Origin of the sequence: Mesorhizobium shonense, assembly GCF_040545255.1 — a bacterium.
Lineage (GTDB): Bacteria > Pseudomonadota > Alphaproteobacteria > Rhizobiales > Rhizobiaceae > Mesorhizobium > Mesorhizobium shonense.
On record NZ_JBEPLM010000009.1, the window covers coordinates 1 to 226875 of the forward strand.

Here is a 226875-nt window from a genome sequence, read left to right on the forward strand (position 1 = left end):
AGGATAGGCTCGACGAGCAACCCTCGCTTCAACACTGCCAGTGTAGGGCGAACCACCTCACAGCCGGCAACCAGAAAGGACATAAGGTCTTACCAAGCGACAGCGGCAGGGCGAAGACCTGGGCCAGTTCGGGCTGCCCGGCGAGCTTGCGGGTAATGTCGCGGATCACCGCGCCGAGCATGGTGCGCAGCCGCTTGAGCGCCCGGTTGGCGCGCTTGAACTGCTTGGCATGGGCATAACGCTGATGCTTGATCAGCGCGAACTTGCCGACCCGCGCATAGGACTGGCGCAGGCCGATGCCGTGTTTTTTGGCCAGCGTCACCAGCCGCTCGCGGGCCCGATGCATCAGCTTGGCGTCGGTCGGGAAGGTGATGGCCTTCCCCTGCACGGTGGTGTCGACGATCACCGCACGGAAGTCGGCCGGTTTGGCCGCCCCCAGCCGCGTCGCTGCCGCAAGGCTCTCCTGGAGCAAGGCCATCAGCCGCTCCTCGCCCATGCGCAGACGCCAGCGCGTCAGCGAACTGCGGTCGAAGGGCAGGCGGTGCTGGAAGAACTCCTCGCCGCAGAACAGCTGGTAATAGGGGTTCTCAAGCCAGCGCTCGCACAGCGCCTCGTCGGACAGGTTGTGCATCGACTTGAGGATGGCCAGGCCCGCCATCAACCGGGTCGGCAGCGGCGGCCGGCCGGGATCGTCGTCATAGACCGCGCCAAGCCGTTGTTCGAGGAAACGCCAGTCGATCGACCGGGCCAGTTTCACCAGCGCATGATCCATGTTGAGGATCTGGTCGAGCCGGGATCGCAACAGGTCGGTCTGTCCGCTTTCGCGCCGTTCCTTCGGCCGCATCGCTCGCTCCCTCGCAGCTTCGCCACAACCGTCGAATCACGCGTACGGGCACGCTTTCAATTTGCCGGAAACCGCCGCTCAAAGCCACGATTTTCGGCAAAATCAAACGCAAAGCTGGAGCAGAATCCTAAATTGAATCAAAGCCTTCCGAGTTCTTCACGGACGACTTGTTACGGCAGCCAATCCTGTAAAGCTGCCAAGGGACGGCTGGGCGCGGTGAAAGACGGTCACGACTGCGGAACCGGAGACGTGATCCTGTGCTTTTGCCAGCAATCATAGGTCTAGGGTAAGACTTTGCCGCGTAGCCCGAGACACGCAGGGGAGGATTGTATCCTGCCGCGCCTTCTCGTCTTCCGTAAGAAAACAATCGCGATGCTCGATCTCGCCCGCTAGAACCCGGGTCTTGCAAGTGCCGCAGAAACCTTCCTCGCAAGACGTAGTAATAACGACTCCGTGCTCGGCCAGGCCCTCGACGATGCTTTCTTGGGCACCAATCTCGATCGACTGACCGCTGCGGGCGAGATACACCATGAACGATCGATTTCGGCTCTTGTCGGTCAAGCCTGGCGCGACTTGGAAACGCTCGACATGGGCTTGGGGCAATCCTCTTGAGGAGAGTACCTCCTGAACTGCCATCAGCAACGGCTCGGGGCCGCAGCAATACACACGGCATCCCTCGGGCAGAGAATCAGCAAGCTTCGTCACGGGAATGAGGCCAAACCTGTCTTGGGGCAGAATGACTACACGGGAGTTAGGGTCTCTGAGTTTCTCGACAAACGCCATACTGGCTAAGTCGCGGCCGCCGTAGATTAACTGCCAAGGCACACCGGCTTGTTCGACGGATTCGATCATCGGCAGCATGGGCGTAATGCCGATCCCACCGGCGATGAAAAGATAGCGATTTGCCGGCAGCAAAGCAAAATTGTTGCGAGGTCCACTGGCGGCAAATATCTCACCAGGTTTCAGGCTCTCGTGGATGTGACGTGATGCTCCACGACCGTCTTTCTGCAACAGGACGGCAATTTGCCAATAAGCCGCGGTCAGAGGGCCGCAGAGCGAGTACTGCGCACTGCGGCCACTTGGGACTATAATGCCGATGTGGGAGCCTGGCTCCCAGGACGGCAAAGCAGATCCGTCAGCATTGACGAGGGTGAGGCTTATAACATCCTCCGCTTCGCGGGTTACTGATTCCACGCGAAGCGTCAATTCGTGCTGTATCGCAGTCACGCTTCTCACGCCTAGGAACGTTATGCCATAACGCTGCGCAACGTGCTGCCCGCCTTCTTAGTCTGCGGGTCGAGATGCGCTCGACCCTGGGCACAATACCAATCGACAAAATTTAAGGCGTACAACTCGGCCTCTTGCGAGTACGGACCCGGAAGGTATCCTTTCCCATTCACGCCGCGCTGGTTCATTTCGGCAAGGTCCCGATCTTCGAAGTTTGTCTTGTCCCAAAGTGGAGTTAGGCTGTCTAGAGTGTAATCAGCGCCCTCTTGCGCGTCCTTATGCACGTAGATCTTCCACGTAACCGCTGTCTCTTGCACTCCTATCGGCATTGCAGTGAACGTGGCCGTGTAGTCGCAGAGGGCATGAGCATAAGCACTTGAATGTAGGGACCACCGCATCCAGCCAATATTGTCGGTGAACAGCTTCCTGACGGAGGGCTTACCATCCATTGTCAGGGAGACGCAGCCCTCCTTGAGCGGAAAACGGAAAGCTGTGAACCATTCGCCGTCAACTTGACCACTCGGCACGCCAGCAGCTGTCATGCGGCTGGTGAATTCATCGCAAGCCATATTCCAGCGGTCGAGATCTCGGCGCGTTGCGAGCGGGTAGGCCGAAGCGGTAAGGCTCGGATGGCCCACGGCGCAATGGTAGCATTCGCTCGCATTTTCCATAGCGAGTTTCCAGTTCGCACGCTCGATGACGGTTTTTTCATAAACAAGCTTGGCATCTATGAGGCGGCTGGGAGCCAGCAGGGGTTCGACCTCACTCCTGAACTTCTCAAAAGGCGGCGGCTCGTCCGCAAGGCAGACATACACAGTCCCGGCGACAGTCTCGACATGAATGGGCAAAAGATGAATGCCAGCAGGATCGAAGCTCTCGTGCATTCTGGGCGTCCCTTGCAGTGAGCCGTCGAGTCGGTAGCTCCACTGATGATACGGACAGACAAGCACGGGCTTGCAGCCATGGCCAGTCTCACAAATTTGGGCGCCACGATGTCGACAGGTGTTGTAAAAGCCTCGCAACGTCCCATCACGATCACGCACTACGACGATCGGACTGCGGCCGATCGTCGTTGCCAAGTAACTACCGGCCGAGGGAATCTCCGCTTCTAACCCGATAAAAATCCAAGAGCGCGCGTGGATGGCTTCCAAGTCGAATTCGAAGATCTCGGGATCGGTATAGAATTCTTGCGGCAAGCTGTAGCCGGGAAACCGAGCATCGAAAAGCTCCCTGACCCGCCCCAGATCGATCATTGTTCGCTCCCTTCGGAAGTTAGATTTTCGACAAGATGCTCACGTGCTGTCATTCTGTCAACCGTGAAACTGCCCCTGAATGCCTGCATTTTTCTGGGTCATTGGCGGCGTTCTTATCGTGTGAAGATGGTCGTCTGTTTTGCCATAGTCCGGCCGTGGCGGCTGCGGAGGCAGGGCAGACGTCAAGCTGTGCGTGCGAAGCCGGCGAACGCGAAATTTCAGCGGTGGAACGTCTTTCAGCATCGCGAGACCGGATCGAGGTGTTCGCTGGCGTCAAGTCGTTCGTCGCGCCAAACAAGCTGGCTGGGCATCATGTATTACAAATAGCAAGGGAGGACATCACACGTGAAAACGAGCTACCGCATTCTCGATCTTATCCGGCGGAATCGTACGCCGCTTGAAAACCACCTCATAGATGGTCTTGTCGACGGCCGCGTCAGCCGCCGCGACTTCGTGCGTCACGGTAGCCTGCTCGGCCTGTCGCTGCCGCTGCTCGGCCGCATCGGCATGGCCGCGGGTTTCGGCGCCGCGCCATCGCTTGCCCGGGCGCAGGGCGCGCCAGGCGCCACGATCCGCGTTGCCTGCTACGCGCCTGCAGGGGCCATCGACCCGGTCACCAATGCAGACGGCGGTGGCTACTTGATGGTTCAACAGGTGGGAGAGTTCCTCTGTATCGATGGCCCCGACCTCGTGCTGCGGCCCGTCCTGGCCGAAAGTTGGAAGCCGAATGACAAAGGCACCGTATGGACCTTCAAGCTGCGCAAGGGGGTTAAATTCCACAGCGGCAATGAGATGAAGGCGGACGACGTGGTAGCTACCTTCGACCGGCTCGCCGATCCGGCCGGCTCGTCCAATGCGCTGTCGGTCTTCAAGGGCGTTCTGCAGAAGGGCGCGACCAAGAAAATCGACGATTACACAGTCGAGTTCCACCTCGAGGCGCCGAACGGCAACTTCCCCTATATGGTGTCGTCGGACAATTACAACGCCATCATTCTGCCGGCCAGCTACAAGGGCGACTACGAAAAAAGCTTCGATGGTACCGGGCCGTTCAAGCGGGAAAACTACACGCCCAAGGTCGGCGCTTCCTTTGTTCGCAACGAGGACTACTGGGGCGAGAAGGCGTTACCTGATCGCACCGAGTTCACTTTCTTCGCTGACATTCAACCGCAGATCCTGGGACTGCAGGGCGGCCAGGTAGACATCATCAATCAGCTGTCGGGTCTGACCAGCATTGGCCTGCTCAACGATCCGAACGTAGAAATCATCAGTCTGAAGGCGACGACGAACCGGCAAGTGCACATGCGCTGCGATTCCGACCCGTTCAAGGACCCGCGCGTGCGTCGCGCGATTGCGCTCTCAATCGATCGCGACAAGGTGGTGGCAGGCCTGTTGAAGGGTCGCGCCTCGCTGGGCAATGACAGCCCGTTCGCGCCTGTCTTTCCGTCAACCGATACGAGCGTGCCGCAGCGTAAGCGGGACATCGCCCAGGCCAAGCAGCTGATGGAAGCTGCCGGCGCCGGCAAGGGCTTCAAGGTGACGCTGACCGCCATGAGCTTTCAGGAAATCCCCGCATACGCCCAGCTCATCCAGAACTGGGTCAAAGAAATCGGCATCGAACTCGATCTCAACATCCTCGATGAAGGCGCCTATTACGGAGACGCAGTGTTCGGTAAATCGCCCTGGCTGGATTCGGTGATGGGCATCACTGGCTACGGTCATCGCGGGGTGCCGAATGTATTTCTTGCAGCACCCCTGAAGAGCGACGGCACCTGGAACTCCGCGCACTTCAAGAACGAGAAATACGACATGCTGGTTGACAGCTATATCGCGGCGCTTGACCTTGAGGCGCAGAAGGCCACGGCCGGCAAGATCCAGGAGCTGTTGCTCGAGGAAACGCCTATCCTGTTCACCTATTTCGCCGATTACCTGACAGGGACGGCGAAGGGCGTGACTGGGGTGCAGCCGTCCGCCATGGGGCAGTTGTTCCTCGAAAAGGCATCGAAGGCCTAAGCGAGAAGCGAAAGCCATACTCTAACAGCCAGTCCCCACGTGGGGGCTGGCTCCATAAGGAGTCATAGCCATTCTCTCCTTCTTTGCCCAGCGTCTCTCGCTATCGCTCGTCACATTGTTCCTGCTTAGCATCATGGTGTTTCTGGGTAGTCAGGTGCTGCCCGGCAATGTTGGGCGCGCTATCCTTGGACCGTTCGCCGATCAGCGCGCAGTCGAGGCGCTCAACCGTTCGCTCGGCGTCGACCGGCCGTTGCTTGTGCAGTACGGCAGCTGGATCTGGAACTTCCTCCATGGCGACATGGGCACGTCCTACATCTTCCGCGCGCCGGTGGCGCCCTTCGTCATCGACGCCTTGGGCAATTCGATGAAGCTGGCGCTGGTCGCCTTCGTTCTGGTGGTGCCGATCGGCATCTTCGGCGGCGTCGTCGCCGCGCTCAATCTCAACCGGCCGCTCGACCGCATCATCAGCCTCGGCGGCCTGTCGGTCACTGTGCTGCCGGAATTCGTCACGGGCATCATCCTGATCCTGATCTTCGGGGTGTGGCTGCGCTGGCTGCCAATCGCCGCCGCCTGGCCGAAAGGCGCCGGCTTCTTCACCCAGATCTATTACCTTATCCTGCCCTCGCTTCCGCTGTTCCTGGTGCTGTTCGGCTACATTGCCCGCATGGCGCGGTCCGGCATGATCGAGGCGCTCGATTCCGACTATACGCGCACCGCGGTGATGAAGGGCCTGCCGTGGCGTACAGTGATCTGGCGGCATGTGCTGCGCAACGCGCTGTTGCCGACCATCACCGTGATTGCGACGCAGACCGGCTACCTCATCGGCGGCCTGGTCGTGACCGAGACGCTGTTCCGCTACCAGGGCATCGGCGCGCTGATCTTCACCGCGGCGCGCGGCAAGGACTTTCCGATGCTGGAGGCCGGCGTCCTCACCATCGGCATCGTCTATGCCGTGGCGACATTGGTTGCTGACTTCCTCTATTCCGTGCTCAATCCGCGCATCCGGCTGGGAGCAGAGCAATGAGCGCAACAGACACCGCGAAGCTCCCCGCCTCCGCACCCGACGGCCCCTGGGGCGAGGTGCTGCACTCGCTGTTGCGGTCCGGCACCTTCCTGACTGGCCTCGGCATCGTTCTGTTCTGGATCATCTGCGCGCTGTTTGGCGATCACTTCGTGCCCTACGATCCGCTTGCTGAAAACGTGATCAACGCGCTGGCGCCGCCGTCGGCCGAGTACTGGTTCGGCACCGACCAGCTCGGCCGCGACGTGTTCTCGCGCGTCATCGTCGGCTCGCGCGACATCCTGACGGTGGCGCCTTTGGCCACCATTTTGGCGACCATCGCCGGCACAGCGCTCGGCCTGCTGATCGGCTACTTCCGCGGCATCGTCGACGACATCGTCAGCCGTGTGCTCGAAGCCTTCATGGCGATCCCGGTGGTGATCATCGCGCTGCTCGCCATCGTCGCGCTCGGCACGTCGAAGATCACCGTCATCGTCGTCATCGGCCTGAGCTTCGCGCCGATCATCGCCCGCACGGTGCGCTCGGCGGTGCTGGCCGAACGCGAGCTCGACTATGTGGCCGCGGCAAAGCTGCGCCACGAAGGCGCGCTGCATACGATGTTCGTCGAGATCCTGCCCAACGTCATCCCGCCGATCCTGGTCGAGACGACGGTGCGGCTGGGCTACGCCATTTTCGCCGTGGCCACGCTTTCCTTCATGGGCTTCGGCATCCAACCGCCCTCCCCCGACTGGGGCCTGTCGATCTCCTCCAATTACGGCATGATCGGCGGCGGCTTCTGGTGGACGGTGCTGTTCGATGCTTTGGCCATCGCCTCGCTGGTGATCGGCGTCAATCTGGTTGCCGACGGCGTGCATGGAGCGTTCAATGACTGACCCCAGGCAAGCACCCAACGCCCTTGAGCTGAAGGACCTTTCGGTCGCCTATCGCGTCGGCCGCCGCAACCGCGCGGTGCTGCGCAATGTCAACCTGACCATCAGGGCCGGCGAGGCCTACGGCCTAGTCGGGGAATCCGGCTGCGGCAAATCCACTGTGGCGCTGTCTGTGGTGCGCTATCTGCCGCGCAACGGCTCCATCACCGGCGGCTCGATCGCCCTCGACGGCAAGAACGTCATGAAGCTCGACGCCGAAGCACTAAGGCGTGCCCGCGCCGACAGCGTGTCGATGGTCTATCAGGACCCCGGCAAGGCGCTGAACCCGTCCCTGCGCATCGGTCGCCAGCTGACCGAGATCTTCGAGCTTGCCGGCATCACCGGACAGGCGGCCGAGGACAAGGCGCTCGCCATGCTCAACCGGGTGCGCATCTCCGATCCGGCAAGCGTCATGCAGCGCTATCCGCATCAGCTTTCCGGCGGCATGCAGCAGCGCGTGGCGATCGCCATGGCGTTGGCCAACGATCCCTCGATGCTGATCCTCGACGAACCGACGACCGGGCTAGACGCCACGGTGGAGGCCGAGGTGCTCGACCTGATCGGGCAATTGCGGCGCGAACTGTCGGCCTCGATCCTGTTCATAAGCCACAACCTCGCCGTGGTCGCCAACATGTGCGACCGCGTCGGCGTGCTCTATGCCGGCATGCTGGTCGAGGAAGGCTCGACCGCGGACGTCTTCAACGACCCGCGCCATCCCTATACGGTGGCGCTGCTGCGCTGCCTGCCGCGCGGCGGCCAGCGCAAGGACCAGGGCCGGCTCGACACCATTCCCGGCTTCTTGCCCGGCATCGGCGCCAATATCGTCGGCTGCGCCTTCGCCGACCGTTGTGCGCTGGCCACCGAACGCTGCCGCGCCGAGCCGCCGCCGCTCTACGATCTCGGCGACGGCCGCCTGTCGCGCTGCCATTATCACGACAAGGCGCAGTCGCTGCCGCGCGCCACGCCCGCCGAGATCGCTGCCGTCCAGCCGAAGCAGGCGCCGCCGGTGCTGCAGGTCGAAGGGCTCAACAAGACCTATGGCAGCCTGAGGGCCGTCAAGGATGTCTCGCTGAGCCTGAGGCCCGGCGAGACGCTCGGCTTGGTCGGCGAATCCGGCAGCGGCAAGACCACTTTCGCGAGGCTTTTGCTCGGCCTCGTGCCGCCGGACGAAGGCGGCAGCATCGAGCTCGAAGGCAAGCAATTGGCGCCGCGGCTTGCCAGCCGCTCCGAAGACCAGGTCAAGGCGGTGCAGATCGTCTTCCAGAACCCGGACTCGGCGCTCAACCGTTCGCATTCGATCCGGCATATCCTGAGCCGCGCCTTGAAGCGGCTGGGCGGGCTGACCGGCAAGACGCTGGACACGCGGCTTGAAGAGCTCGTCCGCTCGGTGCGGCTCACCGACCGGCATCTCGCGGTCAAGCCGCGCCAGCTTTCTGGCGGGCTGAAGCAGCGCGTGGCGATCGCGCGCGCCTTCGCCGGCGATCCGCGCATCGTCGTCTGCGACGAGCCCACCTCGGCGCTCGACGTCTCGGTGCAGGCGGCGATCCTCAACCTTTTGGCCGATCTGCAGTCGAAGCAGGACGTCAGCTACATCTTCATCTCGCACGACCTCGGCGTGGTGCGTTACCTCTCCGACAAGATCGCGGTGCTCTATCTCGGCCGCATCATGGAGTTCGGACCGTCGGAAGCGGTCTTCTCAGGCCCGCACCACCCCTATACGGAAGCGCTGCTGTCGGCCGTGCCGAAACTCGACCGGACGGAGAGCGCGCGCATCCGCCTCGACGGCGAGATCCCGAGCGCCGCCAATCCGCCGACGGGCTGCGTCTTCCACACAAGATGTCCGCGCAAGATCGGAGCGATCTGCGAGACGCAGGAGCCGGAACTCATCGAGGCCGAGCCCGGGCACACGATCCGCTGCCATATCCCCTATGACGAACTGGCAAGGCTGCAAAGCTTGGAGTGGACACTGGAAGTGAAGAATGATCACTGCAAAAGAAGACGAAGTGAACAAGTCGGCGGCCGACAGTTGGACCATGCTAGATAGTTGGACGCGAGCTTTTTCGTAGCAGGCAGCTTGGCAGGATCGCTATGTTGGGTGTGGCGTCATTATCCTGAATATGCTCGCGAATGCAGTCGTCTAAGCGGCGGAGCACGTGAGTCGCACCGGTTTCGTTAGCGAAAAAAGTTGTCGACAAAACAGATTTACACGGTATTGCGCTGACAGAATGTCTCCCACAAACTCACATCAGCTCTTAGCTGTCGGCAAGCGGAGCGATGGTCCATAACGAAAACTTGGCCGATTGGTAGCTCGGCGGAAAATTGTCATAGCGCGCAGTGATTTCTTGAACCAAGACCGAAAGTGGCTTGTATGCTCTTTGAGGAAAAGCAAGAGGAGTGGCCACACTTATGAACGTTGGCAGAAACAGAGAAGGACCGGAGTGTATCGAGTTCTTGTTGCTCGATTTGTTTTCCATGATGTCTGTGACTTCCGCGATTGAGCCGCTGAGGGCAGCCAATCGACTGCTCGGGTCCGAGGCCTATAGCTGGCGCTTCTCTTCCGAAGATGGCTTATCGGCCCGTGCCTCCAACGGCATCTCCGTAAATGTGAACGAGCGCTTCGGCACTTCCAAGACACCCGATTACCTCTTCGTCTGCGCAGGCATGACGTTCGTCGCTAAAGATCAGACCCGATTGAATGTCACGTTAAACAGGTGGGCTCGGGAAGGATGCCATATGGGCGCGCTATCCATGGGCACCGTCTTCCTTGCCCGCGCAGGGCTGTTGTCCGATGCGCGGTGCACCCTGCACTGGGAAGGGCAGCCGGCTTTTCGCGAGGAGTTTCCGTTTATTGAACTGAGCAATCAGCTCTACGTGATTGACAGAAACCGGTACACTTGCGCTGGTGGAACCTCCTCTCTCGACATGATATTGCACATCATCACGGAAGCACACGGCGCGGTACTGGCGCGATCCATTGCCAACCAGTTTCAGGTTGAGCGTATCAGGACCGGCAACGTCGAACAGCGGTCAGGCAGTTTGGTCAGGCTCGACACGCTGCCTCTGCAACTGGCGCAAGCCGTTGGATTGATGATGCGCAACTTCGAGAAACCCTTGAGCACCGGTTCGGTCGCCCGCACCTTCGGATTGAGCGTTAGAAATCTCGAGCGTCTCTTTCACCGGCACACGGGGTGCCCTCCCGCCCGCTACTACAAGATACTTCGGCTCGAACACGCTCGGAACCTGCTACTGCACACTAATCTCGCAAACATTGACATCGCCATTGCGACCGGCTTCTGCTCAAGTTCCTACTTTTCAGCCTCCTACACGGAGCATTTTGGACACACGCCGTCTCAAGAACGTCAATGAAATTCCAAACCAAACGCACAATAGGGAAATTGCTACCATTCCTGGCGTAATTCCGGCATTCAGGACTTAGTCGTTAGGTCTGCAATGTCTGGTCGACAGCGGGATTCCTCTTTTGGACCTTAGATACGATGGGCAGTGTCGAACATACTCAAGATCGATGGTGGATGGGACCTTACCTCTCGATTCGAAGAAGCGTTCGTCAAGGTAGCGTTGGCAACCGCTGCGAATGTGGGTGCTGCCGTTGCCGGCGCACGCCGCTGCCGGGAGTTGCATCGTCAAAAGTCGAGCAGCGGGAGGAACCTGTCGGATGGATATAGTCTCAACTTCGTCAAACGACGCGACGATAGACTGGTGGTTGCTATCTCACGGGAGTTCCATGCGGCTTGGATCTGCAACGCTGCTTGATGAATATGCATAAGGATAGCGCTATCGGGCCTCCATACTTCGCCCCGTCCGTCATAATAGGCCGCGCTGACCAAAATTCGGTGGGCATTCAAGATGCGGCTGAAAGCAGGTTCGACATACTCCTTCTGCCAGGATTTTCCCAAGTCAGTTTCTCTTCATTTGTGGAACCATTGCATCAAGCAAACATCAATGCCGGCCGAAGAGTTTTTTATTGGAGGATTGTTGGCTGCGCCGGAGAAAGAGTTGTTAGTTCAAGCGGGGTTCAGATCCATGTAGATATTGATGTTGCGAATTATTCGGGGATCTGCAAGACCGACGGATTTGTAATCATCGGCAGCGAACGTCTAGGAGAAGTCCGTTCGGAACACGTCTACTCATTGTTGCGAGCGTTGCAGCGTCGGAAAACGGCGCTCTACGCCATCGGAACGGCAACTTGGCTGCTGGCCGAAGCCGGGATCCTGCGGAGGGGTACGAAATGCACAATCCATTGGCGACAATTGGCCGCCCTCGCGGAAAGATTCCCGAACCTCGTTCCAGAAGATTGCCTATTCCTCAATGACGGGTCCGTGACGACTTCCGCAGGTGAGTTTGCTGCCTTCGATCTCGCGGCCGAGATCGTCCAAACCGTGTGTGGGCAGGGGCTTGCTCGCCGCGTTTGCGGACATTTGATCGCTGACGGGTTTCGTTCTGGCGCGCACTGTCAATCGATCCCGCCTGGGCTCCGCTACGCTGGGACGGTGGAGAAACTCCTCAGAGTCACGAAGCACATGGAGCGCCACATCGAGGAGACCACGTCGCTCGGCGAAATAGCCCGAGCAGTCTCCCTGTCACGGCGCCAGATCGAACGACTTTTTCGCAAGCACATCCAGATCAGCCCAATGCAATACTATTCGCGGTTGAGGCTGGAACGGGCAAGGCAATTGCTGGAGATGACCGACATGCCCGTAATCGAGGTAGCGGTCGCCTGCGGTTTTATCTCTTCTTCGCATTTTACGAAATCGTTCAAGGATCATTTTGGCGTGCTGCCCAGCCACGCGCGCCGATGGGGAACCGCCTGCAGCCCGCGATCCCATGCTCCTAAATGCGATTAGCTTATCTGGCGTGGCCTCTCTTCGTACCACGGGCCAGATCTTGACAGTACCGCACAAGCACCTGAGTGTCCACAGCGCCCGACGAGATCGCCGCCGCGGCTGCGGCCCTGAGCGCCCGACCGGAGAAAAACCTGCGTGCTGGAACCACCTCGCAGCCAGCAACCGTGCGCACACGACGACGGCCGCGTGATTGGCACAGCGCGCGTGGGTGCCAATCACGCGGCCGTCGTCGTGTGCGCACCCTGCAGCTCCCTGTTTGCGTGTTCGCTAAATCCCGGACAGTGGTCACGCTGAGCGACTGGACTGTACTTCGACCGCTGCTGTGGTGGCCAGATCAAATAACAACTTTGCGCCTGAACCATCGCCTAGCCTTTCCACGGCTTGATCGATAGCGAATGCGCGCAGGGCTCCAAGTCGCGCGTCAGCGTATCTATGAAATTTAGCGCGGATTTGCTCCGTCGACACCGGCACCTCGGGATCCCCCGGAGCTTCGGTTGGGCCCGAGTAGAGAACGCGTCCGCCCTTCAATTGCAGTTCCACGGAAGAGAAGCGGCGGGAGGGGAATGCGCTGTTAAACTCAGCGCTTTCAGTGATCGTCATGCCTTCGGCCAGCCGTCGGATCTCCGGATTTCCGAAAGAGGCTTCCGAAACATGTTCGGGCTCCACGGTGCCATGGACAAGGCCGACAGCAACTGGAAAAGCGGTCGAATACTGTGCTTGCTCGGTCGTTTTCGGAGATCGAACGGCGAGGCGTTTCGATTCATGAAACGTTGTGAGATTAACGGCTTCGACCATGTCGGAGTTTAGATCATGTCTCGCCCGCAGCGTGAGCACCGCATGGAGCGCGGGCTGAGCCCAGCGGCAAATAGGAAAAGGCTTGAAATACTGCTCTGAGATGCGCCACTTGCTTCCTAAATCAGACCACAGGTCGGTCACGTCCGAAGCTTCGACGATCAACGCTGGCGCGCCGGTAAAGCCGTCGGCAGCCAAATACGCCGCTGAAACGCCCGCCATTGCACCCCAGCCCGAGCCATCTTTTACCATCGTTGGGGCGTCTATGCAGCGCATCATCTGGCTTCTAGGTCCGTGGTACTCGGCAATCCCCATTGCCTCACGCGTATGAGCCTTGCCGAGCCGCAACACTCGAGCGCCCAGAGCGGCCGCGGCCACGGCGACCCAAGCGCCCGACGTGTGGTAGTCGCTGGCTGTTCGATGCAAAGCAATGCCTGCGCGCGTTCCAACCTCGTAGCCAATGACTAATCCAGAGAGAAAGGCGCGATCGTCCAATTCCCCCTCAGCCTCGCACATCGCCATAAGGGCGGGCAGCACCCCGCACCCCACATGACCCTTAGTAAGCTTGTGACCGTCGTGCGCGTCTAGCGCGTCGATCGTAATACCGCCGGCAAGCGCTGCCCCAACCGGGCTTGCGAGACGGCCGTCAAACAAAAGTCGTGCAGGCTTTTGAGCGGCCCCAAAATGCCGAATAACGTGGTTGCGGGCGATTTGAGACATAGGAATCGATGTTCCTCCGACAGCTACTCCCAGGAGGTCGAGCAGCCAGCGGCGGCCTAGAGACAGCACCTCGGGCGGTATCGAATTCACACTGCTGTCATGGAGAAAGTCGTGTATGGCTGTTGCCATCGTGGTTAGCCTTGAGCGGGTTGTTTGAGCGGAGCTAAATCATATTGCGCGATCAGTTCACGCTTGAGTACCTTGCCGCTAGGATTAGTCGGAAGGGCATCCAGGAACTGATAGCGCTTAGGGCGCTTGTACGATGCAAGATCTCGACTCTCGCGGGCGTGGGCATCAAGTGTCGCCGCATCGAGATTTGGATCAGAACGGACTACAAAGGCGGCCACGATTTGACCCCATTTTGCGTCGCTTAAGCCGATGACCGCAGCCTGCTGTACCCCGGGACAGCGATAGAGTATATCCTCAACCTCTCGCGGATAGATATTCTCGCCCCCTGATATGATCAGGTCGTCGGACCGTCCGTGGAAATAATAGAACCCATCCTGGTCCTGGCTAAACAGATCCTCAGTGTACACCCAACCTGCTTTGAGTTTCTTTTGCGTCTCGAAGGGTTTGTTCCAATAACCGATCATCGCTTGAGGCCCGCGCACTATTAGCTGTCCGATCGACCCCCGGCGAACCTGCTCATCTGGCGGGACCTCGCGGCTCGGATCGTTGGTGATGATGCGGCATTCCGAAATCAAGGTTGACTTCCCGCAAGAGCCGAGTTTGCGCAGCGCATCTTCCGGATGCAGCATCAGCGTCAGTGAAGCTTCCGTCATTCCGTAGCCATTGAATATGCTGGGGCAGAATTCCGCCATGACGCGTTCCATGGTACTTGAAGAAATTGCCGCCCCGCCGGTTGTAACAAGCCGCAACGAGGACACGTTGAATTTTGCGAAATCCGCATGAAATAGCATTTCCTGGATTTGGGTCGGCACGGCAAAAAGCGTCGTAATGCGCTCGGCGGCGATGGTCTGAAGAGTGCGTGCCGCTTCATAGCGCCCGATCACCACGTTGGTACCGCCTACCAAGAGATGCGGAATGAAGTAGGCTTGCATTCCGCCGACGTGATAGAGCGGCGCTATGTGGAGTGCGCGATCGTCGTGTCGTAACGAGTATTCCATTACGCAGTTCATCGCGATTGCGATGTCATTTGCATGGGTGTGAATCACACCTTTTGGTCGTCCTGTAGTGCCTGACGTATACACGAGGGATGAGATCGCATCTCCAGTCGGTACCGGGCGGGGCTCACCCCGATCTGGCGACTGCTCGATCAGCCCGTCGAAGTGATGATGGCCCTGTGGGATGTTTTTCCGATCATATGCGCAACCTATGAAATCGTGAACGGAATGAACCTCCTCAGCGATTGCGAGCGCGTTAGGGGTCAGTGCTCTGCCGTAAACCAGGACACGTGCGCCCGAGTCCTTCAGGATATAGGCTGCCTCCCCTGGAGACAGACGAAAGTTCATCGGGACAGCCACAGCGCCCAGAAACTGACAGGCGAAAAAGGTCGTCACCGAGTTTTCCGAGGTGGAGACGTAGAAAGCGACCCGATCACCTGGCCGTACTCCAAGATCTGATAGGGCTTGCGCAAACCGTCGAACTCGATCGAGCCACTCTCGATAGGTCCAGCGTCGTTCCTCGTAGATCAATGCTTCATGGCCGGGGAAACGGTCAGCAGATGCTTCGAGGATGCGGGCAATGTGCATTGCGCTTGACCTGGACTAGAGGTTGAGCCGGATAGATGGCATCTCTCGCGCTGCGATGAGATACTTGCACATCTCGGAGGTGCCGCCGACGATGGGCAACGTTCTTGCATCACGGTATAACTGTTCGGCTTTGCCGTACTGGCGGGTCACGCCATCGCCGCCGAGAATTTGAACCATGCGATCCGTGCAGAAAACAGCTGTTTCAGTGGCAACTAGTTTGGCTTGACTTGCCTCGCGCATGAGATCTTTACCGCCGATCCCCGCGTCATACATTTTGGCCGCTCGACAAGTAAGCAGTTCGGCCGCGTCGATTTTCCAGCTCATCTGCGCAATCATGTCCCAAATCAGCTGCTTCTGACCTAGCTTTTGGCCGAAACTGACCCGCGACTGCGCGTGCTGAGACGCAATTTCGAAGGCGGCCCGCGCCACACCTAGTCCCGAGCCGCCAAGGATCACCCGTTCGAAATTGAAGGCGGTGAGCATGATATTGAAACCGCCATTCACCTCCCCCAATAAGTTCTCTTCGGGCACGCGTACCTCATCCATCGAGACTTCGCCGACGATTGATCCGCGTCGTCCCATGAAGTCGTACAGCCTTGGGAAACTCAAACCCTTGGCGTGTGCCGGAATCAGAACCGCCGTCAAGCCTTTCTGAGGCGGTACGTCGGGGTCGGTAACACCCCAGACGATATAGACGTCTGCCTTTGATGCGTTGGAAATGTAACGCTTAAGTCCGGATAGTACCCATTCACGGGATCCCTCGTCGAAACGGATCCTGGTCTCCATGCCCGCACTATCCGAGCCAACACTGAGCTCGGTCATGCAAATTGATCCCAAGGATCGACCCTCGAGAATTGGCAACAGGTAGCGCTCGCGCAAGGAATCTCGGGCAAATCGGTGGATGGGATACGCGCAGGACAACGCGGTGGCAATCGTTGTCTCGAAGGCATAGTTCAGGTAGGCTGCCTCCTCAGAAACGATTACTGCATGGGTAAGGCCCGGTTTCGGCAATGCCCCACGATAAAGAGCGGGGAACATTAGCTTTAAATAACCAGCCTGTCCCAAGGCGCGCACGATTGCCAATTGCGCGCTAAAATCCTGATCGCGCTCAATCAAATCGACGTTCGGAGCGAGCTCGCGTGACAAGAAGGCACGAACTTCTGTGCGAAATGCGCGATCCTCATGCGTTAGAAAGAAGTCACGCATCCGATTACATTTCTCAACAAAAAATGAAACATTAGATGACGACTGCCAGGAATATACCGGTTGGACAAAGCGGCGTCAGTGCTGTGGCATTACAAGGAGAATACTGGGTACCACATCCAACTTCGCCTCTGACCGATCAGGTGTTACTATTTCTTGTGCCTGCGACGCAATAATTAGCCCGAGCAGTGGCAATGTAATTAGAAATACGACTATTTCTCTGCAAAAATCCTCTGAAAGGCGGGTCTCAAGTAAGCTTGCCAATTTGCGGATCATTGTCAGCCCGATCGAAAAAATACCTAGCACTGCGCGACGGTCTCTCATCCTCGCCACTGACAGCCGTCGAAAGTGCCATCTTTACCGCAGAATACTCATGATAAATGGGCCTTACGTTGATACCTGTCCAACAATCTTTTGGTATGAGGTGATGCCGTGGGGAGATCGCTGAGAATGAAATCCTGCATTCGCTTCTTCCCCTTGATCGCAGATCGCCGCCTTTTTGGCCAAAGCCGGTCAAGAGCTGCAGGTGCCAAGTTGCAATCGATGTCGAACTCCTGGGGTGGCCGCCATCCTCCCCCTTTCGTGCCGTGCAGGGACAATCTCGATTTCCGAGCTATGTTTGCTGAAACGGGCCATACTGCAGTTTTCTCCGTACTACGATACGCATCAAGTGTTTCTCCTCACGTGGGTGAGAACTACCGGACGTAGGATCGGTTAGGGACAAAGGGTCTCAGGTCGACGGCTGGCGCTCGCCCCGAAACTAGGTCCGCAACTATTTGCCCGGTTACAGGTCCCAGAGTGAGCCCAATGTGATTATGACCGAACGCCAAGATGACATTGGGATGTCCTGGCGCAGGCCCAAGAACGGGCAGGGAATCAGGCAGCGATGGACGCAAGCCCAGCCATTCGCTTTGGTGTTTGCCGGGAAGTGAGGGTAGCATTGTCCGCGCATAACCGAGAAGCCGATAGGGGAGACTATAATCGGGTGGCGCGTCTCGGCCGGCATATTCCACGCCGATCGTCATCCGTAGACCTTCTTCCATTGGGGACAGGTTGATGTAATGCTCCGCCCAGAGGGTGGGTCGGCGCAACGATTGGTCGGGCTGTGGTAGCACGAGATGGTAGCCTCGTTCGGACTCAAGAGGCACCGAAAAGCCTAGGCTTCGGCACAGCGGCTCGGACCAAGCGCCGCACGCAACCACCACCCAATCGAAATGATGGGACCCGTCGTTAGTTATGACCGTGCAGCTCGTACTCCTGCTTTCGATGCTCGCCACCGCGATTTGGCGCATTTCACCGCCATGCGCTAGCACATGCTCTACACAAGTCTCGATCAGCCGCCTGGGATTGCTGACAAAGCGAGAATGCGGCTGCAGAACACCTCTGGAAAACATTGGTGCAAGATGCGGCTCAAGATCGTAGATCCCGTCCCGGTCAAGTACATCCACCGCCATGCCTTTTTCTACGGTAAATCGTCGTGAAGTTGCGCCAGCCTGGAAGGCGGCCTCGGTGGAATAGACTGTCAATTTGCCGACGTCGTGGATGACGTCTGCAACCGGCACTATTTCAAGAAGGCGATCGTACGCCAACAGCGCATTCCGGCTAAGTGAAAGCAGCGCCTGCGCCGTCCTTTCAATCTTGCTCCAACGGGTCGCCAGCACCAGCCTAACCAACCATGGGAGCGCGGAAGGAAAATAGCTCGGGCGGATGGTGACCGGCCCATTCCTGCTTAAAAGCATGGAAGGGATTTCCCGCAGGATGCCTGGTGTGGCGATCGGCAAGCAACTCGTGGCAACAACGATGCCAGCATTGCCGTAGGATGCTCCGCCTGCCGGGCCTCGGGGATCCCACAGGGTGACCTTGTGCCCCTCGTTCTGGAGAAAGACCGCGGCGGAGACCCCCACGATCCCTGCTCCAATGACCGCTACCGAACGTGCTGGTCCACGAGAGATAGGGGCACTTTCTCGATCGGCCTGTTGTGACGACAAATCCGGCATTAATACCCCTCGGCACGAACGGCCGCGTCGAGACTTTCGACCAATGTCCGTCCTATCAGTTCGACCTCCGCGTCAGACACGACATACGGTGGACTTATGCCCAAGATGGGTCCAATGACCCTAAAAAGAACGCCACGCCGTTCTGCTTCGTCTGCTACTCGACGGGCGAGCTTCGTTGCAGGGTCGCGTCCATCGACTAACTCTACACCTGCCATCAGCCCGATCACCCGCACATTGCCTACCCTTGGGTTAGCTTTTATCGGCGCCAGCGCCGCATTAAGCGCATTCGAGCGGTCAGCCACGTGGTTGGGCAGGTCCATCTCCTCGTAGATGCGAACTGCCTCCAGTGCCACCGCAGCGCCGACGGGATGCCCGCCGTAAGTAAAGCCATGACCCAGCGTGCCAAGTTCATGCGCATGCTTCTCAATCACCTCGGCAACGTTGGACTCGAGAGCCAGCGCAGACATCGGAAAATAGGCACCAGTCATCTGCTTGGCCATCGTGAGCATTGCGGGCCGCAAACCGTATCGCTGTGAGGCAAACCATGAGCCGGTTCTACCGAAACCGGTGATGACCTCATCGGCAATCAGTAGCACGTCATGACGAGCGAGCACTTCCTGGACCGCCTCCCAGTAGCCATCTGGAGGCGGGACAACTCCGCCGGAGCCCATTACCGGCTCGCCAATGAACGCCGCGACAGACTCCGGTCCAGCCTCAACGATAAGCGCGTCAAGTTCGCGTGCTCGCCTGCGTGAAAACGCGGTTTCGCTTTCCCCGGGTTCAGCGTCACCGAAGTAGTGAGGCCGCCCTGTACGCAAAACCATTGCACCAGGCAAATCGAAGCCAATGTGACAGTAATCTAACCCCGTAAGGCCGGCGCTAAGCGCGCCTGATCCATGGTAGGCGCCCTGGCGGGCAACGACCCTTTTCTTCTCCGGTTTGCCGCGAGCGTTCTGGTAGAAATGGGTGAGCTTGACTGCCGTATCGACCGCCTCCGAGCCAGAAGATCCAAAAAAGATTTTCGTCATGCCAACTGGAAGCTTCTCAGTGAGTTTACGCGCCAGCGCATCGGTGACGGCAGCGGTACGGCCGAGAAAGCTGTGATAGTAAGGAAGCGTGCTGAGCTGCTTGGAAGCAGCCTCCACCAACCGCTCGTTACTGAACCCCAACGACGCGCACCAAAGACCCGCAACCGCATCGAGATACTCGTTGCCCTCAGTGTCCGTCACATGGCACCCGCGCCCGGATACCATGGTCTTCGGGTTTCGTCCCTCAGCGGAGCGGGGGTCGGTAAAGGGCAACATATGTGACATGATATTTCCTCGACTGACGATCGAAAATCATGTTGATGCATTCCCTCTATTCTGACAAATTCCATTTCCTCCCGTTTAGCGATAGTTTTAGGAATGCCAGATCCACGACGACTTCCTCCGCTAAACGCGGTGCGCGCCTTCGAGGCTGCTGCGCGTTTGGAGAGCTTCTCTCAAGCGGCGAGTGAGCTTGGTGTCACACAGTCGGCGATCAGCAAACAGGTGGCCGCGCTCGAGCAGCATATCGGGCGAACGTTGTTTTCGCGATTTCACAGGCGCGTTGAGCTGACGCAGGATGGTGTGATCGCGGCCCGCGTGGCGACGGCGAGTTTCGCCACGCTGAGTTCGGGCCTCGCCGACATGCGCGAACGCCGCCCTGAGCAAATCGAACTTGTGGCGGACGCGGACTTCACACATTGCTGGCTTTTTCCCCGCTTGCCCCAGTTCGAGCGTCGCAATCCTGATGTCCGCATTACCCTTCGCGCGGAAACTAGCCTGTTGGCGGCACCCGACGATTGTGACTGCGCGATACTTTGGGGTCGCGGGGAATGGACCGGCCAAAGGTTTGAACCTCTGTTCGCCAATTCGGTCTTTCCCGTCGCCACGCCCAGTTTCTTCGGAAATCTGGGTCGGAAGCCGCGGCTGAGTGATCTGCGCAACCAGTTGCTGATCCACGACCGTAACACGAAATGGTGGGCTACAATTCTGGCGAGTGAAGGGATTACCGAGATCGATCCCCATCTCGGACGGACATACAACCAGACGTCGCTATGTTTGATGGCGGCGGCCAGGGGTGATGGGGTAACTGTAGGGGACGAGGTGACGGCACGTTCCTATCTGGAATCGGGTCAACTGGTCATTCCATTTTCAATCCGCATCCCATCTCCAGAGGCATACTATCTCGTACGGCCGCTAGGAGCGCCTGAAAGCAGAACCTATCACCTGTTCCGAGAATGGCTTCTGGAGGAGATAAGGGAGCACGTGCAGTGGTTCGCGCGTTTCTGGGATGTCTGACTCCTATTCAACGTTTGTGGGCTGGACCTGCAGATGCGATGAACGGCAGTTCCTAGCACGCATGCGATTGCCATCTCGTTCGAGACGATGACATCTGCGATTGGGGCGGCGACGGTATTTGTGAGTGCGGCAGTAGCCGAGGACCACCACCAATGTCTCTTGCTCTGGCAACACGCGTGAAATCACCATAATGTAAGAAAATCGCACTTCCGGAACACAGCGATCCGAGATCGCTCCGTCGATTGCTGCATAGCGAAAAAGGCAATTCGGCGTAAGCTCTTCGAAATTTTACTGAGGTCGTCGAAGGCATCGGCCCCGCCGAGCTAAAAACAAGATGGGCCCCACCGGATGATGGTTCCACAGCGTGAGGTGCCGATGTCATTTTCTCATCGGGCTATATCAATTCGTTGTTGGACAGGCATCGCACGGTGCGCCAAAACCAATCAACAGCCATAAAGCCACACACGATGGGGAACGATGATGAGCGATGAAATGCGTTTTCTCAATGAAGTAATTGCGACAGGCAAGTTGTCTCGGCGTGAGTTTTTGGGCCGTGCGGCCGCGATCGGTGTCAGCACCGCATTCGCCAACACTCTGCTTGCGTCCTCGGCTCTCGCCGAGGGCCCAGTCAAGGGCGGCGTGCTGAAGGCTGGCATGCAGGGTGGGGCGGCCACCGATAGTTTGGATCCCGCGATCTTCGAGAGCCAGGTCGCCTATTTCTTTGGCCGCCAGTGGGGCGAGCAGCTGGTGCAGATCGACGCCAAGCGCGAACTTCAGCCCGCGCTCGCCGAAGAGTGGGGAGCGTCAAAGGATGCGAAGATCTGGACCTTCAAAATCCGCAAGGGGGTTCAGTTTCACAACGGTAAGGAAATGACGCCGGCGGACGTCCTCGCCACCATGGAGCGCCATTCGGACGAGAAGTCAAAGTCGGGCGCACTTGGCATTATGCAGGGCATCGACAAGATTGCCGTGGACGGCCAGAACGTGGTCTTCACGCTGAAGGAACCCAATGCTGACCTTCCATTCCTGATGGATGATTACCATCTTCTGATCCAGCCTAACGGAGGCAAGGACAATCCGAGCGAAGGCATCGGCACCGGCCCTTATAAGGTCACCGTCAATCAAGCCGGCGTCCGCCTTGGCGGCGAAAAATTCGCCAACTACTGGCGCAACGACCGCGGCTTTGCGGACCAGATCGAGATCGTCGTCATTAACGACGCAACTGCCCGGATGTCTGCACTGCAGGGCGGCCAGGTGCATATGATCAACCGCGTCGAGCCGAAAGTGGTAGAACTTATTAAGCGTGTCCCGGGGATTACGATCCGCAACGTGAGTGGCCATGGGCATTACTTATTCCTTGCTCACTGCAACACAGCCCCTTTCGACAACAACGACTTGCGGTTCGCGCTGAAACTCGCGGTCGACCGGGACGAGCTCGTACAGAAGATCCTGAAGGGCTATGGCTCCGTCGGCAATGACACGCCGATCAACAAGTCCTATCCTCTCTTCACGGAGATGGAGCAACGCAAGTACGATCCGGACAAGGCCAAGTTCCACTACAAGAAGTCGGGCCATGACGGCACCGTGCTGCTCAGGACCTCCGACGTCGCGTTCCCCGGTGCCGTCGACGCCGCCCAACTGTACCAGCAGAGCGCCGCCAAGGCCGGCATCAAGATTGAAATCAAGCGCGAACCAGGTGATGGCTACTGGTCCGAAGTATGGAACAAGCAACCCTTCTGTGCGTCTTATTGGGGGGGTCGTCCAACGCAGGACCAGATGTATTCCACTGCATACTATTCCAAGGCTCAGTGGAACGATACGCGCTTCTTCAATGAGAAGTTCGATAAGATGCTTCTCGAGGCACGTGCGGAGCTAGACGCGAACAAGCGCAAGAAGATTTATGCCGATATGGGCCAGATCGTCCGTGACGAAGGCGGTGCCATCGTCCCGATGTTCAACGACTTCATCGACGCCACTGGGCCGAAGGTCGGCGGGTGGTACGAAGACGGCAACCAGGAGATGATGGGGGGCTACGCGCTTTCGAAGTGCTGGCTGAAGACCTGAACTACGCCGGGTACTTATGTCTCCTTCAATCGTGGTACTGATCGCCCAGCGCAATGCGCTGGGCATCTTGTTGGTGCTGGCCGTCTCGGTCCTGATTTTCGCCGGCACGCAGATCCTGCCCGGCGACGTCGCGCAAGCCATTCTCGGACAATCGGCGACACCGGAGTCGCTCGCCAATTTGCGCGAGCAACTCGGGCTCAACCAACCTGCCTATATCCGCTACTTCCACTGGCTGGGCGGCGTGCTGACCGGCGATCTCGGCACCGCGATGTCGAGCGGGCAGGACATCGCGACATCGATCAAGGGACGGCTGTGGAACACGCTGTTCCTCGCCCTCTGGGCGGCGATCGTGGCCATTCCGCTGGCGATCACGCTCGGGCTGATCGCGGTGCGCTACCGCAACGGCTGGGTCGACAAGCTGATCTCCGGCGTGGCGCTGGCCTCGACCTCTTTCCCCGAGTTCTTCATCGGCTACCTGCTGGTGTATTTCTTCGCCGTGAAATGGCAGATCTTCCCGGCCATCTCGACGGTCTATGACGAGATGTCGTTTGGCGAGCGCATGCAGGCGATTGTCCTGCCGGCAACGGCGCTGACGCTGGTGGTGCTCGCGCACATGATGCGCATGACACGCGCGGCGATCCTCAACGTCATGCAGTCAGCCTATGTCGAGACGGCCGAGCTTAAAGGATTGTCGGCCTTCGCGGTCATTCGCAAGCACGCCTTCCCGAACGCGATCGCGCCGATCATCAACGTCGTCATGCTCAACCTTGCCTACCTCGTCGTCGGCGTCGTCGTGGTCGAGGTGATCTTTGTCTATCCGGGCATGGGGCAGTATCTCGTCGACCATGTCACCAAGCGCGACGTTCCCGTGGTGCAGGCTGTCGGCCTGATCTTCGCGGCCGTCTACATCAGCCTTAACATCATCGCGGACATTGCGGCGATCGTCGCCAATCCGCGGCTCAGGCATCCGAAGTAAGGGGGCGGTGGACATGCTTATCAGACGCATCCCCATCGCATCACTGACAGGCATCGTGCTGACGACCCTGTTCGTGCTGCTGGCCGTGTTCGCGCCGTTGATCGCGCCGTACGGCAATGCCGAGATCGTCGGCGATGTCTGGGAGCCGATGTCGTCGGCCCACTGGCTGGGTACCGACAATCTCGGCCGGGATCTCTTGTCACGCATGATCTACGGCGCGCGCATAACGCTTTTCATCGCGGTGCTGGCGACGGCTCTGTCCTTCTCGCTGGGCGCCATTCTCGGCTTCTCGGCGGCTGTATTCGGCGGCTGGTACGACACGTTGCTCTCACGACTCGTCGATCTCCTGATGTCGATCCCGACGCTGATCATGGGCTTGGTTGTGCTTTCGGTGCTGCCGTCGAACCTGGTGACGCTGATCCTGGTCATGGGCATCCTCGACTCGACTCGCGTCTACCGCCTGTCGCGCGCGGTCGCCGTCGACATCAACGTTATGGACTATGTCGAAGCCGCCAAGCTGCGCGGCGAAGGCAGCGGCTGGATCATCTTCCGCGAGATCCTGCCCAACGCGCTGTCGCCGCTGGTCTCGGAGCTCGGCCTGCGCTTCATCTATGCGGTTCTCTTCCTTTCGACACTGTCCTTCCTCGGCCTCGGCGTGCAGCCGCCGGACGCCGACTGGGGCGGCATGGTGAAGGAAAACAAGGACGGCATCGTCTTCGGCATTCCGGCGGCGCTAATCCCGGCCGCGGCGATCGCAGCACTTGCGATCTCGGTCAATCTCGTCGCCGACTGGGTGCTCAACCGCACGACCAGCCTGAAGGGAGGGCGGGGCTGATGGCTGACGGCAAAGCAAAGTCGGGCCTGCTCCTCGACATCCGCAATTTGCGGATCGAGGCGACAGTCTATCCGCCGGGCGAAGCGCCGAGGACCATCACCCTTGTCCACGACGTCTCGTTGACGCTCGAGAAGGGCAAGGTGCTCGGCCTGATCGGCGAGTCCGGCGCCGGCAAGTCGACCATCGGCCTGTCGTCCATGGGCTATGGCCGCGGCGGCGTGCGCATCACCGGCGGCGAAATCATTCTCAACGGCCGCGACATACTGAAGGGCGGCAAGGAAGGCTTCCGCAAGCTGCGCGGGCGCGAGGTCTGCTATGTCGCGCAATCGGCGGCCGCCGCCTTCAATCCGGCGCACCGGCTGATGGACCAAGTGGTGGAAGCGGCGCTTCTGCACGGCACCGCGACGCGGGCCGAAGCGGAGAAGCGTGCCGTGGCCCTCTTCAAGAAGCTCAGCCTGCCCAATCCCGAAACCATCGGCCAGCGGTTTCCACATCAGGTCTCCGGCGGCCAGCTGCAGCGCGTGATGACGGCGATGGCGCTGTGCTCGGAGCCCGACCTGATCGTCTTCGACGAGCCGACCACAGCGCTCGACGTCACGACGCAGATCGACGTGCTGGCGGCGATCAAGGACGCCATCCGCGACACGCATGTGGCGGCTCTGTACATCACTCACGACCTTGCCGTCGTCGCCCAGGTATCGGACGAGATCATGGTGCTGCGCCACGGCCGGCTGGTCGAATGGGGCGGCACCAGGCAGATCATCAAGGAACCGCGCCAGGAATACACCAACGCGCTGGTTTCGGTGCACGAGATCGAGCACGACGAGCAGCAGCCGGGCAACGCGCCGATGCTGTCGGTGAAGAACGTGACGGCTGCCTATGGCGGCGGCCACATCAAGGTGCTGAAGAACATTTCCGTCGATATCTTTCCCGGCCAGACGCTGGCGGTGGTCGGCGAATCCGGCTCAGGCAAGTCGACGCTGGCGCGCGCCATAACCGGCCTGTTGCCGCCCGAGCAGGGCAGCGTCGTCTTCGACGGCCGCACGCTCGGCAACAGGCTTTCCGACCGGCCCAAGGAAGATCTGCGCCAGCTGCAGATGATCTACCAGATGGCCGACGTGGCGATGAATCCGCGCCAAACGGTGGGCACCATCATCGGCCGGCCGCTGGAGTTCTATTTCGGCATGAAGGGGCGCGAGCGCGACAAGCGCGTCGCCGAGTTGCTCGACGAGATCGAGATGGGCAAGGGCTTCATCGACCGCTACCCGGCAGAGTTGTCCGGCGGCCAGAAGCAGCGCGTCTGCATTGCCCGCTCGCTGGCGGCCAAGCCCAAGCTGATCATCTGCGACGAGGTGACGTCGGCGCTCGACCCGCTGGTGGCCAACGGCATCCTCAAGCTTCTGCTCAGCCTGCAGGCGATCGAGAAGGTGGCTTACCTGTTCATCACCCACGATCTGGCGACGGTGAAGACGATCGCCGACTCCATCGCGGTGATGTATCGCGGCGAGGTGGTCCGCTACGGCGCCAAGAGCAAGGTGCTGACGCCGCCCTTTGACGCCTATACCGACCTGCTCTTGGCCTCCGTTCCGGAGATGGAGATCGGCTGGCTGGAGAAGGCAATCTCGGGGCGGCGCATGGAAAGCGGTGGAAATTGAGAACGACTATTTCCAGCCTGTTGAACTGCCAGAGACAAAATGGCTCAGGCTCCGGGCGATGGCTCTCGGTCTGACAAGTTGTCTAGACCAGAAATAGTGTAGCCCCGTGACGCCGATGGCGGGCATGTTAGTGCCCTGGGAATCGGTCGGCTGATGCTCGCGCCGGTCAGCGAGGACCATGAGTTGGGATAAGATCTGCGCGGCTGCAGTGCGGGACCGGCTGTCGTCAGGTCATTACGCAGCCTTGACAATTTCGTAGTCACCGTCAGTGAACCTGGAGGACTTGAACTTGCTCAAATCGAGAGACGGCGCGCCATCGACGATCCACTTGCTCATCTGTTTACCTACTACAGGACCTAGGGCAAAGCCGTGACCGCTAAACCCGCACAAAGCGTATACGTTGTCGTAGCCGTGAAGACGGTCGATGATGGGAATGAGGTCTGGTGTGGTGTCGATCCGTCCGGCCCAGCTGTTCGCCAAAGTCAGGTCTCTGACATGTGGGAACAGGACACGAAACTCGGCTAGGTTCTGTTTCACCTTGGCGATATTCGTGGCAGGCTCCGAGAGCGGACTGTGCTTGCCTTTTCCTGGCAGCAGATCCGTCAAGCTCCTGATAGTGTCACGTCCGAATCCGATGCGTAGCAGGCCTTTGTTCTGCTTTAGAGCGGGCAGGAAATACCGAAGGTTTGTGAAGGCCTGGAGCGTCAAGTCGTAGTCAGTTCCGGCATTCCGATAACCGTTTCCGATGATGAAGGACCCATCTGGCCTGGGGCGGTAGGCCGCAGTCGGCGCCCACATGGCAATTTGAGTGAATGGAGTGGTTGCCGTCGTGAGGCCCACTGATGATCGGATGTTCTGTACCGGGAGGTTGTAGCTGAGTTTCGCAAGGAGCCTCCTCGACCCTATACCACTGGCGACGACTACCTTGGCGCATTGATAAGTGTTCCGCAGCGTGCGGATGCCTGTCACGCGACCGCTGGTTCTCGTAAAGTCAATAACGACCTCGTCGTTGAAGAACTCGGCACCAGCCGCCTTCGCCGCGCGGGCTAGCGTGTGCGTCGACAACTTGGGATCGCCGTGACCGTCATCTCGCGTGAAGAGCGCGCAGCGCCAGCTTCCAGCGAGTTCGGGAAGCTTTGCCTTGAGCGCTTTCGCATCCAGTATTTCCGAAGTCAGCCGATGCGTCTGCGCATCGCGATAGCTCGTTTCCACGACCTCTTCATCTTCTGGCGTTTCCGCAGGCATGAGTATACCTGACTTCACGCGCTGGGTGGATTCGAATCCGAACTCATCGGTGATCTCATCCCAAAGGACAGAAGCCTCGGCCGCCAAAGGGATTTCAGCCGGATGGCGGCCTTGCTTTCGGATGAAGCCCCACGCGCGGCTTGACTGCTCTCCCGCGACCGGGCCGCGATCGAAAACCGCAACGCGCACGCCTTGGCGGGCCAGGTAATAAGCGGTCGAACACCCAGTGATGCCTGCCCCGATGATGCCGACGTCGTAAGTCTTGGGAGTGGCGGTCATCGCCATGAAAGCCTGGTCCTCAGTCGGTCGTCTACCTGCGCTAGGATTGTCAGAAGCGGGCAGCACCTCTTCGACTACGGCCAGACCGCCCCGTTTGAGACGCCGTCGGCTGCCGGCTCCGGATGCCTATTCCCAGTTCGCGGCTGCTACTCGCATGAAGTTGCCGCCGAGAATTCCGCTGATGACATTGTTGCTGTAGCCCTTGGCCGACAGGGCGGCGGTCAGCTGCGGAAACACCTCGATGTCCACGAATTCGAGGCTCGCCGCGCCTTGGTAGTGTTCAAGCGGCCAGTAGTCTGTAGCGTTCTCGAACCGAGTAGCAAGCGCGTTCGTGATCTCCGAAAAATCGGTGCCAATGCCCACATGCTGCGGGCCAACCAATTCGCAGTAATGATCAATGTTACGGACTAAGAGATCGAGATTGGATGCCGCGTCACCCGGTTTAGCCAAGAAAAGGCGGATTCCCGTGACGCCGATAACACCTCCGGTGTGCGCACAGGCGATAGCCTGCTCGTTCCAGATGTTGCGTGGGTGGTCGTGCAAAACGCGGCTATTCGAATGGCTGATGACGATGGGCTTCGACGAGGTCTCCGCCATGTCAATCGACATCTGCGGGCTACAGTGAGTCCCGTCCACGAGCATGCCGACGCGGTTCATCTCCCTGACAACCTCTCGGCCGAACTGGGTTATCCCGCTATCGGAGCCGTGGCAGCCGCTGCCCCCGGCATTGTCCTTGTTGTAGACGAAGGAAATCTGACGAACGCCCAGACGATGGTAGGTTTCAACGAGTTCGATCTTGCCGTCGAGTGCAGAGACACCCTCGATATCCATGGATACCGCGAGCTTTCCTTCCCGCTTGGCCGCGAGCACATCTGCGACGCTGGAAACGAGAATGTACTTGTCCCTGTTGTCGCTCAGGAACTTGCGGTAGCCGGCTATGACGGGAAATGTATCATGCCAAGGCAATACGTCGTAACCAACGTTGGTGCTGACGAACGTGAACCCGGCCTTCCGGATACGCTCCAACGAGTTGACGTCGATCGGGACCTGAGGGTCCATTCCGCAATGGGCATCCCAAACGATGCTCTTCTGGAATAGTTCGTCCACATTGAACTGCGTCACGTCCATAGCAATCACGCCTTTGAAATTTGGGTAACAGCACCATTCGCGGAGCCGGCTATGCCTGTCCAACAGCAAATTGATATAGCGTGATGAGAAAGTGAGATCGGTGAGCCCTGAGCAGGATAGATCAGGGACATTGATCAAGTGCTAGGCGGTTGAGCGAATGCACGCAGCGGGTCGAGTGCCAATCAACGTCCAGTATCGCGTCCTGAGACAATATCGATGAAGTTTCGTAAGACTGGTGCCGTATTGTCCTTCCGCCAAGCCGCGTAAAGGTGGAACGGCTCTGGGTTTTCACGAACAGCTACCGTGGCGACGCGGTTTGAGTAGGTGGCAGCCACCGAGCTCGCGATTAAGACGACCCCAATGTTTTCTTCGACGAGAGCGAACGCACTCTCGTTGTCCTGCATCATGATGGAGGGCCGCGGGAGAAAACCAGCCTGGCGGCAGATGTTGTTGATGCGACGCGTGTAAATCTGCCAAGGCTCTGTCGACCACAGCAAAATATGTTCGTCTTTAAGTTCAGAGGCCGAGATCGACTCCCGCTGCGCCAATCTATGGGTCTTAGCGACCGCGAGAGCGACGTGATCTTCGAAAAGATGTATGGCCTCGAGTTCATCGTCCAAGACAGGTCCGACAACGAACCCGATGTCGACCTCGCCACGGCTGATTGTCCCCGCAGCGTTTTCAGGGATCATTTCCGATGTCGCCTGGCTGATTAGGCGCAGATCCACATTCGGATACTGCCTGTGGAACTTGGCCAGTATCTTAGGCAAAAAAGTGCGGATCGAGATTTCGTTGTAGCCGATCCTCAACTGCCCCACTTCACCACGAATCGCGGAAAGCGCCTTGATCGAGATTTCATCCAGGCCTCCGACAATCGCACGGGCGTATTGAAGGAGATTGTTTCCGACAGAATTCGGCTTCACGCCTCGCGCGCTGCGCTCGAATACCGGAACGCCCAACTCGGCCTCCAGTGTCTGGATAGTACGGCTGATGGCCGACTGCGAAGTGTTCAATCGTTCGGCAGCGCGCCGGAACCCTCCTTCGTCGTATACCGCCAGCAATGCGCGGAGCTGCTGCAGATTGATCCGCGGTGATCTCACCAAGGCATCACCTCATACCAAAGCGCTATTAGACAGGTATCGTTTATCACCGCATTGGTGGGTCCGTCTAATGCGTGTAACCTGCCGCACGAAAACTTTCCGGAAGGCGATCCCAAAGCGTTCCAACCACCAACCCTGTCCCGATCTCTTGACGAGACTGGTGATGTAGGCGACACGATGAATCTCCTCGAAGTGCGCAACAAAAGCTGGATGAACTTCGTCAGCGGCGAGTGGTTGCCTTCGACCGAGTTCATTGACGTCGAGAACCCGGCTACAGGGCAGGTCATCGCTTCAGTCGCTGCTGCGAGCGAAGTCGAGGTTTCGAGAGCGGTCGCCGCAGCGAGAGCCTGCGTTGCGACCGGCGCGCTTACCAGGTGCCGGCCAGCGGTCCGCGCGGAAATGATGATGCGGATCGCGTCGGAGATTCGGGACCGGGTTGCAGACGGTGCCTACGTAGGTTGCCTGGAGAGCGGAAAGCCGCTCAAGGCTGCAAGAGCCGAGTTTGAAGAGGCCGCAAGATATTTCGAGTACTACGCGGGGATGGCCGACAAGATTGAAGGCACTGCGATCCCGTTGGGGGACGCTTACCTGGATTATACGATCCGAGAGCCCTACGGAATCTCGGTCCAGGTCGTTCCGTGGAACTTCGCACCTTCCATCTGCGCCCGCTCGCTGGCACCAGCATTGGCCGCTGGGAACGCAGTCATCGTCAAGTCGCCAGAGCTGACTCCGTTGGCGACGATTATCCTCTTTGAGGCCATCGAACGGGCAGGGGTGCCCAAGGGTGCCGTGAACCTCCTGTGCGGGCTTGGGAAGACAACAGGTGCGGCTTTGGTCAGCCATCCTGATATTGATCAGATTGTTTTCACGGGCTCCGTACAGACGGGCGTGTCAATCATGAAGGCGGCCTCTGAGCGATCGGTGCCGTGCGTCATGGAACTCGGAGGCAAGTCCGCGGGCATCGTTTTCGCCGACGCCAATCTCGACCAAGTGGTCGAGAGTGTGCGGTCGGGCACCTTCTACAACGCTGGCCAAGTCTGTTCAGCGTTGTCCCGTCTGGTCGTCCACGCCTCTATCTATGACGTGGTCGTCGAGAAGGTGTCGGCTATGGCCCGAACCTTGAAGGTCGGAGACGGTTTGGTAGGCGCAGATATGGGCCCTGTGGTGTCTGAACATCAGCTCAGGAAAATCGAGAGTGTATGCGACCGCGCCAAGACCGCTGGAGCAAGGCTGGTCACCGGAGGGCAACGCCTGCAGGACAAAGCAGGGTGGTTCATGCAGCCCACCGTCTTTGCAGATGTCGACCCGAACATGGAAATAGCCCAGGAAGAGATCTTCGGTCCAGTTCTGTCAATTATTAAGTTCAACAAAGACGATGAGGCCTTTGACATCGCGAACGGCACGCGGTTCGGCCTCGTCTCCGGCGTCTTCACACAACGGCTCAACACCGCTCTCAAGGCACCACCTCGGCTGAATGCAGGGCAGGTCTTCGTCAACGAGTGGTTCGCTGGCGGGATCGAGACCCCTTTTGGGGGAAATAGGATGTCTGGGCATGGGCGGGAGAAGGGGCAGGAGGCCATCGACAGCTACGTCCGCACCAAGAATGTGGCAATCTCCTTGGCTGTTTAAATCGAGAGACCGGCGGGGCCGAATACGGCTTGTTAAGCCCAACCGGTCCAAGTTGAAACCGGTAGCTCCTTCAGGTCAGGCGGCGCAGAAGGAGAGGCTTAGGCTTGATAAGCAAAGGCGCATTTGACCCTGGCTGTCGAGACGGTGCCCGCAATCTATCGTAGAGTTCGCCATTTGATCGCTTTGTGGTTGGCGATGAGCGAGGCGATGCTCTTGCAGTTCAGGCCACCAATCTCGACAGGCCGATACGGCTTCGGCCCGATTGCGATCGATGTCGCGAAACAGGCGTAGGATGCCCAGACATGTTCGAAAGCCCTGCTCGGGATGCGGACGGTTGGCGAGGATTGCGACGACCAGGCCTTCCGTCTGCGGCCCGATGGACGCGGCCCAGCGTCGAAAGCGCTCCGGTGTCCACTCGGCATAGCGCCGGTGCGAACTGGGCATGTGGTCCGGATCGGTTCCATGGCGAAGACCTCCGTATCGGCGGTGATGCACCGCGACGCGCTTGCCGCGATGGAAAATCTCGATGGTCCGCGCGGTCGCTCTCAGATCGACCTGCTGACGAATGAGGGCGTGGGGCACCGAATAGAAAAAGGTCATGAACTCGACGTTGGTAATCCGTCGAGACGCGGGCCAAGCGCCATTCCGCAAACTCGTAATCTTCCGGTGGAAGACTGGCCAAAGCCGGGCGCTCGACGGTCTCGAAGAGCTGCCGGCGACTGAGGCCCAGCCGGCGCATGACGTGGTCATTGATGCGGTCGAGTGCCTGGGCGATGGCGGCATTGGCCTCAGCCAGCGAGAAGAAAATCTGATTGCGCAGGCGCCCCAGGATGCGCGGGAGCAAAAAAGCGATCGAAGGCATCAAGGTTCGTCGATCCTTACTGCCGGGTTCTAAGGCCGAGATCGGACTGGCTACTATGCCCTTCTCCCGCATCGCACGAGCTAGGCCCATCTGTGCTAGGCCATGATGAATTGGAGAGCCGCAATGAACTGGAGAGACGCTAAGCAGCCGGACAATGAGCTGAGCTATGGCACTATCTGGCCGGCGACCCTTCGCCCGAGTTCCTCACGCGAAGTGGTGGACAATTTCACGGGTCTGTATTAGGCAATACCGTGGACTGATCGATCTCCCCATCGCCGCCGCGCCTGGTACGAGCCCTTTGGATGCAAGGTCCGCCCATACCAAAGTTCAGGCCACAAAGAAATCGTTTACCCGACTATGCCTCCCTGACAAAAGACACGTTGAGCCAAGATTGAGAATATCGCCAGCGCCTACGGTGGAACCGGCATCGCTTCTATGACGTCGCTCAGTGGGCGATACGGCAAGCTCTTCTTCTCCGCCGACAGCACGTGGGTCAAGTGACCCCCGTAGCAGCAGACTGCGTTGCGCAAGACTTCATCTTCAGCGATAGCTCGCAAAGATTTGAGACTGGCTATCTTACAGATATAAGAAAATGTACGCCCTGTGAGTAGCCGAGTCGCGGTGTTAGCTACCAATGACGGAATATGATCGCAATTGTAATGCACAACGTTTTCTTCCAAATACGAGTGGTAGAGCGAGGCAGAAGATGTGCACGTTTCGACAAAATCACGATCGCATGCAGTACAATCGCACAATATGCTTCCTCGTTGCAAGGATCTGACCATTCCTCTGTCGATCAAATACTCCATTTTCCACTTCGGAAGATCGGAACGGCGCACCGCACAATTGAGGACTATGTCGATCTCCGGCAGTGCCGCTGCGATCGTGTCCTGAGTGCGCGAAGGATCCTTGTTGTTCATGACGATCAGTTTAGTCCCGGTTGCACCAATGTAGTCGACGCCTTCGGTTTCGAATCGCACGTTGGCTCTGCTATTGAAATCCTCCCGGCCTTGAGTGACGACGACGGTCAAGTCAAGCCCGAGGTCCGACAAGTACTTGAATGCGGACAGACCGATATTGCCGCATCCGATTATCAGAGCCCGCCCTCCGGGAAGAAAGTTCTCATTTCGTGGGCAGAACAGCCCCTTTTCCTTGGAGCACAACTCTAATGCTCGCTGAGCGAAGAGATAACCAGTCAGTCGGCTCATGGGCTCAAGCAGTGGCCGCTGGCCGCCTCTCCCCACCCACTCATAGGCAATTCCAAGAAACCCTCTTCTGATGAGCTCAGAGATATCCCGCGGGTCGATGTTTTCATCGAAATGCAAATATGTAAAGAGAATGTGGCGCGAAGTATAGTCAGAATATTCTGAGCGCAATGGTGCCTTCACCTTGAGAAGGAGCTGCGCCTGAGCGAGGACCTCGTCTTTCATCACCACCTTGCCCCCGTGGGCCTGATAATCCGCATCCGAGTATCCAGCACCTTCCCCGGCGCTGATTTCAACATAGACATTGTGGCCAAGACGCGTAAGAGCCTGCGCTTGGATCGGCTGAAGTGCGACACGCCGCTCGTCTTCTTTGATTTCCTTCAAGACACCGATGTCCACCGTTGAAACTCCCTTTCAGTCTTCTTCACTCTGCCCGCAAGGCCGTTCCGGTTCTTTTGCATTTCCCATTAATTTGGCTGTCGTAGCTGTCGCTCCGTTGGCGCGTTGGGTTATGGCACAATCCGGAAAACCCAGTAGTTAGCCGGTTCGTCCGCGATGTATCTGCCGTCACTCAGACATTGGGCCGGCACAACGACGCCCCCTTGTTGAAGCCGCCGCACCTCGTCTTCAAAGGATGTGGCCTCAAGATAGAGCCTGCTTGTGCTTGCAATTACGAACCCGTTAGGACGTGTGACGCGAGCTAGTTCGCGTAGCCCTTCCGGCCGGACTTGCCCCAGCCCGAAGACGCCGCAGCAGACGGTAATGTCGTAGGTCGCGTTTGGATATTCGGGGAGGGCTATGTTAAGATCAGCGTTGACTTGAATATTGCGGTAGACGCCGGTTCTCCGCGCCTCTCCGGCCATCTCTTCCGTGAGGTCGAACCCATCGATCAATTGGAAGCCCAGGCGTGCAAGTTGCACACCGACCAGACCTGTTCCGCAGCCAGCGTCCAGGACTCTGATGGCTCCTCGCTCGCTCGCCAGATAAGCGGTCTGCACCACGGCCGCCAGTTCCGCCACGGCTATCGGCCCATAGTATTTCTCGCCGCCAACATCCCGATTGTACGAACTGGCCCATTCTCGATAGAATAGTGCCAAGCGACCGGCGTCGCATCCGAGGTGGGAAATCTTGGCGCGCTTTCGTGCGGCTTGGTCCGGTGCCGACTCTCGTTCGGGAATGTTCATTGATAATTCCTTCGGGGTTGATGGCACTTCGCACAGCCGCGCGCTTGAACCATTAAGCTGTTCGTTGCGGAGCATTAGGTGAGGCACAAGCCGCTCGGTAAGAACTTGCCTAGGGGGCACAGAGCCGGTCATAGAGCGAGCGATTTCGACTAGGCGATGATGTCCGTCGAATCCCTGCAATTGACTGAACCCATGATCGGCTGAAGTCACCGCCTCTTCTTCGAAAAACCCATACGGCTTCGAAGTTTCGAAGATCACTCATCGAATGATCGGCCGATAAAAGTTCACGGACTACAGGCTAGTTCGTTCGGCGGTAAACGGAGATATGACGATTGCTGCCTTCGGCGAAAGCACTTCTCGCCCAATCTCCCCAGCGTTCTGCGAGCTCCAGTCCGACGCACTCGGCCATGGTGTCGAGTTCTTGATGATAAACGTAACGGGCGCGATGTGGCAACCGTCTGACCGACGTACCAGAAAACCAGAGAAGGCTTGAAACCAAGTTCTGGTTCAGTGGATCGTGGACATGTGTATTGAGAATTGTGTTCTCATTATCAACGAAAAGCGTTGTCGTTTTCTGGCCATTCACGAAGCCTTGCAAGGCCGGCACGTCTAGCTCGATCACCAAAATGCCCTGAACATCTAGCACCTGCGCAACAGATCGGAGGCATGCCAATTGAGCTTCGCGCGTGAAGAGAGCCTTGAACGTGTTATAGACACAATATACCAAGCTGTAGCGTTGCTCCGATTTGAAATCGGCAATGTTTCCCCTCCAGGCTTTCACCAGATCAGTGCGCTTGGCGAGAACTTCCAACATGCTGTCCGAATTGTCTATACCTTCGACCCGGACTCCACGCTCACTCAACGGTATCGCCACGCGTCCGTCCCCAATACCAAGTTCGAGAGCACTCCCTCCGCTAGAGTACCCCTCAAGGAAATCGACGGTCTCGACTATATCAACCATTCTACCGTGCGCACGGGCAAAGTCGCTGTAATTTGCGGCCCAGTTCTTATCGTAAATAAAGTCGACGTCCATTGTCTGGTTCTCCTATCAAACCGTCGAGGGTGTTTTTGCTGCGGTGCTTAGAGTTAAGCCATGGTTGATCAGATGGACATTGACTGGACCGATTGCTAGAAGTGTGCCACACGGCTTCAGGCATGTGAACAAAGTGTTCACGGTACCCAGCACTAGGCCTCGTGAATTTGAAGTCGGCCGATCGTCTCCGGTCGGCGACCCGGCACAGTTGTCGGTTGGTGCAAATCTGAACTGCTTCCTGTTCATCTCGTCAATCACGGTAGTCCCGCCAGAATGGATACCTGTTCGCAACTCTCGAAGGAGGTAGTGCGAATACCGTGCCAACTGCATAAGATAAGTCTCACAAGGGATCGCGGTGAGGCAGATAATCAAATTGGGCAAGCCCGGGTCGCAACCGCGACAAATCCGACACGGGTGTCGGCTGTCCGACGTCTTCTTCGTTAGAGGTCGCAAATTGAGTAGCTCAGCCATTCAACGTTCGTCCTCAAAAGTCGACCGAAAGGGCTGGTGACACGGATCTTGAAAAGATCCGCCGTGGTCGCCTATGCCGGGCCTGTGGCGGTGATGTTGCGCCTGACGACAGGGCTGCACAGAGCATTGCATGTTAGCTGGCGGCGCCAGCAGATCTTCACTTGTGATGGCTGCAGCCCAGCCTACCGCGCGATCCTGGCGTCAGTCTCCACCCGCGCGCGTCAGGCGCAACATCTCCGCCACATCGCCCGGCGTCTTCATCACCTGCCGCGTGGAATCACTCCACGACGGGCTTTCCGTGGTTCGATGCCCGTTCATTTCTTTCCTCAGCTATCAATGAGGGCAATTCCTCGTGGCGCCGAGGGGGAAATTTTGCGCGCTGACCTTGGCCACCTAGCCTTGACGGGCCACTGTGCGAGCGTCCTTCGCGGGACGATGGATGTGATGAGTTCGTGAGGGTTTGGATCTACTCAGCGGGACACGACCAGGGTTACCAGGGTTTGCAGTGCCGGTCGCATACAACGATCAGGACGCTTCAGAGATTGTTCCGCCCAATTCTTCTGATCGGCCGAGGGCCGATCCCGCAGAGAAGCATGCCCCGCGAAAGACGTCACGCGCCGGCGAAGCGGAAAGCTCGACAAGCGCTTGACCTCAACCTGACGAATGGAGAATAACCTTCGTCTTTAAGGCCACCGATCTCCGGCTCGGGACATGGGCGTCTAGCATCCTCCGCCCTTAGCCACAAATGCTCACTTCCACACTTGGTTCGCAACACGGAGAAAATTTTCACCCATTATCCCGTGCACGTCTCTGTCCGAGTATCCGCGCATACTTAGAGTATCAGCGATCCGTGGAAATGCTTCTGGATCCATGAACCCGAGACTTGGCCCATTTGGATATTGCGAAGTCGGCCAGTAAACAGGGTTCCATGTGGATGCCAACCCGCCACTGTCTGGAAAGTAATCGAGGCCAATACCGACGGACATGGGACCAACCAAGTCTACCTTGTGATCAATGTGTCTGACCAACTCGTCAACACTGGCGTGACTCGTTCCCAAAAAGATACCTAGACCGGTGACACCGCTCACTCCACCCTTTGCGGCGCAGGCGATTATCTGCTCATCGCAGATGTTGCGCTCATGACCGTAAATCGACTTACAATTGGAGTGCGAGAATACGACTGGATTCTCTGATAACTGGATTGCCTCCATCGATGATGTGAAAGAAACATGAGAGCAGTCGATCATAATTCCCAGGCGGTCCATCTTATGAACAATATCTCTACCGAACTTCGTGAGGCCTTGGTCTTCGTCGTGACACCCGGCAGCGGCTGCGTTGTTCCTATTGTAGGTGAGAGTCATCTGCCGAACCCCGAGATCATAGTATAGGTCCAACATTTCTAAGGAGCCATTGAGGGCGCTCATCCCTTCAATGTCGAACACAATAGCTAACTTGCCGTCTGTTTTGGCCTGCCGAATATCCTTTTCATTGTGGACAATGACGCATTGGTTTGGTCGGGCTGCAACGGCCGCTCTGTAGACTGACAAATTGTGTATAATGCTGGACCACGGACTTACATCGGAGCCGACATTGAGGGTCAACAATGTCACACCAGAATCAATGTATCTTTGCAGATACGTTGGCTCGACAGTATCATCAAATAGTATGCCGGAATGACCGTCCCATATCACGCCTTCGAAGCGCGGGCCTTCTCTGCTCACAAGAGTGCTCCCTGCAAAGTGGTCACAATCAGAACAAAACCCCTGCCAAGCAGAAAGGTCGTGGAAACTTTTCGACGCCGTGAAGCGGCCCCCCATTGCCACATCCTGGCAACATGCCCGAGACCCTACTCACATATCGAGCCGATCGCAGGGAGTGCACTGTGGTCGCTTCTACTGCAAAGCCGCTTCTCGAAACGTCGCTATCGAACGTTGAGCGATCTGCTCGACGGCCCGCCGGGCGATCCTGCCTACTGCTTCCCTGGCCCGCATAAGTCGTCGTGGGCCTGACGTACATAGCGTCGAGATGAAACTTTCGGCGGGCATCGATTTTCAGCACTTCGGGCCTGAAACTGACATCGGCATCCCAGCGGTCACCGCATGCCGGCGCGCGAGCGGACAGATGACTGATGGCATAGGGGATAGCCAGCGCCCTGCGTGGCTGCCGTGCGAACATTACAGCGCGAATCTGCATAGGGGTTAGATTTCTTGACATTTGCGGATGCTGCGTCGCACTGATCGTGCCAAAGACAAAAGCTCTCAAATGCAACGTGGTGAGACCACTGAGCTAGTCTCACCTGCGACATTCGTAGGGGACCTGACACATTGATGTCGCGCTGCGCGTCAAGATCCGCGACGAGGGCCCTGGTCCGCAACAAGGCCGTGCATGTTGCGCTGGGCGTGCGCGCCGACGGCGCCAAGGAGATCCTCGGGCTCTGGATCGAGCAGAATGAAGGCGCCAAGTTCTGGCTGCGGGTGATGAACGAGCTGAAGAACCGCGGCGTCGAAGACATCCTGCTGGCGGCCGAGCCGATGCGCCCGACGTCCGCCCTCTAGACCGAGGACAGCTCCGAAACGAAGTCACGGAAGGCCGGTACCCAACCCGCGGATGAGAGTCTCATCAACCGTCGTCGCTGAGCGCCACCCCCAGCCCAATGCAGCTTCAGCCGATCCGACTGCATGGCGAACCTGCCAACCAGGTGAGCCTTCTTGCCTTCAACATTGACAAGGAACATGAGAGCTAGGCGCTTGTTTGTTGGCCGCCTCCGGCTTCGGGCCGGAGCGACTGGAGGCGCGCGGCCCTTAACTTGCGATCGAGCGTCAGAAGAGTTCACGGGCGCGTTCTTGGGCAGTGATCATCACCGTGCGCAGCGATTTCAGACCCTAGCTGATCCCCCTGGGTAGGTCGGCCCGAAAATGACGTGCGACCGCCGAGTTTATTGGCCTTCCTCTGATCAGCGCGACCGTCGCCTAGCAAAGCGTCTCGCAAGCCACGCCGTCTCCGTCCCGATCAAGCTTGCGGCCCCATGAGCAGTTGTGCAGATACCATTGGGCTTCGTCGCACTAGCTGATTTGCGAGCAGTATCGTCGCGGCTCGCACGAATAGCCGCCACTTTGCGAGATAAGTTTGCGGCCGACGGTATCGAGCGGCCGGCTCGATGGCGCGTCCAGGCTAGAATGCAATGTGCGCCAATCCCAAGGTGCTTCGAAGTTCCCGACCCACAGCCCGACCTTTGCCGCCTCTGCTTTTGCCTGCTGCGCTGCATAAGCGCCATGGTTGTAGCGCGGCCAATCGAGGGCTTGGCCATGCTCGACCATCCACGCCGCCACGCTGACGCCGTCGGCACGTCGGCAGTCGCCAACGAAGCGGTGATAGCCATCCCAGGTCACGAATGTGCATTGAACTGGCTTCGAGGCGGCGAGGAAGCTATCCAGCGCCTCCGCAGATCGGCGTCCGCAAGGATATTCGAAGCCCTTGGCGTCTTCGCAGTATTGCTTGCTCTCCGGGGCGTCGATGCCGTTGAAACGGATCCTCTGCCCATGGACTTCGATCGTGTCGCCGTCGATGACGGACGCGACGCCGGTGATCGGCTGCGGCTTCGGCCCAACCCAGTTCGACGCATTGATTTCCGGCAAGCTGTCGCTGTGCTGCATGGCCGTTTGGGCGGCAAGCGCGCCAGCCGCGGCGACAGTCACGAAAATCAGGCGCCCCGGCACGCTTATCCAACGTCGAGCGCGGGAGCGCCTAGCGCCGCGCTTCAGCCATTGGTCAGATCGATTGTAGTGTCGAGATTTGTCCAACCCATTCCCCCACCCAGGGAGGATGCCCTTAAGGACGATTGAAGTCCAGCGGCGCTCTTAGCGCAACTTGTTGCGCAGCGCTGCAAATGCACCGAAAGATTATAACGGGTCGCGGCCGTTTCGCATTAGGGCTGGAGAAGTGCGCCACCGTATTGCGCCCAAAGGTGTTCGCAGTCCCACACCCTCAAGCTCGGCGTTCCTGGTTCCCCATATACGACCATTGCACCACGAACATCGTAGCCAAGCACCGATGCATTGGCGACGAACTGGATAGCGCGCCCTAGGCTGATGGCGCCGATCCTTGTTTCAACTTTGCTGGTGAGATCGATCACGCCGAAGATTTCGGCGCCTCCGCCTCTGCCGGCCAAAACAGCCGTCGATACCGCGTCATTCACAGCAAGCAGCATCGCATTTGTCCCTGTAAGCAGCGCCTGCTAACTTCGAGGTGCGAATTTCGTTCCGCGTCCCAAGAAACAATCTCGGATACCGTATCCGGTCAAGCGGTTCGTGCTTCGCGGTGCCAGAGATTTACCGGAAACGGGGCCGGCCGACGGCTATCGGTATTTCTTGCAATCGTTGAAGGTTCGGGAGTGCGCCGACAAGTCGGCAGTTGGTGATTGTCGGCAAACTTTTCTCACCCGCACAACTTCCTGGCCTCCGGTCCCAAGGTTTTGCGGTCATTGCCGTGTTTGCCGATCAGTTCCCGAACCTGCTCGGGCGTAAGCCGGTGCTGCTTGGCGAAATAGCGCACCTCATAGTCCTCATCGGCTGAGACGCGATCGCGGTCCCGGAAATCACGCTTGGTTTTGTCATCGGCCATGGCGGTTTCTCCTGAGAGAAAGAAGAACAGCGGCCAGGCGCGATTGTTCCTATTCGCTTTTCAGCAATCGCTAACGGAACGCTTGCGGCCGTGCCATATTGAATCAAATTCGGTATCGCGCGTGGTTTTCGATGCGTAAGCCTGCCGGTCGCGTCCCGCTATCCTTCATTCGTCCGATGGAGCCGGAGCTCGTCGAGCAGCCGCCTAAAGGCGAAGGCTGGAGCCACGAGGTCAAATTCGACGGCTACCGCACCCAGGTCGTCAAGGATGCCGGCGGAATTCGCTTCTTCACGAAATCCGGGATCGACTGGACCGCGAAATACCAGCCGCTCGCCAAGGAGGCCGCCTCGATTGGGGGCGAGAGTTTCATCCTCGACTGCGAGGTGATCGTGACAAACGAAGCCGGGATTTCCGACTTCCACGCGCTGCGCTCGGCAATTACCAGGCGCCCCCAAGACCTCTATCTGGTTGTGTTCGATCTGATGCACCTGAATGGCCACGATCTGCGCGACATGGCGCTGAGCGACCGACGCGAGATCCTACAGGCGCTTATTCCGGCCGGCGGGCACATCCAATTCAGCGAGTCTCTGCCAGGCACCGGTGACGCTTTCTACTACCTGGCTTGCGAAGCGGGGTGGGAGGGTATCGTGTCGAAGCGGCTGGACAGTGTCTACCGCAGCGGATCGACGATGAACTGGCGTAAGATCAAGTGCCACATCGAGAAAGTTATGGACGTCATCGGCGTGAAGCGCGAGAAGGGCAAACCGGCGATGGTGCTGCTGGCGAAGAACGGCCGCTACATGGGTGCCGCATTCGTGACGTTCAAAGCCGACAAGCGACAGCGATTTTGGGAACGCGTTCAGGCCAAGGCCGGCGCTCCTCCGCCGCAGGGACTGGTGAAAGAGAAAGCTGAATGGCTGAAGCCGGGTCTGGTGGGCCGGGTGAAGTGCCTCAAGGGCGAGGAGAAGCTTCGCCACGCCTCAATGATGGACTTTTGGGACGAATAGACCTGGTCTGTTCGGTCGGCTTTGAAAGCCGCTCAAAATTGACCCTGACCCTGCGGCCCACAGGCTTAAGTGCGGCCGTGACGGCTTCTTCTAATGCATCGCCGTTTACGAGCGAAGGGCTTCGACCCGATAAAATCTCCGGCCAGAACCGTAGAGCTGAACTGACGATACCCGCTTGCGCAGCCGCCGCTCCTTGGGCAAATGCTATTGTCTTCTCTGTCACCGCCAATATTGCCTCGGCCCCTTTCGGGGCCTTGCTACTTGCATCTAAAGCAATGATGGGAAGGCGCATAGCCACGACCGCTGGTGCCAACAGCAAGTCGCCGTAAGGAAAGGCTGCCTTTCGGATGCGACTTCTTTTGCGAACTGCCATCAGCCGCCCCGTTCGGCCGGCGCCGAGACCTTAATGCCAATACGCGCAAAGGGAGGCTTTGTTCCTGTTGGCGAAAACCCAGATCGTACTTCGTACGACAAGCGACGTGCCGGACATCAGGTCGTGGCAGATCAGAGTTGAACCCGGTGCGCCGATAATGTGAGTGGCGAGACCGAAAAGCCCCAGCGCCGAGGGGGGATCAGCGCTGGGGCCGTAGCCATGTACGCGGTACTCAGCATGTCCGCTCATTAGCCTAATCTAATATCCTGAACGAATGGTGAATCGGCGGGTGGAGCTGTCAAAAATATAATCGCCTTTTTCGAAGCCTTTTCGGGGTTTCGCCTTAAATGGTTGAAGGGCAGGCCTCACAAATCGTCACGAGTGGATAAACCTCGAGCACCGAGGAGCCCCCCGGACGGCTGCAATCTCAATATCGCAGCCGGGACGGAGGCTGATCACGCTTGGCGCGAACGTAGGATATTCCAGCCAGCGTCGCTGATTTCCATGTGCTGGTTACGAGCGGCATCGCGCCACATGCGGATCATCTTGGCGCTACAAAGCGCATTCATGTCTCGGGTAACGGCCCCGTGCCACCAAGATGTGCTGGCAAGACGAACTTGGGCGATCGGCCCTTGCCCCTGCGCGATCTGGCGCAGGAGCGTGAGTTGTCGATCAGGCAGGGTGCCCATCAGCACCACCCCTCTTCGCCACGCCGTTCGAGTTCATCGGCGATCATTTCAAGGCCGACGTCACCGTCCGGCAACTCATCGTAGAGGCGCTTCAGCCACCAGGAGCCCACCAAATGGATGCTCAGGTATTCGCTGCGGTCCGTGCTGGGGATGCCTTCTTCGCCAAACATTGCCGTGCCTCCATTTTCTTTAGGTCTGCCGAACCTTCGAACGACGAAACGTGATCTACGGTCGCGAGACGATCACGGTTGAAGCCGAGTCTATCGAACCCAAGTTCCTGTCCGGCATATTCCAAGACCTTGGGAAGTCGGACGATCGGCCGACGCGTCGGATCATAAAGACACCCACCGCGGCGGGCCTGTCCGTTGCAATCCACCTGCTTCTCCGCGGGCACAGTGCTACGCGCGGCACGCGTCAGAGATCCAAAACAGGCCTCCATCGCGTAGCAACGGTTGATCACGCCGTGTTGCCAGGAACGATGGAGGGTTTCAGATCGTGCTTGGTTTCATGCTGGATGCTTGGTCGGCTTGATCATCCGTTGCCTTCCACCGCGCTATCTTCGTCCAGCGCACGCGGCACCGGCAGATAGGCATTGGCGACAAGCCACTCGCTCACGATCATTTCCACCAAGGCCGGCTTCGGCTTGCCCATCTCGGCGGCCAGGCCTCTCAATACCTCGTCGGTGTAAGGATCGAGGCTAAGCCCGCCCACATTTCTGAGCATCAGCGCGGCCCTCCGCAGCATAATCTGCAGATCGGCCCGCGACGCGTCCGCGATATGGTTGGCAGCGCTTTCCAGTTCATAGACGAATTGATGGCGGGACATTACTCATGCTCCTACAGCAATATCTCCCCCTGGCCGCGAGGCTTGAAGCTTGAAGCGCGGCGCGCTCGCTTCGGCTTGGAGAGGACACCCAGCCGCCGTCATTGATGAGAGCCCGTCATGCTCGCAAGCCGCCCGCACAACGGCATGTCCGTCACTCGGACCTGGGAGTTTCTTCGCTCATGGACAATTGTGAACAAAATGAGAACGAAAAGTCAAGCAGGCCCTTGACCGGAAAGGAATATGTTCTCAATTCCAATCCATGCCCGAGCAACCGGAAAAGTGGCCAAGAGGCGCAGCCTGGACCCTGTCGCATGCCCACGATGCCGGGCAAGTGGCTGGAATCCGCTGCGCCCGGTGCAACGTCACGCGCTACTACAAGCCGGCCGAGCTGCGGGAGGTTATCGGCAACGTTACGATCGATCAGGTGCGGAACAGCGTCCGGTGCCAGCAATGTGGAAGCCGGGAGTGGATGACCGCCCAGCTATTCCACCCGACCGGCGAGCAGGCCCACACCATCCGCTTCCGGCGGCTGGTGCAGATCGGTTGGGAAAAGCGTGTGATTTGGCGCGATGAGTAAACGAACAAGAGTTGCTGCGGCCCAGCCTAGGATCGCCACCGGTCGGTGCTGAAGCCGCTGCAAAAATGGCCGGGCGAGCAAACTGCGACCTCCGCGCAGTCTGACCTACCAGCCTGACAAACGGTTAAGCTCGCGCCTTCCGCTTCGCAGATGCTTTGGCGGCCGGCTTGGCCGCAGCCTTGCGGCCGAGACCGCTGGCTTTCGCCAACTGCGATCGCGAGGCCGAATAGTTCGGCGCGACCATCGGATAGTCCGCGGCCAGCCCCCACTTCGACCTGTATTCGTTGGGGGTCAGTCCATAATGGACGTCGAGATGGCGCTTCAGCGATTTGAACTTCTTCCCGTCCTCAAGACAGACGATGTGGTCCGGAAATATCGACCGTTTCGGATTGACAGCTGGAGTCTGGACCGGTTTCTCGGGTTCCGACGGCTGCCCGATTTTCGAAAGCGATTGATTTACACTGTGAATAAGGTCCGGCAGAGCCGAAATCGGCAAGGCATTCTTGCTCACATAAGCCGACACAATGTCAGTGGTCAGCCCGATCAGGTTGGTCATTTCATCAGCCAAAATAGCTTCTCCTTTTTAGCACATCCTCCTTACTAACTTGCGAATAAAGATTAATCAATGCCAGAAATGGCCTGTGTATTTGTAAATCAGTGTGTAGCATCTGGTGTAAGGAGCCTATTTCATGCAACTGACGATGGAAACATTCGGTGTCGGAAGGCGGGTCTGCATTCCTCCAGAATAACGTATGCCTCCGAGCGTCATCAGCGCGACAACGCCAAATCTCGCTCCACTTTAGTGGGGGCGGGCTTGACAAGCTATCCAATCGATACGGCTGATTGCGGTTCGGTTTCTGGAAGAAACGCTCCATGACAATGTCTCATCTCTTACGTCCTGCATTGCAAATGCACTATTCACCTCGGACGGCGCCATGGGTGCAAGCGGGCCGGCCGTTGAGAATGGATCGGTGAACTATTGTTCACCGGTACGTCGCTATGCCAATGGCTTTTCTCGTGCAAATAGTGTGCCGTACAAATTTTCATCGTCACATCTACCCCCATCCTGGGACATTGAATATCTCACCGAGATGCCCTGGCAATTAAGTCACTACTCATGGAATAACTGGATCGGGCTCGCCTTGAGCCTGGCCGCCGGACTTGTGGGTAATTGAAAGCCAGTGAGACGAACAGACTGCTTTTGTCGTGATGGTGGATTTGTGCCAATTCCACGGCAAGAATTCAGCCGGCCTGCAACAGATGCACCCTGCACTCTGATCGCATTGAAGCATAGACCGGCGGTTCTGGATGCATGGCATCGGTTTTCGCTTGTGGGCAAAATTTGTGTTTCACGCGTCAGAGCTTTGTGCGAGCGACATTCCCGGGGCGCTCGGCTCGCGACGCCGCTATGCCCGGTGCCTCCGACAGAGTTGCGCGATCCGACTTAGCTTTCCTCTGCCAACGGGTCGCGCGCCTTCTTGGCATATTCCTCAAGATAGAGACGCGACGTTTGGTCCGCCATTCTTTCCGATAACTTTTGCACCATCAGTTCAACGTCGGCGTTCAAGTCGGTGACCTCCACCTCGCTGGCCGCATTCACACCATCGAAAATCATCTGATTAAAGGCCTCGGCGTCGGAATCGAATGCCTCGCGGACCTCCTGGCGCAGAAGCACCGGTGAACGTGCGACCTGAATGCCGGGCTCATCTTCACGCGCCAGACGCCGATCTCTCTCAGGATCCTTCTTTTTAAGGATGCCCGCGTATTTGTTCTGCTCGAGCTTCTCCAGATCGACCTCGAGGGAGTCATCATCGCCCTGGTCGATGGCGCGCTGCGCTATGGCCGCCCCACGGCGCTCGCCGGCAATCTCGTCGTTCAGAGGGCGCCGTTTCCGGCTCGTGCGCGTATCGCTCTCCCCATCGTCGGCTTTAGGGCGCTCGTTGCCATGACTGAGTGATGCCGAATTGACGTTCGCGATGTGCTGAGGCGGTCGTTCCTTCTGCCGGTCTTTCCTCAAATCGTCTTCAGTCACTCCCGCGGCCCGTTTCTCGTCCAGGTCAAGACGCTGGCGCAGTTCATCGAGGGATGAGATGAACACCAGCCGGACACCGTCCTTCACCTTAAACCGAACATCTTGCGCATGCTTGGGGCGCTGAGCCCCTCCTCTACCGGCCCTAACCGCTTGGCCACCGCCATTGTGGCCGTTATCCAACGAGCCCTTCGGGTTCGGCCGCGCTGCATTGAATTTTTCAGTGTCAGCGACGGTCCACTCGATCGGTTCCATACGTGGTTTGGGTAAGGCCTTGAACTTGCGAACCTTCGAGAACATGCGCTCCCCACCGGAATCCAGCTTCATGATGCGCATGAGCGGCATGCCGGTCACTTGCAGGATCGCTTCTTCGGGCTTCATCATCATCAGCGTGTTGACAGGAAGAAGGTCAACAGACACCGGAACTTTTGAAACCGAGCGATCCCGGCGACCATGACGGTGGGTGTAAGACGACTGCTCGATCCATTCCGTCGTCTTACCAGCCGCCATGGACACCGCCGAGGCGTCTTCCTGGTTCTGGAAATTCATGAAAAGCTTGATGGTGGAAGACCCCATGAGGATCTTCTGTCCGGACTTCTGGTAAAGCCGCTCAAGTTGGGCACCGTCCTGTAGAATGAAGACGAAGCGCACACCGTTTTTTCGGATCAGCGGCGCCAACGTCAGAACCGTGTCGATGCGACCACTATTTCCGAACTCGTCGAGCATCATCAGGACTTCGTGTTCGCCATCCCGCAACTTGCCCATCTGGACCAGCTTGTCTGCCATCTGCTGGATGAAAATCGAGATCAGCCGCTCATAGATCTGGATGGCGTTCCAGTCGGCCTGCACGTAGATCACCATCTTGCGCTTGCGGATCAGGTCAACCGGGATCGTCGTTATCGAGGTCAGTGCCTCCACGAGAGGGTTCTGCAGGAAATTGAGCTTGGCAACAATCTCGGCCGCGATACCTTCGCCAAGCTTTTCATGTCGTCCTGCGAATTTGGTCAGCTGCATGCGGGTCTGGTCAGAAAGAACGCTTTCATAGTTCTCGAGCAGCTGCACGATAGCCTTGCGCTCGTCCGACATCGAGTTGAGGATTCGATAGAGCTCGCTCAATGATTTCCGCGTATCCGGGCATTCGAGAACGAAACCCAACATCGCCGTCATCAGGATACGAGCACTTTCCTCCCAAAAGTCGGATGAATCGGAGCGAAGGCGCTCCGGAAGCAGCATCTGCGTCAGCTTCTGAAGATCGGTGATCCGCTGATTGGGGTCTTTGCTGATAAGATCGAGGGGATTATAGCCGTCGGTTTCCTTCGAGCCCGGCGCCAGCAGAAAGACTTCGTACCCCTTGTCTTTCATGTAGCCGGAGGTCTCCTCGAACAACTCGCCACTCAAATCGAGGACGAACTGCGAGCCCTGAAAACTCATCATGGTCGGGATCACGAAGCTGCGCGACTTGCCCTGCCCTGGCGAACCGATGACCATGACATGTTGGTCACCGTCATTGCGCAAAAGCAGCCCCTGCTTCAGTCCGAGCACGATCCCGTGCTTGTCACGCAGCCGGAAATCAGACGCATCTTTCAGCGTCGCCAACCGGGCCTTCCCCATAATCATGCGCTGACGCTTTTGGATCGCTGCACCGATCGGAAATCCGACCAAAAGCCCAGCAACCGCAACGCCTGCTAAAGCTGCCAGAACCGTCTGGCGCGCCGGTCGCTGAAAGACGCCTGCTGCGTCGATCGCACCGAAGGGGGCCTGATACATCGCAAAAAGATGATTGCCGTAATACCCAGCCGCGGCGGCGTTGTTGCCAAATTTCGTCGCTACCAGATAGAAAGCGATACCGTAAGCAACCGCGCCAACATAGGCACCCGCAAAAATAACGCCGGTGTTTGCGATCAGGCTGAACGTTGATCGCACATGCAAGAGATAGAGAATCTTGCGCGAGAACGCTCTTCCTCCCTTCAGCATCCACAAGCAAAGCCACGCGAAGAGGAACGGCGCGGCCAGAACGAACGCTAGGACGGACAGACCGAAGGTGTTGCGGATACCAATGATCGACCAGAGGTAGCCAACGCCATCGCGAAACGGGGCTTGTGAGAGGTAGTTGAAGAGCGAGGCCGTGCCGAATGACGTCACATAGAGATCGTAGATGAACGTGAAGAAGGCAAGCCACATCACAATCGCGGCAATAAGCGCCACCGGGAAGGTGCAGAAGGATACTTTCTGAAGGCCCGTCCACTTCGGGCGGTCAATCTCCTCGTCCGTGTATACGCTTGCCATCTTCGTCTACCTCATCGGCGAAATAAATTTCGCTGACGCCGCGACCGCCGGCGGCATCACTCTTCTTCAACTGAACCACAATCGGAATGATCGACCGGATGTAGCGAACGATATCGTCACGCTCCATGCGAACATTGCTGTTCAGGACGAGCGTCGACAGCCGGTTAAAAGCGTGATGTGGCGAGTTGGCGTGAATGGTCGACATCGATCCCGGGTGGCCGGTGTTGATCGCATTCAAAAAGTCGAACGCCTCGTCGCCACGCAACTCGCCCATGAAAATCCGGTCCGGGCGCAAACGCAGCGCGGTGGCCAGAAGATCAGTCATGGTCACGCGCGCTTCTCCCTGCCCGCCTTTTGATACGAGCAGCGAGACGACATTTTCCTGGCGCGGCTCGAGCTCGGCCGTGTCCTGCATCAAGACAAAACGCTCATTGTCTGGAATTGCGGTCAGCATCGTGTTGAGAAACGTCGTCTTGCCCGTCGACGTGCCACCGGAGATCAACATGCTTCGATGATTTTTGGCCGCAATCTCGAGAAAGTCTCTCACTTTCCCCGCGCGCAACAGCTTGGACAACTCGACGTCCACGTCGTCGATGTAGTCGTCCCCTGTTCGCTTTGTGAACCGAAAAGCCCCCGCTTTCTCATAATCGTTCAGGTCGAAGCGACGGATGAACTGCTTTCTGATCGAGAAGGCGTGCCCGGTTGCAGAGGTGGGGCTCAAGACAAACTGGACGCGTTCGCCATTTTCAAGCGTGGCCGACAAAAGCGGACTTTCAGCGTTGATGTTTTGCTTGGTGAAGGATGCAGCGCGGGAAGCCATATGGCGTATGGCCTCTTGCTCCAGACCCTGCACGCTCACTTTTTCCATGGCGAGCCTGCCGATCCGCTCCAGCCACACTTCGTTGCTCCGCTGGCATGAAATCTCCACGATGCCAGGATCATCGAGAAATTGCCTTATCGGCTCCAGCGCCTCGGAGAGAAAGTGTTGCTCTGGCGATATCGTCGGGCGTGCATTCATTTATAGACGAGCCCGCCTGAATGAGGGGCAGCGTAGCCTGGCGGCGGGGCTGCACTTGGCCGCTGTCTCCTGTTATGCAGAAGCCGCTCGAACTCTTCACGAACGGGATCCGGGTAGAGATCCGAGAAATCGAGATCGCGAGTGACGAAAACCGTGATGTCGGAGCCTTGGGCAATATGGATGGTGGGCCGAACGTTTCGGGTGTCCTGGAAGGCTTCAGTAGCCATCTGCTGGATACCGGAAGCGATCGTTTCGGCCGCAATCTGTCGCGCACGGTCCTGAGAATTGTTGCCGTTATCCTGCGGAACCCGTGTGACCGATCCGTCCGAGTTGACGATGGTAATGTACTGTGTGTCCTTCTGACCGAGCGACGCGACATATTGAGCCGCACCCCCGATCATCGTCATCAGCGCTGGCGGCCCAAAACGTTCCCAGTATTTCTTGTCCACCTTGCCGGTCATGCCCGACCGGCCGAGACGGTCAGTGCCATATGAACCCAATTGCACCGATACGCCGTCCCCACGGATCATTCGGGTCCACACGATGAACACACGTTCCTGCCCGCGCTCGACACCAGACTTATAGTCCCCGATCAAGGACGAGCCGGCCGGGATCAGAATTCGGCGACCATCGAACGAATAAACGTCCTCCCGCACGCTTCCCTTCACCATGCCCGCAAGATCGGAGTTTATGGCAGTTTCAAGCGAACCTCGGATCATCGTTCCTTGCGGGATCCACGCATCGGTCCTGCGATTTTGGGTCGCCGTCGAGACTTCTACCCCCTGTGCGCCCATGGCCTTGAGAAACGCTCGATCACTATCCACGGCGCCAGCGTCACCTGGAGCCTGCTCTCCAGTTGCAGAAGGATCGCCGCCGCCAATCATGCCGCCGCCGGCTTGATCATTTGCCGTCGCCTGTGCAGCTCTGTTGGTTTGATCCGACTGATCAAACACCATGGAACTCGAACGCACCCGCTCGAGCAGCTTGGCTTGCCGAGCAACTTCAACGCACTTCGGATGTTCCGGGTTGTTACCGTTTGAGCAATCGACATCAACGGGTGGAGCTGCCGGCGTCGCTGCCGGAATCGCAGCGGCCGGAGGTGGTGGCGGTGGCGGCGGTGGAGCCTCTGGCACCTGCACCGTTGGCAAAGGTGGCGGTGCCGGTGCGGTGAAGCCTTCATTGCTTGGCGCTGACACCGGCCGGAACTCTTCGCGAGGTGTAGTGTCCACGGCGGGGGCTTCTTCGCCACCAGACAACAGGAAATAGAGCACGACGCCGACACCAGCTATTGCGGCCGCAACGGCGACCGGACGCATGATGCCGACGCCCGCCTTCCTGACCTGTCCACCGATCGCTATGTCGCCTTCGATTGGGTGATAGTGAGAATCTGACATATCGCCCTTACCTTGATCAATTTTCGGATTGGATGAGGCTGTTACGGGCTCGGCCCGAACCTATTCTCTTCGGGCCGACTACGCCCTCGATCGGCGCTGGCGCATCGGCCGGAGCGGTTCTTAAATTGAAGAGGCACGTCTCCTCCTCCGTGCCGTAGCGCAGTGTCCATTGCCGGGAGACCGTATCAATCACGATATAGTCCTCTTCCCGGCGATAATTGACGAGACTTTCCCGCCGCTTCCGGTCAACGATGAAAATCGCAGGTGTGTCACGGGTGAACTTCATGAAGGTTTTCAGCCCGTCGTCAAACACCCACAAAGGCTTGGCTGAATCATCACCCTTGAAACCATAGTCGTAGTTGACCTTGTCCCGGCGGATGTTCTTGATATTAGGATTTTTTTGAGCGTCCTGGGCCTGCTTCCACAGCTCTGCCGTGCCCTTCAAGCCCGCGTCCTCTGGATAAGTGAAGCGCAGCTTATAGGTCTGATTTTGCATCGAGCGGCTGTCATTGACGCGGAGATCGAAGGAGTAGGTCCGTTTCGTCGTCACGACCGACAAGTTCGTCGGCGCATCCTTCTCCATTGGCTTCAAGGTCAGCGACCGCCGATCGGCAGATGTGAGAATCTGCCATGACACTGTGTCGCCCGCGACGACCTGCGTGATTTCCTCATCGGCACCGAACAGAATGGTCGTCACCATCCCGTAGGTTCCCGTCACCAAAAAGACTTGTTCCGACGAATAGGGCAATGTCCGCACGCGCGGATCAAAACGGCCAGCCCGTGCAACCAGTTCTGCGTGGGCCATTGTCGTCGTTAGAAGCAGGCTCAAGAGGATAGCCGTAGATCTCGTCATTGAACCAACCCGGTCGGCATATTTTCCGGCACCTTCACATACTCGGTCACGACAAAGCCGAGCGGGTTGAAGAGCCGCACCCTATTGCTTGCCGGCAAGTTGATCTGCTTGTACCGCACGGTCGCAGACCATCTGTTCACCACCTCGCCACCGCGTTGCCGTTCCCTTGTCTCGAAGCGCACTGACATAGTGGTCGCGTTAAGGGGATTGACCGAAAGGATTAGCGGGCGAATTTCGCCGGTTGATCCAAGTGTCTTGACCGGCCCCAGCGGATTCGACGGGTTCATCGAGTCCTCGTAGTCCTTAAAGGCCTTCGAGTCCGGTTCGGACCAAACCGCGATCATGTCGAAATTGTCGGAGAGATAGCGTGGATCGTAGGTCTCGCGACGAATGACATAATTACCCACGAAAGCGGCGCGAACCGCCTGCATTTCGGCGACGTTCGTCCGATCCTTCTCAAGCGTCGTCACCGTCTCCATGTAGCCGGTATGCTTGTCCACTATCAAAGGGACAACCTCGGTACGCACCAGTGGAAACAACTGCGCCACAGAGAAGGACAAGATGCCCGCGACAGCCCATCCAGCGATAGCGAAGAACAACAAGATCAATCCGATCAGCGTCCTCAAGGACCTGTTCTTTTCGCCCCATGAAAGATGCTGCTTATATGTCTCTTGCGGACCTGGTACCTGACTGCTTGGCCCTTCTAAATGTCGCGTTTTAGGAAATGCCACCTGCCAACCTCATAGGTTCTAAACTCGACGCAAACTTTATCGCGTGTGAATCAATCACATGCATCCTGGATTATACTCCAGTGTAAGAAAAGGGATTTTTGATGCCCAATGGCAACCGCAGCAGTTAGCCGCCGCCGCTACGCCGTCTTTTCGTCAACATGCGCCCTAACGCACCGGCGCCAGCGCCGACGCCTTGGCCAATAGCACCACCCGTAGCCATCGTTGCCAAAAGTGCCCCTTTCGGTCCACCGGCCATGGCAAGCGCCGCCCCTGCGGTCTGTGCAGCTCTGTTGCCCCGTGAAAGTCTGTGCTGAATACCTTGAGAGATTTCCGGCACATACCCGCCCCCGGATACTCCTTGCATCGCCGCACCGAATGCAAAGGATTTAGCGAAGTCGGGCACCTGCAGAATGAAATATGAAATAATAGCAAGATAGAGAACGATGGCGATGGCGATCGCGAGTGCGTTCTCCTGAGTTGCCATGCTATCATTCACGGTCTCCATCATTCCGGCAAGGAAGCCAAAAGCCAGCCCTGCCATGATGTACGTGAACAGGAGCATAAACATCCCGTAGGCGATCCCCCTTACCCAAGCGCCAAAGACAAAATTCGTGATCCGAAAAAAATAGGAAAGGATAGCAATCGGGCCGACTGCGAGCATTATGGCCGTAATCATCTTCGCAAAGAGGGTCACTCCTGTCAGTATCAGGAGCATGGGCAACAGGCCGAAGCAGAACACAATGAAGACAATAACCGAGCCTGTCACATTTGGCATGATTCCGGACTCGAATGACTTGAATAACGTCATTGTGAAGTTGTAAATCTTCAGGCACATACTGGCGACTTGCTTCGCCAAATTCTCGCCTGCTACATCGCCGCCCATGGCGGACGATATTGCCGCTCCCAACTCCTGCGGCGAGTTCAAAACAAACTGTGCGATATTATCATAAAAAAGAGCCCAAGACATAATGAGCGCATAGGCAAGAGTAATCTTGAACCCGGTAACAGCCATGTCCTGTAAGGTCACGCTGGAAAAACCCAGGGCTCCCCACAAAAAATACAGAATTAAAAACAATGCCAGGATCGCTGAGATCAAGTGACCGTGCTCAGCAAAGAGTCCCCACGCGCGTTCCAAAGACGCGACATTGATCTTATCGAAATAGCTTAGCGCGTCGCCATAAAAATTGACTGCATAGCTGACCGCGTCCATCGGCCTCCCCCTAAAATGGATTCGCCGGCCTCATGGGACCACAATCCTCTTTCACAAACTCTGTCGACATGGCCCTGGCACTGATGCCACTGCGGTCCTGACCATAGCCCAAAGCAGGGGCTGGGTTTTCGTCATCAGAGCATTTCGCCAACAGCTCATATTTTCTGTTGCCTGCACAACCACTGAGGACTGAGCAGGCAACGATTGCTACTACAACCAATTTCACTGACTCTGATCCTCGAAAGCCTTCAGTTGATCGCGTACAGATGACCCCTCCGGCTGTTTACCTCCGCTCCGGATAACGCTCTCGGGTAGAGGTGCAAAGACCCTCATATTCTGAGACGACGTTGCCAGCCCGGCCTTGTACTGCTGGTTAAGGAGCATCACTTGGTTGTTCAACGAACCGACTGCTTCATTGGCGGTCTGATTGCCCTGCAGCACCATTTGCGTGTTCTGCTCGAGCGCACCTTTGAGGTCTTTTGCCGTTCCGATCTGCTGTGTAGCCTGCTGGAATGAATTCTGACGATCCTTCGACGCAGCATTCATCGCATCCGTTAAGGCAGTCATCGTTGTGAGTGCGCTAATCCCCTGCGAATAGGCTTGATTGGCCCCTGACAGGTTTCCCCCATTGACGCTGTCGGTGACCATCTTCACCAGATTCAGCCCATTGATGAGCTTCGCGGCGGCATTCTGAAACTGCCCACCGATCCCACCGAAGACAGCTGAATTGCCCGACAGGATGCTGTCGAAACCCGGCGCCTGGCCCATGCTGAACCCATTGCCGGTTGCGAGCGAAGCAAACTGGCCGGCGTCTTGGCTACGATCACCGGTAATTGCCTGCAGGGTCTTCGTCGTGTTGTCCTTGACGACAGAAGTATCTTGTTGGATCTGCGCCGACAGACGCTGGATCTCCTGGTTGATCTTGATGTTTGCAGCGTCTGTAACAGGGACCTGTGCATATGCCGACGACATCGCCAGAACGCTCAATGCGCCCGCTATGATGAGCTTCTTCATTTGCCTATCCTTTTTTCCAACTTTTACTGGGCGATCGGTCTATTATCGACCACTGTTATGAGGCCCAACGCAGGATCCTCCATTGCTGAGAACGTCGCCAATTGCCCCTTCAAGCGCGCTTGCTCCTGCAGGCTCGACAACCAACCTTGAATGTCTTTCGTCGACGCGGTCGATGGGACGGCATAGCAGGCCGTCCCTCCCGTATTGAAAACTGACGGTGGACACTGGACCTGCGCCATCACCAGCGATCCATCACCAAATCCCTTGTCATTGCCCGCGCCACTTGATCGCAATCCCGCCGACGCAGCCATCAGGCCAGCCTGCAAACGCTGAAGATATTGTTGGTTAGAGGCTGCCGATTTCCCAACGATTTCGTTCCACACCTTGGCCCGCTCAAGCTGAGCTTCGGTATTGCGATCAAGGGCCTTCTTCAGTTGCTCGCCGCATCCTTGATTGTAGCCGACCGTTTCCGGCGGTGGCGTGTTCGCAGGCGTCTGATCGCCATTCTGCGATTTGTTACGATTGTAATAGCCAGAGACCTTCTTCACATAATCTTGCGTCTCCGGAATCTGCGGAACTTGGCCATTGGCGAGCGACTGCCGGTATGGGCCGGCGTTGTAGCCTGCGGCCACGAGATCATAGCGATCGCCGAACATGCCTTGCAGCTTTTTGATGTATTTCACACCGCCCCGGATGTTATCCCGGGTATCGTACGGATTGACCTCCAACTCTCCTGCTGTGCCAGGCATAAGCTGCATGACGCCAACAGCGCCAACACCGGATCGTGCGGACTGCCGAAATCGGGATTCCTGCTCGGCAATGGCCATTGCGAAATTCGGATCGACGCCCTGCCGGATCGCCTCCTCTCGGACCATGTTGGCGATTTCTTGCTGGCTATGTGTTTGTTTCGACGCTGGCGCCTGGGCAGTGCCTCCCGACATCCCTTCGGCGGAGCAATCCAGCGGCGACCCCGATCCCTGCCCCGGCGCAACACTGTCAGTCGTTCCGCCTGTTGCCCCTTTCACCTTCCTGGTTTCAGCTTCATAGGTCGTATACCAACCCATCGTCTGCGTCTGGATGTTCACGCGTGCCCCGTCAATAACCGGGATCTGCGCCAGTGCGGCCGAGGACGACAGTGCGATTGCCATTGCCACGGCTGCCGACAAGGGCTTCCCGGGGGACATTGCTCTAATCATCCCCTTCTCCACGGTTCCAGTCACAGAATTTCGAGAGCCAGTTCTTCGGATCCTCGCCATGCTCGTCGCGAAGCATCTCAGCCTCGCGTACGGTTTCTTCACGACCCGACAGAACCTTGATGAATTGCGGCATATGGGACATATCCACGCGGGCGATGACGCTGTCCTTCGCATGCTTGATCAGCATGAAACGCGACTTCGGATCGCCGTTCTTCACCCAATCGAATTCGGCCTGTGAAAGACCGAAGTGGTCCATGTAGGAGTTTTCATCAGCCTTGGGATTGGCGAAGAAAATGTTGGTGGAGGTCTGCTCGATGATGGTTCGGCTTACACTCGATTGCACCACGTCGTCAGCTGACTGCGTTCCGAAAATCACAAGGCCGTTACGCTTACGAATGGTCTTGAAGTAATCCTTCATGGTGCGCTTGAATTCGTCGTCGTCGAGCAGCTTCCACGCCTCGTCCATCAGATTGATGATTGGCGATTTGCCGTCGTAAATGCCATCCAGCCGGTGGAACATGTACAGAAGCGCCGCCGTGCGAACAGTCGGATCGTCGAGGATCGATGTCATATCGAAACCGATCATCGGCTTCGTAACGTCCAGATTGTCTTCGGCATTGTCGAAGAGCCAGGCATACGGGCCTTGATCGACCCACTTGTCCAGCCGGGCGATGAGGCTGCCTTCAGTGCGCTCGCTGCCAGCCAGCAACGCACGCAACGACGAAAGACGCCGATACGATTTATCCTTGGTTTTCAGGACAGACTTGATCGCATTGCGGATGATGGCCTCTTCCTGGGGCGTCAGGTTCTCGCCTTCCTTGGCCGGCCTGAGCATGAAGCTCAGCAGGCGGTAGAGGAACACGCGGTTCTCTTCCGTATCCTCGAGAAGGAGCGGATTCCAACCCGACGGTTCACCCGGCTCCAGCGTCATATACGTTCCGCCAGCCGCCCGGACCATGATGTCGAGACCACGATCCTTGTCGAACACAACGGTCTTGAGCCGCGGACTGACGCGATAGGCTTGCAGGATCATGAAGGCCATGATCACGGTCTTACCGGAACCGGTCGGGCCAAAAACGGTCGTATGCCCGACGTCGCCCTGGTGGAAGTTGAAGAAGAACGGCGTCCCTGACGTCGTTTCAAAAATGGTAATTGCCGGCCCCCAATGATTCCCGTCCGGCTTGCCGTAGGGGTAGGCGTGGAAGCTGCTCAATCCAGCAAAATTCAGCGTAGAAATTAACGCCCGACGCGCGATATAGGCCTGATTGCCGGGCAATTGCGCCCAATAGGCAGGCTCAGCATTCAGATCCTCACGCACATATGATGCGCCAAGGGCGCCCAATTCGTTGCCGACAAGGGCCACAGCATCGTCCAGCTGCATGGTGTTCTTCCCGATCGGCATAACTGTCAGATGATGCTCAGCAAAAGCCACGCGCTTTCGCGCCAGTTCATCGCGGGCAATGTCGAGGTTCCCCTGTACACTCGAGCCACCCTCGTCCGCTTTGGAGAGTTGCCGATCCAAACGCTCGATCCGGCTGCGGGCGGCAATGTCGTCGATGAAAGACATCGACTGCGTAACGACCATCTCAAAGGGGAGTTTCAAAACGTAATCGAGCATGCCCGCGCCGGTCTCCGGAGGGTACTCCTTAAGCGAGACCATGGCTGCAAAGCGGTCTTCGTCGGTCGTGTCGCCCTGCAGATGAATAATGCGATTGCCGATCGAAGTTCGCCGCGCTGGCAGCAACACGTCAATTGGAATGTTGCCCAGTCGGATAGGCCGTACACGTCCCCCGTTCAGCAGCGTGTAGAGGAACTCGCACTGCTCCGAGAACCACACCTTCCGCGCATCCTCTTCGAGGACCATATCCTCGGAGATATCGCGATAAATCCGCTTGCCGTTGCCAAGATCGACCTCGACGCGTTGCACGTCGCGCAGCACTTTCGGCCCATAGGCCTCCAAGGACTTTTCCAGCGCCCTGGTCGCCTCGACGAGCTTGTCGCGCATAACGCGAAACTGCTCTTTGCGGACAACATTTCCGCCGATACCCATAATGCGCGAGAGCGCAGATCCCTTCTTGAAGAAGGGCCGAACGACAAGCGACACATAGGTGTCGTTCACGAACATTTCGTTCTTCGAAATGTTCGCCTGATAGACGTCGTCCATCTTTCGCATGAAAGGATCGGCAAAATTCGATGGCAACGATGGCGCCACCTTGTGCCGAATGACATGTGTGTAGAATGAGAAATTTCCGATCGACGAGATCGCGCGGAACGCCGAATTGCGTTGCCGCTGAAGCATGTTGATTGTTTCGATGTCCGCGGTCTCAAAGGAAAAACCGTTCAGTCGGAGCGTGCTGACGAGGCAGTCATTTTTCAGCCGAATGATGCCGTTCTCCGTTGGCACGTAGAAGGGAACGTGGCTGGAGATGCTCTTGTCGGCAAAAATCTCCCAACCTTTTGTCAAGGATCCCTTCAAGGAACGCGCCATCGTATTCATTCGATCAAACCCCGTACGTCCGAACCCCGCCTCCAAGCTTGCGGCCCAGCGGGTTCACTCCGCACTTGCTGAGACACCCCACGATGTCAAAAAACCAAAGATCGAGCTTCACCGTCAGCACATACAAGATACTGTGGCAGACAACGAAAGAAATCGGGAACCAAAGAATGGAACCAAGGACCATAAAAAGCATCAGAGAGATGAAACATTCCGCAAGAAAGTAAGTGTAGGGAATGCCCATCACTGTTGGCGGTCGGGTCAAGGCCAGTATGACGGGGTAAGATTCGATATATTCGTCTTCCCCGCCATGGCTGGTGCTTCCAGCCGACATGGATCAATTTCCGCCGCCGGCCAGGAAATCGACTAGTTCAGCAGCAGCGAACATGCCTGCAAGGCAGCCAGCAACACGAAGAAGAGCACCCCACGACCAGTAGCCGAACGCTGCAGCCAGGAACATACCAATGAACGCGATGGCGCCAACCGAACGGCCGAACCGGCCCGTAAAGAACTGCACGAGACGATCCGCCGCTTGCTGCAGAGCATCAAGGTTCTGCGCCGCGGCCGGTTCGTGTTGACTAATCAGCAGGATCATAGTGGATACGGCGAGCATCGCGCCGTGAACCATCCATTTGCGGCCTCTTGTCGAGTACCAGGCCGACCGGCCATGTACGGCAAGCGCCTGTAGCGTCCCCGCGAACATATTCATTGAAGCGCCTCCTCTTCCTTTCTGATCTTCACAGGGCCGCTGATGGGGACCTGCCCACTCTCCTGTTCCACACGGCCGCTCGCATCCGCCGTGCTTCCAATGGAAAAGACGAGCATGGCCGACTTCGCCCGATCAGCTCGACCCGATCGACCACTCGCTTTCCGCGCCGCCGGCGCAGTGCCGACACTCCTGCCGATCATGAAAACTTCGCCGGTTGAATTCGTGTTCGTATAAAGGCCAACCACGCGCGTTACGTAGTCGGCAGTTTCCCGGATCAATGGCAGAGAGCGGCGAACGTCTACCCGCGGTTCGCCTGCGTTATACGCCGAGGCGATCAGCACAGGATTTTTGTACTTGTCGACGAGCACGCGAAGAAACCGCGCGCCTGCTCGAATGTTTTGCGCCGGATCCGTGAGATCTATCGCCCCAAAAGCATGCCCTACCGTGGGCATGACCTGCATCAACCCAATCGCACCAGCAGGGCTTACGGCTTGCGGGTCGAACCCGGCGTTCTCTGCCTTCATGATCGACAGCATCAGGTTTGGATCGACGCCTTCTTCTGCGGCGATTAACGTCACCAGTTTTGCGTATTCGCCAGGAACGCCGCTGAGCAGGTCCGGCCTTGGTTCCGTTGATGACGCTATGGCCCCGGTCGGAGCGAAGGCTTCGGCATCCTGCACCGCACCATATGAAAACACGTCCATCGATGAGCGAACCGACTGATCACGCAGCCCAATCTCTGCTTCAGGCGAATAAGCGACAACGATCGGATTTTCCCTTGCCGGATCAGGATTAGCGGGAAAAGTATTGTCAACTATATCGAAGCCACCCCGGCTCTCACCAAACCGCTCATTGAACCGTTCTTTTTCAAGTGGCGGGGGGGCCGTCTTGGCCGTCAGCGCAACTTTCACGAGAGAGCTGAATGTCGTCTTCTCCGGTGAAACCTTCACGTTCACGGGGCGGTCGGCCAGCGTCATCACTGACTGAATGGCTCCATCGTCACGACGAGCTGCTATTGCGGAATCGGCAACATTTGAAACTGCGCCGAAGCTTGTCAGGACAAACATAGAGGTCCCTGCGGCGAGCTTAACGCTCCGCGAAGACCCCTTCCTCCAACCTTCTCCATGCACTAACAAGATGCGGCTCCATCGACTGCGCAACTGTGAGTTCTTTCACCGTAGTAGAATATTTTGAATCGCATTCCAAGCCAAAAATCAACCCTTCCCTTGGCTTTCCAGCGCTTAGAGCGATCAACCTCTAATTTTAAATCGTCTAATAAAATCAGCCACGTACCCGTGACCAGACGTCGCGTTTCCACCGATAGCGAAGCTGCTCATGATCACCAAGGACCTTAGAGAGACTTACGGCGGTGCCTCCTTTAATGAACACGGAACCCGCATTCGCTCCCGATCTTATGCCATGGATTTCGCACAAATAAATCGGCAACTGGTTCTGAACCCGCTGCATGGGCAGGCATGAGGAAACCTGGTACGGATAATCGGCCCGGCCGGCCACATAAGGTCTTGAATTTTGTTGGACGGGCCCCAGCCGTTCCCAACCGTATCCACTCCCATGTTCCAGCTGGCATTCAACGATGTTGCTGTCGTAGGCCTTGCAAGAATTCAATCGGAGATAGGTGTACGGTGCCGCTGGCACCGGTCGCATATGTTGCACTCTACCCGCACACGCCGTCAAAGCCAGTGCTACTCCGATTCCGCCAATAAATGTCAATTTAGTAATCAATGAAATATCACTCCCTATTCAGCTAATTGATATCCTGCACGGCTCAACGCCCCAAGAAATAGACTTCTGGCGACATCACAATATGGTGAGTCAGCTTGAGCAAGATGCAATTGTGTAAGAACAAGTCCTAGCGCGGTCACATCGCCGACGAGCTGCCCGAGATCATCGCTGAAGCCTCGCCGCAGCATCTCACGATCGCCGTGCCCCTTTAAAACCATGGCATAGTCGTTACGCTCGACGCTGTGCCAGATTTCGATCACGCCCGTGCGGCCATTTCCATCCTCGGCATCGCATAACAACAGGAGCGCATAGCCGCCGTCCTCGATCCCACTTTCCTGTATCCACGTACCGCCGTGAAACTGCGTCAGCACCACATTGGACGAGAAGATCATCAGCCCCTCATTTTTCAGGAGCCGCCGCTGTCCCAGGCGAACGAAACTGTCCATTGCAGCTAGCCGAATGAGCTCGCTCGGGAGGCTGTCACTGCAATGCTCGCACACAGCCTTCAGCCCATCATCCTGCATCGAGAAAGCGCTGTGATAGCGATTTGCCACAAAACGTTCGACATTCTCTGTCCGCCCTCCTAGCCTCTCGATCAGACCGAAGGCCTCCAACTGCTCCCACGGCTTTTGGAAGACATCGCTGTCCAGGTCGAAATCAGCGGCATTGGTCAAACCGGTTGGACCGACGATGATCCCGGCTGAACGCGTCTGCGCTCCACAACCGGCGCAATCGACCGAGACCGGGACTACGTACCACTCGTTCGTCAGTAATGACCGTTCATGCTTTGCCACAGATCCGTCCCCGCTGAGCTGATCGCTCGCCTTAGGCCCGCTGTCCTCTCGCTCCGGATAAACGCTCAGCGCGCCTCTCGTCATTCCGCCTGACGAGTGGAACCGACACGTCAACAGCCGTTCACGCATGACAACAACCGGCGGAAATCCCCTTGCTGACATTCAACCAAGCACTTGCCGCCTCCAGAATCTCTGGCACAACGCCCTGAGCGCTGATCTGCCAGATTGCCCCGGGCCATCTTCGGCTTCATATCCTTGTGAATGTCTGTCGTCCCGCGCTATCAAAACCGCTTGGCCAAAAAATATCACTGCAGTGTAAGTTTCTACTGGCGTATAATCCAAAACTCAAGCGGCAAACTTTTCAAAATCAGCGATAAGCCGGTTTGGCGAAGCAGTTTGGCTGCGAACACGTTCTATCTATCCAAGGCTGGTTGCTTTCCTATGCGCGCTGGTCGTCACAATTGTGCTGGAGCCGCGGTTCCTGACATAGTCCTCTATCAGCCTCTGGACGCATATCGTGATGGGAAGCCTGTTATCGATGGGTCCGCTTCGTGGCGGTTCTGGCCTATGAGGCAATCCCTACTTTCCCGCCCGATGTTGAGGCCCAATGAGAGGGGATCGGCTGCTGCGACACGAAGCGTGGTCGCTGTCGGCATAACTCGTACTATCTAGATCGGCCTCGCAAAAAAAGTCGCCCGCGATTACGCGGCGACTTGACCGTTTAGATGTTGGATGGCGCTTCCGAGCGTCGCCATGACTAATGCCTTGCAGGATTGATCGGCTAAGCTCTCACAATCTATCTGAAACAATTATCCAAATAGGCTGTTCTGCGCCTGAAGCCGGCTCAATTCCTGTGCTGCCTGTTGTTCCTCCCGTAATTGCTCTTGCTGGCGCGCTGCAATCAAATCGTCATTTTGCTTCCGACGCTGTTCCATCTCCTTCGTCCGTTGTTCTGGCGTGCGTTCATCCTTCAAATAGGCAAAGGGCAATGCCACGAGAAAAGTGAAAGGCGCGATCGTTGCAACTCTGAACCATAAATGGTCATGATAGAAGCCTGAAGACCACGCCCACATAGCTTGAGTCCATGCTTCCGGCAGGAACATGTAGGCGAGGGTCAGACCAATCCAATAGGCGAGAAATGCTCCGAGCCAAAGGCAGAGCACACAGCCGATCAGCGCCCAGGCAACCTTGAGGCTTATCCAGGCGATCCGGAACGGCAAAATCAGAAGACGGATCGCCTCATTTAAGGTGGGCATTTCGCTGTTCTCCTTCGTTTTTTGAGAGCACTCAGCCCAAAATATCACGATGGTAGAAGTTCCGACACTTGCACTGCAGTATAATTTCGTGCACTTTTCGCCGCAGTCGACACCTGACGATTGGGATCATGGGCTACACTCTCGGGCGGCCAGGCCGCCTCTGTTATCTGGCGCTTGTCAGCGGCTTCGCAATCCCGCCAGCCATCGCGCAGGACGATGCCGTCTCCAAATTCGTCTCCTACTATCAGAACGCCTATGCGCAAGGCCGGGATCTCATCCCTGGGCCACAAGTCGCACTGAACACGTCGTCCATCGCCACAAAGCTCAAGCTGGAAACAGTCAAACCCCTGAGCGCTCTCACCGGCAACGCGTTTCTCGATTCCAATAGTGCGGTCATCAAATTGGCGGGCGCTCAGGGCTGCCTTTCAACCGAGCTGGTCCAATTCATGGGCAATCGAGTGTCATGTGTGACTGTCTCTCTGGCAGGGCTCGCCTCCAGCCTTGATCAGGCCAAGGCCGACGCAGGCGATGCGTTTCCGTGTCATTTCGTGGGGCAAAATCCGGGAAGTCCGACCGTCCGCTTTGCCGAGTGCTTTTTCACCCAGGATGATACCGTTCGCTCTCTTTCGGAGGTCCTTATCAAGAAAGGGATTGCTTTTGCCGCACGCGATCGCAGCGGAAAACCCATTTTCCCTGAGTATGCGAGAGCCGAAGACGAGGCACGTCAGGCGAAAGCCGGGATTTGGGACAACGCTTATTTTAGGCACCCTTATGGGGAACGTTATCGAAGAAATTCCTCAACGAATTGATGCGGACAAAACTATATATGTTTATTGCCACTGTAGCGTTTTCCGGATTTTATGGTGCCATGTACCTCATGCCGGAGGTGATCGCTGAGAGATCAGCGAAAGCCCCGCTCAATGTGCCTCCTGTGGTTCAGGTACAGGCGGCACCAAAACAGACGCCACCGGCCTCGACGCAAAGTGGAACTCGTCAGCAGGCAGATTTTACTCCATTCCCGGCCACCGCTCAGTTCGAATCTGGCGACACGTGGATCTCCAACGGTCGCCGATATCGCCTATACGGACTGCAAACCTGTCTCCGCGGAACCAATGTCACCCTATCCGCTGGCGTCGTACGGGATTGCGGGGAACTCAATCTGATTATGGCCCAGGCTCTCATTCGCGATACCAAGCCGGTCTGCACCACTGTCAAGGATCTCGACGAGAACAACGCCGTCGTCGTCTGCCAGACTACGACCGGCGAGATAGCATACGACCTGGCCACCTATATGATTGCCCAAGGATGGGGTTTCGCCGCCGTCGACGGAGCGGGCCAGCTGATCGTTCCTGGCTATCGCGTGGCGGAAGAAACCGCACGAGCGGCGCGCACGGGTCTTTGGGCATATTCCGACATGCCGCATCCCATCTCAGTTCTGATGCAGCAACAGCAGGCGCAGCAGGGACAATGATACGCCCATCAGTCATACCTCTCGCCGTCCTTGCTGGCGTCCCAAATCTTTCATGGGCGCAGAGCCGACCGGCTGATGTTCCACGTCAAATCTACGGCAAAGTGCAAGTGATCGACGGTACGACACTTGACTTCAAGGACCGTAGTCAGATTGTCCGGCTTGCCGGGTATGAGGCACCTCGTCTCGAACAGACTGCAGTCAGTGATGGCGTCGAATGGCCAGCAGGGCAGGTTGCCAAGGCATGGATGATCCTCCGCACCCTTAAACGGGACGTCAACTGTGCGCCGGTCGCCCGGGACGCCAACAAAAATCTCATCGCTCATTGCTTCGTTGGCGAAACCAATTTGGCAGCAACGGCAATCGCTGAAGGCATTGGTTACGCCTTCAATTACAAGAACGAGCCACAGGTCCCAGCCTATTTCGACATTGAGAGGAAAGCTCGAGGCCTAGGCTTCGGTGTTTGGTCTTCGCAGGATCTCCTTCCGCCGTGGCTCTTTGTTGCGGTAACTGCGCAGGAAAAAAAGCCGGGAGGACAGGCACCTGACATTTTCGAACCCGGCCTCCCCTTACCGCCGCCGGTCGCTCCTGACGCCCGCGACCCGTCTAAAAAATCTAACGGAGGCTAAACATGAACCGTTGTCTCGCCTATGCTCTTGCCGCCGAAGCTCTATTCCACTTTGTCACTCCGGTCCCTGCTATGTCGCAGACTGCAACGCAGGACGGCGCCACGCAAAAGCAGATTGAAGAACGTGATCCCAACTACTGCGGTGCCGCTGGAGCAGGTTGCGACCCCCAGGAGGTTCAGCAATGGAAAGCGATTGGCAACAAGCTTGCCGATCTGTCGTCAGCTGACCTCAGCCAATATGCCTATGGATGCGTCAAGCATCCCGACTGGAAAAAGGATTGCGAAAAAAATCCCGTCATCATTCTGAAGCGGCTTGGCATTGAAGGATACTGAGGAAGCATCATGACCAATCCTTACGCTTCAGCAGGTATCGCCGCTGCCATCGCAACTCTTGTCGGTTTCGGAGCTGGCTACCAGGTCAATAGGATATCCACGAGCACAAAGGTCACCGAGCTCGAAGCGAAGATCACCGAACTTGAGACGAAAGCGGCTGAGGCGGAGAAACTTGAGGTTCCCACGGACGATGAGGCCACAGCGGCGCTTCAAAAAACGACGTTCAAAGGGAGTTCAATGCGGATTTCCGGATGCCAGAAGCATCCCATAATTCCTGGCGTGGTTTGTAACGGAACAGTCTCGGATCCCTCTGGCTGGTCCATGCCTAAGTCACTTCCATTCGCAAAGATTAATGGCACATGGGCGTACGCGAACTAATAGCCTTCAATTTTCAAGGAGAGAGGAAATGCAATGCTGTGGCTTGTTTTCCGCTGCGTTGATCGCAATCGGCACAATTTGGGCACCAGAGGCAGCTGAGGCGCAGGACGCCTCGTGGGGCTGCCAGGTTCTTTTGTGCGCTGCATCGCAAAACCCATCTTGGCACGCTGTATCCTATTGCGTTCCGCCGATGACAAAGCTGATTTCCGAAATGGCTAAACCCGGCTTCAACTGGCCTATCTGCAAGGAAGGCAAGGCGGGCAAGCCTGGCTTTGAGCGATACGAAAACTGCCCGGAGGGATTCACGCCGGCCAGCGACAATAACGATCGTCGCGGCGGCTTCAACGGTGTGGCCAACCGGTGCGAAAAGGTGGTCAATGTTTGCCGCAACCCACAAGGGCTGCAAACAGGGCTGAACTATCGGGACATGCAGTATCGACAGGTCGGCGGCGGAGATCATGGCAACACCTGCACTCAGGTCGTTTCCATTGCCCGTCCGATGCGCAAAAATCCATATTTTTTCGATATTTCCGGCGATCAGGGCGCGAAACAGCGCGTCTGGTTCAATCTCGACCGTTGATTTTTAACGAAGCCTGCCCGGGAAAATCCCCGGGCAGTGCTCGTTCATGCGCATTCGGGAAGACGACGTTCAGTCATCTTTTTTTTTGATCTTCGACGCCCACTCTCTTCTAGCAGAGGCCGCCGGAGGTCGTCTTCGGTGACATTAAACAGATCGGAGGTCGTGACGCGAAATTGCCTTGTCATCTTGTCGAGCATCGTCAACTTGACGTCCCGCTTTCCGCGGATCACCTGTGACATATACCCTTCCGTGACGCCAAGCATCGCTGCGAGATCCTTGTTCTTCAGGCCCCGCTCTGCCTTGATCCTTTCAAGGCCAATTACGAGTCGTTCCTGGTGCGTCAGTTCTGTCAAGTCTTTGATTGTTGTTTCGTCGCCCTTGTTCTTACCGGTAAACCGAGGCATGTACTGTCTTATTTCACCTTCTCGCGGGTTGTTTTGTTTGGCCCGTACGAATGATTTCGCACAGCTGTCTCTGTCTCCAATTTTGGAGGAATCATCAGTCCTGTCGTGGCATGCCTCGCCGCCACTTTGTTGTTACCCCACATGCAATTTGAAATTGCCCGACGCTTCCCGTCAGGCGCTTGTCCCAGTTCTGAACGGCTCGTTCCCCGCGAGCTGCTGTTTAAGTCCCTGCTCATATCATAGACTCCGAATGCCACGGACTTCAAGAGAGGGATCGCCTAGCTGATTGAAGTGGCTCAGCTTTTCGCAATGCCGATAAATATCGTCTAACTTATTAGGACTGTTGAATATTCTGGGAAAAGATGGATAGAGAGGTTGAATCTTTGACGTTTGCCATCAGACGCTGGATCAACCGGGTCGAGGACGCCGTCAGATTTCGAGTTCTGAGGGTGGAAGCAGCGGCGCCGGGCCAGCCGCGCACTCGGGACGATAGGCCACCGCCGACGAGGCACCGTTGCGAGAGCGGCTGCGAAGTCCACGTCCCAAAGAAGCCGCTTCCTGGCATCCAAGACAGCTCTCGTGGTCCCTACGTCGATCACCGTTGCTCCCGGCTGATCCAGTCTCTCTTGATCATTCAGGCCTGGCCCGCTGGTCGCCGCGATATCTGCCTGGGGGGACTCAACCAGGTGGACGCAATCACCGCCAAAGTCCTGCGGGCGGTGCTTCAATCTTTCATCACGCTGTTCGACCGCGGTGACATCAAGGATTGATCCAATCTATGGATGATGACAGTCGACATGATACACAAGACCGTCAAGACGGTGATGCTGTTTGAAATGCCAAGCAGGTGAGTGTGTTGAGGACCGCGCCGGCGTTCTGCATTAGCAAGGCCTCAAGGATCTCTTCCCTCGGCACGCACGTCCGATCCGACGGCTTAAAGGATCAGCTCAGCGATCCACGTGCAGTTTGAGAAGATGGATTGCCTGCGGGCTGGCGAACGCTTCCGTGCCGGCGACGCCATGGGGATCGCCTGACCCGGTGCCGGCTTGCGAGCCATGTCGACTTGCCGAATGGCGCTGTGGGGTTCGGCCGAATCCTACTATGCGACATGGTGTTGGGTTGTTACCTCACTCCGGCTGCCTCTCGCCTTCTTAGCTCAGCGCATCGTGAGGAATACAGCGAAAGTCTCGCCCGCCTTGCCGTGCTGCACTCCGACAGGCCAAACTTCGACAACGCCCGCTTATGCCACCGCCTTCGCCACCATGTCCGGATGCTGGCCGATCACTCGCACATAGGCGATGGCGAAATCAGGTGCGGTCGCCCGCGCCTGCTCCCAATCGCGCAGCGTACCGACCGGAACCCGGAAGCGGTTGGCGAACTCGGATTGCGACAGGCCAAGCCCGGTCCGCGTCGTGCGGATCAAGCGGGCACGCTGACCACGATCCAGCGCTTCGGCCGTCACATTGAAATCTTCGGCGTCGCCGAGGTCAGCAGGTAGCGTGATATGCTCTTTCTTCATCCTTGTTGCTCCTTCTCACCGAAATGAAGCGGGGCAGTTCGCCCCGCCAGACAAAAACGCCAGTGAACAACTTTGCCTCAACGATCCCGACCGCTCCTCGCCATCGGTCTCGCGGATGGAGGGGATAATCAGGTGATTGTCGTCCTCGAAAATCCGGTCGCCAAAAGCCAGCGGCAACTTGTGCTTCTCGCGGTTGGCCGCATCCTTGGCGGGGTCGAACCTGTCTTGCTTCATATCGTACAACTATACGGGGTTTCCGTATAGATCGCAAATCTCTCCGCCCGATATCTTCCCACTCGACAGCCCGAATACGGTCCGTCACACTGATGCCGGACGCGCGGCAAGCCAGCGCAGCGCCGCCCTCAGTCAGGCCACGTTGACCTCGACGGCGAATTGGCTACCATTCGAATCGGGCCGTGCAGCCCGCCGCTCGCTCCCTCGGGGGAATGGTGAATGCACAATCTTCATGGTTTGACCCTTGTGGGCGGCCGTCAGCAACGCGAGCACTGACATCGATCACGCCCTGGAAAGGGAAAGAACCATGGGCATTCTCGCTCGCTCAAAATCCATGGCCAACGCCTTGCGCAAAGCTCTGGCCGAACAGCATATCGAACTGCCGCATAGTGCCTGTCTTGAAATTGTCGCCCGCCAGTTCGGATTCTCCGGGTGGAACATTCTGAAGGCGGCAAGCGAGAACGAGACGTCGCTGAGCTTCACGCTCTTTGTCGAACATGGCCGGCAGCAGGAAGCGTTTCTGTTTTATCAAGCCGCATTCGGAGCGGTTCGAACGAAAGCTCATTACCTGCAAGAGAATGAGCTCATGACTGTGGAACTGGAACTTGGCGGTCGGCAGGTCGCCGTTTGCGGCTCGAATCCACGTCGCGAAGCCGAGCCGCAGCGTGGGGGCCCCTTTTTTCTGAAAGAGAAAGGCGCCGGGAGCACGGTTTTCCGTTTGGTCGTGAACGACGCGGCCGCTGTCTTAAAGGCAGCAGTCGCCGCTGGGGCCGCAGTCCGCGACAAGGTTGAGTTTGCCGATGATGGGTGGCGTGTCGCCACGATCTTCGATCCGTTTGGCCACATATGGGCCTTGCAGGAAAAGAAAGTAGCAACGACGCGACAAGTCGCATAGGTGACGCAGTCTTCACCTGGCGCGCCGGCTCTCGGCGCGCTGAAGACTTGTTACCACGATGTGAGCCCAAGCGACACTGCAGCGCACGCGGCGAGGAAAGGCCATTCGGATAATCGTCGGCCTTGGCCATTTCCCTGCCATGTAGCAGGTGCGGCGAGAAACCCCTTTCTGATTTGTCTCCGGCATCTCCGTCCTCACCGCCATTTATCTGGAGCGGCCGAATCTGGGCACCAGCGTGGGGTCTGAACCGCTTCCCTCCACAGCCAGAGGCTCTCATGAGCAGAGTGGCGCCTCAGCTCTCTCCTCTAAACTGCGTCGCGACCGCAACGAATAGGTCGTCTTCAGAACCTGGCATCCTCGACGGGAAAAGCCTTCCACGCCGAAGGTGACTGACCGTCAGTCATCTTGACTGACCGCTGGTCATTGGCTTATGCAGTGAAGATGAGCGACGTATTCAAGTTTGTGGTTGGCGGTCTCCGCCTGCCCAGTGGTCCGCCGGTCGCGGAGCCTGTCTGCGCCCATCGACGCGTGCGACTGGGAGAGAGGGAATTGCTGAAGAAGGCAAGTGAGCAATGAGTTCTGTTCAGATTGAAAAAATCCCGCATTCAGCAGGTCGTCAGGTGTCGGAGAAACCGCGGCTTCCGGGATTGGCGCCACTTGCACGGCTGCTAAGGCCGGTTCGCCTTCACCTTGCCATCTGCGCTGTATTATCAGCGGTCGCGGCCGGCGCCGGGCTGGTGCCGTATATCGCTGTAGCGCAATTGGCTCGCGCGGTTCTTCCGTCGAACAGCCCCGCGTCGGTTGCAAGCATCGCATGGACCTGGGTGGGAATCGGCGCTGCAGGCGCAGCACTGCGCCTGGTGCTTGTTTTTCTGTCCTCGCGTATCGGGCACTACGCAGACGCCGAAGTGCTGCATCACATCCGCAGCAGGCTCATCCGACATCTCGGTCAACTGCCGCTTGGCTGGTTTCGCGCTCAAGGATCGGGCGCCATCAAAAAGGCGATGACGGATGATCTTGAAGAGATGCATCAGCTTATCGCCCATGCGCTCGGAGAAATGATCGGCGCGTCGGTCGCGATCATCGCAGGTCTTGCGTATCTGGCCTTTGTTGACTGGCGAATGACGGTCGTTACGGCCGGAGTGCTAGCCTTGATGGTCGTCTTCTACCGCACCGCAATGCGATCGATGACCCACCACATACTCCGCCTGATCGCCGCGGAAGAGAAAATCAACGCGGCCAGCGTCGAATATGCCGACGGGATCAGCGTCGTGAAGACGTTCGGCACCAGCGGCAAGGTACTCGATCGATTTGCCGACGCGGTCCTCGAATACAAGCTCGCAATGCGCGATTGGGTGTTGGAGACGCGCTTCAGCTCTGCCGCTTCGCGGCTCCTCGCATCGGAAATGACGATCCTCGGCGCGGTAATGATGGTTGGCCTTCCCTTGATTGCCGCTGGCCAGCTGAACGCGAGCTCGCTTCTTCCATTCCTGATCGTCGGCATTGGTCTGCCGACGTCAATCACCCCTGCGGTCCAAGGTTCGCAAGGGCTGCGCAAGGGTCGCGTCTCCGCCGCTCATATCGAGAGCCTGCTGTCACGTGAGCCATTGCCGGAAGCTCTCGAACCGCTCCGGCCGGATGGCTACCGCATCGAGTTTGACGACGTTCGTTTCTCGTACGATGGGGAAACCGACGCAATCGCGGGGTTTTCGGCCGTTTGCGAGTCCGGCACGGTCACGGCGATCGTCGGTCCTTCCGGTGCCGGCAAGACGACGATCGCGAGCCTGCTGCCCCGCTTCTACGATGTGACCAGCGGAGCAATCCGGATCGGCGGCGTCGACCTGCGCTCGATCGATGCGGCGACGTTGCTGTCTTTGATGTCGCTGGTGTTCCAGGACGTCGTGCTCTTGCGCGACACCGTCACCGAAAACATCCGGATCGGTCGCCCGAGCGCTACTGATGACGAAGTCCGAGCGGCCGCCCGGTCGGCGCAGATAGAAGACGTTATCGAGCGATTGCCGCAGGGCTTCGACACGCTGCTGGGAGCGGAAGGCGCGGGCCTTTCCGGAGGTGAGCGGCAGCGCCTGACCATTGCGCGTGCCATTCTCTCCCGCGCTCCGATCGTCGTGCTCGATGAGGCGACGGCCTCCCTCGACCCGGACAGTGAGGTCGCGGTCCAGGAAGCGTTGGCCGACCTGACGCGCGGAAAGACCGTAATCGTCATCGCGCATCGGCTTCATACGATCATCGGCGCCGACCAGATCCTGGTCCTCGACCACGGCCGAGTGATCGAGCGCGGAACGCACGGAGCGCTTCTTGCCAAAGGCGGGCTTTACGCGCGCCTGTGGGCGGCCCAGAACTCGGGGGCGCAACAATGATCGGCAATCTCTACAGGCTTTGGCCGCATCCGAGGTTGCTGATCCGTCTCGTCGCGCTGACAAGCATTCAGGCCGTCTTGCAGGGACTTTTGTTGGGATGCCTTGTCCCAATACTGCGTGCCTTGCTCCAGCCGATGCCCGATTTTGCGCAAGTCACGCCTTGGCTGATCGCAGGCGCCGTCGGTCTTGCCGTCTACTGGGTCCTGAACGTCATCGCGACACCGGTCGGCTTTGCGGCCAGCATGGAACTCGCCGCGCAGCTCCGGCACCACCTCATGAGGCACGTCGCCACGTTGCCCCTGGGATGGTTTACGGGGGATCGCAAGGGACGGCTCGCACGCGCCATCACCGCCGATTGCGGTCACGCCGCCACCATGACGGTGACGATCGGCGCACCTGCAATCACCTGCACGCTGGTACCGGCGACCATTTTTGCCGTCACGCTGTTTGTCGACTGGCGAATGGCGCTGCTGTTCGCGCTTATCGCGCCCCTTTCGTTTTTTGCGCTTCGGCGTTCGAGCCGCATCGCTGCGGCAGCCGAGATCGAACTCGAGGCGGCGGCTACGGAGATTGCGGGGCGAGCGATCGAGTTGGGGCAGGCGCAGCCTGTCCTGCGCGCGGCGCGACAGAGCGCGGGAAGCGCCCGTATGCGTGCTGCCCTAGACGAGCATCGCGCGACCTACCGTCGAGGCCTTGGGCGCTCATTGGTTCCGGACCTCGCGTTTACAGGCGTCGTCATGGCCGGCTTTGTCGCGGTGCTGTGCCTCGGCGCCAAGCTGTTGCTCGACGGAGAAGTCCCCGTTGCGGAGAACGTCGCTCTTCTCGTGCTGGCGGTCCGGTTCCTCGAGCCCTTGGGCACGTTGAGCGAACTCGTCGGCGCACTGCGCGCCATGGACAATGCCGTCGCGCGTCTGCGGTCGATTCTTTCGACGCCTCCATTGCCGCAGGCAGAAGACGCAACACGCCAGATCGCGACCGCCGAGATTGAATTCGCCGATGTAAACTTCGCCTATTCCGAGACGCCGGCTCTACGCGCGGTCTCTTTCCGCTGCGAACCTGGAACAATGACTGCGCTCGTCGGTCCGTCGGGATCGGGCAAAACGACGGTCATTCGTCTGATCGCGCGCTTCTTCGACGTCGCTGATGGTGCTGTCCGTGTCGGAGGCATCGACGTCAGAGCGATCGACCAGGCCGCCTTGATGGACGACGTTGCGATCATCTTTCAGGATGTCTACCTCTTCGACGACACGATCGAGCAGAACCTTCGCCTGGCAAAACCGGATGCGACCGAAGATGAGCTTGCGGCGGCCGCCCAGGATGCGCGACTCGACGAGGTCATCCGCCGGCTTCCGGCCGGATGGGCGACCCGTGTCGGCGAAGGCGGAGCGCAGCTCTCCGGGGGCGAAAGGCAGCGGGTTTCGATCGCGCGTGCCTTCCTGAAGCGCGCCCGCATCGTGCTGATCGACGAAGCGAGTTCCTCTCTTGATCCGGAAAACGAAGCCGCGGTCAGCCAGGCCATCGCCCAGCTTGCATCGGATCCCAGGCGCACAGTGGTCGTGATCGCGCATCGTCCCGCGACCTTGGATCGTGCCGATCAGGCAATCGCGTTGCGCGATGGCGCGGTGGCCGAGATCGGTTCACCCGAACAGCTTCGACGGAGCGGTGGCGCCTTTGCCATGCTCTACCGGCAGTACGAGCAGGCCCGCGGCTGGCGCATTGGTTCTAACCGACCTGCGGCCGCGTCTTTCAATCCACTCAAACCCGAGGCCGATCAACCATGAGGGCAAGCATAATCAGGGGGAAAGGCCGTGGCGATGCGATCAAGCGCTCGCGCAGTACTCGGTTTGGTGACGGAGTGATGAATGTTCCGACCCTGACCGGTAACGTCGGCGCACAGAACCGCATCGGCGCGGATCGCTATTGCCTTGCAGGCGGCGAGCTCTATGCCAGTCCGATCCATCAACATGTTGGCGCGCGGCTTCTAGACCTTCAAAACCGCTTCGCTCTGAAGTGTTATGGGATCGTCAATAGCCGCGCCGGATGGCAGCGAGAAAAAGCGGACGTCTGCGCTTTCGCTCATAATCTCCCCGACGAGCGGTTTGAAGCTTACGGGGTCTGCTATGGCCCCGGCCCCAAGACCGTCCGGCCCGGGGCGGCGTCCAAGTTCTGAGGTGAGGAATGGAAGGCCTTCCCTCAGAATCTCGACCGCCCGCATCGTGGTCTCTTCTTCGCTCTCCGAGACTGATCTATGCCATCCTGGGACTGGCGCTGACGGCGTCTCTGCTGCTCGGCGTCTGCCTTGGGCAGTACTCGGTGGCGCCGGCAAAGGTATGGAGCATCCTAGCAAGCCCGATCGGGCTATCCATCTGCGACTGGACGATCATGGACGAGCGGGTCGTCACGCTCTTGCGAGGGCCGCGGGTGCTCCTGACGGCGATATCAGGCGCAGGCCTGGCGGTGTGCGGGGCGGCGCTGCAGGGGATCTTCCGTAATCCGCTTGCCTCGCCTGAGCTGCTTGGAGTTTCCTCCGGGGCAGGTTTTGGCGGCGCGATCGCGATATTGCTTGGAGCCTCCGGCTTCGTTCTGATCGCAGCGGCCTTCGCAGCAGGGATGCTGGCCCTGATCATCGTCGGTGGGATAGCGCGCGTCGGCGGACGATCCGACATCACGACCACGATTCTCGCAGGCGTCATTGTCGGGGCGCTCTTCACCGCGCTTGTCACTGCCGTGCAGCTTTTTGCCGATCCCCAGAATTCATTGCCTGCGATCGTCTTCTGGCTGATGGGGAGCTTTGCGACCTCATCATGGGATCGGGTGCTCATCGCCGCTCCGGCAATTGTCGCTGGTGCGCTTGTGCTTTTGGCGATGCGATTTCGCCTCAATGTCCTCTCATTAGGAGAGGAAGAAGCTCAGTCACTCGGCGTCCCGGTCGAGCGCGATCGGTGGTTGGTCTGCGCTGCCGCATCGCTGATTATCGGCGCTGCCGTCGCTGTCGCCGGCATTGTGGGCTGGGTCGGAATTGTGGTCCCCCATGCGGCACGCCTGTTGGTGGGGCATGACCACCGCAATGTTGTGCCAACGTCCTGCCTGCTCGGAGCCATCTACCTCAGCTTGATGGATACGTTGGCTCGCAGCCTGACCAATGCGGAGCTGCCATTGGGGGTGCTTACCGCGGTGATCGGCGCACCCATTGTCGCGCTGCTTCTCAGGCGCATGATCCGCGGCGGAGAGTAGGCATGATCCGATTTGCAAACGCCGGTATACGCTTCGGCGAGCGGTGGATCTTCCGCGAGTTGGACCTTTCTGTTGCTTCTGGAACGACTTTAGCGCTGCTCGGCCCGAACGGGCGGGGCAAGACGACGCTTGTCCGAGCGATCGTCGGGCTGCTTCCACTGAGCGAGGGAACAAGAGATGCGCCGAGCCTCGTTGGGTACGTGCCGCAGGCAACTGGCGAGCCGATCCGCTACAGCGTGCTGGATATGGTTGTGATGGGGCGGGCGCGCCAACTCGGCGTATTCGGCTCTCCGTCCGGCGAGGACTATCGTGCGGCACATCAAGCTTTGAGCACGGTCGGCCTCGCAGAGCTGAGCGAGCGTCCCTACAAGCGGACCTCCGGTGGCGAGCGCCAGCTCGTCATGCTGGCCCGAGCGCTTTCGACAGGCGCTCACACCATTGTCCTCGATGAACCGGCATCGGCCCTTGATCTAGCCAACCAAAGCCGGCTGTTGGGAATTTTGGGGGAACTGCAGAGCCACGGTACCTATACAATCGTGTTCAGCACGCATCTACCACAGCACGCATTACATCTCGCGGATGAGACGATGATGATGATGCCATCCGGTCGGCTCATTCGTGGCCGCTCGGCCGAGATTTTATCCGATCAAAATCTCGAGCAGCTTTATGGCGTTCCTATTCGGCGTGTGCCGATGTCAGGCAGCACTGACGCGATCGTTCCCCTGCTGGACTCGCCGAAGCACACATCACCTGCCGGCCACCACCGCGAAGATTGCAATCATGAACACTGACCATAGCAGGCGTAACTTTGTTTGTGCGCTTTGCGGAGGGCTTTGCCTGTCGGCCGCCGTTCCTTGGCTCGTTGGATCCCACGAGCGGTCCGATGGAGCATCCACGCGCGGCGAGATCAAGTTCAAGGACCTCACCGGTCGCGAAATCATCCTTGCCAGGCCAGCAGAACGCATAGTCGATACGATGGGTGCGACGGCGGCGATGGCCATAGCCGTCCATGGATCGCCGGCAAGGCTGGCGGGCATTCATCCGTTCACAAGGCCGATGTTCGAGAAAAGCTTCATCAGCCGCATCTTTCCCGAGGTGTTGCAGATCCCGAGCGATGTGGTGACCGGGAGCAGTTACACGCCAAACGTCGAGCGGATCGCCGGCCTCAATCCGGACGTCGTCGTCCATTGGGGCGACTATGGCGAGACAACGGCGACACCACTTCGCAACGCCGGCCTCACGGTCGCGACCTATCGCGCGCTCGCCGGCGGTGCGGAGGAGACGCTGTACGCTTTTGCGAAGATGTTGGGCGACATGATAGGGGACAATTCTCGCTCAACCTATCTGCGCGAACTCGGCGATGAGATCCGGACGCATCTCAGTGGCTTGCTGCGGGCAGTTCCGGAAGAGAAGCGCACGCGCGCGCTCATCGTGACCGTGACCGGAGCAGGTCTCTCAGCGTCTGGTGGTGACGCCAGCAGCACCTATTCATATCATCTCTACCGGGCCGGCGGCATCAACGTCGCCTCCGCCCTGCCGGACTTCAGCGCGGTCAGTTCCGAGCAAATTGCCAGTTGGAATCCAGATGTCGTGTTTGTCTTCAATTCGCCACGAGCCAGCCTCGATCGCATCTATGCCGACCCGGTACTGAGCGCGACCAAGGCTGCCCGGACCCGCCGCGTCTATGTCTTGCCGATCGGCAGTCATAGCTGGGGCTCCCTCGGGCCCGAGGATCCCCTTGTCCAGACATGGATGGCCGAGCTCTTCTATCCCCAGCGAATGGATAGGTCTCTGCGTCAACGGATGGGAAACGCATATGAGAAAATGTTCGGTCGGCGCTTTACTAATCAAGAGCTCGATGAGGTCCTGCTGATGAGCACAAACAGCCAGTCGGATGGCTATGAACGCTTCTTGCCGGCCTGAGCGCCTGTTACCAATCGTGCGGTTGAGGCACTTCGACTCCGCCTTCTGTCTGGCCTTGACCGCGCTGACGACCAGTTTTGCTTCCGACCCGTCGTAGCCCAGCTACGCTATCGTCCAATTCCGGTGGAATACGAATGATAGATTTGGAAATAGACTTTCGCGCACTCACAATTGCAGCCCGCGCAGTTGCCGATGAGCTGGTGTGTTCAGCGGATTGTAAAGCTGGCGGGGTTGGTGCTGCGTTAGTCTCGGCAACAGGCACTATTTACACTGGACTATGCATCGACACCGGCTCGAGTCTTGGATTTTGCGCAGAGCACGCGGCAGTTGCGGACATGCTCAAGCACCGCGAAACCCGGATCGCCGGGATCGTCGCCGTGACCTGCGAAGGAAACGTCTTGCCTCCCTGCGGCCGCTGCCGCGAATTGATCCGACAGGTTGATCCCGCCAACTGGCATACCCGCGTCCTCGTGGCTGAGAACGTCGTTGTCGCGCTTTCTGAACTCCTGCCCTATGGCCAGCCCAGTGAACCTTCGCAGCTTGGCACTTGAGCGCCAGGAGAGCGTTCATGTGTGCATCCCACACCTTTCTGACTTTGACGCCCGGAACAGCTGTTCACGGTCGGCATCTGAAGGCGTGACGGCAGCGAGCAGGACGGCTGAGACGTCTATAGGTAGCCCTTCGCCGACCAAAACCAGTCAAGCTTGACGCTCGTCATCCATTGGGATACGCTGCATCACAATGAGTGACAGAGGGAGGTTCGTAATGCCGATCGAAGACAAGACACAAATCTCGATTCGGATTCCCGTGGGAATGCTGGCCAATTTCGATCGTATCGCCCATGCGCTGGATCGTGACCGCACCTGGGTAATGCTGTGCGCGTTTAAGTCGTATCTCGACGGGGAAGGCGGGCATCTGCTTGAGGAGATTCAGGGCATCGAGGAACTTGATGCGGGCCGGACTGTCGATTTCGACGAGGTCTTGGATAAGGCGGACACGATCGTTGCGGCGGCCCGCAACAAGCGTCATGCCAAGGTCGACTGATGCCTGAGCGCATTGCGGGCATGGCGCGGCAGGCCGAAAAGCGCTTCCTGGAAGGCATTGCCTACATAGCCGAGCGCAATCCGTCAGCGGCGGAAAAGATCGTCAGAAACATGAGGGAACTGAGGGAGCGGCTGGTAGATTTCCCAAATATTGGCGTACGAGGCGAGATTCCGGGAACCAGAAGGGTGGTGCTGAGGCCATTTGTTCTGACGGTGCGCAAGGGCATGAACGGAGTGGAGATCGCTGCGGTTCGCCATGCCAAACAGAGGGACGCTTATGCACCGTCGGAGCTCCTAGACGAAGAGAGCGTCGAGGAGAAGCTTCCGTCTGGATCTACGCCGTGACCTTCCCTCAGTGCGTCGTGTAGACGAACGCGCTCAGCTCCGACACTGGCCCCTTGGCTAAAGGCCTGTCTTTCGCTTTTGAGGTCAGTGACAACGATACAGTCAGGGAGATATTTCGCAGTATGCCACGGAGACCGCCGACAACGCCGCGTCAAAAATCTCCGGAGGAACGCAGGGACGATCTCATGGATGCCGCCCAGAGGCTCTTTCTTGAGAATGGGCCGGCTTCGACCACCATCAATCAGATCACCTCGGCAGCCGATGTGGCGAAGGGCACCTTCTACTTATATTTTTCCTCGAAGGAGGATGTGCTGGCGGCCTTATCGGAACGCTTCATCGTCCAATACGCGGATATGTTGCGGGCTAAAATTTCAAAACGGCCGTCTCGTGATTGGAAGGGCCGAATCGCTGCTTGGGCGAAGTCGGGCGTCACCGGTTTGCTGGACGCGGGCCCTCTCGCAGAAATCTTGTTTCACGCCCATCAGCAGCCGGTGGACTGGAGTAAGCAGAACACCCTGGTGGCTCCATTGGAGGAGTTGCTTCGAGCCGGTTCATCCAAAGGCGCCTGGTCGATAGACGACCCACATTTCACCGCCATGTTTCTGTTCTCAGGCCTTCATGGGGTGGTGGATGATGCTCTGTTTGGCGCCGTGCCGATTAACCGTAGCAAGCTTGTCCGGAAGGTGCTTCTTCTTGCTTTGCGTGTTGTGGCGCTTGATGAGGAATAGCGTATAAGCTGCCCGAAGAGACCCCGTGCGAATTGGCCCTGTCGGCGCGAATATGCGATTTCGTGGACCCTCTCACGCAGCGGCTTGATATCACCGAAGTTACCTCGCTCAAGCCTTTCCCAAAGACGATCCCGACAACCGGCTGTCCTGACTGACTCATCCTTCCCCTCATAGGCTTTCACAGCCCGCTCAACCTGTTTCCGGCTCTGGCTTGCGAGGTTCCCCAAGGATTGATGACAGGCACGCCCATTCCGCTGAAATCCTTCGTGTTGCGGGAAACGAGCGTCAACCGTCGCACAAAAGCTGTCGCCGCTATATCATTGATCGGCTTCGGATCGGGAACATGCCATTCTGCCGCCTTGGTTGCGGCCGCTTCGTCCAGCGGCAGGATGCGACCGAAAACGCCGGGATGACAACCTCTTTAAGCCAGTGGCGAAGCACTTTGCCGGCCATAGCGTCCGAACGCACGACGCTCCGGACGCCAATTTCCAGTTCATGAACGACTACTGTCGAAATGAACGTTTCGGCCGGATCAACAGTCTCGTTGAATGCGATGACATTGGGATGCGCCTTGCCGCTTGATACTTTGCGCAGTTCGGACCCGACATGGGTTTCGAGCAAGAACATCAGGAAAGGTCCACCGGTTTGGCCCGCTCCACGCGCGCAGGCAACGGCAAGTCGATATCCTGCGCGCCGGGTGCGGCCAGCATGTCGCCAAGCGTCCGCATTTTGCCTGTGAGACGCCTGTATTCCTCAAAGGATAACAGGACGTGGGCGGGCCTGCCGCGATCCGTGATAATGACAGGACCGTCTTTGGCCGCACGCTTGGCACGGCCAAGGTCCTGATTAAGCTCTCGGCCTGAAAGGGTCGTAATCGTCATTGCAGCCTCCTGGTGTGGTTACGTGACTACATTGGGGGCGCGCTACGCAAGGCAAATAGCCGGTCAGACCCCCCTGCCCGATCTGGCGGGGCTTTGCCTGCTGCGCGTGGTCCGGCCCAGGGGGGTCGCTTTTGACGTCGCCTGCGCCGCCTCTGCCGGCCCAGACCTCCCGCAAGTTGTGGGCAAGCTACCAGCAACGCGCCTCTCGACACAGGCTCACGGGAGCCGGGATGCGGCCGAAACCGATGTAGAGGAGGTGACCACGCCGGGCCGCATGATCATCATGTGCCTCGACCCGAGCCTCCATCTCGGACCCATTTCATGCCGCCATCACGCGCTTCCTCGATGGCTTTCTGCCTGGAACGCGCGAGGAGTTCCACAGATAGCGAGGAAAATGAGCGACAATATCGACCCGTCGAAAGCGGAAAGTCGGTCTACACTAATGTCGACAAGGCCCGCCATGCGGTCTGCATTTTTATAGGGTTGTAATTTCCCTCATCGCTGTGGTGTCATAACGGAAGATGAACCGAATGGAGAAGGAGAAGATGCACGCAGGCTTCGAAAATGGAGGAGGGGAATATGTTCACCTGCACGAGCGCGTGCTTCTCGACATTATGATGATGGCGGAGACGCGGTTTCCTCAACTTAATCGCGTCTTCGGTGCGAAACCTGAGGATGTTCCTGATTATCTGCTCAAGATTGAGCAACTGGGGCAGGTGCGGGATTTTTTCCAACCAGTTGCCAAGGACGAGGAGCCCGGGCAGTTGGTTGGCGTAATGGCGGCGCTTTGTGAGGCGGTACGCGCGGAAGCGCTGGGCGCCGACACTCCGATTGGAACATATTCGCAAGAAGTGGCCGCGATGAACCGGCAAATCGATGACCAGTAGGCACGAGAGCGTGGCCGTCCCGACGGGCCGCATTCCATACTTGCGTGGTCGTCAACCGAACGGGCCGAGACAATCGGCGCCCGGTTTTAGCGAGCTTGCGACCGGCTCAGGATAAGCCGGGCGGCCCCCTTAGCGGAGCTTACCAGATGGTGACAATTGGCTCGCTCGCGGGCGATAGGGCACCGGCCGCTGGCAACCCAGCGGACAAAGCGCGTGTCACGAGACTTTCCTTCTGGAGTCCACGCGGCCTTGTTGAGGTCTGTCTAACGATTGCAATTGCGGCCGCCCTCCCCTTCATCGGTCTTGGCTGATGGGCTGTTGAGATCCGATGCATATCGTTGTCCGCAAAAGCCCATCTCACCGTCTCGCCTTCCTCACCGAACGCGAAGCGATGGCGCTTCGCGCCTGGTACGGCAATTCCAGCAACAAGGACGATGATCGCATCGCTCTTACCGTCATCAAACGCGCAAAAACAATGGACGGGTGGATCGAATGCGACTGCATCGCCGGCAAGCACAAGCCGTTGCTCGCGCCGATCCAGCAGGAAAAGACGTTCGCGCTGCGCCGCCTCACACATCACGGAGATCCGCATCAACATGAGGACAGGCCGAACCACGCAGACACCTGCCCCTTTCATGTCGATCGAGACGACACGCCCGCCCTCTTCGACCGCGGCTATCACATCAGACCTCTTCCAAGAAGCGAGCGCCCCTATATCGATGCGTTGCCGGCCATCCCCGACCAGCTAGCCGATCGAGAAACGCCGGCGGCCGCGCGCTCGGTCGAACGAAACGATCGGCCATCGAAACTTGGTGTGATCCTGTGGCGGCTGATCGATAAGGCAGGCGAGAATGTTATCCCGCCCTTGCAGGACCAGCCGAATTTTGGCCTCAACGACCAAATCTCGAAACTGCGGCACGCAGCGCGCGATCTGAAGGTCTTGCGCACCTGGTCACTCGGTTCGCTTATGTCGACCTGGGCGGCTGACTACTGGACGCCGGATTGCCGATGGCAGCGACTGCTCGACAAATCGCGACCCGATTGGCCCGAAACGCTGCGCCGTACCGGTTTCATGCTGCTTTTTTCGACCAGCGCTTCCGCCAAGGCGATCTCGCCCGCCTCGAACCCGCGCAAGATCGAAGTCCAGTCGAAAGTTCGTCAACCGCTGCGCGGCGATCCATCCAGCCGCGGTCCCTTTCTCACCATCCTAAATGCCGATTTTCAGGAGAACGACCAAGGCCCGATCCGGGCGATCCAGGCCTATGCGCAACCAGTCTATAACGGCGATACACTTTTCCCCGTCGAATCCGGCTTCGAACGCGATGTTTCGCATCTGCTATTCTGGCTGCAGGCCTCCCTCTTCGAGGCAGCCCCACAGTTGCGCATCAGGATATCGAAGCCGCTCTTCGCATGGGAAACTCCGTCGGGACTTTGCCGGCCTGATTTCGTGCTCGAGACGACTTATGGCAACCGCGAACCCGTCTCACTCATCGTCGAGGCTCTGGGCATGGACACCGACGAGTATGTGGCGGAAAAGGAGAAGACGCTGCCTCGAATGCGCGAAATCGGCCCCGTCTTCGAAATCCGGCCCGCCGATCTGGCGCAGGCCACCGCCGAGGAAACCGGCAAACAACTCCAGCATTGGGTGCTCGAACACTCCCGGCACTCGCGTTCTTCATCGCAATTTCCAAGACCAACCCATGCGACTTCGCATGGCACTTGAATGAAGGTTGGTTCCGCTCGCTCAAGCCATGGAAGAATGGCGGCCAGGAAATCCACTTTGATAATGCCCATCAGCGGTTGCAACTGGCCGGCTGACCCCCACATGCGGGCTTTCAGGAAAGCGCGTGAGCAGGTTCGTTTCGGCCGTGATCTGTTCGATTGGTCGCCCAAATGGGCGATAGAGCCGCAATAGAAGCCTTCCGCTCCTTCCCGGACTCGGTAGGTCCGGTTCACACCGCCAACGACTAAAGCAACATCGGTAAAGCGCCGTCCGTATCGCGAAGAAAGAAGATCTTATCAATGTCGCCCATGATGGAAACCAAACCAATGGAGCCGTCGCAATTCTCCCCGAACCCCGCGACGGCTTGAGCGCCTAACGCCACCCCGGATAGGAGACCCGGCTGAGCTCATATGGAGGTCCGCCAGGATGGACATGCCGGAAAATGTCTCGATCAGCCGATTCAAGTTTTGTAAGCGCGCTCGTCAATGTCACGGAAAATAGCGCTGCGCTTTAAGGTCTGTTTCGACAATTTCACCTTCTGACAATAATCCCTATCAGTACGAGTCAATGAAAGATGCTGGGTGCTGCTGTGTCGGATTCTTTCAAAACGCCCTATCTTTTGTTCGGTATTTCGGCTGACCTTTTCTATGTCATCTTCACCGCTTCCCTCGTCCCGTTCATCCTCAATCCAACGCGGTGATCGGTGTGTGGCTACTGATTTTTGTTCCTCTATCCAATGTTGCTCGCTTTTGAGCCATGGGCGAGCACTCTAAAGAGGGCGATTGCTTCGATGAGGAACTCGCAAACGGGCGGCCGCCACCGGGAGCGCATCATAATCTCAGCATGAGCGATCCTCCTGCTGAACGTTGGCCGGTGCACTCGAAGGATTGCCGATATCCGTAAGCCAAGGCGCTCCCCCGTCGGCACTCGGGCGGGGGAGATATCGTCCCCGAGGCTCATCAATGACCCGCAGATCACCGATCAGGCGATGAGGTCAGTTTGTGAGCACAGCTGCCTTGGCTGCAGCATAACCGTCCTTGCCGTCGAACGTCTTCACACCATCCAACCATGCGGTCAGCATGTCGGGGTGCTGCTTTATCAATTTGCGCGCTGCGTCTATCGGCTCGACGCTGTTGGTCATGATCTCGTTCATGCCGACGTTTTCATAGTCGATGTCGAAGTGCAGGTTTTCAAGGAACTTGGTCACGTTCGGGCATTCCTGGCGGTAGCCCTTGCGCGTCAGTGTCCGAACAGTCGCCCCACCAAAGTTGGGACCATATTCCTTGTCGCCGCCACTCAGGTAAGTCAGGTCGAAATTGAGGTTCATGGGATGTGGCGCCCAAGCCAGGAAAACGATCCATTCCTTTCCCTTGGTCATCTTGTCGACCTGTGTCAGCATAGCGGCCTCGCTGGACTCCACGACATTCCAGTCCTTGAGACCGTGCCTTCCGGCGGAAATCATGTCGAGCAGCGGCTGGTTGGAGCCCGCTTCAATACCGTAGATCGTTGAGTTGAATTTGTCAGAGAATTTCGAAAGATCATCATACGAGGTCACCCCCGCCTTCGCGACATAGGTCGGCACGGCCAGCGTGAACTTGGCGCCCGTCAGATTGGTCGTGATGACATCGACATCACCGTTGTTGACGTATGATTTGAATTCCTGTTCCTGGACGGGAAGCCAGTTCCCCAGGAAAACGTCGATGTCCTTGTTTTTCAAGCTTTCGAAGGTCACCGGCAGACCCAGAATGGTCTGTTCGGGTTCGTAGCCCAAGGCAGTCAGGATGACGGACGCCGTCGCATTCGTCAGCGAAAGGTCCGTCCAGCTCAGGTCGGAGAATTTCACCTTCCGGCAGCTCTCGGGATCGGCGTGCGCAGGTGCAGCGGCCATGAAGATGGTGAGCGCGGCGCTTGCGTAAAGGGCAAAGGCTTTCATCGGAGTTCCCCTGTTTTTGTTGTACGCTCCAACAATCATATCTTTTTTGTTGGCGTGTGCAATAAAAAAATGCAAGATGCGCTCGCGACCAGGAGGGACACGATGCCAAAAGTGGGAATGCAACCTATTCGACAGAAGCAGATCATTGAGGCTGCCATCGATACCATTCACGAGCTTGGCATCGAGCAGAGCTCGATCCGCCAGATCGGCATGAAGGCGGGAATTTCGCCGAGCCTCATCACCCACTATTTCGGCAGCCGGGACGAGCTTTACACGCTTGTCCTGCGTCATCTGAACCGTGAGTTGTCGCGAGCCACGATCGCCAAACTACGGACGGCTTCGACGCCGATGGAGCGCCTTCTGGCCATCGCTTCGGCGCAATTCGATGCCGAGCAGTTTCAGCCGGCGGTCGCAACGGCGTGGTTCGCCCTTTGGGCGTCCCTGCGCGGCAATCACGAGATGATGCGCTATCAAGCGATCTACGAAAAGCGCCTGGCGAGCAATATCGCCTACTGCCTGCGCTCGCTTATTCCCGAAAATCAGGTGGACTTTGCCGTCAACTGTCTCCTGGCAATGATCGACGGGCTCTGGGTCAAAGCGGCCCAACCGACCAGCCGAGTGACCACCGAGAACGCCTTGGCCATTTTCCAGAACTACGTCGTCCAGCTGGTCAGCCAGTTGGCGCGAGGGAGCGCCGAATGAATGTTTCGGACTATGTCGCTCGAGACGGCGTCGGTTTGGCGCGTCTGATCGAACGGAAAGAGGTTTCCCGGCGCGAGGTGATCGAGGCTGCGATCAGCGTCATTGAAAGCAGGGATGCCGCTCTCAATGCAGTGATCATGCGCAATTTCGACGCGAGCTGTTCGCGGTCCGATACCGGTGCTGCCAGTGCATTGCGCGGTGTGCCCTTCCTTCTAAAGGACGTGAACCTCTATTCGTCGGACATGCCGACGACCTTCGGTTCGGCGTTCTTCAAGGGTGCGCCAGCAAAGCCTGACAGCATCATGGTCGATCGGTGGCGCCGCGCTGGCCTCGCTATCTTGGGCAAGACAAACACGCCGGAATTTGCTGCCGAGTTTGTCACCGAGCCTCGGGCGTATGGCACCACGCGCAACCCACGGGACCTCAATCTGACGGTCGGAGGTAGCAGCGGGGGGGCGGCCGCTGCCGTTGCGGCGGGAATGGTGCCGATTGCCCACGCAACAGACCTTGGTGGCTCGATCAGAATACCGGCTGCGTGCTGCGGCGTGTTCGGGTTCAAGCCGACTGCGGGTTTCAATCCCACAAGACCGTACTTTGATGAGATTGCAGGTGGGCTGAACTCCGATCACGTTATCACGCGCACCGTGCGCGACAGCGCGGCATCGCTCGACATCACCGCCGATTTCTCTCCACAGCGCCATTCCTATCTCGAAGGCCTCGATAGACCTGTACGGCAGATAACAGTCGGGGTCTGCTGCACTGACCCGGCAGGCAGACCTTGTGGTCCGGACCAGCAGGAGGCAGTGAACCGGGCGGCTCAGGTTCTGGAATCGTTCGGGCACCGCATCATTGAATATCGCTATCCAGAGGGTCTCGATGCGTCCAACTGGTTCGATTACCTGTGGATTTTCGACCTCGTGCGCCTAGTCGAGGAACGCTCACGCGAGCTCGGCAGCGCCCCGGCAGCCGGGGAGCTTGAGCCGTTGACGTGGCATCTCCTGGAAAAGGCCAAGGCGGGGGGGAATGGCGCCCATGAGCGGGCACGCTCCGCCCGCGAGATCTATACCTCACGCTATCTGGGTTCGATGGAATCGATCCATGTCTGCTTGACGCCGGCACTGGCGACCAACCCGCCAAACGTCGGGTCTCTGAGCTTTACTGCATTTGGAGATGTCGAGGCCTGGAACGCGGTCGGGTACAGGTTCGCTCCCTACTCCATTCCATCGAACATTTCAGGACAGCCGTCCGCGTCGTGTCCGTTTTTCAAAAACAGCTCAGGGCTCTCGGTCGGCGTGCAAATCAGCGGCAAGCCGGGCGATGATCTCCTCGTCTTGCAACTGTGTGCCCAGCTGGAGCTGTTTCACGCGGCATGAAGGTTTCCGCCGGGCCGCACTTGGATTGCCGCTTCGAGCGTAAATTGCCATGGCAGGTCGAATGTCCGCAAGGGGTCGAGAGAGTCGTTCCTACCAGATGCTCGCCCCTTCAACAGGCGGTCAACCACGTCGCCATCGCTCGTTAATCAACGTACCACAACGTCAGCCGACAACGTCGCAACTCCAGCCCACGATAGAAACCATGCGTACTGATCCCGACCCCGTACCGCCCCACAAGACCGCGGCCGAAGCGATGATGGCGAAAACGACAAAGCAGGACGTGCTATTTCCTGTCGGCCATACGTCGTTTCTCACAAATGAGGCGGAACATCTCCGTCTTGAAAAGCAGCTTTTCTCAATCAAGGATGATTTCCTTTACGCCTGCATCACCTATGGCGAGGGCTTGGAGGACAAGCCTTTCAGCGGCTTCACAAGGACCAAGGGTTTGGGCTATGCCTTCCTGGCATTCTTCGCTCAAAGGGCTTTCGGTGTTCACCGCTTTCCTTTTTTCCCCGACAGGAACGCTTGCGATTCTCTGACCGACAGGCAGAGGAAAACTGTCATTGACTGCGTCCAAATGCTCTCAGCCGAGAGGGTGAATGCGATTTGCAACGAGCTGATCGACATTCATCAACATGCCCTAAACCTGCTCCAGGAAAAGGGTGTCGATGAAGTCCACCTCACTCGAAAGATCCGTGATGGCGGCGATTGTCCCGTTTCGGGCGAAAATTATGCCCAGACCATCATGACCCTCAAAAAAGCTGCCCAAGTCATGGGTCTCGACACGATTCAGCTGGAAATGGACGTTCTGAATTCCTGGGGAGATGACACCGGATATTCGTTCTTCCCGATCCTTCTGCGCCAAAGCATACCGGCGAAGGACGTGCTTTACTTCAGCAACATGATCGCGAACCGCGATGCGCCTGTTGGTGGCCATCGCATGGCAGTCGAGCAGGCCGAATGGGTCGTTCTCAATCGCTCTCCTACCGGCGTGATGGCGTGCGCCATCGACGATATCGTCTTTGATGAGAGCCTTTACGAGCAATCGAAAACATGGAGCAGGCACCAATATGCCAGATTCCTCGAAAACCACACACCATTCGCTTTCCGAAACGCTCACCGGATAGATGAACGTTACGCTTCCAGGACTTTGGGATGGCGTCTCACGCGGGCGGGGCGGCTCAAATACCTGTTTGCGGCGCTTTCCCCTTTTGGCTGCCTCCGCGATTGAAGCGGAGGCTGGGTCCGAAAAGCGCATAATTTCTGCTATCGCGGCCCGTTGTTAACGTCAAAGCCGCCGTGAGGTGTGGCACTAGCCGGACGAAGGTCGAGGACAGGCTCGGCACGAAGTGGGCCCTGCGTAGCTCCAGGCTGCGGCCGCAGGAGCCGATCACTATGGCGCGACGCCGACGCCGTAGCGTCCCGCAAGCCGCCAGAACCAGTCCTGATCGAGGTCGACCCGGCGCTCCGCTTCTTCTTGGGGGCGCGGCAATTGCCGCCAAGCCTCCGGTGGTTGCGCCACTGCCCTCGCCGCCACCGTTGACCGCAGGCGGAGCAAAACACTTTGAAACACCGTTTCCGGGAGTCGATCGGCAAGGAGAGCGTTCACGGAACGCTGCATGGCCCTCCCTTCCTTGGAGAATCCTGAGTTCATTTTTCAAAGAGCCTCAGTCTGCTCGGCCAGGCAATTCGCGCACGGACCGCTGAGTTCGAGGCTTGCCACTCCGATTTGAAAATTTTGCCGTCTCGACCACTCGCCCAACCTGAGATCGACGACATCGTCGCAAAACTTCGTGACCCGTCCGCATCGCTCGCAGGCTGCCAGGATCGCTGTTCCCCGGCAATGGGCATGCGGGCCGGCGCACAGCACCGGCGAGCGTACGCCATGCGGCTTGATATATCGAGGATGTCGTATGCGCTCACCGGCTTGCCGGGCTGGGAAATGGCCTCTAGCACCAGCTTCTGGTTCCTGGTGAGCTCCGGGAGTGCCATTGGCCAGCGAGCGTTGCGACGTGCCGCTTATCAGAAAGGCCGTGGCACCCAATGCTGCAATCCAGAAGCTCGTCGGCCAGTCGGTTAGGAAGGCGAGCCAGAGGCTGACCCATGCAATGACGATGGCAAGCGCGATCGAGACCCGGATGCCGGCGAGCACGCCGCGCGTCAGCCTCAGCGCAGTTGCCCCCGGGGCCACCATCACCGCGAAGACGAGCAGCGCGCCGACGATCTGCACCGCTTCGGCCGTGGCGACGGCGACGAGGATTATGAACAGGGTCGAGACGAGGTTGAGCGGCACGCAACTTTGCCTCGGCGAGTTCCGGCTGCAGGCTGGGCGAAGAGCAGCGGCCGGGCGATCGTCTCCAAGGCGGCAAGGAGCAAGGCGCCTCCATATTGCGCCCACAACGGTCGCAGTCCCATTCCTCAGGCTTGGCGTTCCTGGCTCCCCATAGAAGACCATTGCACCGCGAACGTCGTATCCAAGCACCGACCGGCTGGCCGCATGTGAACTGTAGAAGTGCTCCTGTTCGCGAGGAGGGTCGCGCCCATGTCGTCGCCCGGCGATGGGCGGGCCACGCCGTGCGCAAGGCCGCGTGTGGACCGTTCAAGACCGTGCTCGGACCGGGCAACGATGCCGAACACGCGCTACACTTTCACTTCGATCTAGAGCCACGCCGACATCGGCTCGACCTTCTGCCAATAGGCGACGGGGTTGCAGAACCTGGGCAAGTCGTTCCGAAAGCAAAAACCGCTCCTATGCGATCTGCTTGGCCGTCACGCGACGGGCTGCGTTGCTGCTATTGTCAGTCGTATTTTCCGCTTGCCGCGATGAGGCGCATAGGGATCACGCAGCTTGTGCGAGAACTTCCGGCGACGTGCTCTGGCGGAAGTCTGCACCCACTTCGTGCTAGCCGAGTGGCGTGAACAGAATGCGCCGCATCTCGGCGGTAGATGTAAGATTTGCCGTGCCCCGAAAGCAGCTCGAGATCGCGGTTGCGGAAAAAGCGGCCAGAAAAGCACTGGCGCTAACGCAGCTTCGCTCGGCTCACCCGCCAGATGACGTTACCGACATCGTCGGCGACGAGTAGTGCGCCGGTCCTGTCGACAGCAACGCCAACCGGACGGCCCATCGCCTGTAGGCGGGCCTGGAGCCGAAAATTGGTCACGTCGGCCGCTCATCTTCCTTCGTCGGAATGGGGAGTAAGCGCTCCTGGAACGATGTTGATGTTTTAAGTCAGTTATCCGCGTGGGCGGGAACTTTGTTTGCTACTTTTCCGCAAGATCCGGGCTTTGCGAAAGGAGCGAATTCGGATCATTACCGAGCATCTCTATAAGGTCGCGCGCTTCGGCTTCAGTAATGCCGGGGCAAGGAAGCCGCAGCGAGACCTGTCCGGATTTGTGTGGATAAGCCGTGCATCGCCCATTGGTCCTGCGCAGCATGCCGCGCACTCTCACGAAATGATGGCCGAGTACGTTGAACTGGTTTTGGTCGAGCAGTCCCTGTCCAGCATGAATTGGCCGTTTTTCGATCGAGTGGGTGACGTCGTGGAAAAAACGGATGGCTGTGTTTTGTTCGATATTCGCGTCGAGGGCGACACTCGCATGTTGAGGATGGCAGCTATCGGCTACAGCGCAAACGGCACTGTAGCAATCATGATGGATAAGAACGGACGACTTAGCTCCACGCCGTCAATGGAGACGACGACGCTCTCGTTGCCGAACTTAGCGCGTGGTATTCGCTTTCGATGGCCGAACAAGTTTGCGTTAGCTACCACGGCGCGGCCCCACAACTGCTTGCGAAGCTTCTCTAAATTAACCAGTGCCGGCGCGGCGCGGGTGCACTGCACCGCGCATCGCGAGACCTAGTCGCTGCGGGTTTATGGCTGGTGTGAGCACACTTCCCAAACTCGCCATCCAATTTCGATCCAACTTACTGAGAACCCTCATGTTGAGAAAAAGGCCGCCTCGATAGGCAGGCATTTCGAAGGGACGACACCGTCCTGAGAACCGGGCATGGCGCTCGAACCGCGAACGCGACGCCCTTGCTGGAGGTGCTCTGATCAGAGGCCTATCGCGGCCGCGGCGTGGCGTCCAAATTGCCGTGGCGTCCAAATCGCCGCGGGCGGGAAAACCATCTTCTCCTTCCTGGTGAGGGGTGTTAGCAAGGCACGAACTGGAGGGGATCGTGGTCAAGCGTGCCGCGACATCGCGTCTGGTGGCGGCACTGGTCCTCGCGCTGGTGCTGGTCACCCAATCCGTCGTCGGCGCCTTCGCGCTCGGCGCGGCTGGTGCTGGCCAGCAACTGGACGTTTTTGGCAATCCGCTATGCCTGAACGGTTCGGATCACGACAATTCCAGCGGCTCCGGCACGCCGGATCACTCCAAGACACCGTCCTGCTGCACCTTCGCCTGCTCGATGTTCTGGCCCGGCATCGCCGCGCCGGCCAATGCCGGCCAGGTCGAGCCCGGCCTGCGTATCGCCTTGCGCCTGGCCTTCACGCAACACAAGGCGATAGACCTGCGCGAACAGGGATATCGGCCTGGAAACCCGCGCGCTCCCCCGCCGCAAGCCTGATCGCTGACCGCCGCCTGCCGCAAGCAGGCGTCATCTCCGCAAGATCACAGGCTTCGGCTGCCGCCGTTTTGCGCAGCCGTTTGGGAGCAATCCAATGCAACATCCATTTCGCGCCTTTGCGCGCACTTTTTCGCGTACCCATCAATCAAGTCGCCTGCACTCGTTCGAAGAACGGCTGGGCATCGTCGTCTTCACGGTCGCGCTGCTCTTTGCCACGACCCACTCCCTGTGGGCGCATGAGTTCAAGGTGGGCGACATCGAGATCGTCCATCCGTGGTCGCAGGCCACGCCCGAAGGCGCCAAGGTCGCTGCCGGTTATCTTGTGCTGAAGAACCACGGCAGCTCACCCGACCGACTGGTCTCGGCCACCGGCGAGGTGGCCGGCATGACGCAGGTTCACGAGATGGCTGTCGACGCGAATGGCGTCATGACGATGAAGCAGCTTGCCGACGGGCTGGAGATCCCCGCCGGCGGTGAAGTAGCGCTCAAGCCCGGCTCGTTCCACATCATGTTCATGGACCTCAAGCAGCCGGTGAAGAAGGGCCAGTCCTTCAAGGGGACGCTGACCTTCGAGAAGGCTGGCACGGTCGAGGTCGAATATTGCGGTCGATGCCCTGGGAGGCGAGCATGACGACCACGCCAACTGACGCTCGCAAGCCTGCCAGGCGTGTCGGCACTTTCGTTGCGGTCGCCTGCATCGCCATCATGGTGCTGGGTGTCGCCGCGATGCTGGTTTGGCCACGGGCCGCTCAGACGACGGTCAACGCGGTCGCTCCGATCGGCGGGCCGTTCACTCTAACGACCCAGGCCGGCGCCAAGCTTTCCGACACCGATCTGAAAGGCAAGCCGTTCGCCGTGTTCTTCGGCTTCACCCATTGCCCGGAAGTTTGCCCGACAACGCTTTGGGAAATGACCGAGGCAATGAAGACGCTCGGGCCGGAGGCCGACAAGCTGAAGGTGTTGTTCATTTCGGTGGACCCGGCGCGGGACACGCCCGACTTCATGGCCGGGTATCTCGAGTCTTTTGATCCGCGCATCATCGGACTGACGGGTACGGAAGCCGAGGTTGCGGCGGTGGGTAAGGAATACCGCGTCTATTGGAAGAAGATCCCGACGGAAGACGGCGACTACACGATGGACCACACCGCTTCGATCTTCCTGATGGACGCCAATGGCGAGTTCGCCGGGACGATCTCCTATGGCGAAGAGATGAGCACGCGGCTCGCGAAATTGCGCAGACTGATTGCAGGCTCTGCATGAGGCCGGATCGCTTCGCCAAACGAGGCTGATTTTCCAAACGCGGCCGCATCCGAATGCGGCTGCTCCCTTCATCGATCAAAACAGCAGGCGGTCATGCGTGCCGCCTCATTGGAGAGGTTTACTCATGTCCACCGCAACGCTTGCAGCGCAGCCTGAAGCGCTCCTCAGCACCCGGCTCTACCGCGCCGTCTGGCGCTGGCATTTTTATGCCGGCCTTTATGTCATCCCATTCCTTCTCGTGCTCGCCTCCACCGGGCTGATTATGGTCTATGGCAACTCGATCGAGACCTTCCTTGGCGCCAAGCATTATGTGGCGCCAGGCGGCGAGCGCGCCTCCTATGAGGCGCAATCGCAGACGGCCATCGCCGCCATCCCCGGTGGCGCGCTGAAGTTGATGGTCGTGCCCAAAGAACCGGACCGCGCCACCGTCTTCATCGTGAATGGCAACGGCAAGGACAACGTCGTCGCCGTCGATCCGCACGGACCGAAGGCGCTCGACACGATCGCCAAGGACGACACCTGGTTCTATTGGGCCGACCATATCCACGGCACGCTCTTGCTGGGCGATGTCGGCGACCGGCTGATCGAGATCGCCGCCGGTCTCGGCATCGTGCTGGTGCTTACCGGTCTTTACATGTGGTGGCCGCGCACTGGCCGGGCGCTTGGCCGCGTCTTGGTCCCGAACCTGCGGACGCGGGGTCGCGCGCTGTGGAAGGAGCTGCATGTCTCGCTCGGCTTCTACATTTCGATCGTGCTGTTCTTCTTCCTGCTGTCGGGCCTCGCCTGGACAGGCGTGTGGGGAGCCAAGATCGTACAGGCTTGGAGCACCTTCCCGGCGGCGAAGTGGGACAATGTTCCGCTCTCGGACAAGACTCATGCCGGCATGAATCACGGCGCATTGAAGGAAGTGCCGTGGACGCTGGAGCAGACGCCAATGCCGATGTCGGGCTCGCAGGCGGGCGCGGCTGGCCTGCAAATGGGCTCCGTCAATCTCGACACGGTTGCCGCTTACGCTCGCGCCAACGATTTTACCGAGCAGTTCCGCATCAACGTGCCTCAGGAGGAGGGCGGGGTCTACACGATCTCGGCCGACTCCATGGATGCCGATACGCTCGACCCCTTTGGTGATCGCACCGTGCATATCGACCGCTACACTGGCAAGATCCTCGCCGACATTCGCTTCGCCGACTATGGTCTGGCCGGCAAGGCAATGGCGGTGGGCATTGCGCTCCACCAGGCCAATCTCGGTTGGTGGAACACCGCGCTCAACCTGCTGTTCTGCCTCGCGATCATCACGATGGCCCTGTCAGGCGCGGTGATGTGGTGGAAGCGCAGGCCGGCGGGGCAACTCGGGACACCGCTTTATCCGAAGAACTACCGGGTTCCGGCTGCCATCCTGGCGATCGCGCTCTGCGTCTCCGTGATCTTTCCATTGACCGGGCTGGCAATCGTTGCCTTCGCTGTGATCGATTTTCTGCTCCCCAGGCGCCTGAAGGAGGCAGGTTTCCAAGTGGCCGAGGCGTGAATTGGTAAGGCGGCCGACCTACGCGCAAGGGTCGGCCGCAACGCCGAAAAATCGCGGGCTGCTATCGGGGGGTCTGTGCATAGCGAAACCCACTATCGAGCAAGCGATCTTCCACTTTTAGCCCACCTCTCAAGCGGGCTGGCATATCACGAGTTCGCGAGGCTCGGGACGAGTGGCGATCCCAAAAGCGTTTATCCCTTACCGCCGGGCGCTCCCAAGACCCTGAGCGCCCCAAATCGAAAACGCTTTGGAGAATAAACCATGAAACATCTCCTCACGCCTATAGTGGCCGCCTTGTTCATAGCCTCCACTGGCGCGGCTTTCGCTGGTAATGTCCACACCGTGACCGGAACGACCGGTCAGCCCAACCAAACGATCGGTACCGCAGAGACCGGAGGTGCTACCCCCGGTAACGCCAGCACTGCTCCTGGCTCAGCGTTCAATCCTGATGGGGTTGCCGATGGAAAGTACGCAGGTACCCAGCCGCAGAACTCCAATAATCCCAAGAGCGTATCTCAGTACGACGTAGCGGGCTTCCAGCAATCCCATAACCACTGAGGCACGTGAATCATGGCCTTGAAGACCCGGCGAGCCGCTATGCGGCGACTGACCTGTTTCGTGGTGCGTGCGAGCCGAAGATCGACCAGGCAGCGGCGAAGAGCGCCGCCGCTGCCAGCGCAAGCACGGCAAGGCTGGGCAGGTGGAAGAAAACGCCCCGCCATTGCGGTTCGACGATCTCGCCGGTGCTGAAGCCCTCGGCGCTGAACTGGCACAGGATCCAGGAGGCGCCGCTGCGCACCATGTCGGCGTCGATGTCGGAAATCAGCGACTTGGCCTCGTTCTGGGCCGAGGGCATCTTCGCCATGTAGGCCAGCAGCGCCTTGGTGGTCGCCAGATACGCATGGCTGCATTCATTGAATGGGCTCTGCTCGTCAGCCAGGCTTCCCGGCATCAGGCCCCAGAGGCAGTACGTGTATTGCAGGGTGTCGTGATTGTAGAGCCGCCGGAAGGCGGGGTCGGTCTCGGTCTGCCGGAGGGCTAGATCGAGGATGGCGCCGCGATAGCGGGCGATCACCGCCATCTGGCCGTGGGTAAGGCTGGGAATCTGGATGCCAGGCGGCGGCGGCGTCGAGCGCGAGCCATGCGCTTCGGCCTCCGTCGCCGCGAGCAGGAACAACAGCGCGATGGCCGACCAGGCGAAAAACCGAGCTGGCCAGCGCATCGCGGATCAGGCGTAGCGGCGGGCGAGGCCGCTTTGGTCGCGGGCCGCGAGGTCTCGCTCGACGACCGCGCCGAAGGCAAGCCCCATGACGGTCCACATCACGAGCTGGATACCCAACGAAGCGACGCGGAACTGCCACAGCACCACCGCCGAGAATTGCTCCGGCACCTCGTTGATGTCGGGGAGCGCCGCCTTCACCAGCGCAAAGACGACGAGGAAGGCAAGGCCGGCAACGATCGTCGCATTCCAGGCGCCGAGCCTATTCCACAGCCGTTGCGCGAGGCCCACCGCGGCCACCATCGCCGCCAGGGAAACCACGATCATGATGAAGAACAGTTCGGTGCGGTAGGCGATGGTTTCGGGATTGCCGACCGAGGGCGGGTTCGCAGGATACTTCAGCCCCGGAACCACGATCACGGCGAGGAAGCCGAGCAGTGCCAGCAACGCGGAGGTGCCGCGCGGGCCGAGCGAGCCCAGCCTGCCATAAGCGAAGGAGACGACGAGCGAGAACAGCCCGCCGAGCGCAGCGCCATAGATCAGCACGCCGGTTGCGAGACCGATGCCGGCCTGCGTGGCCCGGCTGACGATCTCCGGCTCCGGCGCCTCTTCGGCGGCCTGCGCCTGCTGTTCCTCGAAGGCGATCGCCTTGTCGACCTGCGGCTCGCCATAAACACGTGCGAAGGCAAACGCCAAAATCCCCGCGACCAGCCCGACCAGCATGCCGCGCAGCAAAAGTTTTCCGACCATGTCAATCTTCCCTTCAAGCAATTCCAGGAAAAGTGCGTAGCGGTTTTCCGTCTGGAATTGCGTTATCCCAAACCCGGGGCGGTTCAGCGATTGCTGAACCGGTCTAGTGGCAGGGGAAGCCGAGCAGGTGGCGGCCGTCATGCACGAATTCGTGCACATACATGCCTCGGATCAGCGATGTCGCGCCTTCTTCCGCCCCGACAAAATAGATCGCCAGCATGAGCAGCAGGCCGCCGAAGATGGCCCATGGCAGAAGCTCACGGACCGGAATCGGAACCGGGCCATAGCCGGGTGCAAAAGTGGTGTCGGACATTTTCCTCTCCTGGGATACTGCGTCCCGTTGATCGAACTAATGCTACGGAAGAAGGCCTGACTTTCGGCTGGTGCCGATCACAGTGGCGCGACCGTGCCGGATTTACACCGGCTTCCAATCCCGTATCGTCGCCGACACTATTCAGCGCTTCGTTCGCCGTCAATGTATCGTCAATAAGCGACGTGAGATCGTGACACGCAATTTGGACCGGGCCACAGAGGCGGTTTTGGATGATCGTACGCCTGACGATGATCGCAAGCGGGGCAACGCTTGCCGCGCGCAAGGGGCGCTTTCCGCTAGATGAGCCGCTGGAGCCGCAGGCGATTGCCCGCGCGGGCGCGACCGGCCAGGGGTTGCGCCGCGCTGATCGAATCTGGACAAGCCCGGCGCTGCGGGCGCGGCAGACCGCTGAGGCACTGGGCCACCAGGCTTCGATCGAGCCTCTGCTCGCTGACCAGGATTTTGCACATTGGGCAGGCAAGGGTTTCGAGGAACTGCAGGTCGAAGATCCGGAAGGCTTTGCAACCTGGTTTTCCGATCCAGACGCGGCACCCCACGGCGGCGAATCGCTGGCCGATGTCGCCCGGCGCGGCTCGGCTCTGATGGAGCGCCTGCTTGCCGAGCGCGGCCACACCATTGTGGTCACCCACCCTGGGGTCATCCGCGCGGCGATCGTGCATGTACTCGGTGCCCCGCTGACTTCGTTCAGCAAGATCGATGTCGAGCCGCTTTGCCTCACCGATTTTCGTAGTGATGGCACTCGATGGGTGTTGCGCGCTCATGGTTCGCTGCCGAAAGGGCAGCGCGGTGTCGACTAACTCTTTAGGAGTTCGGGTCTAGCATGCCGAAAATCGAAACGAGTAGGATCGCGGTGAGCGCGAGCACGATCTCGATGGCGGTGCCAATTCGGATCGCGTGGAGCGCCGACTCGCTCGCCCGACCGATACGCGGCACGAACCAGTAGCGGTTGGCTGTCGCCATCGCAATCATGGCCAGGACAACGGCAATCTTCGCCGACAGCAACAGGCGATAGGGCGACGACAACCCGAACGGCCAGCCGACTATGAAGACGCTATTCGCAATTCCAGACAGGATGGCCAAGGTTGCGACGACATGGCCTGCGTTCGAGAAGCGGCGCAGCGCTGTCGCGGCATCGGCATCAAAAGGCATCTTGCCGACCCCCGCCAGGATGAGCAGCAACGGCAACAGCGCACCGACCCAGGCACCTGCCGACAGGACGTGCAGGGCGTCGTTCAGCGGATGTACGATGCCCTGCCAGCCGTCGTTCATCATTGCATGGCCGCTGAGCGCAAGGCCGGCGAGGCCAAGTCCGGATGCGATCGCGGTCGCCGCCAGCCTGAGGCGCGATGCGAGCATTTGTGCCGCGACGAGCAGGACGCCGGCCAGAGCCTGAGCCAACCACGCCGTGCCGATATTGGTCGAGGCAAGAACGTCCCATAGCATCGGGCCGTTCACGGCATCGGGCCAGCCGTCGCCGATCATCGACGTTTGCGTTGGCAGGGCGACAATCGTCGACACAAAGGCAAGAACCACGGCAATCAGGCGAAGGGCGGTCAGCCTGGCCGCGATCCGCTCGGCGAGAGCGCTCGGCACCAGCGCCAGCAGATAGACAGAGGCGCCCCATAGCGCCATCAGCGCGGCATCGTGCACGAAGCGGCAAGCCACAAGCAGGTTGTCCGGCGTCATCCGTCCACCGGCGGGTGCGTGAAAAGGACTTTGCTCATCCGACTGAACGGGGACGGGAGCGCGGAGCGCGCCCCCGCCTTTCCGATCTTAGGGTTTCACTGTGAATTTGTATTCGCCATGGGTCTTGTGGCCGTCCTGCGACAGGGCGTGCCATTCAACCTTGTAGGGGCCGGCCGCAAGGCCCTTAGGCAACGAGACCATGAAGGTCTTGTCGCCATCCATCAGCATGGCGTCATCAGTCTTGACTTCCTGTTTGTCGGGTCCGGTGACCTTCACGCCGGTGAACTTCAGATTGAGTTCCTCGCTGAACTTGAGGTCGAGTTCGGTCGGTGCCTCCTTGACCGTGCCGCCGATCGGTGGCTGTGCCGCCTCGAGCTTGGCATGGGCATAGGCAGAGCCCGAAAGCGTTACCGAAGTGAGGAGCGTAAAAGCAGCTGCAAGCAAGATGTTGCGCATGGATATGTTTCCTTGATGTAGGGCGACCTGGTCGACCCGAAGCTAGACAATGATTGAAGCTCTTGGGAAGGCAGCCTTCAAGTCTCCATCCGCCCCGGGGCGGAACGGCGAAGAGATTGCCATTGTTCAGGCCGGAGGGCCGCGAGAGCTGAGCGGCTGAAGTTCTTGCCGCCGGATCGCGGCTTTCGACGCCGGTTTGCCGTCGGAAGTGATCGCGAACGCCAGCCGCTCCTGCCCGATCTCGCCCGCTTCTGGAAGCACAGCGGCACCGCTATCGCAGCCGAAAAGACAGCAGCCGGAGTCGTAGTCGTCCTTTTGCTGCCCGCCCTTGGAATGGTCGCCAGCATGGGACGTACAGATTATGTTGCCAAAAGCATCGAACTGAGCCGCCGAGGCTTGGAAACCGATCCAGCTTCCGCTCAGAAACGCTTGAACGACAAGAAAAAGCGCGGCGAGCAATGTGACTGGAACAGGCAATCGTTCGGGGAGCATCATCTTCCAGCCAAACCGGAGCGGCTGAGCTATAGCATGCGCGCTCGCGCGTTGGCCATGGGAGCAGCCTTTGACCGGCGGTCGGAGGGGTGATTTCGCCTTCTCCGTCCCATCAGTCGGCGATTTCGGGTTGGGTTCGCGCGCGACGCGGAGCGCTCCATACTCGGAGCGTCGCGGGCGAACGGGCCACATCGTGTCAGGCCAACTCCGAATACTACCCGGAACCGCTTGCCGGGGCAGTCGGTCCCGGTTTCCGCCCTTCGGGCGGCGCTATGCTACCTGCGGCTGCCCATTTAACCGGCCAAGCGGTGCGCGAACTGGCTCCGGCCGCTGCGCTGCCTTCGCTTGTACGCTCATTGTTTGTTTCGAGGGGAAAGGGAGCGCTGCCCCCTCTCCCCAGCAAGGAGAAAATCGGTCTCCCCATCCTTCCTCCGCTTGGGGCCTTCGGCCCGCGCGGCGGCGGACGCCCTGTCCGTGACAGACGAGAGCTTGTCGGCAAACCCGGCTTGACCTTAGAGTCTCAGAGTCTCCGCCGCTTGGAAATGGCCCGCAATAGATCGGCTTCGCCCGTGATCCCGTCGTCGAAAACGCGGATGACTTCAGCCGCCAATTGCTCGCGCTGTTCCCGGTCCTTCTTGGCCAGACGGCGCTCATCACACAGCCGATCAAATACCCGCTGGAGCAAGTCCAGATCAGCGGGTCCATAGACACCTCCGTAACGCGACATGGGCATGCCGCCGCCCTCAACACGGGAGCGCCCCGGCAGGCTGGCGGGGTAGGCAGCAGACGCCGGGCCTAACCGGCGGGGGTCGGAATCCAAACACGGCACCGGCTGACGGTAAATATACGCCATTGGCAAAATGCAGGTTACGCATCCATAAGGACGAAGCCGGGTTAGCCCCCAAGCGCCGCTGGGGTCTCGAAGGAAGCATCAGTGTCTCTAATTCCCACGCGACCTGGCTCTTGGTGCTGGAAAGCTTTCACAGGGAGTTGCGGCCAATCTGGCGGTTTGCGGCGCGCCGCCGGGTGCCGCGCGTCTTTTTCGATTATGCCGAGGCCGGCTCCTTTGAAAAACTCATAAGTCGGATGAACCTTTTGCGCCGCTCCGCACTTATTAGCCCATGCCTCGATTCAACTTCGATCTCTCCCATAGCGGGGCCTGTTGCATAATTCCGAAGGCGCAAAATCGCCTACAGAAGCGCGGAACAGATTTCCAGAAAGCGCCTCTGACGGCGAATGGGGCGCATAAAATTTCTCGCCAGGCTGGCCCCCTGCTCGCCATGGCGCCTCGCCGCCTCCAACACAAGCTCGAGATTGCCGGACTTCAAAAGATCGATCGGCCTGCGTTTGTTTAGCCGTTCATCGGGGTGCGAAAGGAAGTTGAGGACCATCCAAGGATTGCTCGTCTGCAACGCCTCGCGAACAGCCTTCAACCCCGGCACGACACTGCCGTCGCGACTGAACTGCAGCGTCGGATAGCTGCGCCGATTGCTCGGCCCTGGAACCGCAAGCAAAGAACCTTCCTGCACCCGCTTGTCGACGGCCTGGCGGGATACTCCTCGCATCAACGTACGAACCTCGTCGAGATCATAGGCCCCGCCCGCTTGTCGAAGATCCTCCTCGGCGATGCGGACTCCTTCGAGGAGCGCGCGGCCGCGCGCATCAGGTTCGAAGGCGGTTTTGTCGACAAATGGCTTGCGATGAACCCGGGCGCGGACCGGTCCGCGCTCGATCCCTTCCCTAATCCGGTCAACGTGTCCGCCGACTGTCCGCTTGATTTCTCGAACCGATTCCGGCTTCGACGATACGATCGCCACTTCGGCGCCGGCAGGCAGTTTTTTGAGTCGCGACAACGCCCTTCATCGTGAACATGGTCACGATCCCTTCGCGGGCCCGTGACCGCGATCTGACGGAACGAGTTGGTGCCCTTGGGTGCTCTTCCAGCCATGACTTGTCTCCTTCGCTTCGAATCTAGAAAGCAAGGCAACTTTGTCAGCCAGAGCAACTTCGCCAACCTTACCAGGATGGTCGCGGCAAGTCGCTGCGCGACCGCGCTCAAGCTCCGCTAAGGCTCGGCTTCCGCTTTGCGGAAGCGCCCAAAGCTCCGTCGAGCCCCGACAAGCGGGTCTCGCCCCATCCGGGCTATGATCGCTCTTGCGACGCCGGCGCTGCGGCAAACCTGAAACCACCAACCAGGCCCTGCCGTCCAGTTCGGCCAGTAAAAGGCGGACAGGCAGCCAATATTCTAGAGAGCGAGAGAAAGCGCCGGCCCGGTCGAACGGGCCTGAGTGGGAGAGAGAGGCTTTCCCCGGTCCGTTGACCGGAGAAAGCATCATGACCAGCAAACCCGCCAAGCGTTCCGCCAACACCCGGCGTCCCGACAAGGACGTCTATCAGCGCATCACCGACAAGATCGTGGAGCAACTCGAAAAAGGTGTGCGGCCCTGGCATCAGCCATGGGGCGCAAACGGCACGCCGACGCGCCCCTTGCGCCACAACGGCGTCCCCTATCGCGGCATCAATACCGTGCTTCTTTGGATGGAGGCTACCGCCAACGGCTACGCCTCGCCCTACTGGATGACCTATCGACAGGCCCAGGAACTCGGCGGCCAGGTCAGAAAGGGCCAGACCTCCACCCTCGTCGTCTATGCCGGCGCAATCGAAAAGACCGGGGAAGCTGAAAACGGCGAGGAAATCGAGCAGCGCATCCCTTTCCTCAAAGGTTACCCTGTCTTCAACTGCGACCAGATCGATAACCTGCCGGCGCAGTTCTGCCCCACTGCGATCGAGCCCCGCTCGCCCATGGAGCGCTTTGTCGCCGCCGATGCGTTCTTTGCCAATACCGGCGCGGACATCCGCTTCGGCGGCAACAAGGCATTCTATAGCCCTGCCGGCGACTTCATCGCATGCCCCATCTTCGAGGCGTTCGAATCGCCTGAATCGTTCGTGTCTGTAGTCGCGCACGAAGTGTCTCATTGGACAAAGCATCCAACACGCCTCGATCGCGATTTTGGCCGCAAGACATGGGGCGATGAAGGATACGCGATCGAGGAAATTGTTGTGGAAATTTCTGCATGTATGATCTGCGCGGACCTCGGCATCGAGGCCGAGCCGCGCGAGGATCACGCCGCCTATATCGCCAGCTGGCTAAAGGTCCTGAAGAACGATAAGCGCGCCATTTTCCAGGCCGCCGCGCATGCCGAACGCGCCGCCGCTTACCTGCACAGCCTGCAGCCCGGCGCCGCCGCAAAAGAGGACGCGCCGCTAGCCGCCGCCTGACACCTCATCACCCGGCCATCGCGCCGGGCTTTCCATTTCTGGAGCAAACGATCATGCCATACATCACCCAGCACCGGCCCGCCGAACTATTCATGGAACATGCAGGCGTCGAAATCTACCACGTCTACAAGGACAACGAATTCGACCAGGGCGCTCGCACTTACTGGTTCGCCCATCCATGATGACGGTGACGACGACGCCCGACATGCAGCAGACGGCGTATTCGACGTGCGCTGCCTTCCAACTCCCGCATCGCCGCCTCGACTTGACGGACATCCGTCCTTTGTCGGCGCCGACCACGGCCGCGAGGCGGGTTTCGCCAGCTATGACGACTGGAAGCGCAGTCCCGAATATGCGCGCCGTCGCGCCCTGTGGGGTCTCTGGCACGCGTCCGGCGAAACCGCGGCGATCCAGAACACCATCCGGCATGCGATCGATATTGGCCTGATCACGGCGAACGCCGTGCTGATGGAGGGAGCCGACATGAGCGGCATCCCATCCTGACGTGTCCTCTCCCCCTCTCCTCAATCGCGAAAGGCAACAAGCATGGCCAACCATGTCTGGACCCGCATCATCATCGGTGGCGATAGCTGCGTCTTGCCCATTTTAGCTAACTTCCCTAAAATGGGGTCAAGTGAATTTCAGGAGCTTGCATCATGCGCAGCTTTTCCCTCACCGACCTTAGCAACAAATCCGGCGAAGTCGTCGAAGCCGCCTACGTCGCGCCAGTCGACATCACCCGCCGCGGAAAAAGAAAGTTCGTCCTCATGACCGCAGAACAATATGATCGCCTCCGCCGAGCCGGCGATCCTCGTCGAGTCTATGGCGCCGGCGAAACCCCCGACGATCTGGCTGATGCGTTCGCCGCCGATCTTGAGCGACTGGCGGCGGGGGAAGGCTATGAGGAATAATGCCGACCTGATGAAACACGGCAACATCTTCTATTATGACTATGTCTTTAAATGGCAGCTCGAATTGGGCCGGAAGGACGGCGAGAAGCCTCGGCCGGTCTGTGTCCTCACGGTCCTCAAAAGTGCCAACGGCCTGACACATGTCGGCCTTCTAGCCGTCTCTGCGACTCCTCCCAAAGCCGACCAGGTTGCCATCGAACTTCCTCAGATTGAGTGCCGCCGCGGCGGGCTCAAGGAATGGAAAGGTGGGTGGATCATCGTCAGCGAATACAATTACGACATCGTGGAGCGATCCTATTCTCTCGATGTAAATCAGGATCCGATTGGCCGCTTCAGCAAGCAATTCATGCAACGCCTGGCCGAGGAAGCATTGCCGCTTTTCCGTCAACGCAGCGCCCGCATCGATCGCACCAAAGCGTAAGCCCAAACATGGCTGAAAGGTCCATCTTCGCTCAGATCGACGAGATCAAGGAGGTACTGGAACAGCGCCGCCGCGAGCACCTTCGTTCACACGGGCGCCATGAACGCGCCGCGGCCGAGCACGTCCTTCGCCTCGAATGTGTGCTGAAAACCCTGGAATGGGTTCGCGACAATCAGGACGACCTCAAAGCCTACGCGCGAAATCGCCGCCAGGAAGCAGAGCGCGGCTCCCCCAAATAGCTGTCCCTCCAACATCACGCTCACAAGAGGAAGCGACAGGGAAAGCCCCGGTGCCGGGCTTCCCAACGGGAGAGAGAGTTTCTCCCACCCGGCTCTCGAAAAGGAGCCGCCCATATCGTTACCCATCCTCCCTTCCATTCCTGACGATTTACCGGCGGCAAGCCGCCTTCTTGTGCTCGCATGTTCGGCGACAAAATTGCCGAGGCGAGACAGCTTCGTCCGGGGCGACTTCATTGCTCGCTCAAGCCGCAATCCCCCGGCCTGTCGGAAGCGAAGATCGATAAACTCCAACCAAGGACTGACTTAATGACCTACTCATGCTGTGACTTCACCGAAAGCATCCTTGAAATCCTGGGCATCCATGTGCCGGACGAATTATCGGACGACCCGCCTGAACAGGCCGAGGCAGCAACGCACGCAATCCGTGCTCTGCAGCGGGATCGAGCCAGGCTGATCGAGCTCGGCCATGAACCCGCCGACGGTAGCTACGCGTGGCCGCCGGTGGAGAAGGAGGTAGAAGAAGAGGCTAATTGTTCGCAGCCCCGGCCAGGTCGGGCTCTCGCGACGTTGATAGGGAGTTCTGGAATGACCGTAAACCAAGGACCACCCCGCCCTTTCGAGCTAGGTGACACCATCATCGACCAGGAAGGCGAGCATTCGGTGCTCGTTGATTATTCCGAAACCGGCTATTTCGGCTTCTTCAAATATACCTACAACGGCAGGTCGGTGACCCATAAACTCCCGATAGCCGGCTTGAAAAAGGCTCCCGTCAACGCGCGGAGATAGCTTGGCACTTAGTCTTGACCCAGGCGTTGGACGCACCGCTCTTATAGGAGCTGTTCCGACGCTTCGAGACCCAGGCCCATCTGTCGACGGCGTCGTAGAATTCGGCGCCGCCGCCCTCGACATGTGTCGAATACTGGATGACGCCCTCGGCCGGCTTCACCAGCGCCCAAAGCTTGGCCTTCCGCTCGATCACCGGCAACGCTCGCAGATCCTGTCTGTCCAGCTACATCATGTCGAAGGCAACATAACTCAACATTCCAGGTCATGAAGTTCGGCCGGCCGTCAGGCGCTTCGGTCGCATTCCCTTCGCGATGTCGCTCTTGTCGGTGGCCACCTCTATCGATGTCATGCGCGCCTTCCACAAGGAATTCATCCGCGTGAATGCGTGGTCGCTGGAGCCTATCGCACCTCCCTGCCCCGGCTTTCGCTGGCAAGAGCAGGATCTGAAACGCCCCATCCTGCACCCCGCGGTAAGAGGAAGAGGCAGGGGAGCCCGGTTGTCCGGGCTCCGAAAGCGGAGAGAGTTCTCCCGCCCGGCTCAACAGGAGCCATACCATGACCAACCCCATCATCGCCATGATACCGCTCAACAAGCTGTCCCGCAGCCAGCTCAATGTTCGCAAGACAACAGTCAGCGAAGAAGAGGACAATGAGCTCTATGCCAGCATCAAGGCCAACGGCATCAAGCAGAACCTGCTCGTCCACAAATCCGGCAAAGGTTACCATGTCCATGCCGGCGGTCGCCGTCTCACGATGCTCGAACGCCTGTCAGCTGAAGGTGAAATCCCTGCCGAAAAAGATATTCCCTGCATCGTCGAAACCAAAAAGCAGGCGGAAGAAACCTCTCTCATTGAAAATTTCGTCCGGGCCGACATGCATCCGGCAGACGAATTCGAGGCTTTCAATGCCCTTGAGAAGAAGGGTTGGTCACGCGAGGAAATCGCCAACCGCTTCGGCGTCACGCTGAATTTCGTCGATCGCCGCATGAAGCTGGCGCGCGTTTCCCCCCTCATTATCGAGGCGTTCCGTGCCAACAAGATGACACTGGAATGCGTGCAAGCTTTCTCGATCACCGACGATCACGCTCGGCAGAACGAGGTCTGGGAAGAACTCGCCGCCAACCCGTACGTTCCCTACCCGCAAAATATCAAATCGGCTCTGACCCGGCGCACCTACCACGGCAACTCCAAGCTTGGGCGCTTCGTCGGCGTAGACGCCTACCAGGCCGCCGGCGGCACCGTGCTGCGCGACCTCTTTTCCGATAATGACAGCGTTCATCTCGCCGACAGCGAGCTAGTTGAAAAACTTGCCCGCGAAAAGCTTCAATTGACGGCTGACGATCTCGCCAAGGAGTGGAAATGGGTCACAGTCGAGCTCGAAGTCGCTTATGACGCTTTCCGCCGCTTCGGTCGGGTCTATCCCGAGCCGGTCGAACCAAGTGCGGCGATCGTCAACGAGGTCGAGGAACTGGAATCCCGTATCGAGGCATTTTCGAGCCAATACGACGAGGAAACCTGGACCGATGAACAGCAGGCCGAGGAAGACGCAGCTGCCGAGCGCCTGGAGGAACTGCGCAAGATCATTGCCAACAGCGCGGTCTTCATGGATGAGCAAAAGGCCATTGCAGGTGCCGTCGTCACTGTCGACTATGACGGCGATCTGCGCATAGAAGCCGGTCTCGTGCGCCCTGAAGACCTTCTCGAAAAGAAGGCTGTGTCAGACAATGACGAGGGCGACACCGCCGCTCCCGACATTGAGATGCCGGTCTCGCGCCGCGGCGTCGCCAAAGACCCCGTGGCCGAAGCACGCAAAGAACAGGGCGTCTCCGCTTTGCTCGCGGATGATCTGCGCGCAGCACGCCATCAGGTGCTGAAGGCGCACCTGGCGGCCGATTTCGCAACGGCCTTCGACGTCATGCTCTACTCCATGTGTTTGCGTGTTCTCACCGACAACACCTATCGGCCCACGCCGATCAATGTTGTGGTCTCGCCCGCGGAGACCTACCGGAGCCGTGACGCCATCAAGGATACGATTGCGCAACGCATGCTGCAGGCCACCGAGGAAGGTCTCAATGTCGAATGGGAGTCCCTGCCCAGTCCGCAGGACTTCCAGGCGATGTGCGCGCTGCCCGACAACGACAAGCAGGCGCTCTTTGCCTGGTGCGTCGCCCATGGCGTCATCCCGCAGCTTGCAACCGACAATCGCGCGCATCCCGTGGTCGAGATGATTGGCCAGCGCATGTCCGTCGACACAGCAGCTTGCTGGAGGCCGACGGCTGAAAACTACTGGAGCCGCGTCAAGAAAGACCATGCCATCAAGGTCGCACGCGAGCTGATCGATGACCGCTGGGCCGACGACAAGGCCAAGGACAAGAAGCCGATCATCGCCGCCAGCATGGAACAGGCCTTCAGAGAGGATCCACGCGCCGCAGCCGGTCTCAGTGCGGAAACGGCGCAAAAGACCTCGACCTGGTTGCCAGACGGCATGGCTTTCACCGGTTCCATTGCCGAACAAGCTGCGGCGCCGGATTATTCGTCACAAGACTATGACGAAGATGACGATCAGGTCCCCGAGGACACCGAGGAAGGGGATGCGGGTCCCGATGATGACGACGTTGATCCCGAAGCCGCGCTTCAGGACGACGAACAGGAAATCGATGAGGACGACGATATCCCCGCCTTCCTGAAAGACAACGCGGCCTGACCGCTTTCTCTCCAACCAGTCGACACGACGGCCCGGCTCACAACCGGGCCGTTTTCACATCAAAAGCTACGGAGCAATGTTATGCGACTGACTTTCCGCGCCGACAAAATACGCGAACTCTTCGCAGCCGCCGAATCCAGATGGCCTCTCGGCCTGCGACGCCGTTTCCGCGTCAAGGATCCCGCCGGGTTCTGGCTGGTCGGTGATCAGGGCGTCTATCTCATGCACAATGGCAAAGCGACCAAGCACAAGCAACTCGTCTATGCCCAGGAGTGCAATCCCGAAACCATGCCGTTCGATCAATGGTGGGCCGCCAAGCGGGATTCCTTCGGCGACGACGACGGCCGCGAATTCATCGATGCCGGTCTCGTGCGCGATGCGGTCGCCGCTAACAGCCCGCTGATCTTCGAATTCACCGAAACCACCATATCGGTCTTCATCGAAAAATGCGCGCATTGAGAGGCTTGCGAGGAGCACCACCATGAAACAACAATTCACTGTCGTCGAGAACGCCGGCTACATTGGCGAGGCCGATATCAGATCGTTCCCGACATCGGGCAAAGCCATCGCCTGGCGCAACCGGCACTATGAGCCTGACGAACTGGAATCGCTGCATGTCCAGATCGCCTGCGACCTGCCCGACGGATCGAGAACCTATGAATATTGAGATTGGAGACAAGATGAGCCGCCACACCCTCACTGTCAGCAAAAGGCAGAAGACTGATCCGGACGCTGTTATCGGCTACGACCCGCCCTTGCGCACCTTTTTTATTCAAGCCTTTGCAGACGCCGACACAGAAATGCATGAGCTATGGCTCGGAACGGCCCTCGAAGAATATCCATCGCTGGAGAGCATCGTCAGCGCAGCACGAACGCGCGGCTATGATCTTTCCAACCTCTCCCGCGAGGCCATCGTTGCCATGATCAAGGAATCGAGCACGCCGACCCCTCCAAGCATTGGCGAGCAACTCGGCATCGTCCGATAGGCTTAATCGCTCCGGTCGTGAACCTCAAAGGGCCGCCCCCTCTGATCAAAGGGTGGCCCTTTTGCCCGTGACGGGTTCTGCAGACCGCGTGACAGGCACGCGGCCGCCCGTCACGGAACTCACCCCGATGACTGACTATACATCCTATATCGAAAAAGCTTTGGCCACCGAAGGCGGTCACCTATCGGTCGGCCGCGGCGGCTTCTCCCTCCACTACGGCCACGGTTGGCTCAGTGGCTACGACTGCGAAACCATCAAGGCCGAAGCAATCGCTGCAGGCCTGCCCGTCTACGACAGCCGCAAGCTCGACTTCTTGGTTGTCGCGAAGCTGGCATGTAGCGGCCCTATGATCGCCGTCGGCCGCGCCCCGGATCCGCAGCCCTGGAACAGCCTCTCCTTCGTCCCGCTTTACCATGTGATGGATGCCTACCGGCGCGCAGGCGCCGAAATCCATCATATGCCTCCCGCGCCTACCAATTCCGGCCCCGGCACACAGGGAGGCGATCATGGCCAACGGCTACGCCTTAACGAGATCGGCCGCCGTTTCGGCTAGGCATTCCAGAAAAGAGTGAGAGGCAGGCCGGGAAAGGCAAGCCTTCCCGCGGCCAAAGAGAGCCGCCGGGAGACTTTCCTTGAAACCCGGAGGCCTTCATGAACATGCCCGTCAGCCCTAGCGGCGCTCTTTCCCATGCCCCTCGTCCCGCCGCCGTCTCGCTCATGGAGGCGGCGCGCGCTCTCCTTAACTTGCTCGAAACCGGAAAATCGATTTCGACGGTCATGCTGCGCCACGCCGTCGAATCCGCCTATGGCGACACAGATGCCAATGGCGCATGGGTCTGGAAGGATGCCTATGAAGCGCTCGAATGCGCTCAAATCCTGTTCATGCTCAAATATGGTCCCCGCATTCGCCGGCAGGCGGCCGATCCGGCCGCAGAACTGGCGATGATCGAGCGGATCTCCGCGCTCGTACCAACACAGACCCGCCGTTCCGAAGAATCGCAGCGCTTGCAGCAATTCTCAACGCCACTGCCGCTCGCTTTCGTTGCTGCCCATGCGGCCGGTATTTGCGCCGACGATACTGTGCTCGAACCATCCGCCGGCACCGGTATGATGGCCTGCTATCCCCGCATCGCCGGCGCCGACCTCCTGCTCAACGAGCTCGCCGCCGATCGCGCACAGCTCCTCGGCGACCTTTTCGGCACAACGGTCACACGCCACGATGCTGCCACCATCCACGATCGTCTGGATGCCGCCCTTTTACCCTCAATCGTGCTGATGAACCCGCCATTCTCGGTCGCACCGAATGTCGAAGGCCGGTTCCGCGCCGCGACCATGCAGCATGTCCGCTCTGCGCTGGCTCGCCTCGCACCTGGCGGTCGTCTTGTCATGATCTCGGGCTCGAATTTCGCTCCCGGCTCCAGCCAGTCGGGCGACTTCTTTCGCTCGATCGAAGACCGTGCCGCTATACGCTTCAGCTCCGCGATTTCGGGTCAGGTCTATGCCAGCCACGGCACCAGCTTCGAAACCCGTTTCACCGTAATCGACAAAGAGACCGGTTCCCTAACGGCTCCTGCGCTGCACACGCAGGCGGCCGCCTCATGCGCCGAGCTTCTCTCGCGCGTGATCGTCGGTGTGCCCGCTCGCAACGGCGTCACCTCCCCCGCCGTCTGTCTCAAGACTGCAAAGCCGGCGCACAGCATCATGGCCTTACGCGACAAGGCCCGTGCACAGGCCCGCGCCGATGCAGCACAAGCGGCGCGGCACCCGCTCGACAAAGCCGATTTCGCTGAAATCGACTATGAACCCCGCACGGAAAATGCCGAAACCTCGGCGCAGCCCGCCGGCCTTTACGAGCCCTATCGCGTCCAGGCCATCAACATAATCGGCGCCCTCTCACATCCGACTGCTCTCGTTCAATCAGCCGCAATGGCGTCGATCGCGCCTCCCCTCCCCTCCTATCGGCCGACCTTGCCGAACTCCCTCATTTCGACCGGCGCGCTTTCCGATGCGCAGATCGAAAGCGTGATTTATGCCGGCGAGGCGCACAATTCGCATCTGTCCGGCACTTACACGGTCAATGACAGCTATGACCAGCTAACGGCCGCGCCCGAAGATGCCGAAAATTCCTTCAGGCTACGTCGTGGCTGGTATCTCGGTGACGGTACCGGTTGCGGCAAGGGCCGACAGGTCGCTGGCGTCATCATGGACAATTTTCTCAAGGGCCGTCGCAGGGCCGTGTGGGTCTCGAAATCCGAGACCTTGCACTCGGATTCTGTGCGAGACTGGACCGCACTTGGCGGCGCGGCTTCCGACGTCGTGCCGCTCGCCCGTTTCCGCCAGGGGGCACCCATCAAGTTCGAGCAGGGCATCCTGTTCGTCACCTACGCCACGTTACGCACAGCCGAGAGACAGGATGGCGATGGCAATCTGAAGGCAAGCCGTCTCCAGCAACTGATCAACTGGCTGGGCCAAGATTTTGACGGCGTCATCGCCTTCGACGAGGCCCACGCCATGGCCAATGCCGCCGGAGACAAAGGCGAGCGCGGCGAAAAGAAGCCCTCAGAACAAGGGCTCGCCGGTCTTCGCCTGCAAAATGCAGTCCCTGACGCGCGCATCCTTTATGTTTCGGCCACCGGCGCGACGACTGTCGCCAATCTCGCTTATGCCAGCCGTCTCGGCCTGTGGGCCACAGGCGACTTCCCCTTCGCTTCGCGTGCCGATTTCGTCGGCGCCATGGAATCTGGCGGTATCGCCGCCATGGAAGTGATCTCGCGCGATTTGAAGGCCCTCGGCCTCTACATGGCGCGTTCGATCTCGTTCCAAGGCGTCGAATACGAAATGCTCGTCCACGAGCTCACCGATGCACAACGCGCCATCTACGATGAGTACGCGCGCGGGTACCAGGTGATTCATCAAAATCTCGAACAGGCGCTTCTGGCCTCCGGCATCACTTCGGAGGAAGGGACCCTCAACGGGCAGGCGAAGTCGGCGGCGCGCAGTTCTTTCGAGAGCTCGAAACAGCGTTTCTTTAGCCATCTAATTACGGCCATGAAATGCCCTTCGCTGATCAAGGCCATCGAAGGCGACATCGCCGCCGGTCATTCCGCCGTCATCCAGATCGTCTCGACGAGCGAAGCCCTGCTTGATCGGCTTCTTGCTGAAATCCCCGCGTCGGAATGGAACGATCTGACGTGCGACACATCGCCTAAGGAATATGTCATTTCGTACCTCCAGCACGCGTTCCCGACACAGCTGTTCGAGCCGTACACCGACGAGGAGGGCAATCTTCGTTCAAGGCCGGCGCGTGACGCAGACGGAAACCCGATCCAGTGCCGTGAAGCCCTTGAGCGACGCGACCGTATGATCGAGCATCTTTGCGCTCTTCCCGCTGTCCACGGCGCGCTCGACCAGCTGCTTTGGCATTTCGGGAAAGACCACGTTGCCGAGGTGACCGGCCGCTCTCGACGCATAGTTCGTACATCCGATGGACGGCTTTGTGTTGAACGCCGCCCAGGTTCCTCGAACCTCAGTGATGCGCATGCTTACTTGAATGATGACAAACGCGTGCTGATCTTTTCCGACGCCGGCGGCACTGGCCGTTCCTATCATGCCGACCTCACCGTCAAAAATCAGCGTCTGCGCGTCCACTATCTCCTCGAACCCGGCTGGCGCGCCGACAATGCCATCCAGGGTCTCGGTCGCACGCATCGCACCAATCAGGCACAACCGCCGCTGTTCCGGCCATGCGCCACGAACGTGAAGGGCGAAAAGCGCTTCCTTTCGACGATTGCCCGGCGGCTCGATACCCTTGGCGCGATCACCAAGGGGCAGCGCCAGACTGGTGGCCAAGGTATGTTCCGCCCCGAGGACAATCTAGAAAGCCCATACGCGCGCGCAGCGCTGCGCCAGTTCTTTTCCAATCTTGTCCGCGGCAAGGTCGATGCCTGCTCTCTCGCTCAATTCGTCGACATGACGGGTCTCCACATCACCGATTCTGCCGGTTCTCTGCTCGACCAGTTGCCGCCGATCTCGCAATTCCTCAATCGCTGTCTAGCACTCACCATCGACATGCAGAACGCCATCTTCGAGACGTTCGAAATGTTGCTGGGCAAGATCATCGATGATGCGCTACGCGCAGGCACGCTCGATATCGGGCTCGAAACGCTCACGGCAGAGCGCTTCGATGTCATCGAAAGGCGCGTCATCCATGAGCATGCCGCCAGCGGCGCGAGGACGCTGGCCCTGACCATCAATGAGACGACGCGCAACAAGCCGCTCTCGCTCGAGATGGTCCGCCAGATCGCGGCATCAGATCGTTCGGCAAGTTTGCTGGTCAATGCAAAGTCCGGTCGCGCCGCGTTGATGCAATCGGCCCCGAGCGTGATGGATGAGGACGGCGCGCCCGTCCGACGCGTGCAACTCACCCGGCCGATGCACCGCGAGAAGGTATTTGAGCCGGAACTGGGTCTCACCCATTGGAATGCGGCTACAGGTGCCGAATTCGAGCAGGCCTGGTCCGACGAGGTGTCGCAGGTTCCGGAGTTTTCGACACGTCGCCTGACCTTGATCTGCGGCCTTTTGCTGCCGATCTGGAACAAGCTTCCAAGTGACAACTGCCGAGTCTATCGGCTCGAAACCAACGACGGTGAACGCGTACTCGGCCGCCTCGTGACCACAGACCAGCTTTCAACGGTGTATCGCGCCCTTGGTATCGACGCCGCTGTGGACATGACGGCCGCCGAAATGCTCGAAGCGGTGATGGAACGCGGCGCAAGCGTCGATGTTTCCGGCGGTCTCACCCTGAAACGCTCCCGTGTCATGGGTGAGTTCCGCCTTGAAATCGTCGGCCATTCTGCGTCCGATCTGCCGGCCTTGAAGGCACTCGGTTGTTTCACCGAAATCATTTCATGGTCCACGCGGCTTTTCGTGCCGGCCAACAATCTGGACGTGCTCGACCGACTGCTTGAGCGCCACCGGATGATCGCTCATTCGGAGGCAGCGTGATGAACAACGCCTCCGAAATCTCAAGAGCCCTTGCTGAACAGGCGGAAGCGTTTTGCCGTTCATGGCTCCCTGCCGGTCGAAAAATCGGCAATTACTGGATCGTCGGCAACAAGCACGGCGATCCCGGGAGAAGCCTGGCCGTGCGTCTGAAACAATCGGCCGGACGCAAACCCGGAAAATGGGTGGATCACGCTAGCGCAGAGCATGGCGATCTGCTCGACATCATCGCGGAGCAATTGCCCTCCCCAACATGGCAAGCCGTCTTCTCCGAGGCTCGTCGTTTTCTCGGCCAGCCTGGCCTGCGGTCCATTCAAAACACCGTCGAGCAAAACGGCGGCACCACGAACCCGGACCGTTCGGCCACCGCTCGACGATTGCTCGCCATCGGCCGGCCCATCCAGGCCACGCTCGCGGAGCGCTATTTGCGCAATCGCGGCATCACCCGTTTCGGGCCGGCGCTTCGTTACCATCACGGCGTCTATTTCCGCGACGAAACCGGCCAGCGGCGCCAACTCCCTGCTCTGCTCGCCGCGATTACCGACAATGCGGGCAACGTCACCGGTTGCAATCGAACATGGCTGGACCCTTCACGATCGTGCGTCGCGTCGATCACGGAGCCCAAGCGCGTGATCGGCAACCTGGCCGGAAACGCGGTGCGGTTTCAACACGGTTCCGGTTCCGACGATCTTATTGCCGGGGAAGGCTTGGAGACGGTGCTTTCCATCGGCACCGTATTTCCATTGCTGGACCTCGCCGCCTGTTTGACGGCAAACCATCTCGGGCAGTTCATTCCGCCGGAACATACCAAACGCCTCTGGATAGCCCGCGATAATGATGACGCCGGCGCAACGGCCGCGCAGCTGCTGCGTCAGCGCGCCGAAGATCTTGGGATCGCTGTTTTCGACCTGATGCCGGTGCGCAACGACTTCAACGACGATCTTCGCGAGGATGGTGACATCGCTCTTCGCGCCCGGCTGCAGAGCGATATCGAGAACGCCCTTACGGTTCAACAGGCGAAGGCCTGAAAGCAGGAGCAGCGCAGCAAGAACCGCTCGGCCAGGCCTGTGGGGTCCCGCACGACCCGGATGAGTTCGCGATATACCCTGCGGGTCGGGCGCAGTGGCGCCCTCGACCACCCCGCAACGCCGTCACTTGAAAAAATTCCCCGCCGGCCGAGCCGGCTCCTCGCGCAACAATTTTTTCCGTGACCGCGCCCTTCGCTGCGCTGCGGCCCTTTGGGTGCGTGCCGGTCTCCGCAGGGTTGATATCGCCTCATCCCGGGCCGAGCAGGCCACAAGTCAAGAGGACCGAACCATGTCGCAGCACTTTGCACCCACCTCCAGCCCGACCGCCGCCCTTCTCGACGAACTCGCGATCTACAGCGTCCGTCCCAACTCCGACGAACCCGATTTCCGTCCCCTTCCCGATGCTGAAGCCGTTGAAGGCAGCGTTGCGACCGTGGTCGAAGCGATCCAGTCGATATTCTCCGGAACCCGCCTCGAGGACGAAGCCGAAGAAGTGCTCTGGTCCCTCGTCAACATCTTCCATCGCCGCCTCTCCCACACGCAAAAGCGCCTCGACGACAATGAAGGCCGTCAACGCTCCGCTCTTACCGAACAGGATGGCTCCGAGGTCAGAAGCGTCGAACTGGAAAGGCTGGTGGCCGAAGGCTTCTCGCTCACCGAAACCCGCAACGCCTTTGAGGCGATGCGCGACGTCGCCGCCGAACATTACCGTGTCGAAACCGGCTCCGCGTGGCTGCCTCGGACAGGTTCCAAAGTCTCACACCGGGCACTCACCGCCGCCGTCATTGACAGCCGCAACTTCATCTCAGCCAAGCGCCGCTCCGAGATCGAAACCCATTGCCCGGCCGGAACCCGCATCGCCTTCACCGGCGGCGACTATCAGGACTATGACGCCATCTGGCAGGTGCTCGATCAGACGCACGAAAAATACCCGGACATGATCCTGCTGCACGGCGGTACGCCCTCGGGCGCGGAACTCATCGCAGCCAAATGGGCCGATTCCCGCGGCGTGACCCAAGTGGCCTTCAGGCCTGACTGGAAGGCGCATCGCAAGGCCGCTCCTTTCAAGCGCAACGACGCCCTGCTCGACACAATGCCGATCGGCGTCATCGCCTGCCCGGGTACCGGCATCACCGAGAACCTTGTCGACAAGGCGCGCGGCCTCGGTATCCCGGTTAAGCGCATTGGCAACAGGAAGGCGTCGTGATCGACGCCTTCCTTCCCGCGCTTTTTTTAGCGGCTAGCTTCGCCTACTGCCGTCACTCTGGGCTCGAGATTGTAACGAAGCCGGACACTGACTGCTTGCTTCCAGAAATCTGCGTCCTCACAGTACACCTGACTTCTGCGTTGTTGCAGGGGATGTTGATGGCGCCCGCTTCGGCTGCGCACTCGGGATCGAGGCGCACTGCACAGGCGACATGCGTTCCACCGCCCCAGCATTCGCGGCAGAGGCTACTCGGGAACAAGCCGCTGGCCGATGCGGATAACATCATCGAGTGCCGATCGTATCTGCGGCCAGGGAAATTCGGCACCGTCTTCATAGACCTCTCCTTCCGTAAGCGCAGCTTCAAGCTTCGCTGCCACACCGGCAAGGGAGACGGCGGGGGTTTTGGATAACGCCTCAAGAAGGTCCTCCACCCGGTCGGCGGCGTCGCGTTCTGCCCGCAACGTCGCCGAGTAGCCAATTTCCCTGTCGGCGGCATCCCAGCGCGCCTGATGATCCGCAAAATCGCCTTCCGCCTTCGCGCGGGTTGCCTCATCCTCCGGACCAAGGTCGAGCACATCGCCAATCGCGCTGAGGGAATGCAGTGTCACACTCCGGCCGTCGCGCAGCCGGATGGTCGCGCAAGGAAAACCAACCGTTTCGGCGAGTTTTCGCTCCAGGCCCTGCTGCTGACGGCACAGCCGTTCAGTCTGTTGATGGGCCGCGTGCCATTTGCGCCAGACCTCCACCGCAGGATCTTCGGGTTGGCCTTTCTCCAAATCGTTGCGGGCAAACGCGTTTCGTTGCAATCCCACAACTGCAATTGCCGTTCCTGCAAATAGCCTCCTGCGGGTGACGAAAGGCAAAGTCGTGGTATGGTTGGAAGTAGCCAAGATCTGAGCTCCCGAAAGCTTGAGAATGGTTAGGCCGATCGGAGTGTTCCCGCACTCTGATCGGTCGATGCACGTGCAATGCACGTGCTTTTCTTATGTGCTTTTTCAACACCAAGTTCAAGCCGCACCGCCAAAAATGACAAAAAAGCCTTTCACAACGCGTTTTGATCCATCTGTGCTGGCACTGGCTCAACAGCTCGCAACGACTGAACGTCGCTCGATCACCGCTGTCATTGAGCTTGCATTGATCGAATATGCAGAACGTCGCGGTATGAAGGCACCGGACGTGGAGGATGACCGATAGTTTGGGTCGGATCCGGCCTTCGGCGCAGAATTCATCTTAGCAGGGAGCCCAGGGTTGCGACCCCCGGGGGCACTCGCCGCCTCTCGCGGGAGTTTTCTGGTCGAGCGGCTCGTGCCCGTCCGTGCCCGAATCTGTTGGGAACTACCTTCTTGCCGCACGAGCCAACCGATGATGTCGGGCTGGATGCCGATCACTCCTCCGAAGACACGATCCCGGTCCTTGGTGGCGCTTTTCTTTGCCTTGCCGCCGCCGCCGGTGGCCGACACCGGACCAGAAATGCCTGTGCCGACGTCATTCCCGCCGTGCTCGGCGGTGTATTGCGGCAAGCCGGCCAGCGCCATAGCTCGAAGCAAGAGGTGCAATATGGCTCGTTAAAATGACTGCTTCCAACCGACCTCTGCATTCGCGCCAGCGTATCAGGACCACAGGTGGTCGAGCTCCATTTCCGCCGTTCTTCTCGTCTTGACTCGCAATTGCCGACCGCCTACTCACACGCCGTGTTAGCACTCGGCTTACGTGAGTGCTAACCGATGTCCGGCGGCCTCGCCGGATGGAGGAACAGTTCTCACCGTTCTCATTCGAGGAAGACAACATGGCAAAGTCCAAATTCCGCCCGCTTCATGACCGCGTGGTCGTTCGCCGGGTCGAATCCGAATCCAAGACCGCCGGCGGGATCATCATCCCGGATACGGCGAAGGAGAAGCCGCAGGAAGGCGAGATCATCGCCGTCGGTTCCGGTGCTCGCGACGAAAGCGGCAAGCTCGTGCCGCTCGACGTCAAGGCCGGCGATCGCGTCCTGTTCGGCAAATGGTCGGGCACTGAAGTCAAGCTCAATGGTGAAGACCTTCTGATCATGAAGGAATCCGACATCATGGGCATCATCGGCTGAACATCGGTCACACCATCAACTGAATCTTGAATCTGTGGGTTCGACCCGAGCCCCTGCCAGGAGATTACAATGGCTGCAAAAGACGTAAAATTCTCCCGCGACGCCCGTGAGCGCATGCTGCGCGGTGTCAACATCCTCGCCGACGCGGTGAAGGTCACCCTCGGTCCTAAGGGCCGCAACGTCGTCATCGACAAGTCGTTCGGCGCTCCCCGCATCACCAAGGACGGCGTCACCGTCGCCAAGGAGATCGAGCTCGAGGACAAGTTCGAGAACATGGGCGCGCAGATGGTGCGCGAGGTTGCTTCGAAGACCAACGACATCGCCGGCGACGGCACGACGACCGCGACCGTTCTCGCCCAGGCCATCGTCCAGGAAGGCAACAAGGCGGTTGCCGCCGGCATGAACCCGATGGACCTCAAGCGCGGCATCGACCTCGCCGTCAGTGAAGTCGTCGCCGCTCTCGGCAAGGCCGCCAAGAAGATCAAGACCTCCGAGGAAGTCGCCCAGGTCGGCACGATCTCGGCCAATGGCGACGAGTCGGTCGGCAAGATGATCGCGGAAGCGATGCAGAAGGTCGGCAACGAAGGCGTCATCACCGTCGAGGAAGCCAAGACCGCCGAGACCGAGTTGGAAGTCGTCGAAGGCATGCAGTTCGACCGCGGCTATCTCTCGCCCTACTTCGTCACCAACGCCGACAAGATGGTCGCCGATCTGGAAGACGCCTACATCCTGCTGCACGAGAAGAAGCTCTCCAACCTGCAGGCCATGCTGCCGGTCCTGGAAGCTGTCGTTCAGACCTCGAAGCCGCTGCTCATCATCTCGGAAGACGTCGAAGGCGAGGCCCTGGCCACGCTGGTCGTCAACAAGCTGCGCGGCGGCCTGAAGATCGCCGCCGTCAAGGCGCCGGGCTTCGGTGACCGCCGCAAGGCCATGCTGGAAGACATCGCCATCCTCACCGGTGGCCAGGTCATCTCGGAAGACCTCGGCATCAAGCTCGAGAATGTCGGCCTCAACATGCTCGGCCGCGCCAAGAAGGTGTCGATCTCCAAGGAGAACACCACCATCGTCGACGGCGCCGGCAAGAAGGCCGAGATCCAGGGCCGCGTCGCCCAGATCAAGCAGCAGATCGAGGAGACCACCTCGGACTACGACAAGGAGAAGCTGCAGGAGCGTCTGGCGAAGCTCGCCGGCGGCGTCGCGGTGATCCGCGTCGGCGGCGCGACCGAAGTGGAAGTCAAGGAAAAGAAGGACCGCGTTGATGACGCGCTCAACGCGACCCGCGCGGCCGTTGAAGAAGGCATCGTCGCCGGCGGCGGCGTGGCCCTGCTGCGTGCCTCGGACAACGTCAAGGCCACTGGCGTCAACGCCGACCAGGACGCGGGCATCGCCATCGTTCGCCGCGCGCTGCAGGCTCCGGCCCGCCAGATCGCGGCCAACGCTGGTGCCGAAGCCTCGATCGTTGCCGGCAAGATCCTCGAGAACAAGGCCAATACCTTCGGCTTCAACGCCCAGACGGGCGACTATGGCGACATGATCGCCATGGGCATCGTCGACCCGGTCAAGGTCGTTCGCACCGCTCTCCAGGACGCCGCCTCGATCGCCGGCCTGCTCGTCACCACCGAAGCCATGATCGCCGAGGCTCCGAAGAAGGAAGCTGCCGGCGGTATGCCGGGCGGCATGCCCGGCGGCGGCATGGGTGGAATGGGCGGCATGGGCGGCTTCTAACGGCACCCCCGATTATCTTCGAAAGGGCGGCAGCAATGCCGCCCTTTTCCGTTAGCCGATGGGGCATTTGCTTGCCTCGCTGGCGCCATGGCTTGCCATGCCTTTGCTGGCGGCGCTCGGGAACATATCTCGGGTCTTCCCCAATCCCGCATCGTGACCAGAGATCTTGCAACGGACGATCAGCAAGCAATGATCTTTGCTGGCCAATAAACCTGGAGCATCAAACTGTCCCTCACCAGACGCTGGATTGCCGTGCAAAAAAACTGCAAGCCGCTCACTACCCTTGGCCTCAGCACCGTATATCCGAGGCTGAGAGGCTGCTCGACGCCGCGACGCGGCCGCCTTCGCGTATCGTCGCCAATCGGCGAGCATATCTTCGCCATGCCGATCAATGTGCTACCATGCTTCATGGCCATTGGTTCGAATTCGCGTCCTCGGCACCTGCCCAAAAAGAACTTTCCAGCCTACGCGTACTTACCGGGCAGTCAGCCACATCCAATTCGCGATCCCGCTGGACATAGCTATCTCATCGAGCCGATGCTGGTCTCCACAGATACCGCGATTGGCTCAGATCCATTCCTCTGGGGTCTCGATCTCTTCAATTATGGGTATTACTGGGAAGCCCATGAGGCGTGGGAAAGTCTTTGGCAAGTTGCGGAGCGAGGCAGCCCTTCTCGCGCGTTCTTTAAGGCATTGATCCTTTTGTCGGCAGCAGGCGTGAAGATACGTGAGGGCAAAACGGCTGCAGCGTTGCGCCACTCGCGGCGAGCCGCAATGCTGTTTCGACTGTTGGCCGGCTCGCCGGAAGCCATTGCTGAAGAGGCGCTTGGCCTCCCGCCAGCAATTCTCGCCGACTATGCCGAGGCAGCAACGACGGCCCGGGTTGCGTTGCCGGCCGTGCCACTCGGTTGGCCTCAACCCGTGTTTGATTTTGTCCTTATTGCGCCGGCCGCGGCTTTCGCCACCATATCCGCTGGCGAATAGCGGCAGGATGAGCGGGAAGATGCCAATGAATGGCCGGGTTCCGTTACTCTCAATGTTGGGATTGAGGTCCCCTCTTGCGAGAGCACGCACCGAATAGGCGATTGGTCTATTCTGGTGGCTCGGAGACCGACTTTCCGAAGATATCAAGAACGTCCGCCACTGTCCTCAGGATTTGCGACAAGGGAAGGGTTTCCCGGGCGGATAATCGCACGTTCGCTCGCTGGAATAGCGAAAGGCAGATTTCACTGGAATCGTGCCGCGACTGATAAGCCAGTCCGTCTGGCTGATCCTTGTGATCCCACAGCGCGTCGGACCAGAGACCGCAGGGCTCGTACGGGCCGGTCGAGATTGCGTTGTCTGTGCCCACCATTTGAAGACCTGCGCCATGGAGGCGTACAACACGCAACGGCCGAACGGAGATCAGGCTCGTCGCAGATCGGCTTACGATATCCGTCGAAGCAACCATGAGGCGTTGCGGGTTTCGCAAGAGTGTTTCGGCCAGCGCACCACGAAGGCTCAGCGCGCAATAGAGAACGCCGAAGCGGCCGCTTGCACTGTCGAAGCGGCTTGTTGGCGGCACATCTGGACCAGGACCGAAGAAGATCGGATCGAACGACGATCGGTGAATGCGGTGGAAGATCTGTCCCGCCTTTATTTCCTCGATTGGTAGCGAAATTCCTCCGAGCCAATCAGGGGGTGGAGGCGCCACACCGGATGGGCCGCGCCGTGCGGTCCGCTTCCGAGACTTCATGCAAAGCCGTCCTGCGCCTCGCTCCGCAGCAGGCGCAGGACTGCTTCCCGATTGCCAGCCTTCAAAGCCTCGATTGGAGCGCGTCCTTCAAGGGCAGAATCGGGCGCGAGCAGGAAGTCCAGCGTCACCCACGGCCCAGACGAAGCATAGGCCCGCACCACGTCTGCAATGCCGGCGGCCACATCCGTGTTATCGAATTGGCACGTCGGATAACGCCAATCGCTCCCCTCCCGGATGGCGAGCAAAGCCTCCGCCCGCCGACGCTTATCGACTGCCTGCCGTGAGATGCCTATCAGGCGTCCAGCGTCTTCGGCGGACACGGTGCCACCCGCGCGCTCGATCAAAAGCTTGCGATGTTCGATATTCCTGGCAAAGGCTGGAACGAGCGGATCGAGTTCCATGACCGCCGATCCGACAACATCCAATTGGCTCAGAAGACGCGCGAGCGACCCGGCGTCGGTCGGAGCGGCGAGTGCTTCGGAGAGGGTCTTTCGCGACGCGTTTGCTGTCATGCGCTCAAGCGCTGACGTGGCACGTCGGAGAAAGGCGGCCTGCAGGGTATCGGATTTTCGAGCACCCGTGTTTGGCGCCGTGCGAGCCATAATTATCTCTTTGGTTGACCTAGGGAATATATGCAGGTGTTCGACTGACGTCAACCTGGTGATCACTGGGGGTCGCAATCAAGTTTCTCGAAACTGACATCGCCCCCTGCGACAGGGTATCAGCAGAGGCATGTCCTCGCGCCGAAGACGGTCGGAATAGATCTACAGGGGCTTTCTGTCCTGGAATGTCCTCGCGTCTCCGAACCGTGACGCATGCGGAAACGAATGCTGGAATATCGAACAGTGCGTGGCTTTTGGATTCACCAATTCGCAAAGGCGCTGCGTTCTCTTCGACCAGCCGGGAGAGTATTTCAGCAGCCGGGGCACCGATAGCGGCGCGAAACGTCAGAACTGATTGTCTATTCCGAAAGTGAGGGACGAGGCGAGTCCTGACATTCTCAGCTCGGATTGCAGCACTGCAATTCTGCAGGGGGGCAACCTTAGCAGTTAGGCGTAGTCAAATGGAAGTTGGCGTTCCATGTTGCAAACAGGTCAGGGACTTGATCGACCCGGAAGTATCGTTCCGCAGCGGTTTTACTGGTTGCTTTATCACGTCGCGCCAGCCGCTCGGCCTCTTGCCGTGGGACAACGTAGATTGCGCGAGCCTTGAACTCATCGGACGGTAACAGGACAATCGCCAACCAATCGAATTGGTCATAGTCGTTGTAGCCGACATGGCAGCACCACGTTTAAATGTCCTCGATTTCACCGAAACACGTTGTGCTGGCCGATCGAACGGTTGCGCGATCACGTCATAGCCTGGCCAGTTGTCGGGAACTTTTAAGGCGGGGATACCAGCCAGGGTGAGTTCCGCGGCCACGATCATTTCACAAGCATCACCCATTTGCTTGGTCGTGTATCGCCGCGGTGCAGTCGTCCCCATGCCGATCGGATTGGCCCCCGCTGGAGCTTTTAGCATTTGAGAAAATCCTCGTTGCCGGTAGCCTAACCCAAACGGAGCCGCTGCCCTGACTTTAGGATAAATGTGCTCGGCAGGTCAGGTCTGACTTCCGCGCCGAACAGACCTGCGAAAGTCGCGAAATCGTCAAGCCACATTCGGCCTGGGGAGAACGAGTGGACAATCATCGCTGCCTCATCGGTTTTGAACCGCTGAGCCTCGATCAGCGCGGAAGCCGTCCGGTGCATCAGCTGGTAACGGACATGGGCTGGTGGCATCCCATCGAAGCCGAGCAAACCGCATAGCTGGCGCATACGGTCTCGCTTTCCCCGCGACGGTTCGGCATACCACTCGCCCACCGTCGGGCCGAATGGCTCGCTTACCTTGCCTTCGATGGTTGCAGCACAAGTCTGCTCGCCGAACCGAATGAGCGCAAACACATCGTTTTGGCTGTCACGGTTGCCACCGTCGAGTGGCACTTTGTGTTCAGGCAAGGCCAGTAATAACTTGGCCGGGTCGTCGAACATCTGCGCGATCTCATGCGGTAAGCCATCGGCACTCTCCCAGCAGTGAGCGAGCGTCTTTGCCGAGCAGCCGGTTCGCCATTGTCTAACAGGCTCCGCGAGAAATCCCTGCCAACTCGCCGGGCCTTGGCTGGGGATATAAACCCTTGTTCGATTGATCTTTCGTAGCATGTGGCTAGCCATCGTCACCTTCCTTTTCGACGCTTCGTTGACGCTGGCTTTGATCGGATACGGAGCCGCCCGCCTTCGGGCTGATCAATCTCAAACGCACCAGTCTCGCGAACGAGATCGCTGAGCTTCCGAAAGCCGAATGTTCGCGGGTCGAAATCTGACGCTAGGTTGGCAAGTTGAGCGCCCACGCCACTGAGCGGCACCCAACCGTCCTCATCCCCTTCCATTTGGGCTAGCGCCTTCTCTATTGCGGCGGCGGCGACGCTGGGAGACTGCAAAGCCCTCGTTGGGGCCGCGTGTGGACGGTTGCCTGCTGCCGTTGCTCCCAGGTTCTCTGTGTAAACAAAACGACGGCAGGCTTGTCGGAAGCTCTCGGGCGTTTTCTGTTCCCCGAACCCGTATACATCGATTCCCTGTTCTCGGATCCGGGCAGCAAGGCGCGTGAAGTCACTGTCTGAGGAGACCAAACAAAACCCATCAAACCTGCCGCTGTGAAGCAAATCCATCGCGTCGATGACGAGCGTGATGTCAGAGGCGTTCTTACCTGTGGTGTAGGCGAACTGCTGCTGGGGAATGATTGCGTGCCGGGCAAGCACGTCAGCCCACCCTTTGGACCGAGTGCCTGAGAAGTCGCCATAGATGCGCCGGACACTCGCTTCTCCGATCTTGGCGACTTCCTCGAACAGACCATCAGCGATCTTGGCAGAGGCGTTGTCCGCATCAATCAGCACAGCAAGGCGCGGAGATCGTATGTCTGTGGCCATGGGCGCCTACCTTCCCTTTGGGATCAGCCTTACAGCCGGAGCATGGCCGGTAAGACCTTGGTCTCCTGCATCAACGTTGGTATTGCTGACCAGAGGGCCTCTTGGCTGTCAATGTCCGACTTTGTGCCACCACAAGGTATATCACTCGCATGTCCTCCGGGTTTGGCTGGCAAGCGCAGCGAATCTTCCCGCAAAATCGCATCTTGGCTTGTCATCAAGGAAGTTTTGACAGGCGATAAGGCAATGCTGTCGCTGCACTGGGCGAGAGAGGCCGGGGAACACGACATTCTTGTAGGCAAGAAATAGGGGAGAGGTATGTTTCGTTATCTGGCGCGTCGTCATGATCGCAAGTACATCTTGAGAACCTTACAACGGCAGAGGCGTACCGATCACAGGTCCATAGGGTTTGGTTATGATGCTTCCTTGGCGTTTGCAGTTAACGAGGCCGAGGACAGATATGCAAGCGGTGAACTGACGTTCACGGAGCTTTCCAAAGGAGAGCGGTTTTTCTCCCCGATTTTGCCCTCAGAACCATTAAACGAAAAAGGAAATATTGTTCTTTTCCAGTCCGATATCACATCCATAGATGACGACAACAATACATTTGAATGTAGGGTAACCGGTGGTGGATCGAAAGAGCATGCGCTTGTTGTGTTTCATCATTGGTACGCGCGGAACCGTTTCTCAAAATTCGCCAGGTTCTTTGCCGCAAGGGGCATAACAGTTGTTGAGGCTACCCTCCCATATCACTTTAGTCGTGGTTCCGACGATTATTCCGAGGAAAAATTTTTCAACGCGAATTTGGGACGCACCGTCCGATCGATGAGACAGGCGGTATTGGATGGCCGTAAGATTGTCCGTTGGCTTCATAGTCAGAGGTATCGAAAAATCTCGGTTGTAGGCATGTGCTTAGGTGGCACGGTTGCTGGTCTGATCGCTGCTCAGGAAGAGATGGTTGATAAAGCGGTTCTCATGGTATCGCCAATGAGCCCTGCTGATTTTGTTTGGACAGCGGAAACCATGAAGTCGTTGCGTGGTCGTATTGAACCAGCCATGTCACTCAAAGATTTGAGAACCGCTTGGGGACTCATTAGCCTCGAGATGCATACGTGGGGTCTGACGCGTCCTGGCCTGGATGTGATGTTCGTGCTTGGCAGGGACGACACGATCGCGCGTCCAGAAGCTTCGGATCGGGTGATAGAGGTATTGACGAAATGCAATCGTTCGCCTGAGGTCCTGCGTCTCAATTGCGGACATTCGTCTGTTGGGATTTTTCCCTACAACATGATCGCAGCCAGGAAGATGCTGCGATTTTTCAAAGAGTCTCCCACCTAGCGGAGATCTGGGGTTCGCGGGTTTAGCTACGAATTGAGCGCCCGCTCGACGTCGAGCCGCCACTGCTTGAGCGCCGCCTCGCCGTCGTTTTCCAGCCGCTCGGCCGCTTCGAGCGTGGCGGCCAGGCGCACCAGCTCGAGCACCTCCAGGAAGGCCTCGGCGATGGCGTCGCATCAAAGCTCGATGCGGCGATAGAACAATACCCGCCCGGCTGGAATGAGTTGGAGCAGATAGTCGAAGTCCGAGACGTTGGCAGTCAGGACAGAGAATCCGAGCTTCTGCGCCTGAAGAAACAGAACGCGTCCCTGCAAAGCGCGAAACCTTGCATCCTTCTGATAGCCCTGGAGCCGGCACAAGATACCTGATAGGTGCGCCGCACGCCCTAACACATCCGCATCGGGGGTAAAGACCCGATGTGCCGGCATGCCTGCGACGACCACCCCAATCTGTCTAACGACGCGCCTCGTACCGGAGTGAGCGGGATCGAGCACTCCGACCGAGTGCATGAGTTCCTGCACCGCAACCGTCGAGTGGTTGCTCCGTCGAATATTGACCAGATCGGCGACGGCATCTGGTGCTCGCCCCTGCAAGCCGTCGATGTAAACGCAGGTATCGAGCAGCAGCTCCTGGCCTGCCTCCGCCTGTTCGCTTATGAAGGGCAGGTCGGGCCGCCGAGACAATGTCCGCTGCGGATCAAACCGGGAGCCCACCGAACCGACGCGTCGAAACTGAATTCCGCCACGCTAGAAACCCAGTTTCAGCGACGGATCGACCGTGCCTCGAACCTCACTGAACGTCTTTCCGAAATCGTCGTCGAGCGCCACATTGGCCAGGGCAAATTCAATCAAATCGGTATCAGTTTGAATCCCAGTCTGCTTCTTTGCCTGCTCCAACAGCGCGGGACTGATGCAACCACCGATGCGCGCGCTTTTTTCACCGAGAAGGCCCGAGTGTTCCGCAGCCTTCATCACTGCCTCAAAGCGAGTTGCATCGACAACGACGAACTTTCCAGTCTTGGCGGAACGCCCGACCTTTGCCTTGAGAGACGTCACTGCCACCTCGCATGGCTAATCATCCGTGACCTGCTCTTTTCGTGAACCCTGGTTTTATCGCCTTCGCCATAGCCGTGTCCTCGCGTTGAACAGAATGCTGATTTGTTGAACATAGCATCGAACGGCAACGATTAAAGATGGCCAGGAATCACCGCTACGACTCATCTCTTGACTCTTCGGCACTCTTCGGCGCGAAAGTAGGGACGCGGGAAGTCCTCGACGAGTGCCCTCAAGGATTTCAATTTTCGGGAGGAGAGACCCGTGGTCTCCGGGAAGTCTCGGCGCAGGTCGGCAGCCAGGCAATCGATGATACGCGCCCCCCCAGCCAGCATCGCTTTGTCCGTTCAAGATGTCGTGGCCGATGCTCCAATAGAGGAGAAGCAGCTCTTGGTTGACGGAAAGAGCTGGCACTGAGGCGAGCTGTCCGGATGCGCTCCTTCAACTCGGCGAGCAATGAGGCGTAGCCTGTCTTTGCCTGAAGCTGGGAAGTTTTCGGTCATGAGTCGAATTAGCATGATGTGCCCGGGAGCATAGGAAGCAATGCTGCTCCAAGCGAAAACGTGCACGGGGCAGCGTGTTATGTTCCGCGAACTTTGCATTCTGTCGCTGGACGCTCGAGGCGCTCTGCAGCGGGCTGTCGAGATACCCATTGCAGAGGCCTGTTCGAGCCCTTTCTTTACTGAATCTGTTCATCATCCTGATCGCAAAACCGTGCTGTCGCTGGGGCTGATCGACGACCGCAACGCGTGGTGCGCCGACTTGCCCGCCATCCTGGACCGCATAAAGCCCGCAGTAGCCGGCTGGCCCTCGGATCGGATGTGTTGCTCCTGCTGCACGTGCCGATCGATCTCGACCTGGAGGACGCGCTGGAAGACACGAATGTCAAATCCTGGCTCGCATTCGCGGCGATGGACGAACTGGTCGTCCTGTCGCGCGCCTTGTCGGAGGGCAGGAACGCACGGTGCAGGTCGAATTAAAGGCCTCCGCCTCCGCCGCCGCGTCCCGGGCCGCACGACCCTTCTGGTCGACGGGCGGCTGGCCGCGGTCTGGACGCGTTCAGAAGCTTTCAGAAGCGGCAAAAAAACGTTTCCAACCGAGGGTTGCAAGTGATGCAGCAGAGCCCTAGCTTCTCATCGTACGAACAGCAGTGCTACTTGCACAACTGGAATGCGGAGAGACCTTATGTCAGCAACCGGCAAGGCACCTATCGCCACTGAAGTCCCCTGGTCGGACAGTCTCACGGCTTACGACAAAGAGCACTTCACGACCTACTTGCGATTTCTGGATGCCGCTGCCGACGATGGCACTTACGAAGAAATGGCCCAGAAGATCCTCGATATCGACCCGCAATGCGAACCTGAACGCGCCAGGAATGCCGCGCGCAGTCACCTCGACCGGGCGAACTGGATGATTACGACAGGCTATAAAGAACTGTTCGCAGGCTGAGCATGCCATTTTACGGCTGCCGACAAAGCCGAGGGTTGAAGCTGCGCCGATGCCGGGGAGCGGTTCGGCACTTCTTCGCGCTGACGTTCAACGGCGTCGGCGAAATCGGACGGGCTGCCTCGCCCCGCCCATTCTCCTTGCCCGCGAGCGCGAGCAAGGCTGCACCGATCGATCCAAGGTCCGCCGATAAGACGCCAGCAATGCCAATTCGACATTCTCCTCGGGACCGGGACGCAGGCCTTCCAGAAACGAAAGAGCTGGCCAACTGTCGACCGCGCCGCTCATTCGACATCCGTCAGATCATCGAGAAGCGTGCTGACCTGTCATCAGTAATGCAGAGGGCCCGGCCATGAACAGGCCATCAGGGCGCCCATCTTCCGATCGATATCGCAAGGCTCGCTTCAGAGAAATTGCACGTGAGATCGTCGCGAAAGATCGCTACAACCGGAAATACGGGATATCGGTCCATACCGCAGGCGCAATCGCCAATGCACTTGAAAGAGCGTACCGGGAGGGACTCCGTGACAGTGAACACGAAGCCGTTCCCGTAGCCGAGCAACCTAACAACGGACCGATGGTATGGGCGCTGATACCGCCTCGGCCGCGGGACGCGTTCTGGACCATTTGCCTGTTCACCCTGTCGCGTGGCGACCGACCTGCCCCCGGCGGACGTCTTGTTCCTGCGACCACCGAACGTGGAACGCCCGGATGGATGCTCGACTTGCAGGAGCGGACCTATGAGAAACTATTTGGTGACAGAACGATCGCACCGCTCTTGCGCCTCGGTCTTATCGAGGAAGCTTCCGATGATCCTACACACCGTGTTGTCTCGAAACAAGGAAGGGAAACCTGGAGCCAATTCCTCCAGAGGGGCGGTCAATATCCGAACGACCTCACCAACCTTTAGCCGCGATGAAGCTCGAGTTCGATTCGCGCTTAGGTGTTATCCCGTCCCGGAACCCTCATCGTTGCGCTCGGGTCAGAACGCAATCCATGCGCCCCGGCAGCTCCGAGGCGCCGCATCCGGCTTCCGCAGCATCCGAAATTGCGCATAGGAGGTATAGCTGCGCATAGTCTGGAAAATTGCGCGTGGGTGTGCTTAATTGCGCATAGCGGCGTTAGGCGCAACAAAGTAGCACGCATGGTAAGGCGTATTCTGGAAGAGGAATTGCGGGCGATCGGGGAGGTCGTGCGCCGCCAAGACCATGGTGCGACGGCGCAGCAGATCGCCGATTCGCTGAAAGAGCGGCCGCCGCGGCGCACGTTGCAATACCGCCTCAAGCACCTTCCTGCGTGATGACGTTCGTGCACGGCGCGCCCGGCTGTGGCGCGCGCGGGCCGGATGCGATGAAGCCAAAGGAGCGCAGATTGCCGATCAGGTCGCGGCTGATAAGCCGGTCCGTCTGGCTGGTCCCTCAGCGCGTCGGACCAGACACCGCAAGCCATTGCTGACGTCAACCGATTTGGTCTACGCACGCTCGAGCGTTCTGACGATGGCGGCGCAGGATCGCAGGTTTTGATCAGCTCTTGCTTTGCTCTTCCGGGTAGTTGGCGCTCACGTATTCGCTCGCCGCTTGCGAGGAACGGAACGTTGCCAACTGCCGTGGAGCTTCGTCCGGCCGCTGTGCCGCGCGGATCACCAAAACCTGATCGGAGTCGAGACACAGTGTGGGCCGCCCGCGAAACTTCAGCCATCCCGCTTGCTTCGCCTCGGCCAATGCACAGGCGGCATCGTAGTTGTCTGCGACACCAAGATGTGTCGAGCGGTCCCAAGCACCGCCGTTGAGACAACGGACCTCGATGCGGCCGTCCCCCAAAGTGATGCCGTAGGGACGATCCCACCATGCATCAAGCTGCGCCTTGGAACGCTTGTCGTTCGGCGTCGAATCGAAAGTCTTTGGCAATTTGGGGTCGAGCGGAATCCGGTTCGGCATGTGGTTCTCTTGCAAGGCTGCGGACGTCGCAGGATAACCCAAAACGGCATGATCGGAAATCTGTTCTACGACTATACGATTCGCGGCGCACAAGAACCGTTACTTCTCAGGTGCAATCCTTCGACGTTGATCCTGTGAGTGGAGCGCGATTTTTCTATTCGTCGATGGCAGCGTCTGCGGCATCAAAGCCAGCATCTACAAATCCCGGCATGATGTCCCCGGCGAGCAACTTCTCCTTGGAGAACAGGCCGGCGTCCTCGAGCCTCGAAATCCGGCAGCTGGCGAAGCGTGTCGAGCCCGAACTGCGACAGGAAGTTCTTGGTCGTCACATAGGTGTGCGCGCCGGGCTGCGGGCTGCGCGGCCCCGAAGCGATGAAGTCCTGCGCGCGCAGCACGCCGATCAGATCGCGCGACACCTCCTTGCCGAAGAAGGAAGACAGCTCGCCACGCGTGATCGGCTGGACATAGGCAATGCACATCAGCACCAGAGCCTCCGACTGCGACAGTTCTTTTGTTCCCTGCCCGGCGGGCGTGCCGAATGCGGCATGGATGACGTCGGCAAAGGCTTTTTTGGTCCGGTGCTGTCAGCCGCCGGCGACCACGACCAACTCATAGAGGGCGGCCGATGAACTCGGCGCGGATGTCGTCGATGAGCAGGTCGATATTGCAATTTCTTCCCACCACCCGCGCGAGGACACTACGTGTCACCGGCTCACTTGCGGCAAAGATCACCGCTTCGATGCGGCCCATCCACTCGCGCCAGCGCAGTTCTGGCGGTAGGTGTTCGAGCTCTTTGTCGAGCAGCGCTGGCTGATCGCTCGGCTTGCGGCGGGCGGAGGCTTCGCTCATCGCTAAAGCCCAAACAGCCGGAAGGTCGGCCGGCCCGACAGCTCGCGCACGGCCTCGAGCTGCTGCAGCCGCTCGAACAGCCGCCGCGCCGCAAAGCGCGACAGGTTCTTTGTCACCAGCGATCCGGCGACGGCATCTTCATTCAAGAGCAAAAAAATCACGTCGCCGGCGCCCTTGGCGCGCAGTTTTGGCGCCACCGCCAAAAGTTTTTCGGCGCGGCGCGACAGCTCCGCGGCCAGCCGGCAGGCCTCCGCCGCCGCCTGAACCAGCCTCAGGCACACCGCGCGCTCAAATCCGTCTCCCCCGGGTCGGACGCGCTTGCCGTCTTCGGCGCGGAATGCCCGCCCGAATCCCTAGGCTAGCCCAGGAAAAAGGTGTACCGAAAAGGCGAGTTCGTGCGAATACATAGATTCATGCTGCCAAACGAAGCGGCGAGGTGAACAACCCCCTTCGGGACAGTATCGGGTCGTTCCTTGAGACCGAGCGCCGTAGGCGGAAGCTTCGCCATCAACAGATGGCGGGACTTTTCAAGACGTCCCCTGGTCAAGGGCTCGCATACCGCACTTCCATTCGCACCGCCGAAAAGCGAAACAATGTGACGCTGCGAACGATCGAACAGATGGCCCAGGCGTTGCAGGTGTCGATCGCGACACTTCTGGTCGGCAGCGCCGAGGTGGAACCATCGGGGGCACGAGCTCACCGAAAAATCGATCCGCGCGCGCCTGGCCGTCATCATCAACAGCGAGCGTGGGCGCCGCAATCTGCTCCTCTATCAAATGGCGGAGCTCCTGGGTGTGTCGGAGATCACCCTCAACAAGTTCGCCGACGCGGACGGCAATGTCAGCGTCGATACGATCGCCGCTATCGGCAAAGCGCTCGGTCGCGATCCGGCGACCTTTTTGTTTGAGCAATCCGACAGCCAGCATCAACCGGCCTGATTTGGCACCGCCTATCTTTAAGGGCTGTCCTTCAACAAACTTTTGCTGATCTCTACAGTCTCGGTTCAGCGACGTCCTGTCGACGCCTCGTAGATGCCGAACGGCTTCAAGCCAGACCGAAGCCGCCCCGAGCCGGACACTCGATCGGCGCATTGTTGTTGGATGACGATCTTGCTCATCCCTGGGGCGAAGAGCGCCGCCCTGGTGCGTAGGTCGCCTTGTTGTGGCGCAAACAGTTGCTGGTTCTGGCAAACCCACTGCTCGGCCAACGCTACCGCGAACAATAGGGCGGCCCGTGGCCCGCCCATCAGTGACCAAATGCCTCTCGCAGAAAGTCGATGAACACCCGTACCTTCTCCGGCATATGGCGCCGCTGCGCGTAGAAGGCATAGATCGGTTGCTCGACGGGCTCAAGGTCAGGCAGGAGGCGTATCAGGCGGCCCTCGCGAATGTCCTTGGCCACCATGAAGTCTGGGAGCAAGGAATAGCCGTATCCGGTCAGACAGGCGTTCCTGACTGCGCGCGCCGAGTTCATGGTTAGATGTTGGGGAACGTCGAAATGGATGGTCGCACCGTGGTGATTGAACTGGTGCGTGCGGCCCCATTCTCCGCTGACCTGCGTGACCGACGGGCAATCCTTGATCTCGTCGATCGATAGCGGCGTGCCGAATTTCAGACAGAAGTCCGGCGAAGCGACGAACACGATCTGCTGCGTCGAAATCTTTTGAGCGATCAGGGATGAATCGCTGAGCGGCCCGACGCGGAGCGCCACATCATAGTGCTCGCCGATCAGGTCGACCAAACGGTTTCCGATATCGACCGAGACACTCAGCTGAGGGTACCGTTGCATGAAGTCAGGGATTGCAGGTGCCAGGCATTCGTTGCCAAAGGCGGTAACGCACGACACGCGCAACAGACCGCGCGGGGTGTCGTGGCGCTCGCGCACCATATTCCGCATATGGTCGAGTTCCTCCAAGAGGCCGGCACTTTTTTGCACGAATTCCAATCCGGCATCGGTCAGATTGAGTTGACGGGTCGTGCGGTTAAACAGCCGCGCACCAAGGTCCGCCTCAAGCTCGGCAATGATCCGGCTCACCGAGGGTGCGGAAATTCTGAGCTCGCGGCCTGCCAAGGTAAAGCTTCCGTGTCGCGCAACCTCGACAGCCACGCGCATGGCCTCAACCATGTCCATTGGTCATTCTTTCGCAATTCAAAACAATCTTTCTCGCGCAGCGCCCATTAACACGGAATGCAAATCTATGCATCACAGGGAGGCAGCCTTCCATTCATGGAGATCGTCATGGCAAGAAATCCCAGCTGGATCCTTCGGAGCCATCCCTCGGCAATGCCCACGACTGAGAACTGGGCACTTGAAGATCGCCCTGTTCCGGAAGCGTCAGACGGAGAGCTCCTGGTCAAAACTCTTTGGCTCTCAGTGGACCCTTACATGCGTGGCCGCATCAGCCCGGCGAAGAATTACGCCGCGGGATTCAAGCTGGGCGATCTGATGCTGGGAGGCGGCGTCGGGGAAGTGATTTCATCCGGATCATCTGACTTCAGCCCGGGTCAGATCGTGATGAGCGACTATTTCGGCTGGCAGCCCTTCACCGTCGTTCCGGCGTCATCGGCAAAGATCGTGACCACCACTGACGCTCCCATGCAGGCCGCCCTAAGCTACCTCGGAATGCCCGGTCTAACGGCCTATTTTTCTCTGCTCAAGACCGCCCGCCCCAAGCCGGGTGAAACGGTGCTGATTTCCGCGGCGTCCGGTGCCGTCGGCCAGATCGCGGGTCAGATCGCGCGTATCAAGGGCCTTGATCCGGTTGCCGTGGCCGGCACCGATGAGAAGCTCGAATGGTGCAAGGAGCTTGGCTACCGGACAGCCGTCAACCACCGTACTTCGGCCGATTTGGTTGCCGATGTCGCTGCGGCATGCCCGAATGGGGTGGACGTCTTCATCGACAACACCGCTGGCCCCATTCACGATGCAGCCATGCTGAACCTCAGCACGTTTGGCAGGGTGGTCGCCGTCGGGACGATTGCTTTGGCAGACCGGCTCGATCAACCGGATATCGGGCTCCGCCATCTCCGAAGGACGCTGATTGCGCGTGCCCGTATTGAGGGCTTCCTGCTCGACGACCACGCGAGCGAATATGAGCCCGCCCTTGCCGATCTTCTCTCTTGGTACAAGCAGGGGCTTCTTCAGACGAAGGAGGATATTGCGGAGGGTATCGAGTTGGTCCCTCATGCGTTCGTGCGCATGTTGAAGGGTGAAAATTTCGGCAAACAACTCGTCAAGCTCTGAACGAGTAGGGCGTTCCAGGTTTGGGCCGAGGAGCGTCGCGCGGACCACATCACCGATATGAGTCGATGCGGGTCGACCGATTCATAAGTGTCGTTGGACTGGACCACCAGTATCGACGATGCTGACATTATGATCTCGCAACCTTACAATCTCCATGTCGAACGCTCGGACCTCGAAGAACATGGCGCGCTACTATACCATGTCGATCGAAGCAAACCTGTTCGGAGATGTTTGCCTGCTTAGAAAGTGGGGCCGTATCGGAACCACAGGCCAGTCGATGGTCCATCATTTCGGGCGGGAAGAGGAAGCGGTACAGCTCTTTCTCGATCTGCTCCGTCAGAAACGCAAGCGCGGCTACCGTCCGCGCGCTTTAATGCCGCGATGAAAAGGCCCGCCGAAGCGGGCCGCGGATATCGCCTCGTCGGCGCCGGCTCCAGCCGGTCTCGAAAGATACTTCGATCTCGCCGAAGAACGGGATCTTGATCGCGAACTTCAAGCCGAGCTTGCCCTTGCGCAAGAAGTGGCTGATCACCTCACCGAAGGCGCGGAGCCGCTGCCTGGTGGCGATGAGGAAGCAAGCTGTTGCATGGTGCTCTCCTTTCGATTTGCGGATATCGCGGGGGGTAAGGCCGCAGACCGGCTCGAAGAGCCCAAATGGAGCAACGATGAGCTGACCGACGTCATGCTCGCCCACCCCATTCTCATCAACCGGCCGATCGTCGAGACGTCCACCAGGCTTTGCCGGCCTTCGGAGACGGTGCTGCCGCTCCTGGACAATCCGGTGCGCAAGTACCTGAAGGAAGACGGCGAGAAGGTCGCGTGCACGCCGCCGGCTTAGATGTTTAGGTGGGTATTCGGCTTTGCCCCACGTCTTGAACGGTTGTTTGAGGTGCTGCGCTTCGAGCTGATGATAAGACGTGGTCTGCGTAACAGCCACAAGCATCAGGAAAGGAAGCGCAGCATGAAGCATTATGCCGGACTGGACGTCTCCGTGAAAGAGACCTCCGTTTGCATCGTGGATGAAGGGGGCCGAATTTGCCGAGAGATGAAGGTTGCGAGCCATCCGGACGATCTTGCTGAGGCATTGAAGAACCCCGCCTGGAATCTGGCTCGGATCGGGCTTGAAGCTGGCCCCTTGTCACCATGGTTGTTCAGTGGCCTGGCGGAAGCTGGATTACCTGCAATCTGCATCGAAACCCGTCATGCGAAGGCGTTTCTCAAGGCACAGGTCAACAAGACCGACCGCAATGATGCACGCGGCATCGCGCAGATGATGCGGGTTAATTTGTTCCGGCCGGTACACGTCAAGACGCTGATGAGTCAGAAACACCGGGCGCTGTTGACAGCCCGCAAACTGCTGCAGGAAAAGGCCATCGCAATTGAGAACGACATTCGAGGCTTGTTGCGTAACTTCGGTCTCAAGGTTGGCGTTGTCGGCGCCGGCAAATTCGCGGATCGCATCCGGGACCTTTCCGGCGACATTCCGGAACTGCGCGACATCATGGAAGCGTTGCTCGCTCCCCGGCAGAAACTTCGCGAGCAGTTCACGGTGCTGCACGAAAGACTGCTGTCGATCGTGAAGGGCGACACGGTGTGCAGGTGGTTGATGACCGTGCCAGGTGTCGGCCCCTGTCGTTGCGCTGGCCTTCAACGCCACGGTCGACATTCCTGCTCGCTTCAAGAATTCGAAGGCCGTAGGGCCAACTCTCGGGTTGACGCTGCGTTTGCATCAAGTCAGGTGAGGACAATCGCGTCGGACGTGTTTCCCTGTGCGGTGACGCCATGATGCGGACGCTGCTTTATGAAGCCGCGCAAGTCTTGCTGACGGTGGTGAAAAAGTGGTCATGGCTGAAGGCTTGGGCGATGAACGTCGCCAAGCGCCGGGGCCGACAAAGAGCGACTGTTGCCCTTGCTCGCAGATTGGCTGTCATCATGCACAGAATGTGGTCTGACGGCAGTGAGTTCCGTTGGGCGCGAGAGGGAGCCGCAGCGGTGATATAGCCGGGTCCAGCTACGAAAGGGGGAAGGCCCGATAACGAGATCCGCCAGGGCGGATGAGTGTCCTTCGCGGGACGGAGGATGAAGAGAGGACGTGCCGGGACTCGTTTCCACCGCGGCAACATGGTGAGAACGCTGTTTAGATTGCCCCCTTCATTCCAACTGATCCCATGCTGGGAGGGCCAACGTGCCGATCCCGAAGAGAAGCGCCTCGCGAAAGACATCAAATGCCCGTGGCAGAGGAAGCTTGAAAGTGATTGACTTCAACACGCCGAATAGAGAAGTCCCGGCATTTGCGTGAGGCCGCCAAATCCGGACGGGTCGCCGCTGTGCCGTCGGCAGTTCCTAAGATCGCCGAGAGACTCCTCGATGGCGAGGCGCGATGCTGGTCGGCTTGCCGGCCACTGAGGTGCGGGAGATTGTGGACGTATCGAAAGAGTAGCGCCGTAGCGCAGCCTCCGCTTTCGATCAGGGCCAGGACAGCTGGTTGCGCGGCAGCCGGCCGCTGGGATCGATCACCTTGACCTGGTGAGGCGAATCCTCGCCCCAGGTCCACAGCACCAGGTTTTGATCGGCCGCGTCCGCCCCCGGCGCGAAGCTCGGCACGAGAATTCCGGCCGCCCCCTGTTTGACGAGCCGTTCGCGGATAGCCCAGGACGGCGGCCGCTTGCCGTCGGCCAGAAAATCCATCCAGGCGCAAGCCATGTCGTCATGGCGAATGCCGGCCGCCTCCTGGCCCTCCGCGTTTCTCAAATCTACAATATCCTCGCAGTCGACATCATAGGAACAGAGCACGCAGGGATCGATCCGGTGGGCAAAACCCTGGTTGGCCTCCTTTACCGCCGTCACGATGTTGAGTGCGAGGTAGAGGGTCGGAACTCCCTTCGGGTTAAAGCGCGCGCCCCGAATGGCCGCACCATCGCCTGAGATCGGCTTGAAGGCCCAACGCGGATCATGCGCGCGGTAGCACGTCCCTTCAAACCTCAAGCAAAGCCACCGACGGCAAGATGGTCGAGATAGTCACGAACCGCGCCGGCCTTGCCTTCCTTGACCAGCGCTTCGGCCGTCCTGCCGCCAAAGGCCGGGATTGGCTGGGCCCGGTACCAGGCCATGGCCTGCTCCTTGCCGCCAGCCCAATCCGTCACCCGGCCGATGATTTCAAGCATTTCCTTGATGCGGGTCTGGGTCTTCGGCGTGCGGTTCCGCGCCGCCTTGTAAAGCGACTCGCGGGCAAGCCCGACCGTTTCCGCCAATTGGGTCTTGGACATCCCGAAGCTATCCGCTACCCGCTCACTCGAGATCGCGCCGGACTTGTCCATGAACGTCAGGATCAACGTTTCATCATCCGGTTTTGCAGAGTGGCGACCTACCTTCGCCCTTTTTTTTATCAGCGTTTCCATTGCCTCACCCTGTGCCTCACTTATGAGGCACAATATAGGACAATTTTCGGTGTCTGCAAGGTTATGGCGCAACATTCGGCGTGTCCTCACCGGATCGGCCTCGCTCCGTCAGCAGGCTCTTCCGCATTTCTGACCGGGACGAATGTAGTGCTGTAGCAGGTGTCTTTGCCAGGTCGCTCAGGGCAGCGATCTAGCCTTCGTCCACGATCTCAGCCGACTGGGCCTCGTCGTCCGCGATATCCTCGCCAGCGGCAAGTGTCGGGATGTCGCCGGCGAGCAGTTTCTCCTTCGACAAGAGCCCGGAATCCTCGAGCGCCTCGAAATCCGGCAGCTGGCGCAGCGTGTCGAACCCGAACTGCGACAGGAAGTTTTTGGTCGTCACATAGGTATAAGGCGCGCCCGGCTGTGGGCTGCGTGGCCCCGACGCGATCAGGTCCTGCGTACGCAGCACACCGATCAGATCGCGCGACACTTCCTTGCCGAAGAAGCTCGACAGCTCGCCACGGGTGATCGGCTGGAAATAGGCTATGCACATCAGCACAAGAGCCTCGGACTGCGACAGCTCTTTTGATCCGGCGCCCTGCCCCGCGGCCGTGCCGAAGGCACCGCGGATGACGTCAGCAAACGCTTTTTTGGTCCGGTGCTGCCAACCACCGGCGACCGACACCAACTCGTAGGGCCGGCCGGCGAGCTCGGCGCGGATGTCGTCGATCACTAAATCAAGATTGCAGCTTTTGCCCACCACCCGCGCCAGCACGTCTCGCGGCACCGGCTCACTGGCGGCAAAGATCACCGCCTCCACGCGGCCCATCCATTCGCGCCAGCGCAGTTCGGCCGGAAGGTGCTCGAGATCGGTGTCCAGCAAGGCCGGCTGATCGTTTGCCCTGCGGCGGGCGGAGGCTTTGCTCATCGCTACAGCCCATAGAGCCGGAAGCTGGAACGGCTGGAGAGCTCGCGCACGGCCTCGAGCTGTTGCAGCCGCGCAAACAGGCGCCGCGCGGCAAAGCGCGACAGGCTTTTCGTCGTCAGCGATCCCGAAACGACATCTTCATTGAGCAGCAGAAAAATCACGTCGCCGGCGCCCTTGGCGCGCAGTTTCGGCGCCACCGCCAGGAGTTTTTCGGCGCGGCGCGACAGCTCGGCGGCCAGCCGGCAGGCATCGGCCGCAGCTTGGACCAGCGCCAGGCAAACCGCGCGTTCGAATCCTTCTTCGCCGGGTCGGATGCGCTTGCGGCCGCCGGCCTCGGCGCGGAAGGATGCGGCAAAAACCTGCGCCATCAACAGCGGCAGCGGTCGCGGCCAGCGCAGGCTTTGCGCCAGGACCAGGTCAGCCAGCCACCAGGCAAAAAGCTCGGAGTCGGGCCGCATGGCGACGACGTGAGCGGCGATAGCCGCCGCGGCGAACGGCGCCGGCCGCTGCGTCTCCGCCAGCTTTTCGATCTGCGTGCAAAGGGCGGCGAGCGCCGCGGCGTCCCAGTGGAGGCCAAGCTGGTCGACGATTTTTTCCAGCCGTTCGGCGTTGGCGACGGGCGGCTGCACGGCCAGCTGCCGCCAGGCGCCAAAAATGGCGCCGGCGGGGCCGGGATCGGCGCCGGCCGGGCGCAGGTACCAGGCGTCGCGTAGCGCAGCCGCATCCTCGGCGCGGCCGGCGAGCCGCATGCTGGCGGCGGCGCAGTTGAGCGCCAGCCGCTGCCGCCAGGCACCGGCCCAGGCGGGCTGCCCGCGGGCAAGTCCATCAAGCGCACCCACGGCGGCGCCGGCCTGGAAAGCGGCATCGGCGTCATGCAGCGCGCCGCCATCGGCTAGCGCCCAGGCTGGGACGGTCGGCGGCGCGGCGGGACTGGCGGGCAAGGGATTAGCGGTGAGGGGATCGAGGCGAATCATGATTTCGAGGGTAAAACACGGGTGCGCTTTATGCCACGGATTTCGGCTTGAAACGCACAGCCTGTCGGTAGCGCTTTATGTCCGATAAGGTTGCATTATCGGACGTATTGTGAATAGCCTCGCAAATCATGGAAGTCGCTCGTCCTGGATCGCTGGAAAAGCCTGTCAGCTGATCGGTAATCGTGAGATTCGCCGTCGATTTTGAATCGGTTTTCGTGAGACTACCTGCATCCCAGCGAACCCGCCTGTGGTCAAGTCGCTGCTTTTCTGAGGCTTTTCGATACCGGCCGCTGGCCACCTGAGTTTGTCACGTAGTCTCACGATTTCCGACTCGATGCAGGTAGTCTCACCAAATCCGCTCCACTGAGGGCGGGAAAGCCGGCCAAGTCGGGCCCTCGCACCACCTCCAGCGTGTCCCTGAACGCTGCGCAGGTCCTAAACGGCTCGATTTGCGTGCTTTCGACCATAAACGGCCGAGGACACGTTGCGGCAGCTTTTTCCGATCTCTGGAGCGTCCGACCGCTCAGATCTGGGGGCTCGATAAAACACGCCTGCAACTGGCCGGTTGATCGCTGCCGTCGGTATTGTACAAAACGCCCGTGAAACACCCCACGAAAGGCCGCCATGGCAAAGGCCCCTTCCTCTTCCCCTGCCCCGAGATCGCGCCACCTCATTCGCGCGGGTCTCGACGGAACACCAGGTCACCGATGCACAGGGGGACGAGCTCAAGCAAGCCGGCTGCGTCGCCATCCACCACGAACAGGGTTCTGTCGTCGGCGGGTGACAGCCGTCGCTTCGCGCCGCCAACGGACGGATGACCCCTCGTGCGCCACCGCCATTTGCCAGGCCGCATCATCTGCGGCAAGCTTGTTAGGCCTGCGGCCCATTCAGCTTCTCTCTCGTTTTCCTCCACTAAATCAGGCTAAGAATCCAGTTATTCAGAATGAATCCAGGAAACTAGGATGAGCGGTAAGTGTTAAGATTCAGCAACCTACCGTCTAGTGATTTAGGCAGAATGACACCCAGAATCGCGCTCTAGATGGCCGCCGGCGATATGCCGTACCGCTTCTCCCAGCCGCGAAAGCGGAAAAGAAAAAATGTCCGAAACCCCGATCCGCCTGCCCGACGCCGATACGGTCGACGCCGTGCTCACTAGTCTGAAGCCGGCCTCGGCCGACCGGGATCTGGCCCCTTCCCTCTCCGCCGCGTTCCCCGGCTTCGCGTTCTCGACGGCGCCGGTTGACGATTTTTACTGGCGCGGCGCCGACCGCGCGGTGATCGACGCCGACGGCGTCCGGACCGGAGAGCATGAGGCGTGGATCAAGAGCGAACTGGCCGCGCTCGGCGGCGATCTTGCCGCCTTCTGGGAGCGCCATCGCGACAGCGGGAAAAAATTCGCCGAATGGCGCGGCGCCGCCGTGTTCGCCGTCGCTCCGACGGGCCCGGGCGTCGCCGACTTCGTCCAGCTCTCGCTCGGCCGCGAGATCGAGGTATTGGCCGGCCCCGTCGTCGATCCCGGCTATCGGCCCTGGAGCGTCGGCGATCTGCTCGAGCCGTCCTGGGTCAAGCGCGAGCCGAGGACGGACGCGCCGGTGCTCGCAGGCCCGGTCTACCGGCTGCGGCGCCGCAGCGGCCTCGTCCATATGCGCAGCTTTCTTGCCACCTGCCGGCGCCGTGAACGCGAGCGGCGCGAGGCACGCAGGCCTGAGCTCGAACGGCGCGTCATCCACGAGGTCAGTCCCGACGGCGCGCGCGACACCGCCTTTCTCGACGCCAATTCTGGTTGGTTCGACTTCGTCCCACGCGAGAACCGGTTCTTCGCCGACTGGGAGCGGTCGAGCGCGTCGGCAGCACGGATTTTTGAGCACTGGGCCTTCGACATCACCGACTATGAGGAGCGCGGGGAGCGCCAGCTGAGCTTCATCCCGCGGCCGCTCAAGATGCCGGCCGACCGGCTGCTTGGCGACGACGGTGTGTCCGTGCACCGGCTGATGGAGCGCATCGAGGCGATCGACGTCGAGATCGGCCTACCCTTTGCCTGGTTTTTCCTGATGACGCATGGCCACTGGGTCGATCCCGACGTGGGTCACGCGATCGCGGAAGCCCTGCGCGCCGGGCGCGTACGCCTGCCCAACCAGGATGCGGCAGTGCTGCTCGCCTGGGCCGACAACAAATATCTGTTTTGAGCACAACGATAGACGGGCGTCCGCCCAAGCTCACCTCCGACGAAACGCTCCGCCGCGCCGCGGCTCTTCCGACGCCACCTGCCTATCGTCGCCTGTCCGACCTGACCGAACTGGCCCGTGTCGCGCATGGGCTTTTGTTTCGTCGTATCACCGGCCAGGGTAAGAACGTTGGTGCGCACCGCCTCAACGACCTGGAAGTCGCTCGCCTGGTGAAGCTCATAGCTTTGGTCGCCGGCGTGCGTGGCGATCTGTCCGAAGGCCAGCGCGGCCAGAAGTTTTCCGGGCATTCGCTTCGCGCCGGCCTCGCTTCCTCGGCTGAGGTCGATTAGCGCTGTGCGCAGAAGCAGCTCGGTCACGCCTCCGCAGAGATGACGCGCAAATACCGGCGCCGGCGCGATCGGTTTCGTATCAAATCGCACCAAGGCATCAGGCCTCTGAAAGTCCTCCTCCTCCCCTCGCCCGCTTCTCCGCTTGGGATAAAGCGGTCAGTTCTCAGGCGACGACAAGACCTCATCGAGGACCGCGAGCGCTGTATCCAGACTATCGGCGGCCCGACGCTTTTCAGTCAGGCATGATCCTCAACTGCGCTACGGCATGACCCACAGACTCCGGGTTTAGCTTTTCCAACTGATCCTTGGGCCGAGAAACCTGCTCCGGGGAGCCCGCGCAGGGCGTTGATCACGGGCTCCATTTGGGACGATGCTGCAGCGGCGATATCGAAAATGTTCACGCGGCTTAGCTTCCGATCCTCGGTAGTAGATCCTCTTAGCGACGATTTCGGGAATGGCGTCGAGCTGCACGGCCCTACCTCAACTTCGCGCATTTCGAACGGCATGGGTGTTAGGGCCCCGGCAAAAAAATCGATCTCGCCGATGTCCTCGAAGGCAAAGTTTTCTGAAACCGGAGTCGGTCACTCTGATAGTCCGAAGGCATCGGATCAAACCGCAGGCCACTGTGCGACGGATCGAGGAACCCCAGCAGTTGCGCGTCATCGAGGAAGATATCGATGTCGTGACTTTCGCGATGATCAATTTGAATCATCATGGCCGTGCCGCCGCCAAACGACCATTGGAAGTCGTAGCCGCCGGTATTCTCCCGAAGCTGATCAATCAGGTCGCCGGCGATGCGAAAAATCCGCCCCCACTCGGAAGGGCGCCGGTGATCTCGCTCGGCCATCACGCGGCGAGTGGATAGCTCTCGCCGGACCAGGCCAGAGAACGCAGCGGCGAAAGCCTTCAGGCCGGTGACCGGGATGTGGTGCGCCAGAGCGAATGCGATCTGCAGCTCGGGAGAAACATCACCGAAAATGCGCTTACGTGGCCGGGATGCTGTTTGGCCAACTCAAGATTCGAAAGGCAATGCGCCGACTGCGCGTCTTCCAGCTGCACGCAGTAGGGCGCGTTCACAGTCGTCAGGACGGATACGAAGTGCTTTCCCATAACGGTCGTAAACTAGTCGTTTCGGGCCGGCGGCATAAGTTTCCGCTTCTTCGCGATCGCCCGGTCCGAGAGAAGGACCAATCTGCGGCGGATCGATAACAGCTTCGCCGTCTGCTGGCGGGGCCGCTCGTTTTGTCAGCTCGTCGATCGAAGCGGGAATAGACTTCGCCGCACCGACCTTGAGCACCCGATCTAGTGAATGAATGATGTAGCCTTAACTGCCGAGCATTGTTGACAGCCGTGCAGATAGGCGGAATTTCGTTATGTTTCAATATCGTAGAACCAATTATGCGACTGTCTGAAGCCACGAGTGGCTCATGGTTCCTACCGTCTCGGGCTACATCTGAGCTGATTTAACCGTGCGGCTGGGCCGCCAGATGGCAGCGAGCGATTTGCCGTTAACTTCTTGTTAACTAAAAACTTGTTGCCGGGATGAGAGAATCGGGCATTAATCACGCTTGAAAAACAATTCGCTTGAGAAAAGCGTTATTCCCGGAAGTGGCGGCCATGAATTTGATGCTCGACCGTGAGTTGGAGTTTGAATTTGACGAGGAGATTCTCGAGCAAGGCGAACTGATCTCCGATAAATTGAACATGTTGCGCCTCGAGCAATACCCTCCGAACGCAACAAAAGGCTTGCGTCAATTTTCGTCTGTCGAGGTCGCAGAATATCTCGGCGTTACCCAAAATCACATCAAAAAGCTCCATCTCGAAGGCAAGGGACCGACCCCTTCAACAACCATATCTGGCAGGCGGACTTATACCGCTGAGCAGATGCTCGAGCTGCGGCAATATCTCGACAAGCACGGTCGGGCCGACTTCAAACGATACGTGCCCCATCGCCGCGGCACTGAGGCGCTTCAGATAATTTCCGTCGTAAATTTCAAAGGAGGGTCAGGTAAAACGACGACGGCCGCTCATCTCGCACAGCATCTGGCTCTCACTGGTCATCGGGTGCTTGCCATCGATCTTGATCCTCAGGCATCGCTGTCGGCGCTTCACGGCATCCAGCCCGAACTCGACAAGAATCCCTCGCTCTATGAAGCTCTCCGATACGACGAAGAGCGGAAATCGATCAAGGATGTTATTAGGCGCACGAATTTCCCTGGGTTGGATATCGTACCGGCGAACCTCGAGCTTCAGGAGTACGAGTACGAAACGCCGCTAGCGGCCTCCAATAAGAACAATCCTGAAGGGCGAATGTTCTTCACCAGGATGACGACAGCCCTCAAAGAGGTTGACGATCGCTATGACGTGGTTGTCGTTGATTGCCCGCCACAGCTCGGCTACCTGACTCTCACGGCGCTTACTGCCTCTACATCAGTGCTTATTACCGTTCACCCGCAGATGCTGGACATTATGTCGATGTCCCAGTTTCTGCTGATGTTAGGCGGTATTTTGCAATCCATCAAAGGTGCTGGAGCCGCGGTGAAATTGAAGTGGTTCCGGTATCTCGTAACCCGGTACGAACCCACCGATGGTCCACAGCTTCAGATGGTCGGTTTCCTTCAAGCTCTATTCAACAAACGTGTGCTGAAAAACCAGGTGGTAAAATCCACAGCGATCTCCGATGCGGGCATAACCAAACAGACGCTTTACGAAGTGGAGAAGAGCCAATTTACACGCTCGACCTATGAGCGAGCCATGGAAAGCCTGAACGCGGTCAATTCCGAGATCACATCACTCGTGCATAAAGCATGGGGACGGAAATGAACGATATATTGACAGCCGTGCAGAACGCTGAATTTTCATTCGAAATCAAGCTGATGATGTCATTGTGCGGAGGTGGCGATGGCTAGAAAACATCTCCTAGCGAGCGTAGCTGCGTCGTTGACGGAACCTGGGTCTGGCCACTCTGCTTCTGAAGCTCGGTCAGAATACGCCCGACGTGGCGCATCGAGGTCAATGATTCAGTCGCTAGATGAAATGGCCGAAAACTCGTTGCGTATGCTCGACGGCGAAACGATCGTCTCAATCGATCCAGCGCTGTTAGACAGTTCGTTTGTCGCGGATCGGATTGACGAAGACGACGAGGATTATCGAGACCTGAGAGAGGCTATTAGTCGTGCAGGGCAGTCCACACCGATATTAGTTCGACCACATCCTGATGTCCCCACACGCTACATGATCGTGTTCGGCCATCGACGCGCGAAGGTGGCGAAGGATCTAGGAATCAAAGTGCGGGCGATCATCAAACAGCTGCCCGATATCGAACACGTAGTCGCTCAAGGACAGGAGAATACTGCCCGGGCCAATCTCTCATTTATTGAAAAGGCGTTGTTTGCAAGAAAGCTGGTTGGCAGTGGCATGACCAAGGACACTGTCAAATCGGCGTTGACCGTTGACGACACGCTTTTGTCACGCATGCTCTCGGTCGCCGAAACCGTGCCGCAGGTTGTTCTGGACGCTGTGGGAGCCGCAAAAGGTATCGGGCGAGACCGATGGGAGGAACTCAAGAAACTCGTTCAGGTCCCTGCCAATGCAGCGAGGGCGGCCGAATTTGTCACGACTAGCGAATTCGGCGGGGGGGAGGGCGACGAGAGATTCAATCTGATCCTCAACACTCTGAAGGCGGCGAAGAAGCCTAAAAATCCGAAGGTAACGGCAAAGCCCAGGACTTGGGTCCCCACGGACAAGTCAGTTAGCGCTGCGATCCAGAAGAAGGGCAAAAAGGTAACCATTGCCTTTTCAGAGGCAAGCGGACCACGATTCGCTGAATTCATCGCTGGCCAATTGGACGCCCTCTACGAGGCGTTCAGCAAGTCGGAAAAGTAGAGAAACGGAGACCAAACCGCAAAAGAAAAAGGCCCCCGAACGATCTCTCGCGGAAGCCCTTCTCGTGTTGTAGCAAGCCGAGAATCCCATTTTCGCGAATCACTGTCAAGAGTTTTAAGCGTCGATTCGGCGAGCGGATTTCTTTTGCCCAATTGAGAGGGCGAAGAAATGAAGATGAGTATTGCAACGACGCCCTTTGGGCGGCGGCCGATGACGCTTGGGCACCTCGCAACCCAGCTCGCGGCCAGCGAAATCGATGAGGAAGCCCGAGCTTCCAAGTGGCAGGTCTTTCGGGACATTCGTGAAGCCAAGGAGGCGCTCGGCGCAACCGATCGTGCCTTGGCGATCTTGAATGCGCTTTTGTCGTTTCATCGCGCCGAAGAGCTGACGGCAGAGGCCAGCCTGATCGTATTTCCCTCGAATGAGCAACTCAGCCGCCGCGCCAACGGTATGCCCCAGTCAACCCTCAGGCGTCATCTGGCCAACCTGGTGACGACGGGGTTGGTCATCCGGCGTGACAGCCCAAATGGCAAGCGGTTCGCGCGAAAAGGGCAGGGCGGGGCGATCGACCAGGCCTACGGCTTCGATCTTTCGCCGATCCTTGCTCGGGCAGAGGAATTCAAGGCCCTGGCAGCGGCCGTCCAGGAGGAGCGCAAGGCCCTTCGCCTGGCCAAGGAGCGCCTCACGATCTGCCGTCGCGACGTCGTCAAGATGATCGAGGCGGGCATCAACGAAGGCGTGCCTGGGAATTGGCAAGGCTTTCTAGGCCGGTATGAAGCGATCGTCGCCCGCTTGCCCCGGACCGCCGCACGCCCGACCATCGAGGCTATTTGCAATGAGCTGGAAGATCTTTGGATCGACGTCCACCAGACATTGGAATCCTTCATCAATTCACAGAATCCGAACGCCAATGAGTCCCATTCTGAGCGCCATAAACATAATTCAAACCCAAATGTTTCTTCTACCGATGAATCTGAACACGGCTTAGAGGAAATAGATGAAGCAAGCGGCGTTGGCGCCAAAACCGACAACGTACGCGCCTTGCCAAGCCGGGATTTGCCCCTGGGCATGGTTGTGGATGCATGCCCAGAGCTGTTGACCCTGGCCCGGGACGGCCAAATCAGGACGTGGCGCGATTTTGTTGCGGCCGCTGAGCAGGCCAGGCCGTTCATGGGGATCAGCCCGAGCGCCTGGCAGGAAGCCGTCGAGGTGATGGGACCGGAAAAGGCAGCGGTCACGGTGGCGGCCATCCTGCAGCGATCGGACCGGATCGCGAGCCGCGGCGGCTATCTGCGCAATCTGACAGAGCGGGCTCGCGACGAGAAATTCTCAGTGTGGCCGATGATCATGGCCCTCTTGCGCGAAAAACTCGATGCGCAGGCCAAGGCAGTTGGCAGCAACCGAAAGGCTGGAGCAGATCCCGCCGAGGGCGATCGAGGTTCTACCGTGGAGATCAGTGCCGCCCTGCGCAAGAACATGAAGAAGAAGGGCTGGGAGCGGTGAGGCGCTCCACCGTGGAGCGAATCCAGGTAGGCCTCAGACGATTAGCCGGGCGGCCCGGCCGAGTTACCGTTCGGCGTCGCGCGTGACGCCCGCTGAAAGGATTTGTGCTGCGATTGCTGCATGGCCTCAGTTGGCGGAATGCTGCGCTGGTTTGGGCGAAGTAAGGTGTGAGATAGCTCTCCGATCTTGGGGGAAGGGGAGGGGAGGGGAGGGGAGGGGACCATTTTACAGCCCCGACGCCTTGGTGAGATTGGTGCGGAAGCGGTCGCGCCGCCGCTGGTATTTGCGCGTCATCTCGGCCGAGGCGTGACCGAGCTGCTTCTGTACGTAGCGCTCCTCGATGTCAGCCGAAGAGGCAAGGCCGGCGCGCAGCGAGTGCCCTGAAAATAGCCCCGCTCGTTCTCCTTCCGGTAAATCGGAACGGACGCCGGCGGCGAGCGCGGTCTGCTTGACCAGGCGGGCAACGTGCTTGTCGGAGAGCCGCGCGACGTCGACGGTCTTGTTGTCCTTGAAGATGCGCCGAAACAGCGGGCCTCTTGCGATCCGGCCCAACCGGATCCAGTTCTCGAGAGCGACAACGGGGCAGGTCTGGTCGGAAGCGCCGCGGCCGACCTCGACCTCGCGCCAGCCGGTCTTGCCGCGCAACGTCACCAGCACCCCCTGGCCGGGAAAGAACTCGATCCAGCCGGCGCCGTCGCTGTGCTCGTCACGAACAACGTCGAGACCAACGATCTCGGACCGGCGCAGGCCGCCGGCGAAGCCCAGCAGCAGGATGGCCCGGTCGCGCAGACCTCTCAGATCATGGCCGAGCGTGTTGATCATCGCCTTGACGTCGTCCCCAAGCACAGCCTCCTTCTGCCGTGGCGGCTTTGCGTGCTTGCGGCGAATGCCCGCGAGCACCGTCGCAATGTGCCGATCGGCGCGATCCATCGGCACGCCGCGCTGGGTGAAGTTCCAGGCCAGCCCGGAGAGGCGCCGCTCGATCGTCGCTACAGAGAGCGAGGCGATGCCGCGTTTCGGATCGCCGGCCGAGCAGGCACCGATATAGAGGCCGATGACCTGGCTAGAAGGCGGCATGGGCTCGAAGCCTTCGCGACGGCACCAGGAAGCGAAATGCCGCCAGTCCTTGGCGTAGGCGTCTCGCGTGTTCTCGGAGCTGGCGGCCTTGGCGTAGTCTGTCGCGGTCTCGACGAGGGCCTCGAGACGCGCCGGCGTGCCCGAACCCTGACCCATTTCCAAGACCAGACCGACGATGTCGGGCAGGTCTGCAGCCTCGTTGTCGATGGGTGGGGTTTCACAGGGGTTTTCCATGGTCGCTCGCGTCCTCTCAAGGCCGCATTTCATCTGGCGCGAATCATCTTCGAGGTTCATGGCCGGATTCTAGTCGAGTCAGCGGATCTTTCGTAACAGTCCAGCGGAAGAAGTTCACAGCGAGGCCGCTGGGTTGCGCCATTTCCGCTTCGCGCGCATCATCGGCGCGCTGCCGTGGGAATGAAGGTCAGCGCCTGCCGGACGGACACGTTCTATGGCCTCGGCGTGTCGCTCATTTCGGCCAGCCGGTCGGGTCAGCTTAGCACCAGTGCAGCGGGCCTGTTGACAACACGACAAACCCGCCGTGTGTGGCACCACGAGATTTGGTGATGATGTTCGGCAATTGATGTTCGTTCACAGGATCCAACTGGCCTAATTTGGGGGACGGGCCTTCTTGCCCTCAGAGCAGCGGATCCGGGCTTCCGGCGGAACGGGGAAGCAGTGCGGCCCTCACCAGAACGCTTCAGTTCCTGCGTAATCCGAATTGCGTCGCTGTGCGCTCCGCCTTGGCTGCATGCGATTCCAGCTCACCCGAAAAATGAGACCGGGACGGGCTCCGCTAACGAGAGCGACTCAGCTATGGTTTGAGCCCGAACAGGGGACGGGGGGAGGACGCTTTGACCGACGAAGTGACATCTGTCGGCCGCGCGATTGCCACGGCCCTTGACCGAGCAGAGCAATTGCGGCGCCTGCCGGATCGGCCTACGCGTGTGCGGATCATGACGGTCTTTGGCGACGATCGCTCCAGCCTCACCATCAACGCCAGCATCGCCGCGCGTTCGCCCGCGGAGCTCCGTGCGCAGGAAGGGCTTGGGACACGCCGTATTCCGTGGGCTGAACTCGACGCGCGCGCCGGCGAAATCGTCGGCCTGGTGGATGAAGTCGTCCGAGAGGTGACGCTTGCCGTGCGAGACGCACCTGCGACGCAGCGCCCGAGCCACTCGGAAACCGACGTTGAAATCGAGGGCTTCGACGAGCTGGTCGATGAGCTCCGCGTCACTCTGACGGGCGTGGCCATGGCCGTGCTGGAAAGCAGACGCAAGACCAACAGCCTTTCGCCGCCGTTGGGTAGCGAGGCGACCATGCTCGCAGCGCTAAAATTGGCTGCGTTGGCTGCCTGTACTGCGAATGTTGGGCTCAGCGACGCACAGGACGAACTGCGGAACGCGATCAACGACGTGCTGCGCAAAGCCGGTCCAGGTGAATACATGCAGCGACCCGTGTTGAATTCGTGAGCTGGGAGGGGATGCGCCGCCAGCGCTGCGGCTTTCCTCAGGGCGAGGCGCCGATAATCGAGACGATGATCTGGTTTGACGCCGCATGGGCGCGAAGCCTTCCCGATGGCCGCCAGGAGATTAAAGCGGCGCCTCGCATATCTTCTCCGAGTTGGCGATCCTGGCCTAGCGCGTCGCGGTTTCGAGGCGTCGGGACGCGCCAGTGCGCAGGTAACCTGCGCCCATTATGGGGCAAGTCTGTTAGGACCCTTGCATCGATTTTTGGATTTAGGCAGAGTTAGCAACATACGTCCGAGGGCAACATTATCGGACATAAAATACTATCGACAGGCTGTGCGGTTAGGCTGGCAACTGTGACGCAAAGCGCACCGCTAGTTTGCCCTCGAAAGGATTGTTCGCGTCGTCCTGACCCGTTCTCTAGCGCGTCTGCGCGACTGAGCTTGTGCCCGGCGGCGCGAAAAAGCACGTCCACCTGAACCTCTGATAGGCTTCGAACTTCATGTGGGGGGTGATCGTTCGGTAAAGCGTCATCAGACGCTCGCAAATATGATACCGATCATCCGGCGCGGGCTGGACGCGATCTCTAGGAATAAACCACTCAGCTTCTTGCGGCTCATTCAGGTAGGTGGGACGCGGCATCCTCACAAAATAACCTTCTTTAGTCATCCTGACGTTGCTGGAATCGATTGGGTGGCAATCCTTATTGCCGCAGCAGTCATAATGAAGAACGGGATCAGTCTTCCCGGTGTACCAATCGTGAGCGTTCGCATCGCTGGCTAAGACAAGCCACATCAATGCAGTAGTGGTTTGGAACTGCGCCATGAATTAGGCCTCGTATTTGCTTATCATATTAGTATGTGCTAATCTAGGAGGAAGTCGTATCGCCCAGCGCAGAAGTCCAAGGCCACCTTGGCGTGTCCGCGCGAAGGGTGCTGTGGCGGGTGACGACTTCGGTCACCGCTAGGGGGAGGCCCTTCGATGCATGTGGTTAGCACGCGACGACGCGCAGGGCTGGCGGACTTGATGGCCACAGCTGCGCCGCTGGAGAGTGGTTCTGCGTTAGCGCACAGCGCCGATTGGGCCACTGGACCTATCTATCAAATGCCCTCGGCCATCGCTGCATCTATCAGTCTGACTTTCTCAACCTGATTCGGGGATAAATCATGATCTGGCCATTTGGCGGGCGCGGCGGCGCCCTCGGGGGTTGGACGCTATCATCGCCGCAGCGTGTGCCTTCGGAGTGCCGACGGCATCGGCACATAGCTGGTACGTAAACAGTGCTGCGAGGACGAGCATTGCGAGCCGATGGCGGATGGCGCCGTCAGCGAAACAAGCAAGGGCTTCAAGGTGCCGTCCGGTGAGTTGCTGCCTTACGGGGACGGCAGGGTGCGTCAGTCACACGACATGCGTTACCATTGGTGCCATGATCAGAAAGCAACGGTAGAACGGCATCGTGAAATACCATTTGGCCCTGACAGTACGATCTGCCTGTACGTGCCGCCTAAGTCATCCTGACATTCAGTACAGCTAGCCCTGTCGCAAAACCCCGCTGCGATGAACTCGCATCAATCGGCCCGCGCCACCCGGTGATTGGATCTTGGACTGCCGCGTCAGGCCCGTGTAGCCTCACATCTCGAAGAACCGCCCACATTTTCGATCGCTCCATTGCTCAGCATATACGAAGAGGCCGTTGCGGCCGAGGGCGACAATCTCGTTGATGTGGATGAGGCCGTTGAGGAGTCGACGAGCGGCCCCTCTCTTGCCCTTTCTTGCCCTGCGCTGCCCGTCGCGGCATTGCGCCTGGAACTCATGCCGAGCTAGCCAATCTACACACTCACTGGACACTTGGTATCCGGATAAGGTTCCCTCCTTCCGACCTCGCCAACTGCTAGTTCTTAAGACGTGGGCTGCTGTCGAAGCAGAACTTGTTGGCCGGCGGGATCCCGGCACTTGCCGCGGGCGAGGATATCGCGGATGACGATGTTCGATAGAGGCTGAGATCGTGGACAGGTAGGTCCTGCCCTGAGCGGCTTGGCAAGGACACTTGTTATAGCAGCACTACGCCGCATTCGTCGCGGCCGGAACTTGAGGTCCCATGCGGAAGTCAAAATGCGTAGGCTGTGGCCGTCAGGTGCCGAGCTTCGAGATCGTGGAATACGGCTCGATGGAAGCAGGATTTAAACGGCTTTGCCGGCGCTGCTTCAATCGCGAGGCAGCCACGGCTGCTGGCCTGGACAACTTCGAGCATATCGAATTTGATCAGATCCGACTGAAAGACGCCGACGGGAAAATCCATGAATTCCACTTCACGACGTTCCTGTTTGGCACGGGCGTAGCCTTGGACGCGTTCGAACTCCGAAACGGCAACCCGGGCGGCTACCGGTTCCAGGTGATTGCGGAACCCAACGAAGATCCTCTCGCCATGCTCGGCCGCCTGATCGCGAAAATACGGCGCGCCCTGGCCGTAAAACATCTCGAGGACGGTGAGTACGGCTTACAGATCGGACAAGCCGGCGTCGTTCGGGGGCTGATCGATTGGGACGCAGCGCAAGATGGATATTTGCCCCTCCTTGTTATCGATGGGCGAGAGATTTCTTGGGATGACTTCGGCCGCTGCCTGATGACCTTCGAAGGAGCTCAATTCAAATTGGAGATTAGCGACATGAGCGAGGAACTCTGACGTTCCTATCGTGATCAGAATCGATGAGATGAAAGGGCGCAACGGGACTTTGATAAAGCCCGACCTCCAGCAAGATACTGTCCCCGAGCGTTCCCGTGGTTGGCGACGACATCGATCTGAGAAGTCCACGCGACAGGGCGATCATCCTGCTGTTGGCTTCGCTACGCGGCTTGCGGCGTTCCGAGATCGTCGGGCGCGTCCCTGCCGATCGGACCTGACCCGTTGTTGCTCGTGAGTGCTGGATCTGCTTGGCTGGATCGCGAGAGGCCTTCTCTTCCGGCGCATCTTGAAGCACAACAAGGGCCGTCCACGTCGAGCGTCTCTCCGACGAGGGCCTGGGAAGCAACCGCGCTTTGCTCCCAGCATCCATTCCGTGCGTACGATCAAACGATCGGCCAAATTCCCGTCCTGTTGTCAGGATTGCTTCGAACGATACAGTTTCTGCTGTTGAGGTGAGGAAACAGCGCAAATCCAGCCCTGCAAGCAGCAGTTCGAGCGGATCCATCACTAGATTCCATTGGTCCCAAATCGTGACATGGCATGCGTGGCGCCATGCACGCCTCAACGATCTGGGAGAGGCCGGGTCGCGGAAAGCACGGAAACGACCTTTGATCCTTTCCCCCAGCGCCGTGGGCGCCAGAGGGCGGCCACGATGTCAGACCCGAACGACCTGCAAACATCCCGATAGGACACCGGCGTATAATGCTGCCCTGCGTTTCAGCCGCGCAGCGGGCGCAAGCCAACGAAAACCGAGGACGATCCTGCCGCCCCGTGTCGTTGAGAGGCAGACATGAGGAACGGTGACATAGTTCTCCGTGTCTAACCCGAATTCATTCCCAGTGACGCCCCTTTATTCGAACCGCCGCCGTCGGCCCGGTCAACCCAAGCCTGACCCTTACGGGCAAGCCAGCGGTGGTTTCCCCATAATCGCGTCGCGATCACGGCGCGCAAGCGCGCCGCCCTTCGGGTGGGTGATCCCCCTCCACCGCTGGCACAAGCATGGGTCTGGCTCCGGGACAAATCCCGTCGTGACCGGTCCTCCGTCTGGCGCTTTTTCATGGGGCGTTCACGGGAATGATCCCGATCAGCTAAGGAGAACCGACATGTCCGCAACCATCGCTCGCCTCACCGCCAACGACAAAGGCTTCGCCGGCACCCTCGCTACCCTCTCGATCCGCTGCCCGATCTCGGTCGTCGAAAACGCGAAGCGCAGCGCAGACAGCCAGGAGCCCGACTACCGCGTGGTCGCAACCCGCAACGGCTTCGAGCTCGGTGCAGCCTGGGTCCGCACCTCGCAACGCACCGGAGCCGAGTACATCTCCGTCTCACTGCGCGCCCCCGAGTTCGGCACCCTCTACGCCAACATCGCGCCGGCACCGGGCGGCAACGAAGGCGAATACGTGATGATCTGGAACCCGCCGGCGAACTGACCGGCTCGCTTCGGAAAGCCCTGCCTGGCAAGGGCAGGGCTTTCTCCGTCAGTGCCCTCAAGCCAATGGAAAGGAGCGCTCGTCATGATCGTCAACAGCCTGCAAGACGTTGAAAATCGCGGCAGAAATGACTACCTTAACCGCTGCAAGCGAGGCGCTATGTTCAACAGCATTCCCGACGTTATCACCACTCGCGCGCAGGCCGATGCGGTGATTGAGGCGTTCTTCCAGTCTGGTGATCTGGATGTGTTTTCGCGGCATCGTCAGGCTATGATCGACGATGCGCATCGCGGTAGCCTTGCCATCATGCGCGGCTCCGGCAATGAGCTCGGGCCATTCGAAGAGTTCCTCTCTGCGCTCGAGAAACATGGCGTCGTTACCATGGACGAGGCTTTTACCATTGGCGATCGCTATATCGCCTACAAACGTTCAAAAGCGGCCTGATCGGCCGCTTTTTCATATCCAGGAACAATCCAGACAAATTCTCGCGTCGAGGTTGACCGCGGCGTTTATGGCAATTCAAATTCCAATTGTTCTATTTCGTTATTAGGTGACATGTCTTCTCAGGACCCTTATTGCTATCCTGGCACTTCGGTACTGATCAATAAGTTCGACGTGCGCGATCAGGAACAGCTCAATCTTCGTGAGCAGATGGCGACGGACAAAGCCATCCGCGATCTTGAGAAACACCCGGTCAAAGGCAGTTTCGACACTGCCCATCTCATGGAAGTGCATCGTCGGATATTCTCTGATGTGTATCCATGGGCCGGACAACAGCGCATCTACAACATGTCAAAGCCAGAAGCGGTCCTCGGCGGGCATTCCGTCGCCTATGGCGACCATGTCCAGATGAGGCAGTTGCTCGACCAAGACACGAAGGAATTCGGCAGGTTCCGATGGAACGACAACAATAGGGCGCAGTCGGCGGCACATTTCACCAAGCTGATCAGCAACCTTTGGCAGGCTCACGCCTTTCGCGAGGGCAATACCCGCACGATCGGCGTCTTCATGCACCAGTTCGCAAAGGAACGCGGCTTCGAGCTCGATCGTGAAACCATGTGGCCTGCTGCCAGTGAGACGCGCGATTTTTTTGCAAAAGCTACAGTGGGAGACGGCAAGGACTTCGCCAAGCGGGTGCTGCAGGCGCACCAGATCAACAAAGATCGCCATCATCCTCAGCTTGGCCGCGTCACCAGCATAACTGCCCAGGCGCTAAGAATGATGGGCAAGCCGGAAATTCAGTTCCCAAAGCAGGGCGACGAACTCAAGGGGCGCGTAGTGACTGTTAGCTACGGTACCGCGCTTGTCGCCAATGCTCGCGGGATTAACGCCGTCGACGTGAAAAACTTTGCAAAGACGCCTCAGTCCAATGATCGTGTGAGCGTCTCCATCGACCATGTCATCATAGCCAAGAGCAACTCAAATCGTGGCGATGAAAAAATTCGTAGCGATGGCAAAGCGGACCTTGTTCAAAACGATGTTCCAACCAGAACAGTCAAGCTCGCTCCCCCGAAAACTAACGATCGAGATCGTTCCCGCTGACACGCCCATACACCGAAATGACCCGTATTTGCCCAATGCCGACACCTGATCAGGACAGGTCGCATCCGCGTTCCGGCTGAAATCGACCTGACTTCGCCGAATATCGAGAGGCTATTGACGGGCCCTTTGTCGGCAATGGGAACGGATGAGGCGGAGTCGTTGTGGCGCTTGAATGACGTACCAAGTGAGACTATATTCGTTCTCAAGTGAACAAGGAGGTTCTGATGCTCGCGCTCGCGTCCGTTGCCGACGTCCTCGGCTTGCCGGGCAAGGCCGCGCCGATCTCAGCGATCGGGCTGGTCAAGCGCATCGAGGTTGGCTTGCCGATCGTCGCTCTCGACCGTGTTGCAAATCTCGTGGCCCCAAACGACAGCCAGTTTAAGTATCGGCTGGTGCCGCGGGCGACCTATGAACGCCGAAAGGGCCGAAAGGTTCTGTCTGCCGAGGAGGGAACCCGCCTCGCACGCTTGGCGCGTTTGTGGAGCCTTGCCATCGATGTCTGGGGCAGGGAGGACGATGCCCGTGACTTTCTGTTTCGCCCGCACCCAATGCTCGAGGACCGGCGCCCGGTCGACGTGGTTATCCAGAACGAGATTGGCGCCGAGCTCGTCTTCGACATCCTGCAAGGGCTCAAGTATGGCAGTGCTGCGTGACGGCGCAGATCCTCGACCAAACATTGACAGCCTTTCGCATCGGGGATCCGGCAGGAGACTTCCCGATCTTCGATGCGACCGGCTCGACAATCGCGTCTGGGCGCTGGAATGCGCCTGGAAGTCCGGTCATCTATGCATCCGAACACTTTTCTACGGCGCTTCTCGAAAAGCTCGTTCACGGCAGTGGTCGGCTACCGCCGAACCAGCACTATATCGAGATCACTATTCCGCGTGGGACAAGGTACGAGATCTTCTCGCCGCCGTCACTTCCGGGCTGGGATACGATGCCGGCGACTGTGAGCAAGGCGTTTGGGGAAAAATGGTGCATGGAGCGGCATAGCGCTATCCTGATCGTGCCGAGCGTCATTGCCCGTCTCGATAACAATATCCTGATCAATCCAGCCTGGCCTGAGTTTCACACCATCACAAGCAGCCTCCACAAGCCGGTCTACTGGGACCGACGGCTGTTTGGCGCCTGAGAAGGACCCCTCGCGCGGGTTCGAGCCGCTCGGGATTTCGAGCCGAGGTCGAGGCCGAACGTCGTCTCGGGCAGATGGACGACATCCTCACCTACTTCGACGAGCGACAGCTGGGAGCCGGGCTCTCCCGCCCGGCCGCGGCACGGATCGGCAGATCGCTCGACGGTGCTGCGGCTGAGCTGCAACCGCTTCCCGGCATGATTGCTGACCGTGCATCCTGTTGGCCGACGCGGCACGCTCCCTTCACGTCGGCGTGCTGGCCGATTGTTTCTTCGACACCGCCACCGCTGTCTGTCTCCGCCACGCCGCCTCAGGCGACCACGCCGCTCCGATGATCTCGTTGTGCGAACCGTCGCGATGCCCGAACGCCTGTATCTCTGTGCGCCATCGCCCCGCATGGGCGGGTGCTGCGGAGAACGCCAGGGCAATCCTCAAGGAGAAGAGGCTGACGGAACTGCAGCGGCTTGCCGTGGGCGAAGACCTGCGACGGATCGAGAAGATCTTGTCCGATATCGAGGTAGCGTGCGGCTGACCTCCTAGGAATACGGTCGCGCCCCCTGGTCGGGGTCGCGGGTTCTCTTCTTTCTGCCGTCCCATTCTACGGCTGCTCAGCCCGCGTCAAGGACGAGCGTGGGCCCCCGGTTTTATCTCTGCTCCGGTTCCCTTCGCTCCGACAAAACCGGCACCCCACTCGCCGGCGCTGCCGGTCGCGTTCCGCGATCCCTGACACGCGCTTCGTGCGCACGTGGCCTCGTTGACGTCATCAAAAGGAGACGATCAACATGACCACGATTGATCAAATCAACGAATTACGGGCCGAACTTTGCAGCTGCTATTTCACCAAGGAAGAACGCGCCGCGGCCGAAGCCGAACTGGCGGCCCTGATTGCGCAGGAGCAAGCTGCGGCCGAGCAGTTCGCGCGTGACATCCAAGCCTTCGCGGCTGAGCTCGAATGAGGTCGGCGACGAATCGAGAGGGCTAAGCCCTCTCGATTTTCCGCCACTGAGCGACTTTTCATTTGACTGTCAGGATAACGGGCCGAGCTTGCCGTCTGCATCCTCTCGCCCAACGAACGCGACGCCGCTCAAGCCGAGCTCGCAAAGCTTATCGCAGAGCAGGCCGCGATTGATCGCCAGTTCGACCCAATGCTCACCGAAAGGAGCCGCCCGAATGAGGGCCGCTTATCGTCTCAACAGGACACTTAACTGAGACGCAAGAGCGGTTCCCCAGATTTTCAGACCCCTACGGGTGCGCCACCAGAACATCGGCAAGTCTGACACCGTCGAAAAGGAGGGTGGCGGCTAGCTCGTTGCCTGCCTCGTTTTTGAACGAGCTGGCCGTGTGGGGGAAGAGACTTCCGCCTCTCCCCCCACACCCCTCTCTCCCAATTGCCGGCTTTCGCCGCCGGCCTTTCGGGCCGGTAGAAGGACGCTGCCGCGACTTCGAAAACGAAAGGGAGAGCGAGCCGGTTCTTCACTTCGTCCTCATCCTTCGGACTGCGTTTCGACAGCTCTTGCTCTCCTGCGGTGTGCTCGCCGTCTCTTCCTTCGCGCATTCTCGTGTCTCTTCCCTCCGGTCCGAGATACATCGCATGCACTCAGGAAGACGCCTCGCTTCTGCCTTTTTGCCCACGCGATACGACTACCGTGCTGATCCTGCGCCCCGGATCACATTCCAAATGTGATCGCTCTTGCTGCGTCGAGACTTGCAACAGCATCGGGAGCCTGGGCACGCTGTCCATATCGCTTGCTCAAAAAATGGCAGGATAGGCTAGGGGTATACCCCTAGCCTTTTCGCCCGAAGGGCGATCGCCGCTTCGCTCAACGTTGGTTAGTGGTGAAAGGTCTTTTGCCCCCGGCAGCTGGGGCCTCCGGCCTCTCCGCGTCGGTCGCTCGCGCTTCGGCTATGTGGAAGGCTCCGCGCCAGCGCCCGTCGAGCGCCAGCGGCTTCTTGCACAGCACATGCTTGCCGGCTTCACCCCCAGAAGGGCGCAACTCACGCTGCAAACTTCAAAATTGGGCAAGGTCAAGATAGACCTCGCCGTTTGGGCGCTTCGCACGCGACATCAATGGCGGAAGCTGGGCACCGGTTCTGCGTTAATAAGCGGATGATTGAATCGGCGACTAGGTAGATAAAAAAAGCACCGAAACGCACAAATGACGAAACACTGAAACCCCGATTAGGCGCAAAGGCGACTGAGCGAACTCCGATTTCAGCGAATGAGTGTTTTGGGAATTGCTTGGTTGGCCGAATAACCTATTATATGAATCGGCAAATGGGTGGGCCGCTCGATCGTTGTGACCGAAGGAACCAAATCATGGCTGCCAAACCGCTCTCTCTCGCAATATCAACTTTCAAGGGCGGCGCCGGGAAATCCACTCTCAACGTCAATCTCGCAGCGGAATTCGCGCAACAGGGCCATAGGACGCTCATCATAGACTGCGACGAACAGGAATCGTCGACCCGTTGGTATGAGGTATCGAAGGCGAGGGGACTTCTTCCCGCGGATGGAACCTTGCTGCATCTCCGGATCAGTCCAGACGATTCATTTCGAGAGAGCCTAGACAAGGCTCCGGATGCCGACATCCGCATCTATGATGTAGGGGGCTACATTCATAAGCGGGCAGTCCAGGTCTATCAGGAGTGCGATGCCATCCTGATCCCAATCGTTGCTGAGCCGACGGCCGCGACATCGGCCATCAAGGTTGCAGCGATCCTGCAAGAAATTTCGAAACAGCGTGGGACCCCAATTCCTTATGCCGCCTTCTGGAATAACATCGACATGATCGCCCTGCGGCACAATCGATCATTGCCCGAGGTTCACGCCATTCTGACCAAGGGCAAAATTCCTATCGTCGACACACTTGTAAAGAAGAGCAATCACTTCAGCGATGTCGGCGCGGGCTTCGGTTCTCTCTATTCGAAGCTGCAAACGATAGAAGCCAATTCATCGCTTCGTCCATCAGCTCGCCGTCGCGCGGCCGATAGTGTCTTGGATGCGATCGACTCGATTAAAAAGCTCAACAATGAGTTTATCGGCCTGCTATCGAGAGAGGTGAAGAGTGAGCAAGTCGCCTAAACAGATCACCCCTATTGCGGGCAACATCCTTAGCATCGCTCGCTCGAAGGAAGAGCAGGCCAAGGCGGTCGCCGAATCCGCCACCTCCTACATGCCGACGAATATCAATGTCGACAGGCTCATGGCCCCATCACAGGCGGAAAGGGATGCGCATACTGTCGAAACGGCAACTGTCAGGACCGAGCCAAAGAGTGCGGGCCCCCGGAAAGGACAGCGCAAACCGGATCAGGCCGGAAAGGGTGCAAAACGGGACAGCGCTTCGGCCGTCACCCGCAAGCGCGTGTCGCTCTATCTTGAGGATGACGTCCTTATAAAGATTTTCAAGGTGTCGATGGAGAGGCACGAACAGTTGTCATCCGCTACGCATAGGCTCATCCTCGAGGCCCTTGAGGCCAGGGGGCTTTAAGCCGATGCGGGAATCAGCGGTCATGTTTCGGCTCCCTGGGCACGTGTTGGCGAACGTCGAGACATTGGCGAGCCGACTGAATCTGTCCGTCAACCTCATTGCAAAACTGATCGTGATCAGGGAGATCATGAATATCCCGGCCATGCTTGAGGAGCATGACAAGCAATTGGCTAATATGCACCAGTTCCTTCGTGAAATGGCTTTTCACAATGATGACTTTCTGAATGAGAACGAAGAACGTCGCGATGAAGCTGCCGAGGCCGTAATGGCGAAACTTAAGGAAGTCATGCATGCAATCGACTCTATTCGTGATGCCGCTTTTGTGAGACCATCGACTTATATCGCGGATTTAATTCGGCAGCACGATGAACGACCTGTCCAAGAGTCGCTCGGGGTCTAAACCGGAAGGGCGACGGCTACCGACATATTTCGATCTGATCAATGACGAGTTCCGCCGCCGCGGCGGCGGGGGAGGGGGGAGTGCGCGCCGCGCTCCGAAGTCTCGCAATGCCCCAAACTTGCAAAGCGGGGCCGCAACAGCCTTCAGTCGAGCATCCGGCAACAATGCCGTCGTCGTTAAAGTCCTGTCCTACGGGGCAGGCGCAGGCTCTGCGCGGAATGTGCTTGCCTATCAGAGCAAGGAAGAACACGCGCACGATCAGGACGGTCGGGAGGTGATTGACCTCAACAAAGCTGTCAGGGAGTGGGAGCGGGAGTTCGCGAACCGGAAAGGCAGCAAGGATATCGTCCGCCTCAGCTACGAGCTCGAGAATACCGATCGGGGACGTATCGCTCGAGCGTTGCAATCGCTCGCAGGGGAAGGAATTCGCGCGGCTGGCGACACTGATCGAACCTACGCCTTCAGTGTCAGTACCGGTGTCAACGACCAGACCCGCCTCCACCTGGCAATAGTCATTGCTCATGAAAAGAAGAGTCGAGCGGACCGGAGCAGCGACAATCGGGTACCGGCCGCACTCGATGACATTTACGCGATCGACGCCCGAGTGGACGGCGCCTTGCGCGAGGAAGGCATCAACCCAATTTCCCGTTATCCTATCGAATTCGTGTCCGGCCCAAAGGGTCTTACTGCGACTTTGCACGCTATGCAGCGTGACGGCGCAGAAGTCACTCTCTCGACAAAATCCCATATCCGGCAACGCCCCGGAAAGAGCGGGCTCTATGAGCGGTCCGACGAGCGGCGCGAAATCACGACCAAGGATCACAAGGAAATCACGACCGAGGGCAAGACGGTCGCTGCACTCATGCAAACGCGCCAGCCTCGTGATTTCATGCACCTGTTGTTATCTGGTCCCGCCAATGTCGATCGGGATCAATTCATCCTGGCTGGTCGCGATTTCCTGAAGGAGCAGTTCGCCGGTCACCGCTATGCCTATGCTGTCCACAACCGGCACGACTTGGAAAAACATCCGCACCTCCACGTTATCGTCTCCTTACGCAATGCAGGCGGAAAGACGCTGAACCCAAACATTCGCGACTTTACGGAGTGGCGGCTGCGTTTCGCTGACAAGGCTCGCGAACGCGGCATTGCGATCGACAGACAAAAACGCGTCGAGAGGGCAGGGCCACCTCCCGTAAAAAGATGGGAATGGGAAATGTTCCGTCGCATGGGAGCGACCGCGCCGACCAATGTTATCGACAAAGTGATGTCGAAAGTTCGCGATAAGCCGACCGCACCGAAGCTGGAGATCGCGCGAGAGAAATTCGACCAGACCAAAAGATCTATCGATCGTGTCATTGACATGCTTGAAGGGCTTGCAAAGGACAAAACAGCACCAAGTACAGCGCGGGAGTTGAGCCACGACCTGTCCCTTGGACTTCGACGGGAGTATGACCGGCTCGAAGCTGCAATTCGCGAAGGCAGGGACCCTGCACGAGAGAAAGGCCAAGATCATATGTTGCGATCAACACCAATCAGCACCGGACAGGCTAAGGCCGCCAAGGAAGCACTGGCTCAAACGGCGATCAGCGTTGCCTCAAAAATTGCGAATCCCACCGACCGGCTAATATTCGAGCAGGCGACCAAGGTCATTGGGAAGGTTGTGGGCCTGCAGCTCGACGCGCGGGCAGCGAAGACTAAGGATCGCAGCCAGGACAATCGGAAATCGACAGCGCTCGAAACAAAGTCGGCCGCCGGGCGCGATCACGTCGCAGAGCAGGGTACTCTCAATAAAACGTCGAACAATCGGACTATCGATGCGGCGCGCATCGCCGGCGCCAATGCCGGTCGGGATTCACTCGAGAACGAACGCGAGGAACGCGGCCGCGATCGTTCCGAAGAGCAGCAGCGAGATCGTGAGATCCCAAAGACCGTCAAGCTGCGACCGCCCCCGGATAAAGATAGGGACAGGAGCCGTTGAGGGCGCCGGCGGAGAAGCCGTGGATTGTTGCGGGGAGCGAGGAGCTGGGTGCCAACATCTCGGCTGTCGCGCGGCGTTAGGAGGAATCAGCCGGGGGCCTCTTTCGGTATGGCTACGTCATGTGAGGGCAGGCAGGGGCTGGCATCGTCTTCGCAGCCGCTTTCGATGCGCGCGTTCTTTCGGTTTAAGTCCTCCAGAAACGCATGCCTGAGCGGACGATCGGCTGACCGGGGCGCGAAGCGATCTCACTTGCCTGAGCCAACAGGAACGTTGGCGCGCAAGGAAGGGCTGACCACGCGCCAGCTCCTGTAAGCTTTGCGGGTGGCTTTGTCAGAATGCGCGGCTTTCGAAGCGAACGCTTGCCTGGTTAATTGTCTCCGTAGCCACACGGCGGTTCGAATGCCGCTGCTCCGTCGTGGCCGAAGCCGGCTCGGCTTCGGCAGTAGCAGCGGCTGATTTGCAGCCTATGGATGACACCACAGGGCGCGCAGCTTGCCGACGCAAAGCGGAAGGATGAGGGTGGCGTCGGCGTAAGTGGCCGGCCTGTCGCCGTCTGAGATCGATGTGTCGCCGACGATCGCCGAGACGTCACCTTCGATGCGCCATGGAAGGATGTCAGTGCACGTGCGCATGCGGCCGAAGACGGAACCAATCGGCACCAGGCGCCACTTGACGCTTGTCTGCCTCCCGGCGCCAAAAAGAATGTTCTGACTATCGCTCAATTTTTGAAATTGTCTTCGTCGAAACAGATAGAGAACTAAGTCAGAACGAGCATGTTCAGTGATTTCCTCCCAAGCTTCTGGACCGCATCGTCCGATGGGCAGTTCTTCCGCGCCAGCGACCGAGCAGCGAAACGTGGCGACGTCAATCTGCACTACGGCAGCGAGCCGGGATCCAAGCGCTACAGCCACCTGTCGGACCAGTACGGCCACTTCAGCATCCTGCCCATCAGCCCCCCCGGAAAGCGAAGCGGCCTATGTGCTCGATGGCCTATGCGCGGTGGATGATTGGATGATTGGATGACCAGCCGCGACGATTTTCCTTCACAATCGGGTGGCTATGACGACCGGCAGTGAAGGGCCGGCGGGGCCCGGAATGTCAGGCGCTACGGAATGCTTTCCCTTTTTTCGCGACAAATCACCTTAAGCGGGTCGTCCCGGCTGCGCGAACAGATGCCGGATCCATTCACCCTGAAGCCGCCCATATTATCTGTTGCTGGCCGTGCCTGCTCTCGCTTTTGACGGGTGCTCGATCGAAAACAGATGGAGAAACACAATGCAGCAATCGATTAAGCATCACTGCATCACTGCATCACTGCATCACTGCATCACTGGGACAACGTCGCCTTCAACAGCTTCCTGAAAGACGTGGAAGGCTACCTGAACATCGGCGGCAATGCCGAGTATATCCGCCCCGCGACGGATACTACACCATCGGCTGGACGCCGGGCTACTGTGCCTATGTCCTGGCCCGTCACGCCGGGGTGTGGCGGTCCTTCTGAAACCCAAGCAGGCGCTCAATCGGGTGCCCCAGCCCGTGTCGGGGCATTATCTGCAACCGATCACGACTTCGACCGTTGCATGTTCAGATTTAGGAGACGCGTCAGAATTTCCTCATCCGGAAGATCGTCAGCCCAGCCGTACGCCTTGGCAACGGCGGCATCGAGAGCCTTATGCGCATCATCCAGCCAGGCGGGCCGCTCATTGTACAGGCTGGTTAGGGTTCGTCTGGCGAGTTCCTGAGCTGCGACCTGATCCTTGGGTAACAGGCGGTCGGGAAACCCTGGGACGATCTCGGGCGCCATCGTCACTTGGTCCGCAGGAGACAGATATGCGCAGCGCAATTCATTGAGCCTGGCGGCCGCTTTTTCAATCGCCGCCGCGGATTGTAGCCCGCGCGCGGACGGGACCGGATCGGCAGGGGTCATTCCCTTGGGGAAGGGAAAGGTTGCGAATGTGCTAGTGTGCGTGTATCGCGGCCGATCTTCCAGATCGGACCCCTTACGGAGAGACCAGACCGTGTGAAAGCGGCTTTGGAGCAGGCCGAACATCAGATCGTCTTCCCGAGGGATCACGATCAGGTTTTTGTCGGGGAGTACGGGATAAGAAAGCCAGACAAAAATTCGATGCAACGCCGTTTCAGCGGTCACGATGTAACGGCTGAGCTGCGCAATCCGCGAGCGCATTTCGGGTCGCGGCCGCCATGGCTGCCACCATGGATAACTATCGCTTGTGCTACCGCTGGCTTTCCGCAGTTGCTCGACTGTTTTGCCATCGTCATCCGGTGTGGAAGCAATGTGATTGAAGGGCCTCACAAACAGGGCGGCATCCGCCTTATTCAGCCCAAGAGGGAGATCGATAAACCACACGTCGCGCGGTCGGCCTGTCAGGTCGTCGCCATTCCAATAAGGCTTCAGCACTTCAGAGTTGCACCGTCCATTAGGATTCGACGGTTCTTTCATCCATGTTCTGGCGACCGCTCCCGGTACGTCGAACGGACCGCTTTTCTGGATGCCGAGAAAGGCCCCATCCTTGTTTTCCGGAAGCGCTTTGGCTGCCGTTAGATCGAGTCCGGACGTTAGATCGGGATTGATCCCGTTTACAACGCGGCCGTCGAGTCTTGTCGGCCGGTCGTTGACCTGGCCAAAGCAGATCAAAGATACGTCCACCGCTGCGCCGTCTACCGTCCATTGCTGTTCGCTCCAGGCTTCAAAAATCGGAGTCGTCGCTGCAATGCGGTGCATGACGGGAAGGTTCGTGTTTTTTCTGATTGAATTTGTCGCCACGAGACCTGCCCTGGCCGCGCTGCCTGCTTCGATTGCCGCTCGGGCATTTTCAAACCAGAAGCAAACGAGATCGGTAAAGCCTGGCAGTCGTCCGTCATAGGCGCTGCGGATAGCCTCGGTCGTCTCGACGCCAAGGCGGCGTTTCATGAGCTTGGCCCCCAGGAAGGGCGGGTTTCCGATAATCACATCCACGGACGGCCACGTGGCGGCCGTGCCGTCAGGGTTCAGGATGGCATCCCGGCATTCGATATTGTTAAGCGGTTTCAGAACGGGCTTTCGGTCAACGTCAAACCCATTCTTTCGCATCCACTGAATTTCCCCGATCCACACGGTCACGCGTGCGAGCTCCGCGGCGTAAGGATTAAGCTCTATACCGCTCACCGCTCGAGGCCCGACGGTCGGAAACTGCCGTCCAAAGCCCATGGCTTCTGCATCGAGGTTGACGCGGTGTTCAAGGTCCTTCAACCCCAACAGCGCGAGATAGAGAAAGTTTCCCGAGCCGCAAGCGGGATCGAGGACTCGGAATTGCCGCAGGCGCTCAAGGAAGCCTCCTAAAAGATTGCGTTTGCGCTTTTCCGAAGTACGGGGCTTCTCAATCGCCGATTTTACGCTCTCCCATTCCCGCCACAATGGATCGAGAATGACTGGCCGGACGATCATCATAATCTTTTCGGGATCAGTATAGTGTGCGCCGAGCTGACTTCGCTTAGCAGGGTCCAACCCGCGCTCGAACAAAGTGCCGAAAATCGAGGGGTCGATGTCCGACCAGTCCAGGGCTGCGGCTTCGCCGATCGTTTTCAGATCGTCGCGGGTGAGGGGCAGAGCGGAGGAATCGTCGAACAGCCCGCCATTGAACCATTCGATTTCATCGATCCCGAAAAGGCCGCCCGCCCGCATGGCGCCGAACAATTGTTCCAAGAGGCCCTGGGCGATGTCGGGCCGATGGAAGGCCTTGTCGAGCAACTGACTGAAAAGCTGCCGGGGTAGGAGATTGATGTCCTCGGCGAACATGCAGAAAACAAGCCGGTTGACGAAGTGTGCCACCTGGTGGGGGTCGTGTCCCCGCTCATGAAGGCGGATCGCCAGCCCTGCGAATTTGTCGGCGGCTTGCCGCGTCAGAGCGTCGATCGTCTTCAATGGCTTCAGCCGCTCGGGATCGGTGAAAACCCACCGCAAAAGGTCGCGCTTGGCCGCATCCTTCAAGTCCTCGAGCTGGATCGTGTGGACCTCGGAAACGGTGTTTGTCCAGTTTGTATGTACAACGAACCGGTCCATATCGGACACGACCAGGAGCGGGGGGTTTTCCAGGGCGACGGCATATTGCCGCAACTGGGCATAAGCAGCGGTCAAATCCTTCCGCTTTCCTTTGTATTCCCAGCCGAAGTGCCCGCGCTTCCATACGTCGGCCCAGCCTTCCCCACCTGCGGTTTTCGAGGCGCCGCGTTCGAAACAATACCAATCGCCTTTCTGATCGACGTCGGTGGGCTTTTCGACGCTGAGTACGTCGCAAAGGTCATTGAAATGGGACTGGGAAGCCGACCGCTCTTTGAGGGTCGAATCCTTCCACTTAGCGATGAATTTTTCGGGCGTCATACCGGTCGTGTAGCCCTTGCAAGGTGATTCGTCGAACGGTTTGGATTGCATAATGAGAGGCTATCGTTCTTATCCTTATGTTTGTTTTAGATTGTAAATTAGGGCGTTTGCATTTCGGCGAGCTAGCTCAGGATTCATTGTTCAAAGCCAGAAGATGATGGCTGCTGCGATGCAGATGGCGGAGAAGAAGGTGTGGGCGCATCGGTCGTAGCGGGTTGCGATACGCCTCCAATCCTTGAGCTTTGCGAACAGGCCGTGATGGTAGAGCGCAGTGTCATAGGCGTATGGGACTTTACGGCTTCGGCTAGAGGTGATGCATGGCTCACTGCCCCTGGCTGCGAGTTGCTCACGGAACCAGGCACTGTCATAAGGGCGGCAACGCGGGCAAGCAGGTCTCGTCAGTTTGGCTTCTTCCCTCCCACCCGAGTTGCAACTCCGGTTAAAGCCCATTGAAACGCCGGTTCAAAAGCATTCGAAGCCGATTGCAAGCCGGGGCCCGGCACGGCCGAGCGGATAAGGAAGGAACGCGTCGTCATCAGTCGGCAATTGGATGCTTTGGTACCGTCCGACGCCGTCACCAAAGCCAAGATTGCCAGGATCTGAAGCTGCAAACGTTTTCGGACCGTCGACCAGACTTATGCAAAGCGTGGGACCTCTTCGCCAAACCTGCATAACGTCGGCGATATGTGATGCTGTATGCATATTGTCGACCTTGACCGGTCTAGGTAATGGTAGGTAACCCGGCATCATAATTGGCTGTAGAACGCCTTTAGGATACCGATGGTCGGGCTTATCATCTGAAGCGAGGATTACGGACGACCATGCCAGTAAAAAAAGCAGCTGCGGAGAGGAAGATCGCGGGTCCCCGAGAAACCGGAAGCACGCGGGTCTACAGCGAACTTCGTCACGACATTCTAAGCATGGTGCTGCCCCCAAGTGTCCCGTTGGACGAGGTCGGCCTGGGGAAGCGGTTCCAACTTTCTCGCTCCCCTATTCGAGAGGCCCTGGTGCGCCTTGCAGCCGAGGGATTGGTAGTCACGCATGAAAACCGCAGCACGATCGTAGCGCCTCTCGATTTCCGCAGTGTGCCCGAATATCTGGATGCTTTGGACCTTCTGCAGCGCGCCACCCATAGGTCAGCTGCCATTTGCCGCTCGCAACGCGACATAGAGGAGATTGAAACTACGCTTGTCGCATATGAGAAGAAAGCCCAACTCAGCTTCGATACTGGCGACTGGCTCCCTCTGATCGAAGGCAACTACAATTTCCACTTCAGGATCGCCCAGGCGGGCCGCAACCAATATTTTGTCGTTTTCTATAAGCGGATTCTGGAAGAAGGGCGACGGATGCTCTACTTCCATAGCGAATTCCTCTTCAAGAGCCTCGGTTCCACAGTGGAGCGCCTCAACCAGCATCACCGGGAAATGGTCGAAGCTATCCGAATTCAAGATGCAGATGAGGCTGAACGCCTTGCCCACGAGCACGCGCAGCAGTTCAAGGGAGACTTCCTGGAATACATGGAGCGCAGCATTACCTCGAAAATGAAGATCGCCAGCTGACGCGACAGATTCTCGGCGCCGCCACTTGACTGTCGACATAATGTCGTTTTATGGCTCGGTCGACGGTCTTTCGTTTGGCGAAGTCGAGGAATTTCCATGGAAGATGGCGCACAGGCTCGTTCCGTCGGAGTCGTTGGCGCAGGCATTGTTGGTGTCGCGCTGGCGTTTCTCCTCTCCAAGCGGGGCTTTGACGTAACGCTCTTTGATCGCGAGTTGCCGGGGAAAAGCGGGCCATCCTTCGGAAATGCAGGACACATTGCCGGATCGGAAATATTTCCGATCAGCAATGCTGGAATTCTAACTACCGCAATGCGTATGCTGGTTGACCCAAATGGTCCGCTGAAGATCGACCCCTTTTATGTGCCCCGGCTGACGCCTTGGCTGTTTCGCTTCTACCTCAGCGGTCGGCACCGGGCCTATGAAAAGGCGACCGAAGCGCTGACCATGCTGAGCGCCAGGGCGCTTCCTTCCACCAAAACGCTGCTGGCGGAAGCCGGACTTAGCAACATGGTGCGGCACAAACCGGCCCTCTACCTTTATGACTCGAGCCGTTCGCTGCAGAGCGCCCTCCCGAGCTGGCGTGCAAAACGAGACCGTGGCCACAGCTTCAGCGTTATTGCGGATCGTCGAGATCTCACCGAGCTTGAGCCATCCCTGTCTCATGAGTTCGCAGGCGCCGTCTTGTCGGATGACTGGGGTGCAGTCACCGATCCCTACCATGTGGTGACGAACCTGTTTGAAGCGGCGATCGCCGGTGGCGTCAAGTATCGGCGACAAAACGTGGAAGAGGTGCTTCCAGCAAAGCACATGATCACAGTTGGGTGCGAAGGGGAGGCGTTCAGCTTTGATAAGGTTGTGATTGCATGTGGCGCGCACACGCCCTTTCTCGCGCGTCAAATCGGCGATCACCTGCCAATCGAGGCGGAAGGTGGTTACAACTACACCTATCCGGCGTCCGGTCTGGAGCTGAACCACCCGCTCATTCTCGCTGACCGCGGGATCGCTGCGACGAGCATTTCAAGCGGGCTTCGGGTGGGTGGCTGGGCCGTGTTTGCTGGACTAACGTCCGAGCCGAAACAAGCTTATTTCGACCGCATCGAAAAAATAGCGGTACGGGCTTTTCCGCGTCTGCACACTCTTGGTGGTAGGGCCTGGTCAGGCCTCCGACCCTCGACACCGGACTCGGTGCCGATCATCTCACAGTCTGCAAGAGCGAAGGGTGTTTTCTACACGGCTGGCCACGGCCATTGCGGATTGAGTTTTGCGGCGGTCTCGGCGGAGATCATGTTGGAACTGCTAAGGGGAAACCAACAAGCTGGCCGGCCGTTCGCGATCGATCGCTTCAAGAGTCTTCGGTGATCGTGGCCGCGCCGCCGCAAGCCGTCTTGGTTGGACCGCAAAGGTCCGCTCTTTCGGGCCAAGTGCGTTTCACGGTCTCACGGCAAAACGCACTGTCTGTTGGTCGATATGCTCTTACGCGCTGCTTGAAATGCTCGCCCCGGTTTGGTATCGAGCCTGATTGTCGTCATTATGTAGACAGGCGACGCCGCTCCTTTATCCGCCAGTTTGAGGAACCCATATGCGCTGGAACAAGACCGTCACGATGGTGGAAGCACACGCTGAAGGAGACGTCGGTCGGATCGTCACCGGCGGCGTCCTGTCGATTCCTGGCGAGACCATCCTCGACAAATTGCTTCACATAAACAACGTGGACGACCGCCTTCGGCGTTTTCTGGTGAACGAGCCCCGCGGATGCGCGCAGATGAGCACAAATCTCCTGTTGCCGCCGGTGCATCCAGAGGCCGATGCTGCCTTCATTATCCTACAGGGAGACAAGGCACATGCCATGTCCGGTTCCAACAGCATCTGTCTCGTCACCGTGCTTCTTGAGACTGGCATCGTCGAGATGAAGGAGCCGGAGACGGTCGTCACACTTGAAACCGCGGCCGGCCTCGTCAAGGCCGTCGCCAAATGCTCAAACGGCAAATGCGAGCGCGTCACCCTCGACATGCCCCCGTCCTTTCCGCTGCTGCTGGATGCCGAGGTGGATGTCCCAGGTCTTGGCAAGGTCGTTGTGGACATTTCCTATGGCGGCATATTTTACGGCCTTATCAATCCGGAGCAGTTCGGCCTGGAACTCACGACTGGGAATGCCAGGAAGCTGGTCGATCTAGGTTGCCGCGTGCAGCGGGCCATCGATGCCCAGCTCGACGTGCGGCATCCCGAGATAGCCAGTCTGAGCGGGCTGTCCTATACGATGTTTGTCGGCTACGACAACGAGGGCCGGATGAAGGGAGCAACGGTCGTCCCCCCGGGCCGCTTTGACCGTTCGCCCTGCGGAACAGGCAACAGCGCGCGGCTCGCGGTCATGCATGCGCGCGGCCAATTCGCTGAAGGCGAAACTCGGATAGCGCGCTCGATCATCGACAGCGAGTTCGAGGTTTCGATCATCGGAACGACCACCGTGGCTGGCAAGGCGAGCATATTGCCTAGGATCTCAGGTCGCGGATGGATTCACGGTATCCATCAAATCGGCGTCGATCCCACCGACCCCTACCAACTTGGTTACATGGTTTCCGACTGCTGGGGCGATGCCTTCGATCTGCTCAACTAGCGCGGTGAAGATCGGTCCTCGGCCGCCGGCAGACTGGGATGATGATATTGCCTGGCACGAGCTGGTGCACGATGCCGCCAGAAGCGACTGCAAGGTCGCCAAAGCCCGAACGAAGACCACCGGCCTAGGCATCTAGCGAGGCCCGCACCGGGCCGCATAAGCGTTCGCGGGGATATGGCTATAACGGCCTGGCCGCCCACCGTCGACGCTCTGCTGCGGTCCAATCAACAAGTTAGCGCTGCCTACGCAGCCGCAGGCAGGCTGGCCGGCGAAGCTGGTGCTTGACTTGGGTGCCCTTTGTTCGAAAGCGCCGTGAACCGCACTTTTTGGCAGGCAAGTCTCGTGGGATCGGAATGACTCTTTACCGACAGGGGTACAGGCCATCAAAAATCAGTTGACAAAAAAACATATGAACGACAATATGTCGACAAACTCGAGGGGCGAAACCGGGCGCACGATACGACGGTTCGCAAGGCCGCGCTTGGCCTTCAGATGGATGGAGATTTCCAATGCAGATACCTCAACTGAGCGGCATCCTGACAGCCCTCGCCACTCCCTATGATGAGAGTGCTCGTCTGGACCTGAAGGCCTTGGACAAGCTCCTCGAGTTTCTTCTATCCAACGGGGTGCATGCCATCATTCCCGGCGGCTCAACGGGCGAATACTACGCGCAGACGCTCGAAGAACGGAAAGCCGTCCTAGCACGCGTCGCAGAGGTCGTGAACGGCCACATTCCGCTTTATGCCGGCGTCAACAGCATGCGGCCCGACGAGACGATTGAAGTTACCAAATTCGCCGAAGGCCTGGGTTACCAGGCGCAGCTACTCGCGGCTCCGCCTTACTCGCTGCCGGGCAAGTCGGAACTAATTGCACATTTCCGCAACATTGCCGACAGCACGTCGCTGCCGATCATCCTCTATAATTTCCCCGCCCGCACCGGCGTGGACATGGACAGCGAGTTTCTCGAAGGCGTCCTTGACATAAAGAAGATCTTCGCCATCAAGGAATCGAGCGGTTCGATCTCGCGCTACTATCAGCACATGGTTCTTTATCCCGAACTGCAGCGCGTCTGCGGTTTCGATGATCAAGCCCTGGACCAGTTCCTGTGGGGCACGCGCTCCTGGATCGCCGGCGCTTCCAACTTCCTGCCGGCCGAACACGTCGCCCTCTACAATGCGTGCGTGAAGAAGGAAGACTTCCTGCTCGGGCGCAAGCTGATGAAGGCAATGATGCCCTTGATCTACCTGCTCGAAAACGGCGGCAAGTTCAACCAGTACGTCAAATACGGCGCCTCGCTCGCGGGCATTCCGATCGGAGACGTCCGTGCGCCGCTGATCGGTCTGTCCGATGCCGAGCGCTCCGAGTTCCGCAAGCTTTACGAAGACCTCAAGTCGCAGAATGTCGCCTCCTGGGAAAATTGAAGCCAACGTAGGTTGAGGACAAAAGGATGACCGTCGATATTAAGATTCCCGCGACCTTCGAGACCCGCCCCTTCATCGACGGCGACTATCGAAGCACGGAACGCGGCGAAACGTTTGCGACCCTTAATCCAGCCACGGGCAGAGAACTGGCGCAGGTTTGCGCGGGCGAAGAGGCCGACATCAATAGGGCCGTCGCGGCCGCGCGCGCTTCCTTTGAAAGTGGATCGTGGTCGCGGCAAACACCGCGGCAACGCAAGAAGACGTTGCTGCGCTTCGCCGATCTGATCGAAAAGAACATCGAAGAGCTCGCACTGATCGAAACGCTCGACTGCGGCAAGCCCCTCAACGATTCTTGTAATGTCGATCTTCCCGACAGCATTGAGACGCTGCGCTGGCATGCCGAAGCGACTGACAAGCTCCACGACCAGATGTCTCCGGCCCCGCTCGATGTGGTTTCGATGATCGTGCGCGAGCCGGTCGGGGTCGTCGGCGCGGTCCTGCCGTGGAACTTCCCGCTGTTCGTCGCGATGTGGAAGATCGCGCCTGCGCTCGCCACCGGCAATTCCGTCGTCGTCAAACCGGCGGAACTGACGTCGCTCTCGCTGCTGCGTCTCGCGGCCATCGCAGCCGAAGCCGGTCTTCCCGAAGGCGTGCTTAACGTTGTGCCGGGCATGGGCCCGACCGCCGGCCGCGCGCTCGGCCTGCACATGGACGTCGACTGCATCAGCTTCACGGGTTCGGGCGAGGTCGGCCGCTACTTCCTAAAATATGCCGCCGAATCTAACATGAAGCGCATCGTCTTAGAATGCGGCGGCAAGAGCCCGGCCATTGTTCTCGATGACGTGGACTTCACCCCCGTGGTCGAGCAGATCGCGGCCGGGTTCCTGTTTTGCCAGGGCGAGAACTGCTCTGCCGGTACCCGCCTGATCGTCTCCGAAAAAATCCGCGAACCGCTGCTCGCGAAGCTCAAGGAAACCGTCAAGACCTGGAAGGTCGGAGATCCGCTGGACCCTGCGACCAAAATCGGCGCCATGATTGAGGAGCCGCACATGCGGAAGGTCCTCTCTTATATCGAGAAGGGCCAGTTCGAGGGCGCAAAGCTGACACTTGGCGGCCAGCAGGTATTGAAGGACACAGGCGGCTTCTTCATTGAGCCGACCATCTTCGAAGGTGTGACAAACGACATGGCGATCGCCCGGGAGGAAATATTCGGCCCCGTCCTGTCGGTTATCACCGTCCGAGACGACGCCGAAGCAGTGCGCATCGCGAATGATACTAACTACGGCTTAGCGGCGTCGCTTTACACGAATGATCTCAACCGGGCTCACCTGATCGCAAGGTCCATCCGCGCCGGCACCGTTTCAGTCAACTGCTACTCGGAAGGCGACTTCGCGGTCCCGTTCGGCGGTTATAAGGAGTCGGGTTTCGGCGGCAAGGACAAGGGCTTCGCGGCTCATGATCAATATACCGAGACCAAGGCCATCTGGATGCAACTGCGCTAGTCGACGCAGGAATGTAAGGCGGCCATTTAGAAGGCGGCAGCTGGGGCCGCGCTGGCTGGCCATCCTTGGTGGAAGATTTCGCGGCAGGAATATCGCATGCGCGACGATATAAGCCAGGAAAAGGACGGGCTTCTCGCCCGCCTCTCGGCGCGGGAGCCGGTCTTCTGGATCAACCCGTCCTTGGCGCAATCGCATGGCACGCGTGCGTACCAGGACGACATCGCTGACGCACAGCGACGCTTGCGCGAAGCCCGCCACCATCTCCAGGACGCTTTTCCCGTTACGCGCGGCAGGGCCACTGTCGTTGAATCTCCATTCCTAGCCGTAGAAAATCTCGCAAAGCGCTGGAACATTCCACACTGGTACATCAAGGCTGACCATTCCCTGCCGATTGCCGGATCGATCAAAGCGCGGGGAGGGTTCAACGAAGTGCTTGCCTTCGCGGAACGCGTGGCGGCTGAGAACGGTTTGGCCCGGACGTCCACGGAGCGCCCGAACTACACACACTCGCACGCGCGTTCTGTCTTTTCGCACTATTCGGTAGTCGTCGGCAGCACCGGCAATCTGGGCCTGAGCGTCGGCATGATCGCTTCGAGCCTGGGCTTTCGCACGATCGTGCACATGTCGCGCGATGCCAAAACCTGGAAGAAGAATCTCCTGCGCGCCAACGGCGTCGAGGTCGTCGAGCATGCAGGGGACTATTCGATTGCAGTCCAGCAGGGACGCCAGGCCGCCGAAGCCGACCCCAAATGTCACTTCGTCGACGACGAGCATTCGATAGACCTGTTTGCCGGCTATGGCGCCGCCGCAGCCGAACTAGGTTCACAGCTTGAGAAGCGGGGGATCGTCGTAGATGACGATCATCCGTTGTTCGTCTATGTGCCTTGCGGCGTCGGCGGCGCTCCCGGCGGAATCACTTACGGACTGAAGTCGCTTTTTGGAAGAAGCGTTCATTGCTTCTGGGCCGAGCCTTCGGCTTCGCCCTGCATGCTCCTTCAGCTGCTGATGGGCGTCCACCGGCCCGTGTCGGTGTACGATATTGGGCTCGACAATGTGACGGAAGCGGATGGCTTGGCCGTCGGCAGCGCATCCCCATTCGTCGCGCCGCTGATGGCTGACAAGGTCTCCGGCATTTTCACCGCAAATGACGGCCACATGCTGGACATGATGCTGAATGCGCACGAAGTCGAAGGCCTCCAGGTCGAGCCGTCGGCGGCCATTGCCTTCCTCGGTCCGCTCTTCCTGACAGGGAGTAAGGAAGGCCGCCATTACGTCCAGGCGCAGGGACTTGGGCGGGCCTTGCCAAACGCGACGCATGTCTCGTGGACAACGGGAGGATCGTTGGTTCCGGCCGTCGAATGGCATTTGCTTTATGAACGGGCGGAGGCCTTTCGCGGCCAGGTGATGGCGCTAGTCGACAGCTGGAAGCAGTAGAAGAACTGACGTTGTCGGCAGCATCGCTATCGGCGTGCCGAGGCGACTCGTTTTGGCAGTTCAATGTCGTCCGACCACAGGATTGCTGGCGCGCGGTGCGTTGATTGCAGGGCAAAGACGGACGGACAGATCGCGATCTGACGCGAAAATTCATCAGCCTTCTTGTGATCCGCTTGACTGTCGACATAATGTCGTTAATATATCGACTGGAAATGCTAACACTGGGGAACCGATAATGAAACATGCTTCCGGACTCTCTAGGCTGGTGACAGCGGGGCTCCTGGCTCTGGCGGCGGGATCGTATTCGACGGCTGCATTCGCCGCCGGCGGCGATACCTTGAAAGCGGTCAAGGCGCGTGGCGAGCTGCTTTGCCCAGGCCACAACGGCAGTTACCCGCCGTATGCCGAGGTCGACGACAAGGGCAATTGGAAGGGTCAGGACATCGACCTGTGCCGTGCGCTTACAGTCGCGATCTTCGCATCGGACAAGAACCTGAAGATCGTGCCCTTAAGCTGGGCTCAGCGCTTCCCCTCCCTGCAGTCCGGCGACGTCGACGTCATCATCAAGGGCACCGGCCTGACCATGTCCCGAAACACCGAGCTCGGGCTGAACTTCTCGACGCCATACTTCGTCTCGCCGACCAGCATCATGGTTCAGAAGAGCCTTAACATTTCGGACGCGAAGGGGTTGGAGGGAGGCACGTTGTGCGTTCCGGCCGGCACTTCAACAGAGGCTTTGGCTGCCAACTTTTTCAAGGGTCACAATATCAACGTGAAGCTGGTCACCTTCGAAAAGTCCGAAGAAGTGGCGGCCGCGTTCTTTGCCGGCCGCTGCGACAGCATCGTGGATGCGGCGCCCGTCCTGGCAGTGGCTGCGCAATCGTCCAACCATCCGAACGACTATACCATCCTGCCCGACGTCATTACCCTTGAGCCGTTGGCGGCTGCGGTTCGCCGGGGCGACGATGACTGGCTGAACCTCATCAACTGGATGCTCTCCTCGATGAGGCTTGCTGAAGACTACGGCATCACCTCCAAGAACGTCGACGAAGCGAAGGCCAAGCCGGCGGATGCCACCATTGCCAAGCTGCTCGGCGTCACGCCAGGCATTGGCGTCCGCGTCGGCCTTTCAGACGACTGGGTATATAATGTGATCAAGCAGATCGGTAACATGGGCGAGGTCTATGACCGCAACTTCGGGGACAGTTCGCCATACAAGATCCCGCGCGGCATCAACCGCGAGTGGAAGGACGGCGGCGTCTTCTTCCCGTGGATCCTAGACTAAGATCTCCCAAGGCCGCGGCGGCGACCTGCCGGACCCGACCAGTCGGGTCCGGCTCCTGGGTTAAACTTTGACCGATAAAGTCCCGGAGTATCGTTGATGGATGGCCGCCGCAGTGTATCGAACGTCGTCGCTCAGATACTCGTATTCGCGGCGGTTTTTTCAGCGTTTATATCGATCCTGTGGCAAATCAACAGCAACCTGAGGGCGCAGGGCCTGACCGCCGGGTACGGTTTCCTGTTTCGTTCTACCGGTTGGGATGTCGCGTTTTCCCCGCTGCCCTATACCATCAACGATTCGTATATCAGGGTTCTCTTCATAGGCTATCTAAACACGATCCTGCTCGGACTGACGTGCTTATTGACGGCGAGCTTTTTTGGGCTTGTCGTTGGCGCTGCGCGCGCATCGAACCACCCTTTGCTGCGGTGGTCCGGAACCTTCTATGTCGAGGCGACGCGAAATATTCCATTGGTCCTCCAGATCATCTTCATATACCTGCTGCTCATCAACGCCCCCGCGACCTCTCATGCCGCCAACTTTGGTGAGGTTTTCTTCCTGTCCTCGCGCGGTGTGTTCGTCCCCATCATCAATATCGGCATCCTGGGAAATGTCTTTGTGGCATTGGGGTTGACCCTCTGCCTCATTCTGGCCGCCATGTCCGCGGTGAAGCCGGGCTCCGACCGCCGAAAATATCTGCTCTGGCTGCTTGCTGTGGCGGCAATGGTTCTGCTTTTCGTAGTCGTCAACCTCGCCGGCCGGCCTGCGGCCGAATGGCTGAGCATTCCCAAGCGCCAGGGTTTGAACTTCGTCGGTGGCCAGACCATAGCCCCGGAACTGATGTCGATGTTCCTGGGAATAACCATCTATGGCGGAGCCTTTATCGGCGAGGTGGTGAGGGGTGGGCTCAACGCCGTACCGCGCGGCACACTTGAAGCAGCCAAGGTGCTCGGGCTGACGCCCTGGCAAAGTTTCTTCTACGTCCATTTGCCGCAAGCGGTGCGGATCATGATCCCCATGCTGTCGAACCAGTATGTCTGGCTGATGAAGGCAACGACGCTCGGCATTGCCGTTGGGTTCACGGACTTCTTCATGGTCGTATCGACCTCGATCAATCAGACCGCGCACACCATCGAGCTGATCGTCGTTCTCATCATCGGCTTCCTGATTCTCAACGGCGTCATCTCCTTCGCGATGAATGTCTTAAACAGAGTTGTAAACAAGGGCGGAGCTTCAATACGATGAGCGCCACTTTTGTCGCCGACCCGTCTGTGGTCCCCGCACAGAAAAGGCGGCCTCCTGAAGCGCCGTCGGCCCTGTCGGTGATCGGCAGGGAGCTTTTTGGAACTTTGCCCAGAGCCATCGGAACGGCCATCTTTGCCGTCCCGATCGCCTATCTTGCGTGGCGGGTGCTCGACTGGGCCGTCCTGGGAACCGTATGGCGCGCTGATGGCGTCGAACAATGCAAGATCGCTGCCGGCGCATGCTGGTCGGTCATTGCCGCCCGCTTCAGGATTATCCTTTTCGGCCTCTACCCCTACGAGGACCAGTGGAGGTCGGTCCTCGCATCCTTGGTCATTGTGGTGGTTGCCTTTCTGTCGTGCCTGCCGGCATTCTGGACAGCGAGGAGGATTATCGTCTGCTGGGCCGTCGGCTTTGCCGCATATCTGGTTCTCATGTATGGCGGCATTCTGGGCTTGGATAAGGTCACGACGGATCGCTGGGGCGGACTGTCTCTCACGCTGTTTGTCTTTGCGGCCCAGACGGTGATCGGCATGCCGTTGGCGATATTGCTTATGATCGCGCGTCGATCGCAGATCTTCGTCATCGCCAAGCTCTCGGCCGGACTGATCGATCTCCTGAGGGCGATACCGCTGCTGGCCATCCTGTTTACGGCTGCGGTTGTAGCGCCGCTGGCGCTCCCCGAGATGCTTCAGGGCGACAAGCTGACCAGAGTGGTGATCGGCTATGCGCTGTTCTTCGCCGCCTACCAGGCCGAAATCATCAGGGGCGGTATGCAAGGTGTGTCAGAGGGGCAAGCAGAGGCGGCTCGCGTTCTAGGTCTGGGGAAGTGGCAGACCTTGTTCTACATCTCGCTCCCGCAAGCCTTTCACAAGGCGTTGCCTGCGACCGTCAGCCAGTTCGCGATTGCGTTCAAGGAAACGTCAATTATTACGATCGTCGGCTTCTTCGACATATTGGCGTCTGGCCACGCGGCATACGGTGCGGACGAATGGTATCCCTATTTCAGGGAGGTCTATATTTTTATCGGAATGATCTATTTCGTTACTGTGTTCAGCCTCTCAAGATACGGGGCTTTTCTGGAGCGGAGGACGAAAAATGCCAGAGCATGACAGCAACGAGAAGCCCGTGATATCGGTCAGCCATCTCGGCAAGTGGTATGGCGATTTCCCGGCTTTGATCGATATCAGTCTTGATGTCAGGAAAGGTCAGAAGATCGTGTTGTGCGGTCCTTCGGGTTCGGGAAAGTCGACCTTGATCCGCTGCGTCGCCCGCCTCGAGGATCATCAGGAAGGGATGCTCTTCGTCGTCGACAAGGAAAGGCAGCCCGGCAAGGCGGCAAGCGAGCGACTCAACGGCCAGGTCGGAATGGTGTTCCAACATTTCAACCTGTTTCCGCATCTGACGGTGCTGGAGAACTGCACGCTTGCGCCGCGTCTGGTGAAGAAGCTCAGCAAACAGGACGCGGAAGCGATCGCCATCAAGCACCTGGAAAAAGTGAAGATCGGCGAGAAGGCGACCTGCTATCCGCCGCAACTGTCAGGCGGGCAGCAGCAACGCGCCGCCATCGCGCGGGCGCTGTGTATGAATCCGACGGTGCTCCTATTCGACGAGCCGACCTCGGCCCTCGACCCGGAAATGGTTTCCGAGGTTTTGGACACTATGGTCTCGTTGGCCGAGGAGGGCGTCACCATGATATGCGTTACGCACGAAATGGGGTTCGCAAAGCGGGTTGCGGACCTCGTTGTCTTCATGGCTGATGGTAAGATTGTTGAAGTTTCGAAGCCGGAGGAATTTTTCGCAGCGCCGCAACATCCGCGTGCCCAGTTGTTCGTGAGGCAAATCTCCGAACATTAGTTGATTGAAACGCTTTGTGACTCGGAGTCGCGGCACCGGCGAACCTGCTTGGCGTTTCTGCCAGCAGCGTCGATGAGATGTAGCGAATACGCTGTCGAGAAATTAACGACGATTCCATTGAAGCGTGCGTCAAATCGAAAGTGCGTTTGGTGACTGTGCCCTTGTGTGCAAGGCCTCTTCCGCAGCTAAAAATCGTAGCGGACGGCATGAAGCGGACAGTCGCCGACCGGGTTCCCCAGGGCGCAAGCACCATGCAGCCACTGTCGCTCGCGCCGGCCCGTTAAAGGTGTCGGTGATGTTGCTCACCGGCTCGGCGCAGAAGAAAGGCTCGCCCGGCGGCGTGTAGAGCACCTGGAAATTGAGCGGCGGTTCGGCCTCGACGTCCAGTAGCCGTCCCTCGTCCGGCCAGATGATCTGCGCCGGGCGTTTCCATCCGGTGAAGACGGTGTCGAACGCGGCCTCGGTGATGTCTAAGCCCGCGGTCGGATTGGCGCCTGCGGGCGGAGGAACATGGCGCGTGGGCAGAACCTTGGTGTCGGTTCCCACATCCCCGTGACATCGGCTCCTGCATATGCGTCCATGGCGTGGTGGGAAGCATGGATGAAGTCCGAACCCGGCCAGCATGGGCGTGTCCGAGAGGTTGCGCAGCGAGATCCGGACTTTCGGGCAGCTCGGTGCCAGTCCGATCCTCTCCTCGGCCTCATTGGCCAGGAATCAGCATCATGGCGATAGCGCAGCACAGCCATTGGCGTCCCGACGCCCTGCCAGTGTCGAAGTCCGTCGCCAGGCCCCTGAGCACTCAGGCAAGGGCAACCATCCGCGAGCGATAAGCGTGCGTAAAATGCGATGGCGAGGCGTAGCCGCCGGCAAACGCAATCGAGCGATGGGAGAACGTGTGCCTACCAGGAGCGATCGGGCTTTCTGAAGCCGCAGCGCTTATAGAAGCTGCTCGGAGGCACCCCGAAGTCGGCCACGAAGCGGCGTGCATCTGGCGTGGCGACATGTTGCAGCGGGCTGCCACCTCCTCGAGCGCGAGCGGAGCGTCGATGAACTGCCGCATGACCGAGAGCTAGCGAGGGACAGCTTGCGGTCGCGCACGAACAGGTTTGTCTCAGCGTCCTTGAGAAAGAAGCACTCCCGCACATGGCGCGCGATGTCATCGCCCTGAAGGAGCGAGCGGCAGGCTGCACAGCCCAAACGAATCCTACTCGTACGTTCCTTCCGGTCAACAAAGCTTTTGCTTTATTCATATCTCGAACAAGAGGCGCCCCGACGAGTTCCGAGCCAGTCACGGAGAACTCATCGCTTCCGCTCGGTCGTAGCCGTTGAGCTTGTAGACAAGGCTCGAGACCAACCAGCAGAGGACAAAGATTCCAACAACGATGTAGCCGAAGATGGTCAGGTCGCCATTGACGTTGCCAACGACGATCCACACCCCGCCTTGCAAGCTCAGCCTGTCGGCAATCAAGCCTAGCGTCTCGATACCTCCGATGAATATGGCGACGACCACGGACGCGGCCGTAATCGTCATGTTGTACCAGAGCTTGCGTATCGGATTGACAAATGCCCAACCGTAAGCGCGGGTCATCAGCACGCTGTCGATCGTGTCCAAGAGCGACATGCCGGCGGTAAACAGGGCCGGAAAGACCAATATCGCCCAGAACGACGTACCAGCTGCGGCCTGCGCCGCGGAGATGCCGAGTAGGCCGATTTCGGTGGCGGTATCGAAACCGAGTCCGAACAGAAAGCCGACCGGGTACAAATGCCAGGAGCGCGAGACTACGCGAAACATCGGCCGGAAGATACGGGCAAAGAAGCCGCGTCCGGCCAGCAGCGGCTCCAGATCCTCCTCGACGATGGGCTCGCCGCGTCGAGCTTTCGAAAAAGCCTGCCAGATTCCTCTGAGGATGAAGAGGTTCGCGATGCCAATGGCGAGCAGGAACAGAGCCGAGATGCAGGTTCCGATCATGCCCCCTATTTCGTGAAACCTTTCCAGCCGGCCCTGAAGTGCTGCGGCCGTCCCGGCTATCGCCAAGGATGCCAGCACGACGATCGTGGAATGCCCAAGCGAAAAGAACAGACCAGCCGAGAAGGGGGCCTTCTTCTCCTGCATGAGCTTGCGTACGACATTATCGATCGCAGCGATGTGGTCGGCGTCGAAAGCATGCCTCAGCCCAAACGTATAAGCGAGCAAGGCCGTGCCGAGCAGGGCGGGGTGATGGGAAAAGGCAAACCAGGCCCATGCCCACGCGGCAATGTTGGCCGCGATCAGAAAAACGCAAGTGAGCACCGTCTTGGAACGCAGATGGTCGGGCCGGTCGTCGAATAGACTGGCGATCATGATCTATTTCCCCACTCGCGTAGCGCGCAGGCTTGGCCAAGGACGACCAATCACCTGCGCCAACTTTTTTGGCTTTTGCCTAGCTTTTATCTGCGGCGGACCTTTGCGGCGCGATCGCAGAGGACTGGCCGAGAGATCGCCGATGGTCGCGCAGCCAGCCGTACCACTGGTCGATGCCCTCCCCGTTGCGCACCGACAAAGCAATCGCCTCGATTGCCGGGTTGACTGCATGTGCATTGGCCAATGCGACATCCATATCGAAATCGACATAGGGCAACAGGTCGGTCTTGCTGATGATCATGAGGTTGGCCGCCTGGAACATGTTCGGATATTTGAGCGGCTTGTCCTGTCCCTCTGTTACCGACAGAACGATCACCTTTGCATCTTCGCCGAGGTCGAACAGTGCGGGGCACACAAGATTGCCGACATTTTCGATCAGCACCATCGCGCCGCTGGGTGGCCTCAGCTCCTGCAGAGCCTGTGCCACCATGTCAGCCTCAAGGTGGCATCCCGTTCCAGTGTTGACCTGAACCGCCGCTGCCCCGGCGGCGCGAATGCGTTCGCCGTCATTGGCGGTGGCCTGATCGCCTTCGATGACGAAGATCGGGATTTCGTCCTTGAGGTCCTGAATTGTCCGTTCCAACAACGTCGTCTTGCCGGCGCCGGGCGAGCTGACGATGTTCAATGCCAGGATTTCCCGCCCCTCGAACCAGCCTCGGTTGCGCATGGCGAGCGTGTCGTTCTTGGCAAGCAAGCGGGCTTCAAGCTCGACGACAGTCGTGCCGCGACCATGGCCATGATGATCGTGGTGATGATGCAGGCTGTCACCCTCATCGTCATGAGAATGGTCGTGGCTGTGCGTATGATCATGTCCGTGGTCGTGGCTATGATCGTGGTGGTGGTCGTGGTGATGATGTCCGTGCTCATGGTCGTGCACATGCCCATCGCCATGGTGGTGGGAATGCGAATGGCCATGATCATGCTGATGATCGTCGTGATGGTCGCCAGGGTGCTCGCTGGTGTGACCGCCCAACGGCCGGACCAGGCCCGTCTGTAAATTCAGCATCCTGGCGTTGGTGTTTGATCCGCATCCACAGGTCGCGCACATCAGGCAGCCTCCTCGAGTTCCATTTCCCTGATCTTCAGTTCCTCGCCAGCCAGCCGATCGAGCAATCGCGAGCCGCAGCCACAGGCCTGGTAGAGCGTCGAAGTTTCGAACTCGGCGCCGCAGCCGCGACAGCGGCAGCGGCCGGTGATTTCTCTGATCTCGAGCACCGCGCCTTCAAGCGCCGTCCCCTTCGACACGACATCGAAGCAAAAGGCCAGCGCATCCGGCATGACCCCGGCAAGACGCCCGACATCGAGCGTAACGCGTCTGACACGGCGGCCCTTCGCTGCGTCCTCCACGATCGAAACGATGTTTCGGGTGATGCCGAGTTCGTGCATGGTTCCTCAACAAATCCGCGGCAATTGCTCGCCGACCAACATGTCGACAATGCGCTTGCCACCGAATGCGGTCTTCATCGTCACGCGTCCGGCTTCCCCGGGATAAGCGTGACCGATCAGCATGGCGCATGCGCCAAGGGGGTGCTCACGCATCGCGGCCAGCGCCGCATCGATCTCGGCCGGTGGAACCGCGAGGACGATCTTACCTTCATTGGCGAGATAGAGTGGGTCGAGACCAAGAATCTCGCAAAAGCCGCGGACCTCTTCACGTAGCGGCGTCGCGGCTTCCTCGATTTCGATCGCGACGCCCGATGCCTCGGCCATCTCGTTGAGCACAGTAGCGATGCCGCCGCGCGTTGCATCTCGGATGGTGCGCGTTTCGGGAGCCGCCTTCAAAATCGCATCGATCAGCCCGTGCAGCGGCGCGCAGTCGCTCTCGATTTCCGTTTCCAAGGCAAGATCGCCACGCGCCGCCAAGATCGCCGCGCCGTGGTCGCCGAGGAGACCGTTGACCAGTATGCCGTCGCCCGGCCTGACGCTGCCGATCGCAAGCTCGACGCCGGCGGGGATCACACCCACGCCCGTCGTGGTGATGAACAGCTTATCGCAGGCGCCGCGCTGCACGACTTTAGTATCCCCGGTAACGATCGCGACCCCCGCCCGCCGCGCTGCAGCAGCCATCGATTGGGCGACGCGACGCAGCTCGTCAATCTTCATGCCTTCCTCGATGACGACCGCGCAGGACAGGTAGAGCGGCTTGGCGCCGCCGACGGCAAGGTCGTTGACAGTGCCGAAGACCGCCAGCTTGCCGATGTCGCCGCCGGGGAAGAACAGTGGATCAACGACGAACGAGTCAGTCGTGAAGGCAAGCCTGTCGCCCTGGGCAGCCAGGGCGGCCAGCTCGAAACGCGCCTGGTCTTCAAGCGCCTGCGGCTCGGCAGAGGCAAAGGCGCTGACGAAGACATCGTCAATCAAGTCCTTCATCGCCTTGCCGCCACCGCCATGAGCAAGCGTCACGGCGGGCACGTGGATACGGCCGAGCTTGCGGGGAGGGGGAGACATGACGTTCATGGCGCAGCCTGCACCGTTTTGGGCCGCTCCTGCTGCCGCTTCACACCGCCATATTGGTAATAGGCCGCGCAGGCGCCTTCCGGCGAAACCATCAACGCACCAAGGGGCGTTTCGGGCGTGCAGAGCGTGCCGAATACCTTGCACTGCCAGGGTTTGAGCACACCTTTCAGAACCTCGCCGCACTGGCATGATTTCGGATCGGCGATCTTGATGTTGGGAATGGCGAACTTGCGCTCAGCGTCAAAGCGCGCATAGTCATCGCGCATCCTGACCCCGGAATGGTCGATGGAGCCCAGCCCGCGCCATTCGAAGAACTCCCGCAGCTCATAAACCTTTGCCACGGCCGCCAGCGCAGGATCGTTTCCTGCTTCGGGCACGATGCGCGTGTACTGGTTCTCGATCTCGGCGCGGCCCTCCTTGATCTGCTTCAGGATCATCCAGATCGACTGCAGCACGTCGAGCGGTTCGAAGCCGGCGACAACCATGGGACGCCGGTAGAAATTGGCGATGAACTCGTAAGGGGCCGTGCCGATCACCATCGAAACATGGCCGGGCCCGAGAAAGCCGTCGAGATGGAGGTCGGGACTGTCCAGGATCGCCTTGATCGTCGGCACGATGGTTATGTGGTTGCAGAAAACCGAGAAGTTCTCGATGCCGTCGGCTTCCGCCTGCAGCACGGTAAGCGCGGTGGAAGGCATCGTGGTCTCGAAGCCGAGGCCGAAGAACACCACCTCGCGGTCGGGGTTCTTGCGCGCGAGCGCCAGCGCGTCCATCGGCGAGTACACCATGCGCACGTCGGCGCCGTCGGCCTTGGCCTGCATCAGGCTCTTGCGCGAACCAGGCACGCGCATGGCATCCCCGAACGTCGTGAAGATAACACCTGGCTGTTCGGCTATGGCCACGCAGTCATCGACCCGTCCCATCGGCAGCACACAGACCGGGCAGCCCGGTCCGTGGACGAGCTCGATTGCTGGCGGCAGCATGCCCTCCAGCCCGTATCGAAAGATCGAGTGCGTATGCCCGCCGCAGACTTCCATGATGTTGAGCGGTCGGTGCTTCGTCACCTCGATTTGGGAGCACAACTTCTCGATCTCACGCACAAGCGTTAGGGCCTTGTCGCGATCGCGGAATTCGTCGGCAAATTTCATTGGACTTTTTCCTTCCTGGCCGCGGAGCCGCGCTCATCCGCTAGCAGCGTATGCACGAGGTCCCACATGATGTGGTACGCCGCGACGTGGCACTCCTGGATGCGGTGGATCGAGGTCGACGGCACGATCAGACAATGGTCTACCGCGCCGGACGACTTCATCTTGCCGCCGTCGCCGCCGGCGAGTCCGATCGTGGAGACGTCCATCTCCTTGGCCTTCACGAAGGCGGCAATAAGGTTCTGGGAATTGCCGCTGGTGGAGATGCCGATCAGGGCATCTCCCTTGCGCGCATGCGCGACGAGCTGGCGCACGAACACATGATCGAAGCCAAGATCGTTGCCGACGGCCGAAATCATGGCAAGATCCGCGACAAGGTTGGTCGCGGCAAGTGCCGGCCGGCCCGCCGTGACCGGATGAACGAATTCCACCGCAACATGGCTCGCGTCACAACTCGAGCCGCCATTGCCCATCGAAAAAAGCTGACCCCCGCTTGAGTAGACACCGGCGAGCGTGCGCGCGGCCGCCACAAGAATCTCGGCCTGGCCGCCGAAGAATGCCTCATTCGTTTCGCGCGAATCGCGTGCCTTTTCGGCCACCGAATGCAGCAGGGCCGTCTGCAGCTTGGTGGGATCCTGTGTCTTGCCGTGAAGAAACGGGTAGAGCCCGCTTAATGTGCCTTCATTCGACATAGCTGATCTCCCTAGTGAAGGGCGGATTGACGCATTGCCTCAATTTCTGCCTGCGCCTCGCCAAGTTCTGTCAGGATCTTCAACGTCTCAGCCGCCTCGTTCTCATCGATACGACTCATCGCAAAGCCGACATGGACAAGCACCCAGTCGCCAACGCAGCTCTCCACCGGGTGCTCGGCGTCGACGATGCAGGCGATGTTGATCTGGCGCCGGACGCCGCTCACGTCCACGGTTGCAAGCTTACGTCCGGCATCGTCGATCCTTACGATCCGTCCCGGAATACCTAGGCACATGGGCTTCCTCCTTCTGGCCGGATTTTCCCGGCGACCATAGAATGCGCGGCAGCGATCACAGCCTGGCCGAGCGCGACGCCACCATCGCCGGCGGGCACGTCGGCGTGGGTGAGGACTTTGAAATCCATCTCCTCAAGCCGGCGCAGCGTTTCTTCGAGCAGGATGCGGTTATGGAAGCAACCGCCCGAAAGGACGACGGTGTCAAAGCGCGGACCCTGCTCGTCGTCGCGGCGCGAAAGTTTCAGCGTCATCGCCGCGAGTGCTTTGGCCAATCCCTTGTGAAAGCGTGCCGCCATCACACCCGCGGGTGTCTGCAAGATCAGATCCCCAAGCAGCGCGTTCCACATGGCGAGCGGCTCGATATAGGGCAGGCCGCTGCCCTTCAGATTGGGGATCGTGAGAGGATAGGCGAGTTCGTCGCCCTCTTCGGCCATGGCTTTTGGACAAACGATCGCCTCCAGCCGCATCGCTGCCTCCCCTTCATAGGCCTGGCGCTCAAAACAGATGCCGAGCGCGGCCGCGACGGCGTCGAAGAGCCGGCCGCATGAGGACGCCGGCGCGGAATTGACGCCGCCCTCGATCATGGCGTCGAGCGTGGCGCGCGGCTTGCCGGCAAGCGCCTGCAAGACGCCGAGCTCACTGAAATTCATCGCAAGCTGGGTCCAGCTCATCTCGGCCGTGAGGTGCGTGTAAAGATTGCGCCAGGGTTCGCGCGATGCTTGCGCACCGCCAAGCATCGCCACGGGTTTGAACGTGCCGAGCCTGTCGAAACCGCGATAGTCGGCAAGCATGAACTCGCCGCCCCAGATTTCGCCGGCACCTCCCAAACCGAGGCCGTCGAGCGCGATGCCGAGCACCGCGGGTGCATCAAACGGTCTACCGTTTTCGGCCAGGCAAGCGGCGATGTGCGCATGGTGATGCTGCACCTCGAAAAGCGGAAGGCCTTGTGAATGCGCGCTCTCACGGGCTAGCTTGCTCGAGACATATTCGGGGTGCCTGTCGCAGGCCAGCGCATCTGGCCGATGATCGAACAGATCGCGAAAAAGTGCGAGATTCTCGCGGTAGTCGTCGAAGGTCGCCGCGTCCTCCAGATCGCCCTGGTGCTGCGAGAGCACCGCGCGGCCGTTCTTGACCATGCAGAAGGTTGTTTTCATCTGCGGGCCGAAGGCAAGGATCTGCGGTGCGGTCTCGAAGCCCCGCGGCAGGCGAATCGAGGCCGGCGCATAACCGCGCGCGCGACGAAGCATCCGCACCTTACCAGCGGCCAGACGCACCACGCTATCGTCAACGCGGTTGGCGATCTCGCGGTCGTGGATTAGCGCGAAAGACGCGATTGCGCCCAGTTTTGACACCGCTTCGGCTTCGCCCGTCGCCTGCGGTTCTTCGGAAAGATTGCCGCTGGTCATCACCACTGGGCGCTTCATGCGGCGGAACAACAGAATGTGCAGAGGCGTCGAAGGCAGCATGAAGCCGTAGGTCGCCATGCCCGGCGCCACACTCTCGGGCAGACGCAGTGGCCCCGAAGCATCGAGCAGCACGATCGGGGCGGCGGCGGAGCGCAGCGCCTGTTCTTCCCCAGGCGTGACCCGGCAGTATTTGCGGATCACCTCCATGTCGCGCGCCATCAGCGCAAAGGGCTTGCGCTCGCGCCGCTTCAATTGCCTTAGCCGGTCGACGGCATCGGCGCGCGTAGCGTCGCAGGCCAGCTGATAACCACCGAGCGCCTTGATGGCGACGATCTCGCCTTTCTGGATCAGGCTCATCGCGGCGTCGACGTCATCGAGCATGGAGTGCTGCTCGTAACTCAGAGCGCGTCCGTCGAAGCGGATCAGCCTCGCCTTCGGTCCGCAGGCGTGACATGCGATCGGTTCGGCGTGAAAGCGGCGGTCCGCCGGGTCGCCATATTCGGCGGCGCAATCGGCACAAAATAAAAATGGCGCCATCGTGGTCGACGCACGGTCGTAGGGGACGCCTGTGACGATGGTCAGGCGAGGGCCGCAATGGGTGCAGTTGGTGAACGGATAACGATAGCGGCGCGCAAAGGGGTCGAGCACCTCGGCCGCGCAAGCCGCGCAAATGCCCGCGTCCGGTGAGATCTCCGTGCGAGCTTCGCCACTCGTGCTTGCGATGATCCTGAAGCCTTCCTCCAGCCAGCCGACGAATGGCGACACCTCGATCGCCTCAATTGCGGCCAGCGGCGGTGGCTCGCCCCGCAACCGCTCGACAAGACGAGCAATATCGTCGCGTGGCCCGCGCACGCGGATCAAAACCCCTTCGCCGTCGTTCAGCACTTCACCGTCGAGCAGAGCCTCTTGCGCGAAACGCCACACCGTCGGACGAAAGCCGACCCCTTGCACGCGGCCGCGTACGCGGATCTGCACGCTTTCGTGCCGGTCCGCGGCCTGCCGGGTGGGGAGGGCCGTCATGGCGCCGCCTCCCACAGGAGCACCCGGTTGTTCCCGGTGTCCGCCACCGCAACCAGGTCCTCATGCACCGCGATCGCGAAGGGCCAGCAGAGACTGTCGCGAGTGGCCGCCTTCCAGCGATTGTCACCTTTGAGGGCGAACCCGTTCTGCCCTGCCAGCGTGGTTGCCGGAGCGTCCATATCGAGGCCCGCGAGCGGGAAGCCCACAATGCGCGAATTTGCGGTATCGGCGCAAATCAACGTGCCTTCGCGAACGGCGATGCCATAGGGCATCTGCAAAGCCCGCTCGCTCGGGTCGTATGCTGCGCGATTATGGTCGATAGCCTCAAAGTTCTTCTGGCCGAGAATGAAGCTCGCCGGCGCGCCGTCTGCATTGGGCATGCCGTTCCAGGTCATGATGCGGCTGTTTCCAGCATCGGCGACAAAAATCCTGCCGCTGGTCACTGCAATCGTATGCGGCCACCGCATGCCGGAAGCACTTGCGCCGGATCCGGCGTTGTCGTCGCGTGCGAACATGTCCGGCTGACCGAGCACCAGATCCGCGGGCTGGCCGTTTGCCTCGGGCAAGGCGTTCCAGACCAGAACGCGCCGGTTGCCGGTATCGGCCACGAAAAGGCGTCCGTCCGCAATCGTCACGCCATAGCACCAGTTGAGGGTATCGGGGCCTGCCAGGCCGCCGCCACGATTGGCGAATCCGCAGTCGAAGTCTTTCTGCCCGAGCACCAGGTCCGCCGGCTGGTTGGAGTGCTCGGGCAGCGACGTCCAGATCAGGACGCGATGGTTCCACGCGTCCGCCACGGCCAGGACGCGACCGTCACTGGCAATGCCGGTCGGCATGTTCAAAGTCGCCGGTCCGGGCTTGTCTCCAGCGTTGCGGCCCTCCGCGAAGAAGTCCGGCTGGCCGATGACAAAGTCTGCCGGCGCGTTGTCGGCTTGCGGGAGCTGGCGCCAACCAAGCAGCCGATGATGACCGGTGTCGGCCACAAGGAAAGCGCCGCCCGACGCAAAGCAGACGCCGCGCGGCCCGAACAATGTCGAGGGGCCCGGCGCGATCGGCACCGGCAGGCCGTTCGCAGCGACATGGTGGCCGAGCACGATGCTGGCGCCGGCGGGATCGAGCAGCGGCGCGGCCGGTAAGGGGACCGGGCAAGCCGGCCGGAAAGCGGATGCGAGCGAGACGCGCGTCATCTGGCGAGCCTCACCTCGACGCGGTTGCCGATCACCTTGACCATATGCGGCTGGAGTTGCACCTCGGGAGCAGTGAGGCATTCGCCGGTGGCAAGATCATAGCGGAAGCCATGCCACGGGCAGGTCACGATGCCGTCCTCGACTGCGCCGCCGTCAATCTCCAGGCCGAGATGTGCGCAGGCATTCTGGAAGCAGGAGACGACCGCCCCCTGCCGAGACAAAATCACGTTTTCGCCGCCGACCACCTGGCGGAGCATGCCGCCTTGCGGAATCTCGTCGAGCCGACAGACCAGATGCCAGCCGTCCACCGCACCGAGCGCGAAGGGACTGACAAAACGCACGCTGTCGTTGGCGCCGGTGCCTGATCGCTTGACCTGGAGGATGTCGGTGATTTCAGGGCAGGCCTCCTCCACCGCCTTTTTGACGCCGGCATGGAAGGTCAAGGCCGAGGCGGGACACCCATCACAGGCCCCGGTGAAGCGCACCTCAATGGATGGCGGACGCACCGACACGAGCTCGACGTCGCCTCCGTGGGAAGCAAGCATCGGGCGCACACCGTCGAGCGCTGCCTCGACACGTTCGCTCAGGCTCGGCTTGAGGATGTTGTGGTGTCGCAGCACGGCATAAACGATCTCGTCAGCGGCCGCCGTCTTCATCGCCTGGAGCGCTGCCGGATCATCTTTGAGAGCACGAATCAGACGCCGGAATGCCTCGCCCTGAAGATCTTCTATCGCGCGCCGGTAGGCTTCCGCGGCGGAACGCTGCGTTTCGTCCCAGGACGCAAACAGCGCCTCCAGCCGCTCGATATCCCCGGTGAATCCGGCGAGCGTTTCGCGTTGGGTCGGAACGAGATCGACGGCGTTCATCTGCCCATATTTCCTACCGGTACCGAAGGTCCTTGAAGAGATAGGGCTGCACCGCGCCGCCTATGAGGCCGGCCACCGCCGCGGCGGCTATGACCGGGACCCCGATCTTGGCCAGGATCACGAGCAGGGCGGCCGTGGCCAATGCTCCTATCGCGGTTTGTCTGTAGACCTTGGCTGGGTCCGCAAAGAGCTTGCCCTTGAGGAAGAGGATGATCGAGCTTTTTGCCATTTCCCACATGATTACACCTCAGCCGATCAGCGCCAAAAGGATCAGGCCCACGACGATGCCAGACGCGCCGCCAACCGGGCCGTAGAAGCTGCCCATCATCGCGGCCAACTGGTTGCCGATCGCCTTGCCGCCGGTTGCCATGCCGCCGATCGCGCCGCCTATGCCGGATGTCATGATGCCGATCAGCAGCGCCAGTGCTGCCACGCCTGCAGTAAGTTCCACTAAAGTCACCTCGCGCTCCTTGTTGTCGTCAATTGAGATGGTGTTGGACGGACCCCGACAATCCGTCGGATTTCGTGGCCGGCGCCGAAAGCAGCTCCCGGTCGATTTGTTCGCAGGCCTCCGCCACGATGCGCGCCTTGTCGGCCTCGCCGGAGGCCATGAATATCTCGCGACATTCGCGGTAATATTCGCGCGCAGCCGTCAGGTTTGCGCGATTGCCGTTGGCCGGATCCGCCGGATCGTCGGGAAGGTTCCAGAGGCAGTTCGCCTTGTTGGCGACGGTGTTGGCGTATTCCAGCGGCATGGCTGCGCGGGTACGCACCTTTAGAGCCTCGTCATAGGCTTCGAGCGCGCGCAGATTGTTTTCCACGACATGGCTGGACGAGGCATATTGCAGTGCGTTGCCGAGGTTATTCTGCAGCATTGCGTATTCGGTGGGATGGTCGATCAGGTTGACGATCTTCAGCCCTTCCTCGAACGCCTGCACGGCCAGCGCCTCGCGCATTTTCGCGCGACTGTCGGTGAAGGGCATGGACAGGAAGGCAGTTGCCAGATTGTTTTGCAGGATGGCGAATTCTTTCGGGAATCTCACACGGTCGAAGGTGCGCAACGCCCGTTGGTAGGCCGAGATGGCATCGGTGATGCGCGCCCTGTTCAGCCCGGCGAGATTGTGGATCGCCAGTCCAAGGTTCATCTCCGCCTCGGCCAGCTCTTCCGGTCGATCGAGATCGGCAAAATAGCGGGTGGCTTTTTCCAACTCGGTTCGGGCTCTCTCTAGAGCATCGGCGCCGCCGTTTGGCAGAGCCAGAAGCGCGGTTGCCCGGCGAGCGGCAATCCGTGTGCTCAGCAGATGCTCGCCGTTCGGACAAATAGCGCCGGCTCGTTCGTAGAGATCAATCGCGGCCTCGATCTCGTCGGGCGATTTGGGACGCTGCTGAAGACCCATGGCGATCTCCATGAGCATCTCGGCGCGATCCTGGGGCGAGGCGGAAGGGTCGTCGGCAGCCGCCAACGCGGCGCGCACTTCCTCGTCCAAACGAGATTGCCTCACCTCTATCCTCCCATGCTGCTTGGTTGCAGCTTCTATTGCGGCTGATGCTAACAGCTTTTTGAGTGTTGTCTACTTAAATTACGATGTGCAAACTTAGTTTGCAAAAACGCCCCGACCGATGAAGCCGGCCTGAGAGCTGTCCCACACCACTTGAAGCTCACGCTTGTCATCATCCGCGATCCCGTTCGCCCGAAAGAAGTCGGGAGCGTGCGCCACCCGGTCGCCTGCCAGGTTCTTACGCTTGAGCAGATATCCTCCTGCCTGCGCCAGCAGCACCGGCAGGATGAGCAGGTCGGACTCACGTCGCATCAGCACAATGCCGCTGATCCCGCAGAAATGCCGCTCGTAGGCCTCGCCCGACAAATGCAAGCCGCCGCGGCTCACGCGCACGGTTAAAGTCGCATCGTTCATTGCTGTCCGGCCGCAAGGCGGTCCGCCACGATTTCCCCAATGCGCTGGGCCACCACCAAGGCCGCCTTGGCTACAGGCACACTGAGACCGAGCCCCAGATCCAGCTGCCCGGCCTCGATCAGGAATACGGTGACGTCGTCCGGGAAGGCTGCGCCGAAGATCTGCCGGCCGGCATGGAGGGCTGCATCCCAGCGGAAGTCGTGCAGATTGAGTCCTGGATAATAGGGTCGCGCCAGTTCGCGTCCCGGCACCTCGTAGATCGCGCCCGCTTCGACGCCGCTGCGGGCTGCATCAACCAGGATCAACGACCTGCAGCCGCGGGCGGCGAACATGACCGCCATGCCATCCGTTCCGGCATCAAGCAGCTTGACTTCCGGTCCTTCCAGTCCTGCTGCGCGCAGCACACGGATCACCTCTGGCCCGGCACCGTCGTCTTGCCTGTTGAGGTTGCCGCAGCCGACGACCGCGATCATGCTGGCCTGCTCCTCATATCCGCCAAAGCCGGCACGACCACTCCGGCTCGACCGGCAGGTCGAGTTCGGGAAGCTCACAGAACCTGCGATGCACCAGATAATACATGCAGCTCTCACACGCCTGCTCTATTCCCTGGTGCTCGACCGGCCGCAAGGTGAAGCCCGCGATCGCGAGCTTTGCCGCCAGATCGTTTCCGGCCGCCCGCAGGCGGGCAATGACGGCGAGTACATCGTCATGGCTGTCGGCGCGTGGAAATGCTTCTGTCTCCGGCGATCTCGTCAGTAGCAACTCAATGATTTCGCGCGACTGGGCATCGTCAATGGTCGTCATCGCAGCCTCCCTCCAGGGCACGCCTGCGCAAAAGGGCACGTCAGATGCGCCAGAGCCGGCACCACCAGTCCGCGTCGACCGGAACTGCCAACTCCGGCAAGTCGCACCATTCTCGGTGGACCAGATAATACATGCATTCCATGCAGCGTTGCCTGTCAGGCCCATAAGGATGATCGACAAAGCCGCTGATGACCATCTTGGCCTCGACGTCGTTCGTGTCGAGCTTGCGCAACTCGCCAAGAATCGCAGCGAACTCCTTTTCGGTTTCAGGAAAAGGTTCGGTTTGCGTCTCGAGGCCCGACTTCATGAGCTGCGCCATCTTGCGCAGCAGGGCGTGCTGTTGCTCATTGTTCATCGGCTACCGTCCCGACATTTGGAGAGCGGGCCGATCGCAGCTGGTGCAGACGATCGGCAGCGTCGTAGAAACCGGCAGATACCTATGCCGTGCGGAAACGGGCAAGCTCCTCGCCGGTATTGGCGTCGTGAGCGTGCACGGTGCACACAAGGCAAGAATCATACGAGCGACAGACATGTCCGACCTCCACAGGGTCGTTCATATCCGCAATCGGCGTTCCAATCAGGGCCTGTTCGATAGGGCCGAGTTCGCCGCCATCGGAGCGCGGCCCAACGTTCCATGTCGTGGGCGCAATGATCTGATAATTCTTGATCTTGCCGCCCTGCACCTCGATCCAGTGGCAAAGCGCCCCGCGAATGGCTTCTGTTGCGCCCCACCCTTTGCCGTCCTTTTCGGTCGGTTTGACATACCAGGGATCATTCAACCGGAATTCCCTGAGTGCGTGTTCGGCTTGCCGGTATAGCTTGACCCCTTCATGCATGCGCGCGAAGTGGCGCAACATCACGCTCGCGCCCCCAAGTTTCTTGTACATGTCCAGCACCAGCGGATCAAAGTGCTGCCAGCTTTCGCCATGCGTGCCGCCGGCGATCAACTGGCGCGCCAGCGGACCTGCCTCGAGCCGACCGTTCTGGTCATGGCGCACGGCAACCGACCACGAATACTTGTTGTCATAGTCGACCGGGTTCTTGCCGACTGGCTTGGTCACGCGCTCGAACGGATGCATGCCGCCCGGCTCGTCATACCAGGCATGCTTGAGGTCCTCGCGCGTATAGACTTGATCCATCAGCTTGTGCGTGTCGCTCGCGCCGTCATAGACGCCGCTCTTCATAAGGACCGCGGAGTTGCGGCCCTCAATCGTGGGACGGTTGTACCTGTCCTCATGGGGCAGATAACCCCAAGAGACGTACTTGCCATGCCCCTGGCCGTATTTGTCGACGCCGACATCGAGGCTCATGCGCCAGAACATGCCAAGATCCGAATTAGCATGTTCTGGCCGCTCATCCAGCCAGGCCATGAAGTCGTCGTAGGACTGGATCTGCTCATAGCGCTCGAAGGAGCAGCCGAGCCAGACCGGCTCCATCCAGTTGCGGCGGAAATGCTCCAGGATAGACCAGGCCCGGGTCACATCGGTCAGTGTCGGCGCGCACATGACGCCGCCTGGCACCATATAGCTCGAATGCGGCCACTGCCCGCCGAGCAGGGCGTAGATTTCGACCGGGCGCCCGGAGATGGTCACGCCGAGCTCGTAGTTGGTCCCCGTGAACGGCGACCAGCGCTTGACAGCTTCCTCATAGTATTTCGAGTGGGAGTAGTTCTTGTGCGTGTAGTCGATCATGAAAAGTCCGTAGTGATGCCTTGGCAGGCTCTGCAGGCTTTCCACGATCTGTCCCAGGTTGCGGGCGAGGATTGCATTGCGTGGCACCTCGGCCTTCCAAGCAGTGTCGAGCGCCCAGGCCGCGCAGGTAAGGTGGGAGGCGCCGCAGATGCCGCAAGCGCGCGGGGTAACAACGAGCCCCGCCTGCGGATCCTTGTCGCGCAGGATCACCTCAAAGCCGCGGAAGAGCTCGGCTTGCGTCCAGGCGTTGACCACAACGCCATTTTGGATGTCGACGCGTACATCGAGATCGCCCTCAACGCGGCCGACGGGCGAAATATCAAGTGTTTGAACTGCAGCGGACATAATGTCTTGACCTTTGTCGATCGGGTTCGGGAAAGCGCGCTTTAGACAACGAAGATGTCTTCTTCGGCCCAGCGCGGCGAAGCGGCCTTGGCGGCGGCGGTCAGCTTGATGTAGCCGGTCTTGTCGACGCCGGAGGGCATGTCCTTGGGCACGCCCATAACCGTCTGCGTCTTGAAGACGGTGCCGGGCGCCAAATCGAAGAACGGGAACTCCGGCTCGGTGCAGCCCATGCAAGGCATGCCGGCGCGCGTCTTGGACGATTGCCGGTTCCACAACACGCGATTGCACGGCGAATGGGTCATTGGACCACGGCAGCCCAGGTCATAAAAGAGACAGCCCTTGCGCTGGCCGAACTCGGTGGCCGACACCTTGTATGCGAAGTGCATGTTGCGGGTGCAGCCGGTCTGGGTGAAAGAGGTGAAGAAGGTTTTCGGCCGCTGGAACTCGTCGAGGCTGAGATCACCCGCGCGCCCGGTCGCGACCGCAACGACAATTTGTGTGATCCAGTCCGGATGAGCGGGGCAGCCCGGAATATTGATCACCGGCAGACCGGCCTTCGACTTGTAGTCCTTGCCAAGGAACCCGCCTTGGTTCCGCTTCAAGAATTGAAGACCCTGGCTTTCGGAGGGGTTCGGCGCCGTTGCCGGTATGCCGCCCCAGGTCGCGCAATCGCCGACGGCGACAACGAAATTGGCCACTTTGCAAAGGTCGCTCACCCAGTCGCGCATCGCGCGCCCGGCGAAACGGTTCCATTCACCAGTGCCGTTGGGAGCGTTCACGACCGTACCTTCGAAGACGAAGATGTCGAGCGGCATCTGGCCGGAGGTCAGCGCGTTCAGTAGCTTCTTGAGATTGTCTCCGAGCTCCAGTCCCAGCGACGGATGCCAGAGCACGTTGATGCCGAAATCAGTGACGAGATCGCAGGCACTTGGCTCCTCCGCATTGAGGAACGACATCGTATTGCCCGAGCAGGCTCCGCCCTGGAGCCATAGAAGATTGGCCATGAATTTCCTCCTCCGCTACGCCGCTGACCTTTAGGTGCAGCGCGTCTACAAAACAGGAATAGCAAGCAACATGCCAAGTCAGGCCGCGCCAAAAAAATCCTCGTCACTCAGTGGCTTAAGGAAACCAGCAGCATGTTGCGGCGCAACATTCTTCTTTGCGGATGTGCAAACTAACTTGGCAGGTGGAAAGTTCGTTTGTGCCGTTTGTCGACCGCTCAGCCGTGGCGGTTGCCGCATGCCGGGCAGGTGACCTCCAGAAGATAGCCGTACCAGATACCCCTGCAGCGGCTGCACCAATGGCCTGTGGTCTGATGTTCGGGCGCCCCGATCGCTTTGGCCATTGCGCCCAGTCCCAGATACCGCGTCGGTTCGGCATGCCCGGACGGCAACACGCGCGACTGCGGAAATCGCAGGACCGTCGTGCCCTTATCTTGCGCTTCATCGGTGCTCATGGATGCCTCTCAACCGTTTTCATTGAGACTGTAGCGCTTGATCTTGTTGGCAAGCCCCACGCGCGACAAACCGAGCTCGGTCGCGGTGCGGCTTTGGTTCCAGTGGTTTCGTATGAGGGCGCGGCCCACAATCTGCTTCTCGAGACTCTCGACCTGGTCCTTAAGCGTGGTCCCTTCGGGCACGAAGCCCCTTAAGCCGTCGCCCTGCTTGCGGGCAGAGGCGGTCGCGAGCAGCGATGGCGCCATGTTGCGGGTGGTGATGTATTCACCATCCTTGGTTAGCGCGACCATGCGGCGGATTTCGTTTTCCAGTTCGCGCACGTTGCCGGGAAAGCTGCACAGCGCCAGCTTCTCGAGAGTGTTGGCGGTGATACCAAGAACCTTACGGCCCATTGCATCGGCATGCTTGGCGGCAAAGAACTCCGCCAGCGGCCCGATATCTTCTGGACGATCGCGCAGCGGCGGTACCTCGAACTCGAAGCCCTTCAGCCGGAAATAAAGGTCCTGGCGGAACTTGCCCTGCGCGACGAGGTCCTGCAGCCGCTTGTTTGATGCAGCGATAATGCGGACGTTGCAATGGATGACCTTGTCGGCCCCCAGCGGCTTGACCTCGCCTTCTTGAAGAAAGCGAAGCAGGCTGACCTGAAAGGATGGCGACACATCGGAGATCTCATCCAGGAAGACCGTTCCTGCATCGGCGGCCCGAAACAGGCCGAGCCGATCCGAAATCGCCCCGGTGAACGCGCCGCGCTTGTGGCCGAACAGTTCCGACTGGAGCAATTCGTCGGGCATGCCTCCACAGTTCTGGACAAGGAGCGGGCTTGCGCGCCTGGGTGAATTGTAGTGGATGGCGCGCGCGAGCAGCTCCTTGCCGGTACCAGTCTCGCCCTGGATCAGGATGGGCAGTTCGGTCGCGGCTGCCTGCCGCGCCAGATCGCACATCTCTGCCATCTTTTCGCTTGCATAGACGAGTTTTTCGAACTGGTGGCTTTCCGGCCTCAACACGGGGTCACGGCGCTCCCCGAACATCAAGGCCCCCGAAATCTTGAACTCCCGAGACAGAATACGGTGGCGGCGATGAAGTTCACGCGCTTCCAAGGCCCGCTCAACGGCCAGACCGAGCTGTGCCGGGTCGAGAGGCGTCAGAAGGAACTGATAAATCGCTGCCTTGGAAAGCGCTTGGTAAGACAGCGACGAGGGCGCCGGTGTCACATAGACACGCATGATATCCGGGTGAGACACGCGCAACCTAGTGAGGAAATCAAGACCCACAGTCTCATCCTGTCGATCCTCCGCGACCGCCAGATCGACATGGATGCTGCTCATTGTTGTCAGTGCCTCGGCCGGACTGCCGACCGACAGCACCCGATACGCGTACCGGTCCGACAGTACCTCGAGGCTGTCGGACCAGTCGCTGCCTGGACGAGCTACAATGACGACTGTACCGGAATGGTCCATGAAACCATGTTTCCAAAATGTCTACTTGATTAGCAGCTTGCCCCTTCCGGCGCAATGTTCGGGTCTGGAGACACTAGGGCTTGGGGTGAAGCTCGCAATTCCAGCATGGTGGATTTGGCATTACGAAGCCGGAACGCCGTAGGCTTGCGTGCTGCATCCGGCAAGACACCGTACGGGTGCTCCGTGCTGCCCGCGCAGGAGCAACAAGGCACATTTCCGAGAGCATAGCGCACACCGCGACTATCCTGGTGCCAAGGCGGGTAAGGATGGCATGTAAGTCAGTTCCGTCGGGCCCGTTATTTCGCCGCGACCAAGCCGGGCCAGTCGGACAAATGAATCGACTCGTCCAAGTTTCGCTATCACAGCCGATCACCGCACTTCCAACAACGGCATGAGAGCCGGTTCTAGGCTCCAGCCCGAACAACTTGAAGATCAACAACGGTAGCAAAGCGTCGACAACGGCAACGCATCAGGCGTCCAAAAGTCCGCCACCTCGCGAAGCCAAGTTCAAAGCCGAAAGCCGATTGCCCCTGCATGTTTATGACCAAACCGTTCCGTCGGCGGCTTCATACGGACCTTCATAACAGGCGAGTAGCGACAGGACTACCGCATGCTTGGTACGTTTTTGGTCCAAGGGGGTATCTTGAGTGTTAGCCGACCGTGGCCGTCACGATTGAAAACTGTCAGAAAACGACCTATACTTCTGACAGGAGACATGGCCATGCGGCGTTTGACTGAACAGATTCTTGAGCACGCGACGCGGCTGCCGGGGGGCACGCCCGTCGCGGCTAAGAGCTTGCTTCATCTTGGCAATCGCGCCGCGGTGGACCAGGCCCTGTCGCGCCTGGCCGAGCGAGGACAACTGATCCGAGCCGGCCGTGGTGTTTACCTCCTGCCCGTAACGAGCCGGTTCGGGACCAGAGCGCCGTCGGTGGAGCAGGCAGTCGAGGCGCTCGCCGCCCAGCGTGGCGAGGTTATCGTCTCGAGTGGCGCGGTCGCCGCCAACAGCCTTGGGCTTACGACACAGGTGCCGGTCCGATCGGTTTATCTTACGTCGGGCCGCACCAGGAAGATGAGCCTTGGCAAGCAGACCGTCGAGCTTCGCCACGCGCCTCGCTGGCAGCTCGCGATGCCACATCGGCCGGCGGGTCAGGCGGTGCGAGCACTCGCCTGGCTCGGGCCGGAGAATGCCGAGACGGCCCTCAAGACGCTGAAGCGGAAGCTGCCGCCCGCTGCTTTCAGCGAGCTGGTAGCAGCGGCCCCTCAGCTTCCGACCTGGCTCGCGCGCAGCGTTGGGAAGGTCGCGCATGGCTAACGCCTTCCTGCTCCTTCCGCCCGAGGACCGCCGGGAAGCCTTGAGCGTCGCTGCCGACCGCTCAGGCCGACCCGCGCACCTTCTTGAGAAGGATGCATGGGTGGTGTGGGCGCTGGCGACGCTCTACGGCTCGCCGCTCGACGAACGTCTGGTCTTCAAGGGCGGCACTTCGCTCTCGAAAGCCTATCGGGCCATCCGGCGGTTTTCCGAGGACGTCGATCTGACCTATGACATTCGCGCGCTCGCGCCCGACATTGTCGGAGACAATGGCGAGGCGCTACCGAAGACACGAAGCGAGGAAAAGCGCTGGACGAGCGCGGTGCGCGAGCGTCTGCCGCAGTGGGTCAAGGGTTCCGTTCAGCCGGTCATCGCAGACGCATTGGCGGCCGGACCGCTGTCTGCGGCGATCCGAGTCGAAGGTGGGAAGCTCTTCATCGATTATGAGGCGACGACGGCTGGCTCGGGCTATGTGGCGCCGAGCGTCATGCTTGAATTCGGCGCACGCTCAACGGGCGAACCAGCGAGCCTGCGTGACATCGTCTGCGATGCGGCCGGTATGGTGGACGGTATTGTCTTTCCTACCGCTCGGCCACGCGTGATGCATGCCGAGCGGACGTTCTGGGAGAAGGCGACCGCGATCCACGTCTTCTGCTTGCAGGAGCGCCTGCGTGGCGAGCGTTTCGCTCGTCACTGGCACGACGTCGTGCGGTTGGACGACGCTGGTCTTTCGCAAGCTGCACTCGCCGATCGGGAGCTGGCGAACGCCGTCGCGCGTCACAAGGCGATGTTCTTTGCCGAGAAGGCGGCCGACGGCGCACCAATCGATTATGCGGAAGCAGTGAATGGGGCCTACACCTCGTGCCGGCGGGCGAGGCGCTGAAAGCGCTCAGCGACGATTATGCCCACATGGTTGATGACGGTCTGCTTCTCGATGATGCCGAATCTTTCGAGTCGCTATGGATCGATGCGCCGAGATCGCTGAGCGGGCCAATCGCGGCGACCAAGGATAAGAAAATGGATAGGCTCGCTCACGCGTAACCAGACGACCGAGCCGCTGCATCAGGGGCGAGCATGACCAGCGGGAACAGGGGCGCGCCAGCCAGGCCCCAGTTCTGCATCCGCCCATGCAGCGACAGCATCGATTCCGTCGACCGGCAACGTCGGATAGTCCTCAAAAATTTCGCGGCTCGTCCTTCCGACGCGGAGATACGCGACGATCGTCATGGCCGGAACCCTGGTTCCGCAAACAACTGGCTCATGACCGAGGGATCGCGGATCACTTCACTTCTCATGGGCGATGGACTTTTTTCAGCGCTACAATCATCGCGTCTCCTTCGCCTCCAAAATAGCTTTCGCTTGCCAATTGGAAGGAGAGCGATCGGACAAGTCTCGCCCATTTACTTCGGCATACCATTCGCCCGGTGTCGGGCCAACCACATGCAGTCTGTCCGGAGCTAATCTCTCGCGACACCAGTGACGACGCATTCACAGCAAAAATCAGTGTGACGGGCCGCACCCACGGCGTCGATCCCATGATTGGCCTGCTTGCGTTGCGTGCTCCACCGGTGTCAGCTTTCGAGTCTGTGTTTCGTTTTACGCCCGCAAGAACTACCTTTGCAGAGAGTAGCTGCTTACCAAGACGTCTCGCATGCAGGCTCCCTCGTCGGCGGCGATGGCAGGCTGCCGAGATAAGGTGTCATCTTCCCTTAAGCTCGTTCACGCGTAAGCAGACGACTGAGCTCGATCGGCTGGGCTATCAGGGACGTGTAAGGACGGAACTCTGCCGATGACCATGGCATCGCCAGATTGCGCAAAATCAGATCGGCACCGCTAAAATCTTCATGACAGCTGAACTGGCTGGGGGTGATGATGGTGCGCATGCCTGAGCCGCGTGCGGCCAGAAGCCCATTTCTGGAGTCCTCGATACAAAGACATTGCGAACCTTCCAAGTCGAGATCTGACAGCACCAAACGATAGACCTCAGGATCCGGCTTCTTGGCTTTGACGTCCTCACCTGTCCGGATGGTTGCGAAAAGTCGAGGTGCCTCATCGCCCAGAGTTGACTGAAGGAGCGACATCACGTTCACCCTGCTTGTCGTCGTCCCGATTGCGAGCAAAAGACCCTTGCGTCTGGCGTGATCGATCAAGCCCTCCACCCCCGGGCGCAGAGCGATGGCGCCCTCCCGGATCGCCCGGTTATACAGATACGTCTTGCGCGCGTGCAGGGCGGCAGCATCGACTTGGCACTGCATCCTGTGGCTATAGGCGATAATGCGTTCGCGCCCGCCCGCTACTGCGAGCAGTTCAGCATAAAGGGCACTATCCCAATTCCAGCTTAGGCCGTGCTCCGCGAACGACTGGTTGAAAGCACGGCGGTGCAAGTCTTCCGTCTCGGACAGCGTGCCGTCAACGTCGAAGACAATCGCGCGGATCGGCATTATTGGGCCTTGCAGGCCGCGAAGAACCTCGCTTCGAGTTCATCGAGCCGGTCGATCACGACGTCTGCGCCGAGCCCCTCTGGCGCGACGGACGTATAGCCGCCCCGCACGATGGTGCACGCCATATCCGCTGCCCTGGCCGTGAGCACGTCAGCCGCGCTGTCGCCGACGAGCATCGCCTCGTGTGCATCGCAGCCGCAGCTCCTGCACGCGGCCAACAGCATCTCGGGGGACGGCTTTTTCGGGTAGCCGCTGTCGCCACCGATCACAACGTCCAGTTCCGCCAGCAGATCGAAACGCGACAGAATAATGCGCGAGAAACCTTCTGGCTTGTTGGTGACCACGCCTGTCCGCAATCCCGCTTTGCGGGCAGCCGACAGGGCCTGTGCAGCCCCGGGCCGGAGCGTGGTCAAGCGGGTGAGATTGTCGGCATAGATGTCGATCATCGTCGCGTGGCGCTCGCGAAATTCCTGACGCGAAAGTGCGACGCCATGGGTGGCGAATGCACGCTCCACCAGTGCCCCGATTCCGTTGCCGATCATGCCGCGGACAGCTTCCAATGAATGCGGCGCCAGCCCAAAACCTGCCATCAATTCATTGACGGCCGCCGCAATGTCCGGAGCGGAATCGACGAGTGTGCCGTCGAGATCGAAGAAGACGGCGCGAAGCGACGAGCCTTCGATGTCCTTTACTGCGAGACTCATGCCGGTTCCCTTGCGGCCACCCTGTCGGCGGCGTGGCGGATCGCGGCTATATTGGTTCGGTAGGCGTCGGCAGTACCGCCCTTGAAGACAGCGGAGCCGGCGACGAGCACATTGGCGCCGGCCGCGGTAACCAGGGGAGCCGTTTCGGGCGTGACGCCGCCGTCGATCTCGATGTCGATCGGACGTTGGCCGATGAGCGCCTTGACGCGCCTGACTTTGTCGATGACCGCCGGAATGAAGGCCTGGCCGCCGAAACCCGGATTGACCGTCATCAAAAGCACCAGATCGAGCCGGTCGAGAACGTATTCGATGATGTTTTCCGGTGTCGACGGATTCAGCGACACGCCGGCCTTCTTGCCGAGGCTCCTGATCGCCTGCAGCGAACGGTCGAGATGCGGCCCGGCCTCGGCATGCACCGTAATGATGTCGCAGCCGGCATCGGCGAAAGCAGCCAGATAGGGATCGGCCGGCGCGATCATCAGATGACAGTCGAAGACCTTGTCCGTTCGATCGCGGATTGTCTTGATCACCGGCGGGCCGAAGGTGATGTTGGGCACGAAATGCCCGTCCATCACGTCGAGATGGATCCAGTCGGCGCCTGCTGCCGAGACGGCCTCCACCTCCTCGCCGAGGCGCGAAAAATCGCACGACAGAACGGAAGGGGCGATGATGGTCTTCCCGGTCATTTGCTGTCTCCTTCCCCAGGATTTAGCGCGAACACCCGGCTGGCTGTGATGTCCTCGACCGAGATCGTCGACAGCGCCTTTGCGTCGAGCGGTCCGTTGGCGCTCTCGAACAGGCGGTTGGCCTGCCTCAGCCGTGCCCGGTCGAGCGCGTTGCGGATCGAGCGGGCGTTGGCGAAATGCGGCTGCGCGCGGCGGCGTGCGATGTAGTCGGCCATTGCGGCGGTTGCCTTCGTGTCGAACAGGTAATTTTGCTGGTCGAGCATTTGTTCCGCGATCCTGAGAAGCTCGTCGTCGGAATAGTCGGGAAAGTCGATGTGGTGGGCAATGCGCGAGCGGAATCCCGGATTGCTTTCGAAGAAGCGGTCCATGCGCTGCGCGTAGCCGGCGAGGATCACCACAAGGTCGTCGCGCTGGTTCTCCATCACCTGCAGCAGGATCTCGATCGCCTCCTGGCCGTAATCGCGCTCGTTCTCGGGGCGATAGAGATAATAGGCCTCGTCGATGAACAGCACGCCGCCCATCGCCTTCTTCAGGATCTCCTTGGTCTTGGGCGCGGTGTGGCCGATATATTGGCCGACCAGGTCGTCGCGGGTAACCGAAACCAGATGGCCCTTGCGGATATAGCCCAGCCGATGCAGCAGGTCGGCCATTCGCAGCGCGACGGTCGTCTTGCCGGTGCCGGGATTGCCGGTGAAGCTCATATGCAGTGTCGGCGTCTCATGGGCGAGGCCCATGCGGCGGCGCGCCCGTTCGACCAGCAGGAGCGCCGCCGTCTCGCGGATGCGTCTCTTGACCGGGGCGAGCCCGATTAGCTCGCGGTCGAGCTCGGCCAGGACGTCCTTGACGCCGGAAGTTTCGAATTCCTCACGCAGATCGATCGCCGCTGGCGTGACGGCTTGAGGCACTTCCGTTTCGGCAAAGGCTGGCGCCGACATGGCATTCTCCTCTTGTCCCGACGATCAGCCGTACCTCGTTCCAGCCGGCTTGTCGGCGGCGTAGGGCTTGGTGGTGTAGCGGATCATGCGGCCCGAGGCCTCCTGCCGCTCGAGCCGGTAGCCGGGTTCCTCGGCCGGACGATTGGCGATGAAGGAGAGCTTCACCGACTCCCAGCCATGCGAGGAATCGAAGGCGACGACGCGGATATAGCGGTCGCCATAGACCTTGCGGCACGCGTTCAGCTCCATCATCAGCGCCGCCGCGTCGGGATTGTCGAACATCGGGTGGCCCCACATGTCCCAATAGACGTTGCGCGGGTGCGGGTCGTCGGTGACCTCGAGGCTGACGGCCCATTTGTTGTCGATGCAATACTGCACCTGCGCGCGGATCTGGTCGTCGGTCAGGTCGGGCAGGAAGGAAAAGGCTCCCTGGGTGATGCGCATGGCTGTTCTCCTTATTCGGCTGCAGTTGCCACCGGAACGAAGTCCGGCGTGTCGGTCGAGGCATAGTTGAAGGTCACATCCTTCCAGGTCTCGAGCGCCTGTTTCAGCGGCAGACAGTTCCTGGCCGCGTTCTCCAGGATCTGCGGCCCTTCCCGCACATAGTCGCGGCCCTCGTTGCGGGCGAGGATCATGCATTCGAGGGCAACGCGATTGGCCGTGGCGCCGGCAGCAATGCCCATCGGATGGCCGATTGTGCCGCCGCCGAACTGCAGCACCACATCCTCGCCGAGCAGGTCGATGAGCTGATGCATCTGGCCGGCATGGATGCCGCCGGACGCCACCGGCATCAGCTTGTTGAGCGAGGCCCAATGCTGGTCGAAGAAGATGCCGTTCTCCAGCTTCATCGGGTTATGGTCCTCGCGGCAGATGTCGTAGTAACCCTTTGTCGTCGCCGGGTCGCCTTCCAGCTTGCCGACGACGGTGCCGGCATGAATGTGGTCGACGCCGGCAAGCCGCATCCATTTGGCGATGACGCGGAAGGAGACGCCGTGCGACTTCTGCCGCGTGTAGGTCGAATGGCCGGCGCGATGCAGGTGCAGGATCATGTCGTTCCTGCGCGCCCATTTCGCCATCGACTGGATTGCCGTGTAGCCGATCACGAGGTCGATCATGACGATGTTGGAGCCGAGTTCCTTGGCGAAGTCGGCGCGCTCGTACATGTCCTCCATGGTGGCCGCGGTGACGTTGAGATAGGTCCCCTTGATCTCGCCCGTCTCGGCCTGCGCCTTGTTGACCGCCTCCATGCAGTAGAGAAAACGCTCGCGCCAATGCATGAAGGGCTGCGAGTTGATGTTCTCGTCGTCCTTGGTGAAATCGAGCCCGCCTTTCAGCGCCTCGTAGACGACACGACCGTAGTTGCGGCCGGAAAGGCCGAGTTTCGGCTTGACGGTGGCGCCGAGCAGCGGGCGGCCAAACTTGTCGAGGCGCTCGCGCTCGACGACGATGCCGGTCGCCGGACCCTGGAAGGTCTTCACATAGGCGACGGGAAAACGCATGTCTTCCAGCCGCAGTGCCTTCAACGGCTTGAAACCGAAGACGTTGCCGATGATCGATGCCGAAAGATTGGCGATCGAACCCGGCTCGAACAGGTCGAGGTCGTAGGCGATATAGGCGAAATACTGTCCGGGCGCGTTCGGCACCGGATCGACGCGACAGGCCTTGGCGCGGTATTTTTCCGTCGCCGTCAGCCGGTCGGTCCAGACCACCGTCCAGGTTGCGGTCGAGGATTCGCCGGCGACGGCTGCCGCGGCCTCTATGGGGTCGACACCATCCTGCGGCGTGATCCTGAACACCGCGATTATGTCGGTGTCCTTCGGCTCGTAGTCGGGCTCCCAATAGCCCATCTTCTTGTATTCCATGACACCGGATTTGTAGCGGTCCTTGCCGGTCACGGTTTCGGATTTGTTGGGCATGACGCTGGTCCTTTCCTTTTTTGGCGGACCGCCGCTCAGGCGGCTTTGGCGGTTGCGATTTGCGGGTCGAGTTTTCCCGCGGCGTAGCGTTTCGCCATCTCGTCCATGGCGATGACCTTGATCTTCGAGGCGTTGCCGGCGGTGCCGAAGCGTTCGAAACGATCGCGGCAAAGGTCGCGCAAGGCGTCCATGGCGGGCTTCAGGAATTTGCGCGGATCGAATTCGCGCGGATCCTGCGTCGCGACGCGGCGGAACTGCCCGGCCATGGCCATGCGGCAATCGGTGTCGATGTTGACCTTGCGCACGCCGTGGCGGATGCCGCGCTCGATCTCCTCGACCGGAACGCCGAAGGTCTGGGGCATCTCGCCGCCATAGTTGTTGATGATGTCCTGCAGTTCCTGCGGCACGGAGGACGAACCATGCATGACCAGATGCGTGTTCGGCAGCTTCTCGTGGATCGCCTCGATCACCTGCATGGCCAGGATGTCGCCGTCCGGCTTGCGCGTGAACTTGTAGGCGCCGTGGGAGGTGCCGCAGGCGATCGCCAGCGCATCGACTCGGGTGGCGGTCACGAAGTCGACCGCCTGATCGGGATCGGTCAAAAGCTGATCGTGCGATAGCGCGCCCTCTGCGCCGTGACCGTCCTCGGCCTCGCCCCGGCCGGTTTCCAGCGAGCCGAGCACGCCGAGCTCGCCTTCGACGGAAGCGCCGACCCAATGCGCCATGCGCGCGACGCGTTCTGTGATGGCGACGTTGTAGTCGTAGCTCGCCGGAGTCTTGGCGTCCGCCATCAACGACCCGTCCATCATCACCGAGGTGAAGCCGTGGCGGATCGCCGAAAGGCAGGTGACTTCATTGTTGCCGTGATCCTGATGGATGCACAGCGGAATGGCCGGATGGATCTCGGTCAACGCCTCCATCATCCTGGCCAGCATGATGTCGTTGGCATAGGAGCGGGCGCCGCGCGAGGCCTGGATGATCACCGGCGCGTCGCAGGCTCTGGCCGCCTCCATGATGGCGAGGCCCTGTTCCATGTTGTTGATGTTGAAGGCGGGCACGCCGTAACCGTGCTCGGCGGCGTGATCGAGGAGCTGGCGAAGCGTTATCTTGGCCATATCAGGCGATCTCCATGTTGGGAACCTTGTTGCGCAGCGCCTCGATGCCGGGAAGGCTGCGTCCTTCAAGCCATTCGAGAAAGGCGCCTCCGGCAGTCGAGAGATAGGTGATGCGTTCGGCAACCCTGGCCGCAGACAGCGCCGCGGCGGTGTCGCCGCCTCCGGCGATGACGGTGAGCCGGCCAGCCTGGACGAGCTCGGCGGCGTAGCGCGCCACCGCAAATGTGCCCCTGCCGAACGGGTCGATCTCGAAAGCGCCGAGCGGGCCGTTCCAAAGCAGGGTCCTGCAATCTTCCAGCACGCGGGCTATACGCAAGACCGTGGCACCGCCCACGTCGAGCGCCATCCTGTCGGAGGGGATCGCGTTGACGGGGACTTCGAGGGGAGCGGCCGTGTCGTTCAAGTCGTGCGCCACGACCACGGCGTCGGGCAGCAGGATCCGGCATCCGCTTTCCGCGGCCTTGGCCATAATTGTCCGGGCGATTCCGATACAGTCCCGCTCATGCAAGGACCGGCCTATGTCGAGCCGCTTCGCGGCAAGGAACGTGTTGGCCATGCCTCCGCCGATGATGAGGTGATCCATCCGCGGGACGAGCTGCTCCAGGATGGCGATCTTCGATGACACCTTGGCGCCGCCTACCAGCGCGGCCACAGGACGCACGGGGTTCTCCAGCGCCGTCTCGAGCGCCGCCACTTCGGCCAGCAGAGAAGGTCCGGCGAAGGCCGGCATCAATCGGGCGATGGCATGGGTGGAAGCATGCGCCCGGTGGGCGCAGGAGAACGCGTCGTTGACATAGATGTCGCCGTTGACTGACAGGCGCAGGGCAAAGGACCGGCTGTTCTCCTCTTCGCCTCGGTGGAAGCGAAGGTTCTCGAGAAGCTGGATGGTGCCCGCCTCGTGGTGCAATGCCGCGTGCTCGGCGACCGTGCCGACGCAATCCGGCACGAAGGTCACGGGATAACCGCTGGCGCGCGCCAGCCGATCGGCGATCGGCCTGGCCGAATAGATAGGGTTCGCTTCTCCGGCGGGGCGGCCGAGATGCGTCATGACGACCACCCTGGCGCCGCGCGCCACCAGATCGCTCACGGTCGGCGCGAAGCGGTCGACGCGTGTGGCGTCCGCAACCATGCCGTTGCGCAGCGGGACGTTGAGGTCCGCCCGGACCAGAAGGCGCCGGCCGGCGACGTCGACGGATCGGATATCGACGAGGCCGCTCACAGCACGCCGCCGATCGCGGCGGCCGTGTCCGCCATGCGGTTGGAGAAGCCCCATTCGTTGTCGTACCAGGACATGACCCGCACCAGTCGCCTATCGATGACCTTGGTCTGGTCGAGAGCGAAGGAGGAGGAGGCGGGGTCGTGATTGAAGTCCGACGAGACCAGCGGCTGGTCAACGATGGAGAGGATGCCGGCCATCCGTCCCTGCGCAGCCGCGACAATCGCCGCGTTGACTTCCTCCACGCTCGTGGGGCGCAACGGCACGAATTTGAAGTCCACCGCCGAGACGTTGGGTGTGGGCACGCGGATTGCGACACCGTCCAGCTTGCCCTTCAGTTCGGGCAGCACCAGCCCGACCGCCTTGGCGGCCCCCGTCGATGTCGGGATCTGCGACAGGGCTGCCGCGCGGGCGCGATAAAGATCCTTGTGCATCGTATCGAGCGTCGGCTGGTCGCCGGTGTAGGAATGGATGGTCGTCATGAAGCCGCGCTCGATGCCGATGGCTTCATGCAGCACCTTGGCCATCGGGGCGAGGCAATTGGTGGTGCAGGACGCGTTGGATAAGACGACGTGGTCCGCCGTTATGCTGTCGTGATTGACCCCGTAGACAACGGTCAGGTCGGCGCCGTCGGCGGGCGCTGACACCAGCACCTTTCTCGCGCCGGCGGCCAGATGCGCTGCCGCCTTGTCCCGCGTCGTGAAGATGCCGGTGCATTCGAGCGCGATGTCGACACCGAGCTCGGCGTGAGGAAGCTGCGCCGGGTCACGCAAGGCGGTGACCCGCATCGGAGCCCGGCCGTCGACCTGTATCGTGTCGCCATCAATCGCTATCCGGCCCGCGAAGCGCCCGTGGACGCTGTCGTAGCGCAACAGATGCGCGTTGGTCTCGACTGGGCCGAGGTCGTTGATGGCGACGACCTCGACATCGGTCCTGCCAGATTCCAGGATGGCGCGCAGGATGTTGCGGCCGATCCTCCCGAACCCGTTGATTGCAACTCTTATCGGCAAGGCCTCAATCCTTCTGCGTGACCGCGAGGGCGGCATCGGCAATCGCCTCGGCCGTAATTCCGAAATGTCTGTAGAGGTCGGTGGCCGGCGCGCTTGCGCCGAAGCCGATCATGCCGACAAAGTCGCCCCGTTCGCCGATCCAACGGTCCCAGCCCATCCGGGCCGCTGCCTCGACTGCGATGCGCGGTGCCTTGCCCAGGACTTCGGCGCGATAAGCGCTGTCCTGTTCCTCGAACAGTTCCCAGCAGGGCATGGACACAAGTGCCGCGCGGACATTGTGCCGCTCATGAAGCAAGTCGGCCGCGGCACGTGCGATCTCGACCTCGGAGCCGGTGGCAACCAGCGTCACGTCACGCCGACCCACGGCCTCACGCATCAGATAGGCGCCCCGGGCCGAGCGGTTGGCCCCAGGAGCCATCGTGCGCAGCATTGGCAGGTTCTGGCGCGACAGGACAAGGACGCTCGGCCGGTCTTTGGCTTTGAGCGCCAGCTCCCAGCATTCGGCGGTTTCGATGATGTCGGCCGGACGGAAGACATTGAGGTTCGGTGTCGCGCGCAGCATCGCCAGATGTTCGATCGGCTGGTGCGTCGGGCCGTCCTCGCCCAGCCCAATCGAATCGTGGGTCATGACGTAGACGACACGCTGCCCCATCAGGGCCGAGAGCCGCATCGCGCCGCGCGCGTAGTCGGCGAAGCAGAGGAAGGTGCCGCCATAGGGAACGAAGCCGCCATGCAGGGCAATGCCGTTCATCGCCGCCGCCATGGCGTGCTCGCGAATGCCGTAATGGACATAGCGCCCGGCAAATGTGCCCGGCGCGATCTTGCCCATGTCCTTGGTGATCGTCAGATTGGAGTGGGTGAGGTCGGCGGAGCCCCCGACCGGGAGATCGGTCGCTGCGTTGATGATCGACAGCGCCATTTCTGACGCCTTGCGAGTGGCGACATTGGTTGCCTTCTCGAAATGCTCGGACCGGAAAGACGCCAGGGCCTCAAATACCGCCGCAGGCACCTCGCCGGCGATTGCGCGGTCGAATGCCTCGCGTTGCGGCGTGCTCTGATGACGGCGCTCCCAGGCTGTCCGTGCCGCTTGGCCGCGAATGGCCACGGCCCGCCAGGCGCGCATCACAGTGCCGGGCAGTTCGAAGGGCGGATATGTCCAGCCGATGTTGGCGCGCGTCGCCTCGATCTCGGCCAGGCCCAACGGCGCGCCATGTGTCTTTTCCGATCCGCCGAGATTGGGAGCACCCTTGCCGATCACCGTGCGGCAGGCGATCAGCGAGGGCTTGTCCGACCGTCGCGCCTGCTCGATCGCTGCCGCGACGGCTTCCGCGTCATGCCCATCGACGGCGCTAACATTCCAGCCGGCGGCGCCGAAGCGCGCCGGCTGGTCCATCGAGGTGGCGAGGGAGGTCGGCCCGTCGATGGAAATGCGGTTGTCATCCCACAGCACGATCAGTTTCGACAGCCGGAGATGGCCGGCGAGGTCGATCGCCTCGTGACTAATGCCTTCCTGGAGGCAACCGTCGCCCGCAATGACATAGGTGTAGTGGTCGACGAGGTCCGCGCCGTAGCGCGCCGCCAGCATGCGTTCCGCGAGTGCCATGCCGACGGCGGTGGCGATTCCCTGTCCGAGCGGCCCCGTCGTGGTCTCGATGCCGAGCGCGTGGCCGTATTCCGGATGGCCGGCGGTGCGGCTGCCGAGTTGGCGGAAACGCTGCAGCTCACCGATCGGCATGTCTGGGTAGCCGACCAGGTGATGCAGCGCATATTGCAGCATCGAGCCATGGCCGGCAGACAAAACGAAACGGTCGCGGTCCGGCCAATCGGGGCGCGACGGATCGATAGTGATGAAACGGTTGAACAGCACCGTGGCGACGTCCGCCATGCCCATCGGCATGCCGGGGTGCCCGGAATTGGCCTTTTGGACAGCATCCATGGCGAGAGCCCGGATCGCATTCGCCATCTCCTGCTCGCTCGCATCGATGAACGTTGAACCGGTGGTCCTTGCATGGTCGTTCATGGCTTGCCTCCTCCTCACGAAGCCCGGCGCTTGCGCTCGATCAGTTGCAGGATCAGCGGCGTCAGGATGAGTTGCATGGCGAGATCGAGCTTGTTGCCAGGCACGACGATCGAGTTCGCGCGGCTCATGAAGCTGTTGTGGATCATCGACAGCAGGTAGGGAAAATCGATACCGCGCGGGTTGGCGAAGCGGATCACGAGCATCGATTCGTCGGGCGTGGGGATCCAGCGCGCAATAAAGGGGTTCGAGGTATCGACGATCGGCACCCGCTGGAAGTTGATGTTGGTCAGCGAGAACTGCGGGACGATGTAGCGCGTGTAGTCCGGCATGCGGCGCAGGATCACGTCCATGACCGCTTCCGTGGAATAGCCGCGGGTCGAGCGGTCGCGATGGATTTTCTGGATCCATTCGAGGTTGATGACCGGAACGACGCCGATCTTCAGATCCGCATGGCGCGCGAGATCCACCTTTTCAGTGACGGCGCAGCCGTGCAGGCCCTCATAGAAGAGCAGGTCGGTTGGCTCGAATTCGCGCCAAGGCGTGAAGCATCCCGGCGCGCAGTCGTAGAGCTTGGCCTCTTCGTCGTCGTGGACATAGGTCCGGGTCCTTCCCGAGCCTCTTCTGCCATACTCCTCGAAGATCTCCTGCAGCGTCTCCAGTTCGTTCGCCTCAGCATGGAAGTGGGTGAAGTTTGGATTGCCTATCTTCTCCTGCTCGGCGACTTTGGCCTTCATTCCCGCGCGGTCATAGCGGTGAAAGGCGTCGCCCTCGATGAAGGCTGCCGACACATTCTCGCGCCGGAAGATCTGCTCGAATATGCGCTTGACCGAGGTTGTACCGGCGCCTGAGGAGCCTGTAATGGAAATGACGGGATGCTTGGCCGACATCTTTCTGCTCCCGTTACGCCCTGAACAGGCCGCGGTTGCCGAACAGCGGCGAGCGTTCGGCAATGGCGCTGGGTTCGGTGTGATAGCGGCCGACGCGCTCGACTTCCCTGGCCGAGCCAAAAACCAGCGGCACGCGCTGATGAAGAGTTGCCGGGGTGATATCCAGGATGCGGTTGACCGTATCGGTGGCGCAGCCGCCAGCCTGCTCGACAAGCATAGCTATCGGGTTCGCTTCGTAGACCAGTCGGAGACGGCCATTGCCATAGCCCGCTCGCGCGTCTCCTGGGTACAGGAAGACACCGCCGCGGATTAGGACCCGGTAGGCCTCCGCCACCAGGGATGCGATCCACCGCATATTGAAATTGCGGCCGCGTGGGCCATCCTCGCCCTTCAAGCAGTCGTCGACATAGAGCCGGACCGCTTCGTCCCAGTGACGGTAGTTGGATGTGTTTATGGCAAATTCGTTTGTCCGCTCGGCGATCCGGATGCTCTCATGCGTCTGAACAAAGGTACCGAGCTGCGGCGAGAACAGGAATATGTGCGTTCCTTTTCCCAGAGTGAGAACCAGAAGGAGCTGTGGTCCGTAGACGAAGAACCCTGCGGCAAGCTGGGCGCTTCCAGGCTGCAGAAACACCCCCTCGGGAGGTGCGCTGGCTGCCGCAGCAGTTGCCGGCAGGAGTGAAAAGATCGTGCCAATCGACACGTTCGCCTCGATGTTGGAAGAACCATCGAGCGGGTCAATTGCCAGTGCGATGCGGCCATTCGGGTCGAGCATGACCGGCGCTGAGCGCTCTTCAGAAAGCACGTACAGCACGGGAACATTGTGCAATGATTTCAGGAAAGTCTCGTCTGCGTGGATATCGAGATCCTTCTGAATGTCTCCGTCGGCGTTTCTTATTTCGGGAGAGCCGCAAGGGGCAGTCCCAAGCTTCCCTGATCGAATGCTGTTGTTGACCTTGAGCGCGGCGGAGGCGAGTGCCGCCAGGATCGAAAGCACGTCGGACCTGTAACCGGCCCTTCCATGCGATGCCAGAAAAGCCTCGAGCGACGGTGCACTCATTTTCCCCTCCCATCCGTCGGTGATCCGAGCGGAATGGGGTTATGGAGGCGTGTGATGGCAGGTTAGTAAACTTTAATCTGTTTACGAACGCAGTAAATTTTGCTTATCTCGCGAAATGAAACACATCACCCTCCGCCAGCTTCGTACCGTCTGCGCGATACACGCGGAGGGAAAAATAGTGAACGCTGCCAATCGCTTGGGGCTGACCGGCCCGGCTCTGACATTGCAGTTGCGTCAGTTGGAGGAAGAATGCGGAGCGCAGCTCTTCGAAAGGGCAACGGACGGTATGCGTCCGACTGACGCAGGGATTGCCGTGGTCGAGGCGGCGCTGGCAATTGAAGAACGATTGCGCCTCCTGCGGGAGGAGATCGACGCGATCAAGGGGCTGAGGCGCGGTCGACTTGTGGTCGGTGCGGTTTCGACCGCCAAGTACTTTGCGCCGCAGATCATTGCCGGCTTCAAGAAGCTGCATCCCGACATCGACATTAAGCTGATTGTCGGCAACCGCGAGCAGACGATCGCCAAGCTGAAGAACCATGGGCTCGATGTCGCGCTGATGGGACGCCCGCCGCCGGACATTCAGGTCGACGGGCGCGTGTTCGGCGATCATCCGCTGTTGATCGTGGCTGCGCCTGATCACCCACTGGCGAGGCAGCGCGACATAACCAAGGCGCGCATCGCGCAGGAGCATTTCATCGTCCGCGAACCAGGTTCCGGGACGCGGGTCTCTTTTGAGCATTTCATGCGAGACATTCCGGGCCGGCTTGATGATCCCGGTACAGAAATGGACTCCAACGAAACCATCAAGCAGGCGGTAATGGCCGGCTTGGGGGTTGCCTTCATTTCGGCCCACACTGTCGCATATGAGGTCGCCAGTGACAGGCTGGCAGCACTTGACGTGATTGGCCTTCCTATCCGCCGGCAATGGTTCTCGGTGGTTCGGCAGGACCGTGCCCCAACACCGGCGTTGGAAGCGTTTCGCGATTTCCTGACAAAGAAGGGCCCGACCTTTCTTCCGGTGCTCTCGCGGCTCTACGCGGCTGGCTGAGGCTCTCCGCAAATCGCATCTTCGAGGCGAGGAGCTCCTGCTGGTCGACTTCGTCTTTTCCGTTGCTGGCCAGGACTGCGACCCTCCCTGTTCAGCGAGGGTGGGAGCCGCTTTGAGAGGTGCCGGCGGTCAGGCGCTGCGGCGAACTTCGGCGGCAGCATCGTTTCCGGTTCGCGACACGCCGAGGCGGGACAAAACCTCGTCGCGAAGGCCAATGAAATTCGGATCGGAGCGGTCGCGGGAGACTGCGTCGGTGACGGGTAGGATCGTGGCGATCCGCCCGGGATGGGGATGCATGACGACGATCCGATCTCCAAGGTAGACTGCTTCATCGACGTCGTGCGTGACGAGCACGGCGGTCGTGCCCTCGTTCCGGACGATTCTTTGAAGTTCGTCCTGCAGGCGCAGTCGGGTCAGAGCGTCAAGGGCCCCGAAGGGCTCGTCGAGCAGCAGAAAGCGCGGCTTGGTGACAAGCGCCCGGGCGATCGCCACACGCTGCGCCATGCCGCCGGACAATTGGGCAGGATAGGCTTTGGCAAATTGCTCGAGGCCGACGAGATGCAGATGGTCGCGAACGAGTTGCCCCCGCTCAGCCGCGGCCAGCCCGCTTTGGCGCAGCGCCGCCGCCACATTGGCCTCGACATTGAGCCAGGGCAAAAGCCTGTGCTCCTGAAAAACGATCGAGCGATCGAGACCCGGCCGTTCCACCCTCTGTCCATCGACCCGGATCTCGCCGTCATAATCAGTGTCGAGGCCGAGGACCAGCCGCAGCAAAGTGGACTTGCCGCACCCCGACGATCCCACGATGCTGACGAACTCGCCCTCGCCGACTGCAAGATGGACATGCGACAGGGCCTGGACCTGCCGGCCGGCGACCCTGAACCTCTTGCTGACGTCAGCAATCTCCAAAGCGTGGCTTTGGCCACGTCCCCGTTCGGGCGTGGCCACAGGGTCGCTCATGGGATCCTCCAGCGCAAAAGGCGATGCTCCACGGCGCCGGCGACGACATTGAAGACCACGCCGACGCCACCGAGCAGCAGAATGCACAGCAACAGTAGATCCATGTGGAACAGGTGCTGGCCCTCGTTCATGCGCCCGCCGAGACCGGGTGCGATGTTGAGCAGAAGCTCGGCGCCCACCGTAGCGGTCCAGGCGTAAATCAGCGCCGAATGCAGGCCCGTGAAGATTTGCGGCAGCGCACCCGGGATGGCGATGATCCAGGCAAAGTCGAACCAGCCGAAGGTCAGGACGTCGGCAAGCTCGCGATAGCTCCGCGGAATGCCGGACACTCCCTGCCAGGTGTTGATCAGGGCCGGCTGAAACGCCGCGAGCGCGATGAAGACGACCTTGCCGGCCTCGCCGCCGCCGAACCACATCGAGATGAGGGGAACCCAAGCGAACAGGGCGATCTGACGGTGTACCAGCAGCACCGGCCCGAGCAGGCGTTCAATGATGCGGGAAAACCCGATCGCCAAACCAAGCGTGATCCCGGCCACACTGCCACAGGCGAAACCAATCAGGTCGCGCTCCAGGCTCGCCAGTAGATTGAAGCCAAGGCCGCCGGCGCCGAACTCTGCAATGCCACGGGCCACCACCGCTTCGAGCGGCGGCACAAAACGCGCGTCAGCAACGCCGGCGTGCGCGAGCAACTCCCAAATCGCGAGCAGCGTAATCGGTAAGGCAAGCGGTCGCAGATGTCGGCCGATAGAGCGGAAGGGCGGCGGGGCGATAGGAACGCTGTGCGACAGCCGCTCCAGACCCATAATCGTGATCAGGCTCATCGTGCGGTCTCCGGACGCCAGCGTTGCAGACGGTTTTCGGCAAGCGTGAGCAGGCCATGGATCACCAATCCTATGAGGCCGACGACGATCATGGCCGAAAGAACGAGTTCCAATTGAAAGAGCTGACGGCCATAGGCCATCAGGTATCCGAGTCCTTCGAACGATGCGATGAGCTCTACCGCAACCAGGGTCTGCCAGCCGTTGGCAAGGCCTTCGCGCAGCCCTGTGAAGATTGACGGCACGGCGGAAGGCAGCACGATCATCGTAAGTTTCGACCATCGGCTGAACGAAAGGACGCGGCCAAGCTCCACATAGGCTTCCGGAACGTCGCGCACGCCTTGGGAGGTGTTCAGTACGACTGGAATGAAGGCTGACCAGCCGATGACGATGATCTTCAGGCCTTCATCGATCCCGACTATCAGGATGATGATCGGCATCCAGCCGAGGGTCGGGACCTGGCTGAGGGCCAGGAACAGCGGATCGAGGAAGTCGCGAAGGGTCTTTGACAGGCCAACCGCGGTGCCGAACACCAGGCCCGCCAGCGCGCCCGCAGCAAATCCCTCCGCGACGCGCTCAAGGCTGGTGACCGTGCTGGAAAGCAGCGAGCCGTCCTGGATGCCATCCAACAAGGTGTCGAACACGACCCAGGGCGGCGGCAGGATCTGCTCCGGCAATTGGCCTAGGAGAGCTGCCACCGTCCAGGCCGTCAAAAGGCCCAACGGCACCACCAGACCAAGAACCAGGATGCCGGCAGCCGGGAGCATGCTGCCCCGATTGGGAGCAAAACCGGCGGTGCTGTCCCCATCGCCAGTCTGGGCCGCGCGGTGGCCGGCGCCCATCTCAGTTGCTCGCTGCTTTGGTGTGTTCGACTTCGCCCTCGGTCGCTTTCCGGCCTTTCGCGTCGAAGGTGGACCAGTAGTTCTCGAGCTTCAGGTCTACCAGGGCCTGCTTGAGGTACTTGGTCTCGAACCAGCTGTCGATGTCGACGTCCTTCTTTATCAGGCCGTAGGCTTTGGCGCGCGCGGCCTGATCTTTGTAGCGCGCGATAATGAAGTCATCGACGACAGGCGACAGGCGGTGGGCCAGGCGCTCGTCTTTGAAATCGGCCTCGAAGCTTTCGACCGGCAGGCCTGCTTTCGACCAAAGCTCAAAGACTGCCTGGCGATTAGCCTCATCCGAGCCGAAGCGCGCGCCCTTGACGAAGGCGCGCACGACCTTGGCGGTGAACTCTGGGTGGGCCTTCTCGAACTCCGCGGTGACGAGGAGCCCCGCGTTGCGCCCGAGGGTCGGGTCGTCGTTCTTGGTCGAGTAGATGATCTTGACCGCGCCGCGTTTGGCGAGGTCCAGATATTCCGAGCCGCCGAAGGAAGCCTCGACATTGCCCGAGATGAGCGCGGCCGTGGCGGAATTCGAGTCGAGACTGACGAAGCGGATATCTTTTTCGGCGAGGCCGTGCTTTTCGAGGACGCGGTCGGTGGCGATCTGCAAATTGGTGCCGCGGAACTGCGCCACCTTATGGCCCTTCAAGTCCTCCACCGTCTTGAGCTGCGAATCCGGGGGTACGGCGAGATAAAGCGCATCATGGCTCCCGGCCGAGGCCAGATATTTCGTCTGAAGGCCGCGCGAGCGGCCGACGATCGAAGGCAGATCGCCGAGGCCGGCAGCGAAATCAAGTTGGCCGGCGGCGAGCGACTCGTTGAGAGCCGGGCCGGCGCCGCGGAAGAACGTCCATGTGATCTTTGTGTCGGGCACGTCCTTGAACTCGGCCTCGACAAGCTTCTGCACATTGGCCACGGCGACATAGTCGCCATAGGCATAGGGCCGGTCGTCGATGCCAGTTCCGGGATAACCGATGCGGATGAGGGTCTCGGCCGACGCGGGACCGGTGGCGAGAAGGCCGCCGATCAGGGCTGCGATATGCGCGAATTTCATGAGTGAGGATCCTGGCTGGAGGGGAGGGTCAGGCGGCGCGGGCGATGGCGTCGCGAACTAGCTTCTTACGGGTGACGCTGTGGCGGCCGTCGACGCTCACCGGTACGTCGCCGTCGAGAGTGGTGCGGCGTACGACACGGGCGCTGTCGCCATAGTCGTTGACGGCGTAATGCTGGGTGGCACGGTTGTCCCAAATGGCGACGTCGTTCGCTCGCCAGCGCCAGCGCACCGTGTTTTCGATGCGCAGGACATGAGATTGGAGGAGGGCGTAGAGCTGCTCGGAATCGCTCTTCGAATAGCCGACGAAACGCTGCACGAAGGAGCCGAGTATGAGTGAGCGCTCGCCGGTTTCCGGATGGACGCGCACCACGGGATGGTCGGTCTCGTAGACGGTGGAAGCAAAGACCTCTTCATAGTGGCGGCGATCGGCCTCGCTCGCATGCGGGCGCTGTGCGGCATAGTCATAGGCATTGCTGTGGGTTGCCCACAGCTGTTCGGCGGTCGCCTTGAGTGCCGGTGGCAGGCTGTCGTAGGCGGCCACTGTGTTGGACCAAACCGTATCACCGCCGACCTCGGGAATAGTCACACCGCGCAGGATCGAGATTTTGGGATAGGCGTCGACGAAGGTAACGTCTGTGTGCCAGGCATCGGCGCGGCCACCGCGCGACGAATCAAGTTCAAGGATCGAGGTCGTGCCGTTGCGTACATGCTCGGTTGGATGTGGAACAAGATTGCCGAGGCGCTTGGAAAAGCGCTCCTGCTCGATATCGGTGAGCTGATCCTGGTCGCGAAAGAAGATCACCTTATGCTGCAGAAGCGATGCATTGATGGCTGCTATCGTCTCGTCGGAAAGGTCGCCCGAAAGCTTGATGTCGGCGATCTCGGCGCCGATCCGCGCGGCAACCGGTTTGATCGTCAGCGCGGATAGGGTAGGGCGAGGTTGGGTTGATGTGGTCATGAGGGACTGCTCCTTGGTTAGGCCGCCGGCGTGGCTCGGCCCTTTGCCGGTTGGTTGATGGGACTTCGATTATTCGGCCGCCTGGCTGCCGGGTTCGCGGTGAGGGGCCCGATGAGCGGGATGCTTCAGGCCGAGGTTCTCGCGAAGGGTGCGGCCCTCATATTCGGTGCGGAACAGGCCGCGGCGGCGCAGCTCCGGGATGACCAGCTCAATGAAATCGTCGAGCCCGCCGGGCACGGTCGGCGGCATGATGTTGAAGCCGTCGGCGCCGCCCTTATTAAAGCGCTCTTCGAGTTCGTTCGCGATGGTCTCGGCCGTCCCGACGAGCTGCCAATGGCCGCGCGCACCGGCGATGGTCTCGTAGAGCTGACGGATGGTGAGATTTTCCCGCCGGGCTAGATCGATGATCAATTGCTGGCGGCTCTTGCCGCGCTCGGTCTCGCTCAGGTCCGGCAGCGGCCCGTCGAGCGGATAGGCGGAAAGATCGACACCACCGGAGAGGTTCGACAGCAGCTCCAGCCCGACGTCGGGATGGATCAACGACTGGATCTGCTCGAATTTTTCGCGGGCCTCGGCTTCGCTTCGCCCGACCACTGGAAAGACGCCCGGCATGATCTTCAAATCATCCGGATGGCGGCCATACTTCTCAAGCCGTCCCTTGAGGTCGGCATAGAAGCTCTGCGCCTCCGGGAGCGTTCGCTGCGCCGTGAAGACGACCTCCGCGGTGCGGGCCGCCAACTCCTTGCCCGCCTCGGAAGAGCCGGCCTGGACGACGACCGGGTGACCCTGCGGCGAGCGCGAGACCGTCAGCGGTCCGCGCACCCGGAAATGGCGTCCGCGGTGACCCAGGATATGCAGTTTCTCCCGGTCGAAGAAAAGGCCGCTGTGCTTGTCGCGCAGGAAGGCGTCATCCTGCCAGCTGTTCCATAGGCCGAGCACGACATCAGCGAATTCTTCCGCCCGTGCGTAGCGGTCCTGATGCGCGAACTGGCTGATATTGCCAAAATTCTCCAATTCGAGCGGATTGGACGAGGTCACGAGGTTCCAGCCGGCCCTGCCGGCGCTGATCTGATCGAGCGAGGCGAATTTGCGGGCTAGGTTGAACGGCTCATTGAATGTTGTGGAGGCTGTTGCCACCAGGCCGATCCGCTCCGTCACGACGGCAAGTGCCGACAGGAGCGTCAGAGGCTCGAAGCCAACGGCCCATTCGTCGGTCCGGGAGAGGGATTTGAGATCATCCGTATGGGCCGCGACCCCATCCGCCAGGAAGATCAGGTCGAACTTCGCGCGTTCTGCCGCCTGGGCAAATGCGATGCGCTGCGTGAGGCTCGTCGTCGCATCGGCGGCGGTGTCCGGGTGGCGCCATGCCGCCACATGGTGGCCAGCTGGATACATGAAGGCGCCAAGCCGCAGCTTCCCAACCTTGCTCACCTTCAGTCTCCTTTCAGCAACGATGACAATTCACGAGAAGCACGGCGCTTTACCGGAGCGGACGATCGGCGTGGATTTCGGCGGCGTGGCTAACAAGTTGCCGGCGCCGTCCTTTTCGGCCGCACAATGCCTAGGCGGCCAGGCTGACGTTGCCCGTCTCTGCGACCAGCCGACACGCTTCGAATATGGCTTGTTCTGTGCGGTTGCGGATGGCTTCGGGATATGATGACGCCATCGGCGAAGTCCCGGTCGGACGCGTAGATGCCTGTCCGGATGGTCAATGCCTCGAAGAAGCTGAAGAGCGGCCGAAGCTGATGTTCCACGACGAGGGAATGACGTTCTCCGCCTCCAGTCGCCGCAAGGATAACTGGCTTTCCTTTAAGCGACGATGGCTCCAGCAGACCGAAGAAATGCTTGAACAGTCCAGTGTAGCTGCCTTTGAACGTCGGCGAGCCGACCACCAGGACAGCGGCGCTCGACAACTGTTCGACGATGTTTCTGGCCGATGGATCAAGGTCGCCAAGCCGCTTGGAGTGCGCAAAGGAAGGGCCGAGATCCTCGACATCGAAAGTAGTCGAAGCTGCGCCGATCTTCTTGGCGACCTGCCCGACTATCTGGTCGACAAATAGCCTGGTCTTCGAAGGGCGGGTAAGATTGCCCGATATTCCTAACACGAACTTGCTCGACATTTGCCGGCCCCTTCATAACGGTCTGTATCACCAAACTCTATCGACTTAGTCGAATTAAGAGAGGGAGCAGATTTTAAAAAGAAGCCGCCAATCGGATGGAGTTTGCGGAACGTCGGCTATAATGGGGTCATTCGATGCTGGCTGGAAGCATCGGGTGGGCGGCGATCAAGGCGAGCCGCCAGGTTGTGCCGGCGAGATGAGACAGGAGTGAAGCCAGCGCCTGCTGAAGGATCGACCTCAGAACTCGATTGTCGATGTGTTGTGTCCGACGAAATCACGCGCTACCGATCTTCTCCGTCTGCGACTGTCAGTGACAAGCTTTGTGCGGGTTTGCCCGCGTCTTTAGGTTGGCTTGGTATTTTCCAAACGCAGCCGCGGGCTAATAGTTGTTCGTCGACTACAGATTTACGGGCAGAGGCCAAAGGCCGATGATGCCGGGAGTTGATGATGCATAAACTGAGCCGCGCCGCCCTCTTCGAGCTTGTGTGGTCGAAGCCGATGACCGAGATCGCTCGCGAACTCAACGTGCGCGACCAGCACGTCGCCGTGGCTTGCGATCTCTTTGACATCGCCCGACCGCGCGCCGGGTACTGGCAAAAGGTCGGGTACGGCAAACCTGTCGAAAAGGCCGTCCTCAGCACTGAAGCCTTTCCTGCCGAAGAGATCGTTTGCGTAGGCGTCTGAAGGCGGTCGCGTGTCGATCCCGATTGGCTTGGTTGCGTCCCTCGACGGTCCGTGCGCCAAGATGAAAGACACCGGCAAAGGTGTGCTCAAAATCTTTCCAACAAAGCAATGAACGTCTTTGCTTCGGTTTTGCGGCCTTCGCTACAACTTGTCAGCACTTTGATGAGGAGAGTGCCAAGTTCAGCAATGGAGATATGTCGTGGGGTTCAAGCCCTTGCACGATCGGGTGGTGATCCGCCGGATCGAAAGCGAAGAAAAGACGGCGGGCGGTATCATCATTCCCGATACGGCCAAGGAAAAACCGCAGGAAGGCGAAGTTGTTTCGGTCGGCCCCGGCAGCCGCGACGAGACGGGCAAGCTCATTCCGCTGGACGTCAAGGCCGGCGATCGCGTGCTGTTCGGCAAATGGTCCGGCACCGAAGTCAAGATTGGCGGGCAGGATCTGCTGATCGCCAAGGAATCCGACATTTTCGGCGTTATCGCCTGACACTTTCCCGAGACAATTACAGGAGACAATAGTCATGGCCGCCAAGGACGTGAAATTTTCAACCGATGCCCGAGACCGCCTGCTGCGCGGCGTGGACATCCTCGCCAACGCCGTGAAGGTGACGCTGGGACCCAAGGGTCGCAACGTGGTCATCGACAAATCCTTCGGCGCGCCGCGCATCACCAAGGATGGCGTCACCGTCGCCAAGGAAATCGAGCTCGAGGACAAGTTCGAGAATCTTGGCGCGCAGCTGCTGCGCGAGGTCGCTTCCAAGACCAATGATCTTGCCGGCGACGGCACCACGACCGCGACGGTTCTGGCTCAGGCGATCGTCAAGGAGGGCGCGAAATACGTCGCCGCCGGTCTCAATCCGCAGGATCTGAAGCGTGGCATCGACCTCGCTGTGGCCGCCGCCATCGCCGATATCAAGAAGCGCGCCCGCAAGGTCGCCTCGTCGGAAGAGGTGGCGCAGGTCGGCACCGTTTCGGCGAACGGCGCCTCGGAAATAGGCCAGATCATCGCCACGGCGGTTGACAAGGTCGGTAATGAAGGTGTCATCACCGTCGAGGAGGCGAAGAGCTTCGAGACCGAACTCGACGTCGTCGAAGGCCTGCAATTCGATAGGGGCTATCTGTCGCCGTACTTCGTCACCAACGCGGAGAAGCTCGTCGTGGAATTCGACGAACCTTACGTGCTGATCTTCGAGAAAAAGCTCGGTTCGCTGCAGCCGCTGCTGCCGATCCTGGAAGCGGTCGTGCAGACCGGCAAGCCGCTGCTCATCATCGCCGAGGACGTGGAAGGCGAGGCACTGGCCACGCTCGTGGTGAACAAGTTGCGTGGCGGACTGAAGATCGCGGCCGTCAAGGCGCCAGGGTTCGGTGATCGGCGTAAGGCTTTGCTCGAGGACATCGCCATAGTCACCGGGGGCCAGGTCATTTCCGAGGATCTGGGCATCAAGCTAGAGAGCGTGACCCTGGCCAGCTCGGCCGCACCAAGAAGGTCCGGACCGACAAGGAAAACACCACCGTGGTCGATGGCGCCGGCAAGAAGAGCGAGATCAAGGCCCGCATAGCCCAGATCAAGCAGCAGATCGAAGAGACCGCCTCCGACTATGACCGCGAGAAGCTGCAGGAGCGGTTGGCCAAGCTTGCCGGGGGGTATTGCCGTCATTCGTGTCGGCGGCGCGACCGAAGTCGAGGTCAAGGAAAAGAAGGACCGTGTGGACGACGCGCTGAACGCGACCCGGGCGGCGATCGCGGAAGGCGTCGTGCCCGGCGGCGGCGTGGCGCTTTTGCGCGCTAAGTCCGCGGTGCAAGCCTTGAAGAACGGCAATGCCGACATCCAGGTCGGCATCAACATCGTGTTGCGGGCGCTCGAGGCACCGGTCAGGCAGATTGCCGACAATGCCGGCGTGGAGGGCTCGGTCGTGGTCGGCAAGATCCTCGAGAACAAGTCGCCGACCTTCGGCTTCGACGCCCAGAACGACACCTATGTGGATCTGCTCTAGGCGGGCATTCTCGATCCGGCAAAGGTCGTGCGCACGGCCCTGCAGGACTCGGCGTCGGTGGCCGGACTTCTGGTCACCACGGAGGCCCTTGTCGTCGAAGCGCCGAAGGACAGGCCCGGCACTCCCGTCGGCGCTCCCGCCGGCGGCGGTCTGGACTTCTAAGCCGACCCCAGCGCAGGGAGACGAGCGGGGCGCAGGCGGCATGCCTGCGCCTCTGGCGTTTCGCCGTGCTCCGCCATCGCGGCCCGGGTATCCTGGTCGTCATATTGATCGCCGGCCCAATCACTCGCCGCAGGCTTACCAAAAGACCAGGAACCAAGATGCCGCGTTATATCAAGGTCGAGAGCGCAGCGCCTTCCCCCAGAACCGCACGCTACTCTCACGCCGTGGAATTCAACGGTTTGCTCCATATCACCGGTCAACTTCCGATCGGCCCGACGCAGCCGGACGCCGCGCTTCCTGGCACGATCGGCGAGGAGGCGGACCTGGTCTTCCTCAATCTTTCGATTATCGCCGAAGAGTCGGGGTTCAGTTTATCGAATTGCATCTTCGCCAGAATCTATCTCAGGAATTTCGAGCAGGACTACGCTGGGTTCAACGCGGTCTACGATCGCTATTTTCCTGACGCCGACCGACTGCCCGCAAGAACAACGGTCGGCGTCGCAATGCTCGGCAGAAACGCTCTCGTCGAAGTCGATCTCGTTGTGGGGCAATCCGGGTCCTAGAGCAGGTCGACGTTCAGTCTTGCCCGTGGTGAAGCGCCGGCGCGATGTTGAAGGTGCCCACTTGCTTGATCGGACACTGTCCTTGTCGTGGATCAAAACCATTCTCGGGCCGAATACATGATCTGACGACGGTCCCTCGCCACCAGGGCAAGGTATCTGCCGCCCTGCATTTCAGCAAACCGCGGAATGGCGCAACGCCGTTGCGGTAGCCGCCATCTTTTTAAAATACCCTTTGTTTACCGACTTATAGACTTTCGTATCACCATCAGGCGGCAATCGCGCCGCTCAGGGGTCGGTTATGAGCACCATTTCAGCAGGGTCGGCAGAGACGGGTGTTGTCGCGGCGGGCTCGTCGCTGGGCGGAGGCCTTCGCCGAAATTATCTGAGCTTTCCCGAGGTCGTTGCTCAATCCATCGGAACCATCGCCCCGTCGGGAACGCCCGGCCTTGTCATTCCCGTCGTCTTTGCGACCGCCGGTAACGGCACATGGCTCGCCTATCTCTTCGCGACCATTGCCCTGCTGATCGTCGGACTGCAGATCAACGTATTTTCCAAGCGGATCGCCACGCCAGGCTCTCTCTACATCTATGCGGCTCATGGCCTTGGTCCGCTGGTCGGCGTCATCGCCGGATGGGCCCTTCTTATCGGCTACGTTTTCACGGCATCCGCGGTAATACTTGGCACAGTCAGCACGGCGCTGGCTTTCGCGCATCAGATCGGCTTCGAGACAAGCGCCGTTGGGGTCGTGCTTGCGCTCAGCATCGTCGCTCTGGTCGTCGCATGGTGGTTCGCTTACCGCGACATCAAGCTCTCGACGCGTGTCACGCTCGGCATCGAATTCGCGACGCTTGCTCTCATCCTGCTCACCGTCGTCATTTTCTTCGTGCACCGGGGATCCATCGGCGATGCCGCGCAGACGGGACTTCAGGACGTTCATTTTGAACAATTGCGGCTTGGTCTGGTCCTGGCTTTCTTCAGCTTTGTCGGATTCGAGAGCGCGACCGTGCTGGGGACGGAGTCCCAGCAGCCCCGGCGATTCATTCCGAGGGCGGTGATCGCCAGCGTCATCGGCGTCGGCCTCATCTTCGTCATCAGCTCATACGGCCTCGTGGCCGGCTTCCACGGTGTCGACCCGAGCCTGGACAAATCCGATGCGCCGCTGACGGTCCTGGCGCAATCCTTCGGCGGCGGCTTCATCGGGATCCTGATCTCGGCAGGCGTAGCCCTCAGTTTCTTTGCCTGCATCCTGGGCAGCATCAATGCCGGGGCGCGCGTGCTCTACACGCTGTCGCATCATGGCCTTTTCCACAATTCGGCGCGGGCGACGCATCTGGCGCATGCCTCGCCGCATATCGCCGTGACCGTGGTCGGCA

The 226875-nt window shown here is 59.6% G+C and carries 219 protein-coding genes, 16 pseudogenes and 1 riboswitch (1 of these 236 only partly in view); of the genes and pseudogenes, 117 read left to right on the plus strand and 118 right to left on the minus strand.

Annotated elements, in window-relative coordinates; all coding sequences use genetic code 11:
• Nucleotides 1-94: 94 nt before the first annotated feature.
• The 3 genes and pseudogenes from ABID26_RS21980 to ABID26_RS21990 all read right to left on the minus strand — a co-directional run.
• Nucleotides 95-844, minus strand: a pseudogene (locus tag ABID26_RS21980) (IS5 family transposase); the annotation flags it as partial.
• Between the two features lie 273 nt (nucleotides 845-1117).
• On the minus strand, nucleotides 1118-2071 hold the full coding sequence (locus ABID26_RS21985) for a PDR/VanB family oxidoreductase (RefSeq protein WP_354416320.1): 954 nt from the start codon (nucleotides 2069-2071) through the stop codon (nucleotides 1118-1120).
• A gap of 20 nt (nucleotides 2072-2091) precedes the next feature.
• Entirely contained in the window at nucleotides 2092-3324 is a 1233-nt protein-coding gene (locus tag ABID26_RS21990) for an aromatic ring-hydroxylating oxygenase subunit alpha (RefSeq protein WP_354416322.1), read from the minus strand.
• A 345-nt stretch (nucleotides 3325-3669) separates the two neighbouring features.
• Here ABID26_RS21990 and ABID26_RS21995 point away from each other — a divergent pair, with 345 nt between their 5' ends.
• From ABID26_RS21995 to ABID26_RS22020, 6 genes are all read left to right on the plus strand, one after another.
• Complete coding sequence (locus tag ABID26_RS21995) at nucleotides 3670-5334, plus strand: ABC transporter substrate-binding protein (RefSeq protein ID WP_354416324.1); 1665 nt, start codon at nucleotides 3670-3672, stop codon at nucleotides 5332-5334.
• A 70-nt stretch (nucleotides 5335-5404) separates the two neighbouring features.
• A complete protein-coding gene (locus ABID26_RS22000; RefSeq protein ID WP_354416776.1) occupies nucleotides 5405-6358 on the plus strand; it encodes an ABC transporter permease in 954 nt (317 codons plus the stop codon).
• Complete coding sequence (locus tag ABID26_RS22005; RefSeq protein ID WP_354416326.1) at nucleotides 6355-7227, plus strand: ABC transporter permease; 873 nt, start codon at nucleotides 6355-6357, stop codon at nucleotides 7225-7227. The genes ABID26_RS22000 and ABID26_RS22005 overlap by 4 nt, the downstream gene beginning before the upstream one ends.
• On the plus strand, nucleotides 7220-9307 hold the full coding sequence (locus ABID26_RS22010; protein ID WP_354416328.1) for an ABC transporter ATP-binding protein: 2088 nt from the start codon (nucleotides 7220-7222) through the stop codon (nucleotides 9305-9307). The genes ABID26_RS22005 and ABID26_RS22010 overlap by 8 nt, the downstream gene beginning before the upstream one ends.
• Nucleotides 9308-9669: 362 nt before the next feature.
• Nucleotides 9670-10629 carry a GlxA family transcriptional regulator gene (locus ABID26_RS22015; RefSeq protein WP_354416329.1) on the plus strand — a complete coding sequence of 320 codons (960 nt, stop codon included), beginning with the start codon at nucleotides 9670-9672 and terminating at the stop codon, nucleotides 10627-10629.
• Between the two features lie 383 nt (nucleotides 10630-11012).
• Nucleotides 11013-12125 (plus strand): GlxA family transcriptional regulator, encoded by a 1113-nt coding sequence (locus ABID26_RS22020; RefSeq protein ID WP_354416330.1) that lies wholly within the window; start codon nucleotides 11013-11015, stop codon nucleotides 12123-12125.
• Nucleotides 12126-12410: 285 nt separating this feature from the next.
• Here ABID26_RS22020 and ABID26_RS22025 read toward each other — a convergent pair whose 3' ends face one another.
• From ABID26_RS22025 to ABID26_RS22045, 5 genes are all read right to left on the minus strand, one after another.
• Nucleotides 12411-13766, minus strand: coding sequence for an MmgE/PrpD family protein (locus ABID26_RS22025; protein ID WP_354416331.1), 1356 nt, complete (start codon nucleotides 13764-13766; stop codon nucleotides 12411-12413).
• 5 nt (nucleotides 13767-13771) lie between these two features.
• On the minus strand, nucleotides 13772-15349 hold the full coding sequence (locus ABID26_RS22030) for a class I adenylate-forming enzyme family protein (RefSeq protein WP_354416333.1): 1578 nt from the start codon (nucleotides 15347-15349) through the stop codon (nucleotides 13772-13774).
• 15 nt (nucleotides 15350-15364) lie between these two features.
• Nucleotides 15365-16555: an acyl-CoA dehydrogenase family protein gene (locus ABID26_RS22035; RefSeq protein WP_354416335.1), complete on the minus strand. Its 1191-nt coding sequence runs from the start codon at nucleotides 16553-16555 to the stop codon at nucleotides 15365-15367.
• 692 nt (nucleotides 16556-17247) lie between these two features.
• Entirely contained in the window at nucleotides 17248-18549 is a 1302-nt protein-coding gene (locus ABID26_RS22040) for an NAD(P)/FAD-dependent oxidoreductase (RefSeq protein ID WP_354416336.1), read from the minus strand.
• The gene (locus tag ABID26_RS22045) at nucleotides 18549-19862 is read right to left on the minus strand and encodes an aminotransferase (RefSeq protein ID WP_354416338.1); all 1314 of its coding nucleotides are present in this window, start codon (nucleotides 19860-19862) and stop codon (nucleotides 18549-18551) included. Before ABID26_RS22045 ends, ABID26_RS22040 begins: the two co-directional genes overlap by 1 nt.
• Nucleotides 19863-19991: 129 nt before the next feature.
• Between ABID26_RS22045 and ABID26_RS22050 the strand changes: the two genes are divergently transcribed.
• The 5 genes from ABID26_RS22050 (at nucleotide 19992) to ABID26_RS22070 (ending at nucleotide 26403) form a co-directional block, all read left to right on the plus strand.
• Entirely contained in the window at nucleotides 19992-20873 is an 882-nt protein-coding gene (locus ABID26_RS22050; RefSeq protein ID WP_354416339.1) for a LysR substrate-binding domain-containing protein, read from the plus strand.
• Between the two features lie 480 nt (nucleotides 20874-21353).
• Nucleotides 21354-22937: an ABC transporter substrate-binding protein gene (locus ABID26_RS22055; protein WP_354416341.1), complete on the plus strand. Its 1584-nt coding sequence runs from the start codon at nucleotides 21354-21356 to the stop codon at nucleotides 22935-22937.
• Between the two features lie 16 nt (nucleotides 22938-22953).
• Nucleotides 22954-23913: an ABC transporter permease gene (locus ABID26_RS22060; protein WP_354416343.1), complete on the plus strand. Its 960-nt coding sequence runs from the start codon at nucleotides 22954-22956 to the stop codon at nucleotides 23911-23913.
• A 13-nt stretch (nucleotides 23914-23926) separates the two neighbouring features.
• Nucleotides 23927-24748, plus strand: coding sequence for an ABC transporter permease (locus ABID26_RS22065; protein ID WP_354416345.1), 822 nt, complete (start codon nucleotides 23927-23929; stop codon nucleotides 24746-24748).
• A complete protein-coding gene (locus ABID26_RS22070) occupies nucleotides 24748-26403 on the plus strand; it encodes an ABC transporter ATP-binding protein (protein ID WP_354416347.1) in 1656 nt (551 codons plus the stop codon). The genes ABID26_RS22065 and ABID26_RS22070 overlap by 1 nt, the downstream gene beginning before the upstream one ends.
• A gap of 234 nt (nucleotides 26404-26637) precedes the next feature.
• Here ABID26_RS22070 and ABID26_RS22075 read toward each other — a convergent pair whose 3' ends face one another.
• From ABID26_RS22075 to ABID26_RS22085, 3 genes are all read right to left on the minus strand, one after another.
• Entirely contained in the window at nucleotides 26638-27933 is a 1296-nt protein-coding gene (locus tag ABID26_RS22075) for an NAD(P)/FAD-dependent oxidoreductase (protein WP_354416349.1), read from the minus strand.
• Nucleotides 27934-28053: 120 nt separating this feature from the next.
• The gene (locus ABID26_RS22080) at nucleotides 28054-29055 is read right to left on the minus strand and encodes a dipeptidase (protein WP_354416351.1); all 1002 of its coding nucleotides are present in this window, start codon (nucleotides 29053-29055) and stop codon (nucleotides 28054-28056) included.
• 182 nt (nucleotides 29056-29237) lie between these two features.
• Nucleotides 29238-30155, minus strand: coding sequence for a LysR family transcriptional regulator (locus ABID26_RS22085; protein ID WP_354416778.1), 918 nt, complete (start codon nucleotides 30153-30155; stop codon nucleotides 29238-29240).
• Between the two features lie 177 nt (nucleotides 30156-30332).
• Here ABID26_RS22085 and ABID26_RS22090 point away from each other — a divergent pair, with 177 nt between their 5' ends.
• The gene (locus ABID26_RS22090) at nucleotides 30333-31784 is read left to right on the plus strand and encodes an aldehyde dehydrogenase family protein (RefSeq protein WP_354416352.1); all 1452 of its coding nucleotides are present in this window, start codon (nucleotides 30333-30335) and stop codon (nucleotides 31782-31784) included.
• Nucleotides 31785-31859: 75 nt separating this feature from the next.
• Here the strand turns inward: ABID26_RS22090 and ABID26_RS22095 are convergent, their stop codons facing one another.
• Nucleotides 31860-32384 (minus strand): Mu transposase domain-containing protein, encoded by a 525-nt coding sequence (locus ABID26_RS22095; RefSeq protein ID WP_354416354.1) that lies wholly within the window; start codon nucleotides 32382-32384, stop codon nucleotides 31860-31862.
• Here ABID26_RS22095 and ABID26_RS22100 point away from each other — a divergent pair.
• Nucleotides 32383-32679, plus strand: a complete 297-nt coding sequence (locus tag ABID26_RS22100) for a hypothetical protein (RefSeq protein WP_354416356.1) — start codon at nucleotides 32383-32385, stop codon at nucleotides 32677-32679. The genes ABID26_RS22095 and ABID26_RS22100 overlap by 2 nt on opposite strands.
• A 377-nt stretch (nucleotides 32680-33056) precedes the next feature.
• On the opposite strand, the gene ABID26_RS22105 is transcribed toward ABID26_RS22100, so the two are convergent.
• The 5 genes from ABID26_RS22105 to ABID26_RS22125 form a co-directional block, all read right to left on the minus strand.
• Complete coding sequence (locus ABID26_RS22105; RefSeq protein WP_354416358.1) at nucleotides 33057-34250, minus strand: hypothetical protein; 1194 nt, start codon at nucleotides 34248-34250, stop codon at nucleotides 33057-33059.
• Nucleotides 34251-34360: 110 nt separating this feature from the next.
• Nucleotides 34361-35035 carry a class I SAM-dependent DNA methyltransferase gene (locus tag ABID26_RS22110; RefSeq protein ID WP_354416360.1) on the minus strand — a complete coding sequence of 225 codons (675 nt, stop codon included), beginning with the start codon at nucleotides 35033-35035 and terminating at the stop codon, nucleotides 34361-34363.
• Between the two features lie 298 nt (nucleotides 35036-35333).
• The gene (locus tag ABID26_RS22115; RefSeq protein ID WP_354416362.1) at nucleotides 35334-36068 is read right to left on the minus strand and encodes a class I SAM-dependent methyltransferase; all 735 of its coding nucleotides are present in this window, start codon (nucleotides 36066-36068) and stop codon (nucleotides 35334-35336) included.
• 1220 nt (nucleotides 36069-37288) lie between these two features.
• Entirely contained in the window at nucleotides 37289-38356 is a 1068-nt protein-coding gene (locus ABID26_RS22120) for a dipeptidase (RefSeq protein ID WP_354416364.1), read from the minus strand.
• A complete protein-coding gene (locus tag ABID26_RS22125; RefSeq protein WP_354416366.1) occupies nucleotides 38289-38753 on the minus strand; it encodes a DUF1826 domain-containing protein in 465 nt (154 codons plus the stop codon). Before ABID26_RS22125 ends, ABID26_RS22120 begins: the two co-directional genes overlap by 68 nt.
• A 118-nt stretch (nucleotides 38754-38871) precedes the next feature.
• Between ABID26_RS22125 and ABID26_RS22130 the strand changes: the two are divergent.
• Nucleotides 38872-39061 (plus strand): annotated as a pseudogene (locus ABID26_RS22130) (transposase); the annotation flags it as partial.
• A 447-nt stretch (nucleotides 39062-39508) separates the two neighbouring features.
• On the opposite strand, the pseudogene ABID26_RS22135 reads toward ABID26_RS22130, so the two are convergent.
• From ABID26_RS22135 to ABID26_RS22150, 4 genes and pseudogenes are all read right to left on the minus strand, one after another.
• Nucleotides 39509-39586, minus strand: a pseudogene (locus ABID26_RS22135) (excalibur calcium-binding domain-containing protein); the annotation flags it as partial.
• Between the two features lie 15 nt (nucleotides 39587-39601).
• Nucleotides 39602-40234 (minus strand): thermonuclease family protein, encoded by a 633-nt coding sequence (locus ABID26_RS22140; protein ID WP_354416368.1) that lies wholly within the window; start codon nucleotides 40232-40234, stop codon nucleotides 39602-39604.
• 230 nt (nucleotides 40235-40464) lie between these two features.
• The gene (locus ABID26_RS22145; RefSeq protein ID WP_354416370.1) at nucleotides 40465-40746 is read right to left on the minus strand and encodes a hypothetical protein; all 282 of its coding nucleotides are present in this window, start codon (nucleotides 40744-40746) and stop codon (nucleotides 40465-40467) included.
• A 227-nt stretch (nucleotides 40747-40973) separates the two neighbouring features.
• Nucleotides 40974-41159 carry a DUF3606 domain-containing protein gene (locus tag ABID26_RS22150; RefSeq protein ID WP_354416372.1) on the minus strand — a complete coding sequence of 62 codons (186 nt, stop codon included), beginning with the start codon at nucleotides 41157-41159 and terminating at the stop codon, nucleotides 40974-40976.
• Between the two features lie 131 nt (nucleotides 41160-41290).
• Between ABID26_RS22150 and ABID26_RS22155 the strand changes: the two genes are divergently transcribed.
• Complete coding sequence (locus ABID26_RS22155) at nucleotides 41291-42166, plus strand: ATP-dependent DNA ligase (protein WP_354416373.1); 876 nt, start codon at nucleotides 41291-41293, stop codon at nucleotides 42164-42166.
• An 828-nt stretch (nucleotides 42167-42994) separates the two neighbouring features.
• On the opposite strand, the gene ABID26_RS22160 is transcribed toward ABID26_RS22155, so the two are convergent.
• The 3 genes from ABID26_RS22160 to ABID26_RS22170 all read right to left on the minus strand — a co-directional run bounded on the left by ABID26_RS22160 (nucleotide 42995) and on the right by ABID26_RS22170 (nucleotide 44053).
• A complete protein-coding gene (locus ABID26_RS22160) occupies nucleotides 42995-43234 on the minus strand; it encodes a hypothetical protein (protein ID WP_354416375.1) in 240 nt (79 codons plus the stop codon).
• Nucleotides 43228-43398, minus strand: coding sequence for a hypothetical protein (locus tag ABID26_RS22165; RefSeq protein ID WP_354416377.1), 171 nt, complete (start codon nucleotides 43396-43398; stop codon nucleotides 43228-43230). The genes ABID26_RS22160 and ABID26_RS22165 overlap by 7 nt, the downstream gene beginning before the upstream one ends.
• A gap of 361 nt (nucleotides 43399-43759) precedes the next feature.
• Nucleotides 43760-44053, minus strand: a complete 294-nt coding sequence (locus ABID26_RS22170) for a hypothetical protein (protein WP_354416379.1) — start codon at nucleotides 44051-44053, stop codon at nucleotides 43760-43762.
• Between the two features lie 259 nt (nucleotides 44054-44312).
• On the opposite strand from ABID26_RS22170, the gene ABID26_RS22175 reads away from it, so the two are divergent.
• Nucleotides 44313-44630, plus strand: a complete 318-nt coding sequence (locus tag ABID26_RS22175; RefSeq protein WP_354416381.1) for a hypothetical protein — start codon at nucleotides 44313-44315, stop codon at nucleotides 44628-44630.
• A 124-nt stretch (nucleotides 44631-44754) separates the two neighbouring features.
• Here the strand turns inward: ABID26_RS22175 and ABID26_RS22180 are convergent, their stop codons facing one another.
• The 15 genes from ABID26_RS22180 to ABID26_RS22250 form a co-directional block, all read right to left on the minus strand.
• Entirely contained in the window at nucleotides 44755-45186 is a 432-nt protein-coding gene (locus tag ABID26_RS22180) for a Ros/MucR family transcriptional regulator (RefSeq protein ID WP_354416780.1), read from the minus strand.
• A gap of 888 nt (nucleotides 45187-46074) precedes the next feature.
• A complete protein-coding gene (locus ABID26_RS22185; RefSeq protein WP_354416383.1) occupies nucleotides 46075-48945 on the minus strand; it encodes a type IV secretory system conjugative DNA transfer family protein in 2871 nt (956 codons plus the stop codon).
• Nucleotides 48914-49963 carry a P-type DNA transfer ATPase VirB11 gene (virB11, locus tag ABID26_RS22190; RefSeq protein WP_354416385.1) on the minus strand — a complete coding sequence of 350 codons (1050 nt, stop codon included), beginning with the start codon at nucleotides 49961-49963 and terminating at the stop codon, nucleotides 48914-48916. The genes ABID26_RS22185 and virB11 overlap by 32 nt, the downstream gene beginning before the upstream one ends.
• Entirely contained in the window at nucleotides 49960-51357 is a 1398-nt protein-coding gene (virB10, locus tag ABID26_RS22195) for a type IV secretion system protein VirB10 (RefSeq protein WP_354416387.1), read from the minus strand. Before virB10 ends, virB11 begins: the two co-directional genes overlap by 4 nt.
• Nucleotides 51358-51373: 16 nt before the next feature.
• Nucleotides 51374-52186 carry a P-type conjugative transfer protein VirB9 gene (gene virB9, locus ABID26_RS22200; protein ID WP_354416389.1) on the minus strand — a complete coding sequence of 271 codons (813 nt, stop codon included), beginning with the start codon at nucleotides 52184-52186 and terminating at the stop codon, nucleotides 51374-51376.
• A gap of 20 nt (nucleotides 52187-52206) precedes the next feature.
• Nucleotides 52207-52836, minus strand: coding sequence for a VirB8 family type IV secretion system protein (locus ABID26_RS22205; protein ID WP_354416391.1), 630 nt, complete (start codon nucleotides 52834-52836; stop codon nucleotides 52207-52209).
• Between the two features lie 229 nt (nucleotides 52837-53065).
• Nucleotides 53066-54151 carry a type IV secretion system protein gene (locus ABID26_RS22210; RefSeq protein ID WP_354416393.1) on the minus strand — a complete coding sequence of 362 codons (1086 nt, stop codon included), beginning with the start codon at nucleotides 54149-54151 and terminating at the stop codon, nucleotides 53066-53068.
• Nucleotides 54152-54373: 222 nt separating this feature from the next.
• Nucleotides 54374-55165 carry a conjugal transfer protein gene (locus ABID26_RS22215; protein ID WP_354416395.1) on the minus strand — a complete coding sequence of 264 codons (792 nt, stop codon included), beginning with the start codon at nucleotides 55163-55165 and terminating at the stop codon, nucleotides 54374-54376.
• 23 nt (nucleotides 55166-55188) lie between these two features.
• Nucleotides 55189-56313, minus strand: a complete 1125-nt coding sequence (locus ABID26_RS22220) for a lytic transglycosylase domain-containing protein (protein WP_354416397.1) — start codon at nucleotides 56311-56313, stop codon at nucleotides 55189-55191.
• Nucleotides 56314-56353: 40 nt separating this feature from the next.
• The gene (locus ABID26_RS22225) at nucleotides 56354-58858 is read right to left on the minus strand and encodes a VirB4 family type IV secretion/conjugal transfer ATPase (protein ID WP_354416399.1); all 2505 of its coding nucleotides are present in this window, start codon (nucleotides 58856-58858) and stop codon (nucleotides 56354-56356) included.
• A 4-nt stretch (nucleotides 58859-58862) separates the two neighbouring features.
• Entirely contained in the window at nucleotides 58863-59189 is a 327-nt protein-coding gene (locus ABID26_RS22230) for a VirB3 family type IV secretion system protein (RefSeq protein WP_354416401.1), read from the minus strand.
• 3 nt (nucleotides 59190-59192) lie between these two features.
• Complete coding sequence (locus tag ABID26_RS22235; RefSeq protein ID WP_354416403.1) at nucleotides 59193-59564, minus strand: TrbC/VirB2 family protein; 372 nt, start codon at nucleotides 59562-59564, stop codon at nucleotides 59193-59195.
• Nucleotides 59561-60631, minus strand: coding sequence for a lytic transglycosylase domain-containing protein (locus tag ABID26_RS22240; protein WP_354416405.1), 1071 nt, complete (start codon nucleotides 60629-60631; stop codon nucleotides 59561-59563). The genes ABID26_RS22235 and ABID26_RS22240 overlap by 4 nt, the downstream gene beginning before the upstream one ends.
• 690 nt (nucleotides 60632-61321) lie before the next feature.
• Complete coding sequence (locus ABID26_RS22245; protein ID WP_354416407.1) at nucleotides 61322-62101, minus strand: hypothetical protein; 780 nt, start codon at nucleotides 62099-62101, stop codon at nucleotides 61322-61324.
• An 809-nt stretch (nucleotides 62102-62910) separates the two neighbouring features.
• Nucleotides 62911-63357, minus strand: a complete 447-nt coding sequence (locus ABID26_RS22250; protein ID WP_354416409.1) for a hypothetical protein — start codon at nucleotides 63355-63357, stop codon at nucleotides 62911-62913.
• Nucleotides 63358-63485: 128 nt separating this feature from the next.
• Between ABID26_RS22250 and ABID26_RS22255 the strand changes: the two genes are divergently transcribed.
• The 6 genes from ABID26_RS22255 (at nucleotide 63486) to ABID26_RS22280 (ending at nucleotide 66744) form a co-directional block, all read left to right on the plus strand.
• On the plus strand, nucleotides 63486-64166 hold the full coding sequence (locus ABID26_RS22255; RefSeq protein ID WP_354416411.1) for a thermonuclease family protein: 681 nt from the start codon (nucleotides 63486-63488) through the stop codon (nucleotides 64164-64166).
• A 17-nt stretch (nucleotides 64167-64183) separates the two neighbouring features.
• Complete coding sequence (locus tag ABID26_RS22260; protein WP_354416413.1) at nucleotides 64184-64828, plus strand: thermonuclease family protein; 645 nt, start codon at nucleotides 64184-64186, stop codon at nucleotides 64826-64828.
• 107 nt (nucleotides 64829-64935) lie between these two features.
• A complete protein-coding gene (locus ABID26_RS22265; protein WP_354416415.1) occupies nucleotides 64936-65454 on the plus strand; it encodes a thermonuclease family protein in 519 nt (172 codons plus the stop codon).
• A 2-nt stretch (nucleotides 65455-65456) separates the two neighbouring features.
• Nucleotides 65457-65786 (plus strand): hypothetical protein, encoded by a 330-nt coding sequence (locus ABID26_RS22270; RefSeq protein ID WP_354416417.1) that lies wholly within the window; start codon nucleotides 65457-65459, stop codon nucleotides 65784-65786.
• Between the two features lie 9 nt (nucleotides 65787-65795).
• On the plus strand, nucleotides 65796-66164 hold the full coding sequence (locus tag ABID26_RS22275; protein WP_354416418.1) for a hypothetical protein: 369 nt from the start codon (nucleotides 65796-65798) through the stop codon (nucleotides 66162-66164).
• A gap of 190 nt (nucleotides 66165-66354) precedes the next feature.
• The gene (locus ABID26_RS22280) at nucleotides 66355-66744 is read left to right on the plus strand and encodes a hypothetical protein (RefSeq protein ID WP_354416420.1); all 390 of its coding nucleotides are present in this window, start codon (nucleotides 66355-66357) and stop codon (nucleotides 66742-66744) included.
• A gap of 44 nt (nucleotides 66745-66788) precedes the next feature.
• On the opposite strand, the gene ABID26_RS22285 is transcribed toward ABID26_RS22280, so the two are convergent.
• Nucleotides 66789-67148 carry a helix-turn-helix domain-containing protein gene (locus ABID26_RS22285; RefSeq protein ID WP_354416422.1) on the minus strand — a complete coding sequence of 120 codons (360 nt, stop codon included), beginning with the start codon at nucleotides 67146-67148 and terminating at the stop codon, nucleotides 66789-66791.
• Between the two features lie 626 nt (nucleotides 67149-67774).
• Between ABID26_RS22285 and ABID26_RS22290 the strand changes: the two genes are divergently transcribed.
• The gene (locus ABID26_RS22290; RefSeq protein WP_354416424.1) at nucleotides 67775-67918 is read left to right on the plus strand and encodes a hypothetical protein; all 144 of its coding nucleotides are present in this window, start codon (nucleotides 67775-67777) and stop codon (nucleotides 67916-67918) included.
• A 470-nt stretch (nucleotides 67919-68388) separates the two neighbouring features.
• On the opposite strand, the gene ABID26_RS22295 is transcribed toward ABID26_RS22290, so the two are convergent.
• Together ABID26_RS22295 and ABID26_RS22300 are read right to left on the minus strand one after the other, a co-directional pair.
• The gene (locus ABID26_RS22295) at nucleotides 68389-68667 is read right to left on the minus strand and encodes a helix-turn-helix domain-containing protein (RefSeq protein WP_348525747.1); all 279 of its coding nucleotides are present in this window, start codon (nucleotides 68665-68667) and stop codon (nucleotides 68389-68391) included.
• Nucleotides 68668-68682: 15 nt separating this feature from the next.
• Entirely contained in the window at nucleotides 68683-68910 is a 228-nt protein-coding gene (locus tag ABID26_RS22300; RefSeq protein ID WP_354416426.1) for a BrnT family toxin, read from the minus strand.
• A gap of 298 nt (nucleotides 68911-69208) precedes the next feature.
• Between ABID26_RS22300 and ABID26_RS22305 the strand changes: the two genes are divergently transcribed.
• From ABID26_RS22305 to ABID26_RS22355, 11 genes are all read left to right on the plus strand, one after another.
• Nucleotides 69209-69796 (plus strand): glyoxalase superfamily protein, encoded by a 588-nt coding sequence (locus ABID26_RS22305; RefSeq protein ID WP_354416428.1) that lies wholly within the window; start codon nucleotides 69209-69211, stop codon nucleotides 69794-69796.
• Between the two features lie 572 nt (nucleotides 69797-70368).
• Nucleotides 70369-72174 (plus strand): ABC transporter ATP-binding protein, encoded by a 1806-nt coding sequence (locus ABID26_RS22310; protein WP_354416430.1) that lies wholly within the window; start codon nucleotides 70369-70371, stop codon nucleotides 72172-72174.
• On the plus strand, nucleotides 72171-73955 hold the full coding sequence (locus ABID26_RS22315) for an ABC transporter ATP-binding protein (RefSeq protein ID WP_354416431.1): 1785 nt from the start codon (nucleotides 72171-72173) through the stop codon (nucleotides 73953-73955). Before ABID26_RS22310 ends, ABID26_RS22315 begins: the two co-directional genes overlap by 4 nt.
• Nucleotides 73956-74032: 77 nt before the next feature.
• A complete protein-coding gene (locus ABID26_RS22320; RefSeq protein ID WP_354416433.1) occupies nucleotides 74033-74344 on the plus strand; it encodes a hypothetical protein in 312 nt (103 codons plus the stop codon).
• 8 nt (nucleotides 74345-74352) lie between these two features.
• Nucleotides 74353-75408 (plus strand): FecCD family ABC transporter permease, encoded by a 1056-nt coding sequence (locus ABID26_RS22325; protein ID WP_354416435.1) that lies wholly within the window; start codon nucleotides 74353-74355, stop codon nucleotides 75406-75408.
• Between the two features lie 2 nt (nucleotides 75409-75410).
• Nucleotides 75411-76199: an ABC transporter ATP-binding protein gene (locus ABID26_RS22330; RefSeq protein WP_354416437.1), complete on the plus strand. Its 789-nt coding sequence runs from the start codon at nucleotides 75411-75413 to the stop codon at nucleotides 76197-76199.
• Nucleotides 76189-77331: an ABC transporter substrate-binding protein gene (locus ABID26_RS22335; protein WP_354416439.1), complete on the plus strand. Its 1143-nt coding sequence runs from the start codon at nucleotides 76189-76191 to the stop codon at nucleotides 77329-77331. The genes ABID26_RS22330 and ABID26_RS22335 overlap by 11 nt, the downstream gene beginning before the upstream one ends.
• A 134-nt stretch (nucleotides 77332-77465) precedes the next feature.
• A complete protein-coding gene (locus ABID26_RS22340; protein WP_354416440.1) occupies nucleotides 77466-77882 on the plus strand; it encodes a cytidine deaminase family protein in 417 nt (138 codons plus the stop codon).
• A gap of 214 nt (nucleotides 77883-78096) precedes the next feature.
• Nucleotides 78097-78375 carry a CopG family ribbon-helix-helix protein gene (locus ABID26_RS22345; RefSeq protein WP_354416441.1) on the plus strand — a complete coding sequence of 93 codons (279 nt, stop codon included), beginning with the start codon at nucleotides 78097-78099 and terminating at the stop codon, nucleotides 78373-78375.
• The gene (locus tag ABID26_RS22350) at nucleotides 78375-78719 is read left to right on the plus strand and encodes a type II toxin-antitoxin system RelE/ParE family toxin (RefSeq protein ID WP_354416443.1); all 345 of its coding nucleotides are present in this window, start codon (nucleotides 78375-78377) and stop codon (nucleotides 78717-78719) included. The genes ABID26_RS22345 and ABID26_RS22350 overlap by 1 nt, the downstream gene beginning before the upstream one ends.
• 185 nt (nucleotides 78720-78904) lie before the next feature.
• Nucleotides 78905-79447 carry a TetR/AcrR family transcriptional regulator gene (locus ABID26_RS22355; protein WP_354416445.1) on the plus strand — a complete coding sequence of 181 codons (543 nt, stop codon included), beginning with the start codon at nucleotides 78905-78907 and terminating at the stop codon, nucleotides 79445-79447.
• Nucleotides 79448-79759: 312 nt separating this feature from the next.
• On the opposite strand, the gene ABID26_RS22360 is transcribed toward ABID26_RS22355, so the two are convergent.
• Nucleotides 79760-80074 carry a PIN domain-containing protein gene (locus ABID26_RS22360; protein ID WP_354416447.1) on the minus strand — a complete coding sequence of 105 codons (315 nt, stop codon included), beginning with the start codon at nucleotides 80072-80074 and terminating at the stop codon, nucleotides 79760-79762.
• Nucleotides 80074-80328: a type II toxin-antitoxin system Phd/YefM family antitoxin gene (locus ABID26_RS22365; protein WP_354416449.1), complete on the minus strand. Its 255-nt coding sequence runs from the start codon at nucleotides 80326-80328 to the stop codon at nucleotides 80074-80076. Before ABID26_RS22365 ends, ABID26_RS22360 begins: the two co-directional genes overlap by 1 nt.
• 530 nt (nucleotides 80329-80858) lie before the next feature.
• Between ABID26_RS22365 and ABID26_RS22370 the strand changes: the two genes are divergently transcribed.
• Together ABID26_RS22370 and ABID26_RS22375 are read left to right on the plus strand one after the other, a co-directional pair.
• Complete coding sequence (locus ABID26_RS22370) at nucleotides 80859-81215, plus strand: hypothetical protein (protein WP_354416451.1); 357 nt, start codon at nucleotides 80859-80861, stop codon at nucleotides 81213-81215.
• 328 nt (nucleotides 81216-81543) lie between these two features.
• Nucleotides 81544-82938, plus strand: coding sequence for a hypothetical protein (locus ABID26_RS22375; RefSeq protein WP_354416452.1), 1395 nt, complete (start codon nucleotides 81544-81546; stop codon nucleotides 82936-82938).
• A 994-nt stretch (nucleotides 82939-83932) separates the two neighbouring features.
• Here the strand turns inward: ABID26_RS22375 and choX are convergent.
• Nucleotides 83933-84871, minus strand: a complete 939-nt coding sequence (choX, locus tag ABID26_RS22380) for a choline ABC transporter substrate-binding protein (RefSeq protein ID WP_354416454.1) — start codon at nucleotides 84869-84871, stop codon at nucleotides 83933-83935.
• 69 nt (nucleotides 84872-84940) lie between these two features.
• Between choX and betI the strand changes: the two genes are divergently transcribed.
• The 3 genes from betI (at nucleotide 84941) to ABID26_RS22395 (ending at nucleotide 88177) form a co-directional block, all read left to right on the plus strand.
• Nucleotides 84941-85573, plus strand: coding sequence for a transcriptional regulator BetI (betI, locus tag ABID26_RS22385; RefSeq protein WP_354416456.1), 633 nt, complete (start codon nucleotides 84941-84943; stop codon nucleotides 85571-85573).
• Nucleotides 85570-86946, plus strand: coding sequence for an amidase (locus ABID26_RS22390; protein ID WP_354416458.1), 1377 nt, complete (start codon nucleotides 85570-85572; stop codon nucleotides 86944-86946). Before betI ends, ABID26_RS22390 begins: the two co-directional genes overlap by 4 nt.
• A gap of 202 nt (nucleotides 86947-87148) precedes the next feature.
• Nucleotides 87149-88177: a hypothetical protein gene (locus ABID26_RS22395; RefSeq protein WP_354416460.1), complete on the plus strand. Its 1029-nt coding sequence runs from the start codon at nucleotides 87149-87151 to the stop codon at nucleotides 88175-88177.
• A gap of 426 nt (nucleotides 88178-88603) precedes the next feature.
• Here the strand turns inward: ABID26_RS22395 and ABID26_RS22400 are convergent, their stop codons facing one another.
• Nucleotides 88604-89401 carry a metal ABC transporter permease gene (locus tag ABID26_RS22400; RefSeq protein WP_354416462.1) on the minus strand — a complete coding sequence of 266 codons (798 nt, stop codon included), beginning with the start codon at nucleotides 89399-89401 and terminating at the stop codon, nucleotides 88604-88606.
• Nucleotides 89402-89514: 113 nt separating this feature from the next.
• On the opposite strand from ABID26_RS22400, the pseudogene ABID26_RS22405 reads away from it, so the two are divergent.
• From ABID26_RS22405 to ABID26_RS22440, 8 genes and pseudogenes are all read left to right on the plus strand, one after another.
• Nucleotides 89515-89644, plus strand: a pseudogene (locus ABID26_RS22405) (extensin family protein); the annotation flags it as partial.
• Nucleotides 89645-89870: 226 nt separating this feature from the next.
• Complete coding sequence (locus ABID26_RS22410; RefSeq protein WP_354416798.1) at nucleotides 89871-90029, plus strand: hypothetical protein; 159 nt, start codon at nucleotides 89871-89873, stop codon at nucleotides 90027-90029.
• Between the two features lie 175 nt (nucleotides 90030-90204).
• Entirely contained in the window at nucleotides 90205-90807 is a 603-nt protein-coding gene (locus ABID26_RS22415; protein WP_354416464.1) for a hypothetical protein, read from the plus strand.
• Nucleotides 90808-91126: 319 nt separating this feature from the next.
• Nucleotides 91127-91516: a hypothetical protein gene (locus ABID26_RS22420; protein WP_354416465.1), complete on the plus strand. Its 390-nt coding sequence runs from the start codon at nucleotides 91127-91129 to the stop codon at nucleotides 91514-91516.
• Nucleotides 91517-91610: 94 nt separating this feature from the next.
• Nucleotides 91611-92147, plus strand: coding sequence for a copper chaperone PCu(A)C (locus ABID26_RS22425; RefSeq protein WP_354416467.1), 537 nt, complete (start codon nucleotides 91611-91613; stop codon nucleotides 92145-92147).
• Entirely contained in the window at nucleotides 92144-92776 is a 633-nt protein-coding gene (locus ABID26_RS22430) for an SCO family protein (RefSeq protein WP_354416469.1), read from the plus strand. The genes ABID26_RS22425 and ABID26_RS22430 overlap by 4 nt, the downstream gene beginning before the upstream one ends.
• A 124-nt stretch (nucleotides 92777-92900) precedes the next feature.
• Complete coding sequence (locus ABID26_RS22435; RefSeq protein ID WP_354416471.1) at nucleotides 92901-94301, plus strand: PepSY-associated TM helix domain-containing protein; 1401 nt, start codon at nucleotides 92901-92903, stop codon at nucleotides 94299-94301.
• A gap of 261 nt (nucleotides 94302-94562) precedes the next feature.
• On the plus strand, nucleotides 94563-94859 hold the full coding sequence (locus tag ABID26_RS22440; protein WP_354416473.1) for an adenylate cyclase: 297 nt from the start codon (nucleotides 94563-94565) through the stop codon (nucleotides 94857-94859).
• Between the two features lie 37 nt (nucleotides 94860-94896).
• On the opposite strand, the gene ABID26_RS22445 is transcribed toward ABID26_RS22440, so the two are convergent.
• From ABID26_RS22445 to ABID26_RS22455, 3 genes are all read right to left on the minus strand, one after another.
• Nucleotides 94897-95523, minus strand: coding sequence for a hypothetical protein (locus tag ABID26_RS22445; RefSeq protein ID WP_354416474.1), 627 nt, complete (start codon nucleotides 95521-95523; stop codon nucleotides 94897-94899).
• A 6-nt stretch (nucleotides 95524-95529) separates the two neighbouring features.
• On the minus strand, nucleotides 95530-96270 hold the full coding sequence (locus tag ABID26_RS22450) for a CbtA family protein (protein ID WP_354416476.1): 741 nt from the start codon (nucleotides 96268-96270) through the stop codon (nucleotides 95530-95532).
• A 103-nt stretch (nucleotides 96271-96373) separates the two neighbouring features.
• Nucleotides 96374-96583 carry a CbtB domain-containing protein gene (locus ABID26_RS22455; protein WP_354416478.1) on the minus strand — a complete coding sequence of 70 codons (210 nt, stop codon included), beginning with the start codon at nucleotides 96581-96583 and terminating at the stop codon, nucleotides 96374-96376.
• 43 nt (nucleotides 96584-96626) lie between these two features.
• Nucleotides 96627-96708, minus strand: a riboswitch (adenosylcobalamin (AdoCbl) riboswitch).
• A 105-nt stretch (nucleotides 96709-96813) separates the two neighbouring features.
• Here ABID26_RS22455 and ABID26_RS22460 point away from each other — a divergent pair.
• Nucleotides 96814-97401 (plus strand): histidine phosphatase family protein, encoded by a 588-nt coding sequence (locus ABID26_RS22460; protein WP_354416480.1) that lies wholly within the window; start codon nucleotides 96814-96816, stop codon nucleotides 97399-97401.
• A gap of 4 nt (nucleotides 97402-97405) precedes the next feature.
• Here the strand turns inward: ABID26_RS22460 and copD are convergent, their stop codons facing one another.
• The 5 genes from copD to ABID26_RS22485 all read right to left on the minus strand — a co-directional run bounded on the left by copD (nucleotide 97406) and on the right by ABID26_RS22485 (nucleotide 101091).
• Nucleotides 97406-98290, minus strand: a complete 885-nt coding sequence (gene copD / locus ABID26_RS22465) for a copper homeostasis membrane protein CopD (RefSeq protein WP_354416482.1) — start codon at nucleotides 98288-98290, stop codon at nucleotides 97406-97408.
• 87 nt (nucleotides 98291-98377) lie between these two features.
• Nucleotides 98378-98746, minus strand: a complete 369-nt coding sequence (copC, locus tag ABID26_RS22470) for a copper homeostasis periplasmic binding protein CopC (protein ID WP_354416484.1) — start codon at nucleotides 98744-98746, stop codon at nucleotides 98378-98380.
• A 126-nt stretch (nucleotides 98747-98872) separates the two neighbouring features.
• Nucleotides 98873-99241 carry a hypothetical protein gene (locus ABID26_RS22475; protein ID WP_354416486.1) on the minus strand — a complete coding sequence of 123 codons (369 nt, stop codon included), beginning with the start codon at nucleotides 99239-99241 and terminating at the stop codon, nucleotides 98873-98875.
• 517 nt (nucleotides 99242-99758) lie between these two features.
• Nucleotides 99759-99965, minus strand: a complete 207-nt coding sequence (locus ABID26_RS22480) for a hypothetical protein (protein WP_354416488.1) — start codon at nucleotides 99963-99965, stop codon at nucleotides 99759-99761.
• Between the two features lie 463 nt (nucleotides 99966-100428).
• On the minus strand, nucleotides 100429-101091 hold the full coding sequence (locus ABID26_RS22485; protein ID WP_354416490.1) for a hypothetical protein: 663 nt from the start codon (nucleotides 101089-101091) through the stop codon (nucleotides 100429-100431).
• A 481-nt stretch (nucleotides 101092-101572) separates the two neighbouring features.
• On the opposite strand from ABID26_RS22485, the gene ABID26_RS22490 reads away from it, so the two are divergent.
• The 7 genes from ABID26_RS22490 (at nucleotide 101573) to ABID26_RS22520 (ending at nucleotide 104874) form a co-directional block, all read left to right on the plus strand.
• Nucleotides 101573-102517 (plus strand): ArdC family protein, encoded by a 945-nt coding sequence (locus tag ABID26_RS22490; RefSeq protein ID WP_354416492.1) that lies wholly within the window; start codon nucleotides 101573-101575, stop codon nucleotides 102515-102517.
• A gap of 53 nt (nucleotides 102518-102570) precedes the next feature.
• On the plus strand, nucleotides 102571-102699 hold the full coding sequence (locus ABID26_RS22495) for a hypothetical protein (RefSeq protein WP_354416494.1): 129 nt from the start codon (nucleotides 102571-102573) through the stop codon (nucleotides 102697-102699).
• A gap of 46 nt (nucleotides 102700-102745) precedes the next feature.
• Complete coding sequence (locus tag ABID26_RS22500) at nucleotides 102746-103021, plus strand: hypothetical protein (RefSeq protein ID WP_354416496.1); 276 nt, start codon at nucleotides 102746-102748, stop codon at nucleotides 103019-103021.
• 152 nt (nucleotides 103022-103173) lie between these two features.
• Complete coding sequence (locus ABID26_RS22505) at nucleotides 103174-103428, plus strand: type II toxin-antitoxin system prevent-host-death family antitoxin (RefSeq protein ID WP_126102290.1); 255 nt, start codon at nucleotides 103174-103176, stop codon at nucleotides 103426-103428.
• Entirely contained in the window at nucleotides 103418-103849 is a 432-nt protein-coding gene (locus ABID26_RS22510; protein ID WP_354416498.1) for a hypothetical protein, read from the plus strand. Before ABID26_RS22505 ends, ABID26_RS22510 begins: the two co-directional genes overlap by 11 nt.
• 8 nt (nucleotides 103850-103857) lie before the next feature.
• Nucleotides 103858-104088 carry a hypothetical protein gene (locus ABID26_RS22515; RefSeq protein WP_354416500.1) on the plus strand — a complete coding sequence of 77 codons (231 nt, stop codon included), beginning with the start codon at nucleotides 103858-103860 and terminating at the stop codon, nucleotides 104086-104088.
• A gap of 180 nt (nucleotides 104089-104268) precedes the next feature.
• Complete coding sequence (locus tag ABID26_RS22520; protein ID WP_354416502.1) at nucleotides 104269-104874, plus strand: hypothetical protein; 606 nt, start codon at nucleotides 104269-104271, stop codon at nucleotides 104872-104874.
• On the opposite strand, the gene ABID26_RS22525 is transcribed toward ABID26_RS22520, so the two are convergent.
• Nucleotides 104858-105067 (minus strand): DNA ligase-like domain-containing protein, encoded by a 210-nt coding sequence (locus ABID26_RS22525; RefSeq protein ID WP_354416504.1) that lies wholly within the window; start codon nucleotides 105065-105067, stop codon nucleotides 104858-104860. The genes ABID26_RS22520 and ABID26_RS22525 overlap by 17 nt on opposite strands.
• A gap of 362 nt (nucleotides 105068-105429) precedes the next feature.
• Between ABID26_RS22525 and ABID26_RS22530 the strand changes: the two genes are divergently transcribed.
• From ABID26_RS22530 to ABID26_RS22565, 8 genes are all read left to right on the plus strand, one after another.
• Complete coding sequence (locus ABID26_RS22530; RefSeq protein ID WP_354416506.1) at nucleotides 105430-107577, plus strand: ParB/RepB/Spo0J family partition protein; 2148 nt, start codon at nucleotides 105430-105432, stop codon at nucleotides 107575-107577.
• An 81-nt stretch (nucleotides 107578-107658) separates the two neighbouring features.
• The gene (locus ABID26_RS22535) at nucleotides 107659-108036 is read left to right on the plus strand and encodes a DUF3085 domain-containing protein (RefSeq protein WP_354416508.1); all 378 of its coding nucleotides are present in this window, start codon (nucleotides 107659-107661) and stop codon (nucleotides 108034-108036) included.
• A gap of 22 nt (nucleotides 108037-108058) precedes the next feature.
• Complete coding sequence (locus tag ABID26_RS22540; protein WP_354416510.1) at nucleotides 108059-108244, plus strand: hypothetical protein; 186 nt, start codon at nucleotides 108059-108061, stop codon at nucleotides 108242-108244.
• Between the two features lie 13 nt (nucleotides 108245-108257).
• Complete coding sequence (locus ABID26_RS22545) at nucleotides 108258-108563, plus strand: hypothetical protein (protein ID WP_354416512.1); 306 nt, start codon at nucleotides 108258-108260, stop codon at nucleotides 108561-108563.
• 127 nt (nucleotides 108564-108690) lie between these two features.
• Nucleotides 108691-109116, plus strand: a complete 426-nt coding sequence (locus tag ABID26_RS22550) for a hypothetical protein (protein ID WP_354416514.1) — start codon at nucleotides 108691-108693, stop codon at nucleotides 109114-109116.
• A 98-nt stretch (nucleotides 109117-109214) separates the two neighbouring features.
• A complete protein-coding gene (locus ABID26_RS22555; RefSeq protein ID WP_354416516.1) occupies nucleotides 109215-113567 on the plus strand; it encodes a strawberry notch family protein in 4353 nt (1450 codons plus the stop codon).
• Nucleotides 113567-114592, plus strand: coding sequence for a DUF7146 domain-containing protein (locus ABID26_RS22560; protein ID WP_354416518.1), 1026 nt, complete (start codon nucleotides 113567-113569; stop codon nucleotides 114590-114592). Before ABID26_RS22555 ends, ABID26_RS22560 begins: the two co-directional genes overlap by 1 nt.
• A gap of 289 nt (nucleotides 114593-114881) precedes the next feature.
• Nucleotides 114882-115799: a DUF2493 domain-containing protein gene (locus ABID26_RS22565; protein WP_354416782.1), complete on the plus strand. Its 918-nt coding sequence runs from the start codon at nucleotides 114882-114884 to the stop codon at nucleotides 115797-115799.
• A 245-nt stretch (nucleotides 115800-116044) separates the two neighbouring features.
• Here ABID26_RS22565 and ABID26_RS22570 read toward each other — a convergent pair whose 3' ends face one another.
• Nucleotides 116045-116689, minus strand: coding sequence for a hypothetical protein (locus ABID26_RS22570; RefSeq protein ID WP_354416520.1), 645 nt, complete (start codon nucleotides 116687-116689; stop codon nucleotides 116045-116047).
• Between the two features lie 453 nt (nucleotides 116690-117142).
• Here ABID26_RS22570 and ABID26_RS22575 point away from each other — a divergent pair, with 453 nt between their 5' ends.
• From ABID26_RS22575 to ABID26_RS22590, 4 genes are all read left to right on the plus strand, one after another.
• A complete protein-coding gene (locus ABID26_RS22575; RefSeq protein ID WP_354416522.1) occupies nucleotides 117143-117373 on the plus strand; it encodes a hypothetical protein in 231 nt (76 codons plus the stop codon).
• A 212-nt stretch (nucleotides 117374-117585) separates the two neighbouring features.
• Nucleotides 117586-117882: a co-chaperone GroES gene (gene groES, locus ABID26_RS22580; protein WP_040975262.1), complete on the plus strand. Its 297-nt coding sequence runs from the start codon at nucleotides 117586-117588 to the stop codon at nucleotides 117880-117882.
• A 69-nt stretch (nucleotides 117883-117951) separates the two neighbouring features.
• Nucleotides 117952-119607 carry a chaperonin GroEL gene (gene groL, locus ABID26_RS22585; RefSeq protein WP_354416524.1) on the plus strand — a complete coding sequence of 552 codons (1656 nt, stop codon included), beginning with the start codon at nucleotides 117952-117954 and terminating at the stop codon, nucleotides 119605-119607.
• Between the two features lie 381 nt (nucleotides 119608-119988).
• Entirely contained in the window at nucleotides 119989-120591 is a 603-nt protein-coding gene (locus ABID26_RS22590; protein WP_354416526.1) for a DUF309 domain-containing protein, read from the plus strand.
• A gap of 106 nt (nucleotides 120592-120697) precedes the next feature.
• Here the strand turns inward: ABID26_RS22590 and ABID26_RS22595 are convergent, their stop codons facing one another.
• Both ABID26_RS22595 and ABID26_RS22600 read right to left on the minus strand, forming a co-directional pair.
• Nucleotides 120698-121342 (minus strand): RES family NAD+ phosphorylase, encoded by a 645-nt coding sequence (locus ABID26_RS22595; protein WP_354416528.1) that lies wholly within the window; start codon nucleotides 121340-121342, stop codon nucleotides 120698-120700.
• Entirely contained in the window at nucleotides 121339-121944 is a 606-nt protein-coding gene (locus tag ABID26_RS22600) for a DNA-binding protein (RefSeq protein WP_354416530.1), read from the minus strand. The genes ABID26_RS22595 and ABID26_RS22600 overlap by 4 nt, the downstream gene beginning before the upstream one ends.
• Nucleotides 121945-122119: 175 nt before the next feature.
• On the opposite strand from ABID26_RS22600, the gene ABID26_RS22605 reads away from it, so the two are divergent.
• On the plus strand, nucleotides 122120-122299 hold the full coding sequence (locus ABID26_RS22605) for a PAN domain-containing protein (protein ID WP_354416784.1): 180 nt from the start codon (nucleotides 122120-122122) through the stop codon (nucleotides 122297-122299).
• Between the two features lie 102 nt (nucleotides 122300-122401).
• On the opposite strand, the gene ABID26_RS22610 is transcribed toward ABID26_RS22605, so the two are convergent.
• From ABID26_RS22610 to ABID26_RS22620, 3 genes are read right to left on the minus strand one after another with little or no spacing between them, the layout of a single operon-like run.
• A complete protein-coding gene (locus tag ABID26_RS22610) occupies nucleotides 122402-122863 on the minus strand; it encodes a PDDEXK-like family protein (RefSeq protein WP_354416532.1) in 462 nt (153 codons plus the stop codon).
• 26 nt (nucleotides 122864-122889) lie between these two features.
• Complete coding sequence (locus tag ABID26_RS22615; RefSeq protein WP_435528598.1) at nucleotides 122890-123549, minus strand: DUF6946 family protein; 660 nt, start codon at nucleotides 123547-123549, stop codon at nucleotides 122890-122892.
• Nucleotides 123550-123551: 2 nt separating this feature from the next.
• Entirely contained in the window at nucleotides 123552-124301 is a 750-nt protein-coding gene (locus ABID26_RS22620) for an NYN domain-containing protein (protein WP_354416536.1), read from the minus strand.
• A gap of 42 nt (nucleotides 124302-124343) precedes the next feature.
• On the opposite strand from ABID26_RS22620, the gene ABID26_RS22625 reads away from it, so the two are divergent.
• Nucleotides 124344-124607 (plus strand): hypothetical protein, encoded by a 264-nt coding sequence (locus ABID26_RS22625; protein WP_354416538.1) that lies wholly within the window; start codon nucleotides 124344-124346, stop codon nucleotides 124605-124607.
• Nucleotides 124608-124616: 9 nt separating this feature from the next.
• On the plus strand, nucleotides 124617-125636 hold the full coding sequence (locus ABID26_RS22630) for an alpha/beta hydrolase family protein (RefSeq protein WP_354416540.1): 1020 nt from the start codon (nucleotides 124617-124619) through the stop codon (nucleotides 125634-125636).
• A 173-nt stretch (nucleotides 125637-125809) separates the two neighbouring features.
• On the opposite strand, the gene ABID26_RS22635 is transcribed toward ABID26_RS22630, so the two are convergent.
• On the minus strand, nucleotides 125810-126346 hold the full coding sequence (locus ABID26_RS22635; protein WP_354416542.1) for a type II toxin-antitoxin system VapC family toxin: 537 nt from the start codon (nucleotides 126344-126346) through the stop codon (nucleotides 125810-125812).
• 33 nt (nucleotides 126347-126379) lie between these two features.
• On the minus strand, nucleotides 126380-126688 hold the full coding sequence (locus ABID26_RS22640) for a hypothetical protein (RefSeq protein ID WP_354416544.1): 309 nt from the start codon (nucleotides 126686-126688) through the stop codon (nucleotides 126380-126382).
• A 705-nt stretch (nucleotides 126689-127393) separates the two neighbouring features.
• Here ABID26_RS22640 and ABID26_RS22645 point away from each other — a divergent pair.
• The 4 genes and pseudogenes from ABID26_RS22645 to ABID26_RS22660 form a co-directional block, all read left to right on the plus strand.
• A pseudogene (locus ABID26_RS22645) lies at nucleotides 127394-127697 on the plus strand (5-methyltetrahydropteroyltriglutamate--homocysteine S-methyltransferase); the annotation flags it as partial.
• A 173-nt stretch (nucleotides 127698-127870) separates the two neighbouring features.
• A complete protein-coding gene (locus ABID26_RS22650; RefSeq protein WP_354416546.1) occupies nucleotides 127871-128134 on the plus strand; it encodes a DNA -binding domain-containing protein in 264 nt (87 codons plus the stop codon).
• A gap of 349 nt (nucleotides 128135-128483) precedes the next feature.
• The gene (locus ABID26_RS22655; RefSeq protein ID WP_354416548.1) at nucleotides 128484-129041 is read left to right on the plus strand and encodes a hypothetical protein; all 558 of its coding nucleotides are present in this window, start codon (nucleotides 128484-128486) and stop codon (nucleotides 129039-129041) included.
• 261 nt (nucleotides 129042-129302) lie between these two features.
• Nucleotides 129303-129431 (plus strand): hypothetical protein, encoded by a 129-nt coding sequence (locus tag ABID26_RS22660; RefSeq protein ID WP_354416550.1) that lies wholly within the window; start codon nucleotides 129303-129305, stop codon nucleotides 129429-129431.
• 223 nt (nucleotides 129432-129654) lie between these two features.
• Here ABID26_RS22660 and ABID26_RS22670 read toward each other — a convergent pair whose 3' ends face one another.
• The 3 genes and pseudogenes from ABID26_RS22670 to ABID26_RS22680 form a co-directional block, all read right to left on the minus strand.
• On the minus strand, nucleotides 129655-130068 hold the full coding sequence (locus ABID26_RS22670; protein WP_348526629.1) for a hypothetical protein: 414 nt from the start codon (nucleotides 130066-130068) through the stop codon (nucleotides 129655-129657).
• 154 nt (nucleotides 130069-130222) lie between these two features.
• Nucleotides 130223-130917 (minus strand): annotated as a pseudogene (scpB, locus tag ABID26_RS22675) (SMC-Scp complex subunit ScpB).
• A 2-nt stretch (nucleotides 130918-130919) separates the two neighbouring features.
• Nucleotides 130920-131267: pseudogene (locus tag ABID26_RS22680) on the minus strand (DUF1403 family protein); the annotation flags it as partial.
• Between the two features lie 444 nt (nucleotides 131268-131711).
• Between ABID26_RS22680 and ABID26_RS22685 the strand changes: the two are divergent.
• The gene (locus ABID26_RS22685; RefSeq protein ID WP_354416552.1) at nucleotides 131712-131855 is read left to right on the plus strand and encodes a hypothetical protein; all 144 of its coding nucleotides are present in this window, start codon (nucleotides 131712-131714) and stop codon (nucleotides 131853-131855) included.
• Nucleotides 131856-132162: 307 nt separating this feature from the next.
• On the opposite strand, the gene ABID26_RS22690 is transcribed toward ABID26_RS22685, so the two are convergent.
• Entirely contained in the window at nucleotides 132163-133047 is an 885-nt protein-coding gene (locus tag ABID26_RS22690) for a LysR family transcriptional regulator (protein ID WP_354416554.1), read from the minus strand.
• A 108-nt stretch (nucleotides 133048-133155) separates the two neighbouring features.
• Here ABID26_RS22690 and ABID26_RS22695 point away from each other — a divergent pair, with 108 nt between their 5' ends.
• The 4 genes and pseudogenes from ABID26_RS22695 (at nucleotide 133156) to ABID26_RS22710 (ending at nucleotide 136161) form a co-directional block, all read left to right on the plus strand.
• Nucleotides 133156-134160, plus strand: a complete 1005-nt coding sequence (locus ABID26_RS22695) for an NADP-dependent oxidoreductase (protein ID WP_354416786.1) — start codon at nucleotides 133156-133158, stop codon at nucleotides 134158-134160.
• A gap of 129 nt (nucleotides 134161-134289) precedes the next feature.
• Nucleotides 134290-134545 (plus strand): annotated as a pseudogene (locus tag ABID26_RS22700) (WGR domain-containing protein).
• A gap of 255 nt (nucleotides 134546-134800) precedes the next feature.
• Nucleotides 134801-134998: pseudogene (locus ABID26_RS22705) on the plus strand (ArsC/Spx/MgsR family protein); the annotation flags it as partial.
• Between the two features lie 123 nt (nucleotides 134999-135121).
• Nucleotides 135122-136161: pseudogene (locus tag ABID26_RS22710) on the plus strand (IS110 family RNA-guided transposase).
• Between the two features lie 465 nt (nucleotides 136162-136626).
• On the opposite strand, the gene ABID26_RS22715 reads toward ABID26_RS22710, so the two are convergent.
• The 4 genes from ABID26_RS22715 to ABID26_RS22730 form a co-directional block, all read right to left on the minus strand.
• On the minus strand, nucleotides 136627-137145 hold the full coding sequence (locus tag ABID26_RS22715) for an RES family NAD+ phosphorylase (protein WP_354416556.1): 519 nt from the start codon (nucleotides 137143-137145) through the stop codon (nucleotides 136627-136629).
• Nucleotides 137142-137558, minus strand: a complete 417-nt coding sequence (locus ABID26_RS22720; protein ID WP_435528599.1) for an antitoxin Xre/MbcA/ParS toxin-binding domain-containing protein — start codon at nucleotides 137556-137558, stop codon at nucleotides 137142-137144. Before ABID26_RS22720 ends, ABID26_RS22715 begins: the two co-directional genes overlap by 4 nt.
• Nucleotides 137559-137748: 190 nt before the next feature.
• Nucleotides 137749-138468: an SMC-Scp complex subunit ScpB gene (gene scpB / locus ABID26_RS22725; RefSeq protein WP_354416558.1), complete on the minus strand. Its 720-nt coding sequence runs from the start codon at nucleotides 138466-138468 to the stop codon at nucleotides 137749-137751.
• Nucleotides 138469-138470: 2 nt separating this feature from the next.
• On the minus strand, nucleotides 138471-139442 hold the full coding sequence (locus tag ABID26_RS22730) for a DUF1403 family protein (protein ID WP_354416560.1): 972 nt from the start codon (nucleotides 139440-139442) through the stop codon (nucleotides 138471-138473).
• 1097 nt (nucleotides 139443-140539) lie between these two features.
• Between ABID26_RS22730 and ABID26_RS22740 the strand changes: the two genes are divergently transcribed.
• Both ABID26_RS22740 and ABID26_RS22745 read left to right on the plus strand, forming a co-directional pair.
• Complete coding sequence (locus tag ABID26_RS22740; protein WP_354416562.1) at nucleotides 140540-141628, plus strand: hypothetical protein; 1089 nt, start codon at nucleotides 140540-140542, stop codon at nucleotides 141626-141628.
• 58 nt (nucleotides 141629-141686) lie between these two features.
• Nucleotides 141687-142066, plus strand: a pseudogene (locus ABID26_RS22745) (tyrosine-type recombinase/integrase); the annotation flags it as partial.
• Between the two features lie 402 nt (nucleotides 142067-142468).
• Here ABID26_RS22745 and ABID26_RS22750 read toward each other — a convergent pair.
• On the minus strand, nucleotides 142469-142672 hold the full coding sequence (locus tag ABID26_RS22750; protein WP_354416788.1) for a hypothetical protein: 204 nt from the start codon (nucleotides 142670-142672) through the stop codon (nucleotides 142469-142471).
• On the opposite strand from ABID26_RS22750, the gene ABID26_RS22755 reads away from it, so the two are divergent.
• From ABID26_RS22755 to repC, 4 genes are all read left to right on the plus strand, one after another.
• Nucleotides 142610-142822 (plus strand): hypothetical protein, encoded by a 213-nt coding sequence (locus ABID26_RS22755; RefSeq protein ID WP_354416800.1) that lies wholly within the window; start codon nucleotides 142610-142612, stop codon nucleotides 142820-142822. The two genes, ABID26_RS22750 and ABID26_RS22755, sit on opposite strands and share 63 nt — an antisense overlap.
• Nucleotides 142823-143574: 752 nt before the next feature.
• The gene (repA, locus tag ABID26_RS22760) at nucleotides 143575-144780 is read left to right on the plus strand and encodes a plasmid partitioning protein RepA (protein WP_354416564.1); all 1206 of its coding nucleotides are present in this window, start codon (nucleotides 143575-143577) and stop codon (nucleotides 144778-144780) included.
• A 78-nt stretch (nucleotides 144781-144858) separates the two neighbouring features.
• Complete coding sequence (gene repB / locus ABID26_RS22765) at nucleotides 144859-145842, plus strand: plasmid partitioning protein RepB (protein ID WP_354416566.1); 984 nt, start codon at nucleotides 144859-144861, stop codon at nucleotides 145840-145842.
• Between the two features lie 168 nt (nucleotides 145843-146010).
• Nucleotides 146011-147345, plus strand: a complete 1335-nt coding sequence (gene repC / locus ABID26_RS22770; protein WP_354416568.1) for a plasmid replication protein RepC — start codon at nucleotides 146011-146013, stop codon at nucleotides 147343-147345.
• Between the two features lie 225 nt (nucleotides 147346-147570).
• Here repC and ABID26_RS22775 read toward each other — a convergent pair whose 3' ends face one another.
• A complete protein-coding gene (locus ABID26_RS22775; protein WP_354416570.1) occupies nucleotides 147571-148656 on the minus strand; it encodes a tyrosine-type recombinase/integrase in 1086 nt (361 codons plus the stop codon).
• Nucleotides 148657-149273: 617 nt separating this feature from the next.
• Between ABID26_RS22775 and ABID26_RS22780 the strand changes: the two genes are divergently transcribed.
• Nucleotides 149274-149891, plus strand: a complete 618-nt coding sequence (locus ABID26_RS22780) for a hypothetical protein (RefSeq protein WP_354416572.1) — start codon at nucleotides 149274-149276, stop codon at nucleotides 149889-149891.
• A 417-nt stretch (nucleotides 149892-150308) separates the two neighbouring features.
• Here ABID26_RS22780 and ABID26_RS22785 read toward each other — a convergent pair whose 3' ends face one another.
• Nucleotides 150309-150713 carry a hypothetical protein gene (locus tag ABID26_RS22785; protein ID WP_354416573.1) on the minus strand — a complete coding sequence of 135 codons (405 nt, stop codon included), beginning with the start codon at nucleotides 150711-150713 and terminating at the stop codon, nucleotides 150309-150311.
• A gap of 1273 nt (nucleotides 150714-151986) precedes the next feature.
• Between ABID26_RS22785 and ABID26_RS22790 the strand changes: the two genes are divergently transcribed.
• The 12 genes from ABID26_RS22790 (at nucleotide 151987) to ABID26_RS22845 (ending at nucleotide 162538) form a co-directional block, all read left to right on the plus strand.
• A complete protein-coding gene (locus ABID26_RS22790; RefSeq protein WP_354416575.1) occupies nucleotides 151987-152571 on the plus strand; it encodes a DUF7686 domain-containing protein in 585 nt (194 codons plus the stop codon).
• 1103 nt (nucleotides 152572-153674) lie between these two features.
• Nucleotides 153675-154001 carry a DUF736 domain-containing protein gene (locus tag ABID26_RS22795; protein ID WP_126102220.1) on the plus strand — a complete coding sequence of 109 codons (327 nt, stop codon included), beginning with the start codon at nucleotides 153675-153677 and terminating at the stop codon, nucleotides 153999-154001.
• Nucleotides 154002-154085: 84 nt separating this feature from the next.
• The gene (locus ABID26_RS22800) at nucleotides 154086-154445 is read left to right on the plus strand and encodes a hypothetical protein (protein WP_354416577.1); all 360 of its coding nucleotides are present in this window, start codon (nucleotides 154086-154088) and stop codon (nucleotides 154443-154445) included.
• A gap of 111 nt (nucleotides 154446-154556) precedes the next feature.
• A complete protein-coding gene (locus tag ABID26_RS22805; RefSeq protein WP_354416579.1) occupies nucleotides 154557-155543 on the plus strand; it encodes a Fic/DOC family protein in 987 nt (328 codons plus the stop codon).
• Nucleotides 155544-155767: 224 nt separating this feature from the next.
• Nucleotides 155768-156196: an antitoxin Xre-like helix-turn-helix domain-containing protein gene (locus ABID26_RS22810; protein WP_354416581.1), complete on the plus strand. Its 429-nt coding sequence runs from the start codon at nucleotides 155768-155770 to the stop codon at nucleotides 156194-156196.
• Nucleotides 156193-156675, plus strand: coding sequence for an RES family NAD+ phosphorylase (locus ABID26_RS22815; RefSeq protein WP_354416583.1), 483 nt, complete (start codon nucleotides 156193-156195; stop codon nucleotides 156673-156675). The genes ABID26_RS22810 and ABID26_RS22815 overlap by 4 nt, the downstream gene beginning before the upstream one ends.
• A gap of 220 nt (nucleotides 156676-156895) precedes the next feature.
• Complete coding sequence (locus tag ABID26_RS22820) at nucleotides 156896-157207, plus strand: hypothetical protein (protein WP_354416585.1); 312 nt, start codon at nucleotides 156896-156898, stop codon at nucleotides 157205-157207.
• Between the two features lie 250 nt (nucleotides 157208-157457).
• The gene (locus tag ABID26_RS22825) at nucleotides 157458-157631 is read left to right on the plus strand and encodes a hypothetical protein (RefSeq protein WP_354416586.1); all 174 of its coding nucleotides are present in this window, start codon (nucleotides 157458-157460) and stop codon (nucleotides 157629-157631) included.
• 1361 nt (nucleotides 157632-158992) lie between these two features.
• Complete coding sequence (locus ABID26_RS22830; protein WP_354416588.1) at nucleotides 158993-159754, plus strand: ParA family protein; 762 nt, start codon at nucleotides 158993-158995, stop codon at nucleotides 159752-159754.
• Complete coding sequence (locus ABID26_RS22835; RefSeq protein ID WP_354416590.1) at nucleotides 159738-160160, plus strand: hypothetical protein; 423 nt, start codon at nucleotides 159738-159740, stop codon at nucleotides 160158-160160. Before ABID26_RS22830 ends, ABID26_RS22835 begins: the two co-directional genes overlap by 17 nt.
• Before the next feature lie 4 nt (nucleotides 160161-160164).
• Nucleotides 160165-160560, plus strand: coding sequence for a hypothetical protein (locus tag ABID26_RS22840; RefSeq protein ID WP_354416592.1), 396 nt, complete (start codon nucleotides 160165-160167; stop codon nucleotides 160558-160560).
• Nucleotides 160526-162538 carry a relaxase/mobilization nuclease domain-containing protein gene (locus ABID26_RS22845; protein ID WP_354416593.1) on the plus strand — a complete coding sequence of 671 codons (2013 nt, stop codon included), beginning with the start codon at nucleotides 160526-160528 and terminating at the stop codon, nucleotides 162536-162538. Before ABID26_RS22840 ends, ABID26_RS22845 begins: the two co-directional genes overlap by 35 nt.
• Nucleotides 162539-163002: 464 nt before the next feature.
• Here the strand turns inward: ABID26_RS22845 and ABID26_RS22850 are convergent, their stop codons facing one another.
• Nucleotides 163003-163197 (minus strand): hypothetical protein, encoded by a 195-nt coding sequence (locus ABID26_RS22850; RefSeq protein ID WP_354416595.1) that lies wholly within the window; start codon nucleotides 163195-163197, stop codon nucleotides 163003-163005.
• Between the two features lie 144 nt (nucleotides 163198-163341).
• Here ABID26_RS22850 and ABID26_RS22855 point away from each other — a divergent pair.
• Nucleotides 163342-163531 (plus strand): annotated as a pseudogene (locus ABID26_RS22855) (Tn3 family transposase); the annotation flags it as partial.
• A gap of 568 nt (nucleotides 163532-164099) precedes the next feature.
• On the opposite strand, the gene ABID26_RS22860 reads toward ABID26_RS22855, so the two are convergent.
• Nucleotides 164100-166967: a class I SAM-dependent DNA methyltransferase gene (locus ABID26_RS22860; protein WP_354416597.1), complete on the minus strand. Its 2868-nt coding sequence runs from the start codon at nucleotides 166965-166967 to the stop codon at nucleotides 164100-164102.
• A 770-nt stretch (nucleotides 166968-167737) separates the two neighbouring features.
• On the opposite strand from ABID26_RS22860, the gene ABID26_RS22870 reads away from it, so the two are divergent.
• The 10 genes from ABID26_RS22870 (at nucleotide 167738) to ABID26_RS22915 (ending at nucleotide 179824) form a co-directional block, all read left to right on the plus strand.
• Nucleotides 167738-168475: a GntR family transcriptional regulator gene (locus ABID26_RS22870; protein ID WP_354416599.1), complete on the plus strand. Its 738-nt coding sequence runs from the start codon at nucleotides 167738-167740 to the stop codon at nucleotides 168473-168475.
• A 96-nt stretch (nucleotides 168476-168571) separates the two neighbouring features.
• Nucleotides 168572-169834 (plus strand): NAD(P)/FAD-dependent oxidoreductase, encoded by a 1263-nt coding sequence (locus tag ABID26_RS22875; protein ID WP_354416600.1) that lies wholly within the window; start codon nucleotides 168572-168574, stop codon nucleotides 169832-169834.
• 220 nt (nucleotides 169835-170054) lie between these two features.
• Nucleotides 170055-171089 carry a proline racemase family protein gene (locus ABID26_RS22880; protein WP_354416601.1) on the plus strand — a complete coding sequence of 345 codons (1035 nt, stop codon included), beginning with the start codon at nucleotides 170055-170057 and terminating at the stop codon, nucleotides 171087-171089.
• A 509-nt stretch (nucleotides 171090-171598) separates the two neighbouring features.
• Nucleotides 171599-172510, plus strand: a complete 912-nt coding sequence (locus ABID26_RS22885; RefSeq protein WP_354416603.1) for a dihydrodipicolinate synthase family protein — start codon at nucleotides 171599-171601, stop codon at nucleotides 172508-172510.
• A 26-nt stretch (nucleotides 172511-172536) separates the two neighbouring features.
• The gene (locus ABID26_RS22890; RefSeq protein WP_354416605.1) at nucleotides 172537-174012 is read left to right on the plus strand and encodes an aldehyde dehydrogenase; all 1476 of its coding nucleotides are present in this window, start codon (nucleotides 172537-172539) and stop codon (nucleotides 174010-174012) included.
• A gap of 96 nt (nucleotides 174013-174108) precedes the next feature.
• Nucleotides 174109-175446 carry a D-serine ammonia-lyase gene (locus ABID26_RS22895; protein WP_354416606.1) on the plus strand — a complete coding sequence of 446 codons (1338 nt, stop codon included), beginning with the start codon at nucleotides 174109-174111 and terminating at the stop codon, nucleotides 175444-175446.
• 235 nt (nucleotides 175447-175681) lie between these two features.
• Nucleotides 175682-176731 carry a transporter substrate-binding domain-containing protein gene (locus tag ABID26_RS22900; protein WP_354416608.1) on the plus strand — a complete coding sequence of 350 codons (1050 nt, stop codon included), beginning with the start codon at nucleotides 175682-175684 and terminating at the stop codon, nucleotides 176729-176731.
• A 96-nt stretch (nucleotides 176732-176827) separates the two neighbouring features.
• Nucleotides 176828-177970, plus strand: coding sequence for an ABC transporter permease subunit (locus ABID26_RS22905; RefSeq protein ID WP_354416610.1), 1143 nt, complete (start codon nucleotides 176828-176830; stop codon nucleotides 177968-177970).
• On the plus strand, nucleotides 177967-179079 hold the full coding sequence (locus tag ABID26_RS22910) for an amino acid ABC transporter permease (RefSeq protein ID WP_354416612.1): 1113 nt from the start codon (nucleotides 177967-177969) through the stop codon (nucleotides 179077-179079). Before ABID26_RS22905 ends, ABID26_RS22910 begins: the two co-directional genes overlap by 4 nt.
• Nucleotides 179066-179824: an amino acid ABC transporter ATP-binding protein gene (locus tag ABID26_RS22915; RefSeq protein ID WP_354416614.1), complete on the plus strand. Its 759-nt coding sequence runs from the start codon at nucleotides 179066-179068 to the stop codon at nucleotides 179822-179824. Before ABID26_RS22910 ends, ABID26_RS22915 begins: the two co-directional genes overlap by 14 nt.
• Before the next feature lie 129 nt (nucleotides 179825-179953).
• Here ABID26_RS22915 and ABID26_RS22920 read toward each other — a convergent pair whose 3' ends face one another.
• The 22 genes from ABID26_RS22920 to ABID26_RS23025 form a co-directional block, all read right to left on the minus strand.
• A complete protein-coding gene (locus ABID26_RS22920) occupies nucleotides 179954-180448 on the minus strand; it encodes an aldose epimerase family protein (protein WP_354416616.1) in 495 nt (164 codons plus the stop codon).
• Nucleotides 180449-181112: 664 nt separating this feature from the next.
• On the minus strand, nucleotides 181113-182165 hold the full coding sequence (locus ABID26_RS22925) for a HoxN/HupN/NixA family nickel/cobalt transporter (protein ID WP_354416618.1): 1053 nt from the start codon (nucleotides 182163-182165) through the stop codon (nucleotides 181113-181115).
• 79 nt (nucleotides 182166-182244) lie between these two features.
• A complete protein-coding gene (gene hypB, locus ABID26_RS22930; RefSeq protein ID WP_354416619.1) occupies nucleotides 182245-183273 on the minus strand; it encodes a hydrogenase nickel incorporation protein HypB in 1029 nt (342 codons plus the stop codon).
• Complete coding sequence (locus ABID26_RS22935) at nucleotides 183273-183611, minus strand: hydrogenase maturation nickel metallochaperone HypA/HybF (protein WP_354416620.1); 339 nt, start codon at nucleotides 183609-183611, stop codon at nucleotides 183273-183275. Before ABID26_RS22935 ends, hypB begins: the two co-directional genes overlap by 1 nt.
• A gap of 6 nt (nucleotides 183612-183617) precedes the next feature.
• Complete coding sequence (hypE, locus tag ABID26_RS22940; protein ID WP_354416790.1) at nucleotides 183618-184682, minus strand: hydrogenase expression/formation protein HypE; 1065 nt, start codon at nucleotides 184680-184682, stop codon at nucleotides 183618-183620.
• Nucleotides 184679-185830, minus strand: a complete 1152-nt coding sequence (gene hypD, locus ABID26_RS22945) for a hydrogenase formation protein HypD (protein WP_354416621.1) — start codon at nucleotides 185828-185830, stop codon at nucleotides 184679-184681. Before hypD ends, hypE begins: the two co-directional genes overlap by 4 nt.
• The gene (locus tag ABID26_RS22950; protein WP_354416623.1) at nucleotides 185827-186519 is read right to left on the minus strand and encodes a D-sedoheptulose-7-phosphate isomerase; all 693 of its coding nucleotides are present in this window, start codon (nucleotides 186517-186519) and stop codon (nucleotides 185827-185829) included. Before ABID26_RS22950 ends, hypD begins: the two co-directional genes overlap by 4 nt.
• Nucleotides 186520-186530: 11 nt before the next feature.
• Nucleotides 186531-186812 (minus strand): HypC/HybG/HupF family hydrogenase formation chaperone, encoded by a 282-nt coding sequence (locus ABID26_RS22955; protein WP_354416625.1) that lies wholly within the window; start codon nucleotides 186810-186812, stop codon nucleotides 186531-186533.
• On the minus strand, nucleotides 186803-189238 hold the full coding sequence (gene hypF, locus ABID26_RS22960) for a carbamoyltransferase HypF (RefSeq protein ID WP_354416627.1): 2436 nt from the start codon (nucleotides 189236-189238) through the stop codon (nucleotides 186803-186805). The genes ABID26_RS22955 and hypF overlap by 10 nt, the downstream gene beginning before the upstream one ends.
• Nucleotides 189235-190296 carry an NHL repeat-containing protein gene (locus tag ABID26_RS22965; protein ID WP_354416629.1) on the minus strand — a complete coding sequence of 354 codons (1062 nt, stop codon included), beginning with the start codon at nucleotides 190294-190296 and terminating at the stop codon, nucleotides 189235-189237. The genes hypF and ABID26_RS22965 overlap by 4 nt, the downstream gene beginning before the upstream one ends.
• A gap of 125 nt (nucleotides 190297-190421) precedes the next feature.
• Nucleotides 190422-191291: a NifU family protein gene (locus tag ABID26_RS22970; RefSeq protein ID WP_354416631.1), complete on the minus strand. Its 870-nt coding sequence runs from the start codon at nucleotides 191289-191291 to the stop codon at nucleotides 190422-190424.
• A gap of 13 nt (nucleotides 191292-191304) precedes the next feature.
• Nucleotides 191305-191529: a hypothetical protein gene (locus ABID26_RS22975; protein WP_354416633.1), complete on the minus strand. Its 225-nt coding sequence runs from the start codon at nucleotides 191527-191529 to the stop codon at nucleotides 191305-191307.
• Nucleotides 191530-191538: 9 nt separating this feature from the next.
• Nucleotides 191539-191742, minus strand: coding sequence for a hypothetical protein (locus tag ABID26_RS22980; RefSeq protein WP_354416635.1), 204 nt, complete (start codon nucleotides 191740-191742; stop codon nucleotides 191539-191541).
• Nucleotides 191743-191770: 28 nt separating this feature from the next.
• The gene (locus ABID26_RS22985; protein ID WP_354416637.1) at nucleotides 191771-192793 is read right to left on the minus strand and encodes a hypothetical protein; all 1023 of its coding nucleotides are present in this window, start codon (nucleotides 192791-192793) and stop codon (nucleotides 191771-191773) included.
• A 93-nt stretch (nucleotides 192794-192886) separates the two neighbouring features.
• Nucleotides 192887-193204, minus strand: a complete 318-nt coding sequence (locus tag ABID26_RS22990; protein ID WP_354416639.1) for a hypothetical protein — start codon at nucleotides 193202-193204, stop codon at nucleotides 192887-192889.
• Nucleotides 193201-193677: a hydrogenase maturation protease gene (locus tag ABID26_RS22995; RefSeq protein ID WP_354416641.1), complete on the minus strand. Its 477-nt coding sequence runs from the start codon at nucleotides 193675-193677 to the stop codon at nucleotides 193201-193203. Before ABID26_RS22995 ends, ABID26_RS22990 begins: the two co-directional genes overlap by 4 nt.
• Nucleotides 193678-193690: 13 nt before the next feature.
• Nucleotides 193691-194008 carry a hypothetical protein gene (locus tag ABID26_RS23000; RefSeq protein WP_354416643.1) on the minus strand — a complete coding sequence of 106 codons (318 nt, stop codon included), beginning with the start codon at nucleotides 194006-194008 and terminating at the stop codon, nucleotides 193691-193693.
• 40 nt (nucleotides 194009-194048) lie between these two features.
• A complete protein-coding gene (locus ABID26_RS23005) occupies nucleotides 194049-194363 on the minus strand; it encodes a hypothetical protein (RefSeq protein ID WP_354416645.1) in 315 nt (104 codons plus the stop codon).
• A gap of 82 nt (nucleotides 194364-194445) precedes the next feature.
• Entirely contained in the window at nucleotides 194446-195909 is a 1464-nt protein-coding gene (locus tag ABID26_RS23010; protein WP_354416647.1) for a nickel-dependent hydrogenase large subunit, read from the minus strand.
• Between the two features lie 176 nt (nucleotides 195910-196085).
• A complete protein-coding gene (locus ABID26_RS23015) occupies nucleotides 196086-197048 on the minus strand; it encodes an NADH-quinone oxidoreductase subunit B family protein (protein WP_126102085.1) in 963 nt (320 codons plus the stop codon).
• Between the two features lie 215 nt (nucleotides 197049-197263).
• On the minus strand, nucleotides 197264-197500 hold the full coding sequence (locus tag ABID26_RS23020) for a hypothetical protein (RefSeq protein WP_354416650.1): 237 nt from the start codon (nucleotides 197498-197500) through the stop codon (nucleotides 197264-197266).
• A 9-nt stretch (nucleotides 197501-197509) separates the two neighbouring features.
• Nucleotides 197510-198958: a sigma-54 dependent transcriptional regulator gene (locus ABID26_RS23025; protein ID WP_354416652.1), complete on the minus strand. Its 1449-nt coding sequence runs from the start codon at nucleotides 198956-198958 to the stop codon at nucleotides 197510-197512.
• A 721-nt stretch (nucleotides 198959-199679) separates the two neighbouring features.
• Between ABID26_RS23025 and ABID26_RS23030 the strand changes: the two genes are divergently transcribed.
• The gene (locus ABID26_RS23030) at nucleotides 199680-200273 is read left to right on the plus strand and encodes a DUF6088 family protein (RefSeq protein ID WP_354416654.1); all 594 of its coding nucleotides are present in this window, start codon (nucleotides 199680-199682) and stop codon (nucleotides 200271-200273) included.
• Nucleotides 200266-201283: pseudogene (locus ABID26_RS23035) on the plus strand (nucleotidyl transferase AbiEii/AbiGii toxin family protein). Before ABID26_RS23030 ends, ABID26_RS23035 begins: the two are co-directional and overlap by 8 nt.
• Nucleotides 201284-201332: 49 nt before the next feature.
• Here the strand turns inward: ABID26_RS23035 and ABID26_RS23040 are convergent.
• From ABID26_RS23040 to ABID26_RS23100, 13 genes and pseudogenes are all read right to left on the minus strand, one after another.
• Nucleotides 201333-201539, minus strand: a pseudogene (locus tag ABID26_RS23040) (DUF433 domain-containing protein); the annotation flags it as partial.
• Between the two features lie 440 nt (nucleotides 201540-201979).
• A complete protein-coding gene (locus ABID26_RS23045) occupies nucleotides 201980-202711 on the minus strand; it encodes an HAD-IA family hydrolase (protein ID WP_354416656.1) in 732 nt (243 codons plus the stop codon).
• Nucleotides 202711-203415: a phosphoglycolate phosphatase gene (gph, locus tag ABID26_RS23050; RefSeq protein WP_354416658.1), complete on the minus strand. Its 705-nt coding sequence runs from the start codon at nucleotides 203413-203415 to the stop codon at nucleotides 202711-202713. The genes ABID26_RS23045 and gph overlap by 1 nt, the downstream gene beginning before the upstream one ends.
• On the minus strand, nucleotides 203412-204101 hold the full coding sequence (gene rpe, locus ABID26_RS23055; protein WP_354416660.1) for a ribulose-phosphate 3-epimerase: 690 nt from the start codon (nucleotides 204099-204101) through the stop codon (nucleotides 203412-203414). The genes gph and rpe overlap by 4 nt, the downstream gene beginning before the upstream one ends.
• Nucleotides 204098-205036, minus strand: a complete 939-nt coding sequence (gene cbbX / locus ABID26_RS23060) for a CbbX protein (protein ID WP_354416662.1) — start codon at nucleotides 205034-205036, stop codon at nucleotides 204098-204100. The genes rpe and cbbX overlap by 4 nt, the downstream gene beginning before the upstream one ends.
• 24 nt (nucleotides 205037-205060) lie before the next feature.
• Complete coding sequence (locus ABID26_RS23065; protein ID WP_354416664.1) at nucleotides 205061-205480, minus strand: ribulose bisphosphate carboxylase small subunit; 420 nt, start codon at nucleotides 205478-205480, stop codon at nucleotides 205061-205063.
• A gap of 11 nt (nucleotides 205481-205491) precedes the next feature.
• Nucleotides 205492-206952, minus strand: a complete 1461-nt coding sequence (locus tag ABID26_RS23070; RefSeq protein ID WP_354416666.1) for a form I ribulose bisphosphate carboxylase large subunit — start codon at nucleotides 206950-206952, stop codon at nucleotides 205492-205494.
• Nucleotides 206953-206987: 35 nt separating this feature from the next.
• Nucleotides 206988-208067 (minus strand): class II fructose-bisphosphate aldolase, encoded by a 1080-nt coding sequence (gene fba / locus ABID26_RS23075; RefSeq protein WP_354416668.1) that lies wholly within the window; start codon nucleotides 208065-208067, stop codon nucleotides 206988-206990.
• Nucleotide 208068: 1 nt separating this feature from the next.
• Nucleotides 208069-209286 carry a phosphoglycerate kinase gene (locus ABID26_RS23080; protein WP_354416670.1) on the minus strand — a complete coding sequence of 406 codons (1218 nt, stop codon included), beginning with the start codon at nucleotides 209284-209286 and terminating at the stop codon, nucleotides 208069-208071.
• The gene (gene gap, locus ABID26_RS23085; RefSeq protein ID WP_354416672.1) at nucleotides 209283-210293 is read right to left on the minus strand and encodes a type I glyceraldehyde-3-phosphate dehydrogenase; all 1011 of its coding nucleotides are present in this window, start codon (nucleotides 210291-210293) and stop codon (nucleotides 209283-209285) included. Before gap ends, ABID26_RS23080 begins: the two co-directional genes overlap by 4 nt.
• Nucleotides 210294-210297: 4 nt before the next feature.
• Nucleotides 210298-212313 carry a transketolase gene (tkt, locus tag ABID26_RS23090; RefSeq protein WP_354416673.1) on the minus strand — a complete coding sequence of 672 codons (2016 nt, stop codon included), beginning with the start codon at nucleotides 212311-212313 and terminating at the stop codon, nucleotides 210298-210300.
• A 14-nt stretch (nucleotides 212314-212327) separates the two neighbouring features.
• Nucleotides 212328-213200, minus strand: coding sequence for a phosphoribulokinase (locus ABID26_RS23095; protein WP_354416675.1), 873 nt, complete (start codon nucleotides 213198-213200; stop codon nucleotides 212328-212330).
• Nucleotides 213201-213213: 13 nt separating this feature from the next.
• Complete coding sequence (locus tag ABID26_RS23100; protein ID WP_354416676.1) at nucleotides 213214-214260, minus strand: class 1 fructose-bisphosphatase; 1047 nt, start codon at nucleotides 214258-214260, stop codon at nucleotides 213214-213216.
• A 115-nt stretch (nucleotides 214261-214375) separates the two neighbouring features.
• Here ABID26_RS23100 and ABID26_RS23105 point away from each other — a divergent pair, with 115 nt between their 5' ends.
• Complete coding sequence (locus ABID26_RS23105; protein WP_354416678.1) at nucleotides 214376-215308, plus strand: LysR family transcriptional regulator; 933 nt, start codon at nucleotides 214376-214378, stop codon at nucleotides 215306-215308.
• 129 nt (nucleotides 215309-215437) lie between these two features.
• Here the strand turns inward: ABID26_RS23105 and ABID26_RS23110 are convergent, their stop codons facing one another.
• The 7 genes and pseudogenes from ABID26_RS23110 to msuE all read right to left on the minus strand — a co-directional run bounded on the left by ABID26_RS23110 (nucleotide 215438) and on the right by msuE (nucleotide 222099).
• On the minus strand, nucleotides 215438-216268 hold the full coding sequence (locus ABID26_RS23110) for an ABC transporter ATP-binding protein (RefSeq protein ID WP_354416680.1): 831 nt from the start codon (nucleotides 216266-216268) through the stop codon (nucleotides 215438-215440).
• Entirely contained in the window at nucleotides 216265-217089 is an 825-nt protein-coding gene (locus ABID26_RS23115) for an ABC transporter permease (protein WP_354416682.1), read from the minus strand. Before ABID26_RS23115 ends, ABID26_RS23110 begins: the two co-directional genes overlap by 4 nt.
• Nucleotides 217086-217853 (minus strand): ABC transporter permease, encoded by a 768-nt coding sequence (locus tag ABID26_RS23120; protein ID WP_354416684.1) that lies wholly within the window; start codon nucleotides 217851-217853, stop codon nucleotides 217086-217088. Before ABID26_RS23120 ends, ABID26_RS23115 begins: the two co-directional genes overlap by 4 nt.
• A 76-nt stretch (nucleotides 217854-217929) precedes the next feature.
• Nucleotides 217930-219021 carry an ABC transporter substrate-binding protein gene (locus ABID26_RS23125; RefSeq protein WP_354416686.1) on the minus strand — a complete coding sequence of 364 codons (1092 nt, stop codon included), beginning with the start codon at nucleotides 219019-219021 and terminating at the stop codon, nucleotides 217930-217932.
• 28 nt (nucleotides 219022-219049) lie between these two features.
• Nucleotides 219050-219979, minus strand: coding sequence for a TauD/TfdA dioxygenase family protein (locus ABID26_RS23130; protein WP_354416688.1), 930 nt, complete (start codon nucleotides 219977-219979; stop codon nucleotides 219050-219052).
• 69 nt (nucleotides 219980-220048) lie between these two features.
• Complete coding sequence (locus tag ABID26_RS23135) at nucleotides 220049-221374, minus strand: LLM class flavin-dependent oxidoreductase (protein ID WP_354416792.1); 1326 nt, start codon at nucleotides 221372-221374, stop codon at nucleotides 220049-220051.
• 166 nt (nucleotides 221375-221540) lie between these two features.
• Nucleotides 221541-222099, minus strand: a pseudogene (msuE, locus tag ABID26_RS23140) (FMN reductase).
• A gap of 447 nt (nucleotides 222100-222546) precedes the next feature.
• Here msuE and ABID26_RS23145 point away from each other — a divergent pair.
• The 5 genes and pseudogenes from ABID26_RS23145 to ABID26_RS23165 form a co-directional block, all read left to right on the plus strand.
• Entirely contained in the window at nucleotides 222547-222783 is a 237-nt protein-coding gene (locus ABID26_RS23145; RefSeq protein WP_354416689.1) for a hypothetical protein, read from the plus strand.
• Between the two features lie 199 nt (nucleotides 222784-222982).
• Nucleotides 222983-223270, plus strand: coding sequence for a co-chaperone GroES (gene groES, locus ABID26_RS23150; protein WP_127410194.1), 288 nt, complete (start codon nucleotides 222983-222985; stop codon nucleotides 223268-223270).
• A gap of 34 nt (nucleotides 223271-223304) precedes the next feature.
• Nucleotides 223305-224939, plus strand: a pseudogene (gene groL / locus ABID26_RS23155) (chaperonin GroEL).
• 158 nt (nucleotides 224940-225097) lie between these two features.
• The gene (locus ABID26_RS23160) at nucleotides 225098-225502 is read left to right on the plus strand and encodes a RidA family protein (protein WP_354416691.1); all 405 of its coding nucleotides are present in this window, start codon (nucleotides 225098-225100) and stop codon (nucleotides 225500-225502) included.
• A 298-nt stretch (nucleotides 225503-225800) separates the two neighbouring features.
• Nucleotides 225801-226875, plus strand: the 5' portion of a protein-coding gene (locus tag ABID26_RS23165) for an APC family permease (protein ID WP_354416692.1). It continues 380 nt past the right edge of the window; 1075 of the gene's 1455 nt are visible here — the first part of the coding sequence; it begins with the start codon at nucleotides 225801-225803; the stop codon falls past the right edge of the window.

What these genes read in the sequence shown, in the direction of transcription:
- ABID26_RS21990 (WP_354416322.1), bottom strand. Translation starts at nt 3,324, where the DNA reads ATGATCGATCTGGGGCGGGTCAGGGAGCTTTTCGATGCTCGGTTTCCC.
- ABID26_RS22005 (WP_354416326.1), top strand. Translation starts at nt 6,355, where the DNA reads ATGAGCGCAACAGACACCGCGAAGCTCCCCGCCTCCGCACCCGACGGC.
- ABID26_RS22010 (WP_354416328.1), top strand. Translation starts at nt 7,220, where the DNA reads ATGACTGACCCCAGGCAAGCACCCAACGCCCTTGAGCTGAAGGACCTT.
- ABID26_RS22015 (WP_354416329.1), top strand. Translation starts at nt 9,670, where the DNA reads ATGAACGTTGGCAGAAACAGAGAAGGACCGGAGTGTATCGAGTTCTTG.
- ABID26_RS22025 (WP_354416331.1), bottom strand. Translation starts at nt 13,766, where the DNA reads ATGGCAACAGCCATACACGACTTTCTCCATGACAGCAGTGTGAATTCG.
- ABID26_RS22030 (WP_354416333.1), bottom strand. Translation starts at nt 15,349, where the DNA reads ATGCACATTGCCCGCATCCTCGAAGCATCTGCTGACCGTTTCCCCGGC.
- ABID26_RS22035 (WP_354416335.1), bottom strand. Translation starts at nt 16,555, where the DNA reads ATGCGTGACTTCTTTCTAACGCATGAGGATCGCGCATTTCGCACAGAA.
- ABID26_RS22040 (WP_354416336.1), bottom strand. Translation starts at nt 18,549, where the DNA reads ATGCCGGATTTGTCGTCACAACAGGCCGATCGAGAAAGTGCCCCTATC.
- ABID26_RS22045 (WP_354416338.1), bottom strand. Translation starts at nt 19,862, where the DNA reads ATGTCACATATGTTGCCCTTTACCGACCCCCGCTCCGCTGAGGGACGA.
- ABID26_RS22055 (WP_354416341.1), top strand. Translation starts at nt 21,354, where the DNA reads ATGAGCGATGAAATGCGTTTTCTCAATGAAGTAATTGCGACAGGCAAG.
- ABID26_RS22060 (WP_354416343.1), top strand. Translation starts at nt 22,954, where the DNA reads ATGTCTCCTTCAATCGTGGTACTGATCGCCCAGCGCAATGCGCTGGGC.
- ABID26_RS22065 (WP_354416345.1), top strand. Translation starts at nt 23,927, where the DNA reads ATGCTTATCAGACGCATCCCCATCGCATCACTGACAGGCATCGTGCTG.
- ABID26_RS22070 (WP_354416347.1), top strand. Translation starts at nt 24,748, where the DNA reads ATGGCTGACGGCAAAGCAAAGTCGGGCCTGCTCCTCGACATCCGCAAT.
- ABID26_RS22075 (WP_354416349.1), bottom strand. Translation starts at nt 27,933, where the DNA reads ATGGCGATGACCGCCACTCCCAAGACTTACGACGTCGGCATCATCGGG.
- ABID26_RS22080 (WP_354416351.1), bottom strand. Translation starts at nt 29,055, where the DNA reads ATGGACGTGACGCAGTTCAATGTGGACGAACTATTCCAGAAGAGCATC.
- ABID26_RS22090 (WP_354416352.1), top strand. Translation starts at nt 30,333, where the DNA reads ATGAATCTCCTCGAAGTGCGCAACAAAAGCTGGATGAACTTCGTCAGC.
- ABID26_RS22100 (WP_354416356.1), top strand. Translation starts at nt 32,383, where the DNA reads ATGAACTCGACGTTGGTAATCCGTCGAGACGCGGGCCAAGCGCCATTC.
- ABID26_RS22095 (WP_354416354.1), bottom strand. Translation starts at nt 32,384, where the DNA reads ATGACCTTTTTCTATTCGGTGCCCCACGCCCTCATTCGTCAGCAGGTC.
- ABID26_RS22110 (WP_354416360.1), bottom strand. Translation starts at nt 35,035, where the DNA reads ATGAACATTCCCGAACGAGAGTCGGCACCGGACCAAGCCGCACGAAAG.
- ABID26_RS22115 (WP_354416362.1), bottom strand. Translation starts at nt 36,068, where the DNA reads ATGGACGTCGACTTTATTTACGATAAGAACTGGGCCGCAAATTACAGC.
- ABID26_RS22120 (WP_354416364.1), bottom strand. Translation starts at nt 38,356, where the DNA reads ATGGGGGGCCGCTTCACGGCGTCGAAAAGTTTCCACGACCTTTCTGCT.
- ABID26_RS22125 (WP_354416366.1), bottom strand. Translation starts at nt 38,753, where the DNA reads ATGTCAAGAAATCTAACCCCTATGCAGATTCGCGCTGTAATGTTCGCA.
- ABID26_RS22145 (WP_354416370.1), bottom strand. Translation starts at nt 40,746, where the DNA reads ATGCTGCTTGCTGTGAATGACGCGGTATCGACGGCTGTTTTGGCCGGC.
- ABID26_RS22150 (WP_354416372.1), bottom strand. Translation starts at nt 41,159, where the DNA reads ATGGCCGATGACAAAACCAAGCGTGATTTCCGGGACCGCGATCGCGTC.
- ABID26_RS22155 (WP_354416373.1), top strand. Translation starts at nt 41,291, where the DNA reads ATGCGTAAGCCTGCCGGTCGCGTCCCGCTATCCTTCATTCGTCCGATG.
- ABID26_RS22165 (WP_354416377.1), bottom strand. Translation starts at nt 43,398, where the DNA reads ATGTTTGGCGAAGAAGGCATCCCCAGCACGGACCGCAGCGAATACCTG.
- ABID26_RS22170 (WP_354416379.1), bottom strand. Translation starts at nt 44,053, where the DNA reads ATGTCCCGCCATCAATTCGTCTATGAACTGGAAAGCGCTGCCAACCAT.
- ABID26_RS22175 (WP_354416381.1), top strand. Translation starts at nt 44,313, where the DNA reads ATGCCCGAGCAACCGGAAAAGTGGCCAAGAGGCGCAGCCTGGACCCTG.
- ABID26_RS22180 (WP_354416780.1), bottom strand. Translation starts at nt 45,186, where the DNA reads ATGACCAACCTGATCGGGCTGACCACTGACATTGTGTCGGCTTATGTG.
- ABID26_RS22185 (WP_354416383.1), bottom strand. Translation starts at nt 48,945, where the DNA reads ATGGCAAGCGTATACACGGACGAGGAGATTGACCGCCCGAAGTGGACG.
- virB11 (WP_354416385.1), bottom strand. Translation starts at nt 49,963, where the DNA reads ATGAATGCACGCCCGACGATATCGCCAGAGCAACACTTTCTCTCCGAG.
- virB10 (WP_354416387.1), bottom strand. Translation starts at nt 51,357, where the DNA reads ATGTCAGATTCTCACTATCACCCAATCGAAGGCGACATAGCGATCGGT.
- ABID26_RS22210 (WP_354416393.1), bottom strand. Translation starts at nt 54,151, where the DNA reads ATGGACGCGGTCAGCTATGCAGTCAATTTTTATGGCGACGCGCTAAGC.
- ABID26_RS22215 (WP_354416395.1), bottom strand. Translation starts at nt 55,165, where the DNA reads ATGAAGAAGCTCATCATAGCGGGCGCATTGAGCGTTCTGGCGATGTCG.
- ABID26_RS22220 (WP_354416397.1), bottom strand. Translation starts at nt 56,313, where the DNA reads ATGGCAATCGCACTGTCGTCCTCGGCCGCACTGGCGCAGATCCCGGTT.
- ABID26_RS22225 (WP_354416399.1), bottom strand. Translation starts at nt 58,858, where the DNA reads ATGAATACGATGGCGCGTTCCTTGAAGGGATCCTTGACAAAAGGTTGG.
- ABID26_RS22230 (WP_354416401.1), bottom strand. Translation starts at nt 59,189, where the DNA reads ATGTCGGCTGGAAGCACCAGCCATGGCGGGGAAGACGAATATATCGAA.
- ABID26_RS22235 (WP_354416403.1), bottom strand. Translation starts at nt 59,564, where the DNA reads ATGAATATGTTCGCGGGGACGCTACAGGCGCTTGCCGTACATGGCCGG.
- ABID26_RS22240 (WP_354416405.1), bottom strand. Translation starts at nt 60,631, where the DNA reads ATGTTTGTCCTGACAAGCTTCGGCGCAGTTTCAAATGTTGCCGATTCC.
- ABID26_RS22250 (WP_354416409.1), bottom strand. Translation starts at nt 63,357, where the DNA reads ATGCCCACCTTAAATGAGGCGATCCGTCTTCTGATTTTGCCGTTCCGG.
- ABID26_RS22255 (WP_354416411.1), top strand. Translation starts at nt 63,486, where the DNA reads ATGGGCTACACTCTCGGGCGGCCAGGCCGCCTCTGTTATCTGGCGCTT.
- ABID26_RS22260 (WP_354416413.1), top strand. Translation starts at nt 64,184, where the DNA reads ATGTTTATTGCCACTGTAGCGTTTTCCGGATTTTATGGTGCCATGTAC.
- ABID26_RS22270 (WP_354416417.1), top strand. Translation starts at nt 65,457, where the DNA reads ATGAACCGTTGTCTCGCCTATGCTCTTGCCGCCGAAGCTCTATTCCAC.
- ABID26_RS22275 (WP_354416418.1), top strand. Translation starts at nt 65,796, where the DNA reads ATGACCAATCCTTACGCTTCAGCAGGTATCGCCGCTGCCATCGCAACT.
- ABID26_RS22280 (WP_354416420.1), top strand. Translation starts at nt 66,355, where the DNA reads ATGACAAAGCTGATTTCCGAAATGGCTAAACCCGGCTTCAACTGGCCT.
- ABID26_RS22285 (WP_354416422.1), bottom strand. Translation starts at nt 67,148, where the DNA reads ATGCCTCGGTTTACCGGTAAGAACAAGGGCGACGAAACAACAATCAAA.
- ABID26_RS22295 (WP_348525747.1), bottom strand. Translation starts at nt 68,667, where the DNA reads ATGAAGAAAGAGCATATCACGCTACCTGCTGACCTCGGCGACGCCGAA.
- ABID26_RS22305 (WP_354416428.1), top strand. Translation starts at nt 69,209, where the DNA reads ATGGGCATTCTCGCTCGCTCAAAATCCATGGCCAACGCCTTGCGCAAA.
- ABID26_RS22310 (WP_354416430.1), top strand. Translation starts at nt 70,369, where the DNA reads ATGAGTTCTGTTCAGATTGAAAAAATCCCGCATTCAGCAGGTCGTCAG.
- ABID26_RS22315 (WP_354416431.1), top strand. Translation starts at nt 72,171, where the DNA reads ATGATCGGCAATCTCTACAGGCTTTGGCCGCATCCGAGGTTGCTGATC.
- ABID26_RS22320 (WP_354416433.1), top strand. Translation starts at nt 74,033, where the DNA reads ATGAATGTTCCGACCCTGACCGGTAACGTCGGCGCACAGAACCGCATC.
- ABID26_RS22325 (WP_354416435.1), top strand. Translation starts at nt 74,353, where the DNA reads ATGGAAGGCCTTCCCTCAGAATCTCGACCGCCCGCATCGTGGTCTCTT.
- ABID26_RS22330 (WP_354416437.1), top strand. Translation starts at nt 75,411, where the DNA reads ATGATCCGATTTGCAAACGCCGGTATACGCTTCGGCGAGCGGTGGATC.
- ABID26_RS22335 (WP_354416439.1), top strand. Translation starts at nt 76,189, where the DNA reads ATGAACACTGACCATAGCAGGCGTAACTTTGTTTGTGCGCTTTGCGGA.
- ABID26_RS22340 (WP_354416440.1), top strand. Translation starts at nt 77,466, where the DNA reads ATGATAGATTTGGAAATAGACTTTCGCGCACTCACAATTGCAGCCCGC.
- ABID26_RS22345 (WP_354416441.1), top strand. Translation starts at nt 78,097, where the DNA reads ATGCCGATCGAAGACAAGACACAAATCTCGATTCGGATTCCCGTGGGA.
- ABID26_RS22350 (WP_354416443.1), top strand. Translation starts at nt 78,375, where the DNA reads ATGCCTGAGCGCATTGCGGGCATGGCGCGGCAGGCCGAAAAGCGCTTC.
- ABID26_RS22355 (WP_354416445.1), top strand. Translation starts at nt 78,905, where the DNA reads ATGGATGCCGCCCAGAGGCTCTTTCTTGAGAATGGGCCGGCTTCGACC.
- ABID26_RS22360 (WP_354416447.1), bottom strand. Translation starts at nt 80,074, where the DNA reads ATGTTCTTGCTCGAAACCCATGTCGGGTCCGAACTGCGCAAAGTATCA.
- ABID26_RS22365 (WP_354416449.1), bottom strand. Translation starts at nt 80,328, where the DNA reads ATGACGATTACGACCCTTTCAGGCCGAGAGCTTAATCAGGACCTTGGC.
- ABID26_RS22370 (WP_354416451.1), top strand. Translation starts at nt 80,859, where the DNA reads ATGGAGAAGGAGAAGATGCACGCAGGCTTCGAAAATGGAGGAGGGGAA.
- ABID26_RS22375 (WP_354416452.1), top strand. Translation starts at nt 81,544, where the DNA reads ATGCATATCGTTGTCCGCAAAAGCCCATCTCACCGTCTCGCCTTCCTC.
- choX (WP_354416454.1), bottom strand. Translation starts at nt 84,871, where the DNA reads ATGAAAGCCTTTGCCCTTTACGCAAGCGCCGCGCTCACCATCTTCATG.
- betI (WP_354416456.1), top strand. Translation starts at nt 84,941, where the DNA reads ATGCAAGATGCGCTCGCGACCAGGAGGGACACGATGCCAAAAGTGGGA.
- ABID26_RS22390 (WP_354416458.1), top strand. Translation starts at nt 85,570, where the DNA reads ATGAATGTTTCGGACTATGTCGCTCGAGACGGCGTCGGTTTGGCGCGT.
- ABID26_RS22395 (WP_354416460.1), top strand. Translation starts at nt 87,149, where the DNA reads ATGCGTACTGATCCCGACCCCGTACCGCCCCACAAGACCGCGGCCGAA.
- ABID26_RS22400 (WP_354416462.1), bottom strand. Translation starts at nt 89,401, where the DNA reads ATGGTCTTCTATGGGGAGCCAGGAACGCCAAGCCTGAGGAATGGGACT.
- ABID26_RS22410 (WP_354416798.1), top strand. Translation starts at nt 89,871, where the DNA reads ATGCGCCGCATCTCGGCGGTAGATGTAAGATTTGCCGTGCCCCGAAAG.
- ABID26_RS22425 (WP_354416467.1), top strand. Translation starts at nt 91,611, where the DNA reads ATGCAACATCCATTTCGCGCCTTTGCGCGCACTTTTTCGCGTACCCAT.
- ABID26_RS22430 (WP_354416469.1), top strand. Translation starts at nt 92,144, where the DNA reads ATGACGACCACGCCAACTGACGCTCGCAAGCCTGCCAGGCGTGTCGGC.
- ABID26_RS22435 (WP_354416471.1), top strand. Translation starts at nt 92,901, where the DNA reads ATGTCCACCGCAACGCTTGCAGCGCAGCCTGAAGCGCTCCTCAGCACC.
- ABID26_RS22440 (WP_354416473.1), top strand. Translation starts at nt 94,563, where the DNA reads ATGAAACATCTCCTCACGCCTATAGTGGCCGCCTTGTTCATAGCCTCC.
- ABID26_RS22445 (WP_354416474.1), bottom strand. Translation starts at nt 95,523, where the DNA reads ATGCGCTGGCCAGCTCGGTTTTTCGCCTGGTCGGCCATCGCGCTGTTG.
- ABID26_RS22450 (WP_354416476.1), bottom strand. Translation starts at nt 96,270, where the DNA reads ATGGTCGGAAAACTTTTGCTGCGCGGCATGCTGGTCGGGCTGGTCGCG.
- ABID26_RS22455 (WP_354416478.1), bottom strand. Translation starts at nt 96,583, where the DNA reads ATGTCCGACACCACTTTTGCACCCGGCTATGGCCCGGTTCCGATTCCG.
- ABID26_RS22460 (WP_354416480.1), top strand. Translation starts at nt 96,814, where the DNA reads ATGATCGTACGCCTGACGATGATCGCAAGCGGGGCAACGCTTGCCGCG.
- copD (WP_354416482.1), bottom strand. Translation starts at nt 98,290, where the DNA reads ATGACGCCGGACAACCTGCTTGTGGCTTGCCGCTTCGTGCACGATGCC.
- copC (WP_354416484.1), bottom strand. Translation starts at nt 98,746, where the DNA reads ATGCGCAACATCTTGCTTGCAGCTGCTTTTACGCTCCTCACTTCGGTA.
- ABID26_RS22475 (WP_354416486.1), bottom strand. Translation starts at nt 99,241, where the DNA reads ATGATGCTCCCCGAACGATTGCCTGTTCCAGTCACATTGCTCGCCGCG.
- ABID26_RS22480 (WP_354416488.1), bottom strand. Translation starts at nt 99,965, where the DNA reads ATGTCGCGTTACGGAGGTGTCTATGGACCCGCTGATCTGGACTTGCTC.
- ABID26_RS22490 (WP_354416492.1), top strand. Translation starts at nt 101,573, where the DNA reads ATGACCAGCAAACCCGCCAAGCGTTCCGCCAACACCCGGCGTCCCGAC.
- ABID26_RS22495 (WP_354416494.1), top strand. Translation starts at nt 102,571, where the DNA reads ATGCCATACATCACCCAGCACCGGCCCGCCGAACTATTCATGGAACAT.
- ABID26_RS22505 (WP_126102290.1), top strand. Translation starts at nt 103,174, where the DNA reads ATGCGCAGCTTTTCCCTCACCGACCTTAGCAACAAATCCGGCGAAGTC.
- ABID26_RS22510 (WP_354416498.1), top strand. Translation starts at nt 103,418, where the DNA reads ATGAGGAATAATGCCGACCTGATGAAACACGGCAACATCTTCTATTAT.
- ABID26_RS22515 (WP_354416500.1), top strand. Translation starts at nt 103,858, where the DNA reads ATGGCTGAAAGGTCCATCTTCGCTCAGATCGACGAGATCAAGGAGGTA.
- ABID26_RS22520 (WP_354416502.1), top strand. Translation starts at nt 104,269, where the DNA reads ATGTTCGGCGACAAAATTGCCGAGGCGAGACAGCTTCGTCCGGGGCGA.
- ABID26_RS22530 (WP_354416506.1), top strand. Translation starts at nt 105,430, where the DNA reads ATGACCAACCCCATCATCGCCATGATACCGCTCAACAAGCTGTCCCGC.
- ABID26_RS22535 (WP_354416508.1), top strand. Translation starts at nt 107,659, where the DNA reads ATGCGACTGACTTTCCGCGCCGACAAAATACGCGAACTCTTCGCAGCC.
- ABID26_RS22540 (WP_354416510.1), top strand. Translation starts at nt 108,059, where the DNA reads ATGAAACAACAATTCACTGTCGTCGAGAACGCCGGCTACATTGGCGAG.
- ABID26_RS22545 (WP_354416512.1), top strand. Translation starts at nt 108,258, where the DNA reads ATGAGCCGCCACACCCTCACTGTCAGCAAAAGGCAGAAGACTGATCCG.
- ABID26_RS22550 (WP_354416514.1), top strand. Translation starts at nt 108,691, where the DNA reads ATGACTGACTATACATCCTATATCGAAAAAGCTTTGGCCACCGAAGGC.
- ABID26_RS22555 (WP_354416516.1), top strand. Translation starts at nt 109,215, where the DNA reads ATGAACATGCCCGTCAGCCCTAGCGGCGCTCTTTCCCATGCCCCTCGT.
- ABID26_RS22560 (WP_354416518.1), top strand. Translation starts at nt 113,567, where the DNA reads ATGAACAACGCCTCCGAAATCTCAAGAGCCCTTGCTGAACAGGCGGAA.
- ABID26_RS22565 (WP_354416782.1), top strand. Translation starts at nt 114,882, where the DNA reads ATGTCGCAGCACTTTGCACCCACCTCCAGCCCGACCGCCGCCCTTCTC.
- groES (WP_040975262.1), top strand. Translation starts at nt 117,586, where the DNA reads ATGGCAAAGTCCAAATTCCGCCCGCTTCATGACCGCGTGGTCGTTCGC.
- groL (WP_354416524.1), top strand. Translation starts at nt 117,952, where the DNA reads ATGGCTGCAAAAGACGTAAAATTCTCCCGCGACGCCCGTGAGCGCATG.
- ABID26_RS22590 (WP_354416526.1), top strand. Translation starts at nt 119,989, where the DNA reads ATGCCGATCAATGTGCTACCATGCTTCATGGCCATTGGTTCGAATTCG.
- ABID26_RS22595 (WP_354416528.1), bottom strand. Translation starts at nt 121,342, where the DNA reads ATGAAGTCTCGGAAGCGGACCGCACGGCGCGGCCCATCCGGTGTGGCG.
- ABID26_RS22600 (WP_354416530.1), bottom strand. Translation starts at nt 121,944, where the DNA reads ATGGCTCGCACGGCGCCAAACACGGGTGCTCGAAAATCCGATACCCTG.
- ABID26_RS22610 (WP_354416532.1), bottom strand. Translation starts at nt 122,863, where the DNA reads ATGCTAAAAGCTCCAGCGGGGGCCAATCCGATCGGCATGGGGACGACT.
- ABID26_RS22615 (WP_435528598.1), bottom strand. Translation starts at nt 123,549, where the DNA reads ATGGCTAGCCACATGCTACGAAAGATCAATCGAACAAGGGTTTATATC.
- ABID26_RS22620 (WP_354416536.1), bottom strand. Translation starts at nt 124,301, where the DNA reads ATGGCCACAGACATACGATCTCCGCGCCTTGCTGTGCTGATTGATGCG.
- ABID26_RS22625 (WP_354416538.1), top strand. Translation starts at nt 124,344, where the DNA reads ATGGCCGGTAAGACCTTGGTCTCCTGCATCAACGTTGGTATTGCTGAC.
- ABID26_RS22630 (WP_354416540.1), top strand. Translation starts at nt 124,617, where the DNA reads ATGTTTCGTTATCTGGCGCGTCGTCATGATCGCAAGTACATCTTGAGA.
- ABID26_RS22650 (WP_354416546.1), top strand. Translation starts at nt 127,871, where the DNA reads ATGTCAGCAACCGGCAAGGCACCTATCGCCACTGAAGTCCCCTGGTCG.
- ABID26_RS22655 (WP_354416548.1), top strand. Translation starts at nt 128,484, where the DNA reads ATGAACAGGCCATCAGGGCGCCCATCTTCCGATCGATATCGCAAGGCT.
- ABID26_RS22670 (WP_348526629.1), bottom strand. Translation starts at nt 130,068, where the DNA reads ATGCCGAACCGGATTCCGCTCGACCCCAAATTGCCAAAGACTTTCGAT.
- ABID26_RS22690 (WP_354416554.1), bottom strand. Translation starts at nt 133,047, where the DNA reads ATGGACATGGTTGAGGCCATGCGCGTGGCTGTCGAGGTTGCGCGACAC.
- ABID26_RS22695 (WP_354416786.1), top strand. Translation starts at nt 133,156, where the DNA reads ATGGCAAGAAATCCCAGCTGGATCCTTCGGAGCCATCCCTCGGCAATG.
- ABID26_RS22720 (WP_435528599.1), bottom strand. Translation starts at nt 137,558, where the DNA reads ATGGAAACGCTGATAAAAAAAAGGGCGAAGGTAGGTCGCCACTCTGCA.
- scpB (WP_354416558.1), bottom strand. Translation starts at nt 138,468, where the DNA reads ATGAGCAAAGCCTCCGCCCGCCGCAGGGCAAACGATCAGCCGGCCTTG.
- ABID26_RS22730 (WP_354416560.1), bottom strand. Translation starts at nt 139,442, where the DNA reads ATGATTCGCCTCGATCCCCTCACCGCTAATCCCTTGCCCGCCAGTCCC.
- ABID26_RS22740 (WP_354416562.1), top strand. Translation starts at nt 140,540, where the DNA reads ATGTCCGAAACCCCGATCCGCCTGCCCGACGCCGATACGGTCGACGCC.
- ABID26_RS22750 (WP_354416788.1), bottom strand. Translation starts at nt 142,672, where the DNA reads ATGATGATTCAAATTGATCATCGCGAAAGTCACGACATCGATATCTTC.
- repA (WP_354416564.1), top strand. Translation starts at nt 143,575, where the DNA reads ATGAATTTGATGCTCGACCGTGAGTTGGAGTTTGAATTTGACGAGGAG.
- repB (WP_354416566.1), top strand. Translation starts at nt 144,859, where the DNA reads ATGGCTAGAAAACATCTCCTAGCGAGCGTAGCTGCGTCGTTGACGGAA.
- repC (WP_354416568.1), top strand. Translation starts at nt 146,011, where the DNA reads ATGAAGATGAGTATTGCAACGACGCCCTTTGGGCGGCGGCCGATGACG.
- ABID26_RS22775 (WP_354416570.1), bottom strand. Translation starts at nt 148,656, where the DNA reads ATGGAAAACCCCTGTGAAACCCCACCCATCGACAACGAGGCTGCAGAC.
- ABID26_RS22785 (WP_354416573.1), bottom strand. Translation starts at nt 150,713, where the DNA reads ATGGCGCAGTTCCAAACCACTACTGCATTGATGTGGCTTGTCTTAGCC.
- ABID26_RS22790 (WP_354416575.1), top strand. Translation starts at nt 151,987, where the DNA reads ATGCGGAAGTCAAAATGCGTAGGCTGTGGCCGTCAGGTGCCGAGCTTC.
- ABID26_RS22795 (WP_126102220.1), top strand. Translation starts at nt 153,675, where the DNA reads ATGTCCGCAACCATCGCTCGCCTCACCGCCAACGACAAAGGCTTCGCC.
- ABID26_RS22800 (WP_354416577.1), top strand. Translation starts at nt 154,086, where the DNA reads ATGATCGTCAACAGCCTGCAAGACGTTGAAAATCGCGGCAGAAATGAC.
- ABID26_RS22805 (WP_354416579.1), top strand. Translation starts at nt 154,557, where the DNA reads ATGTCTTCTCAGGACCCTTATTGCTATCCTGGCACTTCGGTACTGATC.
- ABID26_RS22810 (WP_354416581.1), top strand. Translation starts at nt 155,768, where the DNA reads ATGCTCGCGCTCGCGTCCGTTGCCGACGTCCTCGGCTTGCCGGGCAAG.
- ABID26_RS22825 (WP_354416586.1), top strand. Translation starts at nt 157,458, where the DNA reads ATGACCACGATTGATCAAATCAACGAATTACGGGCCGAACTTTGCAGC.
- ABID26_RS22830 (WP_354416588.1), top strand. Translation starts at nt 158,993, where the DNA reads ATGGCTGCCAAACCGCTCTCTCTCGCAATATCAACTTTCAAGGGCGGC.
- ABID26_RS22840 (WP_354416592.1), top strand. Translation starts at nt 160,165, where the DNA reads ATGCGGGAATCAGCGGTCATGTTTCGGCTCCCTGGGCACGTGTTGGCG.
- ABID26_RS22845 (WP_354416593.1), top strand. Translation starts at nt 160,526, where the DNA reads ATGAACGACCTGTCCAAGAGTCGCTCGGGGTCTAAACCGGAAGGGCGA.
- ABID26_RS22860 (WP_354416597.1), bottom strand. Translation starts at nt 166,967, where the DNA reads ATGCAATCCAAACCGTTCGACGAATCACCTTGCAAGGGCTACACGACC.
- ABID26_RS22870 (WP_354416599.1), top strand. Translation starts at nt 167,738, where the DNA reads ATGCCAGTAAAAAAAGCAGCTGCGGAGAGGAAGATCGCGGGTCCCCGA.
- ABID26_RS22875 (WP_354416600.1), top strand. Translation starts at nt 168,572, where the DNA reads ATGGAAGATGGCGCACAGGCTCGTTCCGTCGGAGTCGTTGGCGCAGGC.
- ABID26_RS22880 (WP_354416601.1), top strand. Translation starts at nt 170,055, where the DNA reads ATGCGCTGGAACAAGACCGTCACGATGGTGGAAGCACACGCTGAAGGA.
- ABID26_RS22885 (WP_354416603.1), top strand. Translation starts at nt 171,599, where the DNA reads ATGCAGATACCTCAACTGAGCGGCATCCTGACAGCCCTCGCCACTCCC.
- ABID26_RS22890 (WP_354416605.1), top strand. Translation starts at nt 172,537, where the DNA reads ATGACCGTCGATATTAAGATTCCCGCGACCTTCGAGACCCGCCCCTTC.
- ABID26_RS22895 (WP_354416606.1), top strand. Translation starts at nt 174,109, where the DNA reads ATGCGCGACGATATAAGCCAGGAAAAGGACGGGCTTCTCGCCCGCCTC.
- ABID26_RS22900 (WP_354416608.1), top strand. Translation starts at nt 175,682, where the DNA reads ATGAAACATGCTTCCGGACTCTCTAGGCTGGTGACAGCGGGGCTCCTG.
- ABID26_RS22905 (WP_354416610.1), top strand. Translation starts at nt 176,828, where the DNA reads ATGGATGGCCGCCGCAGTGTATCGAACGTCGTCGCTCAGATACTCGTA.
- ABID26_RS22910 (WP_354416612.1), top strand. Translation starts at nt 177,967, where the DNA reads ATGAGCGCCACTTTTGTCGCCGACCCGTCTGTGGTCCCCGCACAGAAA.
- ABID26_RS22915 (WP_354416614.1), top strand. Translation starts at nt 179,066, where the DNA reads ATGCCAGAGCATGACAGCAACGAGAAGCCCGTGATATCGGTCAGCCAT.
- ABID26_RS22920 (WP_354416616.1), bottom strand. Translation starts at nt 180,448, where the DNA reads ATGCTGGCCGGGTTCGGACTTCATCCATGCTTCCCACCACGCCATGGA.
- ABID26_RS22925 (WP_354416618.1), bottom strand. Translation starts at nt 182,165, where the DNA reads ATGATCGCCAGTCTATTCGACGACCGGCCCGACCATCTGCGTTCCAAG.
- hypB (WP_354416619.1), bottom strand. Translation starts at nt 183,273, where the DNA reads ATGTGCGCGACCTGTGGATGCGGATCAAACACCAACGCCAGGATGCTG.
- ABID26_RS22935 (WP_354416620.1), bottom strand. Translation starts at nt 183,611, where the DNA reads ATGCACGAACTCGGCATCACCCGAAACATCGTTTCGATCGTGGAGGAC.
- hypE (WP_354416790.1), bottom strand. Translation starts at nt 184,682, where the DNA reads ATGAACGTCATGTCTCCCCCTCCCCGCAAGCTCGGCCGTATCCACGTG.
- hypD (WP_354416621.1), bottom strand. Translation starts at nt 185,830, where the DNA reads ATGAAATTTGCCGACGAATTCCGCGATCGCGACAAGGCCCTAACGCTT.
- ABID26_RS22950 (WP_354416623.1), bottom strand. Translation starts at nt 186,519, where the DNA reads ATGTCGAATGAAGGCACATTAAGCGGGCTCTACCCGTTTCTTCACGGC.
- ABID26_RS22955 (WP_354416625.1), bottom strand. Translation starts at nt 186,812, where the DNA reads ATGTGCCTAGGTATTCCGGGACGGATCGTAAGGATCGACGATGCCGGA.
- hypF (WP_354416627.1), bottom strand. Translation starts at nt 189,238, where the DNA reads ATGACGGCCCTCCCCACCCGGCAGGCCGCGGACCGGCACGAAAGCGTG.
- ABID26_RS22970 (WP_354416631.1), bottom strand. Translation starts at nt 191,291, where the DNA reads ATGAACGCCGTCGATCTCGTTCCGACCCAACGCGAAACGCTCGCCGGA.
- ABID26_RS22975 (WP_354416633.1), bottom strand. Translation starts at nt 191,529, where the DNA reads ATGTGGGAAATGGCAAAAAGCTCGATCATCCTCTTCCTCAAGGGCAAG.
- ABID26_RS22990 (WP_354416639.1), bottom strand. Translation starts at nt 193,204, where the DNA reads ATGAACGATGCGACTTTAACCGTGCGCGTGAGCCGCGGCGGCTTGCAT.
- ABID26_RS22995 (WP_354416641.1), bottom strand. Translation starts at nt 193,677, where the DNA reads ATGATCGCGGTCGTCGGCTGCGGCAACCTCAACAGGCAAGACGACGGT.
- ABID26_RS23000 (WP_354416643.1), bottom strand. Translation starts at nt 194,008, where the DNA reads ATGACGACCATTGACGATGCCCAGTCGCGCGAAATCATTGAGTTGCTA.
- ABID26_RS23005 (WP_354416645.1), bottom strand. Translation starts at nt 194,363, where the DNA reads ATGAACAATGAGCAACAGCACGCCCTGCTGCGCAAGATGGCGCAGCTC.
- ABID26_RS23015 (WP_126102085.1), bottom strand. Translation starts at nt 197,048, where the DNA reads ATGGCCAATCTTCTATGGCTCCAGGGCGGAGCCTGCTCGGGCAATACG.
- ABID26_RS23020 (WP_354416650.1), bottom strand. Translation starts at nt 197,500, where the DNA reads ATGAGCACCGATGAAGCGCAAGATAAGGGCACGACGGTCCTGCGATTT.
- ABID26_RS23025 (WP_354416652.1), bottom strand. Translation starts at nt 198,958, where the DNA reads ATGGACCATTCCGGTACAGTCGTCATTGTAGCTCGTCCAGGCAGCGAC.
- ABID26_RS23030 (WP_354416654.1), top strand. Translation starts at nt 199,680, where the DNA reads ATGCGGCGTTTGACTGAACAGATTCTTGAGCACGCGACGCGGCTGCCG.
- ABID26_RS23045 (WP_354416656.1), bottom strand. Translation starts at nt 202,711, where the DNA reads ATGCCGATCCGCGCGATTGTCTTCGACGTTGACGGCACGCTGTCCGAG.
- gph (WP_354416658.1), bottom strand. Translation starts at nt 203,415, where the DNA reads ATGAGTCTCGCAGTAAAGGACATCGAAGGCTCGTCGCTTCGCGCCGTC.
- rpe (WP_354416660.1), bottom strand. Translation starts at nt 204,101, where the DNA reads ATGACCGGGAAGACCATCATCGCCCCTTCCGTTCTGTCGTGCGATTTT.
- cbbX (WP_354416662.1), bottom strand. Translation starts at nt 205,036, where the DNA reads ATGTCGGCGCCAGCCTTTGCCGAAACGGAAGTGCCTCAAGCCGTCACG.
- ABID26_RS23065 (WP_354416664.1), bottom strand. Translation starts at nt 205,480, where the DNA reads ATGCGCATCACCCAGGGAGCCTTTTCCTTCCTGCCCGACCTGACCGAC.
- ABID26_RS23070 (WP_354416666.1), bottom strand. Translation starts at nt 206,952, where the DNA reads ATGCCCAACAAATCCGAAACCGTGACCGGCAAGGACCGCTACAAATCC.
- fba (WP_354416668.1), bottom strand. Translation starts at nt 208,067, where the DNA reads ATGGCCAAGATAACGCTTCGCCAGCTCCTCGATCACGCCGCCGAGCAC.
- tkt (WP_354416673.1), bottom strand. Translation starts at nt 212,313, where the DNA reads ATGAACGACCATGCAAGGACCACCGGTTCAACGTTCATCGATGCGAGC.
- ABID26_RS23095 (WP_354416675.1), bottom strand. Translation starts at nt 213,200, where the DNA reads ATGTCGGCCAAGCATCCCGTCATTTCCATTACAGGCTCCTCAGGCGCC.
- ABID26_RS23100 (WP_354416676.1), bottom strand. Translation starts at nt 214,260, where the DNA reads ATGAGTGCACCGTCGCTCGAGGCTTTTCTGGCATCGCATGGAAGGGCC.
- ABID26_RS23105 (WP_354416678.1), top strand. Translation starts at nt 214,376, where the DNA reads ATGAAACACATCACCCTCCGCCAGCTTCGTACCGTCTGCGCGATACAC.
- ABID26_RS23110 (WP_354416680.1), bottom strand. Translation starts at nt 216,268, where the DNA reads ATGAGCGACCCTGTGGCCACGCCCGAACGGGGACGTGGCCAAAGCCAC.
- ABID26_RS23115 (WP_354416682.1), bottom strand. Translation starts at nt 217,089, where the DNA reads ATGAGCCTGATCACGATTATGGGTCTGGAGCGGCTGTCGCACAGCGTT.
- ABID26_RS23120 (WP_354416684.1), bottom strand. Translation starts at nt 217,853, where the DNA reads ATGCTCCCGGCTGCCGGCATCCTGGTTCTTGGTCTGGTGGTGCCGTTG.
- ABID26_RS23125 (WP_354416686.1), bottom strand. Translation starts at nt 219,021, where the DNA reads ATGAAATTCGCGCATATCGCAGCCCTGATCGGCGGCCTTCTCGCCACC.
- ABID26_RS23130 (WP_354416688.1), bottom strand. Translation starts at nt 219,979, where the DNA reads ATGACCACATCAACCCAACCTCGCCCTACCCTATCCGCGCTGACGATC.
- ABID26_RS23135 (WP_354416792.1), bottom strand. Translation starts at nt 221,374, where the DNA reads ATGTATCCAGCTGGCCACCATGTGGCGGCATGGCGCCACCCGGACACC.
- ABID26_RS23145 (WP_354416689.1), top strand. Translation starts at nt 222,547, where the DNA reads ATGCATAAACTGAGCCGCGCCGCCCTCTTCGAGCTTGTGTGGTCGAAG.
- ABID26_RS23160 (WP_354416691.1), top strand. Translation starts at nt 225,098, where the DNA reads ATGCCGCGTTATATCAAGGTCGAGAGCGCAGCGCCTTCCCCCAGAACC.